Source organism: Streptomyces sp. TAA486 (assembly GCF_000426165.1).
On sequence record NZ_AUEV01000020.1, the window covers coordinates 1 to 172,329 of the forward strand.

159 protein-coding genes, 1 tRNA gene, 1 rRNA gene, 2 pseudogenes and 1 riboswitch are annotated in these 172,329 nt (G+C 70.4%); of the genes and pseudogenes, 88 read left to right on the plus strand and 75 right to left on the minus strand.

What is annotated here, in order from left to right; genetic code table 11:
• A partial coding sequence (gene dnaK / locus I004_RS0124965) for a molecular chaperone DnaK (protein WP_037976572.1) occupies window positions 1–1,326 on the minus strand: 1,326 nt, incomplete at its 3' end.
• Between the two features lie 318 nt (window positions 1,327–1,644).
• On the opposite strand from dnaK, the gene I004_RS35900 reads away from it, so the two are divergent.
• From I004_RS35900 to I004_RS0124990, 5 genes are all read left to right on the plus strand, one after another.
• Window positions 1,645–3,351: a helix-turn-helix domain-containing protein gene (locus I004_RS35900; RefSeq protein ID WP_051345407.1), complete on the plus strand. Its 1,707-nt coding sequence runs from the start codon at window positions 1,645–1,647 to the stop codon at window positions 3,349–3,351.
• Window positions 3,352–3,456: 105 nt separating this feature from the next.
• Window positions 3,457–4,221 (plus strand): SOS response-associated peptidase, encoded by a 765-nt coding sequence (locus tag I004_RS0124975; RefSeq protein WP_028437739.1) that lies wholly within the window; start codon window positions 3,457–3,459, stop codon window positions 4,219–4,221.
• Window positions 4,222–4,520: 299 nt separating this feature from the next.
• Window positions 4,521–4,970: a helix-turn-helix transcriptional regulator gene (locus tag I004_RS0124980; protein ID WP_028437740.1), complete on the plus strand. Its 450-nt coding sequence runs from the start codon at window positions 4,521–4,523 to the stop codon at window positions 4,968–4,970.
• 5 nt (window positions 4,971–4,975) lie between these two features.
• The gene (locus tag I004_RS0124985) at window positions 4,976–5,386 is read left to right on the plus strand and encodes a VOC family protein (protein WP_028437741.1); all 411 of its coding nucleotides are present in this window, start codon (window positions 4,976–4,978) and stop codon (window positions 5,384–5,386) included.
• A gap of 251 nt (window positions 5,387–5,637) precedes the next feature.
• Window positions 5,638–8,031: an excinuclease ABC subunit UvrA gene (locus I004_RS0124990; RefSeq protein ID WP_028437742.1), complete on the plus strand. Its 2,394-nt coding sequence runs from the start codon at window positions 5,638–5,640 to the stop codon at window positions 8,029–8,031.
• 52 nt (window positions 8,032–8,083) lie between these two features.
• Here I004_RS0124990 and I004_RS0124995 read toward each other — a convergent pair whose 3' ends face one another.
• Genes I004_RS0124995 through I004_RS0125005 form a run of 3 tightly spaced genes read right to left on the minus strand, consistent with a single transcriptional unit; the run spans window position 8,084 to window position 11,297 of the window.
• Window positions 8,084–9,016, minus strand: coding sequence for a carbohydrate ABC transporter permease (locus tag I004_RS0124995; RefSeq protein WP_028437743.1), 933 nt, complete (start codon window positions 9,014–9,016; stop codon window positions 8,084–8,086).
• On the minus strand, window positions 9,016–9,963 hold the full coding sequence (locus I004_RS0125000) for a carbohydrate ABC transporter permease (protein ID WP_028437744.1): 948 nt from the start codon (window positions 9,961–9,963) through the stop codon (window positions 9,016–9,018). The genes I004_RS0124995 and I004_RS0125000 overlap by 1 nt, the downstream gene beginning before the upstream one ends.
• The gene (locus I004_RS0125005; RefSeq protein WP_051345408.1) at window positions 9,960–11,297 is read right to left on the minus strand and encodes an extracellular solute-binding protein; all 1,338 of its coding nucleotides are present in this window, start codon (window positions 11,295–11,297) and stop codon (window positions 9,960–9,962) included. Before I004_RS0125005 ends, I004_RS0125000 begins: the two co-directional genes overlap by 4 nt.
• A gap of 206 nt (window positions 11,298–11,503) precedes the next feature.
• On the opposite strand from I004_RS0125005, the gene I004_RS0125010 reads away from it, so the two are divergent.
• Window positions 11,504–13,861 carry a beta-xylosidase/alpha-l-arabinosidase gene (locus I004_RS0125010; protein ID WP_051345409.1) on the plus strand — a complete coding sequence of 786 codons (2,358 nt, stop codon included), beginning with the start codon at window positions 11,504–11,506 and terminating at the stop codon, window positions 13,859–13,861.
• A gap of 91 nt (window positions 13,862–13,952) precedes the next feature.
• Here I004_RS0125010 and I004_RS0125015 read toward each other — a convergent pair whose 3' ends face one another.
• Window positions 13,953–14,951, minus strand: a complete 999-nt coding sequence (locus tag I004_RS0125015; protein WP_028437747.1) for a substrate-binding domain-containing protein — start codon at window positions 14,949–14,951, stop codon at window positions 13,953–13,955.
• 299 nt (window positions 14,952–15,250) lie between these two features.
• On the opposite strand from I004_RS0125015, the gene I004_RS0125020 reads away from it, so the two are divergent.
• On the plus strand, window positions 15,251–16,771 hold the full coding sequence (locus tag I004_RS0125020; protein ID WP_028437748.1) for an FG-GAP-like repeat-containing protein: 1,521 nt from the start codon (window positions 15,251–15,253) through the stop codon (window positions 16,769–16,771).
• Between the two features lie 95 nt (window positions 16,772–16,866).
• Here I004_RS0125020 and I004_RS0125025 read toward each other — a convergent pair whose 3' ends face one another.
• Together I004_RS0125025 and I004_RS0125030 are read right to left on the minus strand one after the other, a co-directional pair.
• A complete protein-coding gene (locus tag I004_RS0125025; protein ID WP_028437749.1) occupies window positions 16,867–18,474 on the minus strand; it encodes a hypothetical protein in 1,608 nt (535 codons plus the stop codon).
• Window positions 18,471–19,319 (minus strand): ABC transporter ATP-binding protein, encoded by an 849-nt coding sequence (locus I004_RS0125030; RefSeq protein WP_078511791.1) that lies wholly within the window; start codon window positions 19,317–19,319, stop codon window positions 18,471–18,473. The genes I004_RS0125025 and I004_RS0125030 overlap by 4 nt, the downstream gene beginning before the upstream one ends.
• 274 nt (window positions 19,320–19,593) lie before the next feature.
• Here I004_RS0125030 and I004_RS39650 point away from each other — a divergent pair, with 274 nt between their 5' ends.
• From I004_RS39650 to I004_RS0125050, 4 genes are all read left to right on the plus strand, one after another.
• Window positions 19,594–19,905 carry a hypothetical protein gene (locus tag I004_RS39650; RefSeq protein ID WP_028437751.1) on the plus strand — a complete coding sequence of 104 codons (312 nt, stop codon included), beginning with the start codon at window positions 19,594–19,596 and terminating at the stop codon, window positions 19,903–19,905.
• A gap of 265 nt (window positions 19,906–20,170) precedes the next feature.
• The gene (locus tag I004_RS39655; RefSeq protein ID WP_158677092.1) at window positions 20,171–20,923 is read left to right on the plus strand and encodes an aldolase/citrate lyase family protein; all 753 of its coding nucleotides are present in this window, start codon (window positions 20,171–20,173) and stop codon (window positions 20,921–20,923) included.
• Window positions 20,924–21,311: 388 nt separating this feature from the next.
• Window positions 21,312–21,731, plus strand: a complete 420-nt coding sequence (locus I004_RS0125045) for a hypothetical protein (RefSeq protein WP_028437752.1) — start codon at window positions 21,312–21,314, stop codon at window positions 21,729–21,731.
• Between the two features lie 261 nt (window positions 21,732–21,992).
• Window positions 21,993–22,451 (plus strand): lamin tail domain-containing protein, encoded by a 459-nt coding sequence (locus I004_RS0125050; protein ID WP_028437753.1) that lies wholly within the window; start codon window positions 21,993–21,995, stop codon window positions 22,449–22,451.
• Window positions 22,452–22,557: 106 nt separating this feature from the next.
• Here the strand turns inward: I004_RS0125050 and I004_RS0125055 are convergent, their stop codons facing one another.
• Window positions 22,558–23,229 carry a nitroreductase gene (locus I004_RS0125055; protein WP_028437754.1) on the minus strand — a complete coding sequence of 224 codons (672 nt, stop codon included), beginning with the start codon at window positions 23,227–23,229 and terminating at the stop codon, window positions 22,558–22,560.
• 138 nt (window positions 23,230–23,367) lie between these two features.
• Between I004_RS0125055 and I004_RS0125060 the strand changes: the two genes are divergently transcribed.
• Complete coding sequence (locus I004_RS0125060; RefSeq protein WP_028437755.1) at window positions 23,368–24,018, plus strand: NAD(P)H-dependent oxidoreductase; 651 nt, start codon at window positions 23,368–23,370, stop codon at window positions 24,016–24,018.
• A 6-nt stretch (window positions 24,019–24,024) separates the two neighbouring features.
• Here I004_RS0125060 and I004_RS0125065 read toward each other — a convergent pair whose 3' ends face one another.
• Window positions 24,025–24,528 carry a MarR family transcriptional regulator gene (locus I004_RS0125065; RefSeq protein WP_028437756.1) on the minus strand — a complete coding sequence of 168 codons (504 nt, stop codon included), beginning with the start codon at window positions 24,526–24,528 and terminating at the stop codon, window positions 24,025–24,027.
• A 285-nt stretch (window positions 24,529–24,813) separates the two neighbouring features.
• Between I004_RS0125065 and I004_RS35910 the strand changes: the two genes are divergently transcribed.
• The 5 genes from I004_RS35910 (at window position 24,814) to I004_RS35925 (ending at window position 31,782) form a co-directional block, all read left to right on the plus strand.
• Entirely contained in the window at window positions 24,814–25,635 is an 822-nt protein-coding gene (locus I004_RS35910) for a response regulator transcription factor (protein WP_078511793.1), read from the plus strand.
• Window positions 25,632–27,509: a sensor histidine kinase gene (locus tag I004_RS35915; protein WP_486580257.1), complete on the plus strand. Its 1,878-nt coding sequence runs from the start codon at window positions 25,632–25,634 to the stop codon at window positions 27,507–27,509. The genes I004_RS35910 and I004_RS35915 overlap by 4 nt, the downstream gene beginning before the upstream one ends.
• Before the next feature lie 23 nt (window positions 27,510–27,532).
• Entirely contained in the window at window positions 27,533–28,069 is a 537-nt protein-coding gene (locus I004_RS0125080) for a GNAT family N-acetyltransferase (RefSeq protein WP_078511794.1), read from the plus strand.
• A 111-nt stretch (window positions 28,070–28,180) separates the two neighbouring features.
• Entirely contained in the window at window positions 28,181–29,626 is a 1,446-nt protein-coding gene (locus I004_RS35920; protein WP_078511795.1) for a bifunctional glycosyltransferase family 2/GtrA family protein, read from the plus strand.
• Complete coding sequence (locus tag I004_RS35925) at window positions 29,623–31,782, plus strand: glycosyltransferase family 39 protein (RefSeq protein ID WP_051345413.1); 2,160 nt, start codon at window positions 29,623–29,625, stop codon at window positions 31,780–31,782. The genes I004_RS35920 and I004_RS35925 overlap by 4 nt, the downstream gene beginning before the upstream one ends.
• A 175-nt stretch (window positions 31,783–31,957) precedes the next feature.
• Here the strand turns inward: I004_RS35925 and I004_RS35930 are convergent.
• The 4 genes and pseudogenes from I004_RS35930 to I004_RS35935 all read right to left on the minus strand — a co-directional run bounded on the left by I004_RS35930 (window position 31,958) and on the right by I004_RS35935 (window position 35,958).
• Window positions 31,958–33,339: pseudogene (locus I004_RS35930) on the minus strand (MFS transporter).
• Between the two features lie 137 nt (window positions 33,340–33,476).
• Window positions 33,477–33,830 (minus strand): VOC family protein, encoded by a 354-nt coding sequence (locus tag I004_RS0125100; RefSeq protein ID WP_028437758.1) that lies wholly within the window; start codon window positions 33,828–33,830, stop codon window positions 33,477–33,479.
• A 158-nt stretch (window positions 33,831–33,988) separates the two neighbouring features.
• On the minus strand, window positions 33,989–34,483 hold the full coding sequence (locus I004_RS0125105; protein WP_028437759.1) for an ATP-binding protein: 495 nt from the start codon (window positions 34,481–34,483) through the stop codon (window positions 33,989–33,991).
• Window positions 34,484–34,905: 422 nt separating this feature from the next.
• Window positions 34,906–35,958 carry a hypothetical protein gene (locus I004_RS35935; protein ID WP_051345414.1) on the minus strand — a complete coding sequence of 351 codons (1,053 nt, stop codon included), beginning with the start codon at window positions 35,956–35,958 and terminating at the stop codon, window positions 34,906–34,908.
• A gap of 635 nt (window positions 35,959–36,593) precedes the next feature.
• Between I004_RS35935 and I004_RS0125115 the strand changes: the two genes are divergently transcribed.
• The 6 genes from I004_RS0125115 to I004_RS0125140 all read left to right on the plus strand — a co-directional run bounded on the left by I004_RS0125115 (window position 36,594) and on the right by I004_RS0125140 (window position 40,836).
• Window positions 36,594–37,772, plus strand: coding sequence for an alanine--tRNA ligase-related protein (locus I004_RS0125115; protein WP_028437760.1), 1,179 nt, complete (start codon window positions 36,594–36,596; stop codon window positions 37,770–37,772).
• 316 nt (window positions 37,773–38,088) lie between these two features.
• Complete coding sequence (locus tag I004_RS0125120) at window positions 38,089–38,580, plus strand: DUF2975 domain-containing protein (protein WP_028437761.1); 492 nt, start codon at window positions 38,089–38,091, stop codon at window positions 38,578–38,580.
• A complete protein-coding gene (locus tag I004_RS0125125) occupies window positions 38,580–38,861 on the plus strand; it encodes a helix-turn-helix domain-containing protein (protein ID WP_028437762.1) in 282 nt (93 codons plus the stop codon). The genes I004_RS0125120 and I004_RS0125125 overlap by 1 nt, the downstream gene beginning before the upstream one ends.
• Before the next feature lie 164 nt (window positions 38,862–39,025).
• On the plus strand, window positions 39,026–40,183 hold the full coding sequence (locus I004_RS0125130) for an NAD(P)/FAD-dependent oxidoreductase (protein ID WP_028437763.1): 1,158 nt from the start codon (window positions 39,026–39,028) through the stop codon (window positions 40,181–40,183).
• Window positions 40,184–40,261: 78 nt separating this feature from the next.
• Window positions 40,262–40,462, plus strand: a complete 201-nt coding sequence (locus I004_RS0125135) for a hypothetical protein (protein WP_199779461.1) — start codon at window positions 40,262–40,264, stop codon at window positions 40,460–40,462.
• On the plus strand, window positions 40,459–40,836 hold the full coding sequence (locus I004_RS0125140; protein ID WP_028437765.1) for a hypothetical protein: 378 nt from the start codon (window positions 40,459–40,461) through the stop codon (window positions 40,834–40,836). The genes I004_RS0125135 and I004_RS0125140 overlap by 4 nt, the downstream gene beginning before the upstream one ends.
• A gap of 64 nt (window positions 40,837–40,900) precedes the next feature.
• On the opposite strand, the pseudogene I004_RS35940 reads toward I004_RS0125140, so the two are convergent.
• Window positions 40,901–41,140: pseudogene (locus I004_RS35940) on the minus strand (VOC family protein); the annotation flags it as partial.
• A 368-nt stretch (window positions 41,141–41,508) separates the two neighbouring features.
• Between I004_RS35940 and I004_RS35945 the strand changes: the two are divergent.
• Window positions 41,509–42,327: a hypothetical protein gene (locus tag I004_RS35945; RefSeq protein ID WP_158677093.1), complete on the plus strand. Its 819-nt coding sequence runs from the start codon at window positions 41,509–41,511 to the stop codon at window positions 42,325–42,327.
• 232 nt (window positions 42,328–42,559) lie between these two features.
• Here the strand turns inward: I004_RS35945 and I004_RS0125155 are convergent.
• Window positions 42,560–42,636 (minus strand) — tRNA-Thr (locus I004_RS0125155).
• 185 nt (window positions 42,637–42,821) lie between these two features.
• On the opposite strand from I004_RS0125155, the gene I004_RS0125160 reads away from it, so the two are divergent.
• From I004_RS0125160 to I004_RS0125170, 3 genes are all read left to right on the plus strand, one after another.
• On the plus strand, window positions 42,822–43,946 hold the full coding sequence (locus I004_RS0125160) for a sn-glycerol-3-phosphate ABC transporter ATP-binding protein UgpC (protein WP_028437766.1): 1,125 nt from the start codon (window positions 42,822–42,824) through the stop codon (window positions 43,944–43,946).
• A gap of 198 nt (window positions 43,947–44,144) precedes the next feature.
• Window positions 44,145–44,558 (plus strand): hypothetical protein, encoded by a 414-nt coding sequence (locus tag I004_RS0125165; RefSeq protein WP_028437767.1) that lies wholly within the window; start codon window positions 44,145–44,147, stop codon window positions 44,556–44,558.
• 76 nt (window positions 44,559–44,634) lie between these two features.
• Window positions 44,635–45,387 (plus strand): nucleotidyltransferase family protein, encoded by a 753-nt coding sequence (locus tag I004_RS0125170; protein WP_028437768.1) that lies wholly within the window; start codon window positions 44,635–44,637, stop codon window positions 45,385–45,387.
• 94 nt (window positions 45,388–45,481) lie between these two features.
• On the opposite strand, the gene I004_RS39935 is transcribed toward I004_RS0125170, so the two are convergent.
• The 7 genes from I004_RS39935 to I004_RS0125205 all read right to left on the minus strand — a co-directional run bounded on the left by I004_RS39935 (window position 45,482) and on the right by I004_RS0125205 (window position 52,975).
• Entirely contained in the window at window positions 45,482–47,296 is a 1,815-nt protein-coding gene (locus tag I004_RS39935) for a DoxX family membrane protein (RefSeq protein WP_028437769.1), read from the minus strand.
• A 167-nt stretch (window positions 47,297–47,463) separates the two neighbouring features.
• Window positions 47,464–48,411: a 23S rRNA (guanosine(2251)-2'-O)-methyltransferase RlmB gene (gene rlmB, locus I004_RS0125180; protein WP_028437770.1), complete on the minus strand. Its 948-nt coding sequence runs from the start codon at window positions 48,409–48,411 to the stop codon at window positions 47,464–47,466.
• A gap of 229 nt (window positions 48,412–48,640) precedes the next feature.
• Window positions 48,641–50,053: a cysteine--tRNA ligase gene (gene cysS / locus I004_RS0125185; RefSeq protein WP_028437771.1), complete on the minus strand. Its 1,413-nt coding sequence runs from the start codon at window positions 50,051–50,053 to the stop codon at window positions 48,641–48,643.
• A gap of 103 nt (window positions 50,054–50,156) precedes the next feature.
• The gene (locus I004_RS0125190) at window positions 50,157–50,606 is read right to left on the minus strand and encodes a PPOX class F420-dependent oxidoreductase (RefSeq protein WP_051345415.1); all 450 of its coding nucleotides are present in this window, start codon (window positions 50,604–50,606) and stop codon (window positions 50,157–50,159) included.
• Window positions 50,607–50,680: 74 nt separating this feature from the next.
• Window positions 50,681–51,205: a 2-C-methyl-D-erythritol 2,4-cyclodiphosphate synthase gene (ispF, locus tag I004_RS0125195; RefSeq protein ID WP_028437773.1), complete on the minus strand. Its 525-nt coding sequence runs from the start codon at window positions 51,203–51,205 to the stop codon at window positions 50,681–50,683.
• Window positions 51,195–52,106 (minus strand): 2-C-methyl-D-erythritol 4-phosphate cytidylyltransferase, encoded by a 912-nt coding sequence (ispD, locus tag I004_RS35950; RefSeq protein ID WP_078511797.1) that lies wholly within the window; start codon window positions 52,104–52,106, stop codon window positions 51,195–51,197. Before ispD ends, ispF begins: the two co-directional genes overlap by 11 nt.
• 386 nt (window positions 52,107–52,492) lie before the next feature.
• Window positions 52,493–52,975 carry a CarD family transcriptional regulator gene (locus I004_RS0125205; protein ID WP_016472332.1) on the minus strand — a complete coding sequence of 161 codons (483 nt, stop codon included), beginning with the start codon at window positions 52,973–52,975 and terminating at the stop codon, window positions 52,493–52,495.
• Window positions 52,976–53,510: 535 nt separating this feature from the next.
• On the opposite strand from I004_RS0125205, the gene I004_RS0125210 reads away from it, so the two are divergent.
• Complete coding sequence (locus tag I004_RS0125210) at window positions 53,511–54,218, plus strand: copper chaperone PCu(A)C domain-containing protein (protein ID WP_028437775.1); 708 nt, start codon at window positions 53,511–53,513, stop codon at window positions 54,216–54,218.
• Between the two features lie 105 nt (window positions 54,219–54,323).
• Here the strand turns inward: I004_RS0125210 and phoP are convergent, their stop codons facing one another.
• Both phoP and I004_RS35955 read right to left on the minus strand, forming a co-directional pair.
• Window positions 54,324–55,004 carry a two-component system response regulator PhoP gene (gene phoP / locus I004_RS0125215; protein WP_028437776.1) on the minus strand — a complete coding sequence of 227 codons (681 nt, stop codon included), beginning with the start codon at window positions 55,002–55,004 and terminating at the stop codon, window positions 54,324–54,326.
• A complete protein-coding gene (locus I004_RS35955) occupies window positions 55,001–56,596 on the minus strand; it encodes an ATP-binding protein (protein WP_028437777.1) in 1,596 nt (531 codons plus the stop codon). The genes phoP and I004_RS35955 overlap by 4 nt, the downstream gene beginning before the upstream one ends.
• A 201-nt stretch (window positions 56,597–56,797) precedes the next feature.
• Between I004_RS35955 and phoU the strand changes: the two genes are divergently transcribed.
• Window positions 56,798–57,499 carry a phosphate signaling complex protein PhoU gene (gene phoU, locus I004_RS0125225; RefSeq protein WP_028437778.1) on the plus strand — a complete coding sequence of 234 codons (702 nt, stop codon included), beginning with the start codon at window positions 56,798–56,800 and terminating at the stop codon, window positions 57,497–57,499.
• A gap of 247 nt (window positions 57,500–57,746) precedes the next feature.
• On the opposite strand, the gene I004_RS39660 is transcribed toward phoU, so the two are convergent.
• A complete protein-coding gene (locus I004_RS39660; RefSeq protein WP_028437779.1) occupies window positions 57,747–58,121 on the minus strand; it encodes a hypothetical protein in 375 nt (124 codons plus the stop codon).
• Window positions 58,122–58,432: 311 nt separating this feature from the next.
• Window positions 58,433–59,191, minus strand: a complete 759-nt coding sequence (locus tag I004_RS0125235) for a phosphoglyceromutase (RefSeq protein ID WP_028437780.1) — start codon at window positions 59,189–59,191, stop codon at window positions 58,433–58,435.
• A 113-nt stretch (window positions 59,192–59,304) separates the two neighbouring features.
• Here I004_RS0125235 and I004_RS0125240 point away from each other — a divergent pair, with 113 nt between their 5' ends.
• Window positions 59,305–60,819 (plus strand): MFS transporter, encoded by a 1,515-nt coding sequence (locus I004_RS0125240; protein ID WP_028437781.1) that lies wholly within the window; start codon window positions 59,305–59,307, stop codon window positions 60,817–60,819.
• Here I004_RS0125240 and I004_RS0125245 read toward each other — a convergent pair.
• Window positions 60,781–62,667 (minus strand): GAF domain-containing protein, encoded by a 1,887-nt coding sequence (locus I004_RS0125245; RefSeq protein WP_028437782.1) that lies wholly within the window; start codon window positions 62,665–62,667, stop codon window positions 60,781–60,783. The two genes, I004_RS0125240 and I004_RS0125245, sit on opposite strands and share 39 nt — an antisense overlap.
• A gap of 120 nt (window positions 62,668–62,787) precedes the next feature.
• Window positions 62,788–63,588 (minus strand): 3-hydroxybutyrate dehydrogenase, encoded by an 801-nt coding sequence (locus I004_RS0125250; protein WP_028437783.1) that lies wholly within the window; start codon window positions 63,586–63,588, stop codon window positions 62,788–62,790.
• A gap of 154 nt (window positions 63,589–63,742) precedes the next feature.
• Between I004_RS0125250 and I004_RS0125255 the strand changes: the two genes are divergently transcribed.
• A complete protein-coding gene (locus I004_RS0125255; protein ID WP_028437784.1) occupies window positions 63,743–64,780 on the plus strand; it encodes an extracellular catalytic domain type 1 short-chain-length polyhydroxyalkanoate depolymerase in 1,038 nt (345 codons plus the stop codon).
• 280 nt (window positions 64,781–65,060) lie between these two features.
• Entirely contained in the window at window positions 65,061–65,489 is a 429-nt protein-coding gene (locus tag I004_RS0125260; RefSeq protein ID WP_158677095.1) for a hypothetical protein, read from the plus strand.
• Window positions 65,490–65,609: 120 nt separating this feature from the next.
• On the opposite strand, the gene I004_RS0125265 is transcribed toward I004_RS0125260, so the two are convergent.
• Both I004_RS0125265 and mshA read right to left on the minus strand, forming a co-directional pair.
• Window positions 65,610–66,218, minus strand: coding sequence for a type III secretion system chaperone family protein (locus I004_RS0125265; protein WP_078511798.1), 609 nt, complete (start codon window positions 66,216–66,218; stop codon window positions 65,610–65,612).
• Entirely contained in the window at window positions 66,211–67,572 is a 1,362-nt protein-coding gene (gene mshA / locus I004_RS0125270) for a D-inositol-3-phosphate glycosyltransferase (RefSeq protein WP_028437787.1), read from the minus strand. Before mshA ends, I004_RS0125265 begins: the two co-directional genes overlap by 8 nt.
• Before the next feature lie 368 nt (window positions 67,573–67,940).
• On the opposite strand from mshA, the gene I004_RS0125275 reads away from it, so the two are divergent.
• On the plus strand, window positions 67,941–68,780 hold the full coding sequence (locus I004_RS0125275) for a methylase (protein WP_028437788.1): 840 nt from the start codon (window positions 67,941–67,943) through the stop codon (window positions 68,778–68,780).
• A gap of 39 nt (window positions 68,781–68,819) precedes the next feature.
• Here I004_RS0125275 and I004_RS35960 read toward each other — a convergent pair whose 3' ends face one another.
• The 10 genes from I004_RS35960 to I004_RS0125325 all read right to left on the minus strand — a co-directional run bounded on the left by I004_RS35960 (window position 68,820) and on the right by I004_RS0125325 (window position 79,853).
• Entirely contained in the window at window positions 68,820–69,218 is a 399-nt protein-coding gene (locus I004_RS35960) for a DUF2267 domain-containing protein (RefSeq protein ID WP_051345416.1), read from the minus strand.
• A gap of 115 nt (window positions 69,219–69,333) precedes the next feature.
• The gene (locus I004_RS0125285) at window positions 69,334–69,759 is read right to left on the minus strand and encodes an Hsp20/alpha crystallin family protein (RefSeq protein WP_028437789.1); all 426 of its coding nucleotides are present in this window, start codon (window positions 69,757–69,759) and stop codon (window positions 69,334–69,336) included.
• A gap of 111 nt (window positions 69,760–69,870) precedes the next feature.
• A complete protein-coding gene (locus tag I004_RS35965; RefSeq protein ID WP_486580270.1) occupies window positions 69,871–70,968 on the minus strand; it encodes a CHAD domain-containing protein in 1,098 nt (365 codons plus the stop codon).
• A 45-nt stretch (window positions 70,969–71,013) separates the two neighbouring features.
• The gene (locus I004_RS35970; RefSeq protein ID WP_486580272.1) at window positions 71,014–73,383 is read right to left on the minus strand and encodes an RNA degradosome polyphosphate kinase; all 2,370 of its coding nucleotides are present in this window, start codon (window positions 73,381–73,383) and stop codon (window positions 71,014–71,016) included.
• A 252-nt stretch (window positions 73,384–73,635) separates the two neighbouring features.
• Complete coding sequence (gene mshD / locus I004_RS0125300; RefSeq protein ID WP_028437790.1) at window positions 73,636–74,553, minus strand: mycothiol synthase; 918 nt, start codon at window positions 74,551–74,553, stop codon at window positions 73,636–73,638.
• A gap of 122 nt (window positions 74,554–74,675) precedes the next feature.
• The gene (locus I004_RS0125305) at window positions 74,676–75,392 is read right to left on the minus strand and encodes an NAD(P)H-dependent oxidoreductase (RefSeq protein ID WP_078511799.1); all 717 of its coding nucleotides are present in this window, start codon (window positions 75,390–75,392) and stop codon (window positions 74,676–74,678) included.
• A gap of 102 nt (window positions 75,393–75,494) precedes the next feature.
• Entirely contained in the window at window positions 75,495–76,898 is a 1,404-nt protein-coding gene (locus I004_RS35975; protein ID WP_078511808.1) for a sensor histidine kinase, read from the minus strand.
• A 71-nt stretch (window positions 76,899–76,969) separates the two neighbouring features.
• Entirely contained in the window at window positions 76,970–77,728 is a 759-nt protein-coding gene (locus tag I004_RS0125315) for a response regulator transcription factor (RefSeq protein WP_028437792.1), read from the minus strand.
• A 140-nt stretch (window positions 77,729–77,868) separates the two neighbouring features.
• Complete coding sequence (locus tag I004_RS0125320) at window positions 77,869–78,906, minus strand: LacI family DNA-binding transcriptional regulator (RefSeq protein ID WP_028437793.1); 1,038 nt, start codon at window positions 78,904–78,906, stop codon at window positions 77,869–77,871.
• A gap of 167 nt (window positions 78,907–79,073) precedes the next feature.
• Complete coding sequence (locus tag I004_RS0125325; protein WP_028437794.1) at window positions 79,074–79,853, minus strand: response regulator transcription factor; 780 nt, start codon at window positions 79,851–79,853, stop codon at window positions 79,074–79,076.
• Window positions 79,854–80,009: 156 nt separating this feature from the next.
• On the opposite strand from I004_RS0125325, the gene I004_RS35980 reads away from it, so the two are divergent.
• The 13 genes from I004_RS35980 (at window position 80,010) to I004_RS0125390 (ending at window position 89,704) form a co-directional block, all read left to right on the plus strand.
• Window positions 80,010–80,981, plus strand: coding sequence for an alpha/beta fold hydrolase (locus I004_RS35980; protein ID WP_106965440.1), 972 nt, complete (start codon window positions 80,010–80,012; stop codon window positions 80,979–80,981).
• A gap of 143 nt (window positions 80,982–81,124) precedes the next feature.
• The gene (locus I004_RS0125335) at window positions 81,125–81,391 is read left to right on the plus strand and encodes a MoaD/ThiS family protein (protein ID WP_028437795.1); all 267 of its coding nucleotides are present in this window, start codon (window positions 81,125–81,127) and stop codon (window positions 81,389–81,391) included.
• Window positions 81,388–82,341, plus strand: a complete 954-nt coding sequence (locus I004_RS35985) for a hypothetical protein (protein ID WP_051345417.1) — start codon at window positions 81,388–81,390, stop codon at window positions 82,339–82,341. The genes I004_RS0125335 and I004_RS35985 overlap by 4 nt, the downstream gene beginning before the upstream one ends.
• A gap of 147 nt (window positions 82,342–82,488) precedes the next feature.
• On the plus strand, window positions 82,489–83,205 hold the full coding sequence (locus I004_RS0125345) for an LmeA family phospholipid-binding protein (protein ID WP_028437796.1): 717 nt from the start codon (window positions 82,489–82,491) through the stop codon (window positions 83,203–83,205).
• Between the two features lie 252 nt (window positions 83,206–83,457).
• Window positions 83,458–83,541 (plus strand): Ms5788A family Cys-rich leader peptide, encoded by an 84-nt coding sequence (locus I004_RS40510; protein ID WP_486580306.1) that lies wholly within the window; start codon window positions 83,458–83,460, stop codon window positions 83,539–83,541.
• A gap of 253 nt (window positions 83,542–83,794) precedes the next feature.
• Window positions 83,795–84,634 carry a sulfurtransferase gene (locus tag I004_RS0125350; RefSeq protein ID WP_028437797.1) on the plus strand — a complete coding sequence of 280 codons (840 nt, stop codon included), beginning with the start codon at window positions 83,795–83,797 and terminating at the stop codon, window positions 84,632–84,634.
• Between the two features lie 133 nt (window positions 84,635–84,767).
• Window positions 84,768–85,055, plus strand: coding sequence for a DUF1416 domain-containing protein (locus tag I004_RS0125355; RefSeq protein WP_028437798.1), 288 nt, complete (start codon window positions 84,768–84,770; stop codon window positions 85,053–85,055).
• 140 nt (window positions 85,056–85,195) lie between these two features.
• Window positions 85,196–85,573: a DsrE family protein gene (locus tag I004_RS0125360; RefSeq protein ID WP_037977719.1), complete on the plus strand. Its 378-nt coding sequence runs from the start codon at window positions 85,196–85,198 to the stop codon at window positions 85,571–85,573.
• Window positions 85,574–85,981: 408 nt separating this feature from the next.
• A complete protein-coding gene (locus I004_RS0125370) occupies window positions 85,982–86,587 on the plus strand; it encodes a heme-binding beta-barrel domain-containing protein (protein ID WP_028437801.1) in 606 nt (201 codons plus the stop codon).
• 22 nt (window positions 86,588–86,609) lie between these two features.
• Window positions 86,610–87,146, plus strand: coding sequence for a Fur family transcriptional regulator (locus I004_RS35990; protein WP_051345418.1), 537 nt, complete (start codon window positions 86,610–86,612; stop codon window positions 87,144–87,146).
• Window positions 87,147–87,238: 92 nt separating this feature from the next.
• A complete protein-coding gene (gene ygfZ / locus I004_RS0125380) occupies window positions 87,239–88,210 on the plus strand; it encodes a CAF17-like 4Fe-4S cluster assembly/insertion protein YgfZ (RefSeq protein ID WP_028437802.1) in 972 nt (323 codons plus the stop codon).
• A 103-nt stretch (window positions 88,211–88,313) separates the two neighbouring features.
• Entirely contained in the window at window positions 88,314–89,225 is a 912-nt protein-coding gene (locus tag I004_RS0125385; protein ID WP_051345419.1) for a helix-turn-helix transcriptional regulator, read from the plus strand.
• Complete coding sequence (locus I004_RS0125390) at window positions 89,222–89,704, plus strand: VOC family protein (RefSeq protein WP_037977724.1); 483 nt, start codon at window positions 89,222–89,224, stop codon at window positions 89,702–89,704. Before I004_RS0125385 ends, I004_RS0125390 begins: the two co-directional genes overlap by 4 nt.
• Window positions 89,705–89,764: 60 nt before the next feature.
• Here the strand turns inward: I004_RS0125390 and dtd are convergent, their stop codons facing one another.
• Window positions 89,765–90,190 (minus strand): D-aminoacyl-tRNA deacylase, encoded by a 426-nt coding sequence (dtd, locus tag I004_RS0125395; RefSeq protein WP_028437805.1) that lies wholly within the window; start codon window positions 90,188–90,190, stop codon window positions 89,765–89,767.
• 161 nt (window positions 90,191–90,351) lie between these two features.
• On the opposite strand from dtd, the gene I004_RS0125400 reads away from it, so the two are divergent.
• The 3 genes from I004_RS0125400 (at window position 90,352) to I004_RS0125410 (ending at window position 93,457) form a co-directional block, all read left to right on the plus strand.
• Window positions 90,352–90,951, plus strand: a complete 600-nt coding sequence (locus tag I004_RS0125400; protein WP_199779462.1) for an RsiG family protein — start codon at window positions 90,352–90,354, stop codon at window positions 90,949–90,951.
• Between the two features lie 144 nt (window positions 90,952–91,095).
• Window positions 91,096–92,058, plus strand: coding sequence for an asparaginase (locus I004_RS0125405; RefSeq protein ID WP_028437807.1), 963 nt, complete (start codon window positions 91,096–91,098; stop codon window positions 92,056–92,058).
• Between the two features lie 148 nt (window positions 92,059–92,206).
• Window positions 92,207–93,457 (plus strand): GNAT family N-acetyltransferase, encoded by a 1,251-nt coding sequence (locus I004_RS0125410; RefSeq protein WP_028437808.1) that lies wholly within the window; start codon window positions 92,207–92,209, stop codon window positions 93,455–93,457.
• Between the two features lie 113 nt (window positions 93,458–93,570).
• Here I004_RS0125410 and I004_RS39940 read toward each other — a convergent pair whose 3' ends face one another.
• Window positions 93,571–93,747 carry a hypothetical protein gene (locus tag I004_RS39940; RefSeq protein ID WP_197351859.1) on the minus strand — a complete coding sequence of 59 codons (177 nt, stop codon included), beginning with the start codon at window positions 93,745–93,747 and terminating at the stop codon, window positions 93,571–93,573.
• A 228-nt stretch (window positions 93,748–93,975) separates the two neighbouring features.
• Here I004_RS39940 and I004_RS0125420 point away from each other — a divergent pair, with 228 nt between their 5' ends.
• From I004_RS0125420 to I004_RS0125435, 4 genes are all read left to right on the plus strand, one after another.
• Window positions 93,976–94,851 (plus strand): winged helix-turn-helix domain-containing protein, encoded by an 876-nt coding sequence (locus tag I004_RS0125420; RefSeq protein WP_028437809.1) that lies wholly within the window; start codon window positions 93,976–93,978, stop codon window positions 94,849–94,851.
• A 132-nt stretch (window positions 94,852–94,983) separates the two neighbouring features.
• Window positions 94,984–96,051 (plus strand): aminoglycoside phosphotransferase family protein, encoded by a 1,068-nt coding sequence (locus tag I004_RS35995; RefSeq protein WP_051345421.1) that lies wholly within the window; start codon window positions 94,984–94,986, stop codon window positions 96,049–96,051.
• Window positions 96,052–96,183: 132 nt separating this feature from the next.
• Window positions 96,184–96,888, plus strand: coding sequence for an HAD family hydrolase (locus I004_RS0125430; RefSeq protein ID WP_028437810.1), 705 nt, complete (start codon window positions 96,184–96,186; stop codon window positions 96,886–96,888).
• A 187-nt stretch (window positions 96,889–97,075) separates the two neighbouring features.
• Complete coding sequence (locus I004_RS0125435; RefSeq protein WP_028437811.1) at window positions 97,076–97,498, plus strand: ankyrin repeat domain-containing protein; 423 nt, start codon at window positions 97,076–97,078, stop codon at window positions 97,496–97,498.
• A 102-nt stretch (window positions 97,499–97,600) separates the two neighbouring features.
• Here the strand turns inward: I004_RS0125435 and I004_RS0125440 are convergent, their stop codons facing one another.
• Both I004_RS0125440 and I004_RS0125445 read right to left on the minus strand, forming a co-directional pair.
• A complete protein-coding gene (locus tag I004_RS0125440) occupies window positions 97,601–98,728 on the minus strand; it encodes a MerR family transcriptional regulator (protein ID WP_051345422.1) in 1,128 nt (375 codons plus the stop codon).
• Window positions 98,729–98,794: 66 nt separating this feature from the next.
• A complete protein-coding gene (locus I004_RS0125445; RefSeq protein ID WP_028437813.1) occupies window positions 98,795–99,613 on the minus strand; it encodes a class I SAM-dependent methyltransferase in 819 nt (272 codons plus the stop codon).
• Between the two features lie 224 nt (window positions 99,614–99,837).
• Between I004_RS0125445 and I004_RS0125450 the strand changes: the two genes are divergently transcribed.
• Window positions 99,838–100,572 carry a DUF4097 family beta strand repeat-containing protein gene (locus I004_RS0125450; protein ID WP_028437814.1) on the plus strand — a complete coding sequence of 245 codons (735 nt, stop codon included), beginning with the start codon at window positions 99,838–99,840 and terminating at the stop codon, window positions 100,570–100,572.
• Here the strand turns inward: I004_RS0125450 and I004_RS36000 are convergent.
• On the minus strand, window positions 100,556–101,680 hold the full coding sequence (locus tag I004_RS36000) for an aminotransferase class V-fold PLP-dependent enzyme (RefSeq protein WP_037977726.1): 1,125 nt from the start codon (window positions 101,678–101,680) through the stop codon (window positions 100,556–100,558). The genes I004_RS0125450 and I004_RS36000 overlap by 17 nt on opposite strands.
• Before the next feature lie 104 nt (window positions 101,681–101,784).
• Entirely contained in the window at window positions 101,785–103,722 is a 1,938-nt protein-coding gene (locus tag I004_RS36005) for a sugar phosphate isomerase/epimerase and 4-hydroxyphenylpyruvate domain-containing protein (protein WP_051345441.1), read from the minus strand.
• A gap of 403 nt (window positions 103,723–104,125) precedes the next feature.
• On the opposite strand from I004_RS36005, the gene I004_RS0125470 reads away from it, so the two are divergent.
• On the plus strand, window positions 104,126–104,926 hold the full coding sequence (locus I004_RS0125470) for an IclR family transcriptional regulator domain-containing protein (RefSeq protein WP_051345423.1): 801 nt from the start codon (window positions 104,126–104,128) through the stop codon (window positions 104,924–104,926).
• A 103-nt stretch (window positions 104,927–105,029) separates the two neighbouring features.
• On the opposite strand, the gene I004_RS0125475 is transcribed toward I004_RS0125470, so the two are convergent.
• Entirely contained in the window at window positions 105,030–106,049 is a 1,020-nt protein-coding gene (locus I004_RS0125475) for an alcohol dehydrogenase catalytic domain-containing protein (protein WP_028437816.1), read from the minus strand.
• Window positions 106,050–106,329: 280 nt separating this feature from the next.
• Here I004_RS0125475 and shiA point away from each other — a divergent pair, with 280 nt between their 5' ends.
• The 3 genes from shiA to I004_RS0125490 all read left to right on the plus strand — a co-directional run bounded on the left by shiA (window position 106,330) and on the right by I004_RS0125490 (window position 110,364).
• Window positions 106,330–107,688 carry a shikimate transporter gene (gene shiA, locus I004_RS36010; RefSeq protein WP_037977792.1) on the plus strand — a complete coding sequence of 453 codons (1,359 nt, stop codon included), beginning with the start codon at window positions 106,330–106,332 and terminating at the stop codon, window positions 107,686–107,688.
• A gap of 147 nt (window positions 107,689–107,835) precedes the next feature.
• Window positions 107,836–108,903 (plus strand): D-2-hydroxyacid dehydrogenase, encoded by a 1,068-nt coding sequence (locus I004_RS36015; protein ID WP_051345424.1) that lies wholly within the window; start codon window positions 107,836–107,838, stop codon window positions 108,901–108,903.
• Between the two features lie 198 nt (window positions 108,904–109,101).
• Window positions 109,102–110,364: a saccharopine dehydrogenase NADP-binding domain-containing protein gene (locus I004_RS0125490; protein ID WP_028437817.1), complete on the plus strand. Its 1,263-nt coding sequence runs from the start codon at window positions 109,102–109,104 to the stop codon at window positions 110,362–110,364.
• Window positions 110,365–110,437: 73 nt separating this feature from the next.
• On the opposite strand, the gene I004_RS0125495 is transcribed toward I004_RS0125490, so the two are convergent.
• Window positions 110,438–111,070, minus strand: a complete 633-nt coding sequence (locus I004_RS0125495; RefSeq protein ID WP_037977798.1) for a GNAT family N-acetyltransferase — start codon at window positions 111,068–111,070, stop codon at window positions 110,438–110,440.
• A gap of 88 nt (window positions 111,071–111,158) precedes the next feature.
• On the minus strand, window positions 111,159–112,343 hold the full coding sequence (locus I004_RS0125500) for an MFS transporter (protein ID WP_051345426.1): 1,185 nt from the start codon (window positions 112,341–112,343) through the stop codon (window positions 111,159–111,161).
• A gap of 198 nt (window positions 112,344–112,541) precedes the next feature.
• On the opposite strand from I004_RS0125500, the gene hpnR reads away from it, so the two are divergent.
• On the plus strand, window positions 112,542–114,038 hold the full coding sequence (gene hpnR, locus I004_RS0125505) for a hopanoid C-3 methylase HpnR (RefSeq protein ID WP_028437820.1): 1,497 nt from the start codon (window positions 112,542–112,544) through the stop codon (window positions 114,036–114,038).
• A gap of 93 nt (window positions 114,039–114,131) precedes the next feature.
• Complete coding sequence (locus I004_RS0125510; RefSeq protein ID WP_028437821.1) at window positions 114,132–114,905, plus strand: enoyl-CoA hydratase-related protein; 774 nt, start codon at window positions 114,132–114,134, stop codon at window positions 114,903–114,905.
• 93 nt (window positions 114,906–114,998) lie between these two features.
• On the opposite strand, the gene cobN is transcribed toward I004_RS0125510, so the two are convergent.
• Complete coding sequence (cobN, locus tag I004_RS0125515) at window positions 114,999–118,655, minus strand: cobaltochelatase subunit CobN (protein ID WP_028437822.1); 3,657 nt, start codon at window positions 118,653–118,655, stop codon at window positions 114,999–115,001.
• 54 nt (window positions 118,656–118,709) lie between these two features.
• Window positions 118,710–118,785: riboswitch (cobalamin riboswitch) on the minus strand.
• Window positions 118,786–118,888: 103 nt separating this feature from the next.
• On the opposite strand from cobN, the gene cobG reads away from it, so the two are divergent.
• The 3 genes from cobG (at window position 118,889) to I004_RS36025 (ending at window position 122,734) form a co-directional block, all read left to right on the plus strand.
• Window positions 118,889–120,229, plus strand: a complete 1,341-nt coding sequence (gene cobG / locus I004_RS36020) for a precorrin-3B synthase (RefSeq protein WP_078511801.1) — start codon at window positions 118,889–118,891, stop codon at window positions 120,227–120,229.
• Between the two features lie 11 nt (window positions 120,230–120,240).
• Entirely contained in the window at window positions 120,241–120,867 is a 627-nt protein-coding gene (locus I004_RS0125525; protein ID WP_028437823.1) for a precorrin-8X methylmutase, read from the plus strand.
• A gap of 298 nt (window positions 120,868–121,165) precedes the next feature.
• Window positions 121,166–122,734 carry a precorrin-2 C(20)-methyltransferase gene (locus I004_RS36025; protein WP_051345428.1) on the plus strand — a complete coding sequence of 523 codons (1,569 nt, stop codon included), beginning with the start codon at window positions 121,166–121,168 and terminating at the stop codon, window positions 122,732–122,734.
• Here I004_RS36025 and I004_RS0125535 read toward each other — a convergent pair.
• Window positions 122,731–123,351, minus strand: a complete 621-nt coding sequence (locus I004_RS0125535; RefSeq protein ID WP_028437824.1) for a CGNR zinc finger domain-containing protein — start codon at window positions 123,349–123,351, stop codon at window positions 122,731–122,733. The genes I004_RS36025 and I004_RS0125535 overlap by 4 nt on opposite strands.
• A 159-nt stretch (window positions 123,352–123,510) precedes the next feature.
• On the opposite strand from I004_RS0125535, the gene I004_RS0125540 reads away from it, so the two are divergent.
• The gene (locus tag I004_RS0125540; protein WP_028437825.1) at window positions 123,511–124,194 is read left to right on the plus strand and encodes a haloacid dehalogenase type II; all 684 of its coding nucleotides are present in this window, start codon (window positions 123,511–123,513) and stop codon (window positions 124,192–124,194) included.
• Here the strand turns inward: I004_RS0125540 and I004_RS0125545 are convergent.
• On the minus strand, window positions 124,191–124,748 hold the full coding sequence (locus I004_RS0125545; RefSeq protein ID WP_028437826.1) for a GNAT family N-acetyltransferase: 558 nt from the start codon (window positions 124,746–124,748) through the stop codon (window positions 124,191–124,193). The genes I004_RS0125540 and I004_RS0125545 overlap by 4 nt on opposite strands.
• Before the next feature lie 105 nt (window positions 124,749–124,853).
• Window positions 124,854–125,633, minus strand: a complete 780-nt coding sequence (map, locus tag I004_RS0125550) for a type I methionyl aminopeptidase (RefSeq protein WP_037977809.1) — start codon at window positions 125,631–125,633, stop codon at window positions 124,854–124,856.
• Window positions 125,634–125,675: 42 nt separating this feature from the next.
• On the opposite strand from map, the gene I004_RS0125555 reads away from it, so the two are divergent.
• Entirely contained in the window at window positions 125,676–125,951 is a 276-nt protein-coding gene (locus tag I004_RS0125555; RefSeq protein ID WP_028437863.1) for a helix-turn-helix domain-containing protein, read from the plus strand.
• 77 nt (window positions 125,952–126,028) lie between these two features.
• Here the strand turns inward: I004_RS0125555 and I004_RS0125560 are convergent, their stop codons facing one another.
• The gene (locus tag I004_RS0125560) at window positions 126,029–126,784 is read right to left on the minus strand and encodes a cobalt-precorrin-6A reductase (protein WP_028437828.1); all 756 of its coding nucleotides are present in this window, start codon (window positions 126,782–126,784) and stop codon (window positions 126,029–126,031) included.
• 17 nt (window positions 126,785–126,801) lie between these two features.
• On the opposite strand from I004_RS0125560, the gene I004_RS0125565 reads away from it, so the two are divergent.
• Entirely contained in the window at window positions 126,802–127,917 is a 1,116-nt protein-coding gene (locus tag I004_RS0125565) for a cobalt-precorrin-5B (C(1))-methyltransferase (RefSeq protein WP_028437829.1), read from the plus strand.
• Window positions 127,918–127,931: 14 nt separating this feature from the next.
• On the opposite strand, the gene cobM is transcribed toward I004_RS0125565, so the two are convergent.
• The 5 genes from cobM to I004_RS0125590 form a co-directional block, all read right to left on the minus strand.
• Window positions 127,932–128,681 (minus strand): precorrin-4 C(11)-methyltransferase, encoded by a 750-nt coding sequence (gene cobM / locus I004_RS0125570; protein WP_028437830.1) that lies wholly within the window; start codon window positions 128,679–128,681, stop codon window positions 127,932–127,934.
• A gap of 74 nt (window positions 128,682–128,755) precedes the next feature.
• Window positions 128,756–129,991 (minus strand): bifunctional cobalt-precorrin-7 (C(5))-methyltransferase/cobalt-precorrin-6B (C(15))-methyltransferase, encoded by a 1,236-nt coding sequence (locus I004_RS0125575; protein ID WP_028437831.1) that lies wholly within the window; start codon window positions 129,989–129,991, stop codon window positions 128,756–128,758.
• A 187-nt stretch (window positions 129,992–130,178) separates the two neighbouring features.
• Window positions 130,179–130,949, minus strand: a complete 771-nt coding sequence (locus tag I004_RS0125580; RefSeq protein ID WP_028437832.1) for a sulfite exporter TauE/SafE family protein — start codon at window positions 130,947–130,949, stop codon at window positions 130,179–130,181.
• 561 nt (window positions 130,950–131,510) lie between these two features.
• Window positions 131,511–132,413, minus strand: a complete 903-nt coding sequence (locus I004_RS0125585) for an alpha-lytic protease prodomain-containing protein (RefSeq protein WP_028437833.1) — start codon at window positions 132,411–132,413, stop codon at window positions 131,511–131,513.
• A 382-nt stretch (window positions 132,414–132,795) separates the two neighbouring features.
• Window positions 132,796–133,587 (minus strand): SDR family NAD(P)-dependent oxidoreductase, encoded by a 792-nt coding sequence (locus I004_RS0125590; RefSeq protein ID WP_028437834.1) that lies wholly within the window; start codon window positions 133,585–133,587, stop codon window positions 132,796–132,798.
• A 223-nt stretch (window positions 133,588–133,810) separates the two neighbouring features.
• Between I004_RS0125590 and I004_RS0125595 the strand changes: the two genes are divergently transcribed.
• Window positions 133,811–134,377 carry a TetR family transcriptional regulator gene (locus I004_RS0125595; RefSeq protein WP_028437835.1) on the plus strand — a complete coding sequence of 189 codons (567 nt, stop codon included), beginning with the start codon at window positions 133,811–133,813 and terminating at the stop codon, window positions 134,375–134,377.
• A 99-nt stretch (window positions 134,378–134,476) separates the two neighbouring features.
• Here I004_RS0125595 and I004_RS0125600 read toward each other — a convergent pair whose 3' ends face one another.
• A complete protein-coding gene (locus I004_RS0125600; protein WP_028437836.1) occupies window positions 134,477–135,016 on the minus strand; it encodes a CGNR zinc finger domain-containing protein in 540 nt (179 codons plus the stop codon).
• A gap of 160 nt (window positions 135,017–135,176) precedes the next feature.
• On the opposite strand from I004_RS0125600, the gene I004_RS0125605 reads away from it, so the two are divergent.
• Both I004_RS0125605 and I004_RS0125610 read left to right on the plus strand, forming a co-directional pair.
• Window positions 135,177–136,439 (plus strand): MFS transporter, encoded by a 1,263-nt coding sequence (locus I004_RS0125605; RefSeq protein ID WP_051345442.1) that lies wholly within the window; start codon window positions 135,177–135,179, stop codon window positions 136,437–136,439.
• Between the two features lie 135 nt (window positions 136,440–136,574).
• Window positions 136,575–136,832 carry a hypothetical protein gene (locus I004_RS0125610; protein WP_158677096.1) on the plus strand — a complete coding sequence of 86 codons (258 nt, stop codon included), beginning with the start codon at window positions 136,575–136,577 and terminating at the stop codon, window positions 136,830–136,832.
• A gap of 55 nt (window positions 136,833–136,887) precedes the next feature.
• Here the strand turns inward: I004_RS0125610 and I004_RS0125615 are convergent, their stop codons facing one another.
• From I004_RS0125615 to I004_RS0125635, 5 genes are all read right to left on the minus strand, one after another.
• Entirely contained in the window at window positions 136,888–137,706 is an 819-nt protein-coding gene (locus I004_RS0125615; RefSeq protein WP_028437839.1) for an SAM-dependent methyltransferase, read from the minus strand.
• A 286-nt stretch (window positions 137,707–137,992) separates the two neighbouring features.
• Entirely contained in the window at window positions 137,993–139,060 is a 1,068-nt protein-coding gene (locus I004_RS36030) for a right-handed parallel beta-helix repeat-containing protein (RefSeq protein ID WP_158677097.1), read from the minus strand.
• A gap of 251 nt (window positions 139,061–139,311) precedes the next feature.
• Complete coding sequence (locus I004_RS0125625) at window positions 139,312–140,370, minus strand: hypothetical protein (RefSeq protein WP_028437840.1); 1,059 nt, start codon at window positions 140,368–140,370, stop codon at window positions 139,312–139,314.
• Window positions 140,371–140,790: 420 nt separating this feature from the next.
• Complete coding sequence (locus I004_RS36035) at window positions 140,791–141,864, minus strand: hypothetical protein (RefSeq protein WP_051345431.1); 1,074 nt, start codon at window positions 141,862–141,864, stop codon at window positions 140,791–140,793.
• Window positions 141,865–142,061: 197 nt separating this feature from the next.
• Window positions 142,062–143,135 (minus strand): hypothetical protein, encoded by a 1,074-nt coding sequence (locus I004_RS0125635; protein WP_028437841.1) that lies wholly within the window; start codon window positions 143,133–143,135, stop codon window positions 142,062–142,064.
• A gap of 367 nt (window positions 143,136–143,502) precedes the next feature.
• Here I004_RS0125635 and I004_RS36040 point away from each other — a divergent pair, with 367 nt between their 5' ends.
• The 4 genes from I004_RS36040 to I004_RS0125655 all read left to right on the plus strand — a co-directional run bounded on the left by I004_RS36040 (window position 143,503) and on the right by I004_RS0125655 (window position 146,801).
• Window positions 143,503–144,648, plus strand: coding sequence for a hypothetical protein (locus I004_RS36040; protein ID WP_051345432.1), 1,146 nt, complete (start codon window positions 143,503–143,505; stop codon window positions 144,646–144,648).
• Between the two features lie 467 nt (window positions 144,649–145,115).
• On the plus strand, window positions 145,116–145,619 hold the full coding sequence (locus tag I004_RS0125645) for a helix-turn-helix domain-containing protein (RefSeq protein WP_028437842.1): 504 nt from the start codon (window positions 145,116–145,118) through the stop codon (window positions 145,617–145,619).
• 27 nt (window positions 145,620–145,646) lie between these two features.
• Window positions 145,647–146,321 carry a hypothetical protein gene (locus tag I004_RS36045; protein ID WP_078511802.1) on the plus strand — a complete coding sequence of 225 codons (675 nt, stop codon included), beginning with the start codon at window positions 145,647–145,649 and terminating at the stop codon, window positions 146,319–146,321.
• Between the two features lie 147 nt (window positions 146,322–146,468).
• Window positions 146,469–146,801 (plus strand): DUF2516 family protein, encoded by a 333-nt coding sequence (locus I004_RS0125655; RefSeq protein WP_037977822.1) that lies wholly within the window; start codon window positions 146,469–146,471, stop codon window positions 146,799–146,801.
• A gap of 146 nt (window positions 146,802–146,947) precedes the next feature.
• Here the strand turns inward: I004_RS0125655 and I004_RS36050 are convergent, their stop codons facing one another.
• Entirely contained in the window at window positions 146,948–148,435 is a 1,488-nt protein-coding gene (locus tag I004_RS36050; protein WP_037977735.1) for a response regulator, read from the minus strand.
• A 200-nt stretch (window positions 148,436–148,635) separates the two neighbouring features.
• A complete protein-coding gene (locus I004_RS0125665) occupies window positions 148,636–149,685 on the minus strand; it encodes an NlpC/P60 family protein (RefSeq protein WP_028437844.1) in 1,050 nt (349 codons plus the stop codon).
• A 543-nt stretch (window positions 149,686–150,228) separates the two neighbouring features.
• Here I004_RS0125665 and pstS point away from each other — a divergent pair.
• The 4 genes from pstS to pstB all read left to right on the plus strand — a co-directional run bounded on the left by pstS (window position 150,229) and on the right by pstB (window position 154,515).
• The gene (gene pstS / locus I004_RS0125670; RefSeq protein WP_028437845.1) at window positions 150,229–151,344 is read left to right on the plus strand and encodes a phosphate ABC transporter substrate-binding protein PstS; all 1,116 of its coding nucleotides are present in this window, start codon (window positions 150,229–150,231) and stop codon (window positions 151,342–151,344) included.
• Between the two features lie 187 nt (window positions 151,345–151,531).
• Complete coding sequence (gene pstC, locus I004_RS0125675; protein ID WP_028437846.1) at window positions 151,532–152,560, plus strand: phosphate ABC transporter permease subunit PstC; 1,029 nt, start codon at window positions 151,532–151,534, stop codon at window positions 152,558–152,560.
• Entirely contained in the window at window positions 152,557–153,639 is a 1,083-nt protein-coding gene (gene pstA / locus I004_RS0125680) for a phosphate ABC transporter permease PstA (RefSeq protein WP_028437847.1), read from the plus strand. Before pstC ends, pstA begins: the two co-directional genes overlap by 4 nt.
• Window positions 153,640–153,738: 99 nt before the next feature.
• Window positions 153,739–154,515 (plus strand): phosphate ABC transporter ATP-binding protein PstB, encoded by a 777-nt coding sequence (gene pstB, locus I004_RS0125685; RefSeq protein ID WP_028437848.1) that lies wholly within the window; start codon window positions 153,739–153,741, stop codon window positions 154,513–154,515.
• Between the two features lie 175 nt (window positions 154,516–154,690).
• On the opposite strand, the gene I004_RS0125690 is transcribed toward pstB, so the two are convergent.
• The gene (locus I004_RS0125690; protein WP_028437849.1) at window positions 154,691–155,686 is read right to left on the minus strand and encodes an inorganic phosphate transporter; all 996 of its coding nucleotides are present in this window, start codon (window positions 155,684–155,686) and stop codon (window positions 154,691–154,693) included.
• A gap of 6 nt (window positions 155,687–155,692) precedes the next feature.
• On the minus strand, window positions 155,693–156,313 hold the full coding sequence (locus I004_RS0125695) for a DUF47 domain-containing protein (protein ID WP_028437850.1): 621 nt from the start codon (window positions 156,311–156,313) through the stop codon (window positions 155,693–155,695).
• A 275-nt stretch (window positions 156,314–156,588) separates the two neighbouring features.
• On the opposite strand from I004_RS0125695, the gene I004_RS0125700 reads away from it, so the two are divergent.
• Window positions 156,589–156,966 carry a metal-sensitive transcriptional regulator gene (locus I004_RS0125700; RefSeq protein ID WP_028437851.1) on the plus strand — a complete coding sequence of 126 codons (378 nt, stop codon included), beginning with the start codon at window positions 156,589–156,591 and terminating at the stop codon, window positions 156,964–156,966.
• A 207-nt stretch (window positions 156,967–157,173) separates the two neighbouring features.
• On the opposite strand, the gene I004_RS36055 is transcribed toward I004_RS0125700, so the two are convergent.
• Together I004_RS36055 and I004_RS36060 are read right to left on the minus strand one after the other, a co-directional pair.
• Complete coding sequence (locus I004_RS36055; RefSeq protein WP_037977738.1) at window positions 157,174–157,452, minus strand: hypothetical protein; 279 nt, start codon at window positions 157,450–157,452, stop codon at window positions 157,174–157,176.
• A gap of 145 nt (window positions 157,453–157,597) precedes the next feature.
• The gene (locus I004_RS36060; protein ID WP_078511812.1) at window positions 157,598–158,599 is read right to left on the minus strand and encodes a hypothetical protein; all 1,002 of its coding nucleotides are present in this window, start codon (window positions 158,597–158,599) and stop codon (window positions 157,598–157,600) included.
• Window positions 158,600–158,747: 148 nt separating this feature from the next.
• Between I004_RS36060 and I004_RS38525 the strand changes: the two genes are divergently transcribed.
• Window positions 158,748–158,993 carry a hypothetical protein gene (locus I004_RS38525; protein ID WP_078511803.1) on the plus strand — a complete coding sequence of 82 codons (246 nt, stop codon included), beginning with the start codon at window positions 158,748–158,750 and terminating at the stop codon, window positions 158,991–158,993.
• Between the two features lie 55 nt (window positions 158,994–159,048).
• Here I004_RS38525 and I004_RS0125720 read toward each other — a convergent pair whose 3' ends face one another.
• Together I004_RS0125720 and I004_RS0125725 are read right to left on the minus strand one after the other, a co-directional pair.
• Complete coding sequence (locus I004_RS0125720) at window positions 159,049–159,813, minus strand: phosphatase PAP2 family protein (protein WP_028437852.1); 765 nt, start codon at window positions 159,811–159,813, stop codon at window positions 159,049–159,051.
• A 311-nt stretch (window positions 159,814–160,124) separates the two neighbouring features.
• Complete coding sequence (locus tag I004_RS0125725; RefSeq protein ID WP_078511813.1) at window positions 160,125–161,042, minus strand: C40 family peptidase; 918 nt, start codon at window positions 161,040–161,042, stop codon at window positions 160,125–160,127.
• Window positions 161,043–161,277: 235 nt separating this feature from the next.
• On the opposite strand from I004_RS0125725, the gene I004_RS0125730 reads away from it, so the two are divergent.
• From I004_RS0125730 to I004_RS36065, 9 genes are all read left to right on the plus strand, one after another.
• Window positions 161,278–161,586 carry a hypothetical protein gene (locus I004_RS0125730; RefSeq protein ID WP_028437854.1) on the plus strand — a complete coding sequence of 103 codons (309 nt, stop codon included), beginning with the start codon at window positions 161,278–161,280 and terminating at the stop codon, window positions 161,584–161,586.
• A 309-nt stretch (window positions 161,587–161,895) separates the two neighbouring features.
• Window positions 161,896–162,540, plus strand: a complete 645-nt coding sequence (locus I004_RS0125740) for a class I SAM-dependent methyltransferase (RefSeq protein ID WP_028437856.1) — start codon at window positions 161,896–161,898, stop codon at window positions 162,538–162,540.
• A 166-nt stretch (window positions 162,541–162,706) separates the two neighbouring features.
• Entirely contained in the window at window positions 162,707–163,525 is an 819-nt protein-coding gene (locus I004_RS0125745) for a maleylpyruvate isomerase N-terminal domain-containing protein (protein ID WP_028437857.1), read from the plus strand.
• 209 nt (window positions 163,526–163,734) lie between these two features.
• A complete protein-coding gene (locus I004_RS0125750; protein ID WP_028437858.1) occupies window positions 163,735–164,175 on the plus strand; it encodes a VOC family protein in 441 nt (146 codons plus the stop codon).
• A gap of 339 nt (window positions 164,176–164,514) precedes the next feature.
• Window positions 164,515–165,375, plus strand: a complete 861-nt coding sequence (locus I004_RS0125755) for a DUF8175 domain-containg protein (RefSeq protein WP_028437859.1) — start codon at window positions 164,515–164,517, stop codon at window positions 165,373–165,375.
• Window positions 165,365–166,669, plus strand: a complete 1,305-nt coding sequence (locus I004_RS0125760) for a hypothetical protein (protein WP_028437860.1) — start codon at window positions 165,365–165,367, stop codon at window positions 166,667–166,669. Before I004_RS0125755 ends, I004_RS0125760 begins: the two co-directional genes overlap by 11 nt.
• A 41-nt stretch (window positions 166,670–166,710) precedes the next feature.
• The gene (locus tag I004_RS0125765; RefSeq protein WP_486580312.1) at window positions 166,711–168,231 is read left to right on the plus strand and encodes an SCO6880 family protein; all 1,521 of its coding nucleotides are present in this window, start codon (window positions 166,711–166,713) and stop codon (window positions 168,229–168,231) included.
• A gap of 173 nt (window positions 168,232–168,404) precedes the next feature.
• Complete coding sequence (locus I004_RS0125770) at window positions 168,405–169,826, plus strand: ATP-binding protein (protein WP_028437862.1); 1,422 nt, start codon at window positions 168,405–168,407, stop codon at window positions 169,824–169,826.
• Window positions 169,827–169,828: 2 nt separating this feature from the next.
• The gene (locus I004_RS36065) at window positions 169,829–171,280 is read left to right on the plus strand and encodes a site-specific integrase (RefSeq protein ID WP_486580300.1); all 1,452 of its coding nucleotides are present in this window, start codon (window positions 169,829–169,831) and stop codon (window positions 171,278–171,280) included.
• Here the strand turns inward: I004_RS36065 and I004_RS36070 are convergent.
• Together I004_RS36070 and rrf are read right to left on the minus strand one after the other, a co-directional pair.
• The gene (locus tag I004_RS36070) at window positions 171,252–171,839 is read right to left on the minus strand and encodes a GNAT family N-acetyltransferase (RefSeq protein WP_486580302.1); all 588 of its coding nucleotides are present in this window, start codon (window positions 171,837–171,839) and stop codon (window positions 171,252–171,254) included. The two genes, I004_RS36065 and I004_RS36070, sit on opposite strands and share 29 nt — an antisense overlap.
• Before the next feature lie 221 nt (window positions 171,840–172,060).
• Window positions 172,061–172,177, minus strand: a 5S ribosomal RNA gene (gene rrf, locus I004_RS0125785).
• Between the last annotated feature and the right edge of the window lie 152 nt (window positions 172,178–172,329).

The window sequence follows — 172,329 nt, forward strand, 5'->3', positions numbered from 1 at the left end:
GGCGTTCTCCCGTTCGCCCTGGAGCACCACGACGTCCACGGCCGGCTGGTTGTCCTCGGCCGTCGAGAAGGTCTCGGAGCGCCGCACGGGAATCGTGGTGTTCCGCTCGATGATCTTCGTCATCACGCCGCCGCGTGTCTCCACCCCGAGCGAGAGCGGAGTGACGTCCAGCAACAGGACGTCCTTGACCTCGCCCTTCAGCACCCCTGCCTGGATACCGGCGCCCACCGCGACGACCTCGTCGGGGTTGACGCTCATGTTCGGGTCCATGCCGCCGGTGAGCCGGCGGACCAGCGACTGCACCGCGGGCATCCGCGTGGAACCGCCCACGAGAATGACCTCGTCGATGTCGCTGTCGGTGATCTTCGCATCGGCCATGGCCTGCTTCACGGGATCCAGGCAGCGCTCGACGAGGTCGGCGGTGATCTGCTCGAACGTGGAGCGCATCACCGTCTCCGTCAAATGCTTCGGCCCGGCGGCGTCCGCGGTGATGAACGGCAGGCTGACCTGCGTCTGCGTGACCGAGCTCAGCTCCGTCTTGGCCTTCTCCGCCGCCTCGAAGAGCCGCTGCAGCGCCTGCGGATCGCTGCGCAGGTCGATGCCGTTCTCCCGCTGGAAGCTGTCCGCGAGGTGATCGACAAGACGGCGGTCGAAGTCGTCGCCGCCGAGGTGGCCGTCGCCGGCCGTCGACCTCACCTCCACCACGCCGTCGCCGACGTCCAGGATGCTGACGTCGAACGTTCCGCCGCCGAGGTCGAAGACGAGCACACTCTCGTGCTCCTTCTTGTCCATGCCGTAGGCGAGGGCGGCGGCGGTGGGTTCGTTGATGATCCGCAGGACTTCCAGCCCCGCGATGCGGCCCGCGTCCTTCGTCGCCGTGCGCTGCGAGTCGTTGAAGTACGCCGGCACGGTGATCACCGCTTCGGTCACCTTCTCGCCGAACGCCTTCCCCGCGTCGTCCGCGAGCTTGCGCAGGACCTGCGCGCTGATCTCCTCCGGCGCGTACTGCTTCCCCCGGACCTCGAACCGCGCGACACCGCCCTCACCCTCGACGACGTCGAACGCCACGGCCTTCGCCTCATCCGAGATCTCGTCGTAGTTGCGGCCGATGAAGCGCTTGGCCGAGTAGATCGTGCCCTTGGGATTGAGAATCGCCTGGCGCCGCGCCAGCTGCCCGACCAGCCGCTCACCGGTGTCGGTGTAGGCCACCACGGACGGCGTCGTACGAGTCCCCTCCGCGTTCGGGACCACCGACGCCTCCCCGCCCTCCCAGAAGGCGATCACCGAATTCGTCGTCCCGAGGTCTATCCCCACTGCCCTGCCCATGAGATGCCTCCTCCTCCAGCGGTCACTTACCGGCCGGAAGCGGTCACTCACGCGACGGCACCTGCGAGGGGACTCCCCTGGTTCTGCCAGACGAGCCCGCCGCCACCGCCTTCGGCCTGCACGCGATGCCGGCGCTCCCCATCCACGGTCCTGGACGGGAGGAGACGGCGCTTGGGCCTCCCGGGGCAGAGAGACGGACGGCAGGTCGCCCTCCCGGGGCAGCGCCGCCACGGCCACGAACAGGCGGACGGCACGCGCCGTGACTAGCCTGAAAGGCGGGAAGGGACGAAGCGGCACGAGGAGACATGGGGGCCACCCATGGGCGTCGACCCCACGAGACAGCGGCAGAGCCTTCCCGCCCCCGCCATGTGGGGCACGGAGGGCCCGAACGGCCTTCGGGACCTCATCCTGCTCTCGATCGCGATGTTCGAGGGACGCGACGAGGAAGACGTTCTGCACCTGGCCATGGCCGCGGTGGCCTCCGTCGCACCGTGCACGGCGGAAGCCGGCTATCTGCGCGGTGACGACGGGTGGATACGGGCCCCCGACGAACGGGCCGGAACTCCCGGCACGGACCTGGACGAGCAGGTCGCCGCTCTCGGCGCCGACGACGGGATCGTCCGGGTGCCGGGCCGCAACTGGCGCGAAGCGATCGCGCTGCGCCCTGCGGGGACGACGATCGGATACCTCGTGGTCAGCGCTGCCACCCGGATATCCGACGAGGAGCAGTTCCTGATCCGGGCACTGGCGCAGCAGACCTCGGCGGCCCTTGGCAACGCCGCGGGGCGCAGGGCGGAGCGCGAGCACGCCTCGGCGCTGCGCCGCGCCCACCACGACCGCGGCAAGGCGATCGCCCAGCTGCGCGAGTCGGTCGCGGAGCTGGAGTTCCAGAAGTCCGTCCACGAGAGCCTCAGCCAGGCCTCTGCCGAGAGCGAGGAAGGCATCGCGGACATGGTCCGCGCCGTCACCGGCCTCCCCGTCGCCATCGAGGACCCCTTCGGGAACCTCCGGGTCTGGTCGGGCCCCGGCCGCCCGGAACCGTACCCGGAGCCCGGGCTCGTGCGGCACGAGCAGGAGGTGCACAGGGGCATGCGGCGCGCCGGTCCCGTCCGTGCGGGGAGCCGCCTCACCTGCATAGCCCAGCACCGAGGCAAGGTGTTCGGCACGATCTCGCTCATCGACCCCGCCAGGACCGCCGGAGCTCACGAGGAGTTCGTACTCGACCACGCCTGCGTCGCGCTGGCCCTGGAGATGTCCCACCAGCGGCGCCTGGCGGAGACCGAGCTCCGGCTGCGCCGCGAACTCGTCGAGGACCTGATCATCGGGACGGACGACACCGGGGCCTACGCACGCTCCGAGGCCGTCGGGCACGATCTGCACGGACCGCACCGCGTCGTCGTCGTGCAGTGGGAGGACAAGCCGGCGGACACCGTCGCCGACGCCGTCGGGCGCTCGGCCACCAGCCTCGGCCTGAGATTTCTGCTCGGCCGCCGCTCGGGGACCACGGTGCTCGCCGTCCAGAGCGCGCCTCCGCCGCACGCCCTGCACGAAGCCGTGGCAGAGGCGCTGGACTCCGGGAACGGAAGCGTCGGGATCGGCGGGCGGGCCGACTCTCCCGCGGCCTTCCCGCGCTCCTACGAGGAAGCGGTGCGCGCGTCGGAGTTCCGGCGTCACTCCAGCACCCCTGCGGGCGCCACCGCGTACGACGAGCTGGGCTTCTACCGCATCCTCGCCTCCGGTGAGGACCAGCGGAAGGCCGAGGAGTTCGTACGTGAATGGCTCGGCCCGCTGCAGGACTACGACGCGGAGCACCACACCGACCTGGTGCGGACCCTTTCCTTGTACTTCGACTGCGGCGGCAACTACGACACCGCCGCCGCCGTGCTGACGATCCACCGCAGCACCCTGCGCTACCGTCTCGGCCGCATACGGGAGGTCAGCGGCCATGACCTGTCCGAGCCCGACACACGCCTCAACCTGCACGTCGCGACCAGGATCTGGCAGGTCGTGGACGCCTCGGTCTGAACGGACCGGGAACCGGAGCGCGATGTGCGCCGCCGGGTGTGTGCGCGGTGACCGCACCGGGGCAACGGGCGGTCCCATGTCGTACCGGCGTGGCAGGGTGGACGCATGTGCGGCAGATACGCCTCGACCCGCAGTCCGGAAGACCTGGCCGGTCTCTTCGACGTCGACCAGTGGGACCGCGAGTCGGCCCTGGACCCGAACTACAACGTCGCTCCCACCGACCACGTGTGGGCGGTCCTGGAGAAGGCCGACCGTGAGACCGGGGCGGTGGAGCGGCAACTGCGGCCGCTTCGCTGGGGCCTGGTGCCGTTCTGGGCGAAGAACCCGGCCGTCGGCGCGAAGATGATCAACGCCCGGATGGAGACCGTCCACGAGAAGCGGGCCTACCGCCGCGCGTTCGCCAAGCGCCGCTGTCTCCTGCCTGCCGACGGCTTCTACGAGTGGCAGTCCGTCCCGGCGAACGAGACCCACAAGGCGTACAAGCAGCCCTACTTCATCCACCCCCACGACGGGCAAGTGATGGCGCTGGCGGGCCTGTACGAGATCTGGCGGGACCCCAGCCGCGACAAGGACGACCCACAGGCCTGGTGGAGGACCTGCACCATCATCACCACCGAGGCCACCGACGCGGCCGGCAGGGTCCACCCGCGGATGCCCCTGGCCATCGACCCCGCCGACCAGGCCGCCTGGCTCGACCCCGCACACGAGGACCCGGACGAGCTCCGCGGTCTCCTGACCTCCCCCGCCGGGGGCGATCTGGACGCCCGCCCGGTGTCCACGGCGGTCAACAACGTCCGCAACAACAATCCCCACTTGCTGGATCCGGCCGACGCTGGCGACCAGGAGGCGGGCGCGGATCCCTCGACCTGAGCCTCGGGGCTCCTGAGCCCTGTCCGGCCTGGGGAAGGCCCGCCTGACCGCTCGGGATCGCGTCTTCGCCGGTGCGGTTTCTTGGGCGGGGTGGCCGTCCGGAGTGCTCATGGCCGGGCCTTTCGCCCTGACGCACGGCCCCGCTGGCCGCACCCGCGGGCGAATGCATGGGGCACGCACTGACGCAATCAAGCCTCCGTGAGCGGGCGATGGCGTGTATTCGTTGTCACGTACTGCCCCCACCGCGCTCACACGTCGAGCACTCGACCGCCGGTCCGCGAGGTGGCACGCTTCTGCACGTGACCGGCACGCCCACGACGGAACAGCACCTGCGCGACCTCGCGCGGCTTCGCCGCGTCCGCGACCGGATCGACCGGGAGTACGCGCAGCCTCTGGACGTCGAGGCGCTCGCCCGAGGCGCCCACATGTCGGCGGGGCATCTCAGCCGCGAGTTCCGCCGCGCCTACGGCGAGGCCCCGTACGGCTATCTGATGACAAGGCGCATCGAGCGCGCCATGGCCCTGCTCCGCCGTGGCGACATGAGCGTCACCGAGGTCTGCTTCACGGTGGGCTGCTCGTCGCTGGGCACCTTCAGCACTCGCTTCACCGAACTGGTCGGAATGCCGCCCAGCGTCTACCGGCGCGAGGCGGCGCGTGCGACGGCCGGGATGCCGTCGTGCGTGGCGAAACAGGTGACCAGACCGGTCAGGAATCGAGAAGCGGGTGCGACGGAGCCGCATCTAGCCTGACCAGCATGGACATCACCATTCACGCGAGCCTCCTCCCCCAGGACGACCCGGACGCGGCCCTGGCCTTCTACCGCGACACCCTCGGATTCGAGATCCGCAACGACGTCGGATACAACGGGATGCGCTGGATCACCGTCGGCCCGCCCGACCAGCCCGGCACGTCCATCGTGCTCTACCCGCCGGCCGCCGACCCCGGCGTCACCGACGACGAGCGCCGCACCATCGCCGAGATGATGGCCAAGGGCACCTACAGCATGATCGTCCTGGCCACCAAGGACCTCACCGCCACCTTCGACCGTCTCCAGGCGAGCGGCGCCGAGGTCGTCCAGGAGCCGGCCGACCAGCCGTACGGCGTCCGCGACTGCGCCGTACGCGACCCCGCGGGCAACCTGCTCCGCATCCAGGAAGTGCGCTGAACCGTCCGGCCACCATGGCCCGACCTGCTGCACACACGCACCGTGCGGATACGGCACGGTGCACACTCGGCACCGTGCGAACGCCCTCGGCCCTCGCCTGCCGGACGGATGGAGACCGACCGTTGCAGCGGCAGACCGGACGAAGTACAACCATACGGAGTAACAAGACGTACTGCTCGAAACCGATCGGGTCGGGCAAGGCGACGCTCGGCGACCGCGAGAAGACGGCCCGCCTCACAGATGGAGACACGATGACCACGGACTCGAGGACGGACTCGCAGTCGCCCGCGTCGCACGCCGCCGACGCCCACGATCTGATCCGCGTGCACGGCGCGCGCGTGAACAACCTCAAGGACGTCAGCGTCGAACTCCCCAAGCGCCGGCTGACGGTGTTCACGGGAGTCTCCGGCTCGGGCAAGAGCTCACTCGTCTTCGGCACCGTCGCGGCCGAGTCGCAGCGGCTGATCAACGAGACCTACAGCGCGTTCGTGCAGGGCTTCATGCCGACGCTGGCCCGGCCCGAGGTCGACGTCCTGGACGGGCTGACCACCGCGATCATCGTCGACCAGGAGCGGATGGGCGCCGACCCCCGCTCCACGGTCGGCACCGCCACCGACGCCAACGCGATGCTGCGCATCCTCTTCAGCCGCCTCGGCAAGCCCCACATCGGCTCGCCGCAGGCGTTCTCGTTCAACGTCGCCTCGATCAGCGGCGCGGGCGCCGTCACCATGGAGCGCGCCGGGCGGACGGTGAAGGAGCGCCGCAGCTTCAGCATCACCGGCGGCATGTGCCCGCGCTGCGAGGGCAGGGGCTCGGTCAACGACATCGACCTGACCCAGCTCTACGACGACTCCAAGTCGATCGCCGAGGGGGCCTTCACCATCCCCGGCTGGAAGTCGGACAGTTGGTGGACCGTGGGGATCTACGCCGAGTCGGGCTTCATCGACCCGAACAAGCCGATCCGCAAGTTCACCAAAAAGGAGATGCAGGACTTCCTCTACCGCGAGCCGACCAAGGTGAAGGTCAACGGGGTCAACCTCACCTACGAGGGGCTGATCCCCAAGATCCAGAAGTCGTTCCTGTCCAAGGACAAGGAGGCGATGCAGCCGCACATCCGGGCCTTCGTGGAGCGAGCGGTCACCTTCACCACCTGCCCCGAGTGCGACGGCACCCGGCTGAGCCCCGAGGCCCGGTCGTCGAAGATCGACGGGGTGAGCATCGGCGACGCCTGCGCGATGCAGATCAGCGACCTCGCGCAGTGGGTGAGGCGCCTCAACGAACCTTCCGTCGCGCCGCTGCTGACGGCGCTGGGACGCACCCTCGACTCTTTCGTCGAGATCGGGCTCGGCTACCTCTCGCTGGACAGGCCCTCGGGCACGCTCTCGGGCGGCGAGGCGCAGCGCACGAAGATGATCCGCCACCTCGGGTCGTCACTGACCGACGTCACCTACGTCTTCGACGAACCGACGATCGGTCTGCACCCCCACGACATCCAGCGCATGAACGACCTGCTGCGGCAGCTGCGGGACAAGGGCAACACGGTCCTGGTCGTCGAGCACAAGCCCGAGGCGATCGCGGTCGCCGACCACGTCGTCGACCTCGGCCCGGGCGCCGGCACCGAGGGCGGGCAGGTCGTGTTCGAGGGGACGGTCGAGGGGCTGAGGAGCAGCGACACCCTCACCGGACGGCACCTGGACGACCGGGCCTCACTCAAGCCGTCGGTACGGAAGCCGTCCGGAAAGCTGGAGGTTCGCGGCGCAGGCACCCACAACCTGCGGGACGTGGACGTCGACATCCCGCTCGGCGCGCTGGTCGTGGTGACCGGGGTGGCGGGCTCCGGCAAGAGCTCGCTGATCCACGGCTCGGTGGCCGGACGGGAGGGAGTGGTGGCTGTCGACCAGACCGCGATCCGCGGCTCGCGGCGCAGCAACCCGGCGACGTACACAGGGCTGCTCGACCCGATCCGCAAGGCCTTCGCGAAGGCCAACGGCGTCAAACCCGGGCTGTTCAGCGCCAATTCGGAGGGCGCCTGTCCCAACTGCAAGGGTGCGGGCGTCATCTACACGGACCTGGCGATGATGGCCGGAGTCGCCGTCCCCTGCGAGGTGTGCGACGGGAAGCGGTTCCAGGCAGCGGTGCTCGACTACGAGTTCGGCGGCCGCGACATCAGCGACGTACTCACGATGTCGGTGGCCCAGGCCGAGGAGTTCTTCGCCGCCGGCGACGCGAAGACCCCGGCCGCGCACAAGATCCTCGAGCGGCTCGCCGACGTCGGACTCGGATACCTCACCCTGGGCCAGCCGCTCACGACGCTCTCCGGCGGCGAGCGGCAGCGGCTCAAGCTGGCCACGCACATGGGAGAGAAGGGCGGGGTCTACATCCTCGACGAGCCCACCACCGGCCTCCACCTCGCCGACGTCGAGCAGTTGCTCGGGCTGCTCGACCGGCTCGTCGACTCCGGCAAGTCGGTCATCGTCATCGAGCACCACCAGGCCGTCATGGCGCACGCCGACTGGATCATCGACCTCGGTCCCGGCGCGGGCCACGACGGCGGCCGGATCGTCTTCGAGGGGACGCCCGCCGACCTCGTCGCCGACCGCTCCACCCTCACCGGCGAGCACCTCGCGGCGTACGTCACCGGCTGACGGCGGCGGCGCGGCGCCCGGCAGGACCCGAGGGCGCCGCCGCCGGGGTGCGCTACTTGCCGCCCAGCCCGGCGAGGCCCGCGACGATCCAGCGGCGGGCGAGGACGTACGCGATGAAGACCGGGGCGGCGGAGAGCAGGACCGCGGTCATCAGTCCGGGGATGTTCACGCCGAACTCGGTCTGGAAGTTCCAGAGGTTGAGGGTGAGGATCTGCTGCTCCTCGGACTGGGTGAGGATCAGCGGGAACAGGAAGCCGTTCCACGCCTGGAGCGCCGCGTAGATGCCGACGGCGACGATGCTGCCGCGGGACATCGGGATGACGAGGGACCACAGCGTGCGCATCGGGCCTGCGCCGTCGAGCGTCATGGCCTCGTAGTTCTCGGCGGGCACGTCGCGCAGCGAACCGGCCAGGATGAGGACGGCGAAGGGCAGCCCGAAGGCGACCGTGGGCAGGATGATCGCGGCCTTGGTGTCGTACAGACCCATCCGGACGATCATCAAGTAGACGGGGATGATGACCGCTTGGGCGGGGATGGCGAGCCCCAGCAGAAAGACGGAGAAGGCACCCGCGACGAAGCGGCTGGTGGAGCGGACGACCGCGTACGCGGCGGGTACGGCGCACACGAGGGTCAGGGCGACACTCACGACCGTGACGATCACGGTGTTGACGAACGCCCTGGTGAAACCCCCTTCCAGGACGGTCTGCAGATTGCCGGAAGTCAGCTGACGGGGCAGGCCGAGCGGCCCGTTGTCGAGGAACCCGTCGCGGCTCTGCACGCTCCAGCTCAGCATGCACCACAGCGGGACGAGGACGATCGCCAGCCAGATCAGGGCGGCCGTACCGCCCGGGACGTTGACACGGGAGAACAACGGGCTGCGGCCGGCGGGCCGTTGCCTGCTCCCGCCACCGCCCGCGGGTCCGGACCCCGGCCCGGACGACGGGGTGCGGGTCTTTCCTGGTGCGGCAGCCGGGGCGGTGGCCATCAGATCCCCTCCAGGGTGGAGCGCATCCTGCTGAAGCCGCTGAACCGGACGATCAGCAGGGACAGCGCGGTGCCGAACAGTACGAGGACGGTGGCCAGCGCGGAGGCGGGCCCCATCTCGAAGCTCTTGAAGGCCTGTTGGTACATCCGGAACGGCATCGACTGGGTGGCAGCACCGGGACCGCCGTCGGTGAGGATCAGGATCGTCTCGAAGGTGGTCATCGTGCCGACGATCATCAGCGTGGACGAGGTGACGACGGTGTTCCGCAGCTGCGGCAGCGTGACCGACCAGAACTGCCGTACGCGGCCGGCGCCGTCGATGATGGCGGCCTCGTAGAGATGCGCGGGGACATTACGAGCGGCCGCCTGGTACATCAGCATGTGGAACGGCACGAACTGCCAGGCGCCGACGGCAATGATGGCCGTCAGCGCGCCGCCGGAAGTGCCGAGTATGTTGCCGCTGGGCACGGCGATCCACGGGCCGATGGTGCGGGCGAGGCCGAAGTTGGGGTCGAGCAGGGCCTTCCAGACCAGGGCGGTCGCCGCGCCGGAGAGCAGCAGCGGCAGGAAGACGAGCGCCGAGGCCACTGCACGTCCGCGCTGTGCGCCCGCGGCCCACACGCCGAGGAGCATCGCGAGCGGCGTCTGCACGGCCCAGCCGGCGAGCGTGAGCACGGCGGTGATCCGCAGGGAGTGCAGCAGGCCGGGGTCGGTGGTCAGGTCACGCCAGTTGGCGAGTCCCGTCCAGCGGGGGTCGCCGAGGCCGTTCCAGGCCGTGAAGGAGAGCCAGCAGACGAGGACGAGCGGTACGAGCGCGAAGACACCGAAGACGAGCACGGCCGGAACGGCGTAGAGCGCGCCGGGCCGTGCGGCGTTGTCGGTGTGCGAGGCGGCGCGTGTGCGGCGGCGGAGCGCGGGGCGGGCGGGCGCAGGTGCCGGGGCGGTCACTGGATCAGCTCCATCGCGTCGACGAACTGCCGCGGGGAGAGCTTCTCCAGGAAGATCTGCTGGAGGCTGGAGAGCATCGCCTCCTTCACGGCGGGGAGCATCGCCTGGTCCCAGGAGAGGGTGAAGTCGGGGGCGTCGGAGACGATGCGGTAGACGTACAGCGCGAAGTCCGGGTCGGGCGCGAGGTCGCGCAGCCGGTCCTCGATGCCGACGGCGGCGGGAACGTCACCCGCCTTGATGAGGGCGTCGATGAAGGGGCGCGCGGCGAGTTGGGTGCCGACCAGGTCGATACCCGCGTCGATGTCGGAGCTTCTGGCGTTGACGGACAGGTAGTTGGTGTTGTTTCCGACCAGGGCACGGGGATCGCCCGTGCCGCCGGGGATCTCCGGAAAGGACACCCAGCTCAGACCCTCCTCGGTGAAACGAGTGTGGTCGTTGCGCAGGTTGGAGTACTCCCATGAACCCATCAGGTGCATGGCGGCACGGCCCTTCGCGAAGAGTGCGCTGGCCCCGCCCGAGCCGTAGCTGACGGATCCGAATGCCCGGCCGAAGGCGCCGCGGCGGACCAGCTTCTGTATCCGGTCGAGGGCTTCCTCGATGGCAGGGTGCCGCCAACTGCCGCGTGCCCCCGCGAAGATCTTGCGCAGGGGATCGGTGCCGGTGAGCCGCCCGGTGATGCATTCGAGCCACATCAGCTCGCACCAGCTTTCCGCCCCGGCCAGTGAGACGGGGAGGACGTCCGCCTCGACGAAGGCGTCGACGACGTCGAGCAGTTCGTCCCAGGTACGGGGCAGGCGCAGATCGTGCTCGTCGAAGAGGGTCTGGTTGCAGAAGAGGATGACGGGCTGCATGCCGCGCACGGGCAGCCCGAGCGGTTCGCGGCCGTCGACGCGGGCGGCCTGGAGGGCCGCGGGCAGGAACGCGTCCCGCCACCGGGTGTCGTCGCCGAAGCGGTCCGCCAGGTCGACGACGAGTCCGGCCTCCTGGTACGGGCGCAGCGACTCACCGCCCCAGCTCCAGAACACGTCCGGCCCGTCGGAAGTGCCCATGGCGATGCGGAGCTTCTGCGTGTAGCCGGTGTTGGGGAACGGCGTGAGCTTGGCACGCGAGGCGTCGCTGCGCCGGAGGCGGGCGAGGGCGGCGCGCTGGATCTTGTTCTGCACGGGGTCGGTGAGGGTCCACACGTCCAGACCGCGGGCTTCTCTTCCGGTGCCGAGGCCGAGGGCCGAGCAGCCGGTGAGGGGTGCCGCGCCCATGCCGGCGGCTCCGATGCCGGCGAGGCCGGTCAGGAAGCGACGCCGGCTGTGCGCCGGTCGCGTCGCCGTGTCTGCCATGACGCCTCCGCTCAGAAACTTTCGGTGAATTCCGAAATCAAGAGGTTGGCGTGGAACCTAGGGCGACGGCCATAGGGTCGTCAATAGCCGTGCAGGGTTGAGCTGTACGACCATTGGCCTGCGGCAGCGTAGAGGCCCGACCCATAGAAAGTTTCCGAAATCATCGAGTAGCATCCCGCTCATCCGCTCCACTCGACGAGGTGACGATGCAACAGAACGCGCATCACTCGGACCACACGGACGGCGGCGACGGCGCCGCGCCGTGGCGCGACCGGCGGCTGACGCCCGACGTCCGCGTCGCCGATCTGATCTCCCGGATGACCCTCGACGAGAAACTGGCCCAGCTGGTCGGCGTGTGGGTGGGCGCCACCCACGACGGCCGGGGAGTCGCCCCGCACCAGGACGACCTCGCCGGTGAATCGCCGTCCTGGGAGGAGCTGATCAGCCACGGACTCGGCCAGCTCACCCGTGTCTTCGGCACACGTCCCGTCACACCGGCCGCCGGGTCGAAGGCACTTGCGGCGAGTCAGCGGGAGATCATGGCGGCCAACCGGTTCGGCATCCCGGCCGTGGCTCACGAGGAGTGCCTCGCCGGGTTCACCACATGGGGCGCGACCGTCTTCCCCGTACCGCTCGCCTGGGGAGCCACCTTCGACACGGCGCTGGTGCGTCGGACGGCCGAGGCCATCGGGCAGAGCATGCGCGCGGTCGGCGTGCACCAGGGGCTGGCGCCGGTGCTGGACGTCGTACGGGACGCACGCTGGGGCCGGGTGGAGGAGACCATCGGGGAGGACCCGTATCTCGTCGGCGAGATCGGCTCCGCATATGTGTCAGGCCTCGAGTCGACAGGGATCATCGCCACGCTCAAGCACTTCGCGGGCTACTCGGCCGGCCGGGCGGGCCGCAATCTGGCGCCGGTGAGCATGGGCCCGCGTGAACTGGCCGACGTGATACTGCCGCCGTTCGAGACCGCACTGCGCGAGGCGGGCGCCCGTTCGGTGATGCACGCCTACACGGACACCGACGGCGTCCCCGCGGCTGCGGACGAACGGCTGCTGACCGGAGTGCTGCGCGAGGAATGGGGCTTCGAAGGGACCGTCGTCGCCGACTACTTCGGGGTGTCGTTCCTCGAACTGCTGCACCGCACGGCGGGCAGTCCGGGCGAGGCCGCCGTCCAGGCGCTGACGGCCGGCGTTGATGTCGAGCTTCCCACCGCACGCTGCTACGGCCGGCCGCTCGCCGATCAGGTGCGCGAGGGCGCGGTGAACGAGGCGCTGGTGGACCGTGCGCTGACACGCGTACTGCGGCAGAAGTGCGATCTGGGCCTACTCGACCCGGGCTGGAGCCCCGAGCCGCCGGTGCGCGAGCCGGATCTCGACCCGCCCGAACACCGCGAGCTGGCACGTCAGTTGGCGCGTGAGTCCGTCGTGCTGCTGGCCGACGACGCCGGGCTGCTGCCGCTCGAGGCCCCCGGACGGGTCGCGGTCGTCGGGCCGCTCGCCGACGACGCACTCGGACTGCAGGGCTGCTACTCGTTCCCGGCGCATGTGGGCGTGCGTCACCCGGAGTGGGACATGGGCGTCGCCGTGCCGACCGTGCTTGAAGGGCTGCGGGAAGGAGTGGGCGCGCATCAGCTCACCCACGAACAGGGCTGCCCCGTCCAGGAGTCGGACCGGTCCGGGTTCCACGCGGCGGTGACTGCCGCACGGGAGGCAGACATCTGTCTGGCAGTGCTCGGCGACCGGGCAGGGCTCTTCGGACGCGGCACGTCAGGTGAGGGATGCGACGTGCCCGACCTGTTGCTGCCCGGGGTGCAGTCCGAACTGCTGGAGGAACTGCTCGACACCGGCACGCCGGTGGTGCTGATCGTCGTCAGCGGGCGTCCGTACGCGCTGGGCGCGGCTGCCGGACGCGCGGCGGCGATCGTGCAGACCTTCTTCCCCGGCGAGGAGGGGGCGGCAGCGCTGACGGACGTGCTGACCGGCCGCGCGGATCCGTCGGGCCGGCTGCCCGTCGGTGTGCCGCGCATGCCTGGAGGACAGCCCTCCACCTATGTGACGGCGCCCCTTGGACGTGCGAGTGAGGTGAGCGCACAGGACCCGACACCGCTGTTCCCCTTCGGGCACGGACTGTCCTACGCGCGGTTCGCCTACGAGGAGTTGACGCTGAGCAGCGAGGAGGTGCCGGCCGACGGCGAGGTGGAGATCTCCTGCACGGTCACCAACACCGGCGAGCGGACGGGCACCGAGGTCGTGCAGCTCTATCTCACCGACCCTGTCGCCCAAGTGACCCGGCCCTGGCGGGAGTTGGCCGGGTTCGCACGGCTGGAGCTCGCGCCGGGCGAGCGACGCCGGGTCACCTTCGTCCTGCACACGGACCGCACCGCGTTCACCGGCCGGGACGGGCGGCGCGTGGTGGAACCCGGCGTCATCGAGGTACGGATCGGCCGGTCGAGCGCCGACACTCCGCTGGAGGGCGCGTTCCGCATCACGGGTACAGCACCGCGCGCGGCCGGAAGCGACCGGGTGCTGCGGACCCCGGTACGTGTGACGAAGTCCCGTTGAACCGGGTGGAGTTGGCCGGATTCCGGGGTGACCGGGTCCGAGGTGGCCGGGGCCAGTCGACGGGGGTGCGGGGCGGCCGCGTCCCGTCCGGTCAGCGCTGTCGCGGAGGAGCCGTGCTGTCACGTACGACCAGCTCCGTCGACAGCTCCAGCCGGCGCGTCTCGAAGGAGCCGGTCTCCAGATACCGCAGCAGCATCCGCATCGCCTGCGCCGCCATCTGCGCCACGGGCTGCCGGATCGTGGTCAGCGGCGGTGAGGACAGACCGGCGGCGGGCAGGTCGTCGAACCCGACCACGCTCAGGTCGTCCGGGACGCGCAGCCCGAGGTGCCCGGCCGTCCGGTACACGCCGAGCGCCTGCTGGTCGTTGCCCGCGAAGATCGCCGTGGGCGGGTGCGGCAGGGAGAGCAGTTCGCGTGCCGCCTGCTCACCGCGCGGTGCGTAGAAGTCGCCCTCGGCGATGAGCCCGTCGTCGACCGGCAGGCCCGCCGACTGCATTGCCGAGCGGTAGCCGTCCAGCCGGGCCCTGCTGCACTGCAACTCCGGCCGGCCGCCGATGAGGCCGATGCGCTCGTGCCCCAGCGAGATCAGATGCTCGGTGGCGGTGAGCGCGCCGTTCCAGTTGGTCGCACCGACGGAGGCGACGTGGGGGTCGGGCTGGCCGACCGGGTCGATGATGACCATGGGGATGCCGAGCGCACGGATCTGTTCCGCGTGTGCCGGCCTGAGTTCGGTGACGGCGAGGATGATCCCGTCCGACCAGCGCGCGGTGAGGTTGTCCAGCCACCGGCGTTCCTCGGTCGTCTCCCCGTGGATGGCGGACACGACGGTGCCGAGTCCCGACTCGTGCGCGACGCCCTCGACGCCGCGGATGATCTCCACCGACCACTCGCTGTCGAGGTTGTTGAAGACGAGGTCGACGAGCCGCGCCTGACCCTCGCGGCGCTTGGCGCGGCGCGCGTACTGGTGCTTGGCCAGCAGCCGCTCGACCTTGCTGCGCGTCCCGGCGGCAACGTGCGCGTGCCCGTTGAGCACCTTGGAGACGGTGGGGACGGAGACGCCGGCTTCGCGGGCGATGTCGCTGATCGTCACGCGTTCGCCGCGACTCCCCCCGCGACCCGCGCGCTCTCCTGCCGTGTGCGGTGCGGCCACGTTACGGCCCTCCTGTGACCCTGATGCTTCTGCTCGCGGCCACCCTAGCCGAGGGGACGGAAACCTTTCGTAGAGCTTTCGGTTCCGCCTCGACCCCCACCCGCGCTTCCGGGTGCCGGGGTGCCTGGTGCCGGACCCGGACGCGGGATGTCAGATGCCGGACAGCCGACGGGTGCAACCGACTCGGTGCCAGTTGTGTCTCTTGATGCGAATGGTCTGGACAACCGGAGGAAACCGCAATGACACCCTTAAGACGCCCCGCTGCCCGCAATGCCCGTGGGGGACGGGCGGCGCGCGCCGCTGTGCCACTGGCCGCCGCACTGCTGGCCGCGGGCGGCCTGACGGCCTGGACGCTCACCCCGGAGGAAGCGCACGCGGCGCAGGCCGAGGCAGCGGCCCCCGCGGACGACCTCAACGGCGACGGCTACGCCGACCTGGTCTCCGGCGCCCCGGGAGGCACGATCTCCGGCAAGGCGCAGGCGGGCTACGTGGCGGTCACGTACGGCTCGGCGGACGGCCTCGACCCGTCCCGCAAGAAGCTGGTGAGCCGTTCCACGAGCGGCGTGCCCGGATCGGCCTCCGCCAAGCAGCAGTTCGGTAAGACCTTCGCCAGGGGCGACCTGGACGGCGACGGCTACGGCGACCTCGTCATCGGCTCCGGCGACGCGCCCTCCGGCAGCGTGATCCTGTGGGGCTCGCCGTCCGGCCCGACCGGCGGCACCGCGCTCGACAGGTACGGACACACGCCGCAGGCCGGCGACTTCGACGGCGACGGCAAGGCCGACCTGGCGCTGTTCGGCGACGCCGGAGTCGAGGGCGACGACCCCGTGGCGCACCCGGGCGCGCTGTTCAAGGGCCCGATATCGCGCGACGGCTCCCCCGCCGAACGGCTCTCCTTCATGGACAAGTCCGAGTGGTGGGGCTACGGCGACGAGGGCCCGCGCTGCGCGGAGGACGACTCGTGCATCGACGGGCCCTCCTCCATCAGCGGCCCCGTCACGGCCCAGGCCGTCGGCGACGTCAACGGCGACAAGCGCCAGGACATCGCGATCTGGCAGTACGAGGGCGACGGCGTGTGGGGGAACCACGTCCTGCTCGGCGGCAAGACCGGATTCACGACGTCGGGCACCGTCAGCGACATCGGGTCCACCGGTGACGAGGGCGACAGCGACATGGGCGACGTGGACGGCGACGGATTCGACGACCTCGTGCTCGGCAGCGGCGTCGCGAACAAGGCCACCGTCGTCTTCGGCTCGCCCTCCGGTCCGTCCGGCGACCGCGAGCAGTCCATCGACCAGAGCCTGCCCGGGTTCCCCGGCGCGCAGGAGGACGGGGACCGGGTCGGCTCCTGCGTCTCGGTCGCCGACGTCACCGGGGACGGCCGTGCGGAGGTGGCACTCGGCATCAGCGGGGAGGACTTCGGCGGGCTGAAGGACGCCGGCTCGGTCGCGCTGCTGCACGGCGGCCCCTCGGGTGTGACGGGCGCCGGCAGCCAGGTCGTGCACCAGGACACGGCGAACGTGCCCGGAGTCGCCGAGACCGGCGACGAGTTCGGGGCGGCGTGCGCCCTCAGTGACGTCGACGGCGACGGTCACCGCGACCTGAATGTCTCCTCGACGAAGGAGAACGCCTCGGCCGGAGCCGACTGGTCGCTGCGCGGCACCGGCGACGGCCTGACGACCCAGGGCGCGGCGGCATTCGGCCCCGGCGACGTCGGAGGCCCCGTCACCAAGGCGCTCTTCGGCAGCTTCCTGCGCTGACGCGTCACCGCCGGGCGGGGCCGACGCGCCCGCCCGGCCGGGTCCACCGGGCCAGGTTCCGCGAACGGAGCCCCGGCCCGGTGGCAAACCGGGCCTCAGCCCCGGCTGACGGCCGTGAGGATCTCCGGCAGCCGGGCCGCCACCCGTGGCGCCGCTCCCCGCAGTGCGAGGGCGGGCGCGGAGACCCCGTAGAGGAGTCCGATCGGCAGCACGGCCCACAGCCACGCGTGACCTCCGGAGAGGTGCAGCCAGATCGTCAGCGCGGCCAGCGGTGAGCACATCAGGGCACCGATGATGATGCCGCCGAAGATGCTGAGGTAGGCGAGGGAGCCCTGACCGGGGGCGACGTTCTTGTAGCCGTTGTCCTGCGGGATGGAGTACGGGAAGCGGTACGAGGTGAAGACGCCCGTGGCGAGCAGCACACCGAGCAACCCCAGTGCCAGCCCCAGCACTTCGGGGATCTTCTGCCACTCCCCCAGGAGCACGGCGCAGACCACCACGACCGCCGCGACGTAGGGCACCGCGATGAGCGCGATGGCCAGCATCCGGCCGCGCATCTCGATGTACGCGTCACGCGGGGAGGAGATCGTCGAGGCCACGAGCCAGAAGGCCGAGTAGTCCTGCCCGAACTGGTTGTACATCTGGATTCCGAGCAGCCCCGCCACCCAACAGGCGTTGTACGCACTGCCGTTGCCCTGAGCCGCGAACACCACCGGCAGGAGCACACCCACACCGAGCGACGACGCCCATCCCACCTTCGTCTTGGGATCGCGCCAGACGTAGCGCAGGCTGCGCAGCATCACCGCACCGGTGCGGCCCTCGGGCAGGAACCGGGTGAGTCCCTTGCCGGCGGCGCGGCCCCGGGCCCTCTCCGGTGCCGTGGTGGCCTGGACCGTCGAGGCGTCCGGCGACGTCATCAACCGGTCGAGGCTGCGGTACCACCACCACAGCAGCACCGCCAACGCGGCGCCGGACAGGGCGACTTGAGCCAGCGCGGTGCCGTACGCACCGTCACCCGCCGACTGCACGGCGGCCACGGCCGATGCGGGCGGAACCCAGGCGAGGACGTCCGCCACGGGCTCGAGCGGCGCGAGCCCCCCGGACTCGCTCAGTCGCTGGAAACCCAGGTTGAGCAGCTGGATCCCGACGGCGATGACCAGGCCGCTCAGCAGCGCCAGGTCACGACCGCGGCGGCTGGTGAGCAGGCGGACGTTGACGGCGGCCACCGCCCGCGCCAGCGCCAAGCACACCAGGACGAGCAGCGGAAGGGCGATCACCGCGACCGCCGCCCCCACGACACCCTGCGCGAGGGCGAGGACCGTACCGGCCCCCACAAGAACCGTGAACAGCGGACCGATCCCGACGAGGGAGGCGATCAGCAGCCCCGGCATGAGCTGGCGGGCCCGCAGCGGAAGCATCACGAGCCGCGTCGGGTCGAGGGTCTCGTCACCTCCGGGGAAGAAGACCGGCATCACGGCCCAGCCGAGCGCCATCAGAGCGGCCAGCGGCACGACACCGGCGGCGGCGTACTCGTTGCCGCGCAGCAGGAGCATCCCCAGGAGCTGGCCCGTGCCGAGCAGCAGAACGAGCACGACGGAGACGACGAAGGCGGCGGTCCGGCCCGAGGACCGGCGCAGCCCGTTCCGCAGCAGGGACAGCTTCAGACGCGTGAACGTCCAGGTGACGGACGGGGTTGCGCTCACTCGGCACCGTCCCGACGGCTGCTGCCACCGCCCAGCCAGTCGAGGCTGTCACCGGCGACCGCGCGCTCGTGCGCACCGACGAGGTGGAGGAACGCCTCGTGCAGGGAGCCGGCCGAGCCCTTGACGTCCGCGAGCGGACCGTGGGCGCGGATGCTGCCCACGGCCATCACGGCGACCCAGTCGCACAGCGACTCCACGAGTTCCATGACATGGCTGGAGAAGACGACCGTCGCGCCGGAGGCGGTGTAGCGCTCGAGCACGCCGCGGATCGTCGTCGCGGAGACCGGGTCGACGCCCTCGAACGGCTCGTCCAGGAACAGCACTTCGGGGTTGTGCAGCAGCGCCGCGGCCAGGCCGATCTTCTTCCGCATGCCCGTGGAGTAGTCGACGATCAGCTTGTGCTGCGCGCCGACGAGGTCGAGCGTCTCGAGCAGCTGCGTCGTGCGCCGGTCCGCCTCCTCGCGGGGGAAGCCGCGCAGAGCGCCGAGATGGCTCAGCAGCTCGCGCCCGGAGAGCCTCTCGAACAGGCGCAGCCCCTCAGGCAGCACCCCGATGCGGGACTTGACGTCGACCGGGTCGCGCCACACGTCGCGCCCGCTCACCTCGACGGTGCCGGAGTCGGGGCGCAGCAGGCCGGTGATCATGGACAGCGTGGTGGTCTTGCCGGCTCCGTTGGGACCGACCAGGCCGACGAACTTCCCCGCAGGGATGTCGAGATCGATCCCCCCGACGGCGACCTGTCCGCCGAACTGCTTCCACAGCCCTCTCACCCGCACCGCTGCGGCGGGCTCCCGGCTGTCGGTCGCGTCGAGTTGCTGCTGTGGATCGTGCAGTGTCACGGCCATGCCTCTTTCGTTCTCAGCGGGCGCGCTACCGGGATCGACCACCCGTGCACGGGTCCAGATGAAGCACCCCGCGGACTCCCCGTCGACTCCGCAGAAGCAGCGCCCTCTCCTCAGCGGCTGCCGACGCCGTAACGCCTGCCTGCCGCTGCCGTCGATCCAATCAGCAAGCCGGGGAGCGCGGACGGGCGTCCCGGCAATCAACTCGTCCCATGCCCGGGCGCCGTCCGGAAAGGGGTGGTGGGCCCGGCACATCGACCCGGTTACGATCGAACGCATGTCCGAGTACCCGCGCGATGTGCCACGCCTCCGCACCATCGAGCGGTACCTGCTCGTCCAGCTCGCTGCCGTGCAGCGCGCCATCGAACGAGCGGAGAACGGCACCCCCGAGCCGTCTCTCCCTCGCGCCGACTGGTCGATCCAGTGGCGCCGCGCCCGCGTCGGGGAGATCCGCGTCGGCATCCTGCACCGTGCGGACTGCATGCTCGCCACCGGCGAACCCCTGGACGCCCGCGCCGTCCAGGCCCAACGCCGAAGGGAAGGCCGTCGCGTGGAACCCTGCGACGCCTGCAGCCCGAAACTGCCCTAGCCGTAGGCCGAACGGGACACCCGCGGCCTTGCATTCCGAGTGCCGACGGACGACGGTCACAACCGTCCCGTGCTCGTCGAGGACTGACATCCAAGCCGAAGGACGACGTCATGACATCCGGCACACGGGCGCGCACATCTCCCGGCGGCTGAACACGTTCGATGGGCCGGCACGGGAACGCCTGCACCTAGGCTGCCCGGTCAGGCAGCCGGCGACCGCGCACGCCGCGGTTCGGCGCCTACCGTCCGCAGCCCGAGGAGGCCCCGTGCCAGAGCCGTTCCCCGCCCCCGTCCGACCAGGGGACCCCACGCGGCTGGGGACCATCGTGACCCTGCCCGACCCGCGCATCGTGGAGATCGGCGTCCTCGCGGGCTGCGACTGGATCTTCCTCGACTGCGAGCACGGAGCCATCGCCCCGACGCAGCTCGGGTCGCTGCTCGCCGGCAAGGGCCGGGCACCCGTCCTCGTTCGCGTTCCGGCCGCCGACCAGCAGTACGTCACCCAGGCGCTGGACGCCGGCTGTGAGGGGATCATCTGTCCCCAGGTCGACGACGCGGCGACCGCCCGCCGACTCGTCGCCTTCGCCAAGTACCCACCGCTCGGCCGCCGTTCGGTCGGGATCGGCAGGGCGCACGGCTACGGGCAGAACGTCGCCGGTCATCTCGCGGAGGCGAACGACGCCACTCGTGTCGTGCTGCAGATCGAAAGCGCGGAGGGTGTGCGCAACATCGACGAGATCCTCGCCGTGCCGGGTGTCGGCGGCATCTTCATCGGGCCGTACGACCTGTCGGGCAGCATGGGCGTGCCCGGGCAGGCCGAGGCCCCCGCCGTGCAGCAGGCGGTGCGGCACGTTGTCGGCCGCTGTCGGGAGTCGGGTGTGCCGGTGGGGCAGTTCTTCGGCACGCGCGAGGCGTACGAGTCGGCGGACACCGGACCGTACGACTTCGCCGCGATCGGGATCGACACCGCGCTCCTGTCCACGGCGATCGCGACGGCCATGGGCACGGCGGAGCGCTGAGCCGGGTCGACTCCGGCCCGCTCTCCGGACGTACGGGACACGGCGAACCCACCGCGCGCAGCCGCTGAACGGCTCGCCTCCGTCCGTGGCGACGCCGGAGGAGGCGAAGGAACTGGCCCGCCAGTCCCGGGGCCGCACCGCCCCGAGTTCTGACGTCCCCCCTCCTCGAACGGAGACTCCGGGCGCCCGGCATCCCCGGCATTACCTGAGAGGTAATTGTTGCGCCTTTCCCGCCCTGGCTATCGTCCCGCAGGGGGCGGCGGCAGGGAATTCCCGGCCCGGGAACGGACCCGGACAGGAACGAATTCGCCCGCGCTCGCCTCTGCCGTGATGACGGCATCTGTTCGCGATCAATTCTTGACCGTGACTCACGAGAGGACGAACGCCAGTGGCATCGACACAGTACTCCGGGCCCGCCGCGACAGCGGGAGTGCCTGCTTCCGACGGTCTCGCCCGCCTCGCACTCACGGTGGACGGGGTCGTCACCGGTCTCAACGGGATCGGCTATCTGGCGCTCGCCACAGTTCTCGACTCCCTTTTGGGAGTCGATGCCTTGGTGCAGTATCCGATCGGCGCTTTCCTTCTCGTCTACGCAATCGGCGTTCTGGCGGCCGGAACCCGCCGGAGCATAAACAAGAACGCCCTGGGCGCCGTGATCGTCGCGAATCTCCTGTGGGCCGTCGCCAGCATTGTGACGCTGCTTTCCGGCCTCTCCCCGACCCTCGCCGGCGAGGTCTGGATCGTCCTTCAGGCCCTCGTGGTCGGCCTGTTCGCGGGGCTCCAGTACATCGGACTGAAGCGCATGTGAACCGTCCCGCAGTCCCGGGGGCATGCCGGCCGCTCGGCCGGCATGCCCCCGGTGCATGTCAGGACGGCGCCGGCGCGGGCTGCGCCCTCCTCACTTCACCAACTCGTCCCGAATTTGTCCGTGTTCTGCAATAGAGACCTGTATATGGCTTTTTTGCAGAGTTGTCCGATCACATTGGTGACCCTCGGCACTCGGCCGGGAATCCGATCGCACCGGCCGGCCACGTCCGGCCGTGTGTGCACGACTTCGAGGAGACACCACATGTCTGCTTCTCGTCCGCTCCGCCTCGCGGCCACACTTCTGGCCTCCGGAGCCCTGCTGGGTGCGGCAGCGCTCCCGGCGACGGCCTCCGACTACCCGCACGCCCCGCGCTCGGCGGTGAAGATCGGACAGGTGCAGCACGACACCGACTGGAACAGCCGCTACGACCGCGGCCTGAACTCGGAATGGGTCGAGGTGCGCAACACCGGCCGCCAGACGGTACGGCTGAACGGCTGGACCCTCACGGACCGCGAGGGCAACCGCTACCGCTTCCGCCAGGTGTGGCTGCGGGGCCACGACTCGGTCATCGTCCACACCGGCGTCGGCCGCGACAACGGCCGCCACGTCTACCAGGACCGCAGGACCTCGGTGTGGGACAGCCGTGACGCCGCCACCCTCCGCGACGACAGCGGCCGCTGGATCGACACCAAGGCGTGGGGCCGCTACGGCCGCCGCTGACCAGTAGCACCGCTCTGACCCCTGCGCTCCGCGGCCGGAACCCGGCCGCGGAGCGCAGGGCTGTGCGGCGGCGGCTCCGGTCCTCTCCGGCCGGCCGGAGAGGACGTCAGAGACCGTCGACGAACGTGACCGTCTCCTCCAGCGGCGCCCGGCCCGTACGGATGCAGTCCGCGGAGACGTCCTCGAACCCGATCGACATGCCGCAGAAGAGGATGAGTTCGTCCGGGGGTGAGAGAACCTCCGCGACGGTCTCGTGGTACTTCGCCCATGCCATCTGCGCGCAGCTGTGCAGCCCTTCCGCGCGGAGCAGCAGCATGACGGTCTGCAGATACATGCCGACGTCGGACCACTGGGGCCGGCCCAGGCCGGGGTCGATGTAGCAGAACAGGGCGGCGGGCGCGCCGAAGCACTGCCAGTTCGCGGCAGCCGCCCGCTGGCGCGCCTCCAGGTCGCCACGCGGAACGCCGAGTGCGCCGTACCGCTGCTCGCCGAAGGCGGAACGGCGCTCGCCGTACGGGGACTTCAGCGTCGCGGGCGGGTACTGCTGGTACTCCGGCTCGTCCCACGGGTCGCCCGAGGCCACGCGCTCGCCGGCGCGCTTCTTGAGTTCGGCCAGCGGCCCGCCGGTCACCACGTAGGCGTGCCACGGCTGGAGATTCGAACCGGACGGCGCCCATGCCGCCGCGGACAGCACTCGATCCAGCGCCTCCCGCGGGACGTGCCGATCGGTGAATCCCCGGACCGCTCGCCGGCTCGTGACCGCCTCGTAGACATCCAAGATCGCCTGCCTCCCAGCTGCTCGATGTGCGTTTCCCTCGTTAGACTCGTTCGAGATAGTATCGTTCGATACCATCTCGATGAACACTGACCCCGGCCCTTGGCTCCCGCCTCGGGCGCGGATCTCTGGAGGAAGCCCATGGCCACGCTGCTGCACATCGACTCGTCCGTCTTCGCCGGCGAGAGGTCCTCGTCCCGCTCGGTCGCGGACGCCTTCCGCCGGGCCTGGGAGGAGCAGCATCCGGAGGGCACGGTGATCTACCGCGACGTCGCCGCCGATCCCGTTCCGCACATCACGGCTGAAGCCTGGTCCGCCGGGTACGTCGCCCCGTCCGAGCGCACCCCGGAGCAGTCAGCCGCGTTCGCAGGGCGCCTGAAGATCATCGAAGAGCTCGAGCGGGCGGACGCCATCCTGATCGGCGCCCCCATGTACAACTTCTCGATCCCGTCGACCCTCAAGGCCTGGCTGGACAACGTGCTCCTGCTCGGCCGCACCACCGGAGAGACCCCGTCCGCCCAGGGCACTCCGGTCGTCGTCGTCGCCAGCCGCGGCGGCTCGTACGCACCCGGCACTCCGCGCGAGGGCTACGAATTCGTGCAGAACTACCTGGTGGCCGTCCTCGAGGGCACCCTCGGCCTGGACGTCGACTTCATCGTCCCGGAGCTCACCATGGCTCCCCGCAACCCGGCCATGTCGGCACTGATCCCCCTCTACGAGGCCTCCCGCAGGCGCGCCGTCGAGGACGCGGCCACCAAGGCCAAGGAACTCGCGGAGCGCTTCGCCGCGTGAGCGCGCCTACGCCTCACCGCCTGCGGGGCCCGTGCCGTCCGCGGGATCGGCGAACCGGGTCAGCAGATCCATCAGCCGCCCGGACTCACCGGGCTCCAGCTCGGCAACCAGATGCTCGGCCAGCGGTTCCGCCGCCACATGAGCCGCGTCGAAGAGCTCCAGCCCCTGGGGCGTGATCTCCACTGCCCGCACTCGCCGGTCCCCCGGAACGGTCTTGCGTACGGCCAGCCCCCTGCGTTCCAGGTCGTCCACGACCCGCATGATCCCCGCCTTGTCCGACCCCGTCGCCGTCACCAGATCCCGCTGCATCGTGGGCCCGCGGTTGACCAGCTCGATCAGCACGGCGAAGTGCCGCAACTCGATACCGAGCGGCCGGAGCGCCTCCGCCATCACCGTGGCCGCGCGCCAGTGCGCCCGGCGCAGCAGCAGGCCGAGGGCAAAAGGCGACTCGTCCCCGGGACGGTCGGTGGCACGAGAGACGGCGGTTCGGTGACGAGCGTCGGCTGTCATGCGGCCACTGTACCGCTATCCGTTCATTCGATACCGTATCGTTTGAAACTAAATGCCCCGCTCCGGGAACCTCCCGTGACCGCCGTCTGTTCAGCAAGGGGGCCGGTGCCCGGCCGTGGCCGCTACGGCGCCCCCGCGTCCCGGTGCAGGGCGAGAGCCACCGAAGGCCACCGCGTGCACCGGGCTCTCGTCCCCGGGCGCGCGACCTGGCGCGCAGCGGGCGCTCTCAGCGTTCTCACAGCGAACTCACAGCCAGTACTCAGGAAAGAGCCACATGCTGTGCCGATGACCGACAACGCCGCCGCCTGCGGCCGCCCGTCCCGGGTCCTCGTGGTCGACGACGAGGACGCGCTCGCCGATCTGCTCTCGATGGCTCTGCGCTACGAGGGCTGGGAGACCCGCGCGGAGGGCGACGGCACCTCGGCGCTGCGCACCGCGCGGGCATGGCGGCCGGACGCCGTCGTCCTCGACGTGATGCTGCCCGACATGGACGGACTGGCCGTGCTCGGCGGTCTGCGGCGCGAACTGCCGGAGGTTCCGGTGCTGTTCCTGACGGCCAAGGACGCCGTGGAGGACCGCATCGCCGGGCTGACGGCCGGCGGCGACGACTACGTCACCAAGCCGTTCTCGCTCGAGGAGCTCGTGGCACGACTGCGCGGGCTGCTGCGCAGATCCGGTGCGCTCACGGGACGCCCGGAGTCGGTGCTCCAGGTCGGCGATCTCACGCTCGACGAGGAGAGCCACGAAGTGACCCGGGGAGACACCGAGATCCAGCTCACCGCGACGGAGTTCGAGCTGCTGCGCTACCTCATGCGGAACCCGCGCCGGGTGCTGAGCAAGGCACAGATACTCGACCGGGTGTGGAGCTACGACTTCGGCGGCCGGGCCAACGTCGTCGAGCTGTACATCTCGTATCTGCGACGGAAGATCGACGCCGGACGGGCGCCGCTGATCCACACGCGCCGGGGAGCCGGTTATCTCATCAAGCCTCCGTCCGACGAGCAGCCTCCGGGCATCGCCGCGCCCGCCCCCGTCGGGGGCGAGCCGGACGCGGCCGCCCGGCACATCGGCGGCTCCGGCGGCTCCGGCGGAGGGGAACGGCCGTGACACGGCAACGGCCGCCGCGACGCCCGACCGGGACGTCCAGGCGCTGGTCGCTGCGCACCCAACTCGTCGTCTCCGCCGTGACGCTGATCGCCGTCGTGTGCGCGGTGATCGGCACGGTCACCGCCGTCGCCGTCAACTCCTCGCTCAAATCGCGTCTTGACGACGAACTGCGCGCTTCGGTGCAGCGGTCGTACGGACCCCCGGGCGCCGCCCTGCCGCAACCTGACGACGTACGGTTCGTCGCCATCCCCGGGCAGCCCATCGGCACCGTCGGCGCGCGCACGAGCGACGACGGCCGGCTCACCAGCGCGGCGCGAAGCACGGACCCCGGCGGCGGCCCCGGCACCGAACAGTCGGACCGGCTCACCAGGCTGACCACCGCACAGCGCGCGGCGCTCGACGACGTGCCGCGCGACGGCCGTCCGCACACGGTGTCGCTGCCGGGGCTGGGCGACTACCGCGTCCAGTCCGGCGGGCTGCCGGAACAGCTGGACGGCCAGGTGGACGGACTGCTGCTCGGCCTGCCGATGAGCGGCGTCCAGTCGACGCTGAAGACCCTCGTCGTGGTCGAGATCTGCGTATCGGCCGCCGGTCTGATCGCCGCGGGCCTGGCGGGCGCGGCGATGGTGCGCATCGCCCTGCGCCCTCTGCGCCGCGTCGCCGCGACCGCGACCCAGGTCACCGAACTGCCCCTTCACAGCGGCGTCGTGACGATGCCGCACCGGGTGTCGGAACGCGACACGGACTCCCGCACCGAGGCCGGGCAGGTCGGCGCGGCGCTCAACAAGCTGCTCGGACACGTCAGTTCGGCGCTGGAGGCCCGGCAGCAGAGCGAGATCCGGCTCCGCAGGTTCGTCGCGGACGCCAGCCACGAACTGCGCACCCCGCTGGCCTCCATCCGCGGCTACGCGGAGCTGACCCGAAGGGTCTCCGCGGGCCCGGACAGCGCCGCTGCCGCGGGCACCGACGGGCACGGGCACGAACGTGCGCGGGCGCACGGAAGCAACGGCGGGGACAGACCCGGGGCCGACCCCGCGCCGGCCGGGTCGGGCCCGTCCGCCGCCGACGGCCTGCCGAGCACGCGGCACGCACTCGACAGGATCGAGTCCGAGGCGACACGGATGTCGGATCTCGTGGAGGACCTGCTGCTGCTCGCACGGCTGGACGCGGGAAGACCGCTGGAACGTACGGACGTGGGCCTGTCCTCGCTCGTCGTGGACGCGGTCAGCGACGCACGCGTGGCCGGGCCAGACCACCTGTGGCGGCTCGAACTGCCCGCCGAACCCGTCGAAGTGCGCGGCGACGCCAAGCGGTTGCAGCAAGTCCTGATCAACCTGCTCGCCAACGCCCGTACGCACACGCCCCCCGGTTCGACGGTCACCGCGCGCGTGCGGCCCGTGTCCGCCCACGGCGACGTCGTCGTGGAGATCGAGGACGACGGAACGGGCATTCCGCCGGACGTACTTCCCCACATCTTCGAGCGGTTCGCGCGCGGCGATGCCACGCGCTCGCGTGCCCACGGAAGCACAGGACTCGGTCTGGCCATCGTGGAGGCCGTCGTCACCGCGCACGACGGCCGGGTGACCGTGGCGAGTGAGCCGGGCCGTACCGTCTTCGCCGTGCGGCTCCCCGCGGCGGCAATGGCTGAAGGAACACCGCACGCGGATCGCGCGGACAGCGAAGTGGCCATTCACGGCGTGCGCGGCCCATTCCCCACCGCGGACGACGAGGGCGCCGGCGACGCCCCGGACGACCCGGCAGCCTCAACTTCTGCCTCGGCGGCCGGCAACAACGGCGACGCGGCTGCGCCTACCCTGGCAGCGGAGAACAGCACGACCGGCCCCAACGCCCGTGCCGTGGGCGGGTCTTCCTGATCAAGAGACGAAGGAGTCCGGTCATGGGCGGCAGAAGTGACGTCGGCTCGTCCTCCTTCGGCGGCATCGCGATCCAGCCGGCGACGGAGGACGACCTTCCGACGATCGTCGGCATCATGAACTTCACGGCGGAGAATTCGATCGCCACCTTCGACACCCGCCCGATCAGCGTGGCCGAACGGCGGGACTGGTTCGGCCACTTCGCCTCGACGGGCCCCTACCGAGCGTTCGTCGCACGAGACGGCGACCAGGTGCTGGGCTACGCCTGCACCCAGCAGTACCGGGCCCATGAAGCCTTCCGTGAGACCGTCGAAGTGAGCATCGCGCTCAACGCCGCGGCCCGGAGCCGGGGCATCGGAACCATGCTCTACAGCGCGCTGTTCGACAGTCTCGCCGACGAGCCGGTCCACGTCGTCGTCTCAGGCATCGCCCTGCCCAATGACGCATCGATCGCACTGCACCGGAAGTTCGGCTTCACGGACGTGGGCGTCTTCCGCGAGTACGCGGTGAAGCACGGGCAGTACATCAGCTCGCTGTGGATGCAGCGCTTCCTTCCCTGAGGCAGCGTTCGGACCGGCCGGAGCGCCTCCGACCTGCACACCTTCCGATTCACAGCCAGCACACAGGCTCGGCATACGGTCCTGACAGGGCGGTCGGCGACTGTTCCGGGCATGCGAACAGACACCCCACCGGCAGAGCCCCCCACAGAGCGCCTGCCCATCCGTCGCCCGCTGGCGCTGCCAGGGCCGCGGAACGAGACCGCTCCGACGGTGCTCGACGTGGTCGTGCCCGTGTACAACGAGGAGCGCACTCTTGAGAGTTCGGTCCGGCGCCTGCACGGCTACCTCGACAGCCACTTCCCGTACGGCTTCCGCATCACCATCGCCGACAACGCCAGCACCGACGGAACACAGCGGATCGCCACCCGTCTCGCGCTCGAACTGAGCGGCGTCGTGGCCGTACGCCTGGAGGAGAAGGGACGCGGCCGCGCCCTGCACACGGTGTGGAGCCGTTCGGACGCACCGGTGCGCACCTACCTGGACGTGGATCTCTCCACCGACCTCAACGCCCTGCTCCCCCTCGTCGCGCCGCTGATCTCGGGACACTCCGACATCGCCATAGGGACGCGGCTGGCCGGGGGCGCCCGGGTGGTGCGCGGCCCGAAGAGGGAGCTGATCTCCCGCGCGTACAACCTGATCCTCCGCGGCTCGCTCTCCGCCCGCTTCTCCGACGCGCAGTGCGGCTTCAAGGCCGTCCGCGGAGATGTGGCGGACCGGCTGCTGCCGCTCGTCCAGGACACAGGCTGGTTCTTCGACACGGAGCTGCTGGTGCTCGCCGAGCGTGCCGGGCTGCGGATCCACGAGGTGCCGGTCGACTGGGTCGACGACCCGGACAGCCGGGTCGAGCTGTTCCGCACGGCCCTCGCCGACCTGCGTGGCGTGTGGCGCGTGGGACGCGGACTGGCCACGGGCGCACTGCCGCTCGGACGGCTCCGGCGGCCCTTCGGGGACGATCCACGCGACCGCGCCCTGCGAGGAGTCCCGAACGGGCTGGTCCGCCAACTGGCCAGCTTCTGCGTCGTCGGCGCCGTCAGCACTCTCGCCTACCTGGCGCTCTACTCGCTGCTGCGCCTCGGAGTGGGCCCGCAGTACGCCAACGCGCTCGCGCTGCTGCTCACCGCGCTCGGCAACACGGCCGCCAACCGCCGTCACACCTTCCGTGTCCGCGGGCGCGCGGGCCTCGTGCGCAGCCACGCGCAGGGCCTGCTGGTCTTCGGGATCGGGCTGGCGCTCACCAGCGGCTCACTCGCCGCGCTGGAGACCGCGGACGCGCACCCGGCACGCAGCACGGAGCTCACGGTCCTCATCGTCGCCAACCTGGCCGCGACACTGCTGCGTTTCCTGCTCTTCCGCACCTGGGTCTTCGCCGGGGAGTTCGCGGAGGACGGAGCCGAGGAGGACGCCCGAAAAGGCCACGACGACCGGCCCGTTGAACCCGGCGGCCCCGGGGACCTCGCTGGAGCCGGTGAAGCCCATGCCCCCGACCTGAACGCCTGGAGCGCGCACGGCGACGCCCGCGGCGGCGATGACACCTTCACGGAACGGACCTCCGCATGACCAGCCTCGCCCGCACCCTCCTCCCCGCCGCCCGCCTCGGCGGGCGGAAGGACGCCCGCGCCGCCCGTCCCCGGTGGGAACGACCCGCCTACTGGGCGCTGCTCGCCGTCACGGCGGTCCTGTTCCTCTACGGGCTCGGCGCCTCGGGTTACGCCAACTCCTTCTACTCAGCGGCCGCCCAGGCGGGCAGCCAGAGCTGGAAGGCGTTCCTCTTCGGCTCGCTCGACTCCGGCAACGTGATCACGGTCGACAAGCCGCCCGCCGCGCTGTGGCCGATGGCGCTGTCCGTGCGGCTGTTCGGGCTGGGTGCCTGGCAGATCCTGGTGCCGCAAGCGCTGGCAGGGGTCGCCACCGTCGCCGTGCTCCACGCGTCCGTACGGCGCTGGTTCGGCCCCGCGGCAGGCCTGCTGGCGGGCGGACTCACCGCACTGACACCCGTCGCCGCGCTGATGTTCCGGTTCAACAACCCGGACGCCCTGCTGTGCCTGCTGTCCGTGTGCGCGGTGTACTGCCTGCTGCGTGCCGTCGAGGACACCCGCATCCGGTGGCTGCTCCTGTGCGGCGTCGCTCTCGGACTGGCCTTTCTCGTCAAGACACTTCAGGCCTGGTTGGTCGTGCCGCCGCTGGCCCTCGTCTATCTGGTGTGCGCACAGCCATCGCTGCCGCGCCGCATCGGGCGGCTGCTGCTCGCCGGCCTCGCGATGCTGGCGAGCTGCGGCTGGTGGGTCGCCCTCGTCGAGCTGTGGCCCGCGGGCTCCCGCCCGTACGTGGGGGGCTCGCAGAACAACAGCTTTCTCGAACTGACCCTCGGCTACAACGGGTTGGGCCGTATCACCGGCAACGAGGTCGGAAGCGTCGGGCCGGGGGCGGGGCGAGGCGGAGGCCCCGGCGGTCCGGGTGGTGGCCCCGGCGGAGGCATGTTCGGCGAGAGCGGAGTCGGAAGGATGTTCAACCAGACGGTCGGGGGACAGATCTCCTGGCTGCTGCCCGCGGCTCTTCTCCTACTCGTCGCGGCGTTGGTACTCACGCGCAGCGCCGCACGAACCGACATGCAGCGTGCGGCACTTCTGGCTTGGGGCGGCTCGCTCCTGATCACGGTTGCGGTCTTCAGCCTGATGTCGGGGATCTTCCACGAGTACTACACCATTGCTCTCGCCCCGTACGTCGCCGCGGTCGTGGCCATCGGGACGGTGCTGCTGTGGCGGAGCCGTGAGCGCCGCGCCGCCACCGTGACACTGGCAGTCGCGGTGGCAGTGACAGCCGTGTGGTCATACGTCCTGCTCGACCGGGCGGCCGGCTGGCTGCCGTGGCTCAAGTGGGCAGTCCTCGCCGGGGGAACGGCAGCCGCGCTCGGCTTCCTGGCAACGGCGTTGCTGCCGAAGCGAGTTGCGGGGAAACCCGCGTTGGCCGTCATCGCCGGGCTGGGACTGGCGGCATCGCTGGCGGGGCCCGTGGCGTACACGCTGAGCACCGTCCACACCCCGCACTCCGGCGCCATCGTGACGGCCGGGCCCGCGTCGGCACGCTTCGGCGGACCCGGCGGAGCCCGCTTCGGCGGGCCGAGCGGCGGGGAGGGCCGCGCGGGCTTCCCCGGCCCACCGGCCGGCGGAGGCCAACAGGCCGGCCCCACAGGGCAGTTCCCGCCGCCCGGCGCCACCGCCGGGTCCGGCCGCCCGGGGCAGAGCGGCCAGCCGGACGACGGCTTGCCCGGCGGGGGCCCGAACGGCAGGAACCCCGAGCGGATGCCCCGCGGCGGCATGGGCGGACTGCTCGACGGACAGCAGGTCGGCAAGGCCACCAAGGCGAAGCTCGCCAAGGACGCTGCGCACTACACCTGGGTCGCGGCCACCATCGGCGCGATGAACGGTGCGAGCTACCAACTGGCCGCCGAGCAGCCGGTGATGTCCATCGGAGGCTTCAACGGCACCGACCCGGCTCCCACCCTGGCGCAGTTCAAGAAGTACGTGGAAGAAGGCGAGATCCACTACTTCATCAGCGGCGGCATGGGCGGTCCGGGCGGCCGGCAGGGCAACTCCACCAAGATCTCTGACTGGGTCGAGAAGCACTTCACCAAGGAGAAGTCCGGCAAGACCACTCTCTACGACCTGACGCAGCAGAAGCAGAAGTCGGACAGCGACCGGAGGCAGTCTCTGTAATGGCAGACTCCTGACAGTTGTCAGGGTGTCCCTGACACTCCTGGAGTGTCAGGGACACCCTGACGCAGGGGTCCCGGGGAGGAGTGTGCTGTGACGCGGGCCCTGGGGCGGCCGATCAAGCCGATTCCGAGGGCCGAGGGGCGGTGGGTGGTCACCGGCCCGCGGCGTTGCCTACCTAGCCGCTGACCGGCGTCCGAGCCCTCCACATGGACAGGACGAACGCCGAAGAGGCTGCCGCCGCGGCGAGGAGCGCGGCCGTAGTCGGCACTGTGAACGTGGCGGGCCAGTCGAGGTGGTGGGCGTGGTCAGCCACCCGGCCTCCGGCGGCCGCCCCGGTGGCGACGCCGGTCAGAAGGGCGGTCACGGCGTACGTCATGCCCTCGTTCAACCGTGCTGCCGGGACGGTCTCCTGGATCAGCGTCATGCCCGTCACCATCGTCGGCGCGGTGCCCATGCCGGCGACGAGCAGCGCCACTGCCAGTAGTGGCAGGCTCCCGCTCGACGCGGCAGTGAGTGGCAGCCAAGCCAGGACCGCCATCACGCCGACGCACAGCGCGAAGCGGCGGATGAGCGGTGTGGTCGGCACCCTCAGTGTGCCGATGAGCAGGCCGGCCACGGCCGACCCCAGTGCCTGGCAGCCGAGCACGACACCCGCGGCCGCTTGCTGCCCACGCTCGTCGGCGAATGCGATCGTCGCGACCTCCAACGCTCCGAACACGGCTCCGGTGCACAGAAACGTCACCAACAACGGTGTCAGGGCGCGCAGTCGCAGAGGCGAAGCGGCGAGACCGGCCTTCCGGGGGCCACTGGGGGCTCGGTGCCGCGCTGCCCTGTGAAGATGAGCATCCCCAGAAGCAGAAGTACGGCTCCTGCCAAGGTGCCCGATTCCGGGAAGAGCCGCGTGCACAGCAGTGCGGCAAGGGGCGGGCCGGCCATGAAGCACAGCTCGTCGGCGGCCTGCTCGAAGGAGTTCGCGGTGTGCCGGGCGGCGGGATCCCGACGGAAGAGATGCGCCCAACGGGCCCGCGACATGCCACCGGTGTTCGGTGTGGTGGCAGTGAGCGCGTACGAGGCGAAGAGCGTCCAGTCCGGTGCCCCGAACCGCACGCATGCGGTCAGCGACACCGCTCCGGCAACTGCGACCAGTGTCGCGGGCAGCGCGACCCGTGCCTGCCCATGCCGGTCGATCAGCCGGGCCGTCAACGGACCCACAACGCCCGTGGCAGCCAGTCCCGTTGCGGTCACGGCACCTGCCAGCGCATACGAGTCGCGCGTGCTCGCGATCATGATGACGGCGGAAACACCGAGCATCCCCATGGGAAGCCGGGCAAGCAGGTTCCCCGTGGTGAATGCGCGAGTTCCCGGAACAGCGAACAGCCGTGCGTACGGGGCGAGTCGGCGGGGCGCACGGCGCGGGATGCGAACCGGTCCGGCTCGTCCGGCCGGGGTCCTCGGAGCTGCAATGAGGGTGTGCCCGGTCACGCCGAGAAACGGCATGCCGTCCGGGGAGGAAAGGTGATCGCGCCGACTACGGCGATGGACGGCGGCGTATGGCATGTGCGCCAGATTCGCGGTCCGGTCAGCAACCCTCAACCTGTTTTCGGCAGCCGCGACTCGACGTCAAGGCCAGCCCTGCTCCCTTCGCTCCTGAGGGAGGCGACGCTACGAACCCAAGGCCGGCGCTTCCTGAGCGGTCACGCAGGCTCCCACAACTCGACCCGATTGCCCTCAGGGTCGGTGACCCAGCCGAAGCGACCCACCCCGTCCATGTCCTGCGTCTCTTCGGCCACCTCCGCTCCCGCGGCGCGCAACTGCGCGAGCATCGCGTCCAGGTCGCGGACGCGGAAGTTGAGCATGGACTGCTGGGCGCGGGACCCGAAGTAGTCGGTCCCGGACTCGAACGTCGCGAACACCGTGGGCCCGACGCCCTGATGCCACAGGCCATGCTCATCCGCGTCCAGGCCCAGGCAATCGCGGTACCACGCGCTCAGGGCCTTCGGGTCGGCGGCGCGCATGAAGTACCCACCGATTCCCAGCACATGTTCCATGCCGTCATCCTGCCAGTGCGGCGTCCCCCCGTCTCGATCACGGCAGAACCCGACAGTCGGCAACTCGCCCCTTGACCAGGGACGTTGGCCGGGCGGTCGGCGGCAGTCCGCCACGACCCAGCCCGCAACATGACCGGCGCCATCTCGACCGGCCTGCCTCAGGCTGGAGTTGGCAGCGCCGGGGGCTCTTCCCCTTCGCCCTCCGGGGGCTCCGAGTGCTCGGCGATCCATGCCAGAGTCTCCGGCAACACCACGCCCTGTTCCGGATCGTCGTTGCGCTTGGCCAGTCGCCGCAGCAACTCATCGTGATCGGCCTGGAAGTGGACGAGCCGCCACTGTGCGCCGTGCTCCGTCACGATCTGCTTGTAGTCGTCCCTTGCGGAACGCGTACCCAGACCGTGATCCAGAACGACCGAACGACCTTCCCCGAGGATCTCGACGAGCTGCCGCCGAACGTCCTCGATCACAGGGGCCTGCAGCGCGAGGTGTTCGTGCTCGGCGTAGTCCTTGCCGATTCGTCCGTGCCGGGCCGTCATTTCGTCATCCACGGACAGGCGGACGACGCCGCCTCGCGCCAATGCCTTCGCGAAAGTGGTCTTCCCGGATCCCGGCATCCCGGTGAGCAGCCATACGACGGGCCGACAGTCAGTCATCCGGCAGACCGTAGCGGTCGTGATGCCTTGTGAGCGCTGGCTGCGATCCCGGGATTCCCCTGACGACTTCCCTCGGGTGCCTGTGGTTCTCACCGTCCTGAGCTGTGGCACCGCTGTTGGCAGGGGGCATCAGGCCGACGAGCGTGCCGTGGGACGGCGGCAGGTCCCGGCAGTCACTGCCAACCACCAGACTCCGAGTGGGTTCCGCCTGGCGCACAGCCCAGCGGAGGGCCTTCCGTGAGGGGTCTGAACCGTCCACTCCGACCACGGTGCGGCCTGTCTTCTCGCTCCGGACTCGCATGGCGGGACCCAGCGAAGGGGTCCCGCCATGCGTTCGTCGTTCACCACTGCGCGCGAAGAACCATCAGGTCCCGGCCCGTACCGGAGTCACCGGCGCGTGACCATGGTTCAGCTCGGACGACTCACTTGCGGGTCTTCTTGAGGTCGGCGGCCGGAGGAAGTTTTGCGGCCGGCGGAGTGACGGCGTTCGCGGGGTTGGTGCATCCGGGGACGCTGCCTTCGGGGCTGCAGTTGTCCGGAGTGTTGCGGATGACCCTGCTGTTGGTGAGCGTGACCTGACCCCCTTGATTGAGGATGCCGCCGCCGGCGGTGATCGCCGTGTTGCGCGTGACCAGGCTCCGGACCAGCGTGACGGTACTTCCGGTGCTGTTCGAGATGCCCGCACCGTTGACAGCGATGTTGTCCCTGACGGTGGTCGACTTCAGGCGCAGGGTGGAGCCGTTCACGTTGCGGAGGCCGCCACCCAGCGGAGCGGTGTTGCCCCTGACCGATACGGACTCCAGAGACGCGGTACCGAGAATGTTCTCCAGACCGCCACCGATGGCGAGCGCGCGGTTCCTGAGCATGGACCCGCCCTTCATCTTCAACGTGCCGTTACCGTCGTTGATGACTCCGCCGCCGAAGGTGGCTGCGGTGTTGCTCTCGAGGGTGCTGCGGTCGAGGTTGGTCCGTCCACCGCTGTTGGAGAGACCGCCACCGTTGCCCGCACTGTTGTTCCTGACGACCGTGCGGTTCAGGTTCAGCGTGCCGCTGTTGTTCGCGATGCCACCGCCGGAGAGGCCGGTACCCACAATGCCGTTGCTGATGGTGAGTGAGTTCAGGTTGAGGGTGCCACCGGAGACGACGTGGAGGATACGGAAGTCCTGCGTCGCGCTCGGGGCACGGCGGATGGTGGTGTCCCGGCCGGAGAGGGTCACATTCCCGGTGATCTCCGGCAACCCGTCGTCCGCGTTGTTGGGGGTGGTCAGGTTGTAGGTGCAGTGGGACGCGAGGGTGATGCGGCCGACATTGGGGCTGGCGTTGGCCTTGTTGATCGCCTTCACCAGACCGGGAATGTCATTGCACCGCACATGAATCCCCCCGGCCGCGTTGGCCGGCACGGCCGGCAGGACGGCAAGGCTCAGTCCCACACCGACCGCGGCGGTCACGGCTCCGGACCGCAAGATGATCTTCATCGCTACGCCTTCCTCAGCGCTGAGAGTGAAACGGCACGTCATCTGCACGGCACCCGGCGGCCTGTCGCCAGTCGGACTGATGAGATGACAATTCATCCGTAGCCGCACGTGACGGCTGCCTCACCTGGCCTACCGCCGAACGGCCCCCGCCCTTGCAAGCTCTGGGTCCGCGGCCCCCGCCGAGGGGCCCGGAGCGCGACCGAATCTGCGCTGAGATGCACTACCTGGACGGGCGGGGCAGCCTCCCGCATTAGCGCCGGGGAGTGGGAGACGTACGGCGCGAAGCGTCTCGGTGTGCCGACGGCAGTTCGCTCCTGCAGGAGGAGTCGGGTTCTCGGTGGCGCCGCCTTGCGGGACCGCGCGGGACCGGGACGCCCCGGCGGGAAATTCGTGTGCGTCGTAGGGCTCGGCGAGTTACGGTCGCCGCATGAACGTCACCGGCCGAAGCACCATCGCGACCGCGCGAGCGACCAGCTCGCCGGTTGCCGCCGTCTGACCTTCCCCTCTTCCCCACCGGCGACCGGAAACGGCCCGTCGGTGGTTCTGCGGCGTTCTTGACTTCTCGCCTCGGTTCGATGACCCGCGCGGTTCGTTGTCCGGTGCCTCCCCCGCTGTGACGCGAAGGAGCCACCCTCATGAACACGGAGCAGATCGTCCGCACGTTCCTCGAGTACTTCCAGGAGCGTGATCACCGCCGGATCACCGGCTCGACAATGCTGCCACCACCTGGCGACTCGGTGCTGTTCACCACTTCCGGCATGCATCCGCTCACCCCGTATCTGGAGGGGCGTCCCCATCCGCTGGGAAGGCGGCTGGTGAATGTGCAGCGCTGTCTGCGCACCACGGACCTGGAGGAGGTCGGCGATGCCACTCATCTGACCGTCTTCGAGATGCTTGGCACCTGGTCGCTGGGCGACTACGAGGGCCCGCTCAGTCTCGACTGGGGGTACAGGCTGCTCACCGAGGGGTTGGGCGTGGATCCGGGCCTGTTGCATGCCACCGTCTACGGCGGCGACGATCAGACCGGGCCTGACACCGCTTCCCTGGAGTTGTGGCAGAGCCTCGGCGTTCCCGTGGAACTCACCGTGGAAAACAACTGGTGGTCCAACGGGCCGGTCGGCCCCTGCGGCCCCGACTCGGAGATCTTCCTCTGGAGCGGCGATACCCCGCCCCGGTCGACGCCCACCCGCGACAACCGCTGGGTGGAGGTGTGGAACCACGTGATGATGCGCCATCGCAGACTCGAGGACGGTTCCCTCGTGCCGCTTCCCCAGCGCAACCTCGACACCGGCCTCGGGCTGGAGCGGCTGGCCTCTCTGCTGCAGAGCGCGTCGTCAGTGTTCGAATGCGACGTCTTCGAACCCTGGCGTCGTCACGTGCCGACCCTGTGGCCATTGAACGAAGTGTCCCGGCGTCTGGTCTACGACCACCTGCGCTCGGCCATCGTGGTCCTCGGCGACGGCGTGCGCCCGACCAACACCGGCCGGGGCTACGTGCTGCGCCGCCTGGTGCGACGGGCGCTCACCGTGCTGTGGCGGGACGATCCGTCGCGCGGTCTCGGAGACCTGCCGGAGGAGTTGGTGACACACACCCTCGACCACTTCCGGCAGGAAGTGGATTCCGGCGACGTGCGGCGACAGCTGCTTGAGGAGGAGCGCCGGTTCAGGCAGCTCCTGGAGCGCGGCCGACAGGTGCTCGCCCGGCCCCGGTTCCAAGGCCCGCTGAAAGAAGAGGACTTCGACTACCTCCACGACACCCACGGGCTGCCGCGCGATCTGGTCCTGGGCCTGCGGCAAGAATCATGGCGTGGGTGAATGCGGGTCCGACTCGGGGCAGGGCCGGCGTCCGCCGGGAAACCTCGTGGGCCCTGCCTGAGAGCCCTTCAGAAGCTGGATCTGCGGGCCTGCTTCGCAGCGTCCGCGGAAGGCCGGCCAGCGACGACGACATGCAGGGCTGGCACTGCGTTGCTGCGGACACCGGCGGCAAGAGGCACGAGCCCCAGCACCTCCTCCCATGGGGCCTTCCCGCGGGGCCGAGGACGCGCGGTCCCGTCCCGTCAGTGAACCTCAGACTTGCCATTCCTATCGATAATCAATAGATTTCTATTGCTAGTCGACCAAGGGAGGGGCCATGGGGAAGCTGACGGTGCTTGCGCTGCGCGCCGTGACGGTGGCGCTGCTCGCCGGATCGTTGTTCGTCCAGACGGTCATGGTGGCGATGCTGGCCGGTGCCATGGAGGAGAGCGTTCTTTCGGACCACCGCACTCCGGCCCTCGTGATCACGATCCTGGTCGTCGTCACGGTTCAGGTCGTCCTGTTCGGCGTGTGGCGCCTGGTGACGATGGTGCGACGCGGCACCGTTTTCTCCCACGCCGCATTCCGCTACGTCCACCTCGTGATCGGCGCGTTCGTGACGGCGGCACTCCTGGTGTTCGCGCTCGGGGTGGTCCTGGCACCGGGCGAGGCCGTACCCCCGGGCGTTGTGGCCCTCCTGGGCGGGGTCTCCCTGGCGATCTTCGGAATCGCGCTCATCGTGCTCGTGCTGCGGATGCTGCTCGCACAGGCCCTCGCACGTGACGTCGAAGCGTCGCGGCTGGGGGCCGAGCTGGCCGAGGTGATCTGATGCCGATCACCGTCGACATCGACGTGATGATGGCCAAGCGCAAGATGTCCGTAGGCGAACTGGCGGACCGGGTGGGGATCACACCCGCCAACCTGGCGGTGCTCAAGAACGGCCGCGCCAAGGCAGTGCGCTTCACCACGCTCGCCGCGCTCTGCGAAGCGCTCGAGTGTCAGCCGGGAGACCTGCTGCGCTGGGAGCCCGAGGGCTCCGGGGACCCCGGGGACGGTCACCGGGCGCACGAATCCGAAGACTCCGTCCCGACCGGGTCCTCACCCTGGTGACCGCAGCAGCGGCTGCCGGCCCCCTGCACACGATCACCAGTCAGGACGCCGGCCGGCGATGTCCACATGACTCACCCTCGCTGCCCGGGCCGTCGCCGCACTGCCCGCAGCCGGCCGGGGCCTGCCGCGCCCGATGACGGACCCCTACAGGAACAGGGCACACCATGACGACAGCCGACCTCTACCGTCTCGGGTCCACGGACAGTACTGACGTATTGGTCGTCGGCGCCGGACTGGCCGGTCTGAACACCGCCACACTCCTCGCCCGACAAGGCCACGACGTGCTCCTGGTCGAACGGCGAACCAATCTCGCCGCCGCGATCCGCACCACGGGAATCTTCGTACGGAAGACGCTCGACGACTTCCCACTGCCCCCCGACTGCCTCGGACCACCGATCCGACGCGTGGTCCTCTACCCCCCTGACCTGCGCCGCCCGGTCAGCCTCACCAGCCCCCGCGACGAGTACCGGGTGGGCGACATGGCACCCCTCTACGAAGCGTCCGCATCCGCCGCATCCGCCGCCGGCGTACGCATAGCGCTGGGCACGCGCTATGCCGGCCGGCAAGGCAACACGTTCCACCTGGCCGGTCGCGACAAGCCGACCGCGGTCCAGGCCCGCTTCGTCGTCGGCGCGGACGGAGCCCGCTCAAGAGTCGCCCGTGACCTCGCTCTCGACCGGAACCACCACTTGATCATCGGCGCCGAAGAGGTCTTCGAGCTACCCGGAAGCGACGAACCACCGACATTCCACTGCGTACTCGACCCCTCACTGGCGCCGGGATATCTGGCCTGGGTGGTCAACGACGGGCAGCACGCCCATGTCGGCGTCGCAGGCTATGCCGACCGCTATCCGGACGGTCTTCGCCGGGCCGCGGAACGCTTCAGCCGCTCGGCGCCCGGGCTGACCGGCATCGAACGTCCCGCAACGGTCGAGCGACGGGGAGGTCCCATCCCGGTCGGCGGCCTGTTGCGCCGGATCAGCTGCGCCGACGGGCTTCTGGTGGGGGACGCGGCGGGCGCGGTCTCCCCACTCACCGCCGGCGGCCTGGACCCGTGCCTGCGGCAGTCGGAACTCGCAGCCGAGGTGCTCAACGACGCTCTGCGCAGCGGAAAGCCGGACGCGATGGCCAACTACGACGGAGCCGCACTCCGCAGCCGATTCCGCGGACGCCTCATGCTGCGCCGCGGATTGGCCCAAGTACGGACGCCGACTACAGCGGCAGCGGCGTTCACCCTGCTCCGCACGCCGTTCGGAAAGGCCGCGGCAACCCGGGTCCTTTTCGGCGACAGGTCCTTCCCCGACCCCACACAAGTGAACTGACGGGAGACCGGTGTCAGCGGTTCACCATGGTGACTGAACGCCATAGTGCAGTTCGCCCAGCACCTTCCCCAGCGGCGCATGCTGATCATCTACGCGTCCCTGCTCGTGATCGGCTCGGTGCTCACCGCGTCGGCGGTGAACGCCAGGATGTTCATCGTCGGGCACGTCCTGCAGGGACCGCGCAAACCAGCTGAAGCGGAGCCGCGCCTGGTCGCTGCTTTCCCGTCTCGCGGGTCCATCGTCGATGGTCACGAGTGGATTAAGCTCCTGACGTCATGAGCAGCAGCTACCACGCCGACCAGGCCACGCTGATTCACCACGGCGGCGAATTCCCGGTAAGTGAGGTAGTGCTCATCGCATGGGAAGTAGATCTCCCGGGCGACCGGTCGCACGCCCTGATGTCCGGCTGGACCGGGGTAGCCAAATATGCCGGGGCCGAGCTCCTCGTCATGTTCGAAGGCGCCCCGCCCCGCTATCAGACACTCCGGCTCTCAATCGACGGTGAAGTGGACGCCGCTGTCGTGGTGTCCGATATCAGGGCCACGGCCGACGGCTCGTACGAATCGTCCTCACCGGGATCGGGCCAAGACCGTGGCAGGACTGACTTCCGCCATGCGTCCGAGCGGTTGAAGCGGACACTACGGTACGGATGACGTACCGGGAGAAGTCGCCAGGACGAGCGACTTCTCTGCGGGGACGAGCCGCGATTCCTCCTTCTCAGCGCAGTTGCTCGGCCAGTCCGACGATGATGCCCGCCGGGCCGCGGACGTAGCAGAGCAGATAGCTGTCCTCGAACCGGGCGATCTCGCCGACGAGTTCGGCGCCGTGAGGGCGCAGGCGGGCAACGGTGTCCTCGACGACGATGCCGACGTTGTCCATCCGCTGAATCGCCATGCTGGTTTCTCCTTCTTCCTCGTGCGGCCGGTGGTGACCGCTGATGTCCCTGGGACGGCGCCGGTGGCACGTTCTCGACATCCGCAGACCGCCGAACTCCGGAAAATCTGACACCCCTTCCGAGAACACACCCTCGTCCGACGGGCCGCTGAACCATGTATGCGCTCGCTGGTAATTCCTCGTCGTGGTTGGGGTCGGCCGGGCGGAGACAGGTGCCGGCCTACCGCCGGAGCGGCATCGCCGCGCGTGCGCGGGGGGTGATGAGGTAGGGCAAGTCTTGTCGCGCGGGGGTGTTGCGGTGGCTGCTGGTGCGGTCGGCCCCCATGGACCTTCGGTCCAGCCGCACTGAAAGGGACGGTAGCTGGCGCTGGCGCGAGCAGTTGAGTACGTGTGCTCATGCCGGCACGTCCTGGCGTGAGCATCATCGGGGCATGCGAACGCGAGCACATGGAATGCTCCTACTGGTCGCCGGTGTTCTGGTCATCTCCGTACCGGTGGCCACCTGGGGCCTGATGGGGCAGGACAACTCGCAGGGCCTGCCGTCGTCCCAACTCGACGACGCCTACCAGCCCTTGGCGATTCCGGCGGCTTTGCAGACCGCACTGGGCATCGGCGCTCTCCTACTGGCAGTGGCCTGTGCGGTGCTGCTGGCGCGCGCCTCGCGCCGCGGGACCTTCGACCGGCGTTGGTGGCAGGCGCTTGTGCCCTTGGTGGGGGCAGGACTGATCGTCGGTGCCGGGTGGTGGCGTCTGGTCATCGGTGGCGGGGTTCCCGACAACACCGGAGCCGGTCTCGTCGTATGGTTCGGCGCCCCGGTCGCGGTGGCGCTGGCGCTGTGGTCAATGGGCCGTAGCGAGTGGGGCGCGACTGACACGGCACCGGGACGACCGCGGTCCGAAGCCGGGCGGGATGCCGCGGTCGCTGCCATGACGAGCAACGGCACGAGTCCCGATGGTGCCCCCTGCACAGCCGGCATCCGTGATCTGCGCATCAAGTCGGGCATCGCCCTCGCCCTGCTGCCTGTTCTGTTGATGCTCTCCGTCATCCTGGTCATCGATGAGGCTCTGGGCAGCGTCGGACCATCCGCTCTCTCCGAAATCGGCGCCTGGATGCTCCTCGGCTCCGGGGTGCTCGGCCTCGCCGTCCTGCTTCTGCCCGCCCGGGCGGTGGGCCGCCCCACGCGAACCGCTCTCCTCGCCGGCCAATGGGGGTTGATGCCCGTGGCGGTGGCCCTGGCCGCCGCAGCGTAAGGGCCTGCCCGTCTCCGTCCGGGGCCGGGGACGCGGCCTGTCGGTGGCGTGACCTCGGGTGAGGCAGCCACTACCGGCAAACCTCGTCACCCGCGGGCGGGGAGCACACTCATCGACCTGCGGCGCTGTCAGCAGTGAGCCTCGAACTCACTCGCCCAACGCCCCAAATGAGCAACCAAGATCAAAGAGGCCGGTTCCAAGATCGGAACCGGCCTCTGACCTGGCATGTCTCTGGAGCCGCCTGTCGGATTCGAACCGACGACCTTCTGTTTACAAGACAGATGCTCTAACCAGCTGAGCTAAGGCGGCGGGCTGGCGTGCCCGTGCAGTCTACCCATCCTGTGACGGCCGTCCGCGATGCGGTTTCGTTGCTGCTCGAGGGCTGACAAGACACACAGCGGCGGGTTAGCGTCACCGCACGTTCACAGCAGTGAAACGTACTCCCTTTACGACGGATCGTCCGGCACGTACCTGCCGGTGAAGGAGACAACATCATGGCTACGGTCACGTACGACTCCGCTACGCGGATCTACCCCGGCGGAGACAAGCCCGCCGTCGACAAGCTCAACATCGGCATCGAGGACGGCGAGTTCCTCGTACTGGTCGGCCCCTCCGGTTGCGGCAAGTCCACCTCCCTGCGCATGCTCGCGGGTCTCGAGGACGTCAACGAAGGTTCCATACGCATCGGTGACCGCGACGTCACGCACCTGCCGCCCAAGGACCGGGACATCGCCATGGTGTTCCAGAACTACGCGCTCTACCCGCACATGTCCGTCGCGGACAACATGGGCTTCGCGCTCAAGATCGCGGGTGTGAACAAGTCCGAGATCCGCAAGAAGGTCGAGGACGCGGCGAAGATCCTCGACCTCACGGACTACCTGCATCGCAAGCCCAAGGCGCTCTCCGGTGGTCAGCGCCAGCGTGTGGCGATGGGCCGCGCGATCGTGCGTGAGCCGCAGGTCTTCCTCATGGACGAGCCGCTGTCGAACCTCGACGCGAAGCTCCGCGTGCAGACCCGTACGCAGATCGCCGGCCTCCAGCGCCGTCTGGGCATCACAACCGTGTACGTCACCCACGACCAGGTCGAGGCCATGACCATGGGTGACCGGGTGGCCGTCCTCAAGGACGGGCTGCTGCAGCAGGTCGACACCCCGCGTCACATGTACGACCACCCCGCGAACCTCTTCGTCGCCGGCTTCATCGGCTCCCCCGCCATGAACCTCGTCGAGGTGCCGATCACCGACGGTGGCGTGAAGTTCGGCAACAGCGTCGTGCCGGTCGAGCGCGAGGCGCTGTCCGCGGCCGTCGAGAAGGGCGACAAGACGGTGACGGTGGGCGTGCGCCCGGAGCACTTCGACGTGGTGAACGGCGACGGCTCCGACAAGGCTCTCTCCAAGGACGAGCCGGCGGGCGTGGCGGTCACCGTCAACGTCGTCGAGGAGCTCGGCGCGGACGGCTACATCTACGGCACGGCCAAGGTCGGCGCCGACGACTGCGACCTCGTCGTCCGTGTCTCCGGCCGTCAGGTGCCCGAGAAGGGCGCCGTCGTGAACGTGGTGCCGCGCGGTGGCGAGACGCACGTCTTCTCGACCTCCAGCGGTGAGCGTCTCAGCGACTGACGCGCGCACCCGCACGCACCTCAGCGCAACCAAAGTGGCCGCACGCCTCGGCAACAGCCGGGCGTGCGGCCACTTTTCGCCTGTTCCCGGGCATTTCCGCTCCGTGCGTCAACACCAGTCGAGAACGCGCCCGTGCGCCGTCGCTCAGCAGGGTGACCGAATGTCGCCAAATCACCACTCTTCGCTACGATCGCTGACGTGAACCACGCAGCCCGCCGAATCGGCCGAACTCTAGCTCTCGTTCTCCCTGTCGTACTCGTCCTGTCCGGAACACTCGCCGTCGCCCGCGTCCCGTGGAGTTCGTCCTCCGGCACGCAGATGCTCACAGCGTCCGAGCACAGGGCGTCCACGAAAGCGACCTCCCGTGCTCCCCAGGACGTGCTTCGCGACCGCCTCGTCGCCGAGTTGCAGGAGAAGGACCCGGGCGTGGCGCTGACCGGCCTCCAGCAGGAGATGGCGCAGCGCCCCTCGCTGGCCAGGCACTGCACGTCGATCGCCCGGGCGCTCGGCCGTGCGGCCGTGCAGAAGTACGGCAGTGTGCAGCGCGCCAACCGCTACTCGCGTCCCGTCTGCGACACGTCCTTCGCCACCGGCGCGTCCCGGATGCGCTGACGCGCGGAACGACCGATGTGCCGACCGCCCGCCTGCCGACGACGGCAGAGCGGGCGCCCCGCATAGGGTGCGCTGCATGATGCAGCTCCCCACGCAAGCCGTGATCCTGGCCGGTGGCCAGGGGACGCGGCTGCGTCCGTACACCGACGACCGTCCCAAGCCGATGGTCGAGATCCCCGGCACCGGAATCCCCATCATCGGGCACCAGTTGGCCTGGCTGGCCACCGAGGGCGTCACCGATGTCGTCGTCTCCTGCGGCCATTTGGCCGATGTGCTGGACGACTGGCTGGCGAAGGCCGAGATTCCGGTGCCCTCGGGACGAAGTCCCCTGCGGACCACGGTCGTTGTGGAGGACAAGCCGCTGGGCCGCGGCGGCGGACTCAAGTACGCGGCCGCCTCGCTGCCCCGGCCCGACGAGCCCTGGTACGCCACCAACGGGGACATCTGGACACGCTTCGCACTGCGGGAGATGGCCGCGTTCCACGGGGAGCGGGACGCCGCCGCGACGCTCGCGCTGGCCCGTCCGCGCATCCCTTGGGGCGCGGTGGAGACGGATCCCTTCGGTCATGTCCTCGACTTCATCGAGGCTCCGCCGTCCCCGTACCTCGTCAACGCCGGTGTGTACGTGTTCTCTTCGTCCTTCACCGGCCTGCTGCCGGAGCGCGGCGACCACGAGCGGACGACGTTCCCGCGGCTCGCCCGCGAACGCCTGCTCGCGGGCTTTCAGTTGCCGCAGGGTGCCTACTGGCGGGCCATCGACACCGCCAAGGATCTGGAGGAAGCGGCAAGGGAGTTGAGGGACGCGCAGGGAGCCCCCCAGAAGCAGTGAGGGCTCCCTGCGTTGTTCCGCTCGTCGCGGTGCGCCGTTTGCCGTGTTCTCCGGCCCGGGCCAGGTAGGTCGTACACCGGCCCGGGCGCGCGGGTCAGCCCAGGAGGCCGCCCAGGCCGCCCCCGCTGCCGCCGGAGGACGATCCGCCACCGCCGCCGGACGACGAACCTCCGCCGCCGCCACCGGAGTTGGAGCCGCCATGCGCACCGCCGCCGGTGCTGCCGCCCGAACTCGCGCTGCCGCCCTGCGTGGCGTGCGCCCCGGGGGCCGACTGCGGCGGCGGCTGCACGCCGGGAACGGTCTCCCTCGGCACCTGCACGGTCTCGCGCTGGCTGGGACTGGACGTGTCCCCGCGCCGGTCGTCGGCCGAGGCCGAGGAGGACGGGCTGCCGGAGCGGCCGCTGTCCGCGTCGGCGCCCCGTGAGTGCCCGCCGGCGGGCCGCCCACTGTCGGTCCGGTCGTCCGGGCCCGTGGGGAGGGGCGAGCCGGGCAGCTGGTTCACGGGCGGGCCACCGGGCCCGGGCACCTTGGCCGTGTGCGCGGAACGTACGGCACCGCCCAGCATCGAACCCGTCAGCATCGCGATCCCCGCGACGACGGACGCGATGACGGCGCCGCGGCGCAGCACCCTCGTGCGCAGGTCGCGCAGTTCGGCGCGCGGGCCGAGCTTGCGCCACGCGTCGGCGGCGAGCCTGCCGTCGACGGAGTAGACGGGCGCACCGGCGATGAGCAGCGGGCTCCACGCGGCGAGGAGAATGATGTCCGGCGCCTCGTAGGCAGGGCCCGAACTCCAGCTCACCGTCATCAGCAGCGCGGCGGACAGCAGCGCGCCCAGTGCCGCGGCGAGGCGCTGCCAGAGCCCGCACACCGTCAGCACACCGATGATGATCTGGAGGAAGGCGACCGTCAGCCCGGAGCCGACGGGGTGTGCCAGCACGAAGTCCCGCAGCGGGGAGGCGATGGCCCAGGGTTCCAGCGACCGCAGCCACGTCACCATGGAGCCGCGGGCGTCGCCGTCGAAGTAGACCGGGTCGCACAGCTTGCCCATGCCGGCGTAGACCGAGATGAAGCCGAGGAAGATCCGCATGGGCAGCAGCACGACGCCGAGGTTCATACGGCGGCCCGGGTAGTACGCCTGGCGGCGCGCTCCGGCCGCTGCGGGGGCAGAGGAGACGGCGTGGTCGGCGTCCTCGGGGTCTCCGTGCGCCAGGGGCTGCCTGCCCCGGCGGTTGTACGCGCCGCTCTCCCCGTACTCGGAGAACTCGGCGTACTCGCCGAAGTCTCCGTTCGGGCCGCTCTCGTCGTATTCGACGTACGGGTCGTAGGCGCCGGGCTCCGGGCCGTCGAAGGCTCCGCGTGTGGGGCGCACCCCGTGCAGCAAGGACTGCGGCTGGGTCGCCTCGGCCGGGCGCGCCCCGCGCTGGCCGATGACCGTCGGCGGAGCGATGGCGTCCTCGTCGATCCGCGGCAGCACCTGGGTCGTGGAGGCGGCGGTCTCCGCGGGCCCGCGGTGGCCGGGGCGTGCCACGTGGGACAGCCGGGTCGCCGCGGTGTCGCCGGCGTCCGTATGCACGCCCCAGGCGACGGACGTTCCGGTCGTGCCCGGCGATGCCCCCGACGTCCCGGGCCTGTTGGCGGAGAACGGTCCCGGAGCCGCGCCCCCGACCGTTCCGGAGGCGTGAAGGCCGGAGACGGCAGCGACGGAGCCGGTGGTGACGGGGTCGGCGGCGGGCGGCGCGAGCTGCACCCGGAAGCTCGCGTGAGTGACGACGACCTCTGCCGGATCGGAGGGGACCTTGACCGTGCTCAGGCCGGGGTCGTCGTCGAAGAAACCGCTCGGGCCGCCCTGTTGGGTGTCCCCAGGACGCCGGCCCGAGGGGTCGGGCGTGCGGGGTGTTCTGGTGTCCACACTCCACTAACCGAGTGACGGACGCTTAAGACACTGCCTTGACCGCCCTGATCTGTCCGAGGCCCGTCAAGGCCGTCGAGCTGCCACGAAGGCGCGCCCGTCGCGTCGTCGAGCAAGGCTCGGCCCCGACTCCCGTGTCCAGGGGGCGGGTTCGGGACTCGCGGCCATCAACTCCTGCGCCGCGCCGCCTCGTAAAGCACCACGCCCGCGGCCACGCCGGCGTTCAGCGACTCGGCGCCACCCGGCATCGGGATCCGCACGCGCACGTCGCAGGTCTCGCCGACCAGCCGGGACAGGCCCTTGCCCTCACTCCCGACGACGACCACGACGGGCCCCTCCAGCACGTCCAGTTCCGGGAGTTCGACGTCGCCGTCGGCGGCGAGGCCGACCACCATCATTCCCGCCTTCTGGTAACTCTCCAGCGCACGCGTGAGGTTGGAGGCGCGCGCGACGGGGGTGTGCGCCGCGGTGCCCGCGGAGGTCTTCCACGCCCCTGCCGTCATCCCGGCGGCCCGGCGCTCCGGCACGACGACGCCGTGCCCGCCGAAGGCCGAGGTGGAGCGGACGACCGCCCCGAGATTGCGCGGATCGGTGATCCCGTCCAGCGCGACGATCAGCGGGTCCTCGCCCTCGTCGTAGGCTGCCGCCGCCAGATCGTCGGGGTGCGCGTACTCGTACTCCGGGACCTGGAGCACAAGCCCCTGGTGGTGCAGGCCTTTTGTCATGCGGTCCAGCTCGGGCCTGGGCGCCTCCATGAGGTTGATGCCCCCGGCCTCGCCCGCGAGCCGCACTGCCTCGCGCACCCGTTCGTCGTTGTCGATGAACTGCTGCACATACAGCGTCGACGCCGGTACCTGCTCGCGCAGCGCTTCGACGACAGAGTTGCGGCCGACGACCAGTTCCGAGGCGCTCTTGCCGCTGGCCTTGCGCGGACGGCCCTGCGCGCGCCGGGCCTTGGCCTGCGCAGCGCGCTGCTTGGCGTGCCCCTTGCGCATCTCGGCGGGCGGCGTGGGGCCCTTGCCCTCGAGTCCGCGGCGCCGCTGGCCGCCGCTGCCGACCTGCGCGCCCTTCTTGTTGGACGTACGCCGGTTGGGGCGCTGGCTGTTCCCGGCCATCGGGCACCTGCTTCTCTGCTGGGCTGCTGGTCTGCTGCTGATTCGTCTGCCGGATTCCCGGCCGGCCGCTGCCGACCGTCTGCCGTGCCGGCGGGCAACGCACGCTCGCGGGGCGCGGAGGCCGCCGCCTGCCGCCATTATTCAGGAGGACAGGGCCCACCGAAGAAGTGGATCAACGGTGGGCTCCCCACGACGGCCGCGGTCACGGTTCAGCGGCCGCCGTCGCGGTTCAGTGGCTGCCGCCGCCGAGCTCCCAGCGCGGCCCGGACGGGGTGTCCTCGATGACCAGCCCCGCCTGCTTCAGCTCGTCGCGGATGGTGTCGGCCGTGGCGTAGTCCTTGCGCTGGCGCGCGGCCTGCCGCTGGTCGAGCACGAGGCGGACCAGCGAGTCCACGACGTCGCGCAGCTCGCCGCCCCGCCCGGCGCCCGTCGCCGTGGACTGCCAGCCCGGGTCGAGCGGGTCGAGGCCGAGGACGCCGAGCATCGCCCGTACGTCAGCCAAGGCCTTGACGGTGGCGTCCTTCTCGTCACCGCTCATGGCGGCGTTCCCGTGCCGGACGGTCGTGTGGACGACGGCCAGCGCCTGCGGGACCCCGAAGTCGTCGTCCATCGCCTCCGCGAAGGCGGCCGGGACCTCCGACGCGGGAGCCACGTCGCCGACCGCCTCGCCCGCGCGCTGCAGGAAGCCCTCGATACGGCCGAAGGCGGCGTCCGCCTCGCGCAGCGACTCCTCGCTGTACTCGATGGTGGAGCGGTAGTGCGGCGAAGCCAGGTAGTACCGCAGCACGATGGGGCGCCAGTGCTTGACCATCTCGCTGACGAGCACCGAGTTGCCGAGCGACTTGCTCATCTTCTCGCCGCTCATCGTCACCCAGGCGTTGTGCGCCCAGTAGCGCGCGAATTCGTCGCCGAACGCCTTCGACTGCGCGATCTCGTTCTCGTGATGCGGGAAGACCAGGTCGACTCCCCCGCCGTGCAGGTCGAAGGACGAGCCGAGGTACTTGTGCGCCATGGCTGAGCACTCCAGGTGCCAGCCGGGACGGCCGCGGCCCCACGGCGTCTCCCAGCTCGGCTCGCCGGGCTTGGCGCCCTTCCACATGGCGAAGTCACGCGGGTCGCGCTTGCCGGTCTCGCCCTCGCCCTCGGGCTGGAGCAGGCTGTCCAGATCCTGGTTGGACAGCCGGAGATAGTCCGCGTACGAGCGGACGTCGAAGTAGACGTTCCCGTCCGCCGCGTAGGCGTGGCCCGTGTCGATGAGGGCGCGCATCATCTCGATCATCTCGGGGACGTGGCCCGTTGCCCGCGGCTCGTACGTGGGCGGCAGGCAGCCTAGAGCGTCGTACGCGGCGGTGAACGCGCGCTCGTTGTCGTAGCCGATCGCCCACCAGGGACGGTTCTGCTCGACGGCCTTCACGATGATCTTGTCGTCGATGTCGGTCACGTTCCGCACGAACGTCACGTCGTAGCCGCGGTGGGCGAACCAGCGGCGCATGATGTCGAAGTTGAGCCCCGACCTGATGTGCCCGATGTGCGGGGCAGCCTGCACGGTGGCACCACACAGGTAGATCGAGACATGGCCCGGCGTCAGGGGGACGAAGTCGCGGATCTGCCGGCTGCTGGTGTCGTACAGGCGAATGCTCACGCGACCAGGGTAGTGGGCCCGTGAGGGCGCCCGTCCCGCACACCGGGCTCGCGGCAGACCCCTGGCATATGTGACGGAGGCCCGGAGCCGGGTGTCAGGTCTGTCAGAGGCGTCCGGTGATCTTCCGGGGCGTGATGCGCACGACGACCCTCGCGGCGTCCTGATCCCAACGCGGGTTGAAATCGGCGTAGTTCTTCCCCGTGTACTTCTGGGCCAGTTCGTCGATCAGCTCCGGGCCGCCCTCGGTGGTGACAGTGGCGGTGCCGCGGATCTCTGCGTAGGTGTACGGGTTGTCCGCCGGCTGCACCATGACGCTGACCCGGGAGTCCCGCCGGAGGTTTTGGGTCTTGCGGCGCTCGGTCGTGGTGGAGATCAGCAATTCGTCCCCGTCGCGCTTCACCCATACCGGTGACACCTGCGGGCTTCCGTCGGGCTGGATCGTCGCCAGGTCGACGAAGACGGGAGAGTCCAGAACCTGCTTGAGGCCGTCGGAGAGCTGTGCTGCTGCCACTGGGGTCGCCTTCTCTCGGAGGATCGTCGCTGTCTGCGGCATGTGCCGTGTCACGTGCAAACCGTGTCACGTGCAACAGACATCCGGGGCCCGGTGTCCCGGGCCCCGCCCAGGCGTCACTCCTGCGGGCCCCCGGCGGCTGCCGGAGGCGGCAGCACGAGTGCCGTGGCCATGGCCGCGAGGCCCTCACCGCGACCGGTCAGGCCCAGCCCGTCCGTCGTCGTACCGGAGACGGAGACCGGAGCGCCGACCGCCGCGGACAGGGCACGCCGGGCCTCGTCGCGCCGCTTGCCGATCTTGGGCCGCACGCCGATGACCTGGATCGCCACGTTGCCGATGGTGAAGCCCTCCGCCCGCACGATCCGCGCGGCCTCCGTGAGCAGACCGACGCCCGACGCACCGGCCCACTCCGGGCGGCCGGTGCCGAAGTGGGCACCGAGGTCGCCGAGACCGGCCGCGGAGAAGAGGGCGTCGCATGCCGCGTGCGCGGCGACGTCACCGTCCGAGTGCCCGGCGAGGCCGTAGCGCTCCCCCTCCCAGAGCAGGCCCGCGCACCACAGCTCGCGCCCCTCCTCGAAGGCGTGCACATCCGTGCCGATGCCGACCAGTGGGAGCGCCGGTGCCTGTGGTTCAGAAGCCATCGGTCGCACGCCTCCTCGCCAGAACGGCCTCGGCGAGCACCAGGTCCAGGGGCCGCGTCACCTTGAACGCCTCATCGTGACCCGGGACGACCACGACCTCGACGCCGAGGCGCTCGACCATGCCGGCGTCGTCCGTCGCGCCGTCGCCCTCGCGGGCCACCTGGGCGTGCGCCGCGGCGAGCACCTTCAGCTCGAAGCCCTGCGGGGTCTGCACGGCCCTCAGCCGTGAACGCTCAGGAGTGCCCGTCACCGGCTCGGGTTCGCCGTCGGTGCGGACCTGGACCTCCTTGACCGTGTCAGGGACGGGCAGCGCGGGCACGACGGCGGGCGCCCCCTCCCTCACTGCCGCCGCCACGGCCTCCACGGTCTCCACCGGCACCAGCGGGCGGGCGGCATCGTGCACGAGGACGGAATCGACATCGTCGGGGAGAGCCGCGAGGCCCAGGCGCACCGAGTCCTGACGGGTCTCGCCGCCGGGGACGACCACGACGTCGGTCGAGGTCTCCCCGGCGGCGTTGTACTCGTCCATGAGGCGCCGGACCTCGTCTGCGCCGTCGGGCGGTGCGACCACGACGACGAGGGAGACGGCACGGGAGCGGGCCATCGCACGCACGGCGTGCACCAGCATCGGCGTCCCGCTCAGCGCGCGGAGTGCCTTGGGGGCGCCTGGGCCCAGGCGGAGGCCGCGCCCGGCGGCCGGGATGACGGCGGCGGTGCGGTGCCCGGGACGCCCGGCAGAGGGATCGCCCGCGGGGACGGTCGCCGGGTCGGCGGGACGGTCGGACGCGGGTCGGGCGGCCGGAGTCCTGCCGGCCTGCGCTGCCTGGGCTGCCTGCTCGGAGCCGTGGATTACTCCGTCCGGGCGGCCGGAACGCGACTCGCCCGCGGATTGGATTGACATCGGTTGCACGTTCAGGTTTGTGTCCTCAGCCGGTGTGGGTATGGCCTGGGCGTACCCCCGACGCAGGTCGGGGGCGTGCCGGGCGCGAAGCCTTGACCGGCCCTTCCGTGATTTCCGGTCGAGGCGATTGCCCGGGCCCGGCACGCCTTTGACAGACGTCGAGACCGTGCCGGGCATCCGGCACGGCGAGCAGTAGTGAGGTTACTGAACGCTGCCGGGGGCCGCTTGCAGAGCGTAGACATGCCGCAGCGCCCGGCGACTGACGTCGTCACTCGGGCACTGCGGCACAGCCTTGCTCTACTGCTGCTCAGACTTGCTGACTGCTGGGCTTGCTCACTGGTGCGGGGAGGCCGGCTGCGCGCCGTCTCTCTTCGTCGCTCGCGCGGTCAGGACGCGAGAACTTCGTCGAGCAGTGCCTCTGCCTTGTCCTCGTTCGTGTTCTCCGCGAGAGCCAGCTCGCTCACCAGGATCTGGCGGGCCTTGGCGAGCATCCTCTTCTCACCGGCGGAGAGTCCGCGCTCACGCTCACGGCGCCACAGGTCGCGCACGACCTCCGCCACCTTGATCACGTCGCCGGACGCGAGCTTCTCGAGATTCGCCTTGTAGCGCCGGGACCAGTTGGTCGGCTCCTCGGCATACGGTGCGCGGAGCACCTCGAAGACCCTGTCCAGCCCGTCCGAACCGACCACATCTCGTACGCCGACGAACTCCGCATTGTCCGCTGGCACACGAACCGTCAAGTCGCCCTGCGCAACCTTCAGAACCAAGTAGGTCTTGTCCACGCCTTTGATCTGGCGAGTTTCGATAGCCTCGATCAGCGCGGCCCCGTGATGGGGATAGACCACGGTGTCGCCAACCTTGAACGTCATGTGTCAGGTACCCCTTCCGTGGCTATCCAGAGTAACACGGAATCGGGCTCTTCTGAATGGCGTTTTCGCAGGTCAGGCCGCATCTCGGGGCTTGACAAGCGGCCCTGTTACGTGCTGCGGCCAGTCATCTGGAACGGGTATTCGCAGGTCGGGGCACCTCCGAACGCGGATCGAAACACAACGGACACGTCTGAAGAGGGTGCTTCAGAAAGCATCAGCCGTCCGTTTTGTCCTGCTGTAAGTCGTCGCCCGTTCGGCCCTCTTCACCTCTTCACGGACTTTCCCAAGAATTGATCAGCAGTTCCGCTGATCAATTCACAAGCCGTTCGCATTCTTTCCCCGGAAACGTCCTCACCCGGCGCGCAGTCCACGCGCACTCCCGCGTACACACCCGCCCGTACGGCGCGCGGCAGGAGGGCCGGGTGCGGGGCCCCGCGAAGCGCTCGGTAATCTGGCCGCGCCACAGATCAAAAGTATCCGCCCGCAGCCGTCCCGTAGTTCGGCCGCCAGAGCTCGCCCAGGAGTTGCCGCCGCCGTGAGCAGCAGCATTCGACGCGGCACCCTTGCCGCCACAGCCCTCGCGCTCGCCGTCGTCACACTGTCCGCGTGCGCCGCGGGGCACGACGCTCAGACGCTGGAGGTCAAGCCGGACAATGCCGCGGCCTCCGAAGGATCCATCAAGGTCCAGAATGTCGCCATCATCACACCTGACAGCGGGCAGGGTCCCTCTGCCGTGACGGGCCGCATCTTCAACCAGGGCACCAAGGACGAGACCCTCGCTGAGATCACCGTCAAGGGTGCCGGTGCCCGCGTGAAACTCCGCCCCGCGAAGGGCGAGAAGGACCTCACGGTGCCGGCAGGCGGTTCGCTCGCGCTGGGCGGCAGGGGCAACGCCTCGGCCGTGCTGCCCGAGTCCGCCACGGGGACCGTGCAGGACGGCAACGCCCAGCCCGTCTCGTTCGACCTGAGCCGCACCGGCAAGATCTCACTGCGGGCGACGGTCGTGCCCGCTCACGGCGACTACGCGAAGTTCGGCCCGACGGTCGCCCCGTCGCCCAGCACCTCCTCGGGCACGCCTTCCGGCTCGCCTTCGCCCGGTTCGGAATCCTCGTCGCCGTCGGAATCCTCGTCCGAGAACCCGTCGGAGGACGCCGAGCAGTCCGAGCCGCCGGCCGCCGATGACGACGCGGCGGAGGAGCAGGAGGCCGAGCACGAGGCCGAGGGTCACGCCGCGGGGCACTGAGCCGGCCGCGACGCCCGTAAGCGCACATGCGCCTGAGGCCCCGCCCGTACGAGCTGTACGGGCGGGGCCTCAGGCGTTTCGTTCCCGCGGTGTCCAGGGCGGTGTCTACGGCTCGAACTTGTAGCCCAGGCCCCGCACGGTCACCAGGTAACGGGGAGCGCCCGGGTCGGGCTCGATCTTGGCGCGGAGACGCTTCACGTGGACGTCGAGGGTCTTGGTGTCGCCCACATAGTCGGCGCCCCAGACCCTGTCGATGAGCTGCATCCGCGTGAGCACCCTGCCCGCGTTGCGCAGCAGCATCTCCAGCAGGTCGAACTCCTTCAACGGAAGGTCGATCTTGCTGCCGGCGACGGTGACGACGTGCCTGTCCACGTCCATGCGGACGGGGCCGGCCTCCAGGGCCGCCGGGGTGACCTCTTCCGGCTCGCCCTGACGGCGCAGCACGGCCCGGACACGCGCGACCAGTTCGCGCGAGGAGAAGGGCTTGGTCACGTAGTCGTCGGCTCCTATTTCCAGGCCGACGACCTTGTCGATCTCGCTGTCCTTGGCAGTGACCATGATCACCGGGACGTTGGAGCGGCCGCGCAGCTGGCGGCACACCTCGGTGCCGGGCAGCCCCGGCAGCATCAGGTCGAGCAGTACCAGGTCGGCGCCGTTGCGTTCGAACTCGTCCAGCCCGTCGGGGCCGGTGGACGCGACGGCTACCTCGAAGCCTTCTTTGCGCAGCATGTACGACAGTGCGTCGCTGAACGATTCTTCGTCCTCGACGACGAGCACTCGGGTCACGGGAGGACCTCCGGGGCGGTTTCAGGGGCGCGCAGCAGACCGCGCGGCGTTGTGAACGGAGATGGGGAGGGACGGGAAGAGGAAGTGGGAGAGGCAGGGGAAGGAGAAGGGGAAGGGGTTGCGGGGGTGGCACGGGAAGCCGGTGGCGGTTCGCCCGGACGCGTCGCGGGACTGGAGTCCTCGGGCTCGGAGGAACCGCGCAGGTTCCGGTGCTGCTTCGTCGGATCAGCAGGGTCCGCGGGGCCGGTGTCGCCAGGTTCGGCCTGAGCGGCGTGATCGCCCGGGTCGGGCTCGCCGGCCTCGTCCAGGGAGTCCGCCGCCTCCTCGAAGTCCTCCGGCTCCTCGTCGACGTCCTCCGACGGGTTTCCGCCGCGGCGCTCCTGCGACTGCGCACGGCTCCGTCCGGGTCCGCCCTCCGGCAACCGGAGGGTGAACGTGGAGCCCTGTCCTTCGGCGCTCCACACGGTGACCTCGCCGCCGTGCGACGCGGCCACATGCTTGACGATGGCCAGTCCCAGACCGGTGCCGCCGGTGGCACGGGAGCGGGCCGGGTCCACGCGGTAGAACCGCTCGAAGACCCGGTCCTTGTCGCGCTCGGAGATGCCGATGCCCTGGTCGCTGACCGATATCTCGATGAAGTCCCCGCCGGGGGCCGCGACCCGGCGCCCCGCGATGCCGACGCGCGTCCGGGCAGGTGAGTAGTTCACGGCGTTCTCGACGAGATTGCCGAGAGCGGCGGCGAGCTGGCTGCGGTTGCCCCACACGTGGAGCCCGTCGGCGGCGGTCCCGGTCGTGGCCGTCCCGCCTCCGGCACTCGTCCGGCCCGCGACGAGGGCGATCTGCTTGCTGCCCGCGGACTGGCGGCAGCGGTCGATCGCCTCGCCCATCAGCTCGTCCACGCCGACCTGCTCGGAATCGCCCAGCGGGTCGTCGTTCTGGACGCGGGAGAGGTCGATCAGCTCCTGGACGAGGCTCGTCAGCCGCGTCGACTCGTACTGCATGCGCCCGGCGAAGCGCTCGACCGCCTCGGGGTCGTCCGCCGCGTCCAGTACCGCCTCGGAGAGCAGGGACAGCGCGCCGACCGGCGTCTTCAGCTCATGGCTGACGTTCGCCACGAAGTCGCGGCGGACCGCCTCGATGCGGCGGGCCTCCGTCATGTCCTCGACGAGCAGCATCACGAGACGGGAGCCGAGCGGGGCCACGCGGGCGGACACGGCGAGGGCGTCGCCCCGGCCCGTACCGCGCCGCGGGAGGTCGAGATCGACCTGCCGTATCTCTCCGTCCCGCCTGGTCTCTCGGGCCATCTTCAGCATCGGCTCGACGGCCAGCCGGCCGCCACGCACCAGTCCCAGGGCGTAGGCGGCGGAACTCGCCTTGACGACCTCGTCCGCCTCGTCCAGGACGACGGCGGAGGAGCGCAGCACGGACAGCACGGTGTCCACACCGGGCGGCAGAACGGCCTCGGTGTGCAGCGAGGAGCGCGTGGGACGGGCCTGGTCGCGCTCGCTCCAGCGGAACGCCAGCATCGCGATCACGCCGGTCAGTACTCCGGCGATCGCCGCCGCTGCGGCGACCGCCGCGTTCACGTTCATGCCTCAAGGCTATGCGCGCTCGTCGGTACCGCCCCAGGGGAAGAAGGGGACCTCGAACACTCGTCTCCCAGAGTTCACCTCGAGGTCGTGGTCGATTCACCCCGGGGGTCGGCGACAGACGCATTCCGGACGGAGCGTGGGAACCTGAGGCCGGTCCTCCGGGACCCCTCTGTCGAGAGAACATGCGAGGGAAGGACAGCCATGCGTGACGCGTACCACGAGGAGCTGGACTCGATCAGCGACAGCCTGGTCGACATGGCCCGGTTCGTCGGCTCTGCGATCGGCCGCGCCACGACGGCGATGCTGGACGCGGACCTGAAGCTGGCCGAGAGCGTCATCGCCGCGGACGAGAAGGTCGACGACATCCAGCGCGACCTGGAGAGCCGAGCCATCCAGCTGCTGGCGCGCCAGCAGCCCGTCGCGACCGATCTGCGGATAGTCGTCACCTCGCTGCGGATGAGCGCCGACCTGGAGCGCTCCGGCGACCTGGCGCAGCACGTCGCGAAGGTGACGCGGCTGCGGTTCCCCAACTCGCCCGTACCGGGTGATCTGCAGGCGACGCTGCTGGAGATGGGGCAGCTGGCGCAGCGGCTGATGGCGAAGGCCGCAGAGGTGATCATCACGAAGGACATCGACCTGGCGATGCAGCTGGAACAGGACGACGACGCGATGGACGACCTGCACCGCACGCTCTTCCAGCACCTGATGGACGACCGGTGGCACCACGGCATCGAGACGGCCGTCGACGTGACGCTGCTCGGGCGCTACTACGAGCGCTTCGCGGACCACGCGGTCTCCGTGGCCCGTCGCGTCGTCTACCTGGTCACCGGCGACTACGCGGACGAGCTCGACCCGGCAGCCGCGGCGGCCGGCGACGGCACCGCACCGGTCGAGAGCTCCTGAGCGCGTTACGGCCGCGCGATCTCGGGGCACGCCCGGCCTCCTCGTGCAACTACGCGCTCTTTGTGCGCCCGTGGGACGGGCCGGAGAGTGGGAGTGGACCGGGGAGGAGAAGGAGGGAACCCATGGCTGATCACAGCGATCCGGCCCTGTCCCCCGCGCGGTCGGAGGAGAGGCCGTCCCTGCACGTACTGGGGGCGTGCGGGTGCGGTCCGGGATGCGGGTGCGGTTGCCAGTCCGGCGGCCCGTGTCAGTGCGGCGGTTGCTGCGGCTGACAGGGGTACGCCGCTGAGGGCCCTGCCCGGTTCGACGAGGCAGGGCCCTCAGTCCGTGCCGTCGCCGGAGCGGCCCGCGGGGGCAGGGCGCCGTTCAACTCCGAACGGCCGCCGGGGACTTGGGGCGCGGCGGTGCCGCCCTCTTCAGCCGATCCCGTCAACCGGACCACGGCGGCGCCCGCGAAATCCGTGATGAGGAAGGAAACCTCCTCAGCGGAGAACTGCTCCCGCAGAACCCTCGCAAGCACCGCGACCGACTTGACCGGCTGCTCCGCCTGCACCGCCTGCTCCGCCTGCACCGCCTGCACCGCCGCGAGCAGCTCACTCACCCAGCCCATGCTGTCTGCCACGCACTGCGCCCTTCCATCGGGTGCAGGGAGTCATCCGTCCACGGCACCTGTCCGAGGAAGCCTGAGCAGCGACGAGAAAGCTCCCGCTCCTCGGAAGGTTGTCCCGCTCAAGGCCTCACCTCCAATCCGGGCGGCCCGTTGGAGTGAGCCGAGCGACCCGGGCAGGGAGCGCACCCGCAAGGCAGTCACCTCCCTGTATCGGCCGGCAGCCTCAAGGTGGCGCCCTGACGGCCCGGAGGGGGCCCCGATGCGACGACAAGCCCCCTGCTCGCGGAACCACCGCGGGCAGGGGGCTTCATCGAGTCGTACTGCTACTTCTTGCCCTGGTTCTTCACGGCCTCGATCGCGGCCTGCGCCGCCTCGGGGTCGAGGTAGGTGCCGCCGCGGACCACCGGGTGGAAATCGGCGTCCAGTTCGTAGCTGAGCGGGATGCCGGTGGGGATGTTCAGGCCCGCGATGTCCTCGTCGGAGACGCCGTCGAGATGCTTCACGAGGGCGCGCAGGGAGTTGCCGTGCGCGGCGACCAGAACGGTGCGGCCCGCGAGGAGGTCCGGGATGATGCCGTCGAACCAGTACGGCAGCATCCGTCCCACGACGTCCTTGAGGCACTCGGTGCGCGGGCGCAGCTCGCTCGGGACGCCGGCGTAGCGCGGGTCGTCGCTCTGCGAGTACTCGGAGCCGTCCGGCAGCTCCGGCGGCGGGGTGTCGTACGAGCGGCGCCAGAGCATGAACTGCTCCTCGCCGAACTCCTCACGGATCTGCGCCTTGTCCTTGCCCTGCAGGGCTCCGTAGTGCCGCTCATTGAGCCGCCAGGAGCGGCGGACCGGGATCCAGAGCCGGTCGGCGGACTCCAGTGCGAGCTGTGCGGTGCGGATGGCCCGCTTCTGCACGGAGGTGTGCAGCACGTCGGGGAGCAGCCCGGCGTCCTTGATCAACTCGCCGCCGCGGACCGCCTCCTTCTCGCCCTTCTCGGTGAGGTTCACGTCCACCCAGCCGGTGAACAGGTTCTTAGCGTTCCAATCGCTCTCTCCGTGCCGGAGGAGGATCAGCTTGTACGGTGCGTCGGCCATGCGGAGCACCCTACTGGGTGTGTCCGGCGGTGTGTTCGGAGGCGATATCCGGTCACCGCGGTGTGGCTCCCGCGCACATGTGTCGGCGGCCGGTTCGTCCCTACGGTCACGCCATGACCCCCGAGAATCCCGCAGCTGACAAGAGCCCGACGCCTGATCCCGCGTCGTCGAAGCCGGCCTCGCCGGCACCGTCGTCCTCCTCGCCCGCGTCGTCGTCGTCGCTGAAGCGCATCGTCGCCGCCAGCCTCGTCGGCACGACGATCGAGTGGTACGACTTCTTCCTCTACGGTTCGGCCGCAGCCCTCGTCTTCGACAAGCTCTTCTTCCCGAGCTCCGACCCGCTGGTCGGCACGCTGCTGGCCTTCCTCACCCTCGCCGTCGGCTTCGCCGCCCGCCCCATCGGGGCGCTCGTCTTCGGGCACTACGGCGACCGGATCGGCCGCAAGAAGCTGCTCGTGCTGAGCCTGCTGATGATGGGCGGGGCGACGTTCGCGATCGGGCTGCTGCCCACGCATGCCGCTGTCGGCTCGCTCGCACCCGTGCTGCTGACGATCCTGCGCCTCGTGCAGGGCTTCGCACTCGGCGGCGAATGGGGCGGCGCGGTGCTGCTGGTCTCCGAGCACGGGGACGCGAAGCGCCGCGGGTTCTGGGCGTCCTGGCCGCAGACGGGCGCACCCGCGGGGCAGTTGCTCGGCGTGGCCGTGCTGGCGGTGCTGACGGCGCTGCTGTCGGAGGAGGCGTTCCTGAGCTGGGGCTGGCGGGTGCCGTTCCTGCTCTCGGCCGTGCTGGTCGGCGTCGGCATGTGGATCCGGCTCGCAGTCGACGAGACGCCGGTCTTCAAGGAGGCCCGCGAACGCGCCGAGGCCCGTAAGGCGGAGGCCGCGATGAGCGGCGGGGACGCGCAGGTGGAGCGGATGCCGCTGATCGCCGTGCTGCGCTTCCACTGGAAGGACGTGCTCATCGCCATGGGCGCGCGGATGGCGGAGAACATCGCCTTCTACGTCATCACCGCGTTCATCCTCGTCTACGTCACCAAGGAGCTGGGCCTCTCGCAGCAGACGGCCCTCAACGCGGTGCTCATCTCCTCCGCGGTGCACTTCGCCGTGATCCCCGCGTGGGGCGCGCTCTCCGACCGGCTCGGACGCCGTCCGGTCTACATGCTGGGCGCCGTCGGCACCGGTCTGTGGGTCTTCCCGTTCTTCGAGCTGCTGAACACCAAGAGCTTCGGTGCGATGGTGCTCGCGGTGATGGTCGGTCTGATCCTGCACGGTGCGATGTACGCGCCTCAGGCGGCCTTCTTCTCGGAGATGTTCGCCACGAGGCTGCGCTACTCCGGTGCGTCGATCGGTGCGCAGTTCTCGTCGGTGGCGGCGGGCGCTCCGGCGCCGCTGATCGCCACGGCGCTGCTGGCGGACTACGGCAGCTCGACACCGATCGCGCTGTACGTCATCGCTGCCGCTCTGCTCACCATCCTCGCGGTCGCGTGTGCGAAGGAGACCAGCCAGCGCGACCTGACGAAGATCGGCGAGGACGACAGCGCCGACGGCGGGCGGGGCGGCTCGCCCAAGGCCGGGCCGCGGACGCCGCGTTCACCGTCCGACCGCTCCCGCGAGTCGGTGCAGCCGTAGCGCGAGCTGCGTCTCGAGGGCACGTTCCGGGGACTGCCAGTCGTCGCCCAGCAGCCTGGCCACACGCTCCAGGCGCTGGGCGACGGTGTTGACGTGCACGTGCAGTTCGTCCTTCGCGCGTGCGGGGCTCATCCCGCACGCGAAGTAGGCGTCCATGGTGGCCACCAGGTCGGTGCCGCGTCGTGCGTCGTAGTCCAGTACGGGCCCGAGTGTGCGGCGTACGAAGCTGCCCACGTCTCGGCTGTCGGTGAGCAGCATGCCGATGAAGCCGAAGTCCTCGGCCGCCGCGCCCTGTCCGGAGCGTCCGAGCAGCCGCAGCGCGTCCACGCAGCGCCGCGCCTCCGGATAGGCCGCGGCGACGGCTCCGGACTCGGCGGCGGGCGCGGCCACGGGTGCCGATGCGCCGACGGTGACGGGCGCGCCCGCCGAGTGGCCGAGTTCGGCCGCGATCTCGCAGGCGATGCGGGAGGGCGTGTTGTCGGCGCGCAGCGGCAGCAGCAGCACGATCCCGCCGTCCCTGGCGGCGGCCATCCCGTGCCGGGTGACGGCCAGGTGGGAGGCGGCGGCCCACAGGCGCTGCCTGCCGGGGCTCTCCTCCTTCTCCGTGGGGTCCCCATGGCCTTCGAGCCGGGCGCTGAGCAGTACGTGCGGTGCGTCGAGGTCGGCGTGCAGCCGTGCGGCGCGGTCGCGCAGCAGGCGCGGGTCGTGGCTCGTGGAGTCCAGGAGGTCGTCGAGGAGTTCGCCGCGTACGCGCTGTTCGGCCTCGCCGGCGGAGCGGCGTGCGAGCAGCAGCAGGGACGTGACCATGGCGGCGCGCTCGAAGGTGCGCTGGTCGACGGGGTCGAGCACGGGATGGCCGTGCAGCACGAGCGCGCCCAGGAGTTCGCCGCTCGCGGAGACGGCGGTGACCCAGGCGTCGCGGTCCCGCATCGCGTGTCCGGCGCTGCGTGAGCGTTCCACCGAGGGGCGCGCGGACGCGGCGGACGGCTCGACGAACTCGACGCGTCCCGCGAGCACTTCGGAGACGGCGGCGGCCACGTCCGTCACGTCGCCGCCGCGCAGCACGAGTTCGGTGAGCCTGTCGTGCACGTCGCTGGCGCGCTTCATCGTCTCGTTGGCGCTCTCCAGCTCGGCCATCGCGTCGCGGGTCTCGGAGAGCAGGCGTGCGGTGTCGATCGCGACGGCGGCGTGGGCGGCGAACGAGCCGAGCAGCGCGATCTGTTCACGTTCGAAGACGCGCGCGCGGCGGTCGGCGGCGTAGAGGACGCCGATGACGTCGCGTCCGCCGAGCAGCAACGGCACCCCGAGGATGGCGATCAGGCCCTCCTCGCCGACGGCCGCGTCGATGGGGCCGGTGTGCCGGAAGCGCGCGTCCGTCGGGTAGTTGTCGGTGACGTAGGGGCGTGCGGTCTGTGCCACGAGTCCGCCGAGCCCCTCGCCCATGCCGAGGCGCACCTGCTGGAAACGGGCGGAGACCGAGCCCTCGGTGACCCGCATGTAGGTGTCGCCGCGCTCGTGGTCCGTGAGGGACATGTACGCGACCTCGGTGCCCAGCAGCGAGCGGGCACGCTGCACGATCGCCCGGAGCACGTCGTCCAGGTCGCGCAGCCCAGCAAGGTCGTGCACGGTCTCGATCAGCGCCGTCAGCTCGGCCTCACGGCGGCGCCGCCCCTCCAGTTCCGCGCGGATGCGCAGCGCCAGCAGCTTGCCGCTCTCCAGGGCGGCGAGCTCGCCGGAGGGGGCGCCGCCCTCGCGGGCGCGCGCGAGCGGTTCGTCGTACGCCTCGGCGGGCGCACGGCGCGAGAGGAGTTCCAGGTAGGCGGCGTCGGAAGGCCGGGCTTCGGGCATGGTCACAGGCTTACCCGGGGTGGGTGGCGTGACGCCAGGGGCGGATGGTCCGGAGGCGGTCCGGAGCACCGCCGGGCGGGCGGCCCCCGGCGCTGCCCGGCCGTCGATACGGCCCCGTCGTCAGTGTGCGGTCCATCCGCCGTCGAGGGGCAGCGAGGCTCCCGTGATGAAGGACGCCTGCGGAGTGCACAGGTAGGCGACGGATTCGGCGACCTCCTCGGGTTCGAGCAGCCGCTTGAGCGCGGAGTCGGCCAGCAGGATCTCGGAGACGACCCGGTCGGCCGAGATGCCGTGCGCCGCGGCCTGGTCGGCGATCTGCCGTTCCACCAGCGGCGTACGGACGTAGGCCGGGCTCACGCAGTTGGACGTGACGCCGCGCTCGGCGCCCTCCAACGCGGTGACCTTCGACAGGCCCTCCAGGCCGTGCTTGGCCGAGACGTAGGCCGACTTGTACGCCGAGGCGCGCAGCCCGTGCACGGAGGAGATGTTCACGATGCGGCCCCAGCCCTGCTCGTACATCTGCGGGAGCGCGCCCCGTACGAGGCGGAACGGGGCCTCCAGCATCAGCGTGAGCAGCCGGCGGAAGTCCTCGGGCGGGAACTCCTCGATGGGGCGCACCAGTTGGGCACCCGCGTTGTTGACGAGGATGTCGGTGCCGGCCGCGAGTTGCTCGGCGGCGTCGAGCCCTTCCGGGTCGGTGAGATCGAGGGGGTGGGGCTGGACCGAGCCACCCGCGTCCTCGTCCTGCAGGGCCCGCAGCCCGTCGGCGTCGCGGTCGACCACCCGGACCTTGGCACCCGCCGAAGCCAGTCTCAGGGCGCACGCCCGTCCGATGCCGCTCGCGGCACCGGTGACCAGCGCGGTGTGGCCGGTCAGGTCGAGGGCGACGGAGTGCGGGCCGGGTGTCAGCTGCTCGGTCATGCGGCAACGCTAGGTCCGCGTGCGGCGGCCGCCCAATGTGGTGGCGCCACATTCGCGCCCGGTCACCGCTGGACGTACGACACGTTCGGATGCCGGCTGCGGCGCCCCTACGGTCGACAGGTCCCCACGGGACACCCCCCACGGAAGGAGCGCCATGAAAGCAATTCGCTCGAAAGCCGCTCTGCTGCTGACCGCACTGACCGCACTCGCCACCGCGGGGCTCGCCGCCACGGCCGGCGGCGGCACCTCCTTCGCCGCGGACCCGGCCGGAGTCTCGCGTTCGGCGGGCCCGGCCGAGGAGAGAGCCGCGGCCGCCGGCCTGGAGAAGGTCGATGGCTTCGGCTCCAACCCCGGAGCGCTCAGCATGTACCGCTACACCCCGGACGGGCTGCCCGCGAAGGCTCCCGTGGTCCTCGTGCTGCACGGCTGCACCCAGGACGCGGCGACGTACTTCGAGGGCGCCGGCTGGCAGAAGTCCGCCGACGCCGGGGGTTTCTCCGTCGTCGCGCCGCAGCAGGAACAGTCCAACAACATCAACAAGTGCTTCAACTGGTTCCAGTCCGGCGACACCGACCGCGGCAAGGGAGAAGCGCTGTCGATCAAGCAGATGGTGGACCGGACGGTCGCCGATCTGGACGCCGACCCCTCGCGGGTCTTCGTCACCGGCCTGTCGGCGGGCGGCGCCATGACGGCGTCGATGCTGGCCGCCTACCCGGACGCCTTCAAGGGCGGCGCGGTCGTCGCGGGCTTGCCGCACGGATGCGCGAACAGCGTCGCCGAGGCCTTCACCTGCATGAACCCCGGTGTCTCCAAGTCGGCCTCGGCGTGGGGCGACCTGGTCAGGAAGGGCGCCCCCGACCACTCCGGGCCCCGCCCGAAGGTGTCGGTCTGGCACGGCACGGGTGACACGACCGTGGCACCGATGAACGCCGAGGAGTCCGTCAAGCAGTGGACGGACGTACTCGGCGCCGACCAGAAGGCCGACGCCACCGAGGAGTTGCAGGGCGGTACCACCCGCTCCGACTACCAGAACGCGGACGGCGACGTCGTCGTGCGCGGCTTCACGGTGGACGGCATGCCGCACGGCACCCCCGTGAAACCGGACGAGGACTGCGGAAAGGCCGGTCAGCACTTCCTCGACACGATCTGCTCGACCAAGCACATCACCGCTGACTGGGGGCTGGGAGGCTGACGTCAGGTCCCTCCCCGTTCCCGGTGCTCCCCCGGAGGTGAGCCTCTGTGCTCCGGCACCCGGCGCCCGTGCGCACCGGCCCGCTCACACCTCTGGGGGAGCACGCATCTCCGAGTCCGTATGCCCCTGTTCACGCCTCTTCGCGCGCCCGATGCCGGGTGCGCGGAGGGGCGGCGGAGCTTCCCGCGGAGGCATTGCGGAGTTGCGCCTCACACGATGGAACCGGCGCCCGCGCCGTGCGGACGTCATCCACGTGCAGGCATCCTCGGAAGGGAAGCAGATGATCAACCTCGCACGCGCGATAACCACTGCCGGTGTCGCACTCGCGGTCTCACTCGTCGCCGTACCCTCGGCCTCGGCCGTGGTCAGGGAAGCCGGAAAAACGGCAGCCAAGGCCGCGGCTCAGGAACACAAGACGCCGGCTCAGAAGGCGGCCCTGAAGAAGTCGGCAGGGAAGGTCGCCGCACAGAACCTCGCCGCGCGGCCCGTCACCGTCAACGTGTACTACGTGATGGAGGGCGGCCGGGTCATCAGCGAGCAGGGGCCGGGCGACTCCTCGGCCCACGAGGTGGGAAGCAACTCCGGCACGATCGACATGCAGACCCAGAACGAGCCGATCACGACCGGGGACCTGAACGCAGAGCAGAACAAGGGCGACGTCACCTTCGAGGTGGAGGGTTCGGAGCAGGACACGGGCGAGGTCTCCTGAACGCCCCCGGCCCTGTCTCCTGAACGTCCCTGGCCCTCTCTCCTGAACCCTTGATCCCCCCATCGACCCCGGGTCGCACGCCGGGCGGCGCATGACGGACCGGGCCCGCCCTGCCGGTCGTCAGCCGCGTTTGCCGCCGTCCGGTGTGCCTCCCGTCAGATGCGTGAAGGCATCGAGGTTGCGCGTCGACTCTCCCCGCGAGGTGCGCCAGTCGTACTCGCGGCGGATGGCCGACGCGAAGCCCATCTCCAGAAGGGTGTTGAAGGAACCGTCGGCGTTCTCCAGCACCGCCCCCAGCAACCGGTCCACCTCTTCCGGTGTGACCGCGCTCAGCGGCAGCCGGCCCGTCAGATAGATGTCGCCGAGCTTGTCCAGGGCGTAACTCACCCCGAACAGGCGGGTGTTGCGCTCCAGGAGCCAGCGGTGCACGGCCGCGTGGTTCTCGTCCGGGCGTCGCACGACGAAGGCGTTGACGGACAGCGAATGCCTTCCGACGGCGAGCGAGCAGGTCGTGGAGAGTTTGCGCGTGCCGGGAAGCGTGACGACGTATGTGCCCTCCCCGGGGCTCTCCCACTCCAACTCGGCCTCGTTCAATGCCTGTTCGACCGTGCTGCGCGCGCGGCTCAGCGCGCCGTCGCCCCTCGCGGTATCCGCACCGTCCGTGCCCTCGGCAGGTCCGGCGCCCCCGGTGCCAAGGGCGCCCTTCGCATCAGCGTCGGCGTCAGCCATGGGCCGATCGTAGGCGACGGCGCTGATCGTGCATCGCGTCGGCATAGACCTCGAGGGTGTCTGCCGCGGCCGTGTCCCAGCCGAACCCGGCCGCGTGCTGTGCCGCGGCCTCGCCCATGCGCTCGGCGGGCCCGTCCGCAGCGTCCGTGACGAAGTGCCGCAGGGCCCGCGCGTACTCCCGGGGATCGTGGCCGTCGACGAGGAAACCGCTCACCTCGTCCCGCACGGCGACCGGCAGCCCTCCGACCGCCGCTGCGATCACGGGCGTCCCGCAGGCCTGCGCCTCGACGGCCACAAGCCCGAAGGACTCGCTGTAGGACGGCATGACGAGGACGCTGGCGGCCCGGTACCAGTCCGCCAGGTCCTCCTGCCCCACCGGCGGATGGAAGCGCACGATGTCCGAGATGCCGAGCTTCGCGACGAGCTTGTGCAGCCACTCCGGCTTGGCCAGTCCGCTGCCGCTCGGACCGCCCACCACCGGGACCAGCAGCCGGCGGCGCAGCGAAGGCTCGTCCTGTACGAGCAGCGCGGCGGCGCGCAGCAGGATCTCGGGGGCCTTCAGCGGCTGAATGCGTCCCGCGAAGAGGGGGATGACGGCGTCCTGCGGGAGCCCCAGACGGGCGCGGGCCGCGGCGCGTCCGTCGGCGGGCCGGAAGCGTTCCAGGTTGACGCCCGGGTGCACGACGGCGGTGCGGGCCGGGTCGGCCTCGTAGTGCCGGACCAGCTCGTCGGCCTCCTCGGCGGTGTTGGCGATGAGCCTGTCGGCGGCGCGCACGATCTGCGTCTCGCCGATGACGCGGGCGGGCGGCTCCGGGCTGTCGCCCTCGGCGAGGGCCGCGTTCTTCACCTTCGCCATGGTGTGCATGGCGTTGACGAGCGGAACGCCCCAGCGCTGGGCTGCGAGCCAGCCCACGTGCCCGGAGAGCCAGTAGTGGGAGTGCACCAGGTCGTAGTGGCCGGGCCTGTGTCCCGCCCACGCCTGCATCACGCCGTGCGTGAAGGCGCAGAGCTGCGCGGGCAGTTCCTCCTTCGCCAGGCCCTCGTACGGGCCCGCGTCGATGTGCCGGACGAGGACGCCGGGGGCCAGTTCGACACTGGGCGGCAGGGCTGCGGCCGTCGAGCGCGTGAAGATCTCCACCTGGGTGCCGTGCGCGGCGAGCTGCTTGGCGAGTTCGACGATGTAGACGTTCATGCCGCCCGCGTCCCCGGTGCCCGGCTGGTGCAGGGGGGAGGTGTGAACGCTCAGCATGGCGACCCGGCGGGGCCGTCGTGCCGCACCGAGCCGCAGCCGTGGCCGCTGCTGTTGGGGCAGCCTTGTGCGGAGCTGGCCGAGCCGCGCCATGTACTGGCTCACGGACGAATGCCTCCTCAAATGCGTGCCTGCCGCTGCAGGTGCAGCCGGGTGCCGAGGACGCTGCGGCCACACCCGTGCGGCGGGCATGCGTACGCGGAGCCTCCGGCCCTGTCAGCGAGAACGCCGGAGGGGCTGGTTCCCATTTCGGCTTTGCCGAATCGTGACAACGCGGCCGTTCCGAATCGTGAGATCGCAATTCCGTCCGAACGCGACGCGAGGCGGCACCGCACGACGAGCCCGTTCGCCGAACCGCCGCATCGGCCGCGCGCCCCGGCCCCGGGATGTCCCGGGCGACCGGGCCGACCGGGCGCCGGGCGAGCGGTCACCGCCACCCCTGCCGCCCGTTCACCGCCCCGTACGCTCGTGCCATGACCGCCCGCCCGACGCCCCGTTCCGTCGGGAACGTGACGCGCGGGACCACCAGCCCCAACCGGCTGCGCCGCATGGACAGATGGATCGCCGCTGTCCACGCCCCGGTGCTTCGCCGCTCCGTCCCGGACGGCTTGCGGCCCGGGAGCGGTCACCGGCCGCCGGTCGCGGTCGACCTGGGATTCGGGTCCGCCCCGTGGACGGCGGTCGAGCTGATGCAGCGGCTGCGCAAGGTGCGTGCGGACGTGGGTGTCGTCGGGGTCGAGATCGATCCGGAGCGGGTCGCCACCGCGCGACCCTACGAGCGTGACGGGCTCAGCTTCGTTCGCGGCGGCTTCGAGGTGCCGCTGCCGGGTGGCGCGCGCCCCGTACTGATCCGCGCCGCGAACGTGCTGCGTCAGTACGAGGAGGCCGAGGTCGCCCCGGTGTGGGCCCGGCTGTGCGAGCGGCTGGCGACGCCGGACGGTCTTCTCGTCGACGGCACCTGCGACGAGATCGGACGTCGTCATGTGTGGGTGGCGCTGGGGCCCGAGGGGCCGCGCACGGTCACCTTCGCCGCGCGGCTGGCGTCCCTGACGGTGCCGTCCGACCTGGCGGAGCGGCTGCCGAAGGCGCTCATCCACCGCAACGTTCCGGGGGAACCGGTCCACGCCTTCCTGCGTGACTTCGACCGCGCCTGGGCGACCGCTGCCCCGTACGGTGCGCTGAGCGCCCGGCAGCGCTGGATACGCGCGGTGCGGGCACTGGCCGGGGAGTGGCCGGTGACGGACGGGCCGCACCGCTGGCGGCAGGGCGAGGTCACGGTCGGCTGGCGGGCCCTCGCCCCGCGCGGCGGCTGACGGCTGCCGCGTCGCACGGAGGGACCCCGGATGCCTGCGTCAGGCGGCGCTCATCAGCTCGGCACGCCCGAAGAGCAGGGCGTAGCCCGGCGGCAGATCGGCTATGACCTGACCGGTGAGGTCGTCGCCGCACACCTCCGCCAGTACCGCCAGCACCGAGCTGACGTCCCAGCGGGCCGTCGCGGACGTCGCGTCCTGCAGGCGCCGTTCGACCGTGTCCACGAACTCCGGGCCGGTGAGCGGCTTCGTCGCGGGCAGTTGGTACCTCAGCGACTCGGCGGCGGTCGCAGGCAGTCGTTCTGCGACCAGTTCGCGGACCTCGTCGCTCAGGTGGGCGCCGAGTGCCGAGAGAACCAGCCGGGCGACCTGCTTGGTCTCCGCGTCCGTCGTGTACCGGCCGTGCTCACGGACGCGGGCCACGAGTTCGCTCCACTGCATACCTTTTTGTCCCTTTCCCTTCTCGTTGGGCTGACCTGGACGGCCGCTCTCCGTCGTGCCCAGGAGAGCGGCCGGGAATGTGCGACAGAGTCGGAGATCACATGAGAGCCAGGTCTCAGCCGGAGAGCTGCCGGGGGGTCGAACCGCCGCCGCTGATCTCGATCTTGCGGGGCTTCGCCTGCTCGGCCACCGGGATGCGCAGGGTCAGCACGCCGACGTCGTAGGTCGCGTCGATCCGCTCGGAGTCCAAGGTGTCGCCGAGAAAGACCTGGCGGCTGAACTTGCCCACGGGCCGCTCGCCGGCGATCAGTTCCGCGTCCTCCGGTGCCGGCGAGCGGCGCTCGGCATGGACGGTGAGCACGTTCCGCTCGACATCGAGGTCGATGGTCTCGGGTGCGACGCCCGGGAGGTCGAAGTGGATCACGAACTCGTCGCCTGAGCGGTACGCCTCCATCGGCATCCCTGCAGGGCGTGACTGGGTTCCGAAGACCTGCTGGGTGAGGCGGTCGAAGTCCCGGAACGGGTCGGTACGCATGAGCATCACGGTCACTCCTTCCGTGGATTGCACTACGTGCGATGCCATGTGCTTTGTTATATACACCAACCCGAGGAAAGTTGACAACTGCCGACTCAACTAGCGCCGTTGACCAGGTCAGACGGTCTGCTGCGCGGCTTCCCGCTTCTGCGTCGCCGTCCGCTCGCCCTTGATCACCTGCTGCCACGACGTGCCGAACTCCCGCCGTGCCACCTCGGCCTCCTGACGCTGGCCTGCGTGGAGCACCCCGAGCGCGTACGCCGTGGCGGGCGCGATGCGGGGCGTGCGGGCAGCCGCGGCGGCGGCCTCGGCCGCCTCCACCGAGTCGCGGTACCGGTCGAGCGCGGCGCTCGCCGCCCTGAGCAGCTGGTCCGGAGGGTCCGCGCCCGCGGCCCCCTGCTCCCCTCCGCCGGGGCGGACGCCGTCCGAAGGGGTACCGGCCGCGTACAGCACCTCCTGCGCGTAACGGTGGTGCCGCAGCAGGATCCGCACCTCGAACCACGCCGCGTCCTGCCTGCTCTGCAGGTCGTGGCCGCCCCGCGCCTGCGGAACCTCGCGACCTTCCAGCCCGTCCCGCGCCCGCGCCGACGCCCGCGCCGGCGGCGGCAGCGCCTCGACCGCGCGGACGAGACGCTCTCTCGCGCGCTCCGCCAGCGGTACGAGCACGGCACCCGCACTGCCCCGTTCCGCGCCCGGCGCCAGCGGCACCTCGTAGGCCAGCACGGCCACGGCGTCCGCGATCGCGTGGAAGCGCGAGGACACCAGCGTCTCCAGCGCGGCCGAGTGCGCGCGGCTGCGGGCCAGGGTGTGCTGCCGCTCCAGCAGCGCCGCCGCCCGGTCCCCGCCGACTCCCTCCACCGCCAGCCGGTGCAGAGCGGCGAGCAGCCGGGCCTGACGTGCCGAGCACCTGTACTCGCGGGCGAGCGTGCCCGACAGATGGCGAAGCTCACCGCTCAGCTCGTCCGCCCAGGCGGCATCGACGAGCGAGCGGTAGGTGAGGAGGGCGGAGCCGATGCGCCGGGACGCACGCCGCAGCTGACGGACCGCTTCTTCCGCCGCGGCGGCCGTCTGCGCGCTGCCCGCGCTCTCCTGGTGCATGCGCAGGCTGCGCAGGAAGTCGGCCGCCCGGGCGTGCAGACTCCGGCTGAGCACTTCGGCCGGGTCCGCGCTCTCCAGCGCCGCGGGCACGGCGAGCCCGCCCACCTGTCCCGTCACGGTTGCGTCACCCCCTCACCCCGTCGTTCCGAAACTGCGTGTCCCTCAGCCGGGCGCCGGTCCGCGCCGGCGCCTTCGGCGCTCGATCATCGATTCCTGGATGTTGCGCAGCGGACGGCCCTCCGCGTCGTGCGCGTGCCGCGTCCACTCGCCGTCGGGGCCCAGGTGCCACGAGGTGGTGTCGTCGGACATTCCGGTCTCCAGCAGCTTCGCCAGCGTCGCCCGGTGCGCGGCATCGGGAACGCGCACGATCGCCTCGATGCGGCGGTCGAGGTTGCGGTGCATCATGTCGGCGCTGCCGAACCACACTTCGGGGTCGCCGCCGTTCCCGAAGGCGAAGATCCGCGAGTGCTCCAGGAACCGTCCGAGGACGCTGCGCACCCGCACCGTCTCGCTCAGGCCCGGAACGCCGGGGCGCAGCGTGCAGATCCCGCGTACCCACAGGTCCACGGGGACGCCCGCGCGCGAGGCGCGGTAGAGCGCGTCGACCAGGGCTTCGTCGACGATGGAGTTGACCTTGAAGCGCACGTACGCCGGCTCTCCCGCCTCGTGCCGGTGGATCTCCCGCTGGATGCGGGAGATCAGGCCGTCCCGCAGCGAGGTGGGCGCCACGAGCAGCCTCCGGTAGGACTCGCGCCGCGAGTAACCGGACAGCCGGTTGAACAGGTCGGACAGATCCGCGGCGACATTCTGGTCCGCGGTCAGCAGCCCCAGGTCCTCGTAGAGGCGTGCCGTCTTGGGGTGGTAGTTGCCGGTGCCGACGTGCGCGTAGCGACGCAGCGTCTCCCCCTCCTGCCGCACCACCAGCGAGAACTTGCCGTGGGTCTTGAGCCCGACCAGCCCGTGCACGACGTGGCAACCCGACTCCTCCAGCTTCCGAGCCCACTTGATGTTGGCCTGCTCGTCGAAGCGCGCCTTGATCTCGACGAGCACCAGCACCTGCTTGCCGGACTCGGCCGCGTCTATCAGGGCGTCCACGATCGGGGAGTCGCCGGAGGTGCGGTACAGCGTCTGCTTGATCGCCAGTACGTCCGGATCGGCGGCGGCCTGCTCCAGGAACGCCTGCACGGAGGTGGAGAAGGAGTCGTAGGGGTGGTGCAGCAGCACGTCACGCTCGCGCAGCGCGGCGAAGATGTCCGGCGGCTGCGCGGACTCCACCTGCGCCAGGTCGCGCTGCGTGCCCGCGACGAACTTCGGGTACTTCAGGTCCGGCCGGTCCATGGCGTGCACGATCTCGGACAGCCCTGTCAGGTCCAGCGGTCCGGGCAGCGAGCACACCTCGGCGTCGGAGACGTTCAGCTCCCGCACCAGCAGGTCCAGCACGTACGGGTCGATCGGCTCCTCGACCTCCAGGCGCACCGGGGGCCCGAAGCGGCGGCGCAGCAGCTCCTTCTCCAGCGCCTGGAGGAGGTTCTCGACGTCGTCCTCCTCGACCTCCAGGTCCTCGTTGCGCGTCACCCGGAACATGTGGTGCCCCAGCACCTCCATGCCGGGGAAGAGCTCCTCGAGGTGCGCGGCGATGACGTCCTCGACGGGCACGTAGCGGTGCGGCGAGGCCTCCAGGAAGCGGGAGAGCAGCGGGGGAACCTTCACGCGCGCGAAGTGCTGGTGCCCGGTGACCGGGTTGCGCACGACGACGGCGAGGTTGAGGGAGAGCCCGGAGATGTACGGGAAGGGGTGGGCCGGGTCGACGGCCAGCGGAGTGAGCACCGGGTAGATCCGCTGCCGGAAGAGGGTGAAGAGGCGGGCCTGCTCCTTCTCGGTGAGCCCGTCCCAGCGGATCAGGTGCAGGCCCTCCTCGGCGAGCGCCGGGGCGATGACCTGCTGGTGGCAGCCGGCGTGCCGTGCCATCAGCTCGCGCGAGCGCGTCCAGATCTGGTCCAGGACCTCGCGCGGCTGCAGTCCGGAGGCGGAGCGGGTGGCGACCCCGGTCGCGATGCGGCGCTTGAGCCCGGCGACGCGGACCATGAAGAACTCGTCCAGATTGCTGGCGAAGATCGCGAGGAAGTTGGCGCGCTCCAGGAGCGGCACCTCCTCGTCCTCGGCGAGCTCCAGCACGCGTTCGTTGAAGGCGAGCCAGCTGCGCTCACGGTCGAGGAACCGGTCGTGGGGCAGATCGTCCGCCCCGCCGTCCGCCTGCCCGGACGAGGCGTCCACCGGGTAGACGTCCGGGTCGGAGTCGAGGTCCGGATCGAGGTCGGGGAGCGTGCCGCCGGTACGGCCTGTGGGCACGGTGGGCGTGACGGCGTACGCGACGTCGCGGCGGGCGTCATCGCGGCGGGCGTCGTCGTGGCGGGCGTCATCGCGGCGGGCGTCATCGCGGCGGGCGTCGTCGTGGCCGTCCGGGAGAACCTCCGGACGAGGCTCGAACGAGGCGGGGGACTCGGATGCGGCGTGCGAGGTGGGCTCGCTCATCACTCCATTGTTCCCCGCACCGGCGACTGCGGTAGGGGCGCGGAAGCGACGGCCGGGGAGCTGCATTCCGTGATGCTCACAAGCCAGTCTTAATCAGCGGTTACGCGCACATGGCCGCTGGGCGAGCGGCACATCACCGGCACGATCCGCGGGCGTCACGGCTTCCGCACCGGGATCCGGCACGTCACCGCGGCGCCGACCGGGACGGCCGCGACGCTGGTTCCCGCCCGCTTCCGGCGCCCGAGGAGGCGCTCAGCTCTCCGTGCGGTACATCAGATCCGTCTCGTACGTCGTGAAGCCCAGCCGTTCGTAGACGCTGACCGCCGCGAAATTGTCCGCATCCACGTAGAGCATCGCCGTGGGCAGCCCCCTGTCACGTTCCAGATGGCGCAGACCGACGGCGGTGAGGGCCTTGCCCAGCCCGGTGCCCTGGGCTTCGGGAGCCACGCCCAGCACGTAGACCTCGCCGAGCTGCTCCGCGCTGTGCACCTTCGTCCAGTGGAAGCCGACCAGCGCGCCCTCCCGCTCCGCGAGGAAGAACCCGTACGGGTCGAACCAGGGCTCGGCCTTCCTGTCGTCCAGGTCGCGCTGGGTGAGGCTGCCCTGCTCGGGGTGGTGCGCGAAGGACGAGGCGTTCAGCGCCAGCCACGCCGCGTCGTCCTCGCCGGGACGGAAGGTGCGGAGGGTGACCCCCTGAGGGAGCACCGGCTCCGGCAGCTCGGGAGCGGCCGCTTCGTCAGCGGGCGCGCTCAACGGCCGCCGCATCTGGCGCAGTTCGCGGAAGAGGCTGAGCCCGAGCACCTGCGCCAGATGCCGTGCGGCGGGGTGGCCGCCATGCGCCCACACGCGCAGCCGCTTGCCGGACTCCTTCAGCAGCGCCTGCCCGAGCTGACGCCCGAAGCCGCGGCCGCGGTGCGAGGGATGCACCGCGAACTCACCGGTGGGCGGCTCGACGGGGTCGGTGTCCTCGAGCTGTGCGTAGCCGACGAGTTCGCCGTCCTGCCGCAGCAGAAGATGCCGCACGCCGGGGCGCCGTCCGCCGCGCAGCTGGAGCCGGCCCTGCTCGGAGAGAGGGGACTGACCGTCCGCACGGGCCGACTCGTCGATCAGCGACTGCGCGTCCCGCACGACCTCGGCCGACGCCTCGTCCACTACCACCACGTCGCTCATGGGACACGACCTTACGAGACGCGAGCGGCGCTCCACCTCCCGCCCGTCACGAACTCGGCGGTAGGGCCGGAACTGTGTCCGGATCGATGTCCGGTCCGTGACGGGCGGGACCGCGGCCGAGGTCAAGCAGCGGAACCGTAGGGGGACTTGGCGCGCGCCTCGCGCAGCGCGCTCCCCCACCACTCCAGCTGGCGCAGCATCCCCTTGGCGGCGGCCGTGCTGCCCTCCTCGTCGCGGGGGCGGCCGTCCTCGTCGAACCGTTCCCAGGCCATGTGGAAGCTGAGCGTCTCGCGGACGGTGACGGCGTGCAGTTCGGCGAAGACGGGCCGCAGATGCTCCACGGCGCGCTGGCCGCCCGCCATTCCGCCGTACGAGACGAACCCGGCCGGCTTGGCCTGCCACTCGTCGCGGAACCAGTCGATGGTGTTCTTCAGCGGGGCAGGGAAGCTGTGGTTGTACTCGGGAGTGACGACCACGAAGACGTCCGCGGCCGCGAGCCTCCGGGACAGCCCGGTGTGCACGGCCTTCACCGCGGGCGGCAGCGATGTGCCGAACTCCGGGAAGGCGAGGGGCAGTTCGTGTTCCGCCTCGGCGAGGTCGATGACGTCGACGTCGTAGGCGCCGTACTTGCGCGCCTCCTGGGCGAACCAGGCCGAGACGACCGGTCCGAACCGGCCGGCCCTGACGCTGCCGACGATGACGGCCAGGCGCAGCGGTCCGCCCGTCCGCTCCGGCCTCCCGGGGGTGCTCTCCGCGCCTTCCTCGGTCTCCGTCCCGCCCGACGCGTCGGCCGTGCTCGCCGTCGCTGCCCCGCTCGCCGTGTCTGCTGTGCCTGTCATGGGTCTGCTCCCTCTTCTCGGACGCGGCTTCGGGCACGCACGCCGTGACGTGCGGCTGCCGCGAGTGACAGATCCAGGCTCAGACATGAAGTTAAGTTGAAGTCAAGCTTGGCCCTCCGGCCACGGCCCCGTGCCGTCACCGGCCTCCCGATCGGCCTCGTCCGCGGATTCCGGCTCCGGCGACCCCGGCAGGTCCAGCACGGCCACCGTGCCGCCGCCCTCCGCCGGCTCCAGTGCGACCTCGCCGCCCGACTGCCGCGCCGTACGCGCCACGATGGACAACCCCAGCCCCGACCCGGGCAGACTCCGCGCCGACGGCGAGCGCCAGAACCGGTCGAAGACGTAAGGGAGTTCGTCGTCGGCGACGCCCGGACCGTGATCGCGCACCGACAGCGTGCCCTCTCTCAGCACGGCCTCGACGCTGCCGCCGTCCGGGCTGAACTTCACCGCGTTGTCGAGCAGGTTGACCACGGAACGCTCCAGCGCCGCCGGCTCACCGCGCACGTACCAGGGCTCCGTCCGCACCGTGACCGCGATGCCGGCGCTGCGCAGCCGCACGCGTTCCGCGGCCCGTTCGGTGATGTCGTGCAGCGCGATGCCCGCGACGGGGCCGCCGAAGGGCGGCATCTCGCGGGAGAGTTCCTGCAAGTCACCGACGAGCGCTGCGAGTTCACTCATCTGCGCCCGGACCGACTCCAGCAGCGCCCGGCGGTCCTCCCCCGGCAGCGAGCGGCCCGTCTCCTCGCTCCGTACGAGCAGTTCGATGTTGGTGCGCAGCGAGGTCAGCGGCGTACGCAGTTCGTGCCCAGCGTCGGCGATCAGCTGCTGCTGGAGCTCGCGCGAGGAGGCAAGCGCCTCGGTCATCGAGTTGAACGAGCGGGACAGGCGGGCGATCTCGTCGTCTCCCTCGGCGGGGATGCTCACGCCGAGGTCCTCCGTACGGGCGATGTGCTCGACGGCGCCGGTGAGCCGGTCCACTGGCCGCAGCCCAGCCCGCGCCAGCACCACGCCCGCACCCGCGGCCGCGAGCACGCCGGTGCCTCCGACCAGCGCGAGGATCAGGGCGAGGTTCCGCAGCGACCTGTCGGTCTCGGTCAGCGGCCGCGCCACCGAGACGGCCACGTCGGTGCCCTCGACGGGCGTCGTCAGCACCCGGTAGTCGGGCCCGGAGCCGTCCTCGCTGCGGGCGGTGTGCACCGACTCGTCCTGCCGGTGCTCCGCCACGCGTTCGTCGCCCTGCGAGACCTCGACCCTGCTGCCGACGATGACGCAGCTCTTGCCGTGCCGGTCGACGACCTGGACGGTCGCGTCGAACGGGTTCGGAGCACGCTCGTCGGCCGGGGAGCACTGCCCGGAGCTGAGCTGACCGACGACGAAGCTGGGGTCGACGCGGCTGTTGCTGCGCAGCGACTCGTCCAGCGAACCGATCAGCTGCGCCCGTACGAGGAACCAGCAGGCCGTCGCGCACGCCGCCACCGCGAGCGCCACCGTGACCGCCGCGAGCATGGCCAGCCGGGAGCGCAGCGCCGGAGCCGGGAGCCGGGGCCTGCGTTTCGTTCCCGCCGCACGCGGCTGCCTCACGCCGCGTCGTCCCTGAGGACGTAGCCGACGCCGCGCACCGTGTGCACGAGGCGGGACTCACCCCCGGCCTCGGTCTTGCGGCGCAGATACATCACGTACACGTCCAGGGAGTTGGACGACGGTTCGAAGTCGAAGCCCCAGACGGACTTGAGGATCTGTTCGCGCGTGAGCACCTGGCGCGGGTGCGCGAGGAACATCTCCAGCAGCGTGTACTCGGTGCGGCTCAGCTCCACCGTGCGCGGGCCCCTCGTCACCTCCATCGTTCCGAGGTCCATGCGCAGATCGCCGAAGGCCAGCGACTCGGTGCCGGCACGGCCGGGGGGAGCACCGCTCGCCCCCGGTCCTCCGTCGGCGCCGGTGGCCGGGCCCGCCTGCTGCTGGGCGTACGAGGTGCGCCGCAGAAGCGCCCGTATGCGCGCCAGCAGCTCGTCCAGCTCGAAGGGCTTGACGAGATAGTCGTCCGCTCCGGCGTCGAGGCCAGTGACGCGGTCCCCGACCGTGTCCCTCGCCGTCAGCATCAGGATCGGCGTCCGCCTGCCCGTATCGCGCAGGCGGCGGGCGACGGTCAGCCCGTCCATGCGCGGCATCAGCACGTCGAGCAGGATCAGGTCCGGTTCGTAGGACGCCGTCTTCTCCAGGGCCTCGAGTCCGTCCCCGGCGAGTTCGGTCCCGTAGCCCTCGAAGGTGAGGCTGCGGCGCAGCGCGTCCCGGACGGCTGGCTCGTCGTCGACGATCAGCACCTTCATGGCCACCATGGGCTCAAGCCTCGCACCGTGCGAGCGCGGAAGCCGTGTCAGTCGTGTCACAGGGCAGGCCGACGGCCCGGAAGGGCGGATGGAGCGGTGCGCGGAAGAGGCGCGGGGAGACGGCGAGCCGATGAAGCGGTGAGGGGGTGTCAGCGGCGCGGGGGTTCCCCGCACCCGCACGAGCGCCGAACGACGAGTCCCGCCGGGAACTGCCGCACGCGCTGCCGCTGGGACCCGGCGACCCGCAGCCCGTCGTCCAGCACCAGGTCGACGGCGGCCGTCGCCATGCCCTCGCGGTCGGAGCCGACGGTGGTGAGCGGCGGGTCCGTCAGCCCCGCCTCCTTCACGTCGTCGAAGCCGGCGACGGCGAGGTCCTGTGGAACGTCCAGACCGAGTTCGCGCGCCGCGCGCAGCACGCCGAACGCCTGGTCGTCGGTGGCGCAGAAGACGGCGGTGGGACGGTCGGGGCCGCCCAGCAGCTCCAGCGCCAGGCGGTAGGTGTCGTAACGGTTGTAGGGGGCCTGGAAGAGGCGGCCCTCGACGGAACGCCCGGCCTCACCCATTGCACGGGACCAGCCCTCGACGTGGTCGGTGACCGGGTCGCCCGACTCGGGCGTGGAGTCGATGCCGCCGAGGCAGGCCACGTATTCGTGGCCGTGTTCGAGCAGATGGCGGGTGGCGAGCTGCGCACCGCCGACGTCGTCAAGCACGACCGCCACGTCGTCGATGGCCTCGGGGCGGCGGTGCAGCAGCACGACGCGGGCGTCCCAGGCGTCGATCTCCACCGCGGCGTGCTCGCTGGGACCCTGGCTGATGAGGATCAGGCCGGAGACGCGCATCCCCAGGAAGGCCCGCAGATAGTGCACCTCGCGCTCGTCGAGGTAGTCGGAGTTGCCGACGAGGACCATCTTGCCGCGCTCGGCGGCGGCCTGCTCGACGGCGTGTGCGAGCTCGGCGAAGAAGGGCTGCCGGGCGTCGGGGACGATCAGACCTATGAGGTCCGTACGGCGCGAGGCCATCGCCTGCGCGACCCTGTCCGGCCGGTAGCCGAGCTCCTTGATGGCTGCCAGCACGCGCTCACGCGTGGCCGGCGCGACGGGCCTGGGCCCGTTGTTGATCACATAGCTGACAACCGCGGTCGACGTACCCGCAAGCCTTGCCACATCGTCCCGCGTCACCCTGGCCACCCGGGCAGTCTACGCGGGAAGCATTTGGCGCTTCAGGGGCCTCATGGTTCCGGCCCCGACCGCCCCGGGAGCTCGTCCACCGGCTGCTTCGCAGGTGCCCCCGCGGGTCTCCGGCGGGCCCCGCACCAGCGGACTCCGCCGGCTCCCACGGCGGGATCCGTCAGCCGTCAGCCGGCGCCCTCACCCGCGGCCTCCCGCACGAGGCGGGTGGCCTCGTCGGTGACGGCGCGGGCGTCGGCCTTCGCCTGCTTCTCCTGCGGCGACTTCTTCGCGTCCTTCTCCGGGGAGACGAAGCGGTATCCGACGTTGCGGACGGTGCCGATCAGCGACTCGTGCTCGGGGCCGAGCTTCGCGCGCAGCCTCCGTACGTGGACGTCCACGGTGCGGGTGCCGCCGAAGTAGTCGTAGCCCCACACCTCCTGGAGCAGCTGGGCGCGGGTGAAGACACGGCCCGGGTGCTGCGCCAGGTACTTCAGCAGCTCGAACTCCTTGAAGGTCAGGTCCAGGACCCGTCCCTTCAGCTTCGCGCTGTAGGTGGCCTCGTCGACGGAGAGGTCGCCGTTGCGGATCTCGGTCGGCTCGTCGTCCGCGCTGCCCTGCAAGCGGCCGATGCCCAGGCGCAGCCGTGCCTCGACCTCCGCCGGGCCGGCGCTCTCCAGGAGCACGTCGTCGACGCCCCAGTCCGCGGTCACGGCGGCGAGACCGCCCTCGGTGACGATGAGGATCAGCGGACAGCCGGGACCCGTCTGCTGCAGCAGCTGGCACAGCGAGCGCACCTGCGGCAGGTCGCGGCGGCCGTCGATGAGGATGGCGTCGGCGCCCGGGGCGTTCACGAGGGTCGGACCCTCGGCGGGTGCCACGCGCACGTTGTGCAGCAGCAGACCGAGCGCGGGGAGCACTTCGGTGGAGGGCTGGAGGGCGTTCGTCAGCAGGAGTAGCGAACTCACGTCAGTCAGATCCTTCCTAGGTCCCGGAGGGGACTTCGGTACGGCTCGGCACTGCTTCGTACGTATGCGCTCCTGAAGCCACAGGCGCTCCTGAAAGCACAAAAGGACCCGGGGGCGGCGCTGCCCGGATCCTTCACTCCAAGCAGAATAGCGGACATGGGTGACGATGCGGAGTGTGAGTTCGCTCGCTCCGGTGCCGATGCCCGCACCGTGGGTGACGCAGTCGGCGCTCCGGACGTACGGCCCGGACCGCGAGGGCCCGGGGGCAGGGCAGTGCTGCGGGCCTCCGACGGGGTGCGGATCGAGGCCGCGTACGACCCGTACGCGGGCGGCGCGGGCCCCGGCGGAAACGCGCAGGCCCCGGGTGCGATCGTGCTGGCGCACGGCTTCAGCGGTTCGGTGGACCGGCCGGCCATCCGCCGGGCCGTCCAGGTGTTCACGCAGTACGCAGCGGTGATCACCTTCTCGTTCCGGGGGCACGGCGGCTCCGGCGGTCACTCGACGGTCGGCGATCTCGAGGTCCTCGACCTTGCGGCTGCGGTGGCCTGGGCCCGCTCCCTCGGTCATGCGCGGGTGGCGACGGCCGGTTTCTCGATGGGCGGCTCCGTCGTCGTCCGGCACGGGGCGCTCCACCGCCCCGAGGAGCACGAGGGGCGCACGGGCGCACGATCCGGCACGGAGCCCTCCGGCGCCGTGAGGCCCGGTGCGGGCGAGCACTCCGACGCGGTGGTGGCCGTGAGCGCACCCGCCCGCTGGTACTACAAGGGGACCGCTCCGATGCGGCGGCTCCACTGGGTGATCCAGCGGCCCGTGGGGCGGCTCGTCTCCCGCTACGGACTGCGCACCCGCATCCACCCCTACGACTGGGACCCGGTGCCGCTCTCCCCCGTGGCCGCCGCGCCGCTGCTCGCGCCGACCCCCCTGCTCGTCGTCCACGGAGACCAGGACCCGTACTTTCCCGTCGACCACCCCAACTCCCTCGCCGCGGCGGGCGATCCGGAGTGCACCGAGCTGTGGCTCGTCGAGGGCTTCGGTCATGCCGAGAACGCCGCGGAGCCGGAACTCCTGCACCGGATCGGCAGTTGGGTCGGCCATCGGTGGCCGGATCCCTCCGCGGGCCCGGCATGATGGGTCGCGCATCAACGCGCGACCCGTACGTACGAACCGTCCGACCGTCCCGTGAGGCCGACTGCGGAACGCAGTCCAGGACGGACAGGACGGCGGCACGGCGCGATCCCGCGGGACGGACAGGCTGAGAGGGCAGGACCACGATGGCGAGTGGCACGATCCGCTACTGGGCGGCGGCGAAAGCCGCGGCCGGTACGGCCGAGGAGCACTACGAGGCGGGGACGCTCGCCGACGCGCTGGACAGAGCCCGCGAACGTCACACCGAAAGCCCGGAGTTCGCCCGCGTGCTGCTGCGCTGCTCCTTTCTCGTGGACGGCCGGTCCGTCGGCAAGCGCGCGCACGACGCGGTCGTGCTGAGCGAGGGCGGCACCGTCGAGGTGCTCCCTCCGTTCGCCGGAGGTGCCGCATGAGCGAGAACTCCCACTCCCGCGCGGGCGCGCAGCACCACCAGGCGCAAGGCCACCCGCAGCCCCACTCACGTCCCGGCCCGTACCGTCAGTCACAGCCCCAGTCCCAGCCTCTGCCGTCCGCCGTCGCGGCCACGACCACTGCCACCGGTGCCGCCGCCCGCACGGGCGCCTCCGCGACCCGTTCCAAGGGCTCCCCGCTCATCGCTCCCGGGCTGCTGCCCGCGGCCGTGACCACGGCCCTCGCTCTCCTGGTGGCCGGTGCGGCGCAGATCGGCGAGGCCGCGCTGGCCGTCGCCGTCGCGCTGCTCCAGGCGGTGACGGCGGCGGGCTGGTTCCGCCTGAACGGGATGTGGCCCGCACGCCAGGGCATCGCGCTCGCCTTCCTCGCGGGGATGACGACGGACGCCTCGCTGCTGCTGGCCGACAGCGGCCATGCCCCCGCCGTGATCATCGGCACGCTCGGCCTGTGGTGCGTGCTGACCGTCGTACTCCATCTGCGCAACCAGTCCGGCCCGGACGAGCGGCTCTACGCGCTGACGGCCGCGTTCACCTCCACCGCTCTCACGGTGGTCGCGGCCGGGTACCTCGCCTCACTCGACGCGGCGTCCGCCGACGCGGTGACCGCCGGCGCTGCCGCCGTGGCAGTCGCCGCGCTGGCCCGGGCACTGCCACTGCCGCCGTTCGTCTCACCCGCCGTCGCCCTGCTGGCGGCCGCCGGGGCGGGAGTTGCCGCCGGGCAGCTGACCGTGCTCGGCGGTGACGGGGCGGCGACCGCCCCCGCCGCCGCCGGCGGCGTGCTGGGCCTGGTGACGGGCGGATGCGCCCTGCTGGGACTGCGGGTGGCGAGCTACGACTACCCGTCGCGCTTCGTGCACATGACGGCAGGTGTGGCACTGCCACTGACGCTGGCAGCACCCGTCGTCTATCTGTTCGGCAGAGCCTTCGTCTGAGTGCCGCCGGGATAGGCTCGTTGAAGTTCCGGAGGCCGTGAGGCCGCGTCCGTCCCTCCGGGCCGACAATCCTCCCCCTCGGCCCCTCGGGCCTGGGTGAGACCACCAACCACGGCATGCCGCACGGGAGCATGGGAGAGAACGCAGATGCGCGCACTACGCAGAGGGCTCATCGTCCTCTTCGTCCTCGCGGTGCTGTTCGTGGCCGCCGACCGGCTGGCGGTCAAGCTGGCCGAGGACAAGGCCGCCGAGAAGATCAAGAGCTCTCCGGGCATCGCGTCCGCCGGGAAGACCTCCATCGACATCAAGGGCTTCCCGTTCCTCACCCAGATCGCCGCGCAGGAGCTCGGCGAGGTCGACGCCGAGATGAGCGGTCTGAAGGCCGAGGCCTCCGGCGGACAGCTGAAGGTCAACCGCATCGACGCGAAGCTGCAGGACGTCCGCTTCAGCGGTGACTTCTCCTCCGCCGAGGCCGACCGGGCCACCGGCACGGCGCTCGTCTCGTACGGAGAACTGACCAAGGCCGCTCTCGAAGGCGTGGACGTGGGCTGGGGCGGCAAGGACGGCAGCGGCCAAGGCAGGGTCAAGGTGAGCGCCGGCGTCACGGTGCCGGGGCTCGGCCAGACCTTCAAACGCAGCGTGACCAGCACGGTCAGCGTCTCCGGCGGTAACACGGTGAGGCTGCGGGCCGACAAGGTGCCCGGCGCGGACATCCCGGGCCTGGAGCAGGCGATCCGCGGCAGGATCGACTTCGAGCGGAAGATAGCGGGACTCCCCGACGGGCTCGAACTGGAGAAGGTCGAGCCCACCGTCGAGGGGATCGAGCTGACCGTCCGCGGCAAGGACGTGAAACTCGGCGGCTGATCGCGACTGCCACGTCTGACCAGGGCCGGACGGCTGCTGCCGCAATCGCGGCGGCAGCCGTCCCGCCGCGAAAAGCGTCCCACTGCACGAGACGGCCACGTCCGCCGGGCAGGCTTCCGGGCCCCGGCACGACACGGCGGACCCCTCCCCGGGTATCGGGAATCGAGCGGCCGTCCCACATCACGGTCGATCACGTCTCACGATGTGGATTCGCGGTGACACGGGGCCTTTGCCGTCCTTACGATCGACCCCATGAAGCGACAGGCGGACCTCACGAAACGGCGTGCAGTCGACCTCTGCCGCGTCGCCGCCATGCTCTGTCGCATGTCCTCCTGACGGCTGCCGGCCCGCCGGACCTCGCCTGAGTCCGGTTCAAGCCGAGCGCGAATGCGCTGCCTGCCCAGTGGGGCCCTTGCGGCCCGGGCGGTACCCCAGCCGTTCGTCCCGCCCCCCGCCGGCGCCCCGGCCCCCGCACGGCGTCCGGCTCCGTGCGGCCGACGACCCCGACATACGTGCGCGTTCGCACTCCCCGTCCCGATTCCGCACCTGATTGCCTGCCTCATCCGCTATCTGCCCCGGAGGAGAAACCATGAGCCGCAGTGACGTCCTCGTAGACGCCGACTGGGTCCAGGACCACATCGACGACCCGAAGACGGTCATCGTCGAGGTCGACGAGGACACCTCGGCCTACGACAAGAACCACATCCAGAACGCCGTGCGCATCGACTGGAAGCAGGACCTCCAGGACCCGGTCCGCCGCGACTTCGTCGACCAGGAGGGCTTCGAGAAGCTCCTCTCCGAGAAGGGCATCTCCAACGACGACACGGTCGTGCTCTACGGCGGCAACAACAACTGGTTCGCCGCATACGCCTACTGGTACTTCAAGCTCTACGGTCACCAGGACGTGAAGCTGCTCGACGGCGGCCGCAAGAAGTGGGAGCTGGACTCCCGCGACCTGGTCGCCGAGGTGCCCACCCGCGCGAAGACCGAGTACAAGGCCAAGCCGCAGGACACCTCCATCCGCGCCTTCCGCGACGAGGTCGTCGACGCGATCGGCACCAAGAACCTGGTCGACGTGCGCTCGCCCGACGAGTTCACCGGCAAGCTGCTCGCCCCGGCGCACCTTCCGCAGGAGCAGTCCCAGCGCCCGGGCCACGTGCCGAGCGCGCGCAACATCCCGTGGTCGAAGTCCGCCAACGACGACGGCACCTTCAAGTCCGACGAGGAGCTGAAGGAGCTCTACGAGGGCGAGGGCGTCGACCTGGGCAAGGACACCATCGCCTACTGCCGCATCGGTGAGCGTTCCGCGCACAGCTGGTTCGTCCTGCACGAGCTGCTGGGCCAGCAGAACGTCAAGAACTACGACGGCTCCTGGACCGAGTACGGCTCGCTGGTCGGCGTCCCCGTCGCCGTCGGCACCGAAGACTGACCTCCCCCTGGGCTGGGGGTACCACCTGGCCGCAAGGCCATGGGGGAGGCCCGGGTGGGTCCCCCCAGCGAAGCGAGGGGGAGTACCCCCACCCGGGCCGGACCCGACCTGATCAGAACCGAAGGGAACTTCCATGTGCGGAGCCAAGGCAGGCGGTCCCGACGCCTCCACCATCAAGCCCGGTGAGACCACGATCCAGGGCAGCGTGACGCGCGACGGCGAGCCCGTCACCGGGTACGTGCGACTGCTCGACGCGGGCGGCGAGTTCACGGCGGAGGTTCCCACGTCCGCCACCGGCCAGTTCCGCTTCTACGCGGCCGAGGGCACCTGGACGGTCCGCGCACTGGTGCCCGGCGGCACCGCGGACCGCACGGTCGTCGCGCAGGACGGCGGTCTGTCGGAGGTCGCCATCGCCGTGTGACCACCGGCGCGGTCCGCCCCGCCGGCGGTCCGCTGCCGAGCGGTCGATGCTGAGCCGGAAGGGCCGCGCCCGGGTACTCCCCGGTGCGCGGCCCTTCGCGCGCGTGCGGCCCCCGACCGTCCGCGGCATAGGCTTGCCGCATGGCAGCAGCATCAGCAGGCAAGAAGCTCGTGATCAAGGTGACGGCGGGCGCGGACGCGCCGGAGCGCTGCTCACAGGCCTTCACCGTCGCCGCGGTCGCGGCCGCCAGCGGCGTCGAGGTGTCGCTCTGGCTCACCGGGGAGTCGGCGTGGTTCGCGCTACCGGGAAGGGCCGAAGAGTTCGAACTGCCGCACGCGGCGCCGCTGCCGGAGCTGATCTCCGGCATGCAGGCAGGAGGGCTGATCACGCTGTGCACGCAGTGCGCCGCCCGCCGCGGCATCGAGGAGAAGGACGTGCTGGAGGGTGTCCGCATCGCGGGCGCTCAGGTCTTCGTCAGCGAGATCATGGCTGAGGGCGTACAGGCACTCGTCTACTGAGGCGCCGCTGTACCCGCCGGTGCCGGGCCCGTGGGGCTGCCGTCCCGCACAGGCCGTGCGCGGGCCGCACAGGCCGTGTACGGGGGCTGCCACGACGAAGACTAGAATCGGTCCGTGCGGCATCTCCCGGCGGGATGGTCCGTGCGCAGAGAAACACCCACGACGAACGATCCGAGGAGCACACCCCGTGCTTGAGGCATTCTTCACCGCGCTGATGGTCCTGGTCTGCGTCGGCACCGCCGCCTTCGCCGGTCTCGCGTTCAAGAAGCTCTACCAGGGCCAGCGCTAGTCGCCCGGGGCCTCCCTGGGCCTTGCCGCCCGGTGGTACCTCCAGCGCAGCCGCCCCTGGGCCTTGCGGCCCGGGTGGTGCCCCACCAGCCACCGTCCGTACCGACCGTCTGAGTTCCCATGATCGAGATCCCGTCCGACCTGCACCCGGACCTCGTCCCCCTCGCCTTCCTGCTCGGCAACTGGCAGGGCGCGGGCGTCGCCGCCCTCGACTGGGGGCACCTCCCAGCGGTAGCTGGGGGAGAGAACGGCCCCGGAAGCGACAAGTGCAACTTCGGGCAGGAGGTCACCTTCAGCCACGACGGCCGTGACTTCCTCGAGTACGTCTCGCACAGCTGGCAGCTCGACGACGAGGGCGAGAAGGTCCGCCCCCTGGAGACCGAGAGCGGCTACTGGCGCATCGACTCCGAGCGCAAGGTCGAGGTCGTCATGATCCGCGACCAGGGCGTCGCGGAGGTCTGGTACGGGGAGCTGGCAGACCAGAAGCCCCAGATCGACCTCGCCACCGACGCGATCGCCCGCACCGCCTCCTCCGCCGAGTACAGCGGCGGCAAGCGCCTCTACGGCTACGTGAACGGCGACCTGATGTGGGTCGGCGAGCGGGCCGCACCCGGAGTGCCGCTGCAGCCGTACATGTCCGCACAGCTGAAGAAGGCCGTCGACCTGCGCGAGTGGGCGAAGGACCTGGGCGATCTGCCCGACGACGGCATCGCCTTCTTCAAGTGAGCGGCGGTCCTACACTGTCGATGTGGTGACGACCGACTGGCAGAGCGACCTGAGGGCGCGCGGATACCGCCTCACTCCGCAGCGCCAGCTCGTGCTGGAAGCCGTCGACAAGCTGGAGCACTCCACGCCGGACGACATCCTGGCCGAGGTGCGGCGTACGGCGGGCGGCGTGAACATCTCCACCGTCTACCGGACCCTGGAGCTGCTCGAGGAGCTCGGCCTCGTCTCGCACGCACACCTCGGCCACGGCGCCCCGACCTACCACCTCGCCGACCGGCACCACCACATGCATCTGGTCTGCCGGGACTGCACGGAAGTGATCGAGGCGGATCTGTCGGTGGCCGAGCCGTTCGCGGAGCAGCTCCTCGCCACCTTCGGCTTCGACACCGACATGAAGCACTTCGCCATCTTCGGCCGCTGCGCGAAGTGCTCCCCACGGCCCGGCCGGGTCCCGGAACCGGCGGATTCCGGGACCCGGCCGGGAGAGAAACCGGAGCCGGAGCCCCTGGCCCCGGAGCCCGGGGAACGCTCCTACAAGGGCGGCCGGGCGCCGTCGTAGTCTGGTCGTATGTCCTTCAACCTCCCCCTTGGGCCTTGCGGCCCTGGGGGTACCCCCAGCCGCCGCTCTCCCGTGCTGTCCGGTGATGCCGCATGAACTCCCCCCTGCTGTCGCTGCCCGGTGCCGTCGCCGCCGAGGGCCAGGACGAAGGCGTGGCCGCGCACTACGGTGATCTCTTCCGGGAGCAGCGGTCCCTGGCCGAGGGCGACGGCTTCGTCGACCTCTCCCACCGTGGGGTCGTCACCGTCTCCGGCGCGGACCGGCTCTCCTGGCTGCATCTGCTGCTGACGCAGCACGTCAGCGAACTCCCCGCGGGGCACGCCACGGAGGCCCTGATCCTCTCGGCGCACGGGCACATCGAGCACGCGCTCTACCTCGTCGACGACGGGGAGACGGTGTGGATGCACACCGAGCCCGGCAATCAGCGCGCGCTGATCACCTACCTGGAGAGCATGCGGTTCTTCTACCGCGTCGAAATCGCCGACCGCACCGAGGAGTTCGCCGTCGTGCATCTGCCCGCGGGCTCCATCGCCGAGGTACCGGAGGGGACCGTCGTACGGGAGACGGCGCACGGCCGTGACCTGTTCCTGTCCCGCTCCTCCCTGAAGTCCTTCGCGGAGTCCGGCCCTCCGGCGATCGGCCTGCTGGCGTACGAGGCGCTGCGCGTCGAGGGCCGGCGGCCGAGGCTGGGCATGGAGACCGATCACCGCACGATCCCGCACGAGCTGGGGTGGCTGGGCTCAGCCGTGCACCTCGAGAAGGGCTGCTACCGCGGCCAGGAGACCGTCGCCCGCGTGAACAACCTGGGGAAGCCCCCGCGCCGGCTCGTCTTCCTCCACCTCGACGGCAGCGAGGTGCGCCTGCCCGTGCACGGAGACGCCGTGCGGCTGGCCGACGACGGACCGGACGGGCGCAAGCTCGGCTTCGTCACGACCTCCGCCCGGCACCACGAACTCGGGCCCATCGCCTTGGCCCTGGTCAAGCGCAACGTGCCCGTGGACGCCGCGCTGACGGTCGGCGAGGACGCGACGGCGGCGGCGCAGGAAGTCGTGGTCGCACCCTGACGGAAATCGTGGCCGCGCCCTGACGGGAAAGCGTGGCCGCGCCCTGCCGATGACGGGTCGCACGCCCGGGTACGAAGGGGGCCGGCCTGCGTAAGCTTGCGGCATGGCCCTCGGAGGAGGCGGCGAACAGACGTCCGCACCGCCGACAGCGGCTTCGTACGAATTCGTACGGGCGCCGCGGACGCTGGGTGCCATGGTGGCCTCCACCGTCGGCTACCACTCGGAGGACGCAGACCCCCAGCTGCATCGTGGCCTGCCCTCCCCATATCTCACGTTGATCTTCTCCCTCGAAGGTCCTGTTGTCGGCGGCGATACCCCGGAGCACGCACGGGGAGCGCACGCCTACCGTGAGGAGATCATCGTCGGCGGGCTCCACCAGCGGCCCGTGTACATCGTCCAGCCCTCGCGCGAGGCCGGGGTGCAGCTGGCCGTGCACCCGCTGGCGGCACGGGCGCTGTTCGGCATGCCGGCCGCCGAGTTGACGCAGGCGGCCACGCAGGGCGCCTCCGTCCTCGGCCGGTCGGCGGTGGACGTCCACCAGCGGATGCTCGAGCGGACGAGCTGGGAAGAGCGCTTCGCGATCGTCACGGAGTACCTCCGCCGGAGGGCCTTGGACGGGGGGCGCCGCGCGGAGGTGCGTCCCGAGGTGGCAGAGGCGTGGAGGTGGATGGCCTGCCGCCGGGGGACCGGGTCGCTGGACGACATGGCGCGTCATGTGGCAATGAGCCGACGGCAGTTGACCACTCTGTTCCAGCGCGAGGTCGGCGCGGGACCGAAGCAGATCAACCGGCTGATGCGTTTCGAGCGGGCCCGTGCAGAGGTGACCTTCTCGGTGGCCGGGGAAGCAGCACCGGACCTGTCGGAGATCGCCGCGCGTTGCGGGTTCTACGACCACTCCCACCTGGTGCGGGACTTCCGCCAGTACACGGGCCTGAGCCCGAGCGGGTGGATCTCCGAGGAGCGCCGGAATATCCAAGCCGGAGGTCATCGCAACGGCGAAGAGTGGGACGCATGACGAACTCGCAGACGAACACGACGAGCGGGACGGCGCCGCAGGCCGCGTCCTCCGCGCACACGAGTGCCCACGCCGCGGCCGGTCCCGCCGCACCCGCGCCGACCGTCTGGCCGACCCTCCAGGCGCACGACGCCCACGCGCTGATCGACTTCCTCGTGGAGAAGATCGGCTTCGTCCGGACAGCCGTGTACACGGACGGCGACCAGGTGGCCCACTGCCAGCTCGACTGGCCCGAGGGCGGCGGTGTGATGCTCGGGTCCTACAAACCGGGCGGCGACTGGAGCAGACCCCCCGGCGCCTTCGGCTGCTACGTCGTCACGAGTGACGTCGACGGGCTGTACGAGCGGGTGAAGGCCGCGGGTGTCACGTTCGTGCGGGACCTGGCCGACGAGGACTACGGGAACCGCGACTTCACGATCAGCGACCCGGAGGGCAACCTCTGGTGCTTCGGCCACTACCGCGGCGAGCCCAGCCCCTGAGCGCGGTCGCCCGGACAGCGTGAGGCGTTCGCCCGGGGCTCCCCGCGTCCCCGCCCCCGATCAGACCTCGAGCAGGACGGTGAACGGGCCGTCGTTCGTCAGCGACACCCTCATCTTGGCGCCGAAGCTGCCGGTCGCCACCTCGGCGCCCAACTCGCGCAGCTGCGCCACCACTTCGTCCACGAGGGGTTCCGCGACGGGGCCCGGGGCCGCCGCGTTCCACGTGGGGCGGCGGCCCTTCCGCGCATCGCCGTAGAGCGTGAACTGGCTGATGACGAGCAGCGGTGCGCCCACGTCCGAGCAGGATTTCTCGCCCTCGAGGATCCGCAACGACCAGAGCTTCCGCGCCAGTTGGGCCGCCTTCGCCGACGTGTCGTCGTGCGTGACACCGACCAGCACGCACAGTCCCTCACCGGCGACCTCCCCGGTCGTCCGTCCCTCCACCACGACGTTCGCGCCGTCCACTCTCTGCACCACAGCTCGCATGGCAGCCATCATGCCGTGCGGCTCGGCGATCTGTTCGTATGGTCCGGATGGGTGTGACACCGCTGCGCCGAAGCACCCCGCAATGGCACGATGCGTACACGCGGTACGTACCGCTTCTCTCATCGCCATTGGGGCAATTAAGGATGAAGGGGACATCGTCCATGAGCGCAACCGGCGCCGCCCGTACTCCCCCTGGGCCTTTCGGCCCGGGTGGTACCCCCGGGGATCTGCCGGCCGCCCGTACCGGCCCGGACTCCACCACCGGTTCGAACGCCCCGGCCGAGGTCCCCGACGTGCACGGACTGCGACTGCCCGAACTGCGCACGCTGCTGCGCGACGCCAAGCAGGAGGAAGGCGAGCTCAGTTACGTACGGCGGCTCCTCCAGGGGCGCATCGACATCCTCCGCGCCGAACTCACCCGGCGCAGCGCCCCCGGCTCGCCGCTGCTCGACCTGCTCCCGCAGATCCTGGCGGACGGCCCGTCCAGCCACCGAAGCTCCGCGCGGCACGTGACGCTGAGCACACCGCAGAGTGACGAATACCGCTCCCTGGCCGAGGAGATGCTGGCGCAGGTCGAGCTGAGCAACCTCGGCGCGCGCACCGACGAGGAACTGCACGACGCGATGGCCCGTCTCGTCGGCTACGAGCAGCACGTCTCGCAGCGGCGGCAGGTGATGCAGCGCACGGCGGACGGGTGCAGCAAGGAGATCGCACGCAGGTACCGTGAGGGCGAAGCGCAAGTGGATGACCTGCTCCCCTGACTCCCCTGGCCCCCGGCGCACGGTCCCTCACGCCCCGGAGGCGGCCCCTGGAGCACCCGCGCGAGGTGCCCACGGGCGAGCCGGGGCGGAGAAGCCGGAAGGCTGAGCCCGGGAGCGGGTCTGTGAACTGAAAGGCTCCCGCACATGCCGTCCGAGATACCTCCGGTGCTCGCCGAAGTCGTACGCTCCGGTTTCGTCGAGGGACACCACCGCGGCTCGCTGATCGTGCTAGCGGCCGACGGCAGCGTCGAGCTGTCCATGGGAGATCCCGACGCCCCCTTCTTCCCGCGCTCGTCCAACAAGCCGGTGCAGGCGGCCGCGATGCTGCGCGCCGGGCTGGAACTGTCCGGGCCCCGGCTGGCGCTCGCGAGCGCCAGCCACTCGGGCGAACCGTTCCATCAGGAGCTCGTGCGCAAGATGCTCGCCGAGCACGGCCTGACCGAAGACCTGCTGCAGTGCCCGCCCGAACTCCCCCTCGACCAGGGCGAGGCGACGCGCGCCACCATCTCCGCGGGCTCCGACGAAGCGGCCCGCAGCCGCGTCGCCATGAACTGCTCAGGCAAGCACGCCGCGATGCTCGCCACCTGCGGGGCGACGGGCTGGCCCCTGGAGACGTATCTCCAACCGGACCACCCGCTCCAGAAGTTGATCGCGGAGACGCTCGAGTCCCTCTCCGGTGACCGCGTCTCGCACGTCGGCACCGACGGCTGCGGCGCGCCCCTGATGGCCATCACACCGGCCGGGCTGGCGCGCGTCTTCCGCAACCTCGCGCTCGCGCCCGCCGACAGCCCGGAGGGCCGGGTCGCCGAAGCGATGCGGGCGCACCCCGAGTACGTGGCGGGCACGCGGCGCATCGACACCTGGCTGATGAGCGAGGTCCCCGGGGCGGTCGCGAAGGTGGGCGCGGAGTCCGTCCAGGCGGCGGCGCTGCCCGACGGGCGAGCCCTCGCGTTCAAGATCCACGACGGCGGCAACCGCGCGGTCGGCCCCGTCCTGGCCCGTACGCTCGCGCTGCTCGGCGTGGACTCCCCCGTGCTGGAGCGGATCGCGGACTCCCCGCTGATGGGCGGCGGCCGGAAGGTCGGCGAGGTCCGCGCGGCGTTCTGAGGGCCTCACTCGAAAAGCTGAGGCGTGGCGGCGCCCGGCCGAGGCCGGCGGCGGGACGCGAGGGCGCCCGGCCGGGGCCGTGGCGCGTCCCTCCGGGCGCCCGTAATCCATGTGCGGACCGCCGCCGCCCCGCCATACCGTGAGCCGCATGACCTTGGAGATCCGCACCCTCGCCTCCCGTGACGAACTGCCCGAGTGGTACCGCGCGGTCGCCGTTGGCTTTCTGCGCGCCGGCTCGGTGCCCGAGGAGGAGGCGGCGGCCCTCGGCCAGGACGTGGATCCGGCGCGCACACAGGGCGCGTTCGACGGGGGCCGGTGCGTGGGCACCTTCCGTACGTTCTCCCAGGAGCTGACGGTCCCCGGCGGCACGGCCCTGCCGTCCTGCGCCGTCACCAACGTCACCGTCTCCCCCACCCACCGGCGCCGCGGCCTGCTCACGCGCATGATGGGCGACGCGCTGGATGCCGCGAAGGAGCGCGGCGACGCGTTCGCCTCACTCATCTCCGCGGAGTACCCGATCTACGGCCGGTACGGCTTCGGCCCGGCCTCGTGGACCTCCGAGTGGGAGGTCGACGTCCCCCGTACGGGCCTCGACCCGCGTCACTCCGGCCCGGACGACGGCGGCCGCCTGGACCTCGCCGACGACGAGGAGTTCCGCCGCATCGGGCCCGCACTGCAGGACCGCTTCCGCGCCCAGGAGCACCGCCAGGGTGTGATCGACCGGCCCGAGCGCTGGTGGCGTCGGCACACGGGTCAAATCCGTTTCTCCGGCGACGACTTCACCCCGCCCTTCCACGCCGTGCACCGTGACGCGCAGGGCGCTCGGCAGGGGTTCGTCTCGTGGACCGTGCGCGAGCGCTGGGACAACAAGCTCCCGCACAACACCGCCGAGGTGCAGTGCCTCACCGCGCTCACCCCGGCCGCGGAGCGCGCGCTGTGGCTCTTCGTGCTCTCGATCGACTGGATCACCCGCGTGCGTTCCGGATTCCGCGCCCCCGACGACGTGCTGCCGCTGCTGCTGCCCGACCCCCGGGCCGCCCGGCTGGACACCCACGCCGACTTCCTGTGGCTGCGGCCGCTCGACGTGCCGCGCATGCTGGAGGCCCGCAGGTATCCCGTCGAGGGCAGGCTCGTCCTGGAGCTCCACGACGCGGCAGGGCTCGCCGGCGGCCGCTACCGCCTGGAGGCCGGCCCCGACGGCGCCACCTGCAAGACCACGGACGAGAGCCCCGATATTGCCTTGGACATCGCCGAGTTGGGCACGCTCTACCTCGGTGACGAGTCGGCCGTACGGCTCGCGGTGCTGGGTCGCGTCGAGGAACGCCGCGAGGGTGCCGCCTTGTCGGCAGACACTCTTTTCCGCACGGCGCGCCGCGCCTGGTGCCCGGACATCTTCTGACACGGCGGCCCCGACTTGGCAGCACCCCGGAATGACACCACCCGGGATGGCATCACCCCGGAATGGGCACGCGGCGCACGGAAGGCGTGGGTTGGTAACCGCGCGCCGCGTGGTCAAACGATCAGCATCGTCAGCACGACGGCGCCGATACAGCTGCAAGTGATGTTCTTCGCCTTCACACCTACGGTCAGCAGTACGAAGCCGATGACCCCGACGGCACCGAACTGCCATTCCACGAGTTGCTCGAATCCGATCACGGCGGCCGCGAGAGCAAGAGCGAACACAGGCATGGCATCCCCCTTCGTTCGAGCACGGGCCCGTACGTCGTTGGACAGGCGGGAACCGGAGAGCTCTGTGTTGGCGGGCACCTGCGCCTACTTGGCGATACCTGATTCGACTTGGCTACCATCCTTACGAAGTTGTCCACCAACTTATTCAAAGTCTGCCCACTTGGCGGGAGGTTGAAAACAGTTGACCAACAACTCCCGCGGCTTGGCGTGAAGTTGTACCGTCTTGGTGTGAACAGGACGAGCCCCGCGGAAGGCGCTAGACCTCCGCACCAAGTGGTCGCCGCCGCCCTACGTGAGCGAATCGACTCCGGCGAGCTCCCCGCGGAAGCTCGCATCCCCACGCAGAACAAGTTGGCCGAAGAGTTCGGCGTGAACCGCACCGCGGTCCGCCAGGCCATCCAGGACCTCCAGCGCCAGGGACTCCTCACGGACCCGGGCCGCGGCGCCCCGCCGACCGTCGCCCGGCCGGACCCCTCCCACGAGGAGCCCAAGCCGGCCGGCACGGAACTGGCCGAGCGCCTCTACGAGGCCTTCCGCGCCGAGCACGTCACGATCGACACGTACTCGCTGACGACGGAAACGCTCAACAACGCCCTTGCGCGACCACACCGTTCGATCGTCGACGGGACGATATCCCCCCGCTCGATCAAGGTGCGCGTCATCACTCCGAGCCCGACTGCGTACCTCGCGCTTCCCCGCCTCATCGACGACCCGGACGACCGCCGCCCCCTGGATCGCCTGCACGAGATCCAGCGGACCTGGGCCACGGCACTGCGCAACACCCTCGGTACGTTTCGGAACAGGTACGGAGTGCCCGAAGTCTCCTGCGAGATACGGACAGTGGCCGCGACACCGCTCCACAAGCTCTACATCCTCAATCGGACCGAGGCGCTGATGGGCTACTACCAGGTGGTGCCCGATGAGGTGACCTACCAGGGAGAAGAGCTGGAGATATTCGACGTCCTCGGATTCGAGAGCTCGCTGTTCCGCTTCTACGGCAGCCCGGACAGTCACGACAAGCAGGACGTTGCCTTCGTGGGCCACTCCCAGGCCTGGTTCGACTCGCTGTGGAAGACCATCGCCACGCCACTCGATTCCGACTGAATAGGCCACCCGGGATGATGACACTGTGGTGATCGGTCGCCTCGGAAGGAGAAACGCGTTCCGGCCGCGAAGGGGACGGTAAGGTTCCTCCACTCCAGCCGGTCAGTGCCCGCTCAGGAAGTCGCGCAGCCGATGACGTCCCACGTGTATCAAAAGGCCGAACGTACCGGGACCATCGACGGTCCGCTTCAGGGGTACCACCGCGAGTGGTATGTGGTGCGTCCTGGCGGAGAGCTCGCGGACATGGGCAGGGTCAAGGTTGGCGAACCCCGGGAGGACGTCCTGTGGTTCGACCGGCGGTACTTCACATCCGAGGACGAAGTGCTGGTACAGCTGGACCGGCTCGGAATGCCGCGCATTCCGCCCGTGCGGTCCGCGGGCGCGGACGGACCGTTGATCCACGGCTTCGTGGAGGGAAAGCCGCTCAACGACATCGCACCCTCCGGGTCCAGTGTGAAGCCGAACCACCTGCGCCAGATCATGGCGGGCTTCCACAGGCTGGCCCGCGTGGACGCCGAAACCGTCGAGGGTTGGAACATCGGTACCTGCGGAGACCAAGTTCCAGGGGGAGGCGCGAACTTTTTGCAGGACCTGATCCGCTTCTCCCGGGACGAGGTGCACGAGAAGAGGTTGGCGGAGTTCGGCGTTCTCTTCGACCGGCTCGGCATCCCTCACGGAGTCTTCTCGCCGGAATCGCGGCTTGTGGACGAGGCAGCGCAACTGACCTCCCGTCCGTTCTGCCTGCTCCACGGAGACCTGCATCGCGCCAACTTCATTGTGGACGTCCGCAATCAGCTCTGGACCATCGACTGGGAGCTGGCGAGCGTCGGTGACCCGCTCTACGACCTGGCCACCCATCTGCATCTGATGCGCTATCCGGTCGGTCAGGAGCGGACTGTCAGGCGAAGGTGGATGGACACGATGTCCGAGGTGCTCCCCGGTGCGGTCGAGGCCTTCGACGCCGACCTTGCCCGCTACCTGGCGTTCAAGCGCGTCCAGTCGGTCCACACCGACGTCGTACGGCACGCCATCGCGGTCCGCTCGTCAGCGACGCCCCGCCGGCGGGAGGAGCAGTTGCGGCACACCGCCAAGGTCATCGAGGACACGCTCGTACGTGCCAGGGACGACCTCGACCTCCGCTCAGTGCCCGGGAGCGGTTCGATCGAGGAGGTCTACAGGAAGTTCTTCCCGACGGACTGACCACCGGAGCGGACAGGCCCGGCCCGGCCGCACCAGGCCGGACGAGCGGCGCCCGATCACCGCTGTACGTCGCGGCACGTACGGGAGATAGTTGGGGGCCATCACCGCCGCGGACCTGGTACGAGGAGTGAAATGCGCGAACTCATCGAAGCCGCGAAAGCTGTTCTCTTCGACTTCGACGGGCCCATTTGTCACCTCTTCCGTCAGCGGCCTTCCGCCTCCATCGCGGACCGGCTGCGAGAAGCCGTCCTCAAACGCCACAGCGACGCAGGCGGCAGCGCCGACTGGCTACCCGACACCGGTGATCCGCTGGAGATACTGCGCGCCGCCTTCGAGCAGCCCGCGCTCGTGGAGAGCGGCGTCGCGCGGGACATCGAGCGGGCGCTGACCGAGGAGGAGGTGGAGGCGGCACCGGGCGCCTTCCCCACCGCGTACGCCGACGCGCTCATCCGCACGCTCGTCGCCACCGGCCGGGAGCTCGCCGTCACGACGAACAACTCGCAGCAGGCTGTGGAGCGTTATCTGGAGAGCCGGACGACGCACGAGCTGTTCACCGGCCGGATCCACGGACGGAGCGCAGAGGGCGAGCTACGCCTCAAGCCCGACCCGGACTGTCTGCTCCGGGCGCTGGAGTCCACGAAGACACCGGCGCAGGACGCCCTGATGATCGGGGACGCGGCGCGGGATCTGGAGGCGGCGCGTGCCGCAGGGGTGGCCTTCCTCGGCTATGCGCGCAACGAGCGCAAGGAGGAGGAGCTGCGGGCGGCCGGCGCCGAGCACGTGGTCGACTCGCTGCGGGACGTTGTCCTGATCGTGGACCCCCGCGCGCACGTGTGACCCCTCGCGCACGTGTGACCCCTCGTGGGGAGGGTGCGCTGCTCGGAAGTGGGCACGCGGTGAACCGTACGCAAGGTGGGAAGCAGAGGCCGTGCCGGGCGCACGGCCCACGCTCCCCGGGCACCCGGCCTGCCGGGTCCGGCGACCCGGTCGGCACCGGCGCAGCGCACGAGGAGGACTGGACGCGATGACCGACGCCCCCATGCCCCAGAGCAACGAGCCGGCGCACGACCCCGAGGTGCTGGAGCTCGCCCAGAAGATCTTCGGGCTGGCACGGCACGGCGACACGGACACGGTCGCCGCCTACGTCGACGCGGGCGTCCCGGCAAATCTCACCAACGACAAGGGCGATTCCCTTCTCATGCTCGCGGCCTACCACGGCCACGCCGCCGTCGTCCGAGCCCTGCTGGACCGGGGCGCCGACCCGGACAGGCCCAACGACAAGGGACAGATGCCGATCGCCGGGGCCGTCTTCAAGGGCGAGGACGAGGTCGTACGCGTGCTCCTGGAGGGCGGCGCGGACCCGCGCGCCGGCGAGCCGTCCGCGGTGGAGACTGCGCGGATGTTCGAGAAGAAGGAGTTGCTGGAGCTCTTCGGCGAGACCGCCTAGCCCGGACGCATACAGCTGGCAGAGCCCGCAGAACCGCACGGAGCCGGACCGGCACGTGGACTTGTACGGTGCCGGTCCGGCGCATGTCCGTCGCTACGGCGCCTACCGCTCCCCCTCCACCACATCCGCGACGACACAGCTGACGTTGTCGGGCCCGCCCGACCGGTTCGCCAGAGCGACCAGTTCACGGACGGCCTCCTCCGGATCCGCCGTGCCGGCGACGGTCCGCCGCACCTGCTCCTCCGGTACGACCGAGGTCAGCCCGTCCGAGCACAGCAGGTAGCGGTCGCCGGCCCTGACGTCCTGGAGCCGTACGTCCGGACGGTCGCCGGGCCGCCCGGTGAGCGCCCTCATCAGCAGCGCCCGCTGCGGGTGTGAGGTCGCTTCCTCCTCGGTGATGCGGCCCTCGTCGACCATGGACCGTACGAGGGTGTGGTCGTGGGTGATCTGGAAGAAGTCGCCGTTGCGCAGCAGATACGCCCGGCTGTCCCCGATGTGTACGAGCGCGAGCTGCGAACCCGTCCACAGCATCGCGGTGAGCGTGGTACCGGCTTCGTCCGCGTCCGGGCCCGCGGTCACGACCTCGCCGACGGCGCGGACGACGGACGAGATCGTGTCGTCGAGGACGTTGAGCAGGTCCCCCGCCGGGAGGTTGCCCTCCTCCAGCTGCTTGAGCGTCGCGATGGCTGCGGCGCCCGCGGGGCCCCCGGTGCCCCCGCAGCCGTCGGCGACGGCGAGCAGTCGCGAACCGGCGTACGCCGCGTCCTTGTTGCTCTGCCGTTCGAGGCCGGGGTCGGTCAGTGCTGCGTACCGGATGGCCAGTGGTCTCTCGGTGTTCGGCATCTCGGTGTCCTTCCGTGACAGATGGTCGATGAGGAAGGCGGCCATGTCGCGCCGGACGGCGAGGTCGTTCTCGACCTGGGCCCAGTAGGCCCGCACCTCACGCGCGGCGGCGGGCCCGTCCAGCCCGTTCAGCTCGCGGATACGGGCCAGCGGCATCCCGAGTCGGCGCAGCCACGCCACGAGCCGGGCCTGCTCCAGCTGGCCGTGCGCGTAGAGGCGGTAGCCGGTGACCGGGTCGACCCGGGCGGGTGGCAGGAGACCGAGTTCGTCGTAGAGACGCAGTGCCTTCGGCGACAGCCGGGACGCCTTCGCGAACGCCCCGATCGTCAGCAGCCCCGCGCCCTCACCCGTGCTCGCGCCTCCCGGAGTGCCAGTGCTCTCACCCATGCCGCTCCTCCCCCGCCGGGCCCCTCGCCCGGCATGCCGATGCTGCGGCCTCCCCCAAGGACAAGGTCAAGGACGGTCGCGGGGGGCCGTCCCACCAGGCACCTTGCCGGTCAGCACGGAGACCTCGACGTGTTCCGTGAAACTGTCTCTGCGCGGCAGCGCCCGCTGGATGCGCTCGGCGAAGGCGGGCCGGTCCGCGGGCGCGGGCAGCTGCTGTTCGGGGACGGCGGAGCAGATCCCGCCGATGAGTTCTTCGCATGTCACCTCCTCCGTGTAGGAGACGGCGCTGTGCCGGACCTCGGTGAACCCGGCGCCTTCCAGGACCGGCGCGTAGCGTTCGCGGTCCTTCCGGGCTGTGCCGCACGAGTCCTTGAGTTTCGTGCCGAAATACTCCTCCAGGCAGCCCCGCAGCGCACGCGACCAGTCGCTGTCCTGAAGCCAGGCCGGCGTCCCGTTGGCCAGGACGGCGACTCCTCCGCCCGGACGGATGAGCGGGCGGAGGGCGGCGAAGAGGTCGTCGTACCGCATCCAGTGCAGAGCCTGCCCGATCACCGTCATCGCCAGGTGCCGTTCGCCGAGCAGCGCACCGAGTGCGGGGACGTCCGTGTCGGCTCCAAGCACCCAGGTGATGTTGGCGACGCCGTCGGTACGGGCGGACTTCGCGGCCTGCCGGAGCATGTCGGGTTCCGGGTCCATGCCGATCACGGCACGGGCACGGCGGGCGAGCGGAACGGTCAGCTGCCCCGTGCCGCATCCCAGGTCGAGGACGGTCTCCTCGGGGGACAGCGCGAAGGTCCGGCCCAGCGCCTCGAACACCTCGGGCGGATAGCCGCGCCGGAACTCCGCGTAGTACTTCGCGACGTCACCACCGAATCCGAGTCCCATGCGCGGATCCTGCCCCGGGCCCGGGCCCGGCAGCGGCGGATCTGCTACGGGCAGAAGCCGGGCACGGTTCCCCTGCCGTGGTCGCACTGGGGTCAACCCCGTGGGCGATACGGGGGTTTGCCTCATCGGCGCGCCCGGGCGGGTGCCATAGCCTCGTCGGGCGATGGGAGCGGGAAAGGCTGACAGCAGCAGCCTCCACCTTCCACGGAAACGGGGAGAACATCATGCGCAGGCACATCCGCCTCCTCGGCGCGGTCGCGGCGGCCGCGGTCGGAGTGAGCACGCTCGGGGCATGCGGGCTGATCCCCGGGGAGACGTCTGAGGACAGCGCGACGCTGTCGCAGAAGGTGCGTTCCGTGCGCCTGGACAGCAGCTCGGGTGCCATCAGGCTCCGCAGCAGGCAGACCGTCACAAAGGTCACCGTGCACCGGACCGTCGAGTTCGACGGGGACAGCCCGAAGAAGCGCACGTACCACGTCGAGGACGGCACACTCGTGCTGCGCGGCTGCGGCGACGACTGCCAGGTGAGCTACACGGTCGACCTGCCGCCGAGGGTCCGGGTGAGCGGCAGCACCTCTTCCGGCGGGATCAGTCTCTCCGGCGTCGGCAAGGTGGACGTGACCACCCACTCCGGCGCGGTCGACCTCAACGACGTCGACGGCGCGGTGGCGGTGCGCACGACCAACGGCCGCATCAACGGCCGCGGCCTGAAGGGCGACGGGGTACGTGCCGAGACGTCCAACGGCGCGATCGACGTCAGCCTGAGCACGCCGCAGGACGTCCGCGCGACGGCGTCCAACGGTGCGATCTCCGTGACCGCACCGGACAACCGCTACAAGGTGTCGGCGAGGACGAGCAACGGGGGGAAGCACATCGGCCTGCGCGACGACCCGTCGGGCGACCACACCCTCGACCTGTCGACGACCAACGGCTCCATCACCGTCAAGAAGGCGGGCTGACTCCCTGCTCGGCCAGCCGCCCGTCGACGACCTCGGCGGCGCGGTCGGCGTCCGCCTCGGTGTTGTAGAGGTGGAAGGCGAGTCGCATCCGTCCGGCCCGGGTACTCCCGACGATTCCCGCACGCCGCAGCTCAGCGGGTGTGCCGGCGTCGACGGCCGCGCTGACTATCGCGGAGTCGCCCTCCGGCAGCCCGACGGCGGCGCGGAAACGGTTCGCGAGTCCGAGTGCGTGCTCGTGGAGTACCTCCGTACCGATGCCCTTGAGCAGGTCCAGGCTCTTCTCCTGGCCGACCCATGCGTGCCACACCGGGGAGACGTCGAAGCGCCGGGCGTCCTTCGCGAGCCGCAGGGGCGCGCCGTAGAGGCTCTCCCAGCGCTCCTCGCCGGCAAACCACCCGGCGGAGTGCGGGATGAGTCCGTCGATGTGCTCGGGCCGGACGGTGAAGAAGCAGGTGCCCCGCGGGGCCAGCAGCCACTTGTAGCCGCCGCCGACGGTGTAGTCGTAGCGGCTCGCGTCGACGGGCAGCCAGCCGACGGCCTGGGTCGTGTCCAGCAGCACGCGCGCACCGACCGCGTCGCAGGCCGCGGTGAGGGCGTCGAGGTCGGCAAGGCGTCCGTCCGCGGACTGCACGGCGGCCACGGCCACGAGCGACGTGCGGGACGTCACCTCCTCGGCGATGGATTCCAGGGGCACCTCACGTACGTCCACACCGCGTGGCGCCTGGGCGTGGAAGGGGAAGACGACGCTGGTGAACTCCCCGGCGGCGGTGAGTACTTCACTGCCCTCCGGCAGGGACGCCGCGACGAGCCCGACGAAGGCGCTGACCTGGCTGCCCACCGCCACCCACGACGGATCGACGCCGACGAGCGAGGCGTAGGCCGCACGGGCGGCGGCGACGGGGAGGTCGTAGGCCGCCGGTTCGGCGGTCCCCTTGCGCCACTCTTCTTCCGCCTCGCGCAAGGTGTTCAGGGCGCTGCGTGGCGGCAAGCCGATGGAAGCGGTGTTGAGGTAGACGACGTCGGGGTCGAACTCCGTCTGTGCGAGCGCGAGACGGGATTGCCCCTCGGACCTGTCCGCCGGATCGCCGGCGTTCCGGATGCTCTGCATTTCTCAAGACTGAGCCTGCTTCGGCCTGTGCGGAAGTGCCACTTCGCTGCGGGCGGACCGGAAGGAGGCGAGGCGCGGGCTGTCACCGGCCTCCCCGGGCGTGCTCAGTCCGCCCGGTTGCGTGCCTGCCGGTGAGCTGCCATCCGTACGGGCGCGTTGACGGCCCCGTCGCCGCGGTAGTCGCCCACTCGCTGGACCACCTCGAAGAAGACCCGCGAGCCGAGGATGCCGGTGCAGAAGTGGAAGAACTCCCCGTGCTCGTCACGGTCGTAGAGGATGTTCAGCTCGCGCAAGTCGCGCAGCAGCGCGGGGTCCGGCGCGTAGCGGGCGTCCAGGTCGTCGTAGTAGTTGTCGGTGACGGGCAGGATCGCGAGGCCACGCTCGCGGGCGTTGCGCGCCGCGGCGAAGACGTCGTCGGTGGTGAACGCCACGTGCTCCGGGTCGGGCACCGAGGGCGCCCAGCCTCCGCGGCGCAGCAGCGCTCCGTGCATGGCTATCCGCACCTCGCCGGAGGCGTTGCCGACCGTGCGGCTGCGGACCAGGCCGAAGGGTGCCGCGTACTCGGCGAAGTCCCGCTCCCGCAGGTCGAGTACGGACTGGTAGAAGGTCATCGAACCGGCGAACTGGTCGTTGGGCTGCGCCAGTGCGACGTGGTCGATGCGCCCGAGGGCTCCGGCTACGGCGGCGTCCCCTTTGTCGGGGTCGGTGTCGGAGCCGGTACCGGTGCCTGCGCCGGTCGGTACGAAGTCCGCCCGCCAGTCCGGGCCGGCCGCCGCTCCGCCGGGGCAGAAGAACAGCTGGGTGCCGTCCGGGGCGGCGACGGCGGTGAGTTCGGCCTCCTCGGGGCCCCGCCTGCGCGGCAGGGGCGTGGCGAGGAGGGCTTCGGCCCGGCGCGCGGACTGCTCGGGGTCGCGGCTCTCGACCGCGAGCGCCACGACTTCGGCCCGGCCGGTCCCGGCAGGGTCGGCTGCGGCTGCTCCGGGGCCGTCCGCGCCCGCGGAGCCCTCGTCCCGGTCGTCGCGGTCGTCGCGGTCGTCGCGGTTGAGCACGACGTTGCTGCCACCCTGCTGCCACAGTTCGACGGGCTTGGAGCGGTGACGCCCGGTGTGGACGAAGCCGAGCGCGGTCAGCGCACCGGAGACGTGCGGAGCGGAATCGTCGTCCACGGTCAGTTCGACGAACGCGTGCCCGAGGAGTTCCGGTGCGGGCGGCGGCGCCGCGAGTTCGACGCGTGGCCGCGCCCGGCCGTCCGGGGGCCCGTCCCCGGTCCCGGCGACGGCCTCTTCGAGCGCGACCAGCGACCGCATCCCGTCCACCGCCGCGGGCCCCGGATCGGTCTGCCGGAAGATGTCGTTGAACACCTCCAGCGACAGCGGTCCCTCGTACCCGGCGGCGAGCACCTGGGCGAGGAAGCCCGGCAGGTCGAAGGAGCCCTGGCCCGGGAAGAGCCGGTGGTGCCTGCTCCACTGCAGTACGTCCATGTCGAGACGCGGCGCGTCGGCGAGCTGGAGGAAGAAGAGCTTGTCCGCGTCGACGGTGTCGATGCCCGTCGGCGCGGGATCGCGGGAGAGCACGTGGAAGCTGTCCAGGCACAGTCCGAGGTTCGGGTGGTCCCCCCTGCGAACGATCTGCCAGGAGTGCTCCCAGCTGTTGACGAAGCGTCCCCAGGCGAGGGCTTCGTAGGCGACGCGCATTCCGCGTGCCGCGGCTCGCTCGGCCAGCGCGCGCAGTTGACCGGCGGCCAGGCCGTCGTCGTCGGTGGCGTGCGGCGAGAGCGTCGAGCACACGAGCACGGTGTCGGCGCCCAGCCGCTCCATCAGGTCGAACTTCCGGTCTGCGCGGCGGAGGTTGGCCGTGTGCAGGGCGTCCGGCACGGCTTCGAAGTCGCGGAACGGCTGGTAGAGGTCGACTGTCAGGCCGAGGTCCGCGCAGAGGGAGCCGACGCTCTCCGGTGACATCGCCGAGACGACGAGGTCGTTCTCGAAGATCTCGACACCCTCGAAGCCCGCCGCGGCCGCCGCGCGCAGCTTGTCCTCCAGCATTCCGGAGAGACAGACGGTCGCGACGCCCTTGCGTGCGCGGGGCCGCGCCGACGCTGACGGCCCGTACGGGGTGACGGGCGAGGTGATGGGCGAAGAAGGCGTGGGCGGCTTCATGCGTGCTCCTTGATGCCGGCGGCTGCCTGCTGCACCGACGCGTGGTGCGAACCTCCGGTCGGCCAGGTGTGTTCGTATGCCGCACTGAAATGCACATCGCGCACAATAGGAGCATGCTCCGGTGGACGTCAATCGGTCCGCAGCAAGACGGGGCGCCACCTGGGGTTCGAGCTCGCCACCGGATCTCCGGACCGTTTGGCCCTCGGCGGAGGCCACGCTGTAGGCTGTGCGTGATGCGCACATATGCGCGCCATGGCAGGTCAGGCCCCGTGCGGGAGGTAGTGAGGCGTTGTCGGAACCGGTGACGAAGGGGCGCGAGGGGTACGGTCCGCACTTCGTGCAGTCCGTCGCGCGAGCCCTGTCGGTGATGCGCTCGTTCACCGCGGACCGCCGCTCGCAGACGCTCACCCAGGTCGCACGCGAGACCGGCCTCGACCGGGCGACGGCCCGCCGGCTGCTGCTCACGCTCGCCGACCTCGGCTACGTCACCAGCGACGGCCGCGCCTTCGAACTCACGCCGCGCACCCTTGAGTTGGGCTACGCCTATCTCTCCAGCATGTCGCTGCCCGAGATCGCCCAGCCGCATCTTCAGTCGCTGGCCCGCGAGCTCAACGAGACGGCGGCCCTCGCGGTGCTGGACGGCGAGGAGATCGTCTACATCGCGCTCGTGCAGAGCACCCGCCTGATGGCGGTGAAGATCGGCATCGGCACCCGCTTCGACGCCTACACGACGTCGATGGGCCGGGTGCTGCTGGCCGGACTCCAGGACGCCGAGCTGGACGAGCGCTTCGCGCGGCTGAAGCTGGAGAAGAAGACCGACCACACGATCCGCAGCCCGCGGACCCTCCGCGAGGAGATCGACAAGGTACGCAAGCAAGGCTGGTCGCTGGTCGACTCGGAACTGGAGGAAGGGCTGCGGGGCGCGGCGGCACCGGTGCGCGACCGCGCGGGACAGGTGGTGGCCGCGGCGAACGTCTCGGTGCACGCGGGGCGTACGACACCGGAACTCGTCGAACGGGACTACATCCCGGCGATCCTGCGGACCGTCCGGCTGATCGAAGCGGACCTTGTGAGCGCGGTCACCCACTGAGCGGGCACGCGGCGGCAGCAGCTCGAACCGTCGGCCGGGCGCCCGACTTGTCACCTCTCGCCGAGGGCGGACCACCGGGACATCGGCCGGTCCGCACCGCGCGTCACTCCGCCTGGCCCGTACCGGCGAGGTTGATCCAGCACTTGCCCGGCGTCGCCCCCACTGCTTCGAACGCGGCGGCCGCCTCCGCCAGGCCGAACTCGGCTTGCAGCACGCGGTGGGGGGCGAGCGTGCCCTTCTCGATCAGGGCGACGGTCTCCGCGAAGTCCCGCGGATGGTCGTAGATCAGCGATCCCCTCAGTGACAGCTGCCGCCGGACCAGTTCGTGCGCCGTCAGTTCCAGCGGCGCTCCGCTCATCCCGATGAACGTCACGGTGCCGCCGGGCGCGGCGTGCCGCAGTGCCCAGTCGGCGGCCTCCGGCACCCCCGCGGTCTCGAAGATGTGATCGGCGGGCGCGGCCTCAGTGCCCGGCCCCTCCCCAGCCGCTCCCGCGACCTCCGCGGGCACGGCGCCCAGCGAGACCGCGAGGGCCCGGCGGCCTTCGTGCGGTTCGCGCACGTACGGGGTGATCCCCGCGTCGATGAGACAGAGACAGACCAGGAGCCCCTGGGAGCCCGCCCCCACGACCAGGCAGGTCTCGCCCGCCCGCACCCCCGAGCGGCGTACGGCCGTGCGCGCCACGGCCAGCGGCTCGGCGCAGACGAGATCGCGCTGGTCGGCATCCCCGGTCGCGGTGTGCACGAACTCGGCCGGCACGCTCACGTACTCCGCGAGTACCCCCGGGGTGTCCAACCCGACGGCCACCCGCTTCGTGCACCCCGAGGTGAACCCGGTCGCGCATTGGGCGCACAGCCCGCAGCAGTAGTTCGGCTCGATGGCCACGGTCTCGCCCTCGAAGAGGTGACGGACGGCGCTGCCCACCGCCGCGATCTCCCCGATGCCTTCGTGCCCCAGCACCCATGGCAGCCGCGGCGCCGGGCGCGCGCCCCGGACCACGGCCAGGTCCGTCCCGCACAGGCCGACGGCCGTCATGCGAACGAGCACGTCGTGCGGTCCGTATCCAGGAGGGGGGATGCGGACCGTCTCGACACGTCCGGGCGCGGTGAGTGCTGCTGCCTTCATGGGGGTCGACACCTCTCGAAAGTTGTGCGCTATACGCACCAACGTACGCATCGTGACAGCGTAACGGAAGCGAAGTCGACGGCTGTGGGCGAGACAGCACAGGGGCCGGATCAGCAGCAGGCACATCAGGAATGAACGGCAGATCGACCGGCGGCCGCCCGACATGGCATCTTGTCCGCGGCTCATCGATCCGGAACAGACCCTTGACCCGGGCAATCCGGCGAGTACACGATGCCGTGCAAGTCACGCACACATGTGCACCAAGCGCACAGAGGTTGTCATGCCATTCGTTTCAGAGCAGTCAACGCCCCGCAAGCAGACTCGTGCTGCGCTCGGCAGCTCCATAGGGGCCGTCGTCGAGTGGTACGACTTCCTCCTCTACGGGATCGTCGCCGCCATCGTCTTCAACAAGGCCTTCTTCCCCGGGGTCAGCCCCCTCGCCGGCACGCTCGCAGCCTTCGCCACGTTCGGCATCGGCTTCGTGTGCCGCCCGCTCGGCGGGCTCGTCTTCGGGCACTTCGGGGACAAGCTCGGCCGCAAGCGGATGCTGGTGTGGACGGTCCTGCTGATGGGGATCTCCACCGCGCTCATCGGCGCGCTGCCGACGTACGGGAGCATCGGCTGGTGGGCACCGCTGTTCCTGGTGATCCTCCGCGCGCTCCAGGGCTTCGCCGTCGGCGGCGAATGGGGTGGAGCCGCGCTGATGGCGGTCGAGTCCGCCCCGTCCAGGCTCAAGGCCCTCTACAGCTCCGGCGTGCAGGTCGGTTACTCGGTGGGCCTTATCCTCGCCACCGGTGCTGTGGCACTGCTGGAGAACGGCCTCGGGGAGAGGGAGTTCCAGGAGTGGGGCTGGCGCATTCCGTTCCTGATCAGCGCACTGCTCGTCGCGCTGGCCCTGTGGATACGCGCCGGGGTCCCCGAGAGCGAGGTGTTCAAGGAGGAGGTCGAGGCGCGGCAGACGCAGAAGCGCACGAAACTCCCCGTCGTGACCGCGCTGCGCAAGCACCCGGCCGCCTTCTTCCAGATCATCGGCATGCGCCTGGGTGAGCTCGTGACGATGTACGTCGTCACGACGTTCGCGCTCTCCTACGCCGTCGACGAGCACGGCTTCGACTCCGGCCTGATGCTGAACATCGGGCTGCTCGTGGGCGGTGTCGGCATCGTCACCATCCCCGCGTTCGCGTGGCTCTCGGACCGGTACGGACGCAAGCCGGTCTTCATGACCGGTGCGGTGATCGGGGTGCTGGGCACCGTTCCGTACTTCCTGTCGATGGAGTCCGGGTCCGCGATCCTCCTGGCGGTCACCTCCGTCCTGCTCGTCAACATCGCGCACGACATGATCGTCAGCGTCCAGCAGCCGCTGTTCACCGAGCTGTTCGGCGCCGAGTACCGCTACAGCGGCGCCGGACTGGGATACCAGGTGGCCAGTGCAGTGGGCGGAGGCTTCACACCGTTCATCGCGACGGCGCTCGTCGCGTTCGGCGGCGGCAGCTGGCACTGGGTCGCGGCCTATCTCGCGGCGGGATGCGGTGCCTCGGCCCTGGTCGCGCTCACGCTCCGCGGAACGAGCGCCTCTCCTTCCGCCACGGCCGCGGCAGCTGACGGCGAGACAGCGCGCACGCCCGTCAGCAAGTACTGATCGCCTGCACCGGCACCATGATCGGCCGGTGTCATCGCCCCACTCGCCGGGGTCTGTTACTGGTTCGGTGTGCGCCGCCCCATCGCGCAACCCGCCGCAGCCTGACACCATCCGCACGAGGTCGCAGGACGAGCAAGGAATCGCACCATGGTCGACGTTCTGATCAAGAGCTGGCTGGAGCCCGAACACATCGAGCGCATCCGGGAGTCGGACTCGCGCGTACGGGTCCTCCACGACACCGCACTCGTGCCTCCGCCGCAGGGGCGCCGGCGGCTGCTCTACCGTCCCGGAAGCCTCCCCGAGCCGGACGAAGGCGGCTTCAGCCGCACTCCCGACCAGGAGCAGGCGTGGAAGGAGCAGCTGGCGCGGGCCGAGGTGATCCTGGACCTCCACATGGACGACCTCCACACCCTGACGGAGGCGGCTCCCCGGCTGCGCTGGTTCCAGGCGGGCGCCGCCGGTGCGGGTGAAGCCGTCGCGGGCACGGGACTTCTGGAGTCGGGAGTCACCGTCACCACGGGCAGCGGCATCTTCTCCGCGCCGCTCGCCGAATTCACCGCCGCCGCGATCCTCTCGCACGTGAAGGACCTGGACCGGCTCCACCGGCAACGCCGCGAGCGGTACTGGCACACCGCCGCGAGCGGCACGCTCGAGGACAGGACCGTCTGCATCGTCGGAATGGGCAGCATCGGCAAGGAAGTCGCCCGGCGTCTGCATCCGTTCGGCTGCCGTCTCACCGGCGTCCGCCGCTCCGTGACGGGCCGGGGCCGCGAGGACACCTGGATCGTCGGCCGCGTCCACCCGGTGGACGGGATCGCGGAGGCGGTGGCGGACGCCGACTACGTCGTCGTCACGCTGCCCTCGACGCCGGAGACGCACCACCTCATCGACGACCAGATGATCAAGGCCATGAAGCCTGGCGCGTACGTGGTCAACGTGGGCCGCGGAGCCGTGGCTGACGAAGCGGCGCTCATCGAGGCGCTGAGGTCCGGTCACCTCTCGGGCGCCGCGCTGGACGTCACGGAGACGGAACCCCTGCCGCAGGAAAGCCCGTTGTGGGACCTGCCCAACGTCCTGCTGGGTTACCACGCCACGGCGATGACGGACGGTGGCCTCGCCAACGAGCGCCTCACCGGGATCTTCTGCGACAACCTCCGCCGCTACCTCGACGGCCGTCCGCTCCTGAACCAGGTCGATCCGACGCGGCTGTACTGAGACAGGGCCCGGGGGGGGTGCGGCCGGTGGCCGGGCCCGACCGCGCTCCGGATACGTTGGCATGCGGGAGCATCCGCAGCCACGGGCGGGGTGCCGTGGGCACGGCTCCGCCCGGAAGCGGAGCCCCACCTGCGCACCGGCACGCTCGAAAAGCCTTCACCAGCGCTCGACCATCGCCCGGACCGGAAGGACCCGACCATGACCGGCACCAGCCCGAAGCGCGGCGCACGCGACATCGACATCACCGTCTACGGTGCGACCGGCTTCGTCGGCGCCCTCGTCGCACGCCACCTGGCTCAGGCCGCACCCGAGGGCACCCGGATCGCTCTGGCCGGACGCAGCGAGGAGAAGCTGACCGCGGTACGGAAGGAGCTCGGCGAACGGGCCCGCGACTGGCCCCTGTTCGTCGCCGACGCCGGTGACCGTCCTGCCCTGGAGAAGATGGCCGGCGCCACGCATGTGGTCATCACGACCGTCGGCCCGTACGCGAAGTACGGCCGCGACCTGGTCGGTGCCTGCGCACAGGCCGGCACCGACTACGTCGACCTGTCCGGTGAGGCCCTGTTCGTACGCGAAACCATCGACGCCCACCACGCGACCGCCGCCTCCACCGGCGCCCGCATCGTCCATGCCTGCGGTTTCGACTCGATCCCCTCCGACATCAACGTGCACCTCCTCCACGAGAAGGTCCGCGCCGACGGCAGCGGTGAACTGGGAGACACCACCGCGGTTCTCACCTCGGTCAGCGGCGGTGTCAGCGGCGGCACCATCGATTCGGTACGCCAGCAGATCGACATGATGAAGAAGGACCGCAAGGCGCGGCGGCTCGCCGCCGACCCCTACACCCTCAGCCCCGACCGCGCCTCCGAGCCCGAACTGGGCCGCCAGACCGACCTGTTCATGGCCCGCGGCTCCAAGGCGGGCACGCCGCTGCGCGGGGTCCTCGCGCCCTTCTTCATGGCGCCCTTCAACACCCGCATCGTCCGCCGCAGCGCGGCGTTGCGGGATCACGCCTACGGTGCCCGCTTCCGGTACCGCGAGGCCATGCGCCTCGGCCCGCCGCTGCTCTCCCCGCTCGTCGCGGCCGCGGTGACCGGAGCCATGGGCGGGCTCGTCACCGGGCTGGCGCTGCGTCCCACGCGGCCGCTGCTGGACAAGGTCCTGCCCGATCCGGGCGACGGGCCCGATGCGCGCTCGCGCGAGAAGGGCCACTTCACGCTGGACACGTTCGCCGTCACCACCACAGGCGCCCGCTACACCGCACGATTCAGGGCACAGGGTGACCCCGGCTACAAGGCGACCGCGGTCATGCTCGGCGAATCCGCCCTGGCCCTCGTCCTGGACCGGGACACCCTGCCGGAGGGGGACGGCGGCGTACTCACACCGGCCACCGCCCTCGGCGACGCGCTCGTCGGGCGGCTCCGTGCGGCCGGCATGACCATCGACGCGCGGCCCTACTGAGCCGCCGCGGCGCCTGCCCGCCGTATCAGTCCCCGGATCGGTCGGAGGACCGGTCGGCGGATCTGTCTCCGGATCAGTCGACGACGGGGCTGCGCCGTTCAAGAAGCTGGACGTCGCGCCAGACGCCGTGGTGGCGGGCCAGGCGTTCGCTTGTGCCGACGACGCGGAAGCCCGCGCGCAGATGCAGCGCGATGCTGGTCGTGTTCTCGGGGAAGATGCCCGCGTGAACCGTCCAGATCCCGGCGGCCTCGGTCGAGGCGATCAGCGCGTCCAGCAGGGCGCGGGCCACTCCACGGCCACGCGCCTCCGGGTGCACATACACCGAGTGCTCGACCACGCCCGCGTAGACGGCACGGGCCGAGACGGGAGCGACGGCGATCCAGCCCAGCACCCTGCTACCGCCGCCGGTGCCGGTGCCGGCGGCGGTGCCGGTGCCGGCGTCAGGGTCAGTGGCGCTGCGGCTGTCACTTACATCGGGACCGTCGCTGCCGGCCTCGCTCCGCACATCGCCGGCCTCCCGCTCGACGGCCACGAACCTGTGCTCGGAGAGCTTGGCGGCGTCGAAGGCCTCCCAGGTGGGCGCGGCGGTCTCGAAGGTCGCGTTCCCCTCGTCGATCCCGGCCTGGTAGATGGCCAGGACCTCATCGGCATGCGCCGCCGTCAGCGCCTCGACGACGACCGTGGTGCCCGCGTGCTGAGTGTTCACATCACCCATCGAAGCAGGCCGGGCATCCGTACGCCGCGGCGGACCCCGTACCCGATGCGGGCTCCGGCCCGCTCCCGCCAGGTGCTCTTCACACCGCCGACCGCCGCCGGCGGCACAGCACGGCCGTGACGGTCAGCGGGACCGACGTCACGCACGCGATGCCGAACAGCAGCGCGTACTGCCCGTGTTGTGCCAGGGGTCCGGCGGCAGTCACCGCGACCGAGCTGCCGATGAACAACGAGGCGGCGAAGAAGGCGACCGCCGTGCCCCGCGCCTCCGGCACGACCGATGTGGCCCAGGTCTGCAACGACGAGTGCATGAACGACCATCCGCCGCCGAGGAGCAGGGCCGTGATGATGACGACGACCAGATCGATGCGTGCGGCGACCATGCCGTAGCCGAGGCAGATCTGCGCGCCGCCCACGGCCATCAGCGCCCACACCGGCATCCGTCCGGACAGCGCCTTCACCAGGCGCGAGAACCCCAGCACGCCGACGCCGAACGCCGCGGTGGCCAGGCCCGCGACTGCCGCGCTCACGCCGTTCGCCTGCAGTGCCGCGGCGAGCAGCGTCATCGTGCCGAGCAGCACGGCGCCCTCGACGAACGCCAGCCCGAACACCAACAGGGCCCAGCCGTTGCGCAGCACCGCACGCAGCGGCTCGCCCACCCCGGCGACCGGTGCGCGCGCCGGCTCCGGCAGCTTGCGCAGGGCGAAGAAGCACAGCAGCGCGCACGCGGCGGACGTGGCGAACACCGCACGCCAGTGCAGGAGATGACCCAGCACGCCACCGAACGCCGTGGCCAGCGCGGTGCCCAGGGCCATCGCGGCCATCAGGTCCGACAGCGCCCGCTGGCGCCATGTGGTGCTCACCGTGTCGCCCACGTACGTGAGGGACGTCGGCACCACGGCGCCGAAGAAGGCCCCGGCCGAGATCCGCGCCACGGCCAGCACCACCATCCCGGGCGCCACGGCGGAGACCACTCCGGCCGCCGCCGCGGCCAGCAACGTCGCGCGCATGATCCGCACCCGCCCGAAGCGGTCCGAGAGCAACCCCCAGAGCGGCTGCGACAGCCCGTACGCAAGGAAGTAGCCACTGGCAGTGACGACCGCCGTCGAGAGCGGCACCCCCAGTCCGGATGCGATCAGCACCAGCATGGGACTGATCACGAACCGGTCGAAGCTGCTGACGAACGTCGCGACCGACAAGGCCCGCGGGGGCCCGGTGAGGTGCTGCGTCTCGGGCGGATCCTGCCGTTCCTGGCACGTGGTCATCAATGGTTCCCGCTGATCGTGGCCAGCCGCCCATGATGGCTCACCCGTCCGCACCTGCACAGGCCGTATCCAGTACGTGAGATCGCCCCGCGCGGGACGCACCCCCCCCGAACGGGGGACGCCGGTCCATGCGCCGTTTGACGCCCCGGCTCCCGGACAACGGGTGGACGAACCGGCCCGCGACTCCCGGAGGCAACGGTGCGTCTGCTCCTCGTCCATCCCAGTTCCCTGATGTACTCGGAGATCTTCCTCCGGCTCGAACCCCTCGGTCTGGAGCGCGTCGCGGGCGCCGCACGGGAAGCCGGACACGATGTGCGCGTGATCGACCTCCAGGTCTCCAGGCACTCCGACCTGGAGCGGACGATGATCGAGTTCGAACCCCAGGCGATCGGCTTCTCCCTCAACTACCTGGCGAACGTGCCCGAGGCGATCGACCTCGCGTACCGCGCCAAGCAAATCGTTCCGTCCGCGCATGTCTTCTTCGGCGGGCACAGTGTGTCCTTCGTGGCCGAGGAAGTGCTCGAGCAGGCGAAGGGCGCCGTGGACTCGGTGATCCGCGGCGAGGGCGAACCCGCCGTCGGCCCGCTGCTGGAGGGGCTGGCACAGGGCGGTGTCGACGGCGTCCCCGGCATCGTCACCGCCGACGGCCGCGGTCCCGGCCCGCAGATGCTGCACAGCATCGACACCCCGCGCCCCGCCCGCGATCTGCTCGCCCACCGCCGCCGCTACTTCATCGGCGAGCTCGACCCCTGCGCGTCGATCGAATTCACACGGGGCTGCCCCTGGGACTGCTCCTTCTGCTCGGCCTGGACCTTCTACGGGCGCAGCTACCGCAAGGCCTCCCCCGAGGCGGCGGGCGAGGAGATGGCGAGCATCCGTGAGAGCAGCGTCTTCATCGTCGACGACGTGGCCTTCATCCGTCCCGAGCACGGTGACGCCATCGCCGCCGAGATCGAGCGCCGCCGCATCCGCAAGCGCTACTACCTGGAGACGCGCGCCGACGTCCTGCTGCGCCACCCGGAGATCTTCGAGCGGTGGACGCGGCTGGGGCTGCAGTACATGTTCCTCGGCATGGAGGCGATCGACGCCGAGGGACTGGACCTGTACCGCAAGCGCGTCAGCCCCGACGACAACTTCAAGGCCCTCGAACTGGCCCGGAAGCTGGGCATCAACGTGGCCATCAACCTGATCGTGGACCCCGGATGGGACGAGGAACGGTTCCGTGTCGTCCGGGAGTTCGCCCTGTCGGTGCCCGAGATCGTGCACCTCACGGTCATGACCCCGTACCCCGGCACCGAGGTGTGGCACACGGAGTCGCGGCGGCTGACCACCCGGGACTACCGGCTGTTCGACATCCAGCACGCCGTCGTCCCGACCACCCTGCCGCTCGAGGTCTTCTACCGCGAACTCGTCCGCACGCAGGCCGTCATCAACCGCAAACACCTGGGCCTGCGCACCGCGTTCGGGGCACTGCGTGTGCTGAGCGGCAACCTGATGCGCGGCCAGACCAACTTCGCGCGCATGCTGTGGCGCTTCAACACCGTCTACAACCCCGAGCGTCAGCTCACCGACCACTACCGGCCCGTCCAGTACGAACTGCCGCTGCCGCAGCGGCTCGATGTCGGCGACCGGCGCAAGCTGTACATCCACGACCGCAAGGCCGCCCACGGCCGGGACGCCGCACCGGCCGAGTGAACTCGCGGGGCGCCCATGGGGCCCGTCCGCTGCCGCCGTGGCGCCCGGCCGCAGCCCGCCCGCTGCCGGGGCACCGCGAGTTACGGTGGGGCCGTGGCGGATTACGAGCACATCCTGGTGAAGCGCGACGGCGCCACCGTGACGATCACGATGAACCGCGCGGCGCGCAGGAACTCGCTGACCGCGGACCACCTCACGGAGCTGCGCGACGCATTCGCCGAGGCCGGAGAGAGCGACGCGACCGGGATCGTGCTGGCCGCGGACGGCCCGGTCTTCTCCGCCGGCCACGACTTCGGCGACGTCTCGTCCCGGGACCTGACCGGGGTCCGCGAGCTGCTCCAGCTGTGCACCGACCTGATGCGGACGGTTCAGTCGGTGCCACAGGTCGTCGTCGCCCGGGTACACGGACTGGCGACGGCCGCCGGCTGCCAGCTGGTCGCCTCGTGCGACCTGGCGGTGGCCGCGGAGTCCGCCGGATTCGCGCTGCCCGGCGGCAAGGGCGGGTGGTTCTGCCACACACCGGCCGTGCCCGTCGCACGCTCCATCGGCAGGAAGCGGCTGATGGAGATGGCCCTGACCGGCGACGCCGTCGACGCTGCGACCGCGGAGCGCTGGGGCCTGGTCAACCGGGTCGTGCCCGACGACGAACTCGACGACGCCGTCGCCGAGTTGCTGGCGCGGGCGACCCGCGGCAGCCGGGCGGGCAAGGCGCTCGGCAAGCAGACCCTCTACGCCCAGCTCGACCGGCCCGAGGCCGACGCCTACCAGGTGGCCCTCGAGGTGATGGCCTCGGCCTCGCAGCTCCCCGGCGCCCGCGAGGGCATGGCGGCTTTCCTGGAGAAGCGCCACCCGGAGTGGCCCGACTGACCTGGCGCGCCCGAGCGGCGCGGGATCCCTCCGGAGAAGCCCGGCGTGCCCTGGCGAGGGAGCCGGGCCGCCCCGGACCTGTTCACGACGGGCTCAGTCGTCGCTCTCCAGATTCCCCTCGGCCTCCAGATAGACCTCGCGCAGCGCCTCGAGCATCGCGGGGTCGGGCTTGGCCCACATGCCGCGTGACTGTGCTTCCAGGAGACGTTCCGCGATGCCGTGCAGCGCCCAGGGGTTGGCCTGTTCGAGGAATTCGCGGTTGACCGGGTCCAGGACGTAGGTCTCGGTGAGCTTGTCGTACATCCAGTCGGCGACGACGTCGGTGGTGGCGTCGTAGCCGAAGAGGTAGTCGACGGTGGCGGCGAGTTCGAAGGCGCCCTTATAGCCGTGGCGGCGCATGGCTTCGATCCACTTGGGGTTGACCACCCGGGAGCGGAAGACGCGTGAGGTCTCTTCGAGGAGGCTGCGGGTGCGCACGGTCTCGGGGCGGGTGGAGTCGCCGATGTACGCCTCGGGTGCGGTGCCGCGCAACGCCCGTACCGTCGCGACCATGCCGCCGTGGTACTGGAAGTAGTCGTCGGAGTCGGCGATGTCGTGTTCGCGGGTGTCGGTGTTCTTGGCGGCCACGGCGATGCGCCCGTAGGCGGTCTCCATCTCCGCGCGCGCCGGCCGGCCGTCGAGGTCCCGTCCGTACGCGTAGCCGCCCCACGCCGTGTAGACCTCCGCGAGGTCGGCGTCGGTGCGCCAGTCGCGGGAGTCGATCAGCTGGAGCAGGCCGGCTCCGTACGTACCGGGCCGGGAGCCGAAGATGCGGGTGGTGGCGCGCCGTTCGTCGCCGTGGTCGGCCAACTCCTCCTGCGCGTGGGCACGTACGTGGTTGTCCTCGTGCGGTTCGTCGAGCGAGGCGGCCAGGCGCACGGCGTCGTCGAGCAGGGAGATGGCGTGCGGGAACGCGTCGCGGAAGAAGCCCGAGATGCGGAGCGTGACGTCGATCCGGGGACGGCCGAGCTCGTCGAGCGGTATCGGCTCCAGACCGGTGACGCGGCGGGAGGCGTCGTCCCATACGGGGCGGATGCCCAGCAGGGCCAGGGCCTCGGCGATGTCGTCACCGGCGGTGCGCATGGCGCTCGTGCCCCACAGGGAGAGCCCCACGGACGTCGGCCAGCCTCCCCCAGCCTCCGGCCGGGGGGACCCCCAGTTGTCGTCGCGGTACCGCGTCAGGAGCGAGTCGGCCAGGGCCTGCCCGGTCTCCCAAGCGAGGCGTGACGGGACGGCCTTGGGGTCGACGGAGTAGAAGTTGCGGCCGGTCGGCAGGACGTTGACGAGGCCGCGCAGCGGCGACCCGGACGGCCCGGCCGGCACGAAGCCGCCGGCCAGCGCGTGCACCGTGTGGTCGAGTTCGGCGGTGGTCGCGGCCAGGCGCGGAACGACCTCCCGGGCCGCGAACGCGAGGATCTCCGCGACCTGTTCACCGTGTCCGGCGACCACGGCGGGGACGGCGGCCGGGTCCCAGTCGGCGTCCTCCATCGCCTGGACCAGCGCGCGTGCGGTCTCCTCCGCCTCGTCGGCGGTGGTCCGCGTGGCGGCGGACTCGTCCAGGCCGAGCGCCTCACGCAGGCCGGGCAGCGTCGTCGAGCCGCCCCAGATCTGGCGTGCGCGCAGGACGGCCAGGACGAGGTCGACACGCACGGCGCCCGAGGGTGCCTGGCCCAGGACGTGCAGGCCGTCGCGGATCTGGGCGTCCTTGACCTCGCACAGCCAGCCGTCGACGTGGAGCAGGAAGTCGTCGAAGCCGTCGTCGTCGGGGCGCTCCTCGAGGCCGAGGTCGTGGTCGAGCCTGGCCGCCTGGATGAGGGTCCAGATCTGAGCGCGGATCGCGGGGAGCTTCGGCGGGTCCATCGAGGCGATCTGCGCGTATTCGTCGAGGAGTTGTTCCAGGCGCGCGATGTCGCCGTAGGAGTCGGCGCGTGCCATCGGCGGTACCAGATGGTCGACGAGCGTGGCGTGGACGCGGCGCTTGGCCTGGGTGCCCTCGCCGGGGTCGTTGACGAGGAACGGGTAGATCAGGGGCACGTCACCGAGCGCGGCGTCGGGGGCGCACGCCGCGGACAGCCCCGCGTTCTTGCCGGGCAGCCACTCCAGGTTGCCGTGCTTGCCCAGGTGGATCACCGCGTCCGCACCGAAGCCCCCTTCTCCCCCACCGCCTTCGGCGTGGGAGGTGCCCCCAGCGGGGGCGGCGATCCAGCGGTAGGCCGCCAAGTAGTGGTGCGAGGGCGGCAGATCGGGATCGTGGTAGATCGCGATCGGGTTCTCACCGAAGCCGCGGGGCGGCTGGATGAGGATGAGGAGATTCCCCCGGCGCAGAGCGGCGAGCACGATGTCGCCCTCCGGGTTCCGGCTGCGGTCGACGAACATCTCACCGGGCGGCGGTCCCCAGTGCTCCTCGACGGACGTGCGCAGCTCTTCGGGGAGTGTGGCGTACCAGCGCCGGTAGTCGGCTGCCGGGATGCGCACGGGGTTCCGCGCCAACTGCTCCTCGGTGAGCCATTCCTGGTCGTGGCCGCCGGCGTCGATCAGGGCCCGGATCAGTTCGTCGCCGTCGCCGGAGACAAGGCCGGGGATCTCGTCCTCGGGGCCGAAGTCGTAGCCCTCCTCGCGCAGCCGCCGCAGCAGGGCCACCGCGCTCGCGGGTGTGTCCAGCCCGACGGCGTTGCCGATCCTGGAGTGCTTGGTGGGGTACGCGGACAGCACCAGCGCAATTCGCTTGCCGGCGGCGGGTATTCGGCGCAGACGGGCATGCCGCACGGCGATTCCCGCGACCCGGGCGGCGCGTTCGGGGTCGGCGACGTAGGAGGGCAGCCCGTCCTCGTCGACCTCCTTGAAGGAGAACGGCACGGTGATCAGCCGTCCGTCGAACTCCGGCACGGCGATCTGGCTCGCGGCATCCATCGGGGAGACGCCCTCATCGTTGTCCTCCCAGGCGCTCCTCGATCCCGTCAGGCACAGGGCCTGGAGGATCGGCACGTCCAGGCCGGTGAGGGCTCCCGCGTCCCAGGACTCGTCGTCCTCACCGGCGGAGGCCTCGGCGGGCCGGGTGCCGCCGGCGGCGAGGACGGTGGTGACGATGGCGTCCGCGGCGCGCAGTTCGTCGATCAGTTCCGGCTCTGGCGCGCGGAGCGAGGCCACGTACAGCGGCAGCGGACGGGCGCCGGCCTGCTCGATGGCGCCGCAAAGCGCCTCGACGAAGCCGGTGTTGCCGCTCATGTGGTGGGCGCGGTAGTAGAGCACGGCGACGGTGGGACCGTCCGTGTCCTTCGCCTCCCGGGCCAGCGGTCCCCAACTGGGGGCGGGGGCGGGGGGTTCGAAGCCGTGGCCCGTCAGGAGCACGGTGTCGGAGAGGAAGCGCGCGAGCTGTTCGAGGTTGGCGGGCCCGCCGTGGGCCAGATAGGCGTGAGCCTCCGCGGCGATGCCCACCGGGACCGTCGAGGCGGCCATCAGCTGTGCATCGGGGGCCTGTTCGCCGGTGAGGACGACAACGGGGCGCCCGTGACCGAGGAGTTGGTCGAGACCGTCCTCCCAGGCGCGGATGCCGCCGAGGAGCCGTACGACGACGAGGTCCACGCCGTCGAGCAGGGCGGGCAGTTTGTCGAGGGGCAGCCGGGACGGGTTGGCGAACCGGTAGGAGACGGGCCCGTCCGAGGCGCGGGCACTGAGCAGATCGGTGTCGGACGTCGACAGCAGAAGAATCACGCGGCGTCTGGCCTTCCTCGGGGTGTCCGCGCCCCGGGTGGTGTCGGACGGCGGGAGTTCCTGGCTCGCCCGGCCGTCATGGCCGGGATCACAGTGGCGGGACCGCGCCGGATTCGCACCGGGCTTCCTCCCATGTCGCCGTCTGTGGCGGTGGCGGACCTGCAGGCCCACCGAGAGGCATAGTAAGGGTCACAGTCGGAATGCGGGACATACGGCCCGGTACGGCGATGGGTATGCTCGCCGCCATGTGTACCGCCCCGGTCCGGGCATTTGCCCAGGACACGAAGCCGATTCGGGACCGCGGCGACGCATGCCCGGGGGCCTTGCGCCTGCACGAGGCGGACGACGGGGCGCTCGCCCGCGTACGTGTTCCCGGCGGGGTGCTCGACGTCACTCAGGCCGAGGCGCTGGCGGCAGTTTCACGACGGTTCGGTGACGGGGATCTGCATCTCACCTCCCGTGGCAACGTGCAGCTGCGGGGTCTCGGGACGGGCTGCGGACGGGAGTTGGCCCAGTTTCTCGGCGCCGCCGGTCTGCTTCCGTCGCACCGCCACGAACGGGTCCGCAACTTCGTCGCCTCGCCGCTGGCCGGTCTCGACGGCCGCGGGCACGGCGATCTGCGGCCTTGGCTGCGCGCGTTGGACGGCATGCTGTGCGCGAGTGAGTCTGCTCACGCTCTGTCCGGGCGGTTCCTCTTCGCTCTCGACGACGGCCGCGGAGACATGGCCGAGCTGGCGGCGGACATCACGCTGGCCGCCGGCGGGAACGGCTCGGCGCGGCTGCGCATCGGTCCGTGGAACGCGCGCGCCGTCCACGTCCCGTCGTCCGATGGGCCTCTGGCTGCACTCCTCGCAGCCGAAGCGTTTCTTCAGACATCCGCCGCGAGGCACGGGGAGGCCTGGCGGGTCAGCGAACTACCGGACGGGCCCGAGGAGTTGACGGACGCGGTCGTCCGCCGCCTCGGCGAGAGGGGCGTCGCCGCGACGACCTCTGCGGAACCGCCCGGGACCTGCGCGTCCGCACCCCTTCCCGGCCTGGTCACCGGTCCTCACGGTGAGGCGGCACTGTCGGTGCTCGCCCCGATGGGCCGGATCGAAGCTGCCCAGTGGGAAGCGCTCGTCTCCGTCGCCGCGCACACGGGGCACCGGGAGCTGCGGCTGACCCCGTGGCGCGGCCTCGTCGTGCCCGGCGTCCCCGCTGCCGATGCCGAGGAGCAGATGCGCACGCTCACGAACACCGGCCTGATCACCGACCCCGACTCGCCCCGGGCCGGAGTGGGCTCCTGCATCGGACGGCCCGGCTGCGCCAAGTCGCTGGCCGACGTCCGCTCCGACGCGGCAGCGCTCACGGGACCCGGACAGCTGCCCGTGTACTGGTCCGGGTGCGAACGCCGCTGCGGCCACCCGCGCGGCGACCGCGTGGAGGTGGTGGCGGTCCCGGAGGGCTACCGGGTCTCGGTCGTGGGCGAGGACCGCGTCCGTTCCGCGACCACGACCAGCCGTGCCGGAGTCACCGCCGATGTCGCGGAGGCACGTACGAGCAGCCCGAAAGCCCCGACACCGGTGAAGCGATGAGTGGGAGCACAGTGTTCGACTACGAGAAGGACGGCGCCGCCATCTACCGGCAGTCCTTCGCCACCATCCGGGCCGAGGCGGACCTCGAAGCGCTGCCTCCGGATGTCAGCCAGGTCGCCGTCCGCATGATCCACGCCTGCGGGATGGTCGATCTCGTACGCGACATCGTCCACACCCCCGCGGTCGTGGCCCGCGGCCGCGAAGCCCTGCGGGCGGGTGCGCCCATCCTCTGCGACACCTCCATGGTCGCCAGCGGCGTCACCCGCAAGAGGCTGCCCGCGGACAACGAGGTGGTGTGCGCCCTGTCCGACCCGTCCGTGCCCGGACTCGCCGCGGAGTTGGGCACCACCCGCACCGCCGCCGCTCTCGAACTGTGGCGGGACCGCATGGAAGGAGCGGTCGTCGCCTTCGGCAACGCGCCCACCGCTCTCTTCCGGCTCCTGGAGATGATCGAGCAGGGCGCTCCCAGGCCGGCCGCCGTCATCGGCGTCCCCGTCGGCTTCGTCGGCGCCGCCGAGTCCAAGGACGCGCTCGCCTCCCACCCGTCCCGTCTTGAACACCTGGTCGTGCGCGGGCGGCGCGGAGGCAGCGCCATCGCCGCCGCAGCGCTCAACGCGATATCGAGCGAGGAAGAGTGACTGCTCCGATCCGCCTGAAGGCGGGGGATCCCCGCCCGTCCTTGCGGACGTGCGCCCCTTGCGGGGTGCCGTCAAGCGTCTGCCGGATTCCAGGCTCAGGCAGCCTCCGGGGCCGGCGGCCCCCTCAAACTATCCGGGAGGACCGACAGATGAGAGTTCGTGATCAAGGCGGGCTCGCTCACTTCCGTGCGGGGTGGACGCCGTATCGCCCGGGCGGCGATACGGCTGCCTCTGCCCTGCACCGCAGGAGTCCGGTTCTTCCCTGGCCCGAAGGCCGGGGCATCCTCGGAGGAATCCGGTGACCGAGACCACGCAGACCGCCGGCAGGCTCTACGGTGTCGGGCTCGGTCCCGGCGATCCGTCGCTGATGACCGTACGCGCCATCGACGTCATCGCCGAGGCGGACGTGATCGCTTACCACAGCGCCCGGCACAAGAGGTCCATCGCCCGCTCGATCGCAGCCCGGCACATCCGCGACGACCACATCGAAGAGGCCCTCGTCTACCCGGTGACCACCGAGGGCACCGACCATCCCGGGGGCTACCGGGGCGCGTTGGAGGAGTTCTACACCGAGGCGTCGGGCCGCCTTGCCGCACACCTCGACGCGGGCCGTACCGTCGCGGTGCTCGCGGAGGGGGACCCGCTCTTCTACGGCTCGTACATGCACATGCACAAGCGCCTTGCCGACCGCTACCCGACCGAGGTCGTCCCGGGCGTCACCTCTGTCAGCGCCGCGGCGGCCCGGCTGGGCACCCCGCTGGCCGAGGGCGAGGAGGTGCTGACGATCCTCCCGGGAACCCTGCCGGAGGAGGAACTCACGGCCCGCATGGCCTCGGCCGATCCGGCCGTGGTGATGAAGCTGGGCCGCACCTTCGCCAAGACCCGTCAGGCGCTGCAGAATTCGGGACGCCTGGCAGAGGCCCGTTATGTGGAGCGGGCGACGATGACAGGGGAGCGCACCGGCAACCTGGCCGACGTGGAGGCGGGTTCGGTGCCGTACTTCTCGGTTGCCGTGCTGCCGAGCCGGGCCGGGGCGAAGCCGTCGGAGCCCTCGGAGCCCTCCGAGCCGGAGCGGGAACAGAAGCAGGAGCCGGGCGAGGTCGCCGTCGTGGGCACGGGTCCGGCGGGTCCCTTGTGGCTGACCCCGGAGACACGCGGCGCGCTCGCCGCGGCCGACGACCTCGTCGGCTACACGACCTATCTGGACCGTGTCTCCGTACGTCCCGGCCAAGGCCGCCACAGCTCGGGCAACCGCGTGGAGTCCGAACGCGCGGAATTCGCACTGGACTTGGCGCGAGGTGGCCGGCGCGTGGCCGTCGTCTCGGGAGGCGACCCGGGGGTGTTCGCGATGGCCACCGCGGTGCTGGAAGCGGCGTCGCAGGACCAGTACGCACACGTCCCCGTGCGGGTCCTGCCGGGCGTGACCGCCGCCAACGCCGCCGCGGCCCGCGCGGGTGCGCCTCTCGGGCACGACTACGCCAGCATCTCGCTCTCCGACCGGCTCAAGCCCTGGGACGTCATCGCCCAGCGCCTGCACGCCGCCGCTGCCGCGGACCTGGTGCTCGCTCTCTACAACCCCGGTTCGCAGAGCCGCACTTGGCAGGTGGGCAAGGCCCGCGAACTGCTGCTGCAGCACCGGGCGCCGGACACCCCGGTCGTCGTGGCCACGGACGTCGGCGGGCCGGACGAGACGGTACGGATCGTGCACCTCGCCGATCTGGAACCGGAGGAGGTCGGCATGCGCACGATCCTCATCGTCGGCTCCTCCCGGAGCCGCACGGTACGGCGCGGGAACGGCGAGAGGATCGTCTGGACGCCGCGCCGGTACTCGCCGGGTGAGGCGGGCCAGGCGGGCCAGGCGGGCTAGGAGCCGGTGCGCCTGTCGCGCGTTGCGGCTCGACGGGCGCGGTGGTTCGCGACGTTGACGCGGTTGCCGCACAGGCCCGGCATGCAGTAGCGGCGGCGACCCGGCCGGGTGGTGTCGATGAACGCTCCCCGGCAGGTGGGCGCACCACAAGGCCGGAACCGCTGCTCGCCCAAGGTGTGCACGACCCCGAGGATGCCGATCCCGCAGACCAGTGCGAGGGCGTCGGCGACGGTTGCTCCGTCGCGGAGTTGGGCCGCCCAGCGAGTGCGGTCCTCCTGCGCGGGGCCGGGAAGCAGGGTGAGGCCCTGCGCCCTTGAGGCGAGCGTGGTCGCGCCGGAGATGAGGTGGTCCCGGTCGGGGCGATCGATCAGGTCGCGCACGGCCGTCCGGAGTGCGTGGACCGCCTGAAGGTCGGCTGTGCGTCCGCGGCGGGCGAGACCGGACAGCGCGCCCGGAACGTGGTCTTCGCCGGACCGCTGACCGTGCAGGTCGCAGAACGCGACGAGGGCGGCCGGGTCGGGCAGGCGGTCGTCGCCGCGCCAGACCTCGGCAGTGGTGTTGACCAGCTCGGTCGCGACCCCCGCCGCCCAGGCGTAGTCGTCCAGCGCCACGTGCATCCTTGCGAGCCTCCAACTCCCCACGCAAAACCATTTCGTCTAACTGTAACTTTACCCCTTACATTGGTGGGGCCAGTGCGCTCCGGCCTGGCTGCGCGGGTGAGAGGTGACGACTGCCGCCCACGCACCTGCTTCTGCCGCGTCCAGGAGACCTCGCCCATGACAGAGCTGAAGATCGACACCCTCGTGTTCGACGTGCTCGGCACTCTCGTCGACGAACCCGCCGGCATCCGCGCCGGTATCCGCGAACTCGACCCGACGCTGGACGCTGCGAGCACCGAGCGGCTCTTGTCGCTCTGGCAGCAGCACATCGACCGCGAGCAGCGCCGCGTCCTCGACGGCTCCCGGCCCCACGTCACCAGTGACGTGCTCGACCGGGAAGCCGCCCGGCTCGTCGCCGACGCCGCCGGAGTCGACGACCCGGCCGCCGTAGGGACGCTGGCCCTGTCGGGGCGCAGGCTCCCGCCATGGCCCGACACCGTGGCGGGGCTGGCCCGACTCGCCGAACAGTTCGCGCTGATCGGACTCTCCAACGCGAGCCGTACCGCGCTGCTGGGAATCAACGCCCACGCCGGACTGCGCTGGCATCAGGCCCTGTCCGCCGAAGACGCCCGGACCTACAAGCCGGACCCGGCGGTCTACCAGCTGGCCGTCACCGCCTCCGGACTGCCGCCCGAGCGGCTGCTGATGGTCGCCACCCACGCATGGGACCTGCGTGGCGCTCAGGCACTCGGCCTGCGCACCGCCTACGTCACCCGCCCTGTCGGTGACCCGCCCGCATCCTCGGACCGGTTCGACCTGCACGCCGATGACCTGGCCGGCCTGGCCGGCCGGCTCGCCTAGGAAGTACCGGCCCGATCGGGGCGGACGCCGACCCGTCGGGCCAGCACCTGTCCGGGCCAGGTCCCGTACAGAAAGGGATCGGTCGCAGTGAAGCCGTTGCGCTCGTAGAACCTGATCAACTCGCCCCCGCCGCCCGCCCAGCAGTCGACCCGCAGCAGCTCCACTCCCGCACGCCGGGCCTCCTCGGCGGCATGGACGAGCAGCGCCGCGCCGATGCCCAGTCCGGCGAACCGCCGGTGGGAGACCAACAGCCGTACGTACTGCTCCGGTTCACCGGCCGGCGCGATCGGCATCTGCGAGCTGGGACCGGAGTCCAGCACCAGGACTCCGGCGGGTGTTCCGTCCAAGTCCGCGATGTACGGTGCCATCTCGGTCGTGTACCGCTCGATCCGGGCCACTCCCCCGGGCCTCTCCGACCACGGCGCGGTGCCCCACTGCTCGGTGTTTCCGCGTTCGTTCATCCAGACCACCGCGGAGTCGAGCATGTCCACAACGGCCGGTGCGTCGGCGATGCCGCCCGGTCGGATTCGTATGCCATGTCGGGTTTCGTTCACGGCGGAAGCTTAGTCCTCGGCCCTCGAAGTCCCCCGCGGATGCCGCGAGTTCGGCGGCCGGCATCGTCCGGCGTCACGCGCTGCCGCGGGCGAGCGGGTTCGAGGTCAGGGCAGGGTGAGGATGCGGGGGCCGTCCTCGGTGACGGCGATGGTGTGCTCGATGTGGGCGGCGCGGCTGCCGTCGATCGTCCGCAAGGTCCATCCGTCGGGGTCGGTGCGGTACTCGTTGCGCCCTCCGGCCATGAGCATGGGCTCGATGGCGAGGGTGAGGCCATGGCGCAGGGGGAAACCCCGGCCGGGTCGTCCGTGGTTGGGGACGTGGGGGTCCTCGTGCATCCGGCGGCCGATGCCGTGGCCGCCGAAGTCGGCCGGCATGCCGCATGCAGCCGTGCGGGCGACGCCGCTGACGGCGTGGGAGATGTCTCCGATGCGGTTGCCGACGGTGGCGGCGGCGATGCCGGCGTCCAGCGCCTGCTGGGTGGCGGCGATGAGTTCCAGGTCCGCGGGACGGGCGGTGCCGACGGTGAAGCTGATCGCGGCGTCGCCGGTCCAGCCGTCGAGTTCGGCTCCGCAGTCGATGCTGACCAGGTCACCGTCGCGCAGGCGGTGGTCGCCAGGGATGCCGTGCACGAGGGCGTCGTTGACGGACGCGCAGATCACCGCCGGGAAGGGGGTGGGCGCGAAGGAGGGCCGGTAGCCCAGGAACGGGGAGCGCGCCCCGGCCTTGGCCAGGACGGTACGGGCCGCTTCGTCGAGCTCGCGCACGCGGACCCCCACGGCTGCCGATCGGCGGGCGGCCGCGAGGGCCTCGGCCACCACGCGTCCGGCTTCACGCATCGCCTCCAGTGCCGTATCGGTCTTGATCTCCCCGTGACTCCCCGCGATGCGACGCTGCCCAATACTTATACCGGTATTAGTATCACGCCCATGGTGAGAGTTCCCTTGAGCCCGCAGGAGCGGCAGCGTGGAGAGCGGTTCGGGACCCTGCTCCGCGAGGCCCGTGGCGACCGCAGCATGGTGGACGTGGCAGCGGCGGCCGGGGTGTCCGCGGAGACGCTCCGCAAGATCGAGACCGGCCGGGCCCCGACCCCGGCCTTCTTCACCGTGGCGGCCCTGGCCCACGCGCTCGACCTGTCGCTGGACGACCTGGCCGCAGCCTGCGCGAAGGATGCAGGCAGCGGTGGCCGGGCCATTTCGGCGTGAGTGTCAGGAACCCTGCCGTCCGGCCGGGGGGCGGATGTTCCTGAAGGGGCTCGGGAGTGCCGGGTTCTCCAACTGCCTTACGCCACGGTGTCGTCGACGTGCCTGGTCAGCCAGTTGAGGGCCTGCTCGGGCTCGGCCGTGACGGGGACCTCCTCGGGCACGGGCGGCCTGCGCACCACGACCACCGGCACGCCTGCCTCGCGCGCCGCGACGAGCTTCGGCGCGGTACCCGATCCGCCGCTGTCCTTGGTGACGACGACGTCGATGCGGAAGCGGCGGAGCAGTTCGCGCTCACGGTCGAGGTCGAAGGGTCCCCGTTCCAGCAGCGCTTCCATGCTGCGCGGGTGAGGCGCCTCGGGCGGGTCGACCGAGCGTACGAGGAACCACAGCTCGTCCAGGGCCGCGAAGGCGGCCAGACCCATGCGTCCGGTGGTGAGGAAGACCCGGCTGCCGAGCGTGGGCAGCACGGCTGCGGCTTCCTCCAGAGAAGCGACCGGATGCCATTCGTCTCCCTCGACGGGGACCCAGCCTGGGCGGCGCAGAGCCAGCAGCGGAGTATGGGTGACGGCGGCGGCGTGCGCCGCGTTGAAACTGATCGTCCCAGCGAAGGGGTGGGTGGCGTCGATGAGTGCATCCACATCGTGCTCGCGCAGCCACCGGGCGAGCCCGTCCGCTCCGCCGAAGCCGCCGATACGCACCTGCCCCGGCAGGCTGCGCGGAGAGGCGACCCTGCCGGCCAGCGAGGACGTCACCCGCAGGTCCGGCGCCTGGGCGTTCAGCATCTCGGCCAGGCGCCGGGCTTCGGTCGTTCCCCCGAGTAGGAGCACGTGCACGGAGTCCGGATCCGTTCATGAGTGAGGCAAAGGGTGGGCGCGGTGCCCAACTCAAGCACACCGGGCTGCGGCCCGGCTGGACGACCGGTGCCTGCGCGACCGCCGCTGCCACCGCCGCGTACACCGCGCTGTTGACGGGCGACTTCCCCGACCCGGTCACGATCACGCTGCCCAAGGGGCACACGCCGTCGTTCGCGCTGGCGGCGGAGGAGCTGACCGATGCGCACGCCATGGCGGGGATCGTGAAGGACGCAGGGGACGATCCGGACGTCACGCACGGCGCCCTGGTGCGGGCCACGGTGCGGCGGCTGCCGTACGGACAGGGTGTGCTCTTCAAGGCGGGCCCCGGGGTCGGGACGATCACCCGTCCCGGACTGCCCCTGCCCGTCGGGGAGCCGGCGATCAATCCGGTACCGCGGGAGTTGATCCGCGACCACGTCGCGCTCGTCGCTGACAGGCACGGAGCCGGTTGCGATGTGGAAGTGACCCTCTCCGTGGACCACGGTGAGGAGATCGCCCGCTCCACCTGGAATCCACGGCTCGGCATCCTCGGCGGGCTGTCGATACTCGGCACCACCGGCGTGGTCGTGCCCTACTCCTGCTCGGCGTGGATCGACTCGATCCGGCGAGGGGTGGACGTGGCACGTGCTGCCGGACGCACCCACGTCGCCGGGTGCACGGGGTCCACCTCGGAGAAGACCGTCGTCTCCGAGTACCACCTGCCCGAGGACGCCCTGCTCGACATGGGCGACTTCGCGGGGGCGGTACTGAAGTACCTGCGGCGCCACCCGGTGGACCGGCTCACCCTCTGTGGCGGTTTCGCCAAGCTGTCCAAGCTCGCGGCCGGGCATCTGGACCTGCACTCGGGACGCTCCCAGGTCGACAAAGCGTTCCTCGCCCGGCTCGCCCGCGACGGCGGCGCGGACGAGGCGCTGTGCCGTGAGGTCACCGACGCCAACACCGGCCTCGCGGCGTTGGAGTTGTGTGCGGCGGCAGGGGTGCCGCTGGGCGATCTGGTGGCGGTTGCCGCCCGCGATCAGGCCCTGTCCGTGCTGCGCGGGGCACCGGTCGACGTGGACGTGATCTGCGTCGACCGTGCAGGAACCGTCGTCGGCCGCAGCAGCCCCGCGTAGTTCAGGCGGAACGCTCAGCAGACGTGCCGCTCCCGCTCCGGCGAGTACAGGTGGCTGTCGCCGAACTGCTCGGCGCCGAGCGTGCGTCCGACCATGATGACGGCGGTACGGACGATGCCCGCCACCTTCACCGACTCCGCGATCTCCCCGAGCGCGCCGCGCAGCACCTGCTCGTCGGGGCGGCTGGCGTACGCCACGACGGCGGCGGGGCAGTCGGCGCCGTAGTGCGGCAGCAGCTCGTCGACCACACGGTCCACGTACTTGGCGGCGAGATGCAGCACGATCAGCGCCCCGCTGCGGCCGAGGGTCGCCAGATCCTCCTTCTCGGGCATCGCCGTGGCGCGGTTCGCGATCCGGGTCAGGATGACGGTCTGGCCCACCGTCGGCACCGTGAGCTCCCGCTTCAGGGCTGCGGCCGCCGCGGCGAACGCAGGCACCCCGGGGACGATCTCGTAGGGCACGCCCGCCGCGTCGAGCCTCCGCATCTGCTCGGCGACGGCGCTGAAGACGGACGGGTCTCCCGAGTGCAGCCTCGCCACGTCGTGACCGTCCTTGTGGGCGTCGGCCAGCTCCTGCGTGATCTCGTCCAGGTTGAGCTGCGCGGTGTCCACCAGGCGGGCGTCCGGCGGGCATTCGGCGAGCAGTTCCGGCGGCACCAGGCTGCCGGCGTACAGGCAGACCTGGCAGGCCGCGAGCGTACGGGCGCCGCGCACCGTGATCAGGTCCGCGGCGCCGGGTCCGGCGCCGATGAAGTACACGGTCACTTGTCTGCTCCTGGTGCTGTCGTGTGCGTATGCGTGGTGGCCTGGATCGGGTCGGGCGGTCAGTGGCTTTGCGGTCAGGGGGCCCTCTCGACGGCCCACTGTGTGACCGGCATCGCCTGTCGCCACCCGGTGAAGCCGCCCACGGGCGCGGCGTGTGCCAACGACAGCCGCACCAGGTCGCCGCCGAGGCGCTTGTGCCACTGGGCCAGCAACGCCTCCGACTCCAGCGTCACGGTATTGGCGACGAGTCGCCCGCCGGCCGGCAGCCGGTCCCAGCATGCTTCGAGCAGGCCGGGCGCCGTGAGTCCGCCACCGATGAACACCGCGTCGGGAGTGGGCAGTTGGGCCAGGCTCTCGGGTGCGGCACCGGTCACGACGCGCAGCCCGGGGACGCCGAGGCGGTCTGCGTTGCGTCCGATGCGCTCCGCGCGTACGGGATCACGCTCCACCGCGACGGCCGCGCACGAGGGGTGTGTGCGCATCCACTCGACGGAGATCGAGCCGGAGCCCGCGCCGACGTCCCAGAGCAGTTCGCCGGGAGCGGGAGCGAGCGCGCCGAGCGTGGCGGCACGCACGTAACGCTTGGTGAGCTGCCCGTCGTGCTCGTACGCGTCGTCCGGCAGCCCGGGACCGGCGCCGAGCCGCAGGGCGTCCGGGGCGCGGCGGAGCTCGACGGCGACGATGTTCAGGGCGTCGACGGATGTACCGGGCCACTCGTCGGCGGTGGCCACCGACGTGACGCGTTCTCTCTCGCTGCCGAGCTGTTCCAGCACACGCATCCGGCTCGACCCGAACCCGCGGTCGCGCAACAACTCGGCCACCTCGCCGGGAGTTCCCGTGCCTGAGCTGAGCACCAGCAGGCGCCGCCCGTCGTGCAGGACGGCAGTGAGCCGTGCGGCGGGACGGCCGACGAGTGTGACGACCTCGGTGTCCTCCAGCGGCCAGCCGAGCCGGGCGCACGCGTAGGAGACGGACGAAGGGTGCGGCAGGATTCGCAGCTTCCCGTGACCGAGCTCCTCGACCAGCACCTTCCCGATCCCGTAGAAGGAGGGATCACCACTGGCCAGGACGGCGATGCGACGGCCGGCGTGTGCCGCGAACAGGCCGGGCACGGCAGGGCGCAGAGGCGAGGGCCAGCTGACCCGTTCCCCCTCGCACTCCGGCGGCAGCAACGCCAGTTGGCGCCCGCCGCCGATGAGCACGTCGGCGCCGCTGAGCGCTGCGCGCGATGCGCCGGGAAGCCCGTCCCAGCCGTCCGCCCCGATCCCGACGACGGTCACGGCCGGCGCTGCCGGGGATGCACTGGTCACTGCCTGATTCCTAGGGGCTCTGAACGGGGGACCGAGTCGCACTCTACTGAGCCGGCGGCTCAGCGCCCCTGCCGGGGCTCGGCCCCGAGCGGCCCTGCCGCTTGTCAGGAGAGCGACGCCGGAGACCTGTCCGCTGCATGTCGAACGTCACCCGAAGGGGCCGCGGCAGCGGGATGCGGGTCGGATCTCAGTCGCCCGGGTCGATCCACAGTTGGACGGCCAAGCCGATACCGATCAGGGCGACCAGCCAGCGCAGCAGGGTGGCCGGCAGCCGGCGCGCAACCCGCGGGCCGAGGGTGGAGCCGAGGAACATGCCGAGACCCAGCGGCAGTACCGCCACCCAGTCGACGGGTCCGAAGACAGCGAAGATGAGGGCCGAGACGAGTGTCAGGGCGCCGATGAGCATGTTCTTCAGGGCGTTGGCAGTGGCCAAGTGGGGCTCGGCCGTGATCAGCAGGAGCGCGAGGGTCATCACACCGGACCCGGCGCCGAAGTAACCGCCGTAGACGGACACCGCGATCAGCCCCACCGGAAGAACCGCACCCCAGACCCCCGAGGTGTGACCGTGCCGGTGCCTCGATGCGTCGCCGACGAGCCACGGCTGGACGAGCAGAGCAAGCGAACCGGCGGCCACCAGGAACGGCACCACGCGAGCGAACGTCCCCGGCGGAGTGGACAGCAACAGCACCGAACCGATCGCCCCACCGAGCGCCGACACCAGCACCCAGCGGCGCAGCCACCGTCCCTGGCCGGCCAGCTCGGGCTGGGAGGCGAGAGCCGCGCCGGGCCAGCAGGCCACGCCTGCGACGAGGTTGGTCACGTTCGCCGACAGAGCAGGAAGGCCCACCGCCAGCAGCGCGGGATAGGAGAGCAGTGAGGTGATGCCGCCCGCCGATCCGACCAGGCCGGCGATCACCCCTGCGGCGGCCAGCAGCGCGATGTCATCGAGGCTCGTCATGACCGGGCGGCCCGAGCCGCGGACTTGGGATCGATGGCCTCTATGACCTCCAACGGATGGTGCCTCCCCTGGTCAAGCCCACAACGAGCAGCTCGCACCAGTGTATTGACGATCAAGACCCGCCCGCCGCCGCCCCCGCCCCGGGCCGGGCGGCCGTTCGGAAAGACGCCGAACCCCGGCGCGACTGCCCGGCACCGGGGTTCGACGCAGGACAAGAGCAGCTGCGTCATCGCATGCGAGCGACGCGATCAGGTGACTGCTCAAGGGAGTTGATGTGTTCGCCTCGGGTCAGTGGGGCGGCCTGGGCAGCTGCGTGAAGGTGCACGGCCCCATCGGCACGGTGCTGGCGCAAGTGCCTTCCCAGGCCTGTCCGTTCTTGGGTCTGATCGACCGCGACCGGGACGCCTCCCCCTGCGTCCCGGCAAGCGCTCCCTCGACCGGCCGCACACAGCACGCCTGGCGGCCCAGGACATCCGGCCTTCGCAGGGTGGAACCGACAGAGCCCGGGTCGTCGTGCTCGACCCGGGCTCGTGCCGACGGTGACGGTGCCGTCAGTTCACGTCAGTACACGCTGACGCCGTAGGCGTTGAGCGCTTCGACGACGGGCTGGAAGAACGTCGTACCGCCCGAGGAGCAGTTTCCGCTGCCGCCCGAGGTCAGGCCGATGGCCCTGTTCCCCGAACGCAGCGAGCCACCGCTGTCGCCGGGCTCGGCGCAGACGTTCGTCTGGATCATGCCGTAGACGACGTCGCCGCCTCCGTAGTTCACGGTGGCGTTCAGGCCGGTGACAGTGCCGCTGTGGGTGCCTGTCGTGCTGCCGTGCCGGGTGACGGACATCCCGACTGTGGCGTTGGCCGCGCTGGTGATGTCGGTGCCTCCCGCGGTGCCCGGGTGGCTGGCCGAGGAGGAGCTGTAGCGGATGAGGCCGTAGTCGTTGACCGGGAAGCTCGACCCCACGGTCGGACCGATCGTGGAGGTGCGGGCCGAGTTGGACCACCACGTACCCGCGCCGTCCGTGCAGTGCCCGGCGGTGACGATGTAGTACGTGCTGCCGCTGCGGACGTTGAAGCCCGCCGAGCAGCGCCAGCTGCTGGCGTAGATGGCGTCGCCGCCCTGGAGCAGCTTGCGGATCTTGCCCGGGGTGCGCTCGATCTTCAGGGCCGCGGCCTCGGAGCCCGTCGCCTTCTTGATCTTGGCTATCTCCGCGCGGGAGACGCTGCTGTCAGCCGTGACCACGAGCGTGTCGGTCTTCTTGTCCACGTGCCACGCGGTGCCGGCGACGTCGGCGTCGAGCACCGCGTCACTCGCCGCGGACAGCTGGGAGGCGCTGAACCGGGGGGTCGGAGCGTCGGCAGCAACGGCAGGCGTGGTGAGCGCTGCAGCGGCAACCAGTCCGGACGCGATGGCGATCAGCCGGATGCGTCTCTGGGTGCCCGTGGTGGGGGTGATGCGCCTGATCCTCACTTATGCCTCCAGGAGGGGAATCGGGGACCCGTTTCACGGGCCCGTACGGCGCAGCCATGGGCACGGCGGAGCTGTGGCTCTCGTGCCCATGACAAGCGCCGAGAGGGAGTATTTGGTGCCCCCGAACCGAAAGACAAGAGGCTTGTCCGATCTGATTCATGTTTTGACTGATCTAACTCCTTCTGTAGTGCTGTTTTCTGACAAGCCAGTTGTGCCCTGAGAAAAAGTGACGAAGCGCCAGGTTGCGGGTCGACGAGGGGACGCCTGCTTGCGTGAGGACGAACGAACCGGCCCATCAGCCGTGCCAGGGCCGGGAGTTGACTATGACGCCGACCGCTCGGACCACCCACTGGGACCGGGCATCAGAGAGCATCGTGGCCGGTCACCGCTTGCCGCGCTGAGCGGAGACGATCTGCCTGATCGTGCCTTCGGCGCCGGAGCGGCGCTGGACCTTCTCGGCGAAGCCGGGGAACTGCCCCGCGATGGCACTGAGCAGCCTCATCTCCGGCGGGGCGACGTTGACTTCGCACAGATCCCGTTCGACGGCACGCGTCACACCTGCCGCGACCTGCGCGGGAGAGACCGTGCGCATTCCGCCGGGCGGGGTGGCACCCGTCGCCGCGAACATGCCCGCATCACGTACGAAGCCGGGCTGAACGACGGAGACTCCCACTCCTGTTCCGTGCAGGTCCTGCCGGAAACCGGCCGCGAAGCCGCGCAGACCGAACTTGGTCGCGTTGTAGAGGGAGGAGGACTTGGTGGCCGCCTTGCCGGAGATGGAGCCGATCATGGCGATGTGGCCCTGCCCCGCCTCGACCATGCGCGGGGCGAGTAGCCGGGCCAGCATGATCGGGGCGCGGAGGTTGACGGTCAGGGCCCGGTCGATCTGCTCGGGCGTGTAGTCGAGGAGATCGCCGCTCGACGGGAGGGCGGCGTTGGCTATGAGGATGTCGGTTTCGGCACAGCTTTCGGCGAGACGGTCGACGTCAGCCGGGTCGGCGAGATCCGCGACGACGGCACGTGCGCCGAACTCGGCCGCGATCGGCTCCAGGGCATCGGCCCGGCGCCCGGAGACAACCAACTTGGCGCCCTGGGCCGTGAGTTCACGCGCAAGGGCGTGGCCGATACCGCCCGTGGCGCCGGTGAGCAGAACGGTTGATCCGGTGATGCGCATACGTCAGGCCTCCCATATATTGTTCGTTCGAACGAACAATATATGGGCAACGGCACGGCCCCGGCGGCTCTTTGGCGGGCTCGGCTCGGACGGGCGGCGGCGTGACCAGCCGGAGTCGGCGAGGCCGCCTCCGGGCGCGCTCAACTCGTCATCAGCCGCTGCCGGTCGGTGAGCCGACGGCCGTCGCTCATGCGGCAGGGACTCAGATGGAACAATGATCCGCGTGCCCAAGGCCTCCGAGACCCGCCAGCGAATCATCGACGCGGTGCTGCGCATCATCGGACAGCACGGCATCGCAGGCGTCACCAACCGGCGCATCGCCACGGAGGCCGGAATCTCCCTCGGCTCCGTCACGTACCACTTCGAGACGCAGCACGAGTTGCTGCGCGAGAGCCTGCTGCACTTCGTCGCGGAGGAGACCCGGCGTCTCGCCGAACTCGCCGACCAGTGCCAGGCGGAAGTGATCGACCTCGACGGCGCCGCAGCGATGGTCGCCCAGGTCGCGGGGGGTACGGAGTTCGACAGCAGGCACATCGCACCCTTCGAGCTCTACATTCAGGCGGGCCGCGACGAGCGGCTGCGGGCCGCGGCAACCGACTGTTTCGATGCGTACGACCAGCTCGCCACCCAGATCCTGACCGGGCTCGGTGTGCCGGGTGCCGAACGGCTCGCTCGTACCTGTGTGGCCCTCGTCTTCGGCCAGCAACTGCGCCGCCTGGCAACCGGATCACCCGCAGATGAACTCGTCGACGCCCTGTTGGTTCTCCTGCCCGGGTTGCAGAGCGACTGACGTGCCGCCTGCCGCAACCCGTCGCCACACAGCGGGAATCGGCCCGTTTCCGATTCCCGCGTCTCCGCGTCACCGAACGGCGTGCCCAGTGGGCCGCATCTATGTCGCCTGACGCTGCCGGGACGCGTAGGAACGGGACTTGTTGCGGTTCCCGCACACCTTCATCGAGCACCAGCGGCGGCTTCGGTTCTTCGACGCGTCCCAGAACGCCCACCCGCAGGTGTGCTCCGCGCAGCGCTTGAGCCGGACCGCGTCTCCCGTCGTGACCAACTCGCTCCACGCGATCGCCAGCAGGGCCAGCGGCTCGCGCTCGGCGGACAGCCCCGCCGCGGGGGTGAGGGCGCCGCGTGCCGTGATCAGTACCGGGTGTTCGGCCAGCACCGTGTCCGCCGCGGCGAGCAGTCCTGGGTCCGGGGTGTCGCCGACGTGGGTCCCCAACTCCTCGCGGATGCCCGCACGCAGGGCCAGACAGCTCTTGTGGACCGTGCCGGGGATTTCTCCAGGCGTAGCCAGCATGCCGTGGCCCTTCAGCCAGCCGGTCAGTCCGGCCGGGGTGGCGATCTCATCGCTCCCCGCTTCCACGTCGACCGTGTTGGCGAAGTCCTCCACCAGAACGGCCGAGGCCGGCGGCTCCAGCATCGCGGCTCACCTCCTGCGGCTCTCCAGCCACTCTACCGGCTAAGCGTTTTGCCGGTTGCGGAATGGCGGGGGATGCGCCAGAGTGAACTCACCAGCTAAGGCGTTAGATGGTTAGGGGAGGATCATGGTCACGCCGGTGCCCGAGGGAACGAAGTACGGAATGAAGTACGGCGAGGGCACCGGCTCTTCGACGCTGCCGGAGTGCTCCCCGAAGGACCCTCGCCGCCGCAACACCGCGGTCCTGGTCAGCTTCACCGCCGCGACCAACCTCGCCGACGGCGTGGTGAAGATGGCGCTCCCGCTGCTCGCCGCCCAGCTCACCGCGTCTCCCGCCCACGTCACCGCCGTGGCACTGACGCTCACGCTGCCCTGGCTGCTCGTCGCCCTGCACGTCGGCGTGCTCGTCGACCGCTTCGACAGGCGGGGGCTGCTCTGGGGCGCGAACGGGATGCGTCTGGTGGCGATGGGCTGGCTCACCGCGTCCGCCATGGGAGGGGGTGTCACCCTAGGCCGGCTCTTCGCCGCCGGGGCGATCCTCGGTGTCGCCGACGTCCTGGCCTCGACCTCCGCCTCCGCTCTGGTCCCGGCCGCGGTGCCCGCCCCGGGACGGGAGCGCGCCAACGCCTGGATGGCGGGGGCCGAGACCGTAGGGCAGGAGTTCGCCGGACCCTTCGTCGGCGGGCTGCTGCTGGCCGTCGGCACGGGCCTCGCGCTCGGGGTGACAGGCGCCTCGTACGCCGTCGCCGCCCTGTCCCTGCTCCTGCTGGTGGGCCGCTTCCGGGTCGCCACGCCCGCCACGGACACAGCCCCGGCCCCGGTCAACAGACGGATCGTCGAAGGGCTGCGCTTCTTGTGGCGGGATCCGGTGCTGCGCACGCTGTCGCTGGTGGTCGCCGTCCTCGCCTCCGTCTGGGGAGCCTGGCTGGCTCTCATGCCGCTCTACGCCAAGCAGGCCATGGAGCTCGGGCCGCAGCAGTACGGCATCGTGCTCAGCGCCCTCGGCATCGGTGGAATCGTCGGCGCGGCGACCGTGACCAGGGTGAACCGGCTGCTGGGCGCGCGCTGGGCGATGTTCGCCGACCTGATCAGCACCATCGCCATGGTGACGCTTCCCGCCCTGACCACCAGCATCTGGGCAGTGACGGCTGGCGCCTTCCTCGGCGGGATGGGCGGCACGCTCTGGACGGTCAACGCCCGCACCATCACCCAGCGCATGGTCCCCGACGAGATGCTCGGCCGCTACAACGCGGCGTCCCGCCTCTTCACCTTCGGCGCCATGCCACTGGGCGCGGCCCTGGTGGGGCTGCTGGCCGAACTGGGCGGCATGCGGCCGGCATTCGGGCTGTTCGCGGTGGCTGCCGCCGCGACGCCGGTGCCGTTCCTCAGGAATGTCACCCGGTCCGCCCTGCGGTCCCGCCAGTGATGCGTCACGGAGGTGGGCGTGCAGGGCGGGATGCCCAAACTCTCGCCCCAGGAGATGCTGACTGGTTCTGTACCCCGGGCGATCAAGAAGCGGTCCGCCGGCAGGCCGCAATCCGCTGCTGCGAAGGTGAGGCCGATGCCGTCCTCAAGGCAGTGGCACAACCCGACGTCGACGGCGCCCTCCTGGTCACCCCGATGGGACACGATGGGCCGCGCCGAACTGGCCTCGTACCTGCTCACTCACATGCTCGGCCACGGCCACGGCCACGGCTACGACCTCGCCCGCGCGGCTGGGCCGTCCGCACATGTCAACCGCGTCCGGGTCGAGCTGACCCTTCCCTTCATGATCACGGCCATGCCGCGAGTGACCGACGCCGCGTTCACAGCGCCTTGAACCCCTGACGGCGCACGGCCTCAGGGTTCACGCGGTCCGAGGAAGCGCGCGGGCCTCAGGGCTTGCGTGCCAGGCCTCCCACGATGAGCCGCTCCCAAACGGTCAGCTCGTGTTCCGACGAACTGATGCTGGTCAGCTCCCCTGCCGTGTCGGGCCGCCACAGGGAACTGGGCACGATGCCCGGCTCAAGGATCTCCAGGCCGTCGAAGAGGGCACGGATCTCCTCGTCGGTCCGCCATCGCCCTCGGCCGAAGGTGGCTTGGAGCACCGCCTCGGCCTCGGCGGTCTCCGGGTTGTCGCCGCTGCGGAAGTGGGAGATGAAGAAGTAGCTGCCCGACGGGACCTGTTCCTGCCAGTAGCGGACGATCGCGCCGGGGCCCTCGTCGTCGTTGAAGTGGTGCAGGACGGCGCTGTGGATCACGGCCACGGGCCGCTCGAAGTCGATCAGACCGGTGGTCTCCGGATGCTCTCGGATGCTCCGCGGGTCCCGGCCGTCGCCCTGGATGACACGGGTGCCGGGGTTGTCCTCGAGCAGGGCGCGGCCATGGGCAAGGACGATGGGGTCGCTGTCGATGTAGACCACGCGGGCGTCGGGGGCGTGGCGCTGCGCGACCTGGTGGACGTTGTCCGCGGTCGGCAGCCCACTGCCGACGTCGATGAACTGCTCGATCCCCGCGAGGGCGATCTCCCGCACGGCGCGTATCAGGTTCTGCCGGTTGGCGTGCGCGATGGCCACCGACCCCGGCAGATCGTTCTTGAACTTGTCCCCGATGGCGCGGTCAGCCTCATAGTTGTCCTTGCCGCCGAGGAGATAGTCGTAGACCCGGGCGATACTCGGTTTCGACTGATCCACTTCGGAAGAGGCCTCGGTCATGACAACTGCCTTTCCCTCAGCGCGGGTTGTGAAGCGCCATCGTAGGAGAGAGCGGTGATTCCTGGGACCGGCCCGCGACCTCGGGATCTGCGCCGGCCCGCATCCGGCCCGGGGTGCGGCGGGCAGTGAGATCGCGCAGGCAACCGCGGACGCACCGAAGGGTGGGACCCAGCGAGTGGGTCCCACCCTTCCTGTCGTTCACTCGGCGTCGCCGCGACGAGCCATCAGCCCCCAGCCGTACGGGAGTTGGTCAGGGGCACACGGCCTGCGTGCCGTACCCGGCGGCCTACTTGCGGAACTTGTTGTCCTTGGCAGGCGGGGCCAGTTGCGAGGTCGGAGGCGTGACGGCGTTCGCGGGGTTGGTGCATCCGGGGACGCTGCCTTCGGGGCTGCAGTTGTCCGGCCTGTTGCGGACGACCCTGCTGTCGGTGAGCGTGACCTGACCGCCCGGCTCATTGAGGATCCCGCCGCCGGCGGTGATCGCCGTGTTGCGCGTGACCAGGCTCCGGACCAGCGTGACGGTACTGGTGCCGAGCACGGAGTTGTTCGAGATGCCCGCGCCCGACACGGCGATGTTGTCGCGGACAGTGGTCGACTTCAGGTGCAGGGTCGAGCCATTTGTGTTGCGGAGGCCGCCACCGATAGTGGCCGTGTTGCCCCTGACCGACACGGAGTCCAGAGACGCGGTGCCCTGGATGTTCTCCAGACCGCCGCCAGGACCGGTGACTGCCCGGTTCCTGAGCAGGGACCCGCCCTTCATCTTCAACGTGCCGTTACCGCCGTTGACGATGCCGCCCCCGAAACCGCTTCCGGTGTTGCGCTCGACGGTGCTGCGGTCGAGGTTGAGCCGTCCACCGCTGTTGGAGAGACCGCCACCCGTGCCGGCGAGGTTGTTCCTGACGACCGTGCGGTTCAGGTTCAGCGTGCCGCTGTTGTTCGCGATGCCACCGCCGGAGAGGGCGGTACCCACAATGCCGTTGCTGATGGTGAGTGAGTTCAGGTTGAGGGTGCCACCGGAGACGACGTGGAGGATACGGAAGTCCTGCGTCGCGCTCGGGGCACGGCGGATGGTGGTGTCCCGGCCGGAGAGGGTCACATTCCCGGTGATCTCCGGCAGCCCGTCGTCCGCGTTGTTGGGGGTGGTCAGGTTGTAGGTGCAGTGGGACGCGAGGGTGATGCGGCCGGCATTGGGGCTGGCGTTGGCCTGGTTGATCGCCTTCACCAGACCGGGAATGTCATTGCACCGCACATGGACACCCGCTGCTGCTTTCGCCGACCCGGTCGGCAGGACCGCAAGGGACAGTCCCACACCGAACGCGGCGGCCACGGCACCGGACCGCAAGATGGTCTTCATCGCTACGACTCCCTCGACGCTGGAGAGTGAACGGCGCATCACCGGCGCCCAGCGGTCATCCTGGAGGGCCGGGGTGCTGAGATGACGTCTCATCCATAGCCGCAGGTGACGGCGGCCTCACCTGGCTCACCGCCGAACGGCCGGGGTCGCGCAGACCTACCGCCCGCGGCCGTCGGGGACCGACCCGGAGGGCCACGAGTTCTGCGTCCTCGGCCCGTCCTGAAGCGGAGCGGGGTTCCGTTCCCCGCGGCCTACTTGCGGGACTTGCTGTCCTTGGCAGGCGGGGGCAGTTGCGGGGCCGGAAGCGTGACGGCGCTCGCGGGGTTGGTACATCCCGGAACGCTGCCTGCGGGGCTGCAGTTGTCCGGCCTGTTGCGGACGACCTGGCTGGACTTGAGGACGACCTGGCTGGAAGACACGTTGTTGATGCCGCCACCGGCGTTGATTGCTGTGTTACGGGTGACCAGGCTTCGAATCAGTGTGGCCGTGCTGGAGTCGGTGTTCGAGATACCCGCGCCGGTCACAGCGATGTTCTCGCTGACGGTGCTCGACGTCATGCGCAGAGAGGCGTTGGTCGTCTGAAGGATGCCGCCCCCCTGCTGGGCGGTGTTGCCCTTGACCGCGACGTCGTTCAGGTGCGCGGTGCTCGAGGAGTTGTGAAGACCACCACCCACGGCGAATGCGCGGTTGTTGAGCAGGGCACCACCCTTCATCCTCAGCGTGCCGTCACCTGCGTTGAAGATCCCGCCGCCAAAGCTCGACACGGCGTTGCGCTCGACGGTGCTGCCGTCGAGGTTGAGCTTTCCGCCGGCGTTGTAGAGGCCACCGCCCACCCCACTCTCATTGCGCGTGATCCTCGCGCCGTTCAGGTTCAGCGTGCCGTTGGTGACCGCGATGCCGCCGCCGGCGGTGAGGCCGACGGGAAGGCTGCCGCCGCTGATGGTGATCGAGTTCAGGGTGAGGGTGCCGCCGGAGACGACGTGGAAGATGCGGAAGCCCCGGGCGGCATTCGGGGCGCGGCGGATGGTGGTGTCCCGGCCGGAGAGGGTCACGTTCCCGGTGATCTCCGGAAGCCCGGCAGCCGTGTTGTCGGGCTCCGTGAGGGTGTAGGTGCAGTGGGACGCGAGGGTGATGCGGCCGGCATTGGGGCTGGCGTTGGCCTTGTTGATCGCCTTCACCAGACCGGGAATGTCGTTGCACCGTACGTGGGTCCCGTCGGCGGCACTGGCCGACGCGGTCGGCAGGACCGCAAGGGACAGGCCCACACCGACTGCGGCGCTCACGGCACCGGACCGCAGAATGCTCTTCATCGCTACGCCTTCCTGAGCGTCTGGAGCGTGAAACGGCGCATCACCGGCGCCCAGCGGCTTGCTGGTCAGCCGGAATGATCAGATGACGTTCCATCCGTAACCGCAGCCGAGCGCAACTTCACCTGGCCTACCGCCGAACGGAGCGACCGACCGTTCCGGACCGCCGGCCCAAAGCCCTCGGCGCTGCCCATGCCTGTCGGGCAGCGACGGCCGGACGGCCGAGCCGCACATGCGCGTACTCCGAAGGTGTGCTTCGCCGCCACCAGCGTGATCCGGCGGTCGACCGGCCCGGGCAACGTGCGGAAGGGCGGAACCCACGACTGGGTCCCGCCCTTCTCCTCGTTCACCGGTATGCGGACGAGCCATCAGCACCCAACCCGCGTGGGAGTGAGCGACGCGGGCCGGGTCGCGTCAGGAGGCTCACAAGCGGGTCTTGCTGTCCCCGCCGGCCGGGGGCGCTTGCGAGCTCGGCGGTGCGACGGCGCCGGAGGGGTTCGTGCACCCCGGGACGCTGCCTGCGGGCGTGCAGTTGTCCGGTGTGTTGCGGATGACCTTGCTGGCAATGAGGGTGACCCGGCTGGGGGCCGGGTTGTCGATGCCACCGCCGTGGTTGATGGCCGTGTTCCGCGTGACCAAGCTCCGAACCAGAGTGGCTGTGGAGTCGAGGTTCGAGAGGCCCGCGCCTGTCACAGCGATGTTGTTGCTGACCGTGCTGGACGTGAGGCGCAGGACGCCCCTTTGCGTCTGACGGATGCCGCCACCCAGAAGGGCGGTGTTCCCTCTGATTGATACGGAGTCCAGGTGAGCCGTGGCGTCGCGGATGTTCTCCAGACCACCGCCGTTGCCGATCGGGGACCGGTTGTTGATCAGGGACCCGCCCTTCATCCTCATCGTGCCGCTGTCCGTGTTGAAGACGCCGCCGCCGGCGGTCGCGCCGACGGTGGTGTTGGTGTTGCGCTCGACGGTGGTGCGATCGAGGTTGAGGCGTCCGCCGAAGTTGTGGACGCCTCCACCCTGCGAAGCCTCATTGCCCTTGATGACCGAGCGGTTCAGGTTCAGCGTGCCGTTGGTGTTCGCGATGCCCCCGCCCATGGTGTCGGTAGCGGAAAGCAGTCCGCCGCTGATCGTGAGCGAGTTCAGGGTGAGGGTGCCGCCGGAGACGACGTGCAAGATACGGAAGTCCTGCGTGGCGCTCGGGGCGCGGCGGATGGTCGTGTCCCGGCCCGTGATCGTCACGTTCCCGGTGATCTCGGGAAGCCCGTCGTCCGCGTTGTCGGGCGCGGTCAAGGTGTAGGTGCAGTGGGACGCGAGGGTGATGCGGCCGGCATTGGGGCTGCTGTTCGCGTTGTTGATAGCGGCCTTCAGGGCGGTGATGTCGTTGCACGGCACACGGGTCGCCGCTGCTGCGTTGGCCGGGGCAGCCGGCAGGACAGCGAGGGACAGTCCCACACCGATCGCGGCGGTCGCGGCACCGGACCGCAAGATGATCTTCATCGCTACGCCTTCCTCAGCGTTCGAGAGTGAACGGCACGTCACCGGCGCCCAGCGGTCATGCCCGGGACCGGAGTGATGAGATGACGTTCCAGGCGTAACCGTGGGCGAGCCCGGCTTCACCTGGCCTACCGCCGAACGGCTCCGGCCCTCGCGCCTCAAGGCCGACGCCGTCCTGGCCGCGCTGTGTCACCGACGGCCTACTTGTGGACCTTGCTGCCTTTGGCAGGCGGGGGGAGCTGCGAGCTCGGAGGCGTGACGGCGTTCGCCGGGTCGGTGCACCTGGGGACGCTGCCTGCGGGACTGCAGTTGTCCGGCCTGTTGCGGACGACCCTGCTGTCCCTGAGCGTGACCGAGCTGGAGTTCTCGTTGAAGATGCCGCCGCCCGCGGTGATCGCCGTATTGCGCGTGACCAGGCTCCGGACCAGCGTCGCCGTGCTGAGGGAGTTTCTGAGGCCTGCACCGGTCACGGCGATGTTGTTGCTGAGGGTGGTCGACTTCAGGTTCAGGGTGCCGGCGAATTGGTTGATGCCGCCGCCCCGGGGGGCTGAGTTTCCCTTGACCTCGACGGACTCCAGGTTTGCGGTGCTTCTCAGATTCTCCAGGCCGCCACCGCCGTCGTTGAGTGCCCTGTTGTCGAGCAGCGCCCCGCCTTTCATGGTCACAGTGCCGGGTTGGTCGAGGATTTGGTTGCGTCCGTTGAGGATTCCGCCGCCGTTCCGGGTCGCGGTGTTGCGCTCGACGGTGCTGTGGTCGAGGTTGAGCCGTCCGCCGACGTTGTGGATACCGGCGCTCGTTTCAGCTCGGTTGTCCTTGACGGTTGTCCGGTTCAGGTTCAGCGTGCCGCTGTTCCAGATGCCCCCACCGCCGAAATTCGGCAGACTGCCGCCGCTGACCGTGAGCGAGTTCAGGGTGAGCGTGCGTACGCCGCCGGCAGCCGGTACGTGGAAGATGCGGAAGTCCTGAGTGGCGTTCGGGGCGCGGCGGATGGTCGTGTCCCGGCCCGTGATCGTCACGCTCCCGGTGATCTCGGGAAGCCCGTCGTCCGCGTTGTCGGGCGCGGTCAAGGTGTAGGTGCAGTGGGACGCGAGGGTGATGCGGCCGGCATTGGGGCTGCTGTTCGCGTTGTTGATAGCGGCCTTCAGGGCGGTGATGTCGTTGCACGGCACACGGATCGCCGCTGCTGCGTTCGCCGGCACGGCCGGCAGGACCGCAAGGGACAGCCCCACACCGAACGCGGCCGCCACGGCACCGGACCGCAAGACGTTCTTCATCGCTACGACTCCCTCGACGCTGGAGAGTGAACGGCACGTCACCCGCAACCGGCGGCCATGCCGGCCAACCAGAACGATGAGATGACGGTTCATCCGTAGCCGCAGGTGACGGCGGCCTCACCTGGCCCACCGCCGAACGGCCTCGCTCCTCGGAGACCTCCGGCTCGAGGCGGTCGGCGGACGGTTCGGCGTCGACCCCGTCGGGCTCCGGGACGGGGAGGCCAGACGGTCGATCAGCACGTGCGTCGCATGCCGACCGCATATAGATCTCGGACTGTCGATCAGTGGCGCTCGGGGCGAAGGCCGTTCGGGGACCGGGCGTCACCGGGATCGCTCAGCCCCTCCTCCCACAGCCAAGGGAAGCCGCATGACTGACCGACGCAAACGCAGACGCCTGACCCTCACCGCGGTCACGGGCCTCGGCCTGTGTCTGACCCTCGTACCCACCGGACAAGCACAGGCGCAGAACCGCGCGCCGCAGGCGCCCACCCGCGTCCCCTGCAACGACATCGCCGCGCTGAAAACCGCGATCGACAACGCGAACGCGGACGGTGGCTCGATCGTCCTGGCCCCTCGATGCACGTACTCCCTCACGGCGGCCGACAACACGGACGACGGCCTGCCGGAGATCACCGGCAACGTGCGGATCTCCGGAGGAGAGCGCACCATCATCCAGCGCTCGCCCAACGCCGCCGACGCGTTCCGGATCTTTCACGTGCAGCAGACCGGCCGCCTCAGCCTGGGCTCGGTCACCCTCCGCGGCGGCGAGGCCGGCGGAACGGGCCCGGGGGACAGGGGCGGGGCCATCTCCAACGACCGCGGCACGCTCACCCTGACGGGCGTGACGGTCAGGAACAACAGCGCCGGCTTCCTCGCCGGCGGGATCTGGAACAACCTGGGCTCGCTCGTGCTCAAGGACACCACGGTCCATGACAACTCCAGCTCCGTCGCGGGTGGAGTGGCCACCAGCGGAACGATGACGATGCGAGGTGGCGCCATCCGCGGCAACGTGGCCGGCATGTGGGCCGGAGGACTCGCGAACGGTGGTGAGACGACGCTGAACCACACCTCCGTCGAAGGCAACGACGCCGAGGAATCCGGGGGCGGGGTCATGACGCTGGAAATCAATGGCCGGACCGGACCGTTGCGTCTGAACTCCACCCATGTCGGCGGCAACATCGCCGCGCTGCACGGGGGCGGCCTCTTCATCGGCTCGCGCGAGACGACGACTCTGTACCGCAGCACCGTCACCCGCAACGCTGCGAACGGCGGCCCCGGAAGCGGCGGCGGCATCCGCAACGACGGGAGCCAATTCGGCATCGTCCTCAGCCCCGGCACCTCCGAGCGGAAGCAGAGCTCCTCCGCCGGTCGGCCGCTGCCCAAGGTGAACCTCATCAAGAGCAGGGTCTTCGAGAACACACCCGACAACTGTGCGCCGCCCCGCAGCGTCCCCCGCTGTGACGCCGTCGGCTCCGCACCGGCCAAGAACGCTTTAAAGCCCGGCAGGAACTGACGTCGCAGGCGCTGTGAACTCGGCGCAGCAATGCACGCAAGGGTGGGACCCAGCGAGTGGGTCCCACCCTTCTTGTCGTTCACCCGGCGTCGCCGCGACCAGCCATCGGCCCCCAGCCGTACGGGAGTTGGTCAGGGTGCGAGGCCGGTGTTCCGTTCCCGGCCGCCTACTTGCGGAGCTTCTTGTCCTTGGCAGGCGGGGGCAGTTGCGAGGCCGGAGGCGTGACGGCGTTCGCGGACTCCCTCGACGCTGGAGAGTGAAACGGCACGTCACCGGCGCCCAGCGGAGATGCTGGTGGGCCGAGGTGCTGAGATGACAGTTCATCCGTAGCCGCAGGTGACGGCGGCCTCACCTGGCTCACCGCCGAACGGCCTCGGCCCTTGAAGACGTCCGGCCCGCCTGCCTGACAGACACACTTGCAAGCAGGGCGCTTGCAAAAGTTAGCAATGCCAGGCATGGTAGGGGCCATGGCTTCCCTGAACGTCGGCAATGTGGGCGAGTTCCTGCGTGAGCAGCGGCGCAACGCCAAGCTCTCGCTGCGGCAGCTCGCCGACGCCGCCGGGGTGTCCAACCCGTACCTGAGCCAGATCGAGCGCGGCCTGCGCAAGCCGAGCGCCGACATCCTGCAGCAGCTGGCCAAGGCCCTGCGGATCTCGGCCGAGACGCTGTACGTGCAGGCCGGAATCCTCGACGAGCGGGAGCGGGACGACCTGCTGCAGGTACCGGCAGCGATCCTCGCCGATCCGTCGATCAACGAGGGCCAGAAGCAGGCGTTGCTGCAGATCTACGAGTCCTTCCGCAAGGAGAACGGGCCCGCGCAGCAGAACGGCGCCGGCCGGGATGCCGGGCACGGCAGACGCGGCGAGCACGCCGACCGCAGACGCGGCAAGGACGCCGAAGACGCGGAGAGTACCGAGAACGCCGGGGAAGACGAAGACGAAGCCGAGGCCACAGGGGCCGACGCCCGATAGCAGTCAGTCCACAGGGAGAGACCTCTCATGCCCAGCACGAACGACATCCGCACGACCCTCACCGACCCCAAGCCCCTCTACTTCGCCGCAGGTGTCATCGACAAGATCCGCGAGGAGGCTCCCGAGCGCATCGCGGCCGTACGCGCGACCGACCCCAAGGAAGTCCAGGCGCGGTTCACGAAGCAGGCCAAGGAGACGCAGGCGAAGGTCAGCCAGACCCTGGGCAGCATCGACACCGACATCAAGAAGCTGCGCGAGCAGGCCCAGCACCTGGCCCTGCAGAGCGTGGGCATCGCCGCGGAGTACGCGGTCAAGGCCCGCGAGGCGTACGACGAGTTGGCGGACCGCGGCCGTGGCGCCGTGGCGACCTGGCGCGGCGAGGACTCCGGCGCGGCCGAGGTGACCGTCGAGCGCGCGCCGGTGAAGGTCGCCGAGCCGCCGGCCCAGCCGCGTGGCGCGACGAAGCCCGGTGCGACCGGCACGGCCGGCACCACGAGCACGGCCGGCACCACGAGCACCACCGGCACCACCAGCACGACCGATGCGTCGAAGAACGGCCAGGGTTCCGCCGGCGCGGCCTCCTCCGCGGCCAAGAAGAGCGCAGCCGCCCGGAAGACCACCACGGCCAGGACGACCACCCAGAAGCCGGGCACGGCGAAGACCAACGGGAGCAAGAAGACGCCCCCGAAGTCCGATTCCTGAGCAGGCGTCCGCCCTTTCCCTGCCGAGCCGTTCGCCGGGCCCGGGTTCCCGGTCCGGCGAACGGGTACGGTGGCATGACGAGCGGCACCACAGCAGGCCGCCGGCCAGGCCACTCACGGATCACGGACTCGCAGGGATGTGGACGACATGATGCAGGGATTCCAAGGGCTGCTGTGGGTGATTTCCCTGGTCCTGCTGGCGATGGCGGTGTTCGCGTTCATCGACGGTGCGATGCGCCGGACCGACGCCTATCCCGCCGCCGGTAAGCAGACCAAGCCGTTCTGGCTGATCATTCTCGGCCTCACGATCGCCGTGAACATCTACCCGATCGTCTTCCTGCAGATCGCGGGTCTCATCGCCACGATCGTCTACATCGTCGACGTGCGTCCGGCGCTCAAGCAGGTCATGGGCGGCGGTCGCGGTCCGCGATTCGGCGGCAGCAGCAGCGACGGTCCGTACGGGCCGTTCAACGGCCGCTGAACGCCGGGCGGTTGAAGTTGTCGACGCTGCCCGGTCAGACAACCGGGCTGCGCCAGCACGCACCTCCGGCCGCCGCACATCGTCAGCCGCGCCCTTGAGGCGCGCTCCGCATCGGAACCGGACTGCCCGCGGTCGCGGGCGTCCGGTCACCTCCGGTCGAGCAGCAACACAGCCACGTCGTCTGTGAGTTCGCCGCCGTTGAGGCGTCGTACGTCCTCCATCGTCGCGTCCAGCAGACGCTCGCCCTCGACGCCCTGCGCCATGCGGCCGGCCACGATGTCGATCATTCCGTCCTGGCCGAGACGCTGACGGCCCTCCCCGATGTGGCCCTCGATGAGGCCGTCGGTGTACATCAACATGCTCCAGGAACGGCCCAGTTCGACCTGACGTCGCGGCCACCGCGCGTTCGGGACCACACCGAGCGCCGGACCGCTGTCGTCGTACGGGAGCAGCCGCGGCACCGAACCGGCAGCTCCGGCGACGAGCGGCGAGGGGTGTCCGGCCAGGCAGACACCGGCCCGGTGTCCGTCGGGAGCGATGTCGACGGTGCACAGTGTGGCGAAGATCTCATCGCTGGCCCGCTCGTTGTCGAGCACCTTCTGCAGCGTCCCGAGAAGTTCGTCGCCGCACAGGCCGGCGAAGGTCAGCGCACGCCATGCGATGCGCAGCTCCACGCCCAGGGCCGCCTCGTCGGGACCGTGCCCGCAGACGTCGCCGATCATCGCGTGGACGGTGCCGTCGGCCGTGCGGACGGTGTCGTAGAAGTCGCCGCCGAGCAGGGCGCGGGAGCGGCCGGGGCGGTACCGGGCGGCGAAGCGGAGTTCGCTGCCGGACAGCAGGGGCGTGGGGAGCAGCCCGCGCTCCAGTCGGGCGTTCTCCTGCGCGCGCAGCCGTGACTCGGTGAGCTGGCGCTGGGCGAGGTCGGAGCGCTTGCGTTCGACGGCGTAGCGGATGGCCCGGTTGAGCAGCCGCCCGTCGAGCTCGTCACGGAAGAGATAGTCCTGTGCGCCGACGCGTACGGCCTCGGCCGCACGCTCCGCGTCCGTTCCGTCCGTCAGCGCGAGCACCGCGTGCCGGGGCGCGAGCCGCAGCACATGGCGAAGGATCTCCAGTTCGCCGGTGGCGGGACCGCCGCCGGCGGGAGGCTCCTGGGCGTCCGCCGCGAGCCCGGAGGCCCCGGTCGGCCCGGACACGCCAGCGGCCCCGGCGGAAGCGCCCTCCGGGCCGCCCGCGTCCTGCGCGGCTGAGGCGGGGGCCGACGGGGATCCGGACGCGGCGGGGGCGGCTGCCGTCGCGGGCCGCGTTCCGCTCGCTCCCGTCAGCGCCAGGTCGAGCAGGATGCACTCCACGTCGTCCGTCAGCAGCCGCGCGGCCTCGGTGAGATTGCGGGCCGTGCGTACCTTGATGCGTCGGCCGGAGGCCTCGCTGTGCGCGTCACCGGGCAGGTAGCCGCCCGCCGCGTCGAGGATCTCGGGGACGCTCCGGCCACCGGCGCGCATGTCCTCGATGACAAGGAGGGTGAGGGCCCCCTTCACACTCCCCCCGGACCGCTCGTGCGATCCGTCGCTCTGCTGGGGCACCGACGCGCGAGGAGGCGCGGAAACAGCGTCCTCACGTGGCACGCCTACGGGCATACGTGTTCCTTTCCCTCCCCCCGAGGGCGCGGTCGTGGGCCAGCCGGCACACCACCAGGCCCGGTGCGGCGGCGCTGGGTCCTGCGCGCCTGCACACGACCGGGCTGTCCTGGGGACCTTAGCGCCCCCGTACGCACGTACGGAATGGCTGGAGGCAATCCGCCCCTGTCATATGCCAGCGGCCCTGGAGCTCTTCGCCCTCATTTGTCCGGACGGACGACGCCCTTGATCACGAGGGAGCCGGCGCCCGCGACGGTGATCTGACGGCCGGTGCGCGGCGCGTGGATCATCTCGCCGCCGCCCACGTACATCCCGACGTGGCTCGCGTCACGCTTGTAGATGATCAAGTCGCCGGGACGCATCTTCCTGATCGGCACGCGCTTCAGCTGCTTCCACTGCTCCTGCGAGGTCCGTGGGATCTCCTCGTCCGCCGCCTGCCACGCACGCAGCGTCAGCCCCGAGCAGTCGAACGTACGGGGGCCCTCGGCGCCCCACTCGTAGTCCTTGCCGATCTGGTTCGTGGCATAGGCGATGGCCTTCTTGCCGGCCTTCGACGCCTTGCCGGATATCTCGTCCAGGACCCCGGATTCGAGCCACTTCGACTGCCGCGCCCGGGCCGCCTCGTCCTCCAGCTCGATGAGGCGCTCCAGCTCCTTCGCCGCCAGCTGCGACTCGATCTCCTCGGCCGCCTCCAGATCCTTCTCGATCTTCTTCTTGGCGGCCGCCTTGCGCTTCTTCTCCGCCTCGAGCTTCCGCAGCTTCTTCGAGGCCTCCCCGGCGTACTCGTCCAGCCGGGACTCGGTGTCGGCGAGGGTGCTGATGACGCCCTTGGCGGCCTGCTGCCCCTTGCGCATGATCACCGCGTCGTGCATGAACTCTTCGGGGGTCGTGCGCAGGATCAGATGCGCCTCGTCGGGCATTCCGCCGCTCCGGTACTGGGCACGCGCCAGCGCTCCGGCCGTCTTCTTGTACTTCCCGCGCGTCTCCCGCAGGGAATCGATCTTCTCCGTGAGCCTGTCGACGGCCTTCTGCTGCTTCTCGGCACGCTCCTGGGCGCCGTTGTACGCGTCCGTCGCCGACTCGGCCGCCGCGTGGAGGCGGTCGATCTTCTTGCTGATCTCCTCCAGGCTCCGCGCTCCGCCGTCGCCCGGCTCCGGCGCGGCCGCATAGGCACTTCCCGCCACAGGTCCCGCCAGCAGCCCCAGCGTGCAGGCCACCACCAGCATCCGGCGCTTCCCCGTCCCGCCCACCTGGCCCCCTCGCCGTAGTCCGTCTCCGCGGGTCTTCCTCGTTCCTGGTCGTGCTCCGTGCTCGTGGTCCTGGTCGTTCCGCGGCGCCCCTGCGCCGTGCCTCTTCGGCCGGCTCCACGCCGTCCCGGCGGACCGGCCCCTGGCCTACGTCTTCCACCGCCGGCTCCGGCCAACCGCCCCTGATGCAGCGGATGTTGCCACGCACGAGCGGAATCCGACAGGGCGGCAGCCGGTCGGCGGCTCCAGTGGCCGGCCACGGAATCAGTGGTTCCAGTCCGTACATCCGCACGTCACGCGCGGTACGGCAACTGCTCGCACCGGGCGGAACAGGGCCTGCCGAAGCCTCCGGCACGGCCGCACACCGGGCCACTGGGCCGACCGCCGAGGTTCACCGTGCGTTCATTCACCTTCGTGAGCCGCTTCACCTGATCTGTCTAATTTCAGCCTTACGGAGCGCGAACGTACGCACTCCGAAAACCAGAAGACCTGAACGTCTCGCGCGCCGCCCCCCAACGGCGGGCTCCAGGAAGGAACCGAACGAAAGTGATGCTTCAGCGCACGATTCGACTGCGAGCCCTCGCTCTCGGCGCCGTCGCGGTCTCCGGCGCCCTGGTACTCACCGCCTGCGGCTCGGACACCAACACCAGCAAGGATGCCAAGAAGGCCGCCGCGAACATCAAGTGCGACGGCAAGGGCAAGCTGCTCGCCTCCGGCTCCACGGCGCAGAAGAACGCCGTCGACGCGTGGGTGAAGAACTACCAGACGGCCTGCAAGGAAACCCAGATCAACTACAAGGACATCGGCTCCGGCGGCGGCGTCCAGGAGTGGCTGCAGGGCACGACCGCCTTCGCCGGCTCCGACTCGGCGCTCAAGCCCGAAGAGGTCGCCAAGTCCAAGAAGATCTGCAAGGGCGGCCAGGGCGTGAACCTGCCCATGGTCGGTGGCCCCGTCGCCGTCTCCTACAACGTCCCCGGCGTCGACAACCTGGTCCTGGACGCGTCCGCGACCGCCAAGATCTTCGACTCGAAGATCAAGAAGTGGAACGACCCCGAGATCAAGAAGCTCAACCCCGACGCGAAGCTTCCGAGCACCGACATCCAGCCGTTCCACCGCTCCGACGAGTCGGGCACCACCCAGAACCTCGGCAAGTACCTGGGTACGGCCGCCAAGGACGACTGGAAGTACCCGGACGAGAAGTCCTGGCCCGCCAAGGGCGGACAGTCCGCCTCCGGCTCCGCCGGTGTCGCGCAGCAGGTGAAGCAGACCGATGGCGCCATCGGCTACTTCGAGCTGTCCTACGCCACCGCGAACAACCTCGACACCGTCAAGCTCGACACGGGCGCCAGCGAGCCCGTCGAGGCCACCACGGAGAACGCCTCCAAGGCCATCTCGGACGCCAAGGTCGTCGGCAAGGACAAGGACCTCGCGCTCGACCTGAACTACGCCACCAAGGCCGAGGATGCCTACCCGCTGATGCTCGTGACCTACGAGATCTTGTGCGACAAGGGCAACAAGCCGAGCAGCCTCAAGGCCGCCAAGTCCTTCCTGACCTACACGGCCAGCGAGGACGGCCAGGGCGAGCTGGCGAAGCTCGGCTACGCGCCGCTGCCGGACGAGATCGCGAAGAAGGTCCGCAGCGCCATCCCGGAGCTCTCCTGATCACCACAACCGCACGGGCCACAGCAACGGCCGCGGCGCACGACGCGTGAACGGCCGGCCCGGGCTCCCGGGCCGGCCCCACGCCACGTCACCTTCCGACAGACCGACCGAATCCGCCGACCGACACCAGCGACCCATCCGGTGCACCGCCGCCAGGGGACACCTCCCCGACCAGACCGGAGACACCATGGACACCACCAGCACTTCCGAGAAGGCACCGCCGCCCACCGATCCCAAGGCCGGCGACACCGCCGCCCCCGGCTCGGCCGCCCCGGTCAAGGGCACCGCCGTGCGCCCGGGCGACAAGGTATTCCTCGGCCTCTCCCGCGGCTCGGGCATCACACTGCTCGTGATCATGGCCGCGATAGCCGGGTTCCTGGCCTACCGCGCATCCATCGCCGTGTCCAAGGACTCGGTCAACTTCCTGACCGCCTTCGAGTGGAACCCGCAGGGCGACCCTCCCGCGTTCGGCATCGGCATCCTCGCCTTCGGCACGGTGGTCAGTTCGCTCATCGCGATGATCATCGCCGTGCCCATCGCGGTCGGCATCGCCCTGTTCATCTCGCACTACGCGCCGCGGCGGGTCGCCGCCCCGCTGGCGTACGTGATCGACCTGCTGGCCGCAGTGCCCTCGATCATCTACGGCCTCTGGGGCGCGCTGTTCCTCGTCCCGTACCTCGACGGGCTCACCCGCTGGCTCGACCAATTCCTCGGCTGGACAACGGTGTTCGAGATGTCGAACCCCGGCAGCCCCGCCCGCTCGATCTTCACGGTGGGCATCCTGCTCGCGATCATGATCCTGCCGATCATCACCAACGTCTCCCGCGAAGTCTTCCTGCAGGCACCGAAGATGTACGAGGAAGCGGCGCTCGCGCTCGGCGCGACCCGCTGGGAGACGATCCGCACCTCGGTCCTGCCCTTCGGCCGCTCGGGCATCATCTCCGCCTCGATGCTCGGCCTCGGCCGTGCGCTCGGCGAGACGATGGCCGTGGCCACGGTCCTCTCGCCCGGCTTCCTCTTCAGCCTGCACATCCTCGACCCGGGCAGCGGCACCTTCGCGCAGAACATCGCCGCGAAGTTCAACGAGGCCGACGACTTCGGCCGTGACGCGCTGATCGCCTCCGGCCTCGTCCTCTTCGTCATCACACTGCTGGTCAACGGCGCGGCCCGCTGGATCATCGCGCGCCGCAAGGAGTACTCGGGGGCCAACGCATGAGCAACACGATTCTGGAAAAGCCGCAGATCACCGACCCGCCCCCGCCCTCCGCGCCCCTGGCACGCCGCCGCCTGCCGCGGTGGTCCCCGGTCGCCGTCGCCCTCGTCTCCGCGGGGCTCGGCATCGGCATCGGCAGTGTCGCCGGGTGGGAGAGCCGCATCCAATGGGGCCTGATCGCCGCCCTGTTGTTCGTGGCCATCACCTACGCGGTGACCACGCTCGTCGAGGACCGCCGTCAGGCACGCGACCGGGTGGCCACCAGCGTCATCTGGGTCTGCTTCGTCCTCGCCGTCGTCCCGCTGGTCTCTCTCGCGTGGACGACGATCAGCCGGGGCGCAAAGCTCCTGGACGGATACTTCCTCTCGCACTCCATGGGCGGCATGACCAACCTCGAGGAGGGCGGCGGTGTCTACCACGCGCTGCTCGGCACCCTCGAACAGGTCGGTCTGGCCACCCTGATCGCCGCTCCTGTCGGCCTGCTCACCGCGATCTACCTCGTGGAGTACGGGCGCGGCCGGCTCGCGAGCGCGGTCACCTTCTTCGTCGACGTCATGACGGGCATCCCGTCCATCGTCGCGGGTCTGTTCGTCCTCGCCTTCTGGAACCTGGGCCTCGGCTTCGGCCCGTCCGGGTTCGCCGGCGCGATGGCGCTGGCGATCCTGATGATGCCGGTCGTGGTCCGCTCCACCGAGGAGATGCTCAAGCTCGTACCGAACGAGCTGCGTGAGGCGTCACTGGCGTTGGGCGTACCGAAGTGGCGCACGATCCTCAAGGTCGTGCTGCCCACCTCCATCGGCGGCATCGCCACCGGCGTGATGCTCGCGATCGCCCGCATCACCGGCGAGACGGCGCCCGTCATGCTGCTTGTCTTCGGCAACACGCTGATCAACCCGAACCCGTTCTCGGGCGCGCAGGAGTCCCTGCCGCTCTACGTCTGGAACCAGTACAAGCTCGGCAACGCGGCGAGCATCGACCGCGCCTGGGCCGGAGCGCTCACGCTCATCGCTTTCGTGATGCTGCTCAATCTGGTGGCCCGGGGCGTCGCCCGCTGGAAGGCGCCGAAGGCGGGGGGCCGCTGATGCCCGCTCCCGCCTCCACGCCCGCGCCCGCGTCCGCGCCCGTACGCGCGAACGCCCCGAACTCCTCGTACTCCCCGCACCCAGAAAGTGACTGACACCATGGCCAAGCGCATCGACGTCAGCGGCCTGACAGCCTTCTACGGCTCACACCGGGCCATCGACGACATATCCATGAGCGTCGAACCCCGCTCCGTCACGGCCTTCATCGGCCCCTCCGGCTGCGGCAAGTCCACCTTCCTGCGCACCCTCAACCGCATGCACGAGGTCACTCCCGGCGGCCGCGTCGACGGCAAGGTGATGCTGGACGACGAGGACCTGTACGGGTCCCAGGTCGACCCCGTCGCCGTACGCCGCACCATCGGCATGGTCTTCCAGCGCCCCAACCCCTTCCCGACGATGTCCATCTACGACAACGTCGCGGCCGGCCTTCGGCTGAACGGCCAGAAGAAGAAGCGGGACCTGGACGAGACCGTCGAGCGTTCCCTCAAGGGCGCCAACCTCTGGAACGAGGTCAAGGACCGCCTCAACAAGCCCGGTTCGGGCCTCTCGGGCGGTCAGCAGCAGCGTCTGTGCATCGCCCGCGCCATCGCCGTGCAGCCGCAGGTCCTGCTGATGGACGAGCCCTGCTCGGCGCTCGACCCGATCTCGACGCTGGCGATCGAGGACCTCATCGCAGACCTGAAGTCCCGGTTCACGATCGTCATCGTCACCCACAACATGCAGCAGGCGGCGCGCGTCTCGGACCGCACGGCGTTCTTCAACCTCTCCGCCGTCGGGGAGCCGGGCAGGCTCATCGAGATCGACGACACCGAGCGGATCTTCTCCAACCCCTCGGTCCAGGCCACGGAGGACTACATCTCCGGCCGCTTCGGCTGAACCGTCCGAATGCGTCGGCCGGCCCGGCCCGGCCGGCCGTCCGGCCGGCGCTCATACGGCCTCGCGGTGCTGCATGGCGGTGCCACCGCAAGGCGGCGGGCTCGTCCCCGACACCACCGGGGGCGAGCCCGCACACGTTTCGCGTCCGCGGCGACGTCTTCCGGACGCCGCCGCGTCAGCCGAAGAACAGCAGGATGATCCCGTAACAGAGCCCCGCGACGAGCGCCGCCGCGGGCATCGTGATGAACCAGCCCATGACGATGTTCTTCGCCACGCCCCAACGCACCGCGGAGACACGTTTCGTCGCACCGACGCCCATGATCGCGGAGGTGATGACGTGCGTCGTGGAGATCGGCGCGTCGAAGATGAAGGACGCCGTGTACATCACGGACGCCGCCGTCGTCTCACCGGCGAAGCCCTGCGGCGGGTCGAGTTCGATGATCCGGCGCCCCAGCGTCCGCATGATGCGCCAGCCGCCGGCGTACGTACCGAGCGACAGCATCCCCGCACAGGCGAACTTGACCCACAGCGGAATGCCCTTGCCCTCCTGCACATCGGCGATGGTCAGCGCCATCACCACGACACCCATGGTCTTCTGCGCGTCCTGCAGACCGTGCCCGAGTGCCATTCCCGCGGCGGAGACCGTCTGCGCTATGCGGAAGCCCCGCTTGGCACGGTGCGGGTTGGCCCGCCTGAAGGACCAGAGGATGGCCACCATCACCAGATAGCCGAGAATCATGCCGACGATCGGCGAGATGAACATCGGGAGCACGATCTTCTCGACCACGCCCGACCAGATGACAGCTGTGCCGCCCGCCAGCGCCGCTCCCACCAGGCCGCCGAAGAGGGCGTGCGAGGACGAGGACGGCAGCCCGAAGTACCAGGTGATCAGGTTCCATACGATCGCGCCCGCGAGCCCCGCGAAGAGGATGGCCATACCGTTCTGGCCGTGCGGGGTCTCGATCAGCCCCTTGCTCACCGTCTCCGCGACGCCGCTGCCCAGGAAGGCGCCCGCCAGGTTCATCACGGCGGCCATGGCCAGCGCGGCGCGCGGCGTCAGGGCACGCGTGGAGACGGACGTGGCGATGGCGTTCGCCGAGTCGTGGAAACCGTTGGTGTACGTGAAGAAGAGCGCGACCCCGATGGTCACGACCAGAGCGAACGTGTCCACAGGTGGTCAGGACTCCTTGACCGCGATGGTCTCGACCGTGTTCGCGACGTGCTCGAACGCGTCGGCGGCCTCCTCGAGCACGTCCACGACCTGCTTGAGCTTCATGACTTCCATCGCGTCGTACTTGCCGTTGAAGAGGTACGCGAGCAGCTTGCGGTGGATCTGGTCCGCCTGGTTCTCCAGCCGGTTGACCTCGATCCAGTACTCGGTGAGGTTGTCCATCGTGCGCAGGTGCGGCATCGCTTCGGCGGTCAGCTCCGCGGCCCGGGCGAGCACCTCGATCTGCTGCTCGATGCCCTTGGGGAGATCCTCGATCTCGTAGAGCACGACAAGATCGACGGCCTCCTCCATGTAATCCATGATGTCGTCGAGCGAGGAGGCCAGCTTGTAGATGTCCTCCCGGTCGAACGGCGTGATGAAGGACGAGTTGAGCTGGTGGAAGATCGCGTGCGTCGCGTCGTCGCCAGCGTGTTCCGCCGCCCGCATACGTTCGGCGATCTCGGCGCGAGCGGAGGACTCCGCCCCGAGCAGTTCCATGAGGAGCTTCGAGCCGGTGACGATGTTGTCCGCGGACGCCGCGAACATGTCGTAGAAGCTCGTCTCCCTGGGGGTCAGACGAAAGCGCACTGGAGATCCTCGGTGTGCATCGGAAACGGTCTGGCTGATGCTAAGCACATCATCCGGCCACAGGAGGCGGCCTCAGACAGTGTCGCCCATAGCTGCTTGTGCCCTGAAGCGCCCTCCCCGAATCCGCTACGATATACCCACGAGGGGTATATTTTTCGCAGGTACCGGGCCAGTTGTCCGACCCGACCCCGGCCTCCAGGGCCGTACATTTCCGGCCATCGGCACTCTTCCCGGACGCCCCTCTCCGAGGCCGCCCGAAGACTATCGGAGGACCCATGACGAAACCCGGCGCCTCCGGACGTCCGGCCGCCGCCGACGCACACGGCGGCGCCGGCACGGACGACCAGTGCTCCGCGCACGCGGCCACCGGCGAACACGGCTACAGCAAGGACAAGGACGCCCACCTCAAGCGGCTCCGCCGCATCGAGGGCCAGGTGCGTGGTCTGCAGCGCATGGTCGACGAGGACGTCTACTGCATCGACGTCCTCACGCAGGTCTCCGCGTCGACGAAGGCACTGCAGTCCTTCGCCCTGCAGCTGCTCGAGGAGCATCTTCGCCACTGCGTCGCGCACGCGGCGAAGGAGGGCGGCACGGAGATGGACGAGAAGGTGGAGGAGGCCACTGCCGCCATAGCCCGCTTGTTGCGCACCTGAGTGCGAGGCGCGCGGGACGGTCGAACGGGGCGTGATCGCATCAAGGCCGACGGAACGCCGGCGGAACAGGGCAAAGACCACGAGACGCACCCGAGGCGTGGATAAGGCGTGTTCGCACACCGCTCTCAGTGACAGATCACACAGGCAGCATTCGAGACGGAGCTCAACTTCCGCTCAAGCGCGGCTCGTACGGGGTGCATACGGGGCTCAGCTTCGCTGCCCCGAGGGCTGAGTCGACCGTCCTGCCTGCGCGGGTCTGGAGGACGCCGAGCATCGCGGACCCGTCCGCGACGCCGCCTTCCAGGCACCGTCGTCCACCTCACCGGGCACGGTGCCGAGCACCTCGTCGATGCGCGCGAGACTCAGCCGCTCCTCACCGGCCGCTTCCGCCGCGGAAGCCGCGATCATCAGCTCGCCGCACAGCTCGATCTCGGCGAGGGCCACGTGATCCTGGACCACAGAACCCCGCGGACCACGTCCGGGCACACCGGGAACGCCTCCAGGCACACGCACCACCTCCTCGTGTATCCCCACAGTAGGGACGGACGCACCCTCCGCACATGGCAATTCCGAACCATTTCGCACTCGTCACCGCAGCCGGAGCGTGCCGCGCGAACCCGGTCCAAGACGCCTAGAAAGGCGCGATCTTTCCCGCGTAGATGTCCTCCGGTTCCGGCATCACGACCTTCACGTGCGCGCCGTAGCCGTAGAACCACGTGGTCGACGCGACAGCGACTCCGTCGCCGGCGCCGCTTGCGGCGTCCGCCCCGGAGCCGGGCTTCGTCCCGTCCCGGCCGCCCCGCGCACCGCCCGCAAAAGTGAACAGGTGCCGAACCTTCCGGAGGCGCCCCTGCCCATCGATCCGCGCGTCAAACGGGACGGCTCTCTCCGAGAATCCGTGCGCCGCCGCCTTCAGTTGACCCCGCCGGTGCGGGGACGCCGCCCGCGCCGCGGCGCCCAGGTCGAGGGTGCCGCGGTAGCGCCGCAGCACCATGCCGCCGGCCGTACGCACCTTCCCGGCGTACGTCACCTGCCGCGCGCCTCGGAGCAGTTCTGCCGCGCTCACCGGGTCGGTCGCACCGGCAGTGATCAGATTCCCGTCGGCGAGCTGGTTCGTGTCCACACGCACCCATTTCCCGTCGGGCACGCCCGCGCCCCGGTTCTTCATGTAGAGCGCGCCGGGGACGACGAGTTCCGTGACGGTACGGCGCTCACCGGGTTGCGCCCCCGAAGTCCCCTCCGGAAGCCGCACGGTGAGGCTGCCCTCCCCCTTGCCGTAGTCGAAGCCGCCCTCGCCCTCGACGGCGATACGGGTGCCGCCGCTCGCCATCGACATGGACGTGCGGGTACGTGAGGTGCCATACCCGGGCAGCGACTCGGCAGCCGCCCGCACGGCCTTGCGAGGGTCGGACGGAACCGGGTGGCCGGGGGATCCGGCCGTGCCGTGCGCCGCGCCCGACCGGGGCGATCCCGCATCACCGGACAGACCCTGCCGCTTCCTGTCGCTGGCGGCGGCCGTGCCGTCGTCCGTGCACCCCGTGGCCAGGAGCAGCGCAGCGCCTGCGGCCACCGCCGCGACGAGAGTGACCCACGCGTGCCTGCGCCCTCCCCCACGGCCTCGCGGCCCGAGCAGGGGGTCCCCCGTGGGAGCCGGGGGGCGTTCCCCCAGCCACTGCGCAACCATCGATCTGCCGGCCCCCAACAAGCGCTCTGTTCGCGGGATTCGATCCCTTAACGACAGGCCCGGGCCGACCGTCACGGGGGACGGATACGGTTGGCAGGTGCGACAGCGAACCGAGCGGGACGAGGCCCCTGGACAGGACGGGCACCGCACCTCGACGGTCGAGCGGGGCGCCTTCAGTCACGCGCGCTGTTCCTGCGGCTGGATCGGTCCGGCCCGCCGCGCGAGAGAGATGTCCCGAGCCGACGCGAAGGCGCACAGCGGCCCGCCCGACGGCGGCGAAGGTGAGGGTGTCTCCGGCGACGACAGCGCCGCCGGAGAAGAAGGAGTGCGCGGCTCCCCCTGATTCCGTCCGGGCGGAGGTCAGGTGCCTCCGGTCACCGGCCGACGGCCGGTCTCGGCTATGCCGCCAGATCGCTGTCGTCCGGACCACCGCGGCGGCGCTGCGACGGCTGAGGACCGGAGCCGGAATCGGAGGCGTCGGACGGCTTCTCCACCGGCTCCTCCCGCAGTGCCGAGGTGACCTTCTCGCGTGCCTCGCGGCTCGTGGGCCCCACCCAGACGATCCCGCCCGCACGCGTCGAGCGGGCGAGCGACCGCGCGAGCGGTGTCAGCACCCAGATGGCGACCGGCGCGAGCAGAAGTGCCACGGCCGCGCCGAGAGCGAGCCCGCCGACCACATCTGTCGGGTAGTGAACCCCCAGGTAGACGCGGCTGACGCCGACGAGCACGGCGAGGAGGATCCCCAGCAGCCCGTACAGGCGGTGAACCATGAAGATGCCCACGGCCAGGGCCATGGCAAGCGTGGAGTGGTCGCTGACGAACGAGAAGTCGTCGGCGCCGCGCACAAGGACATCGAGGCCCTTGTGCTCGACGAAGGGACGGGGCCGCTCGACGAGTCCTCGGATCGGGATGTTCACCAGCAGCGCGACTCCGGCTGCGAGCGGCGTCCACATCAGGCCCGCGAAAGCGGCGACCGCCTCTTCCCGCGTCTCCTTACGGCGCCCGACACGCCACCACGCCAGGAGTCCGAGCAGCACGAGCCCGGCGAAGACCCCGTACTGGCCGACGAACTGCATGGTGCGGTCGGCCCAGCCGGGGGCGGACTCGGCAAGGCCGTTGATCTCGTAGAGCAGATCGACATCCGGGTCGTCCCAAACTGCCATCGTGATGCTGACCTCACTCTGCTGTGCTCGTGGTCTGTTGCCGCCGTCGACCCCCGTGCCCCCGTGGCCCTGATGCGGAAGTGGCCTTCCGCCGTAAAGGGAACGCCAGTTGGCGCGTCACCCGTTCCGGGGTCTACCGAACGATCACCCGATGGTTATCGAAGGGTGACCGGTCTGCCCAGCTCAGGCTGGTTTCCTCACGCACCGTCCCGCAATGATTACACGTTTCTGCACACCACCCTCGCGGCTTCACCGGCTGCCACCCGCAGCACACTTGTCCGGTGGTGTGACGTGTCGTCAGCCCTGTCGGTTCACCCGTCGCCCGTCGGCCTGGTCGCCCCGAAGTAGTTGGGGGTGTCGATCGGGTCGAAGCGGATCTTCGCCCCCGTGTAGGGCGCGTTGATCATGTGGCCGCCGCCGACGTAGATGCCGACGTGGTCGATGGAGCGTGAGTTGTTCATGTCGGAGCCGAAGAACACCAGGTCGCCGGGGAGCAGTTCGTCGCGCTTGGGGTGCGGTCCGCTGTTCCACTGGTCGTTGGCAACGCGGGGCAGCTGAACGCCGACGCTCCTGTACGCGGCCAGTGTCAGACCCGAGCAGTCGAACCGGCCGCCCTGTTCCGGAGTTCCGTTGCCGCCCCACAGATAGGGCGTGCCGAGCTTCTTCTGTGCGTAGTAGATGGCGCCCGCCGCCCGCCTGGACGGGTCGACGCGGCCCTTGGTGGAAGCGAAACTCTGCTCCATCTTCCGGATCGTCGACACGTAGTTCTTCGTCTCACGGTACGGCGGGACGCCCCCGTACTTGATCACCGCGTAGGCGCCGGCGTTGTAGGCGGCCAACATGTTCTCCGTGGGGTCGCCCGCCGCGTCCTTGACGTACGAGGCCAGCTTGCAGTCGTAGCTGGCCGCGGAGGGGATCGCGTCCTTCGGGTCCCACACGTCCCGGTCGCCGTCGCCGTCTCCGTCGATACCGTGCGTGGCCCAAGTCCCGGGAATGAACTGTGCGATGCCCTGTGCCTGCGCTCCGCTGCGGGCGTCGGCCCGCCACCCGCTCTCCTGGTAGAGCTGCGCGGCCAGCAGCGCCGGATTCAGCGCCGGGCACAGCGCGCCCCACTTCTGCACAAGGCCCTGATACGCCGTCGGTACCGCGCCCTTGGCCAGCCCCACGACGCGTCCGGCACCGCCGAGGTGAGCCGCCGCCACATACGTACCGACGATCAGGAGTGTCATGAAGGCGGCGAACAGCCCTAACCCGCCACCGACACCCAGCAGCCAGACCTTCCTACGTCCCGCACCACGCACCCGCACCACTCAACCATCCCTCATGCCAGCGTGGTTCACTGCCCATCCGGTCCGACTCATGACAGAATCCGATTGGGCGTGCCGAACACGCGCGCCGTATCCTCACTCAACCTTCATTCCCTGACTGCAGGTTCAATCTCCGACATGGGGCGGTGAGTTCACCATGTTTCTGGCGGCCGACGAGGGCGACATCACCACCATCATCGGCGGAATCGCGCCCGACTGGGGTCCGTTCGGGTCACTTGGCAACGAGGCCCGGGTGATGGTCGAGGTGGTGATGGCCATAGCCATCCTCCTCTGCCTGGGCATCGCCATCTGGGGCGCGGCGAAGCAGCGCATCGGAGCCACGGCACTTCGCGACACCTTCAGCGCCGAGCAGGGCAAGGGCCTCATCGTCGCGGGCCTGACCGGCGTCTTCATCATCGGATCGCTCGGCACCCTCTTCACGATCGTCTACGGGATGGCCGTATAGCGCGACGGCCTGCGGTCGGGTGGCGGCCGAACCGGCACCGGTGCAGAGTGAGTTGACGGCCTCACCGCTGGAATCGCCGTGGGCGGGTGCCGACGGCCCGCATCCCTCCGCGCCGACCACGCCTGACGGTGACTTCGGCCACCCGGAACTCCGCACCACCAGCCCGCCCCGCAACGGCCGCCCCTTCCACATCACTTGAGCCCCGGCCCGATCCAGTCCCGGCCGGCTCACGGCCGCCGCCCACCGCATCCACGCCGTCTCAGCGCCCCCCCCCCCGGGCTGACGGCGCGACGAGAACTCCGGAGACGCATGGACATCGTCAATCCCGCCCTCGAGGACTACCTGCTCGCCCACGCCTCCCCCTCCGACGACGTTCTCCGTGACCTCGTCGAGGAAACGCACCAGCTGGAACCGGGCACGACGATGCAGATCTCGCACGACGAGGGCGAGTTCCTCACGATGCTCGTCCAACTCACCAAGACATCTTTCGCCGTTGAGGTGGGCGTCTTCACCGGCTACTCCTCCATCTGCATCGCCCGCGGCCTCAGCGAGGGCGGCCGCCTGCTGGCGTGCGACGTCTCCGAGGACTGGACGTCGGTGGCGCGCCGGTACTGGGAGCGCGCCGGGCTGACCGACCGCATCGACCTGCGCCTCGCCCCCGCCGACCAGACGCTGCGGAATCTTCCGACCGACCAGGCCATCGACTTCGCCTTCATCGACGCCGACAAGACCGGCTATCCGACGTACTACGAGGAGCTGGTCCCGCGGATGCGCCAGGGCGGGCTGATCGTCCTGGACAACGTGCTGCGCGGCGGCCGCGTCGTCGACCCTTCGGCGCAGGACGAGGCCGACCGGGCCATCCGCCAGATCAACGACACGATCACGGCCGACAGCCGCGTCCAGTCGGTCATGCTCCCGCTGCGCGACGGGGTCACGCTGGCGCGGAAGCGGTAACTGCCGGGCCGGAAGCGGTAACTGGCCGCCGCAAGCGGGTAACGGCGGGACCGGAAGCCGTAGCGGCGGAAGCGGACGCGGCCAGGGCCATGGGCCTCCGACACCGCCGCGGGGCCTTGATCAGGGTTTCCGGCCCGCCGCCGGGTGCTGCTCGTAGGCTGCACACATGACCGATGCCTCCGTCTTCGAACGCTACTGCAGCGAGATCATCGAGCAGAACCGCCTCTTCCGGGAGACCCTGACGGCCGGCCGGCTCGACGCCCAGGTCCCCGCCTGCCCCGGCTGGACGCTGCGCGATCTGGCCATCCACCTGGGCAGCGACCACCTTCGTGCGGCGCAGCTCGTACGGACGAAGGCAGACACGTTCATCCGGCCGGATGCCGTCCCCGGCTACGGCGGTCCCGCCGAGCTCGCTGAAGCCACCGCGTCCGACACGTACGCGGAACTGCTCGGCGAATGGCTCTCCGCATGCGCGCAGCAGGTCTCGGACGAACTGCGCCTGGCCAGCGAGGAGTCTCCGGTGTGGACGCTCACCGGTGAGGACCGCGCCTTCTTCTGGGCCCGGCGCAGGACCCTCGAGACGCTCGTCCACCGGGCGGACGCGGCCCAGGCCACGGGCGGCAAGTTCGAGGCGTCGCCGGAACTGGCGGCCGACTGCATGGACGAATTCCTCGAACTCACCTCCAGCGGGGCGGCGTTGGGATGGTGGCCCGCAATGCGGACCCTGGCCGAACGCGACGGTGACTCTCTCCACCTGCACGCGACGGACAGCTCGCAGTCCGACGCGGCGGAGTGGCTGATCCGCATCGGGAACGAGGGGTTCGGCTGGACCCGGGCCCACGAGAAGGCGACCGCCGCTGCACGTGGCCCCGTCGCCGACCTGCTCCTCGTCCTCACCCGGCGCCTCTCGCCCGCTGACGAACGCGTCGAAATGCTGGGCGACCGGGAGCTGTTGGACTTCTGGCTGGAGCGCGTCGGCTTCTGAGGGAGGGCAGCGGTCCTGCGGTCCTGCGCTCCAGCGGCCTCGACAGTGGGGGCCGTTGGCAATCCGACCGCGATATCCACAGCCTGTGGACGAAGTGCGGGCTCATCGGAGTCGGGGAACTCGCGGAGGTGATCGGCCAGTTCGGGCGTCGCGCGGGCACGAACGGCCAAATCGGCTGCTCACACGCGCAACCATGCCAAACTCACCGCATGGACCAGCGCACCCACTTCATCACGCTCGCCACGCATGACCTGGACGCCGCCCGTCGCTTCTACCGCGACGGACTCGGGTGGGAACCGCTCGCCGACGTGCCGGGGGAGATCATCTTCTTCCAGACGGGCCCCGGTCTCGTGCTCGGCTTCTTCGAGGCGGAGAAGTTCCGCGAGGACATCGCCGACGCCGTGCCGGAGACGAGCACTTCGGGCGTGACACTGGCACACAACGTCGACAGCCGGGAAGCCGTGGACAGCGTGGTGGACGCGGCCGTCGCCGCCGGCGCACGCCTGATCAAGTCCCCGCGGCCCGTCCCGGTCTTCGACGGATATCACGGTCATATCGCCGACCCCAATGGCGTCATCTGGGAGATCTGCCACAACCCCGGGTGGTCCGTGGACGATTCGGGCCGCGTCCGCCTCGGCCCGGCCGACTAACGGGGCCCTCAGAGGCGGTTCGCGTCGCACGGAGCCCTGCTCACTGAGCCGCGGACGCACGTGGCGCACATGAGTGCAGCCACTCGGTTCCTGTCAGGGTCCTCGGGGACCCCGGCGCCCCCGTACGCCCCCGCGCGCGCCTTCGGCAGCAGTGACGACGGCGAGGCTGGACGTGCCTAGTGAGACGCATGGGGCAACAGGCGTACCGCATGGCAAGACGCTGCGTCACCCGTTGTCCACAGGTGCCCCGTACGGCCAGTGACACAGCTACCTTCGTTTGAGGAGACAATGCACTGACGACAGTTGACTGAGTATGAGGTTCGAGGGGGCACGTCCGGGATGAGCATCGGCGGCGAGGGGTACGGCGAGCGCGACCGTACTGGCGACGAGGGCACGGCCGGGGGTTTCGGCCGCGGTCCGGCCGGCCTCACCACGACCCGAACACGGCTTCCGGGCAGTGAGGGCGGCGGAAGACCACCCGCGCGCCCGGGGCGCAGCATCGTCACGATCGTCGGCGTCGTCGTCCTGCTGATCGCGGCGATCGCCTTCGCCAACCAGAGCGGCGACGGCGGAGGCGGCGACGACTCCAGCGCCAAGGAAGGCAGCGAGGCCCAACCGACGGCCCCCACGGGGCAGAAACCGGTCAAGGGCGGGAAGGGCGGCATCGCCTCCGGCTTCCCCCAGTCGCAACAGGGCGCGGAGAGCGCGGCTGCGAACTACGCGGTGGCGCTTGTTTCTTCGGACATCATCAAGCCCGACAAGCGTGACGGGATCGTCGAGCAGGCCTTTGTGCCGGACAAAGCCGAGGCGATGCAGTCCAAGATGGACAAGGCCTACTCGGCGAGCTTCCTGAAGAAGCTGGGACTCGACTCGGACGGCAATCCCGAGGAAGACATGACCTACATCTCGCGCACCACTCCGATCGGCACCAAGACTGTGAACTTCGATGAGAAGAGCGCGCAGTTGGACGTCTGGTGCACCGGCCTCTACGGCATGGCGGGACAAGGGTCGAAGAACCCAGTGACCAGTGACTGGTTCACCATGCGGCTGGGGCTGGAGTGGGTGAACGGCGACTGGAAGGTCGAAACGTTCAAGCAGAAGGACGGTCCCGCACCCGTCGAGGGTGACAACAGGGCATCCGGTGCCGAGGAGATCGCTGACGCGGTCGGTCAGTACGGAGGCTTCACCTATGGCCGCTGACAATCGCCGCCGTGTCACAACCTTCGCCACGCTGATTGCCGGGACGCAGGCGCTGGCCCTACTGCTGGCGACACGTGTTTCCGCAGAACCGAAGCCCGACGAGGACTGTGACCTCATCGTCGGCCCCGCCAAGGAGTACTGCGAAAAGGGCGACGAGGGCGGAGGAGGCGGGGGCGGGGCCCCCGACCCCGCCAGTTCGCTCGACCCGCTGTCGTCCCTCGCCAAAGGCTGCGCCAAGGCCGCCTCCTGGACCGTCGAACAGCTCTCCGAGCTCGTCAACAAGACGACGAACGTCGACTTCACGAACCCCGAGTTCCTGCGTCAGTACGCCGTCGTCTTCGCCGCGTCGACGATCCTCACGCTCACCATCTGGCTGCTGGCCGTCGCCAAGCGGGCGATCCGCGGTGTGCCCTTCGTCGAGGCCATCACCGAGGCGATCGGCTTCCTCTGGCTGACCGTCATCGCGTCGGCGTTCACGCCGCTCATCCTCTACACCATCGTCTCGGCGACGGACGCGGTCACCGACGTCGTCGCGGCCGGCACCTCCGACCAGACGGACAAGTTCTTCGGAACGTTCTCCGAAGCGCTCAAGAACGGCAACGACATCGGCGGCGGCCCGATCATGCTGATCGTCGTCTCCCTCATCTCCGTGCTCGCCGCGGGCGTCCTCTATCTCGAACTGGTCATCAGGGCAGCCCTGTTGTACGTGGGAGCGCTCCTCGGTACAGCCGTCTACGCGGGCCTGGTCGACAAGAACATGTGGGGCCACGTCCGCCGCTGGGCGGGCATCATGATCGCGGTCATCCTCGTCAAGCCTGTGATCGTCATCGTGCTCGGACTGGCCGGCGCGCTGTCATCGTCCGACGGCCCGGACGCCTTCTCGGCGATCGTCTCCGGCCTTTCCATCATCCTCCTGGCGATCTTCGCGAGCGCCATGATCTACCGCTTCGTCCCCGGCTTCGGTGACGAGATCGTCAACCACCGCAACGCCTCACGCGATCCGGCATCCCGCTCCGCCGCGGCGGTCGTGTCCTCGCCCGCCGCGCTCGTGCGGCAGGGCATCAACACGCACAGTGCGCGTGGCGGGGGCGGCCAGTCCGGGTCCGGCGGCGAGTCCGGCGCCAAGCAGCCACCCGCCGGCCAGGTATCCGGCGGCGTGGCCGCACACAGTTCCCGAGGCGGCGACGCTCCCCGCCCGCAGGCACCGCCCGCCCCACGCACGTACGACCGATCCGCACCGAACCGCCCGGCCAGAAACAGCGGCGGCAACCGCACCGGAGGTGACCGCAGGTGACGACGGCATCCCACGCCGCCGCCGCGCCGCGCCGCACGTACATGATCGGCCGGGCACGGCCCAACGCGGTGATCGGCAAGAACCGGGAGACCGGCGAGATCGGCCTGATCATCGCGGGCGCGTTCCTGGGCATGATGAGCGGCCTGCTCATCCCCGTGCTCGCGTTCCGCATCCCAGCGCTCGTCGGATTCCCGATGCTGTCCCTGGCGGCGATCTACGTGCCGTTCAAGGGCCGCACCTTCTACAAGTGGTTCGAGATCAACCGCTCGTACCGCAGGATGCTGCGCAACGGAGGGTCCACGTACCGTTCGGACGCCGCCGAAGCCGGCACGCACCTGGACGGGCGCGAGGTGGAGGTCGGCCCGCCGCCCGGCGTCGGGCGCATCAACTGGCTCACCGCGCCCTTCGGCCCGGACGAGCTGGCGGTGCTGCTGCACGCCGACCGCCGTACGGTCACGGCGTGCATCGAGATCGAAGGGCCCGGCGTGGGGCTCCGCGACAGCGAGGACCAAGAGGCCCTCGTCGACCGCTTCGGCACGCTCCTCAAACACGTTGCCAACGGCGACGGCTTCGTCACGCGCCTGCAGATGCTGGCCCGTACCCTCCCCGCCGACCCGGACGCACACGCCAAGGACGTCGAGCAGCGCGGGGACGAGCGCTCCGCGCCCTGGCTGCGCGACTCCTACGACCAGCTCCAGTCGATGGTCTCCACCTCCAGCGAGCAGCACCGCGCGTATCTCGTGGCGTGCATGCACTACGGGCGTGAACTCGCCGCGGAAGGCGCCACGATCGCCAAGGCGGCCCAGCGCTCGGCGGGCCGCTCCGGCAGGAAGCTGACGAAGGACGAGGGCCTCGCGATCATCATGGCCCGCGAACTGACCGACATCTGCGCCCGGTTGACGGAGGCGGACATCCGCGTGCGCCAGCCGCTGGGCCAGGCGCGTCTGGCGTCGCTGATCCACTCCATGTACGACCCGGACCACCCCATCGACCACCTCCAGGCCATGTCGAAGCGCAACGCCTGGCCGGCCGAACTGGACGCGATGGAGCCGACGTACCTTCAGGCGAAGACGCGCGAGTCCTCGACCCGCGCCCCGTGGTGCCATTCGACGGCGTGGGTGAAGGAGTGGCCGATGACGCCGGTGGGCGTCAACTTCCTTGCCCCGCTTCTCGTTCACACCCCGGACGTCATCCGTACGGTGTCGGTCGCGATGGACCTGGAGCCGACGGAACTGGCCATCGAGCGGATGCTGACCGAGAAGACCAACGACGACGCCGAGGCCAGCCGCCAGGCGAAGATGAACCGCACCATCGACCCCCGCGACGTCGCCGCGCACGGCCGCGTCGACCAGCGGGGGGAGGATCTGGCGTCGGGCGCGGCGGGCGTCAACCTCGTCGGCTACATCACGGTCTCCTCGAGGTCGGCGGATTCGCTGGCCCGTGACAAGCGCACGATCCGCGCCTCGGCCGGAAAGAGCTACTTGAAGCTCGAGTGGTGCGACAGGGAGCATCACCGGGCATTCGTCAACACGCTGCCGTTCGCGACCGGTATCCGCCGCTGAGGAGGACGCGCAAGATGATCAACGGCCGCTGCCAGCACGGCAGTTGTCCGGACAACCCGCAGCGGCGGACCCCGGGCCACCGGGTGTCCGCCGGTGCACCGCACCACGTCCGGCCCGCCGCATCCGTGACGTATCCGACCGGCATGCGCCGCGGAAGGGGCTGAACCACTCCCATGGCCGCGCTCGATCCGCTCACAGCAATCACCGACGCGTTCACCAGCTTCCTCTTCGGCAAGACGGAGACGACGAGGCTGCCCGTGCGTACCTCCACCGGCCAGGCCCAGGCCGTGTACCTTCCCACGGCCGCTCCCGGTCTGGGCGACTCCGGCGTCATCATCGGCCGCGAGGTCTACAGCGGGAAGGGATACATATACGACCCCTTCCAGCTCTACGGCCAGCAACTCCCGGCCCCGCACTGGCTGGTGCTGGGCGAGTCGGGAAACGGCAAGTCGGCCCTGGAGAAGACGTACGTGCTGCGTCAGCTCCGCTTCCGCGACCGCCAGGTCGTCGTGCTCGATGCACAGGGCGAGGACGGCGTCGGCGAGTGGAACCTCATCGCGGAGGAGATGGGCATCACCCCCATCCGCCTCGACCCGACGGCAGCCCTCGACCAGGGCATCCGCCTCAACCCCCTCGACCCGTCCATCACCACCACCGGGCAGCTGGCCCTCCTGCGTACGATCATCGAAGTCGCCCTGGGTCACGGCCTGGACGAGAGATCGGGCTTCGCGCTCAAGGTGGCGCACAGCTACGTCAATGAGACGACCGCAGGCCGACAGCCCGTCCTCACCGACATCGTCGAGCGGCTCCGCCACCCCAAGCCGGAGTCGGCGGAGGCGATGAACGTCGCCCTCGACGACGTGCGAGCCTGGGGCCTGGACGTCGCCCTCGTCCTGGACCGGCTGGTCGACGGCGACCTGCGCGGCATGTTCGACGGCCCGACGACCGTCGGCATCGACCTTGACGCCCCGCTGATCGTCTTCGACCTCTCCCACATCGACCGCAACTCCATCGCCATGCCCATCCTGATGGCCATCGTCGGCGTGTGGCTGGAGCACACCTGGATCAGGCCGGACCGCAGGAAGCGCATCTTCCTGGTCGAAGAGGCCTGGCACATCATCAACAGCCCATTCGTGGCGCAGCTCTTCCAGAGGCTCCTCAAGTTCGGCCGACGGCTTGGTCTTTCATTCGTGGCGGTGGTCCACCATCTCTCCGACGTGGTCGACGGAGCCGCGGCGCGCGAGGCGGCCGCGATCCTCAAGATGGCCTCTACACGCACCATTTACGCTCAGAAGGCCGACGAGGCGCGGGCCACGGGCAAGGTCCTCGGCCTGCCGCGATGGGCAGTCGAGATCATCCCCACGCTCTCGCCCGGCATCGCCGTATGGGACGTCAACGGCAATGTGCAGGTCGTCAAGCACCTGGTGACGGAAGCGGAACGGCCACTGGTCTTCACCGACCGCGCCATGACGGAGGCCTCGTCCGGGCACGAGAACTTCGACGCTTCCCTGGAAGCCGACCTGGAGGCCGAGGCAGAGGCCCGCGCCCTGGCGATCGAGCAGTCACCCTCGTCCTCCAACTCCACCGTCGCCTAGCCATGCCGTACGACTACGACCATGGCTACGGCCGGGACTACGGATACGAACAGGGCCGCGGACACGGCCTTCGCAGCGGACGCCCCGGCGGCGGACGATTCGACAACCGGTCATGGCATCCACAAGGCCCGTCACGCTTCCCGCGCCGCGGACCGTCCCGCGGTGGGCCGGACGGAGGCGGCGTCCCTGATGGCCTCTTGGTCGGAGGGCTCGCGCTGCTCCTCGGCACCACCGTCCTCACCTGGACTGCCACAGGTCTCGCGGGGCTCTTCGCCCACGGGTCGTGGCCGGCGGGCGTCACCTTCACCCGCACGCCCATGGCGATGCGCGACCTGGCAGCCGACCCGAAGGACCTCGCCGCCGCCTGGCCGGGAGTGAACCCTTCGCAGCTGTCCGGCTACGGCCTCTTCTGGGGCCTTTTCATCGGGCAACTACTCGTACTGGCCGTCCTCACCGTCTTCGCGGTCGGCACCGTCACCCGAGCCCGCGCAGTCCGCGCCGCCCGCCGCGCACAGCCCATCGCGGAAGCCGCCATGCCCGACCCGGACGTACGGACTCAGCCGTCCCAGGAACCGGCCCCGCCAACGGAGTCCGCGGTGCCGGTGGCGGCGCCCGCCGCACAGCCCGCACCGGCTCCCACCCCACTTGTCGCAAAGCTCAGCCGGCCGGTGCAGGAAGACTCTGGGTCCACCGCCACCGACGACCTCGACGACGTGGCAGCGACGCACACCCGGGTACAGGACGCTCCGGGAGCCGTCCTCGTCGCCACGTCCGACACCGCTCTGTGGGAGGCGACCAAGAACTCCCGCTCGAAGATCGGCCCGGTGCACCTCTTCGACCCGGGCCAGCTCTGCGACACCCCTGACCGCCTGCGCTGGTCCCCGCACCACGGTTGCGCCGACCGGAACACGGCGGCGGCACGCGCTACGGCGCTCCTCGCACCCCTGCGCTCATCCCGTCCAATCGACGCGGAGATGCACACCGCGGCCGAGACCCTTCTGCGCTCTTGGCTCCACGCGGCCGCCCTCGACGACCGGCCCTTCCGTGAAGTACACCGCTGGGCGCTCGCCAAGACGGCCCCCACCGATCCCATTCAGACACTCCGCACCCACCCCAAGGCGGCGCCCGGAGCCGGGGGCGAACTCGAAGCCACACTCACGGGTCACCCCGAGCGCCGCAAGGAAGCCACGGACCTGGTGCGCCGCGCCCTCGCCCCGCTCTCCCAGCTCCACGTCCGCAACGCGTGCACGGGAGCACGAGCTGACCGAATCGCGTTGGAATCGTTCATCGACGAAACGGGCACGCTCTATGTGGTGGGCGACGACCCGGAGTTGATGCCCATTCTCAACGCACTCGCCCAGAGCGTGGTCGAGCACGGCCGGCGCATGGCCGCACGGTCATCCTCCGGCCGGCTCGGCCCACCACTCACGACGATCCTCCAACTGCCCGTCTAGGGAAGGCTCTCGGGGCGGAACGAGGCGGCAGCTCCCGCATCATCTCGAATTCCTTCAGCACGGGCGCCTTCGGATCGCTCACAAACCCGCCCGTGCGCACGAACCCAATCCTCCGGTAGAACCCCTCGGCCCTGCGATTGTGTTCATGGACGTGCAGCACCATCCGCTGCACATAGGGCCGTTCACAAGACCATTCCTCCACGGCCTGGAACAGCTGCGCCGCCAGGCCCGTTCCCCTGTGCGCAGGCCGCACATAGACACCCACGACATGCGCGCTCTCCCCCTCATCCAGCACGGTCGCACTCCCGGCCCAGCACCCGCCGTCCTCCTCGTCCTCCCCGATGAACGTCTCCGCGAGCAAGCCCTGCGTTCCCTGCGCCGCACGACGACGCCAGAACTCGTCGTCCTGAAGAGCAATCAGCTCATACGTCTCGTTGAAGGCCACTGACGCCACAGGGTCGGCAAGTGCGGCCAGCCGCAGTTCACGCAACAGCTCCCAGTCCTCGGCCAGCACAGCCCGGATCTTGTACGCCATGACCCGATACTCCCGCAGCAGCACATGCCGCGGTATCGATTTGCGCTGCTCTTGAGGTACGAAGCGGCGGGGCCGACGCCCCACGCCGACCCCGCCTTTGTGCACTCCCAGACCCCCCGTATTCCCCGAGGACGCCCGCGCATGCACACCCTCGCCGACCCGAGGGGCGTCAGGGCATGAAGAAGCCCCGTTGGTGTGTGTGGGCTGTTGTTCCCACCCCTCCAACGGGGCTTCTCCTACAAGGAGTTCGGCGGTGACCTACTCTCCCACACGCTCCCGCATGCAGTACCATCGGCGCAGTAAGGCTTAGCTTCCGGGTTCGGAAAGTAACCGGGCGTTTCCCTCACGCTATGACCACCGAAACACACCCCGGAAACCGGAACCGGTCCGGGGAAATCTTTATGTGTATCAGCGATGAACGCTGTTCAGTTGTATCCGCACAACGGTTGTTGTTTCAGATACCGCACAGTGGACGCGAGCAAAAAGAATCTGTGGTCAAGCCCTCGGCTTATTA

Excerpts from the sequence above, each read along its gene's own strand:
- I004_RS0125400 (WP_199779462.1), top strand. The coding sequence starts at position 90,352 with ATGAGCGCAACCGGCGCCGCCCGTACTCCCCCTGGGCCTTTCGGCCCG.
- I004_RS0125140 (WP_028437765.1), top strand. The coding sequence starts at position 40,459 with ATGAGCAGCAGCTACCACGCCGACCAGGCCACGCTGATTCACCACGGC.
- I004_RS0125490 (WP_028437817.1), top strand. The coding sequence starts at position 109,102 with ATGACCGGCACCAGCCCGAAGCGCGGCGCACGCGACATCGACATCACC.
- I004_RS0125360 (WP_037977719.1), top strand. The coding sequence starts at position 85,196 with ATGGCAGCAGCATCAGCAGGCAAGAAGCTCGTGATCAAGGTGACGGCG.
- I004_RS0125370 (WP_028437801.1), top strand. The coding sequence starts at position 85,982 with ATGATCGAGATCCCGTCCGACCTGCACCCGGACCTCGTCCCCCTCGCC.
- I004_RS0125385 (WP_051345419.1), top strand. The coding sequence starts at position 88,314 with ATGGCCCTCGGAGGAGGCGGCGAACAGACGTCCGCACCGCCGACAGCG.
- pstA (WP_028437847.1), top strand. The coding sequence starts at position 152,557 with ATGAGCAACACGATTCTGGAAAAGCCGCAGATCACCGACCCGCCCCCG.
- I004_RS36040 (WP_051345432.1), top strand. The coding sequence starts at position 143,503 with ATGACTGACCGACGCAAACGCAGACGCCTGACCCTCACCGCGGTCACG.
- I004_RS35960 (WP_051345416.1), bottom strand. The coding sequence starts at position 69,218 with ATGCAGTGGAGCGAACTCGTGGCCCGCGTCCGTGAGCACGGCCGGTAC.
- I004_RS0125335 (WP_028437795.1), top strand. The coding sequence starts at position 81,125 with ATGGCGAGTGGCACGATCCGCTACTGGGCGGCGGCGAAAGCCGCGGCC.
- I004_RS0125135 (WP_199779461.1), top strand. The coding sequence starts at position 40,262 with ATGCTGATCATCTACGCGTCCCTGCTCGTGATCGGCTCGGTGCTCACC.
- I004_RS36050 (WP_037977735.1), bottom strand. The coding sequence starts at position 148,435 with ATGCCCGTAGGCGTGCCACGTGAGGACGCTGTTTCCGCGCCTCCTCGC.
- I004_RS0125750 (WP_028437858.1), top strand. The coding sequence starts at position 163,735 with ATGGACCAGCGCACCCACTTCATCACGCTCGCCACGCATGACCTGGAC.
- I004_RS39650 (WP_028437751.1), top strand. The coding sequence starts at position 19,594 with ATGTCCGAGTACCCGCGCGATGTGCCACGCCTCCGCACCATCGAGCGG.
- ygfZ (WP_028437802.1), top strand. The coding sequence starts at position 87,239 with ATGAACTCCCCCCTGCTGTCGCTGCCCGGTGCCGTCGCCGCCGAGGGC.
- I004_RS0125625 (WP_028437840.1), bottom strand. The coding sequence starts at position 140,370 with ATGAAGAGCATTCTGCGGTCCGGTGCCGTGAGCGCCGCAGTCGGTGTG.
- I004_RS0125410 (WP_028437808.1), top strand. The coding sequence starts at position 92,207 with ATGACCTTGGAGATCCGCACCCTCGCCTCCCGTGACGAACTGCCCGAG.
- I004_RS0124985 (WP_028437741.1), top strand. The coding sequence starts at position 4,976 with ATGGACATCACCATTCACGCGAGCCTCCTCCCCCAGGACGACCCGGAC.
- I004_RS0125080 (WP_078511794.1), top strand. The coding sequence starts at position 27,533 with ATGGGCGGCAGAAGTGACGTCGGCTCGTCCTCCTTCGGCGGCATCGCG.
- I004_RS0125010 (WP_051345409.1), top strand. The coding sequence starts at position 11,504 with ATGCAACAGAACGCGCATCACTCGGACCACACGGACGGCGGCGACGGC.
- I004_RS0125030 (WP_078511791.1), bottom strand. The coding sequence starts at position 19,319 with ATGGCCGTGACACTGCACGATCCACAGCAGCAACTCGACGCGACCGAC.
- I004_RS0125740 (WP_028437856.1), top strand. The coding sequence starts at position 161,896 with ATGGACATCGTCAATCCCGCCCTCGAGGACTACCTGCTCGCCCACGCC.
- I004_RS0125745 (WP_028437857.1), top strand. The coding sequence starts at position 162,707 with ATGACCGATGCCTCCGTCTTCGAACGCTACTGCAGCGAGATCATCGAG.
- I004_RS0125130 (WP_028437763.1), top strand. The coding sequence starts at position 39,026 with ATGACGACAGCCGACCTCTACCGTCTCGGGTCCACGGACAGTACTGAC.
- I004_RS0125160 (WP_028437766.1), top strand. The coding sequence starts at position 42,822 with ATGGCTACGGTCACGTACGACTCCGCTACGCGGATCTACCCCGGCGGA.
- I004_RS0125580 (WP_028437832.1), bottom strand. The coding sequence starts at position 130,949 with ATGACGAGCCTCGATGACATCGCGCTGCTGGCCGCCGCAGGGGTGATC.
- I004_RS0125725 (WP_078511813.1), bottom strand. The coding sequence starts at position 161,042 with ATGACACTCCTGATCGTCGGTACGTATGTGGCGGCGGCTCACCTCGGC.
- I004_RS35935 (WP_051345414.1), bottom strand. The coding sequence starts at position 35,958 with ATGAAGATCATCTTGCGGTCCGGAGCCGTGACCGCCGCGGTCGGTGTG.
- rlmB (WP_028437770.1), bottom strand. The coding sequence starts at position 48,411 with ATGGCCGGGAACAGCCAGCGCCCCAACCGGCGTACGTCCAACAAGAAG.
- I004_RS35920 (WP_078511795.1), top strand. The coding sequence starts at position 28,181 with ATGCGAACAGACACCCCACCGGCAGAGCCCCCCACAGAGCGCCTGCCC.
- I004_RS0125405 (WP_028437807.1), top strand. The coding sequence starts at position 91,096 with ATGCCGTCCGAGATACCTCCGGTGCTCGCCGAAGTCGTACGCTCCGGT.
- I004_RS0125720 (WP_028437852.1), bottom strand. The coding sequence starts at position 159,813 with ATGGCAGTTTGGGACGACCCGGATGTCGATCTGCTCTACGAGATCAAC.
- I004_RS35900 (WP_051345407.1), top strand. The coding sequence starts at position 1,645 with ATGGGCGTCGACCCCACGAGACAGCGGCAGAGCCTTCCCGCCCCCGCC.
- shiA (WP_037977792.1), top strand. The coding sequence starts at position 106,330 with ATGCCATTCGTTTCAGAGCAGTCAACGCCCCGCAAGCAGACTCGTGCT.
- I004_RS35980 (WP_106965440.1), top strand. The coding sequence starts at position 80,010 with ATGGGTGACGATGCGGAGTGTGAGTTCGCTCGCTCCGGTGCCGATGCC.
- I004_RS0125555 (WP_028437863.1), top strand. The coding sequence starts at position 125,676 with ATGGTGAGAGTTCCCTTGAGCCCGCAGGAGCGGCAGCGTGGAGAGCGG.
- I004_RS0125065 (WP_028437756.1), bottom strand. The coding sequence starts at position 24,528 with ATGACAGCCGACGCTCGTCACCGAACCGCCGTCTCTCGTGCCACCGAC.
- I004_RS0125260 (WP_158677095.1), top strand. The coding sequence starts at position 65,061 with ATGATCAACCTCGCACGCGCGATAACCACTGCCGGTGTCGCACTCGCG.
- I004_RS0125730 (WP_028437854.1), top strand. The coding sequence starts at position 161,278 with ATGTTTCTGGCGGCCGACGAGGGCGACATCACCACCATCATCGGCGGA.
- I004_RS39940 (WP_197351859.1), bottom strand. The coding sequence starts at position 93,747 with ATGCCTGTGTTCGCTCTTGCTCTCGCGGCCGCCGTGATCGGATTCGAG.
- I004_RS36065 (WP_486580300.1), top strand. The coding sequence starts at position 169,829 with ATGCCGTACGACTACGACCATGGCTACGGCCGGGACTACGGATACGAA.
- I004_RS0125500 (WP_051345426.1), bottom strand. The coding sequence starts at position 112,343 with ATGACCACGTGCCAGGAACGGCAGGATCCGCCCGAGACGCAGCACCTC.
- I004_RS0125350 (WP_028437797.1), top strand. The coding sequence starts at position 83,795 with ATGAGCCGCAGTGACGTCCTCGTAGACGCCGACTGGGTCCAGGACCAC.
- I004_RS0125265 (WP_078511798.1), bottom strand. The coding sequence starts at position 66,218 with ATGGCTGACGCCGACGCTGATGCGAAGGGCGCCCTTGGCACCGGGGGC.
- I004_RS0125050 (WP_028437753.1), top strand. The coding sequence starts at position 21,993 with ATGTCTGCTTCTCGTCCGCTCCGCCTCGCGGCCACACTTCTGGCCTCC.
- I004_RS0125390 (WP_037977724.1), top strand. The coding sequence starts at position 89,222 with ATGACGAACTCGCAGACGAACACGACGAGCGGGACGGCGCCGCAGGCC.
- I004_RS0125240 (WP_028437781.1), top strand. The coding sequence starts at position 59,305 with ATGACCCCCGAGAATCCCGCAGCTGACAAGAGCCCGACGCCTGATCCC.
- I004_RS35975 (WP_078511808.1), bottom strand. The coding sequence starts at position 76,898 with ATGCTCGCGGCGGTCACGGTGGCGCTCGCGGTGGCGGCGTGCGCGACG.
- I004_RS0125700 (WP_028437851.1), top strand. The coding sequence starts at position 156,589 with ATGACGAAACCCGGCGCCTCCGGACGTCCGGCCGCCGCCGACGCACAC.
- I004_RS0124975 (WP_028437739.1), top strand. The coding sequence starts at position 3,457 with ATGTGCGGCAGATACGCCTCGACCCGCAGTCCGGAAGACCTGGCCGGT.
- I004_RS0125250 (WP_028437783.1), bottom strand. The coding sequence starts at position 63,588 with ATGACCGAGCAGCTGACACCCGGCCCGCACTCCGTCGCCCTCGACCTG.
- I004_RS35970 (WP_486580272.1), bottom strand. The coding sequence starts at position 73,383 with ATGAGCGAGCCCACCTCGCACGCCGCATCCGAGTCCCCCGCCTCGTTC.
- I004_RS35910 (WP_078511793.1), top strand. The coding sequence starts at position 24,814 with ATGACCGACAACGCCGCCGCCTGCGGCCGCCCGTCCCGGGTCCTCGTG.
- I004_RS0125645 (WP_028437842.1), top strand. The coding sequence starts at position 145,116 with ATGGCTTCCCTGAACGTCGGCAATGTGGGCGAGTTCCTGCGTGAGCAG.
- I004_RS0125755 (WP_028437859.1), top strand. The coding sequence starts at position 164,515 with ATGAGCATCGGCGGCGAGGGGTACGGCGAGCGCGACCGTACTGGCGAC.
- I004_RS0125590 (WP_028437834.1), bottom strand. The coding sequence starts at position 133,587 with ATGCGCATCACCGGATCAACCGTTCTGCTCACCGGCGCCACGGGCGGT.
- I004_RS35995 (WP_051345421.1), top strand. The coding sequence starts at position 94,984 with ATGACGTCCCACGTGTATCAAAAGGCCGAACGTACCGGGACCATCGAC.
- I004_RS0125435 (WP_028437811.1), top strand. The coding sequence starts at position 97,076 with ATGACCGACGCCCCCATGCCCCAGAGCAACGAGCCGGCGCACGACCCC.
- I004_RS0125060 (WP_028437755.1), top strand. The coding sequence starts at position 23,368 with ATGGCCACGCTGCTGCACATCGACTCGTCCGTCTTCGCCGGCGAGAGG.
- I004_RS0125120 (WP_028437761.1), top strand. The coding sequence starts at position 38,089 with ATGGGGAAGCTGACGGTGCTTGCGCTGCGCGCCGTGACGGTGGCGCTG.
- I004_RS36005 (WP_051345441.1), bottom strand. The coding sequence starts at position 103,722 with ATGCTGGAGGACAAGCTGCGCGCGGCGGCCGCGGCGGGCTTCGAGGGT.
- I004_RS0125600 (WP_028437836.1), bottom strand. The coding sequence starts at position 135,016 with ATGCTGGAGCCGCCGGCCTCGGCCGTTCTGGTGGAGGACTTCGCCAAC.
- I004_RS0125315 (WP_028437792.1), bottom strand. The coding sequence starts at position 77,728 with ATGGTGGCCATGAAGGTGCTGATCGTCGACGACGAGCCAGCCGTCCGG.
- I004_RS0124990 (WP_028437742.1), top strand. The coding sequence starts at position 5,638 with ATGACCACGGACTCGAGGACGGACTCGCAGTCGCCCGCGTCGCACGCC.
- I004_RS0125475 (WP_028437816.1), bottom strand. The coding sequence starts at position 106,049 with ATGAAGGCAGCAGCACTCACCGCGCCCGGACGTGTCGAGACGGTCCGC.
- pstB (WP_028437848.1), top strand. The coding sequence starts at position 153,739 with ATGGCCAAGCGCATCGACGTCAGCGGCCTGACAGCCTTCTACGGCTCA.
- I004_RS0125770 (WP_028437862.1), top strand. The coding sequence starts at position 168,405 with ATGGCCGCGCTCGATCCGCTCACAGCAATCACCGACGCGTTCACCAGC.
- I004_RS36030 (WP_158677097.1), bottom strand. The coding sequence starts at position 139,060 with ATGAAGACCATCTTGCGGTCCGGTGCCGTGGCCGCCGCGTTCGGTGTG.
- I004_RS35925 (WP_051345413.1), top strand. The coding sequence starts at position 29,623 with ATGACCAGCCTCGCCCGCACCCTCCTCCCCGCCGCCCGCCTCGGCGGG.
- I004_RS0125430 (WP_028437810.1), top strand. The coding sequence starts at position 96,184 with ATGCGCGAACTCATCGAAGCCGCGAAAGCTGTTCTCTTCGACTTCGAC.
- I004_RS0124995 (WP_028437743.1), bottom strand. The coding sequence starts at position 9,016 with ATGGCCACCGCCCCGGCTGCCGCACCAGGAAAGACCCGCACCCCGTCG.
- I004_RS36015 (WP_051345424.1), top strand. The coding sequence starts at position 107,836 with ATGGTCGACGTTCTGATCAAGAGCTGGCTGGAGCCCGAACACATCGAG.
- phoU (WP_028437778.1), top strand. The coding sequence starts at position 56,798 with ATGCGTGACGCGTACCACGAGGAGCTGGACTCGATCAGCGACAGCCTG.
- I004_RS0125285 (WP_028437789.1), bottom strand. The coding sequence starts at position 69,759 with ATGCTCATGCGTACCGACCCGTTCCGGGACTTCGACCGCCTCACCCAG.
- I004_RS0125610 (WP_158677096.1), top strand. The coding sequence starts at position 136,575 with ATGCCGTCCTCAAGGCAGTGGCACAACCCGACGTCGACGGCGCCCTCC.
- I004_RS0125020 (WP_028437748.1), top strand. The coding sequence starts at position 15,251 with ATGACACCCTTAAGACGCCCCGCTGCCCGCAATGCCCGTGGGGGACGG.
- I004_RS0125615 (WP_028437839.1), bottom strand. The coding sequence starts at position 137,706 with ATGACCGAGGCCTCTTCCGAAGTGGATCAGTCGAAACCGAGTATCGCC.
- I004_RS0125125 (WP_028437762.1), top strand. The coding sequence starts at position 38,580 with ATGCCGATCACCGTCGACATCGACGTGATGATGGCCAAGCGCAAGATG.
- I004_RS0125450 (WP_028437814.1), top strand. The coding sequence starts at position 99,838 with ATGCGCAGGCACATCCGCCTCCTCGGCGCGGTCGCGGCGGCCGCGGTC.
- I004_RS0125635 (WP_028437841.1), bottom strand. The coding sequence starts at position 143,135 with ATGAAGAACGTCTTGCGGTCCGGTGCCGTGGCGGCCGCGTTCGGTGTG.
- I004_RS0125245 (WP_028437782.1), bottom strand. The coding sequence starts at position 62,667 with ATGCCCGAAGCCCGGCCTTCCGACGCCGCCTACCTGGAACTCCTCTCG.
- I004_RS0125275 (WP_028437788.1), top strand. The coding sequence starts at position 67,941 with ATGACCGCCCGCCCGACGCCCCGTTCCGTCGGGAACGTGACGCGCGGG.
- I004_RS0125170 (WP_028437768.1), top strand. The coding sequence starts at position 44,635 with ATGATGCAGCTCCCCACGCAAGCCGTGATCCTGGCCGGTGGCCAGGGG.
- I004_RS0125205 (WP_016472332.1), bottom strand. The coding sequence starts at position 52,975 with ATGACGTTCAAGGTTGGCGACACCGTGGTCTATCCCCATCACGGGGCC.
- I004_RS0125765 (WP_486580312.1), top strand. The coding sequence starts at position 166,711 with ATGATCGGCCGGGCACGGCCCAACGCGGTGATCGGCAAGAACCGGGAG.
- I004_RS0125345 (WP_028437796.1), top strand. The coding sequence starts at position 82,489 with ATGCGCGCACTACGCAGAGGGCTCATCGTCCTCTTCGTCCTCGCGGTG.
- I004_RS0125115 (WP_028437760.1), top strand. The coding sequence starts at position 36,594 with ATGAACACGGAGCAGATCGTCCGCACGTTCCTCGAGTACTTCCAGGAG.
- I004_RS0125655 (WP_037977822.1), top strand. The coding sequence starts at position 146,469 with ATGATGCAGGGATTCCAAGGGCTGCTGTGGGTGATTTCCCTGGTCCTG.
- pstC (WP_028437846.1), top strand. The coding sequence starts at position 151,532 with ATGGACACCACCAGCACTTCCGAGAAGGCACCGCCGCCCACCGATCCC.
- I004_RS0125535 (WP_028437824.1), bottom strand. The coding sequence starts at position 123,351 with ATGCACGTGGCGCTGGACGACTACGCCTGGGCGGCGGGGGTCGCGACC.
- I004_RS36045 (WP_078511802.1), top strand. The coding sequence starts at position 145,647 with ATGCCCAGCACGAACGACATCCGCACGACCCTCACCGACCCCAAGCCC.
- I004_RS35955 (WP_028437777.1), bottom strand. The coding sequence starts at position 56,596 with ATGAACGTGAACGCGGCGGTCGCCGCAGCGGCGGCGATCGCCGGAGTA.
- I004_RS0125440 (WP_051345422.1), bottom strand. The coding sequence starts at position 98,728 with ATGGGTGAGAGCACTGGCACTCCGGGAGGCGCGAGCACGGGTGAGGGC.
- I004_RS0125445 (WP_028437813.1), bottom strand. The coding sequence starts at position 99,613 with ATGGGACTCGGATTCGGTGGTGACGTCGCGAAGTACTACGCGGAGTTC.
- cobG (WP_078511801.1), top strand. The coding sequence starts at position 118,889 with ATGCTCGCCGCCATGTGTACCGCCCCGGTCCGGGCATTTGCCCAGGAC.
- I004_RS0125235 (WP_028437780.1), bottom strand. The coding sequence starts at position 59,191 with ATGGCCGACGCACCGTACAAGCTGATCCTCCTCCGGCACGGAGAGAGC.
- ispF (WP_028437773.1), bottom strand. The coding sequence starts at position 51,205 with ATGGCTTCTGAACCACAGGCACCGGCGCTCCCACTGGTCGGCATCGGC.
- I004_RS35985 (WP_051345417.1), top strand. The coding sequence starts at position 81,388 with ATGAGCGAGAACTCCCACTCCCGCGCGGGCGCGCAGCACCACCAGGCG.
- I004_RS0125540 (WP_028437825.1), top strand. The coding sequence starts at position 123,511 with ATGACAGAGCTGAAGATCGACACCCTCGTGTTCGACGTGCTCGGCACT.
- dtd (WP_028437805.1), bottom strand. The coding sequence starts at position 90,190 with ATGCGAGCTGTGGTGCAGAGAGTGGACGGCGCGAACGTCGTGGTGGAG.
- I004_RS0125255 (WP_028437784.1), top strand. The coding sequence starts at position 63,743 with ATGAAAGCAATTCGCTCGAAAGCCGCTCTGCTGCTGACCGCACTGACC.
- I004_RS0125305 (WP_078511799.1), bottom strand. The coding sequence starts at position 75,392 with ATGACAGGCACAGCAGACACGGCGAGCGGGGCAGCGACGGCGAGCACG.
- I004_RS0125760 (WP_028437860.1), top strand. The coding sequence starts at position 165,365 with ATGGCCGCTGACAATCGCCGCCGTGTCACAACCTTCGCCACGCTGATT.
- ispD (WP_078511797.1), bottom strand. The coding sequence starts at position 52,106 with ATGTCAATCCAATCCGCGGGCGAGTCGCGTTCCGGCCGCCCGGACGGA.
- I004_RS0125005 (WP_051345408.1), bottom strand. The coding sequence starts at position 11,297 with ATGGCAGACACGGCGACGCGACCGGCGCACAGCCGGCGTCGCTTCCTG.
- I004_RS40510 (WP_486580306.1), top strand. The coding sequence starts at position 83,458 with ATGAAGCGACAGGCGGACCTCACGAAACGGCGTGCAGTCGACCTCTGC.
- I004_RS0125100 (WP_028437758.1), bottom strand. The coding sequence starts at position 33,830 with ATGGAACATGTGCTGGGAATCGGTGGGTACTTCATGCGCGCCGCCGAC.
- I004_RS36035 (WP_051345431.1), bottom strand. The coding sequence starts at position 141,864 with ATGAAGATCATCTTGCGGTCCGGTGCCGCGACCGCCGCGATCGGTGTG.
- I004_RS35945 (WP_158677093.1), top strand. The coding sequence starts at position 41,509 with ATGCGAACGCGAGCACATGGAATGCTCCTACTGGTCGCCGGTGTTCTG.
- I004_RS0125190 (WP_051345415.1), bottom strand. The coding sequence starts at position 50,606 with ATGCCGCAGACAGCGACGATCCTCCGAGAGAAGGCGACCCCAGTGGCA.
- I004_RS0125355 (WP_028437798.1), top strand. The coding sequence starts at position 84,768 with ATGTGCGGAGCCAAGGCAGGCGGTCCCGACGCCTCCACCATCAAGCCC.
- I004_RS36000 (WP_037977726.1), bottom strand. The coding sequence starts at position 101,680 with ATGCAGAGCATCCGGAACGCCGGCGATCCGGCGGACAGGTCCGAGGGG.
- I004_RS0125605 (WP_051345442.1), top strand. The coding sequence starts at position 135,177 with ATGAAGTACGGCGAGGGCACCGGCTCTTCGACGCTGCCGGAGTGCTCC.
- I004_RS0125105 (WP_028437759.1), bottom strand. The coding sequence starts at position 34,483 with ATGACTGACTGTCGGCCCGTCGTATGGCTGCTCACCGGGATGCCGGGA.
- mshD (WP_028437790.1), bottom strand. The coding sequence starts at position 74,553 with ATGAGCGACGTGGTGGTAGTGGACGAGGCGTCGGCCGAGGTCGTGCGG.
- I004_RS0125565 (WP_028437829.1), top strand. The coding sequence starts at position 126,802 with ATGAGTGAGGCAAAGGGTGGGCGCGGTGCCCAACTCAAGCACACCGGG.